This is a genomic window from Carnobacterium sp. 1290_CSPC, assembly GCF_001053265.1.
Taxonomy (GTDB): domain Bacteria; phylum Bacillota; class Bacilli; order Lactobacillales; family Aerococcaceae; genus Aerococcus; species Aerococcus urinaeequi.
The window spans coordinates 1-200,454 of sequence record NZ_JVVG01000024.1 but is presented as its reverse complement, the minus strand read 5'-3'; the positions used below and the strand labels follow the sequence as shown (position 1 = coordinate 200,454).

The following is a 200,454-nucleotide window of genomic DNA, read 5'->3' as shown; positions in this document are numbered from 1 at the left end:
ACTAAATAACGTATTCGCGATATTTGAAATTATTTACCAACACTATTTGTAAAAGAACCCTTTTTTCAATATTTTAATAGTTATCGTCATCTGGTGATAAGCCAGCGGCTAATATTTTTAGTAATTGGCCGGTTTCGGCATTCTCATGCCAGCCTCTAAAGTAGTCAGACCCGGGTCCATAAGCATAGACATTGACGTCTTCACCCGTATGGTTACCTGTTGTCCAACCCGTATTAGAACGGCGGTCTACAATGTCTCGAATGGCTTGGGTCAAGCGGCTAATCTTTTCTTCGTAAGTATAGACATAAGTATGGTAAATCGACCGTAGCTGGTTTTTCTCGGTAGAAGATAATTCAAATTGGATGTTACGACGAATTACTTCAACCCAGTCATTAGTTTCTTGGGTCAACTCAGCAATATGTTCAGGAGTTGCTTTGACTTTTCGAATATAGTCAGGCAACCAAGAATCGATATTATTAGCTCCCATAGTCATCCCACCTGTTGCATGGTCAGACGTTGCAATGACAAGGGTATCTCCGTCTTGCTTGGCGAAATCAATGGCTACTTGGAAGGCGCCGGCGAAATCATCAATTTCACTCATGATCCCAACCACATCTTTATGGTGGGCAGCCCAGTCAATTTGACTCCCTTCAACCATTAGGAAGAAACCATCATCACCAGTATCCAATCGGCGGATGGCAGAATGGACCATTTCACCAAGACTAGGGGTTACATTTGACCAACGATCAATAGCCATTGGAACCCCAAATTCGGAGAATAAACCAAGAACTTGTGGGTTGTGAGAATTGAAGAGTTCATGTTTGGTATGGACGATATCATAGCCAAGATTTTCAAATTCTTGGGCTAAATTTCGGTCTGGGCGGATAAAATGGTCACGTCCCCCGCCAAGCATGACATCAATTTTTTGCTTACCTTCAATGGTATCGTCTAGGTATTGGTCAGCAATATCAGAATAATCTAAGCGGCTTTCTACATGGGCCGCAAAACCTGCAGGCGTTGCGTGGCTGATTTCAGCGGTCACGACAATCCCTGTTTTTTTATTGTTCAATTTGGCAATTTCTAAGGCAGAGTCTACCCGGCTCAATTGTTTGTCCAGGCCAATGACACCATTCATGGTTTTAACACCAGTAGCCATGGCTGTTGAAGAGGCGGCAGAATCGGTAATTGTCGCCCAAGGGTCAAAGGAATAAGTGGATTGTTGGCCAACCAAATACTTGTTAAAGATACTTGGGTTTCTAAAGTGACCAACGTCTTGATGAAGGTATTCCCGGTAGGCTGAGGCGAGTGAAACGCTCATCCCGTCGGACACCATGAAAATAATGTTCTTCGGTTGGTGGGGAAATTGCTCATTACTAGCTACCATAATTTATGCTGCTTCCTTTCAGTAATCACTTGTCAAATTGAGGGTATTTTTTCAAATCAATACCATCTTTTCTATCCTATAATCCTATTATAAGTTAAAATAGAAAGGAATGCTAAAGAAAGAGGGATACGACATGTTACGGATTGATGCCGCAGTTTTACATATCTTTGATACCAACACCAACGAAGCGGTCTTATCACAGGCACTTTTAGACCATAAAGAACAATATATGATTGAATATATTGACAAAATGATGACCAAAATCATGTACACGGCACAGCAAAAAGTAGGCAAGCTACCCGACAGAAGTCCAGCTAAGGAAATTTTAGTGGGCATGAATCAAGCAGAAAACTTCCTTCATGGCACACAAAAACTGACCAACCGATTTTTCAATTTCACTAAATTAAACCCGGATATCAAACCAGCGGATTTACTGTGGACAGGATTCTGGCTAGACGAAGCTTATTTTATCGGCATGTTCAAGTTAAACCACAACGAATCTTACACCCACTATGTAGAGTATGACCAGGACAACTTGAAGAATGACCTGATTATCAACCGGGCCATTCTACCTAGTCCAACCCAAGCTATCGACGAAGGATTCTTATACTGCATCGATACAGAAGAGTACTTCTTGATTGAGAAGAAACACCTGATTGAAGAATACGGGGAGCGAATTAACTATTTAAGTGAAATCTTCTTGGATATCCAAACCAACCCAAGTATGAAAGAATCAGTGAATATTATCAAAAAGGCCATCGCTAAAACCGCCAAGAAGTTTGGGGAAGATGACTATCAAGACCTGGCCGAGGTAAAACAAATTCTGCATGACACTATTCATGAAACACAAGCGATTGATAACCAAGCCATTGCTGAAGTTATGTACGGGGACAATTTCTCTCGTAAGCAAGCCTACTTTGAAGAAACCAAAGAGCAAGGTTTGGCTGATGAAACACCTTATATGCCGGAACTTTTGGGGAACAACATGCAACGACAAAAATTCAAGTTTGAAAACGGGATTGAATTATCCATTCCTTTAGACTTGTTCAATGACCCAGAAGTGGTTGAAATCAAAAATAACCCGGACGGGACACTTTCAGTCGAAATTAAAAATATCGAAAAAATCAAAAACATGTTCTAGATCATCATCATGGTCTATATGACGAATCACAATAGAAAGGGTCTACCCATATGTGGCAAAAATTCAAAGACTTAGGTTGGCGTGCCGCCTTAATCGTCTTCTTCGTGGTTTATATGATCACGATTTTAACAGTACCAAACCCAGAACAATTCCAAACACCATTCCGCTTCATCTTCGCGGCCATCATCATCGTTGGCTTTGTAATGGAATTAGAAAAGAAACGAAAAAAATAAGTAGGCATTATAAAAGGTCGCGAATTCATTTTTGCGACCTTTTTACCTAATCTAACAATAGTCTTAATATCGGGCTCTTCTTACGCATAGACATCCGTATGTCACTGCGTTCCGACGGCTGTTTCACAAAAGCCAAACCCTTCCGATGCTTCCCGAAATACACTAATTAGTTACAGTAATTGTTCGGTTTCTAAGGTGTAAGGCCGACGTCACACTATGATACGGCACTATTTGTCCAGCATCTCCTGTCTGGACGCCATACATCACATCCTGATTTTAAGGCAATGATAGGTAAGGTGTAGGACGAAGGTCTATGTGTACTGTATATTCTGAATGATTTGAATCAAACTGCAATCAAGAGTAAAATAGGAAAGAATAATGATAGCGAAAACAAAGCAAGAGGAGAGGGTTTATAAATGAAATATAATGACACTTGGGATTTAGACGCCATGTATCAAGGCGGAGTGACAGGGAATGCCTTTCAAGAGGCACTAGAAACCCTAGTCCAAAAACGAGATGCCTTAATCAAAGACATGCAAACATTTGATATCAATACAATAGGCGCACCAGCAACTTTTGCGGATATTATTGATCAAGCTGACCAATACCTGAACCACTTCACTACTTTAATTACTTACGCCCAAATGGCATCTGACGCAGACATGCGTGACGAGGCCGCCTCGGCAGCGATTAATAAGGTGGCGACTTTAAACCAAGCTTATGAGATTGCCCGTAAAGGGTTAGACAAACAATTGGCGACCCTAAGCGATGCCGCATTTCAGGACTTTTTAGCGGAACCGCGCTTGGCTGAAATTGCCTTCACCCTTGAGGAAGACCGCCGCGATGCGAAACGCCTGCTAGATGATCAAGCGGAAGCCCTTTTGTCAGAATTACAAATCGACGGCTTATCTGGTTGGTCAAATACGTATTCTACGACGGCTTCAGTGATGACGATTTCGGTCGATTTAGACGACGGCCACCACGATTATTCAGTGGGACAGGCGATGAATAATATGTACGCTGACCCAAATCCTGAAAACCGGGCAAAAATTTTCGCTGCTTGGGAAGAAACTTTTGCCCAATATGGACCAGTCTTCGCTGATATCTTAAACCATTTGGCTGGCTACCGGTTAACCACTCAAAAAGCTCATGGATACAATGATTTCATGGAGGAACCACTAGAATATAACCGTATTAAAGCGGAAACCGTAGAAGCTATGTGGCAGGCAGTTGCGGACCATAAAGATACCTTTGTCCAATTTTTAAACCGGAAAAAGGCTTTACTTGGTTTAGACGAATTGAACTGGCAAGATGTGGATGCGCCATTAGATTTCGAAGATACCAAGCCAACGACCTTCACTTACGATGAAGCGGCAGATTTTGTAGTAGAAAATTTTAGAACTTTTGGGGACAAGTTAGCAGACTTTGCCCAATCAGCTCTGGATAACCGTTGGATTGAGGCGGAAGACCGTCCAGGCAAGCGCCCAGGTGGTTACTGTACAGAAACCATCAACGAAGATGAAACCCGTATCTTTATGACCTTTACAGGTTCAAGAAACGATACGTCAACCTTGGCCCACGAATTGGGTCATGCCTTCCACTCTGACGTTTTAACTAGTGAAGCACCGTCTAACCAAGCATACGCTATGAATGTGGCGGAAACAGCATCTACTTTTGCAGAAACAATTGTGGCCAACGCCAATTTAAAACAAGCCAAAAGTAAGTCTGAACGTCTACAATTATTGAACGCGAAAATGGAAAATGCCATCGCGATGTTCATGAATATCCGGTCTCGTTTCTTATTTGAAACAGCCTTTTATACTGAGCGCCAAGATGGTTTTGTATCTGAAAGTCGCTTAAATGAATTGATGACAGAAGCTCAAGAAGAAGCATTTGGTGGGGCAATCAATGATTTACACCCACATTTCTGGGCAAGTAAATTACACTTCTTCATCGATGATGTGCCATTCTACAACTTCCCATATACATTTGGTTACATGTTTAGTTTAGGGATCTATGCGGAATACTTGAAAGCACCAGAAGGATTTGAAGAACGCTACATCGCCTTATTGAAGGATACCGGACGTATGACCACTGAAGAGTTGGCTATGAAACACTTAGGGGCTGACCTAACTAAGCCAGATTTCTGGCAAGCAGCTATTGATTTGGCAGCATCAGACGTAAAAGAATTCTTAGCTGAATCGGAAGATTTAGTTTAATAGACTATACAAACAAGTTTCTAAAAGCAGGTAGGGATATATTTCCTTTACCTGCTTTTTACAATATGCACAAACGTTGCGTGCTATAATTGACCTAATATTGAATTCAATTATAGTCTTTGTGAAATTTATGGAGGTTGGAAAATAACAACCGCAGTCATTGCCGCCATTATTGGTGATGTGGTGGGGTCACGTTTTGAACGGCATAATCACAAAAATAAAGACGTTGAATTGTTTACAAAAAAGAACCATTTCACTGACAACACGGTCATGACTCTAGCAGTCGCTGACGCCATCATGGACACGTCAGCGCTAAAACTGGTTTTCGGCCAAGATGATGCGGCTATTGAAGCCTTATTAGAAGGGGATTCTTTTGAAGACGTCATCCGACACGGTATACCAGTGGGCAGGGATTCAGATACAATCGCGTCTATGGCTGGGGCCATTGCCTCCGTTTATTACAAAGGTATTCCGGATGATCCAGTGGTCAAAACATTGACCTATCTGCTGGATGATCTTAGGGCGATTTTCACTAGATGGCAATCATTTGTTGGCTAGAGAAAGGAGTATGTGATTTTTATGACGCATTCAACCATTTTTGACGAAATCAAACAAGAAATTATTGACGATCCTTATAACAAGGACTATACCGACCGCGGGATTGAACCCGTTTTCTATGCTTCAAAAAATGCCCGGATTGCCATTATCGGCCAAGCACCTGGTAAGAAAGTAGAGGAGACTCAACTTTTCTGGAATGACCAGTCAGGAGACCGGCTGAGAGATTGGATGGGGATGTCTAGGGATCTATTCTATGAAACTGATTTGATTGCCCAGTTACCTATGGATTTCTATTATCCAGGTAAGGCCAAAACCGGGGACAAACCACCAAGAAAGGGATTCGCAGACAAGTTTCACCCGCAAATTCTAAAGGAAATGCCTAATCTAGAAACCATTATCTTGATTGGTAATTATTCACAGAAACACTACCTGGGAAAAGACCGGCAGCGAAATCTGACCGAAACGGTTAGACATTATAAGGACTATTTACCGGATTATTTTCCTCTGGTCCATCCGTCCCCTTTAAACCAGCGGTGGATGAAGAAGAATCCTTGGTTTGAAACAGATGTACTACCTGATTTTAAAGAGATGATACAGACGTATATCAAGGAAGGCTAGGTTATGGACTAGGTAGCAGCGATCGGTGACTATATTGTAGACCAAGCCGATGATGACCAAGCCATTTTAAGGAAGTTGCGACATGAGCTAGCGTCGGTATTACCAGCTTGACAGGAGAAAATTTCCTATGGCATGCCAACCAATTTTGACAAGAAGGTGGCAGATTATGGGTCGGTCAAGAGGACCTTTAAAATTTCCCTAGGATTCAGAGATGCGATATGACTTTATTGTTGAATGAGCGGTTTACAACTACCAGCAACAAAAATAAAAATACGGAGGCAAGTCATGGCAGAGATAGGTAAAAAATTTTGGGGTTACACCAAAGAAGAATGGTCGTGGGTTTTACAGGATACAGGGAATTCAGCTTATTCCTTAGTTATCACAGCAACATTATTTCCCTTGTTTTATAAGGCAATCGCAGAAGGGGCGGGGGTTGCGGACGCAGATTCAACCGCCTACTTGTCTTATGCCAATTCTATCGGAACGGCCTTAGTAGGCTTGATGGCACCGATTTTAGGGTCTATCGCTGAATACCGAGGTTTTAGAAAGCCCTTATTTACGATGGGGACCTTGTTAGGTATTATTTCTATATTGTTGATGGCTTTCACACCAGGTGGGACTTGGGGAACGGCTTGGTTAATCTTATTAATTTTATATGTTTTATCCAATATCGGTTTTTCATCGTCAAATGTCTTTTATGATGCTTCACTGCTTGATGTAACGGTTAAAACCCGGATGTCTCGTGTTTCGTCAATGGGTTACGGTATGGGCTATATCGGGTCTTGCGTGCCATTCTTATTGTATTTAGTTTTTATGTTAAATATCGATGCTATGCCGTTTACCCTAGATTGGTTAACCAGATCAGCCTTTGTATTAACCGCTGTTTGGTGGTTTGCCTTTACTATTCCATATTGGCAAAATGTCCAACAAAAATCGTGGATCAATCCAAGTTCAAGACCCATCCGGGATTCTTTTAAGCGGGTGAAAAATACACTCAGAGACATGGCCCAATACCGTCAGTTATTTATTTTCCTTCTGGCTTATTTCTTATATATCGACGGGGTAGGGACGATTATTTCGATGGCAACAGCTGTAGCAACTGACTTAGGGATTGAAGCGACAGTCCTTGTTGTGGTCTTATTGATTGTTCAAATTGTGGCCTTTCCATTCACTGTATTATACGGGCAGTTGGCCAAACGATTCGGGGACAAGAAAATGATCTATGTAGGGATCGTGACTTATATCATCATTTGTATCTATGCCTTGAGTATGGAAACAGCGACTGATTTCTTTATACTAGCTTGTATGGTTGGGACGGCTCAAGGAGGCTTACAAGCCTTATCACGTTCGATGTTTGGAAAATTAATACCAGAAGGCAAAACGAATGAATTCTTCGGCATCTACAATGTCTTTGGGAAATTCTCTTCTATTATCGGGACAACCTTACTAGGGATTATCACCCAAATGACGGGCAACTCCTTGAATGGGGTCTTTGGTTTAATTATCCTCTTTATTATCGGGGGTGCATTGTTACTTGGCGTCAAAGAAGATGGGGTGAAAGGATAAGGAAATTGCTCATCACAAAAGAAAAAACTGGTGTCACGTTTAATAATGACCACCAGTTTTTTCGTATTGACGTATTTAATTGTTTGCAATCATCTTAGATATCTAAAGAGATTGCTGGACCTGCTGGGATAATACCGTTCGGGTTGATTGTCGGATGGCTACCATAGTAGTGGTGTTGGATGTGATAGAAATCAACTGTGTCAGAAATACCTGCCATGTTGTAAATTTCACGGGTATAACGCCATACATTTTCAAAGTCTGTTAAGTGCTTGATATTGCACTTGAAGTGACCGTAGTAGACATGCTCAAAACGGATTAAGGTTGGGAACAAACGGATGTCAGAGGTTGTTAATTTGTCACCTAATAAGAATTTTTTGTCAGCTAGGATACCGTCTAATTTTTCTAGGGCTTCAAATACATGACCAACTTCGTCTTCATAAACAGCTTGGTCTGTCGCAAAACCAGCTTTGTAAACACCGTTGTTGATGTTTGGATAGACAAAGTCATCCATTTCTTTGATTTGGTCGCGCAATTCTTCTGGGTAGTAATCACCTTCAACGGCACCAATTTCGTCAAAGGCTGAGTTTAACATCAACATAATTTCAGATGATTCGTTGTTAACGATGGTATCTTTTTCTTTGTCGTATAAAACAGGTACAGTTACACGTCCAGTATAGGTAGGGTCTGCATGTGTGTAAACTTGGTGCAAGAAGTCAGCGTTTAAAATTGGGTCAGCAATCACACCTTGGTCTGGTGCAAATGTCCAGCCGTTTTCCAACATGATTGGATTTACGATAGAAATAGAAATCATGTCTTCCAAGCCTTTTAATTTACGCATCATCAAGGTACGACTAGCCCACGGACACGCTAGTGATACGTATAAGTGGTAACGTCCAGCTTCAGCTTTAAACCCACCTTCGCCTGTTGGACCTGCTGAACCGTCAGTGCTGATCCAGTTTCTGAATTGTGAATCTTTACGGACAAAGCGACCACCTGTTGATTTTGTGTCATACCATTGGTCTTTCCAAACGCCATCTACTAATAATCCCATAATACATCTCCTTTTAGAAGTGATAATTCGATTTCAAAATAATATACCGCTATTGTAATATAGACAACTGTATTTCTCAAATGATAGGGGTTGATGGGGAAATAAATTAACATCTTCTGTTACCACTCAAGTCGAATTCTACAGGGCAGACAGGTGTCTGCTTCAGAATAATTTGCATCACACTTTGTGTGATACGGCACTATTCTTCCAGCATTACCTATCCGGGCGCCCTGAATCATATCCTATTTTAAGGCAATGATAGGTAGTTAAGAGACCCAGGGTATATTATTTTTTTACTTATTATCGTTCTTGAATAATTAAATTCACTTTCCTTGGATGACTATCAATTGAAAGTTAGCTATACTTAATTAAACTAGTTTTTGGTAAACTGAAAATAGACAATTTTCAAAAAATCATGGAAAGAGGCTTAACCATTGCGATACGAATCACTTCAAGCAAAGTTGCCCCTAGCACCCGCCGGCGAAATGGTGTTAGGATTAGCGTCGATGAAACAGTTAATGGCGCACTTTAACCATCCAGAAAATCAACTCCCAACCATTCATATCGCTGGGACAAACGGCAAAGGGTCAACCGCCAAAATGGTGGCCACTATCTTACAAGCAGCCGGCTACAAGGTTGGCTTATTCACTTCCCCGTCCTTAGTCGACTTCAACGAGCGCATTCAAATCAATGGCCAACAAATCACTGACACCCAGCTCATGGCACAAGTTGACCGGATGACGGCAGCATTAGGACCGGATGAATATTACACCGAGTTTGAAGTCTTTACCGGACTTGCTTGGTTGACCTTTGAGGCAAATCAGGTAGATTTTGTCGTCTTAGAAGTTGGCTTGGGTGGCAGATTGGACGCTACTAATATCATCAACCAACCACTGGTCACGGCCATCACGAAAATTGCCCTGGACCACCAGAAAATCCTCGGCGACACACTAGCTGAAATCGCAGGTGAGAAGGCCGGCATCTTGAAAACAGGTGTGCCCTTGGTATTATATCCGCAAGTTGATGAGGCGAAAAGAGCCATCACACAACAAGCTGACCGCCTTCAAGTGCCTATACATGAAGTCAAGCCAGGGGATATAGAACCGCTAGCTACCGACGCCCACGGATTACAGTCATTTAAATATAAAGGACGCAAATACACGCTTAACCTACAAGCCCCCTACCAGGTCAATAATGCGGCCCTAGCCATTGAAATTATCCAAGTTTTGAAAGCACAAGGGATCGTCATTTCTGACCAGGCCATTGAAAAAGGACTTGCGACTGTTACTTGGCCAGCCCGCTTTGAAATGGTAGCGTCTGAGCCTACAATCATCATCGATGGGTCTCACAATATGGACGGGATTTTATCCTTAAAAGAGGCGATTTTAACCCATTATCCAGCTTCAAAAGTGGGCAAAAGGGTAGCTATTATGGGCATGTTAGCGGACAAGGACGTGGCCCACGTGGTTGAGGGCATTGCCCCTATTTTTCAAAAAATCATTACTGTAACTCCGCATTCAAACCGGGCCTTAGCTGGTGGCCAATTGGCAGCTATGATCAAAGCATCTGGGACAGCGGTTGAGTTTGCGGATTCAGACCAGGCAGCTTTAGAAATTGCGGAAGCGGATTTAAAGAAAGACGACCTCTTATGTATATTTGGGTCTTTCTACTTTGTGGGCTATTTAAGGTCCATCATCAAAAATCGGCTATAAGCATGATAAAGAGTTTTCAATATTAAATAAGAAAAGGTGACAATAATGGATATGGAAAGAATTGAAAAGGCAGTACGGGAGATATTGCTTGCAGTGGGCGAAGACCCGGACCGTGAAGGACTTGTTGAAACGCCAGAACGGGTAGCCAAAATGTATGCGGAAATATTTGACGGGTTAAATAGAGACCCGAGAATCCACACAGAAAAAACCTTTTCTGAATCAGCATCAGAATTTGTATTGGTAAAGGATATTTCCTTCCACTCAACTTGCGAACACCACTTGTTACCAGTGATTGGTCAAGCACACGTTGCTTATATTCCAAAAAACGGACAGGTTATCGGCCTATCTAAATTGGCACGGATTGTCGAAGATTTTGCTTTGAGACCGCAATTACAAGAACGGTTAACCAACCAAGTAGCGGACGTATTAGCGGAAGAATTAGGTGCAGAAGGCGTATTTGTTGTGTTAGAAGCAGAACACATGTGCATGACTTTACGGGGCATCAAGAAACCAGGTGCTAAGACAGTCACTTACGCAACCCGTGGTGCTTATACTGACCGCGGTCGCCGTCAAGAAGTTTTAGATATGATGAATTTATAGTGGATGCAGTGACCATAGAAAGTTTGTGACGAGATGTATATTAAACGATTAAATAAAACCTTCAATTTCCCAAGCGACCACACTTGGATCATGGGCATTTTAAATGTGACCCCTGATTCATTTTCAGATGGCGGAGCCTATGTTGCCACTGACGACATGATCGCCCAAGTAGAAAGAATGGTCGCTGAAGGGGTAGATATTATTGATGTGGGCGGCGAATCTACCCGTCCTGGCCATGTCCCAGTTACCCTTGAAGAAGAAATTAACCGGGTTGTTCCAGCAGTTCAAGCTATTCGTCAAGTTTCGGATGTTTTGATTTCAGTAGATACTTGGAAGGCTGAAGTAGCCAGTCAAGCTCTTGCAGCAGGTGCAGATATTATTAACGACCAGTGGGCTGCGACCCGTGAACCAGCAATTGCCAAAGTTTGCGCTGACTTTGATGCGCCTTTAATTTTGATGCATAACCGGGAAGAATACCATGATTATAGCCATATCATGAAAGAGATGAAAGCTGACCTACAAAACGCTATTGATATTGCCCGTGCTCAAGGGATGCGTGACGACCAGCTGATTCTTGACCCTGGTGTTGGTTTCGCCAAAACGGCGGACGACAACTTGTTGGCAATCCAAGGCTTACAAGAATTAGCTAGCTTTAATATGCCTGTCCTTTTGGCTACTTCAAGAAAAGGATTCTTGGGTAAATTAGTGGATGTGCCAGCTAATGAACGCGACGTAGCGACCGCAGCCACAACGGTTTCAGGGATCTTATCGGGGGCTGATATGGTTCGGGTCCACAATGTGAAAGTCAACAAGGAAGCTGCAGCGGTGGCAGATGCGATCAAACGCGGACAAATTGACCCAGTGAGTATTTAAGGAGGGGTTCTGATGGCTACAAGGGATAAAATTTATTTGAATAACCTGCAATTTTACGCCAACCACGGCTTGTTGGCTGAAGAAACGGCCTTAGGACAACGGTTTAATGTGGATGCAGTTCTAGCGGTAGACTTGGCGCCAGCTGGCCAATCAGATGATATGTATGATTCAGTTTCCTACGCCGATGTCTACACGGTTATAGAAGATGTTGTCGTACATGAAGCACCCGCTAAATTATTGGAACGATTAGCCCACAAGTTAGCCATGCGGATTTTAGGGGACTTTCCACTCGTTGAAGAAGTGACCATCAAAGTGGTGAAACCTGATCCACCCATTCGCGGAATTTATGACAGTGTAGCCATTGAAATCCAACGAGACCGGACCTGGTTTAATAAGATGGAGCAGATAAACCAGATGAATGAGGTGAAATAAAGATGCAATCAGACGTATTAATCGCTTTAGGGTCTAACATTCAACCACGACTTGACCACTTGAAAAATGCAGTGGCGGCCTTTAAGCAAAATGAAGAGATTAAAGTAGTGGCAACTTCGCCAATCTATGAAACAGTCCCCAAAGGCTACCTTGATCAAGAGGACTTTTTGAATATGGTTATGCATATCCAAACTGATTTAACAGCAGCTGATTTATTGGCTTTTTGTCAAAGCATTGAACAAGACCAAAAACGAGTTCGGACCATTAAAAATGGCCCTCGTACTATCGATGTGGATATCTTGCTCATCGATGAAGAGATTATTGACACATCAGACTTACTAGTACCGCATCCGCGTATGCATGAACGGGCTTTTGTCTTATGTCCGGCTGCTGATATTGTTGGATCTTGGCAGGTACCCATTTTAGGACAAACAGTTGCTAGTTTACGCGATCAACTACCACAAGCTGAAAAAGATGATGTCCGGATTTCAGGATTCTCATTAGATTTATAACCATTGAAAATAAATGCTTATTAGGAAGGGGAAATCATGGGTAAAATTGCCTTAAGTATTGTACAGAGTGTAGATGGGTATATCGCTGACTTAGATGATCAGTTTGATTTTATTGAAGGTATACCAGGTCCTCACTTAAAAGACATCTCAACGAGTGATTCCCCGTATTCACTCGAAGCCTTTTTTGATATGTATGACATTATTGTAATGGGACATCAATCCTATAAAATTGGTTTTGCAACAGATTTCCCGAGTAAAACGATTTACGTGGTTACAAATGAAAAACGCCCTAATGAAGGTAATATCCATTTTGTTAGACCAGGCCAAATAGTGAAATTAATGATGGCTAAGAAAAAGCAAGGCCATCATATTTACCTATATGGCGGGGGAATTGTATTGAAGCCATTTATGGTAGCTAATGCGATAGATGAGTACATTATTGGGACCGTACCGATTATCTTAGGTAAAGGTAAACCTTTATTTTATGAATTAGATGAAAGTATACCTTTACAACTAGACCAAGTTGATGTGATGGGTGGATTAACCATCCATATTTATCACAGACGTTAGAACAAAATACTATATACAAAAGCTTTCAATCCAGCTCTCTAATCTGATTAGAAGCCCGGCATTGAAGGTCTTTTTTTTATAAAAGATGTTTCTAAAAAGAAAAAATGAAATATATAGCGGCAGTGCACTATGTTATAGTTGAATTAAAATATTGTCCAATAGTAAAGTATAAATATTAGGGATTTTAAAGGAGTATTGCGATGATTAAAGACAATCAAAAATACAATAAGTTAGTGGAACCTAGTTCTGCTTTTTTGGAGGAACTTCGTCAAAAAATGCCAGAATTTTTTACTGAGGCAAAATATGATGAAGATGGCGTTGAAGTTGAAGCTTCAACTTTTGATAATGAAAAATTCCAAGAAGCTTTAAGAGGAAACAATATAAATGAATTATCTAGTGGTTATCGTTTAGATTTTATTGGTAAAAATTACGCAAAAAAACAAGCTGGGGAACGTCCCAATACTGTTATCGTACCGGATAATGAACATAACCAGAAGGAAGAGAACAAAGATAGTAAAAATCTATTCTTTACTGGAGACAATTTAGAAGTATTACGTCACCTACAACAGAACTATGTTAACAGCGTAGACTTCATTTATATTGATCCTCCTTATAATACTGGTTCAGATGGATTTGTTTATCCAGATAAATTTGATTATTCAGATGATCAATTAAAATCAATGTTTGCTTTAAGTGATGAAGAATTAAATCGTTTAAAATCCATTCAAGGTAAGTCTACGCATAGTGCGTGGCTAACCTTTATGTATCCAAGACTTTATTTAGCTAAAAAAGTATTAAAAGATACAGGAGTAATTTTTATTTCAATTGATGAAAATGAGCAAGCAAATTTAAAGTTATTAATGGATGAAATTTTTGGTGAAAGTAGCTATGCTGGAGAAATAATTAGAAAAACTAAGTCTATGACTAATGATTCTAAAACCGGGATTAACTATCAACATGAATATGCTTTGATATATGCAAAAAATATCAATTCGATGGTATTAAAAGGAGAATTGAAAGATAATTCTAATTACAAAAATATAGATAATGATCCTAAAGGACCTTGGATAAGTGATAATCCTAGTGCTCGAAGTGGCGGACCTAATTCTTCTTTTGGAATAACTAATCCTTTGACTGGAACTACTGACTACCCTCCTAAGGGTAGGTATTGGGCTTTTTCAAAAGGTACATTTGAAGAGTGGATAAATTCAGGTAAAGTTAAATTTAGAAGTAAAGTAAAACCAGGTCAACGAGGGTTCATTATAAAAAAATATTTAACAGAGCTTAAGAGTAATTATAACCCGGTAAATACTTTGTTTGGATTGGAAAATAGTTTTATGAATCAATCTGCTACAAAGGAATTAGCTATGCTGATGGAAGATAGTTATTTCGACAGTCCTAAGCCTGTTAACTTTATAAAGAAATTAATAAAGTATGGTACAGATGAAGGTTCCGTAATCTTAGATTTTTTTGCAGGATCCTCAACTACTGCAGACGCTGTTATGCAATTAAATGCTGAGGATGGAGTCAATCGTCAATATATTATGTGTACTTTGCCTGAACCTACTTACACTACTAACTCAGATGGTACCGAAGTGCCTACCAAGGGTGGTGCAAATGCTTATAATGCAGGCTATCGCTCTATCGACGAGATTTCAAGGGAGCGGATTGTAAGAGCTGCTAATAAAATTAAGGATGAGAATCCTTTATTAATAGAGACCCAAGATTTTGGCTTTAAGCATTACCGTGTTGTTGAACCACCGCAGAAAACTTTAGAGCAACTAGACTATGATGATATATTGCAAGAGGACCTATTTGATGGAATGATTGAAGCTTTTTCTAGCGAAAAACTAGGAATATCAGGAGAGGCAAAAGGTTTTGATACAATTCTTGCTACTTATCTAGCAAAAGATAACTATAAATTTGACGTTGACATTGAAATGGTTGATTTTTCTGGAATTCAATTACCTTACGTGAATAACCAGCGGATTTATTTAATTTCAGAAAGGTGGATGTCTGCAAATACTCGAGCTTTAGTTAATGCAATCGGTAAGAATGAAATTGTAGTTCAAACTATTGTAGTTTATGGATACACTATAGCGATGGAAAGATTACGTGAGTTAGAGATTGCCTTGAATCAATTAGAGAATAAAGTCAATCTACAAGTAAGATACTAGGAGGTAAGTCATGAAGATTTTATTAGAAGAGTTGCCTCATCAGTTAAAAGCTCTAGAAGCTCTAGACGATGCTTTTTATGGACTAGATAACAACACAAAGGATCCGGATAAAGATTATGTTTATGCAAATCCTATCATTAAAGGGCGTGGTCAAGAAAATACTAACATTGATATCAAGATGGAAACAGGTACTGGCAAGACTTACGTTGGTGTTCGTGCGATGTATGAATTGCACAGAAAATACGGACTGTTTAAGTTTATCGTGGTCGTTCCTAGTCCTGCAATTAAGGAAGGTTGGAAGAATTTTATTTCAGCCGACTATGCAAAACAGCATTTTTCACAGTACTACGAAAACACTAATATAAATCTAAATATCATTAATGCAGGGGACTTTAACAGTAAGAAGGGGTTACTACCTGCACATCTTGTGGACTTTATTGAAGGTGACCGACTAAATTCATCAACGATTCAAGTGCTGTTAATTAATGCGGGAATGCTTAATTCTTCTTCCATGAAAAAAGAGTATTCTCAAACACTTTTATCGGGTTGGACTTCTCCAATCAAAGGGTTGCAAAATACTCGCCCAATAGTACTGGTTGATGAACCGCACCGTTTTCCAAGAGATAAGGCTAACTATAAAGCTATTGCTTCCCTTAATCCCCAAATGATTATTCGATTTGGAGCAACTTTCCCGGATATAAAAGTTGGTAAAGGGAAGCAAGCTAAAATTGTTAAAGATTACTATCGTAAACAGCCGCAATTCAACCTTAATGCAGTATCTTCCTTCAATGACGGCTTAGTTAAAGGGATAGATGTTTATTACCCAAATGTTACAGAAACTGAAGCAAAAGATACATATATAGTTCAGTCTGTAACGAATAAAGAATTGGTACTTAAGCATAATAACACCCTATATACCTATGGTAGGGGTGAGGATATTGGTTTTGATGGTGATATTTCTTATGCGGGTGGGAAGACACTATCTAATGGATTGGAACTTGAAAAAGGTATGATATTTCTACCAGCTACGATGACGAATTTATACCAAGAATTGATTATCCGCGATGCAATCGACAAACATTTTGAAGCAGAAATTCCAAATTTCATGAGAGAAAATGACCATCAAGCTAAAGTAAAAACCTTATCGCTTTTCTTTATAGACTCAATTAAATCTTATCGAGATGAAAAAGGCTGGTTGAAGGAATTATTTGAAAAATTATTACGTCGAAAACTTGAATCTTTAATACGAGAGTACCGCGTGAAAAAGTTACCACGTGAACAAGAATACTTGTCTTTCCTACAAGCAACCTTATCTGAATTAACTGAAAATGTGCATGCAGGGTATTTCGGAGAGGACCGTGGAACCGGAGATGCTGCTATTCAGGCAGAAGTTGACGATATTTTAAAAAATAAAGAGAAACTCTTATCCTTTAAAGATGATAAAGGTAATTGGCAAACGCGACGTTTTTTATTCTCTAAATGGACACTAAGAGAGGGTTGGGATAACCCCAATGTATTTGTGATCGCTAAACTACGCACATCAGGAAGTGATAATTCTAAAATTCAAGAAGTTGGCCGTGGACTACGCTTACCGGTAGATGAAAATGGGCATCGGTTGTTACAAGATGAATTGCCAAGTAGATTGCGTTTCTTAATTGGTTATGATGAAAAAGATTTTGCACAAAAATTAGTTGGAGAAGTTAATGCTGATGTGACAGTTGAGTTGAATGAAGCGAAATTAACACCAGATATGATCCAATTAATCCTAGACAATACTGATGAGTGGGATGAATTAGGTTTATTAGGCTATTTAAATAAAGCAACTATTATAGATGGGAATAGAAATTTCTTAGACGATGGCTTTGAAAAGCTAATTGAAAAATTTCCAGTATTAATTGAAGCAACTCAAGTTAATAAGAATAAAATTACTAATGGTGGACCTAAATCTAAAGAACGTATTAAGCTAAATAAAGAAAATTGGAATAAGATGCGTGGATTGTGGGAGCAATTTTCAAATCGTTACATGTTAGAATTTGACCAGATTAGTGATGGAGCAAAACAATTACTAATTGATGAAATGGTACAAAATCACGAGAATTTTGTGATTCAATACTCTGAATTCACTCACAATAAATTGCATTACAACGATGAAGTTAAAGAAATGCGATTGATTGAAAAAACATCTGCCTACGCTAAATCTATTGAAGGTATGAAATATGGTGAGTTCTTATTAGCGCTTGCTAAAAGTACAAAGCTTACACCTAATCAACTTCATAAAAGTATATTGCCGGTGATAAGAGATCAATATCATGGAGATACGCGCTATTTTAATGAACTTACTCTAAATAATTTGATCAGAGATTTTAGGGAAAGATTTGAAAATCGTTATGCTCAAAGTTATCATTATCAACCATTGGATTTCCAGGCAAGTACTTCAGTTTTTAATATTGAAACCAACACCTTTAAAGATGACATTCTTGCAACGGTGATCGGAGTAAATGAAGATGCTGATGTTCAGAAAGATGACCGTCAGCTTTATGAAATGCCACCGTTACGCTTTGATTCGGTTAATCCAGAATTAGATTTATTGAAACGTGGTTACGATGCGAGTGTTGTTTCATTCGGTAAATTACCTAAAAAAGCGATACAAGTACCCAAGTATATGGGCGGTACAACAACACCTGACTTTGTTTATGTTGTTGAGAAAGAAGATGAATCACATATTTACTTATTGGTAGAAACAAAAGCAGAGGGCTCTGGAAAAAGATTGAGTGATGCACAAATTGTTGATATTCAATCCAAGTTCTTTGGAAATTTGAAAGAATATGGCATCGAATATCAAGAAGCATCATCTGCGCAAGAAGTATTTACAAAATTAAGAAAGTTGGCTGAATTAGATGACAAGTAATTTATTAAATTTGGTAGAAACAGGTGTAATCGCCAAAACTGGTGCTAAACCTAAATTACCTACTACTATTCCAAATTTGACGGATACGATGTTAGATGTGTACCGCATTCCGTTGAAATACTTATACTATAATAACGAAAATGGCAGAATTTCGACTCAAATTAAAAGAATCTATGGTAATCTTGAACCTCATACGGATGAGGTAGATGCAACGTATAATGATAAGATTGCTTCTTATATTATGGAAGATAATGCATCAGCTCTTAAGAACACAAAAAAATCAATTAAAGAGAAAAGTCAGCAAGTGTACGGTTACGTCTTACAGGATGGCCGTATTATTGATGGTAATAGACGATTTACTGCCTTGAGACAATTACAAGCAGAAAGTGGCAATAGTCAGTTTTTTGAGGCAGTAATCTTGCCATTTACCTACGATGCAAAAGCAGATCGTGAGCAGATTAAGCGCCTAGAATTAGCTATTCAAATGGGTACTGAAGAGAGATTACAATATGATCCTTTAGATTTAGCTGTTGATATGTACCAGACAATAGTTGTTGAAAATTTGATGACTAAGAAAGATTATGCAAATGAATCAAACAAAAAAGTTAAAGAAATTGAAGATCGAATTGCGACTGTTGAATTGATTCATGACTTTCTTGATTTTATTAATGCTCCTCAGGATGCTTATTTTATTGTAAAAGACGCAAATCTATATAATCCTTTGTACGAATTGGCAAAGAAATTTGCGAAGTTATTTCCTGATAATGGACCTAAATATGAGCAAACCAAAGAAACTGCATTCACTTTGTTGGGTAAAATGGTTCAGACTGGTGGGGACACTGTAAGAGAAGTTCGTGACTATTTGAAAAACATTGTTAATTCACCAATCAATGACGAATATAATGATTCGATTGAAGAATCGATTGAAGATTTTCGAGATAAATTAGATGATAGGCCAATTACTTCAGCTACTGATTATCGTAATCGATTAGAGGAAGCAATGCCCGAAATTCGTCAAGTTACTGAAGTGTATAATCAGACTGTTAATCGACAAAATAGAGGACAAAGTATTGATAATTTTATCAGTGATTTCAACGATGCATTGAGTACTTTGCAAGATGCTAAAAGAGGAGACGGTTTAACTGGTAATCTACATTTTAGTAACTTTTCTAAGTCTCAAATCGAAGAAATTAGAGATTTGCTGATACAGATCAACCTTGTGAGTGGTGACTTAATAGAGGTATATGAAGATGAGCTCTAATGTCCGACTAATTAGTGACGATGGTATATTTAAATTTATCGATAATGAAGAAGCAATCTTAACTTCTAGAAAATTAAGTCGAATTCTAAGCAGGTATAAAACATTCTTCCAAGATTTCGAGTCATTGACCTTGATAGATGATCTAACATACATTCAGTTATCTGAATTAATTAATAAAATTAATGACAAGGTAGATGGCAATTTAGAAATAGATGATGAAATACGCGCTTTCATTGAATCAAGCAGGTACGCTATAGAGGAACAGAAAATTGCCGGCATAACTATTAAAGAATATGATGAACGCTGGAATGAAGAAATAGAATATTTTAAACGAATTCTCGATCAGGAAATTACTCGACCACTTAAGCCACAGCAAATTCAAGCCAGTTTCTACTTAGCTACTATGAAACGCGCAGCAAATTTTAGTGTTCCAGGAGCTGGTAAAACGGCGATGACTTATGGCGCCTTTGCCTATCTTTCATCACCACAATTAAATGAAGTAGATAAAATGTTAGTGATCTCCCCATTGAATGCTTTTGAAGCTTGGCGAGCTGAGTATATTGAAGTATTTGGCAGTAAGCGACCTTTAAATTTTATGAATTTGAAGGATTACAGTGAACCGGGTGATATTCGAACCAATTGGGGTGTTGCTGATATTATTGTCATCAATTATGAAGCACTGTCTGGTTGGAAACTTTCGGTTATTAATGGATTAATCGATGAGAAGACTATGATTGTATTTGATGAAGTTCATCGTATAAAAAATCCTGTAGGCAAGCGAGCAAAGAATGCTTTAGACTTAGGAAGACAAGCGCGATATCATTTCGTTCTTACCGGTACACCAATACCTAATTCCTACAAAGATATCTATAATTTTTTACATCTACTATATGATAACGAGTACGATTCATTCTTTGGATGGAGTATTAATGATTTATCAGAGCCAGATTCTAACGAAATAAATGAAAGAATGAATCCATTCTTCTGGCGTACTACAAAAAATGATTTAAATGTTCCAATTGCTGAACCTGACAAACACATCATCACAAAACCAGATCCTCAACAAGTGGATTTAGCAGCAACTATCCACGAAGTTGAAACGAATGTGCTAGGGAAATATATACGCTTATTGCAGGCTTCTACTAACCCAGCTTTACTGACTGAAAAGATAGATTTAAAAAGTATGGGATTTTTATTCGATGAATTAGATTATTCTATCGATGGCAGTATAAATGCTGAAGAACAAAGAAAAGCCAAGCAAAGAATGTACTTGGATGCTGGTGTCGAATCAATGGTAACGCCGAAATTTATTCAAGGTATTCAGCTAATAGAGGAGTTAACGGGTCAAGGCAAGAAAGTGCTCGTGTGGGGAATGTTCGTAGGTACTATGAAGAAAATCTATGATGAATTGAACCAAAAGGGTATCAAATCACATCTGATTTATGGGCAAACCCCTAAAGAGGATCGCGTTGGTCTGATTGATGATTTTCGTAGTGGTGACGCTCAAGTCTTGATTTCAAATCCCGCTACTTTAGGGGAGTCTATTTCACTTCATCAAACTGTCCATGATGCAATTTACTTTGAGTATAATTTTAACTTAACCTTTATGTTGCAATCTAGAGACCGTATCCACAGGCTTGGATTGGATACGAATCAGTATACGCGTTACTATTACCTGATGACTGAGGGAAGTAAAGCGCAAGGGGGTTATATAGATCAGTTAGTGTATAAACGGTTGAAAGAGAAAGAAGAAGTTATGATGAATGCAATAGAAGGAAATATGTTGCTTCCGGAAGTCACAGATGATTATTTAGCAGATGTGAAACAAATCATCTCTGCATTATAATGATTCGCATGTTATTCATGAATACACAAGCTAGAGGCGTGGAATATTTAGATCACGCCTCTTTAGCTATAATTATGAAATGAATAAAAAAACTTGTATTGACTCATTTTTCTAGTCAATACAAGGCTTTTGTGTGTTGTGGGTATGTTTAAACCTGGTTAAATTCTTCTAGTTCGTAGGCACCTTTGGTATAAACGACATGGGCATAATGGCCGTATTCTAATTCTTCTTTTAGGTCGAATTCTGGTAGGACTTCATGTAGGAAGAAGCGAATTGGCATGTCATGGCTGACGATTAAGACGTGGATGTCTTTCTTTTGGGTTTCCATGCGGACTTCTAGGGCGTCGTCATGGATATCCAACATAGCTTCTTCAATCCGGTTCCAGAAGGTGATAAAGTCTTCAGAATTACCTTCTTCATCTCGGTCCACAAGGTTTTCGATGATGAGTGGGACGTATTGGGTGGAAGGGATTTGGTTGATCCGCATGTCGTCCACTAATTGACTAATGGATTTTGGCCATACTTTCTCTATATCTTGATCTTCTAAACCACCGAAGTTGTACTCTCTAAAGCCTTCAACTGGGAATAGTTGGAGATCATTTTCTTGTTTCATTAAAATGCGCTCACCTGTTTCAATACACCGGTCTAGATCACTTGTATAAGCTAAATCAAATGGGACATCTGCTAGGGTTTCGGCTACTTGGTCGACTACACCCATGCCGGCGCGTGTAACTGGTGAATCTGCCCATCCCTGGACACGTTGGTCTGCATTGGCCGTCGTTTCACCATGACGGACAAAGTAATAATGGATAGCTGCCATAATATTCACTCCTCTCGTGGTTTGGTATTTGATGTTAACTTCATTCTAGCATAATAAACGATTTATGAAAACGATTTCCATAATAATGATGATATATGATTTTATTAACCCAAATCTTGATTCAATCAGTTGAGAGAGTTATTCGCATACTTAGTTCAATAAAAGCGAACGCCCCTGATTGAAATCTCGTAGGCAATTTATTATTTGTGGCCAAAAATTCGTGCTAAAATGAAAAGTAGAGATGAATGCCAGAGGAAATGGCAGAAAATGAGGAGTGTTCTTTTTGACAAAAACAGCTAAAGTATTTACTGATGAAGAGAAAAGTAAAATTTTAAGCGATATTGTGGCCATCGAGACGGTGGACCGCAATGAGGAAGATGTGGCTAATTATCTTGCAGCCTTACTAGGCGAGTATGGAATCGATTCTAAGGTGATTCCAACAGGGATTCCTGGTCGTGCCAACTTGGTAGCTGAAATCGGATCTGGTTCACCAGTATTAGCGATTTCTGGTCATATGGATGTAGTTTCTGCAGGGAATGCGGAGGCTTGGACGTCTGATCCATACACATTGACTGAGCGCGACGGGAAACTATTCGGCCGTGGATCTACAGATATGAAAGGTGGATTGGCTGCCTTAGTGATCGCCATGATCGAAATTAAAGAACAAGGATTATTAGAGCGCGGAACTTTACGCCTGTTAGCGACTTACAACGAGGAGAATGGGGCTGTCGGTTCTATCCAACTAGAGGAAGCAGGTTATGTATCTGACGTTGACGCGATCGTAATTGGTGAACCAACAACAGGGATGATTCACCCATCTCATAAGGGTTCAATGAACTTTGTGGTGTCATCACGCGGTAAATCTGTTCATTCATCTAGACCACGTGGCGGCATCAACGCCATTGACCCATTGATGGACTTTGCATTAGCCTTCAAAGAGGCGTTCAAAGAAGCGACAAAAGATATCAGCTTCGGTCAATTAGACTTTTCACCAGTATTGAATTTATATGGGGCAGTTGAAGGTGACGACGCTGGTAACCAAGAATTAGACCAATTATTGAAACAGCCAACCTTTAACGTGACGGTATTCCGTGGTGGTGACCAAGTGAATACGATTCCTGATCACGCAGAAGTAGTCTTTAACATTCGTACAGTTCCTGAATTCGATAATGAAGCAGTTAAAGGCGTATTTTCTGAAGTTTACCAAGAATTCTTGGATAAAGGGGCAGACTTCGACCTACAATTAACCCTAGACTTAAAACCGTTGAATGGTGGGGTTGATTCAGCCCTAGTACAATTAACCAAAACAATAGGGGCTACATACCTAAACCAAGACTTGGAAGTTGTGCCAATGACTGGTGGTACGGATGGGGCAAACTTTGTTGCCAACAAACCAGCTGGCTACCCAATCATCATCTTTGGCCCAGGATCAACAACATCCCACCAAATTGATGAATACGTGGACAAGGACGAGTATCTAACATTCGTTGACTTATACATTGACTTGTTAGCCACTTATATAGAGAACAAATAAAATTGGTTAAAAAAGCTATGACATTCTGGTCGTAGCTTTTTTGCAGCCGGTACAATGGTGTCTACCACCATACTATTGTATTTGTCGCATATATCCAGTTTATTTGATAAAATATGGGAGAGACTGTTGCTTTTTTCGCAACAAATAACCGTTGGAAACGACATGATCATAAAATAATCGTAGGGGTGTATGAATATGGTAGAACATAATTTAGAAGAGACGCAAGAACAAGCTGCAATGGGTAAAACCCTTCAAGCAATCAAAGTTGGCGATACTTTCCGTGTAACTGAATCGATTAGAGAGCGAGATGTCTTGTTATACATGGGGGTTACCTCAGACTCGAACCCCGCATACCTACAACAAACGTCACATAAAGCTGGCCTTACGCCAGGCGAGGTTGTTGTACCACCAATCGCCTTAATGGGGATTATTACACGTACAGTATCGATGAATTTCCCTGGTCCAGGTTCTCGTTTAGTTGAAATGAACATCAATATCATCCATTCTATTCCACATAACTCAATCATCACGTTTGAATTTGAGGTTATCCGTGTAGAAGAATTGAAACAATTCGTGACGATTCACTGTATTGGGAAGTTTACCAATTCCACTGATGACGACCGTGTCTTAGATGCTATGTTGACTGTTTTACCACCACTAGAGCATCTACAGAATGACGCTGAAACGATTGATGCAGGTGTATTCCAACGAATTTCAGGAGGCGACTCAATTGAGTACTAATAAAGAAAAGAAGAAGCTCGTCCTATTTGACGGGTCATCTCTGGCTTTTCGTTCTTTCTATGCCATCCATAATATCGATTCATTCGTAAACAAAAATGGTATGCATACCAATGCCTTGTTTGCTTTTCATGAAATGATGAATAATATCTTGGAAAAAGAACAGCCGACGCATGCCTTGGTGGCGTGGGACGCAGGTAAAACGACTTTCAGAAACGAATTCTTTGATGAATATAAAGGTGGGCGTCAATCAACACCATCTGAGTTTAGAGAGCAGATGCCATTTTTCAATGTGCTCCTAGATGCCTTTGGGGTTGCGCATTATGACTTGACTAACTATGAGGCGGACGACATTATCGGGACTTTTGCGACTAAAGTAGACCCTGAAGAATTTGATGTTGTCGTGATTTCCGGGGACAAAGATTTAACGCAATTAGCGCGTGACAATGTCCGGGTAGATATCACCAAAAAAGGGGTATCTGAATTAGTGTCTTATACGCCAACTTCGATTATGGAAGATATGGGGATTACGCCTGAACAAATCATTGATATGAAGGGGTTAATGGGGGATTCTTCGGATAACTATCCTGGTGTGTCAGGCATTGGTGAAAAGACGGCCTTAAAATTATTACATGAATATGGGTCAATGGAAGAGATGTACGAACAAATTGACGACATGAAGAAATCGAAGCGTAAAGAGAATCTGATCAACGAAAAAGAAAATGCGATGCTGTCTAAAAAGTTGGCACGTATTGAACTGGATGCACCCGTGAAGATTGACTTAGCTGAGTTACCTTATAAAGGCAAACAGCTTGAACCGCTGATGTCATTTTACAAGGATATGAACTTTAACGGTTTTATGTCACGTTTACTGGAAAATTCAGACCAGGCGGACTTGTTGACAGAAGATTGGGAAGAGGTTACCTATACGCATGTGGCGTCTGCTGAGGATTTAACAGGGGACCATTTCCCAAGTGAAGCTGTAGCGGATGGGTACGCGATGTACCTTGAAAACTTGAGTAAAAACTACCATGATTCAGAGGTTGTGGCTATTGCATGGACGAATGGTAGTGAAATATTTACCGGAGATGCTAGCTTACTACAGGCTGATTTATTTAAAGCATGGTTATCGGATGAGCAAGTCACAAAAGTGGTATTTGATGCCAAGCGGACGAAAGTGATGCTAGATTATGTAGACATCGACTTTGCAGGGGTTGTAGATGATGTCTTAATTGGGTCGTATTTACTCCATGCCCGTGATAATTCTAACGACTTGGCTGAAGTGGCACGCGAATTTGATATGGATGACTTGTCTTATGATGAGTCTATTTATGGCAAAGGGGCTAAACGGAGCGTACCTGAAGAAACTGAAACCATGTACGAACACATTGCCCGTAAAGTGCATATTATCGCACGACTGCAAGAAACTATTCGCCCGCAACTAGAAGCCAATCAAATGGATGACTTGTACCGAAAAATAGAGTTACCATTGGCTTTAGTATTAGCAAACCTTGAAATTTTAGGGATTTCAGTGGACAAACAACAATTAGTCACTATGCAGGCTGAATTCCAAGAGATTATCGACGGCCTTGAAGCCAATATCTGGAAGGAAGCTGGTCACGAATTCAATGTGAATTCACCTAAACAATTAGGCGTTATCTTGTTTGAAGAAATGGGCTTACCAGTGATTAAGAAAACGAAGACTGGTTATTCTACAGCCCAAGATGTTTTGGAAAAATTGGCTGGCCAAGCACCAATCATCGACTTGATTTTAAATTACCGCCAATTGAATAAATTGCAATCAACTTATGTTGAAGGATTACAAGAGTTTATCCACGAGGATGGTAAAATTCATTCTCGTTTCCAACAGACCTTAACTTCAACAGGTCGTTTATCATCAGCTGATCCAAACTTACAAAACATCCCAATCCGTTCTGAAGAAGGTCGGAGTATCCGTAAAGCCTTTGTGCCAAGTCACGAAGACTGGGTTATCTTTTCAAGTGACTATTCACAAATTGAATTACGAGTTTTAGCCCATATTTCTGGTGACAAGCACATGCAAGAAGCCTTCAACAACCACGAAGATATCCATACTTCAACAGCTATGAAAGTCTATAATGTGGCTAAAGAAGAAGTGACCTCTAATATGAGACGGAACGCCAAGGCGGTAAACTTTGGGATTGTCTATGGGATTTCTGACTATGGTTTGAGCCAAAATTTGAATATCTCTCGTCCAGAAGCTAAGAACTTTATTGATACTTACTTGGAAAACTATCCAGGTGTTCAAGCTTACATGAAGAATGTTGTAGAGAAGGCCAAAGAAGATGGTTATGTAGAAACCCTATTTAACCGTCGTCGCTACTTACCTGATTTGAAATCGAAGAACTTCAATGTTCGTTCATTTGCTGAACGTAATGCCATGAATACGCCAATTCAAGGTACCGCAGCGGATATCATTAAAATTGCGATGGTAAAGATGGATGAAGCTTTAAAAGAACATAAGTTACAAGCTAATCTGTTATTACAAATCCACGATGAGTTGGTTTTTGAAGTGCCAAAAGATGAAATTGAGACACTAGAGAAATTAGTAACTGAAATCATGGGGTCAGCAGCTCAACTAGATGTGCCATTAGAAATTGAATCTAATTACGGTGCAACTTGGTATGAAGCTAAATAATGAATAAAAAGAGGTGCAGTGAAAACAAACTGGCACCTCTTTTCTATCCTATGGAATAAAATGAACAAGTATGTCAGATATCTTGCAAGGTTTGCCTCCTGCTTGTCTTTTCAATAGGCAGGTTTTGCATTAGAATAGAATAAAGAAGAGATAGTAGAAAGTGGTGTAATGATGCCAGAGATGCCGGAAGTGGAGACGGTTAGACGTGGTCTAGAAGAAATTGTTATTGGCAAGAAAGTATCGTCTGTGACAGTGACTTGGCCAAGAATTATTCAGGCAGAAGGTGGCGTGGAGGCTTTTGAGAGACGGATGCCCGGCCAGCAATTAGAGAAAGTAGGTCGAGTAGGGAAATTTTTACTTTTCTATTGGACAGATGTGACATGGATTGCCCATTTACGAATGGAAGGCAAATACCTATATGAGCCAACCGATAGCCCGGTAGACCAATATACCCATGTTATTTGTCATCTGACTGACGGTCATGACCTTCGTTACCGAGATGTTCGGAAGTTTGGCCGGATTCATATGGTTGAAAAGGCGGATACTGAAGCAGAGATTGCCAAGCTGAAATTAGGTCCTGAGCCAAACGGTTTAACCTTTACTTATCTGCAAAAACGATTTGATAAGACAACAAGATCCATCAAGGCAGTACTCTTAGATCAAGGGGTTATTGCGGGAATTGGCAATATTTATGCGGATGAAATCTTATTTGCAGCGAAAATCCACCCTGAACAAAGCGCTAGATCGTTATATGATGAGGAAATCCAAGCCATTATCACTGAGAGTCGTCGGATTATGGCGTCAGCCATTGAAGTTGGTGGGACAACGATTCGAACCTATACCAATACCTTTGGTGAGAATGGTCAATTTGCCGATTATTTAAAGGCCTACGGGAAAAAGGGACAACCCTGTCCACGATGCGGCACTGAGATTGAGAAAATTAGCGTGGCTAAAAGAGGAACGCATTTCTGTCCACATTGCCAGCGCATTCACTTGCAGTGAAATATATTACATCATCTATTTAAATTAAAACGGAGGCACTATGAGTCATATTTTAGGACTAACCGGCAGTATTGCCACAGGTAAATCAACAGCAAGTAAATTTTTTAAGAAAGCCGGGTTTCCAGTCATCGATGCAGATTACGGGGCACGGGTGGTTGTTGAACCCGGACAACCAGGTTTAGAGTCAGTTAAAGCGCATTTTGGAGAGGATATTGTCTTTCCTAATGGGGTTTTAGACCGCAAAAAACTGGGCCAAATTATCTTCTCAGATGATAAGGAACGAGAGAAACTGAATGAACTATTACGTCAACCTATTCGCGACTGGTTAAACAGTCAAAAAGACAAGTATGAAGCGGAAGGCCATGAACTGATTGTCATGGATATTCCTTTATTATTTGAAGGGAATTTCGCGGATGCATGTGACCAGGTGATGGTTATTTATGTGTCAGAAACCATTCAATTAGACCGGTTAATACAGCGGGATAACTTAACCTCAGTTGAAGCTTTTCAACGAATGACTTGTCAAATGTCCATTGAACGAAAAGCCATGATGGCGGATGTGGTGATTGATAATTCGGGTTCTATTCCAAATACTGAACAACAACTGGATGCATGGATTGGCATCTCTGGTTTTCAACCGCTAAAATAGTGGTTGAATAGCCTTTGTGCTATAATAAATCGAGCAATTATTCAAGTATATTAAAATTGAAAGCAGAGGTGTCAAATATATGCAATGTCCAAATTGTGCTTCAACCAATTTAAAAGTAATTGATAGTCGACCAGCGGAGAATAATACCTCTATTCGTCGACGTCGAGAGTGCTTAGAATGTGGCGCCCGTTTTACCACTTTCGAGCGCATCGAACGAACCCCCTTATTAGTCGTTAAACGTGACGGAACCAGAGAGGAATTTTCTCATGAGAAAGTTTTACGTGGTCTGATCCGTTCTGCTGAAAAGCGTCCTGTATCAGCTGACCAACTTGAACAGTTAGCCAATGACGTTGAATCTGAGTTGCGGTCTCGTAGCCAAAATGAGGTGCCAGCTTCTGAAATTGGGGAGTTGTTGATGGCAGCTTTACCAGATATTGATGAAGTGGCTTATATTCGTTATGCTAGCGTATACCGACAATTTGAGGATCCGACTGTTTTCCTAAGAGAAATCGAGCGATTAAGAGGGCGGAATGACCAGGCTGAAAGCGACGTGAATCCCGAAGAGTCAAACCAAGGTCATGTAGCAGACTAAATATTTCACAGAAGGGAGGGTAATGCCAGTGACATACCCATGGCAAAATTTAGATCCAAAAGGGCTTGTTCAAATTACCCAACCCCACTGGATTTCAGATATTGACCAGCAAGTCCTACTTCACCTATACCAACCCATTATTGGTGGCATTGCCTACGCCTTTTACCAGACTTTATATGCCAATATTCAATTGTCTGACTTTGCCTCAATCCCTTTGCGCCACTTCGATTTGATGGAACAAATGGTGGCCGGTAAGGAGCAATACGTGAAGGCCAGACGGCAACTTGAAGCAATTGGCTTATTACAAGTTTTTGAAAAAAGTAGTCACACAAGCCAAGATGATGTGACGACGATTTATCAATTACAAGCACCATTGGATTCTAAGCATATTTTCTCTGATCCAATTATGTCTAGTCTATTAATGGACCGGTTGGGTCAAGACCGCTATCAATTGATGCTAGACAAGTTTTCAATCAAAATGCCAGTAGACTTGAAATCAGGAGATTGGACGGAAGTGACTGCTACTTTCCAAGATGTCTACCGATTACCAAGTCAATACTATCCCATTTCGGATGAGATTGAGGATAAGTTGGTAGCTAAAAATAGTCAAACCAAGGCAACTACAATCACTAGTTCAACCTTAGATATGAACACCTTAAAAGAGTTGCTGCAATCGTCATTCATCTCTGAAAAAGCTATTACAGCTGAAGTGAACGAGATGTTTGTATCCTTACATCAACTCTATGGTTTTGATGAGGTGGACTTGAAAGAATTGGCCTTATCAGCGACTGATCTAAGGACCAATACGATTGACGTACGCAAGTTGCAGCGCCTGGCTTTAGACAAATCGAGCAGTCAAACAGGTATAAGCAATGTTCAGTCAGCAAAGGCATCTATACAAGGGACTAGTAGCGGTTTAACGGACCGGATTACAGTTTCAGAGGCCAAAGGCCGCCAGCAGGCAGATCAAGCTGATCAACAATGGCTAGGGAAAGGGCTCTCAAAAGAAGAGTTGTCATTTTCTAAATTGGCTAGGTCTTATCCACCAATTGCCTTTGCCAAATCAATTAAGGAACAAAAGGGCGGCTATCTCACTAAGTCCGAGGGGAACGCCATTACTGAGTTAATCCAGTCAGAAGTGATTCAGCCGGCGACCTTAAATGTAATGGTGCAATTCTGTTTGATTGAGTTGGAACAGAACCGGCTGACGCGCTCATACCTAGAGAGTGTTGCTGATGACTGGCGTCAAAACAAGGTGGTTGAGCCTGAAGAAGCCATGTTATACTTGAAGCAACGTAAACAGAAGAGTGCTGAAAATTATGAAAAACGACAAAAAAACCGGATGGCTAAAGGTCGTTATCAGACGCAGAAGCAGTCAGTTAAACCAAAATGGTTAGACCCTGATTCAAGACAGGATAAATATCAAAAACCAGTGGTGGCGCCAAAGGCAGGTGACCAAGAAGGGCCTAAGCAAGACACGGCAGTCAAGCAAGAAAATAAGGCATCCTTAAGTGCGCAAGAAGCAGAAATTCAACAATTACTGCATTCATTAAATCAAAAAGAAGGTGAGTAAGTATGGCTGACAACAACCAAATGAAAAATGTGGGGGACTCATTAAAACAGCAGTTCAACCGCAACCCCATGTTCAAAGAGCGACAAGCAAAAATCGAAGGCATTGTTCAAAGTGATCCAGATGTCCAGGCTTTTCTTGCCAAACATCAGTTAACCTTTGAAGATGAAATCGTGAAGAAATCATTTTCAAAATTATATGAGTTTGCGCGCGAGAACGGTAACGATGCTTTGGGCCAAAAGAAATTCGTCCAATATGCGCCAAATTTGATTATGAACGTGAACTTTATCGATGTGGATTATCATCCAACTGAAGCCTTTATCCAACAACAAGAGGCCGAAGAATTGAACAAGCGGGTGACTATGGTCTCTATGCCGAAAAGTCTGCGGTCAGCTTCTTTTGAAAAGATGACGAAAGATGACTATCAAGACCGATTTGAAGCGATTCAAAAGAGTCTACAATTTATTTCAGCCTATACCAGTAAGCCAAATGCCTATCATAAGGGTTTGTACCTACATGGGCAATTTGGGGTTGGGAAAACCCATATCCTGGCTGCTTTAGTAAATACTTTGGCTGAGCATGGGGTCAAATCTACCTTGGTACATTACCCGGAATTGTTAGTAGATCTAAAATCACGTATCCGGACCAATACTGTTGACCAAAGAGTCAATGAAATCAAGCAGGCGCAAGTGCTAGTGTTAGATGATATTGGTGCTGAATCTAATAGTGAATGGGTCCGCGATGATGTGCTGGGTGTTATTTTGCAATACCGGATGCAAGAGCAGTTATCGACTTTCTTTACCTCTAATTTCTCAATGGCTGAGTTGGAAGAATTTCTAACGACGACTAGAGAAGGGGTAGATGTGGCAAAATCAGCTCGTATCATGGAAAGAATCAAGTATTTAAGTGAAGAAATTACAGTTGGAGGTAGAGACCGTCGTAACGGTTAATACCTTCTTTTTTTTTATCGTCATTTTCACAGCAAAATATTTGTACACTTAACTTTAAAATGATAAGCTATACTTATATCATATATAGAAGCCAGATGAAGGAGGTGAGTGAATGAGTGGATTGAGAAAGTTCCTTCAAATCCTATTTTCACTCTTAGTTTTATTAGCGGTAGTGGTAACAGCTGCAGTCATTTATCCAATACCATACGTAAGTGACTTTGCTGACCAACATATTGTGTCTAATCAAATGTTAGTGAATACGGTCATTGTGCTACTGGCACTTGCATTTATTTATTTTGCAGTTGCTTTAATTTGGGCCTTGGTCGCACCAGCAAAATCACGCACCTTAAAAGTGACTAACGACTTTGGTGAGGTGAAAGTAAACCGTGATACAGTTGTACAGGCGGTACACCAAGAGTTGTTAGACGTGAAACAAGCATCTAACAAAAATGTTACGGTGAAATTTGGTCGTAAGCCAGAAAACACAAAAGTAGCGGTTGATTACGCTGTAGATAAAAACCAAGCGGTTCAAGCAACTTCTGATCGCATCGCAGAAAAAGCTAAACTTGGAGCAGAACGCGTTTTAGGGACAAATGTTCAAAATATAAAGGTATCTGCCGCACCGTATGATGCGAGCCAAGTAAGCCAACAGGGGCGCGGTCAAAACCAGGCGCGTGTTAGATAATCTTGATCGAATAGGACCGAATGTTGATAGGAGGCACAGAGCATATGAAACAACCACCACGTAGCTGGTATCCATATAGAAATCGTATTATTGGCGGATTGATTGCATTCATTTTTGGTTTACTGTGGATGTGGTTAGGTTTTGGACCTGCCTTATTCATCCTAGTATTCTCAGTAATTGGATACATTGCAGGGGCATATTTTGATGGGCAAATTGACTTAGAAAGCTGGTTCTCATTTTTCAATTTTTAGCATCATATTGTTTGAGTTAAGTAGATGGATTTGCTATGATATTGACAACTTATTGGTTATATAATTTAAGAATAAAAGAAATGGGGTATTTTACATGTCAGAAAACGTAAAACACACAAATGATTTAACTTTTGAAAACCGTGTATTGGAAAAAATTGCTTTCTATACAGTTCAAAACATTGATGGGATTCTAGAGTTAAAAGGTAACTTTACTTCAGGAATTATGAACTTCTTTTCTAGCAGTGAAGACGAAACTAAAGGTGTTAGCGCCGAAGTTGGTAGAAAAGAAGTAGCTTTAGACCTAGAAGTGATTGCTGAATATGGCAAAGATATTCCTGCCGCTTTTGACAAAGTGACTAAAGCAGTGAAAGAAAACGTTCAACAAATGACTGGTTTAACAGTTGTTGAAGTGAACATGAACGTAAACGACGTGTTAACACGCGCTGAGTATGAACGTGACCAAAACGAACAAAAACGTGCTGCTGAACAACAACGTCGTCAAGTGAACCAAAGTGGCCAATACACTGATGGTTCACGCGTACAATAATTTTCACCAGAAAGAGGCGGGTTTACACTCGTCTCTTTTTCCTTGAAATCGCCTATGTGAAACGGTTTCTTATGAATTTTGTTTGACAATTATAGGCTCGATGCTTATACTTATTTTGAAATCAGATAACTATATCGATGATAAGAGACAAGCTTTAGGATTGGACATTAGGGACAAGTTGGTTGGTGAGAAACTTGCAAGATCATATAGCGAACCACTCTTTAGATTGCACCGAAACAGATGGCATTATGCACATGTGATAAGGTGTACGGGTTGCCCCCATTATCAGCAATTGAGGATAAGATATGCTCTGCATATATTATCGAACTTGGGTGGAACCACGCATATTGTTTATTAGCGTCCCATTCTAGTCTTTTAGGCTAGGATGGGGCTTTTTTATTTTTCAAAAGGAAAAAGGAGGAAAAACATGATTGACTTAGTATTCCCAGATGGGGCTAAAAAATCATTCGAAGCAGGCGTTACTGGTCGTGACGTTGCTGCATCAATTAGTAACTCATTAGCAAAACGCGCATTAGCGGCTAAAATTGACGGTGAATTGGTGGACTTAAATGCCCCAATTAATGAAGGTGGCGCGATTGAAATCGTTGACCCTAAACATGAAGATGCTTTAGGTATCTTACGTCACTCAACTGCTCATTTAATGGCACAAGCGATGAAACGTTTGTATCCAGGCATTAAATTTGGTGTTGGTCCAGCTATTGAAACAGGTTATTATTATGATACGGACCAAGAAAAACAAATTACTGAAGAAGATCTACCAGTAATTGAAGCTGAAATGGCTAAAATTGTAAAAGAGAATTATCCAATTGAACGTCGTGAAGTGACACGTGTTGAAGCAAATGAAATCTTTGCGGATGATGAATATAAATTGGAAATCATCGCAGATTTACCAGAAGATGAAACGTTAACAGTATACTCACAAGGTGAATTCACTGACCTTTGTCGTGGAATCCATGTACCATCAACTGGTTACATTAAAGAATTCAAACTATTATCTGTTGCCGGTGCATACTGGAGAGGTAACTCAGATAACAAAATGATGCAACGTGTTTACGGTACAGCATTCTTCGAGAAACGTGACTTGAAAGAATTCATCAAACAACGTGAGGAAGCTAAAGAACGTGACCACCGTAAATTAGGTAAAGAATTAGATATCTTCATGGTAAATCCTGAAGTTGGTTCTGGTTTACCGTTCTGGTTACCGAAAGGTGCAACTGTTCGTCGTATTATCGAACGTTACATCGTTGATAAAGAAGAATCACTAGGTTATGAGCATGTGTATACACCAATTATGGCAGATGTAGAATTTTATAAAACTTCTGGACACTGGGACCACTACCATGAAGATATGTACCCACCAATGGATATGGGTGACGGTGAACAATTAGTTTTACGTCCAATGAACTGCCCGCACCACATGATGGTTTATAAAAATGATATTCACTCTTATCGTGAATTCCCAATTCGGATTGCGGAATTAGGTATGATGCACCGTTATGAAAAATCAGGCGCTTTATCTGGTTTACAACGTGTACGTGAAATGACTTTAAATGATGCGCATATCTTTGTACGTCCAGACCAAATCAAAGAAGAATTTACGCGAGTACTGCAATTAATCAAACAAGTCTATGATGACTTTAATATTACAGACTACCGCTTCCGTTTATCTTACCGTGATCCAGAAAATACGGATAAATACTTTGATGATGATGAAATGTGGGAAAAAGCACAAGCAATGCTAAAAGAAACAATGGATGACTTAGGTTTAGAATATTTTGAAGCCATTGGTGAAGCAGCGTTCTACGGTCCTAAATTAGATGTTCAAATGAAAACTGCTTTAGGTAACGAAGAAACAATGTCTACTGTTCAATTAGACTTCTTATTACCAGAACGCTTTGACCTAACTTACGTTGGTCAAGACGGTCAAGATACGCACCGTCCAGTGGTTATCCACCGTGGTGTCGTTTCAACAATGGAACGTTTCGTAGCTTACCTAATCGAAGAATATAAAGGTGCCTTCCCAACTTGGTTAGCACCAGTTCAAGCGAAATTAATCCCAGTTAACGATGACGCACATGGTGACCATGTTGAAGAAATCCGTCGTCGAATGAAGGCTGCTGGTATGCGTGTTGAAGTGGATAATCGTAACGAAAAAATGGGTTACAAGATTCGTGAAGCACAAACCCTTAAAATTCCATACCAATTGGTATTTGGTGACAACGAAATCGCTGAAAACACAGTAACAGTACGTCGCTATGGTTCAAAAGAAACACTATCAATGCCGTTTGATGAATTCTTAGCGCAATTAGAACAAGACATCAAAGAATATAAATAAAGGGTGCGAGCCCCGACGCTAAGAAAGGAACCGTTGGAAGATGAAGACAGTAGATGACACAGTCAGCTACAACTTCATCTGAAACGCAGTCCTTTCTGGAGGGACGAACCCGACTAAAGGGTGTAAGCGAGATCGCTAAGCTCAACAACTATTCTGAAGTGGACTTGAGATGGTCGAGCGCACCCGACTAAACAGGGTTAGAGAGTCGACGCCCTACTGATATAAAGGTAAAAAAAATGTCAATAACACTCGTTATTGGCGTTTTTTACTATGCACAAATAAAAAGAGAGATTGAATTTTCACCCAATCTCACTGCTATTTCTATAAATATAATTCCCCGGCTTGTAATACGGGCTCTAAGTGACCTAATGGAATGGTTGCCATACTTGGGCGTAAGGTTCCTTTGTTTTCATCGCGTCCTTGGATTACCAATTTGGCGTCGTCTTGACGGTAAATGTTGATCCCTTTAACGATTAATTGTTGGGTTTGGTCACTAGAATAACGGTTGAATAATACCGCTAACTTCACGAAAGGTAATTGTGTCATCATTGGGTAGTCACCCATAGAGTCGCCAAATACCATAGCTGGTTGCTTGCCGTGATCAGCTACCATGAAGTTTTTAATCACTTCTACTTTTCCCAAGCCCTTAGTGATAAAGGTGCCTTCTTCTAGACGTGAATCCATAATGCCATTTTCATCCACGTCGTAGCACTGGCCGAAAACTTGGCTTGCGTCTAAGTTGAAAGGTGCTTCAGTGACCACTGAACGAACCAAGTCAATTGGACTAGCGGAAATGACATAGATGGTGATGTTGTTGTCTTTAAGCACTTGCCATAAATGTAAGATTTCATCTGGGATTCGAATCCCTTGTTCGAAAGAGGCTTCTACTTTTCCGACCTTGCTCTTAATATGTGGGCTAGAAAATAGTCGGCGTAGGGCGATTGGTTTATTCAAAGCATCTTGGAATACAGCTACAGATAGGGCTTTAAATTCTTCAACAGTATAGCCTTTAAACCAGTAAATCGGAGAGTTTTCGCCTGGGGTTCTTCGGAATTCACTACCTGCTAGTTGGTAGAACAAACGCAATTTCGCTGCAAATTCGTTGAATTGGGTCCATTCCTTCACTTGTTCTAGTGGCAAGCGTTCGTTCTCGTCTAGGGCGATATAGTCGGTATATAAGAATTGGTATTGGGCGATGATGTCGTCCGCCAAATCAATATAAGTTGCCATATTTTTTGAATTCGGGAAAATAGGTTGGTTGAAATTCATCGGGCCTGTAGTTAAGACGTCATAGAATTCATCTGGTGTCATCTTGTAGGCCAAGTGATCAATCATATACATCATCAGATGGTCTTCAATATCATGCATGATTGTAGTGTTGTCAAAATCAAATATAGCGTATTCAGTATCTTGCTTGCTTACAATTGCTTCTGAAGCTGATTCACGAATCACTGTATTCAGACGTTGGATAACAAAGGGGTCCCATTTTTGTTGGTTGATATTTAATGGCATAAAAATCTCCTCGCATGTTTATAAATAAATTGATTTATCACTAACTTACATCACATTATAAAGTAAGCGTAATAATTTCATGTAAAATCTAAGTCATAATTAAGTTAATGAAATCTTTACCTGAAGTCACACTCTGGGTCGTGGTGGTTATAGACACCAATCGTCTCTAAAAATGATTCGATTGTGGTTGGCCCGACAAATTTAAACCCGCTTTTCTTCAGTAATTTCATCAGCGCTTTATTGATTTCGTCTTCATTTCCGTTAAATTCGACCACCAATTGTTGTGCTGTTTGGTAGATGAAATCTCTAAAACTTGGGAAATGAGTATCCTCCTCGATTGCTAGCGCACACTTGGCGTTATTTATCATAGCTTGGATTTTTTGGCGGTGACGAATGATCCCTTCATCAAGCATAAGCCGGTCAACATCAGCTTCATCAAACTTGGCCAAGGCCCCCATGTCAAAATCAGCAAAAGCTGCTCTTAGTGCTGGCCGTTTTTTCAGGATAATAGCCCAGGATAAACCAGCTTGCATGGATTCTAAGCACAGGGCCTCAAAGACTTCCTGACTAGTGGGTTTATCTTGACCCCATTCCTCGTCATGATAAGCAATCATGTTTGGGGTATTGGCAAATTGACAGCGTATGACCATGAAAAAACTCCTTCACCTTGCAAGTTTCACTAGGATTTCTTAGTGTGTCCAAATTATAGCAAATTTAATCCGATTATAATAGTTGGGTTCGTTATAAACGATTACTCTTGATTAAAGTAAGGTATTATCAATATCTTGAATCCTTTAATATAATGAAGTTGTGAAAAGAAAATAATTTGATATGGGGGAAGAGTATTATGAAGCATTTTGTGAAGTTGGGGTTGTTGGGTTTATCGGCTATGGTGCTTGCAGCGTGTTCTAGTGATAGTAGTGAGGACACTACTATTCGAGTCGCGACGTCACCTGGTCCTTATAGTGAGTTATTTCTAGACCAAGTGGCCCCTAAGTTAGAAGAAGAAGGCTATACAGTTGAAGAAATTGAGTTTACGGATTTGCGGTCAGCGGATGTTGCCTTACAAGAAGGGTCAGCAGACTTAAATGTTGACCAACATTCCTTATATTTAGCTAACTTTAATGAAGAAGCGGGTGCAGAACTAACAGCTGTGACACCGGTACCGACTGTGCCAACAGGTTTGTTCCCAGGTACAAAGGATGATTTGGCTGCTGTCTCAAGCGGGGACCGTGTGGGTATCCCGGATGACCCATCAAATTATACGAGAGCTTTACTCGTTTTGCGGAAAGCGGGCTGGATAAAATTCAGTGAGGATGCCAACCTCGAGAATTTAACGGTTGATGACATCTCAGAAAATACGGCGGGCATTGAAATTGTACCAATGCAATCAGCGTCAATCCCAAGAACCTTGGAAGATTTAGCTTACGCCATTATTCCAGGCTCAATCGCGTATGACGCGGGCGTTGACTTCTCAACTATGTTATTAGCGGAGGATGTGCGGGAAGACTTGTTACTGCAAGCTGTAGTTTCCACTCCTGAAACAGCGGAAGAAGATTGGGTGCAAGCAGTCGTGGATATCTATAATTCGGACGATTTTCAATCGCAAATAGAAGAAATCAATAATAATTCAGATGAAACTTATTGGATCATTCCAGATTAAGAAATCCGAAAGAAAGTGTGAATATTTATAGAAAGCGTTTACATAGCTAGACCGTTTCCTATATGATAGGGGTATCAAGAGAATAGGAGTGATGTACATGGTGGAAGTTTACACAAACTACTGGGAAAATCGACGCGATGGTGTTCGAAAGGAACATGGATCATATGCTAGCGAAGAAGCGGCCTTTGAGGGGATTCAAAGCTGGTGGACACTTCATCAAGAAAAGTATACCGATGTGAATAAACGACGGACCAATTCAGGTGCCCTAGAAATTACATATGGTGATGACAATTACTACTATCGTATTGAGAAACGGCATTTGGACAAGTTACCATCGATTAAATGTAAGTGGAGAAGTCCTGGTGAGATTGACAGTAAACGGAAACTGGCGCAATTAGATGAGGAAACCTTCCTATTTGAAGAATTAGCAGAACCTTATCGTGACCTGCTACTTGTTGCAATGGGGAATGGCCAGCGGGTCAAGGACTTTATCTACGATGAAAAAGGGCGACCAATCCGCGAGCTGACTAAAGTATAAAATTTGAGAGAAATGATTGACAAAGAGATTGCAGGGTGTTATGCTATTGGAGTTGAGAAAAGAAGCAGAAACACCCGTTTCTCACCTGAGTTGACAAGTTACGTCCTCGGGTTGATAGATATTCAGTTCACACAGACTCGATCTGTGTGCTTAATACGACGGGTAGTGATTGTGCTATCCGTCGTTTTTTCTATGTGAAATTTCTCTTTCATACAGATTTATGCAATCTTGCAGAAAAATTTCTTTTTATACAGCATCAATGGAGGTGTATTACTATCGCAAAAGATATGTTCGTAAATGAAAATATCCGTGCACGTGAACTTCGTGTAATTGATTCTGAAGGTGAACAATTAGGTGTGTTAAGTAAAGACGAGGCTTTAGATAAAGCTGAACAAGTTGAACTTGACTTAGTACTAGTATCACCAAACGCAAAACCACCAGTTGCCCGCATCATGGATTACGGTAAATACCGTTATGAGCAACAACGGAAAGAGCGTGAACAACGTCAAAATCAAAAACAAGTCAGTCTGAAGGAAGTACGTTTATCTCCTACGATTGAACAAAATGATTTCGATACAAAATTGCGTCAAGCTCGCAAGTTCCTTGAAAAAGGTGACAAAGTGAAAGCTTCAATTCGTTTCCGTGGACGTGCTATTACGCACAAAGAAATCGGTCGCGAAGTGCTAGAACGCTTTGCAGAAGAGCTTAAAGATGTTGCAGAAGTTGAACAAAGACCAAAAATGGAAGGACGTTCAATGTTCCTTCAAATGGCACCAACTGCTGACAAATAATTGAACACTTTTTAGGAGGAAAAAACATGCCAAAACAAAAAACTCACCGCGCTTCAGTTAAACGTTTCAAAAAGACTGCTTCAGGTAAACTAAAACGTAGTCATTCAGAGCGTTCTCACCGTTTCCACGGTAAAACTAAAAAACAACGTCGTCAACATAAACAAGCGACTACAGTTCATTCAACAGATATTAAACGTATCTCACAAATGATGGACACTTACAAATAAGATTATCTAAGCGTTCAGTCACGGACTGGACAGTACCAAAAGGAGGAAATTAAATGGCTCGAGTTAAAGGTGGAACAGTAACACGTCGTCGTCGTAAAAAATATCTTAAGTTAGCAAAAGGTTACTTCGGTGCGAAGTCTAAATTATACAAAACAGCTAAACAAGCTGTAATGAAATCTCATACTTACGCATACCGTGACCGTCGTCAAAAGAAACGTGACTTCCGTCGTTTATGGATTACACGTATTAATGCAGCTGCTCGTATGAACGGAATGAGCTACAGCACATTAATCAACGGCTTAAAAGTTGCTAACATCGACATGAACCGTAAAATGTTAGCTGAATTAGCAGTTAACGATGCTGATGCATTTGCAGCTATCTGCGAACAAGCGAAAACAGCTTTAAACAAATAAATCAATCAAAGTCCACGTAGCACTAGCTTTTAGCGAGTGTCTACTGGACTTTTTTGTTTATGAGCTCAAAATATTTTGGTGTTCTATTTATACTATCAAGGGTTATGAAATATTCGTATTATCCAAAACACCTAACACTTGGTAAAATATATGTTAGAAAGAGCCGTGGTCCATTTTTCAAAAAATGAATCATGAATATTAGAGGATGATAGAAAATGCTATTGCCTAGTGGCGGTTTCAATCAAGATTAAACTAAAGTAAGTCATCTTATGATAGAATGAAGCGATAGCGTAAAAAGGAAAAATTTATAAGTTAATGTAGAGGTGAAGCAGATGTCAATTATCGACTTAAAAGACGTCGCGGTAAAATTTGATACACCAAATGGTACCGTTGATGCAGTAAAAGATGTCAATATTTCAATCGCTGAGGGCGAAATATTTGGCGTGATTGGTTACTCTGGTGCTGGTAAATCCACACTGGTTCGTACCATAAACCGCTTGCAACCAGTAACTTCTGGGCAAGTAATTGTAAATGATAAAGAAATCAATGCCTTATCAGAAGCAGAATTACGTGCTTCTCGTAAGAAAATTGGGATGATCTTCCAACACTTTAATTTAATGAATGCGAGAACGGTTGAGGGCAATGTCCTTTTCCCATTGAAGGATTCTAAATTATCTAAGGAAGAGAAGAAACAGAAAGTACATGAGTTGTTGGAATTAGTTGGATTAGCTGACCGTAAAGATGCTTACCCAAGCCAACTGTCTGGCGGACAGAAACAACGTGTAGCGATTGCGAGAGCCTTGGCTAACGATCCAGATGTCTTATTATGTGACGAGGCGACTTCTGCCTTAGACCCCAAAACGACTTCATCAATCCTTGAATTATTGAAAGAATTGAATGAACGCTTAAACCTAACAATTGTCATCATTACCCACGAAATGCACGTTATCAAAGAAATTTGTAACCGTGTGGCGGTAATGGAGCATGGTGTGGTTGTTGAACAAGATACGATTTTCAATATCTTCAGAAATCCACAACAAAAATTGACCAAAGACTTTATCGAGTCTGCGTCACCAATTGAAAAGGGCATTCAAGAAGTTTTAAGCAAACCAGAATTATTGAATATTCACCCAGCTGACCGCGTAATCCGCGTGACCTTCTCAGGTGCTTCAACTGGTGATCCGTTAATTTCAAAATTAACAGAGCAATTCCAAGTGAAAGCGAATATCTTATTCGGTAATATTGAAATCTTACAAGATATTCCAGTGGGTACCTTATTACTAAGCCTAAGTGGTGAAGATGCAAACGTACAAGAAGCCATTGATTTTATTACTTACGAAGGTATCACTTTAGAAGAATACAAAGTCGAAGGCGACCACTATATTCAAGAGGAGGTTGAGGCATAATGAATTTTATCGAAAGTATCTTACCAAATGCAGCAAGCATTCCTGATGAATTTCTAGAAGCAACAATTGAAACACTTTATATGACACTTTGGACTGCAGGACTTGGATTTGTTCTTGGTCTTGGATTAGGTGTTTGGTTAGTCTTAACCCAACCTAAAGGATTAAAAGCCAACGCTGCCGTTTACGGTGTCTTAGACAAGTTTGTGAATATTTTCCGGTCTATTCCATTCGTTATTATGATTGCCTTACTAGTTAATATCACAAGATTAATTGCGGGTACTTCAATTGGTACAACTGCAGCAGTCGTGCCATTAGTCGTAGCTACTGTGCCATTCTATGCTCGTCAGATTCAAAATGCCTTGGTAGAAGTTAACCCAGGCGTGATCGAAGCGGCACAAGCGATGGGCTTGTCTACTGGAGATATTGTCTTCAGAGTTTACTTAAAAGAAGCCTTACCAGGTATTATCCGTGTATCTGCATTGTCAATTATCAATGTGATTGGATTAACAGCTATGGCCGGAACTATCGGTGGTGGTGGTCTTGGTAACTTGGCTATCACACGCGGATATAACCGATTCCAAACAGATGTAACGATTATTTCTACAATCATTATCCTAATTATTGTCTTTATCTCTCAAGCTATCGCTGATCGCTTGGTGAAAAAAGTAGAGCACTAAAAAATCTGTCACTAATCAAATTTTGGAGGAGAATTATGATGAATAACAAATTTAAATTATCTGCAACAATCTTTGCTTCAATCATTGCTTTAGCTGCTTGTGGTACAACCGGTAACGGAAGTGATTCAGCTGCATCAAATTCTGCAACTGAAGAACAAGCAGAATACACTGTTGGTGTCGTTGGTGATACTGAACGTTTAGTATGGGAAGACGTTGCTGAACGTGTAGCAGATGAAGGCATCACCTTAAATGTTGAAACCTTTACTGACTACGTAACACCAAACACTGCTTTAGTAGATGGTTCATTAGATTTAAATGCCTTCCAACATTTAGCTTACTTAGCTGAATTTGTGGCATCAAACAATGCTGACTTACAACCAGTTGGTTATACATATATCTCTCCAATGGGTGCTTACTCAGAATCATTAGAAAGCATCGATGATTTAGCTGATGGTGGTACAGTTGTTATCCCTAACGACGTGACTAACGCTGGTCGTGCCTTATTATTATTAGAATTAGCAGGCGTACTTGAAGTGGATGATGCTGCTGGTATTACACCAAGTGTTGAAGACATCACTGCTAACCCTAAAAACATTGAAATTACTGAAGTTGACGCAGCTCAAGTACCTCGTTCACTTGCTGATGCTGACTTAGTAGTTGCCAACACTAACTACGCAGTAGATGCCGGTTTAGTACCTGAGGAAGATTCAATTTTCTTAGATACTGATGACTTAGGTTCTTTAGGTGCACAATACAAAAATGCTGTTGTTGTAAGATCTGAAGATGCGGAAAATGAAGATATCCAAACAATTGTGGAAGCTTACCAATCTGACGAAACTGCAGCTAAAATTGACGAAGTAACATCAGGCGCTGACCAACCAGCTTGGACAGACAACGATGACATCGCAGCTGACTTTGAAGATGTTGTAAACCAAAGCGAACCAGCTGAATAACCAATTCGATTTGTATTGGGAGGAGGAAATTGGATGAATAAGAAAGTGAAATTTTCAGCTACTTTATTGGCGTCAGTGTTCGCTTTAGCCGCGTGTGGTAATGGTGGGTCTACTGAATCAGATTCATCAGCCTCAAGTGAAGCAGCCAACACAGAAGAAACTTCTGAATATACGATTGGTGTTGTGGGTTCTGCAGCCCACGATGTTTGGGATGACGTAGCAAGTCGTTTAGAAGGTGAAGGTATTCAACTGAATATTGAAGAATTTTCTGAATATACAACCCCCAATAATGCACTTGCAGATGGGTCACTAGATTTAAATGCCTTCCAGCATTTAGCTTTCTTAGCTGACTATGTGAATGCAAATGATGCTGACTTACAACCGATTGGTTATACTTTCATTTCACCAATGGGTGCCTACTCAGCTGTGGTTGAAAATATTGATGATTTAGCAGGCGGTGCTTCAGTTGTCATTCCAAATGATGTGACAAATGGTGGTCGTGCCTTACAATTGTTGGCCTTAGCTGGTCTGATTGAATTAGATGAAGCTGCAGGAATTTCACCTACAGTGAGTGATATTACTGCCAACGATAAAAACTTAAACATTACTGAAGTGGATGCAGCACAGGTTCCGCGATCTCTTGCGGATGCTGACTTAGTGGTTTCAAATACAAACTATGCAGTGGATGCTGGATTGAATCCTTCTGACGATGCCATTTTTGTTGATACCGACAACTTAGATAATGTTGGCGCACAATACAAAAATGCGATTGTCATCAGAGCTGAAGATGCAGATAATGAAGACTTCCAAAAAATCGTGGAAGCTTACCAATCTGAAGAAACGGCTGCCGTAATGGATGAAGTAACATTAGGTGCTGACAAACCGGCGTGGTCAGATAGTGATGATGTTGCAGGTGAATTTGCTAACGTGTTAGAACAAACCAATTAGAAAATTTATTCGGTGATAAGCACTTCTTTAGAAATAATGAAACGTGGAAAATGGGTTAACCACCTGTTTTCCACGTTTTTATATTAAGTGGTCTTTCAAAGCCAACTAGCTGAATAATTTGCAAATACAGTTTTATAGCGACAAAGTAAGCACAGGAAGAACCCAATTGTTAGCGGAACCTGTGCTTTTTATATAGCAATTATTGGAAAATTAAATTTATTTCATTATAGGTTTTTAGTGATATTCTATCTATGATTTAAAGATTCATTCTGATAAAATAAGTTGAATTTATTCAAAGTAAAAAATTAACTTAGGAGAAGACATGAATGAGTCATATTAATATGGGACTAGCTCTTCGCGGATCAGTTGAGGGCGATATGGCGCAATTAACTGGGATGCTTGAAGATGCGATTGCTTTACTTGCAATGAATAACATAGATCAATGGCAAAAGGGATCAATATCCAGCGAAATTCTATTAGATGCGATAAGGCATGACCAAGGCTTTGTCTGGGAGCAACGCGATACCACAGGGATTGCAGGCTTCTGTGTTTTGGATACTTACGATGAACTATACGAAGAAAACCTTGCTAAAGGCGAATGGACTATAGAGGGCCCTTATCTGGCGATTCACCGTGTCATGGTTTCCCAACATTTACGTGGTCGTAAAGTCACTAGACAAATGTTTTTAGATATCAAAAAAATGGGGGTAGTCAATAACATTGCCTCATTACGAATTGATACACATCCAGACAATGTCATGATGCAGAAAACCTTGAAACGTAACGGTTTTGTTAGAACAGGCTTACTTTATATGCCATCAGGTAGTCCGCGCTACGCTTACGAATTTGATTTATCCCAAATTTAGACTAAAATAGTAGATATAACATTTCAAAATATAGTCTAGGATTGAGAGGTAGTAAGTTATGTATTATGTAAAAAATGAACGTAACGGGGAAGAAATTTTTGACCCCACTATTAACTTGGCGATTGAATATTTTCTATTGAACGAGAAGAAGTTAGATGAACCCATCTTGCTTTTCTATATCAATGAACCTTCGATTATTATTGGTAAGAATCAAAATACCCATGCTGAGATTAATGAACCTTATGTGAAAGAACACAATATCCACGTTGTCCGCCGTTTTTCAGGTGGAGGGGCAGTATACCACGATTTAGGCAACATTTGCTTCTGTTTCATCACTAATGATGACGGCAACTCATTTAGAGACTTTAAGAAATTCACCGAGCCTATCATTGAATCTCTTGGCAAAATGGGTGTTGAAGGCGCTGAACTTAGAGGGCGTAATGACCTTGTAATCGGTGACCAAAAATTCTCTGGTAATGCCATGTATTCTAAAAATAATCGAATGACAGCACATGGCACTTTGATGTTTGATGTCAATATTGATGAAACAACGAAAGTATTGAAACCTAAAGCCGCTAAATTAAAGGCGAAAGGGGTTAAATCAATCCGTTCTCGTGTAACCAATATCAAACCCCATATGGATGCTAACGCTCAAAATATGACTCTATTCGACTTTAGAACAGCTTTATTACGTAATATATTCGATGTTGAAAATCTTGAAGACATCCAGGAATATGTCTTAACTGATGATGACTGGGCATGGATTGAAGACTTTCGTCAACAATATACCAATAATGATGACTGGAACTACGGAGAAAACCCGGACTTTGAAATCATCAGAGATGAAAGAACGCCTGCTGGCCAAATCGAATTCCAATTTAACATTTCAAAAGGTAAAATTATAGCATGTAAAATCTACGGTGACTTCTTTGGTTTAGGGGAAATTACTGACGTTGAAAATGCCTTGATTGGGCAAGAATATAGCCGTGAAAATTTAATCGATATTTTTAACAGCATTAACATTAAAAACTACTTTGGTAACGTCACAGCTGAAGAATTAGCTGACTTAGCTTCATTATAAAAATAGAAAATAACATAAGTAAGAAGGGGCGAGGATTCAAATGGATCCTTGTCTTTTTGATTGAAGGCAAATTTTGCCACAAAAAAACCAGCCAACCGATTTGGGTAACTGGTTTATGAATTCTATGGTTTTGTCTTAGCCAAATGCGCGACGAATTTGGACACTCGCGTTGCCTCTGGCAATTTCATGACCGCGTTCACGGACTAATCCAGCATTCAATGCGGATACTTCAGCGTATTCTTCGGCGAATGAAATTAAATCTTCAATTTCATCATCTGTTAATTCGTTTGCTTCAAATTTAATCAAGGCAAAGTAAGATTCGTTATAAACGTATAAGTCTACTTGTGCAAATTCATCTTTAAAGTCACGCGCGAAAGCTAGGAAATCTTCAAAAATCCGGAAGACTAAAGTGATTTCTCTAGGAACACGAGGTTCCTCTGTTTCAGCACTCGCTGCTTTTTTCTTCTCGTCTGCCTCTTGGTTAGCGAGGTCATCTAAGACGTTTTGACGTTCATTTGCATTTTCTTTATCTTCATCTTCAAGCTCGCCAATTGTTTCCATTAATTGCTGGAAAGCACTATCTTCTTCATTGTCATCGCCAAAACCTTTACTGATATACAAATCGATACCGTTTCTTTTTGGCATTACTTGGAAAGTGATCGCTTCAGTGTGTTGGAATTTCTGGGACACATCGACCTCTTCAAGGATACTCATGAAAAAATGCTCAACTTCGTTTTGATTGCTCATGATATCCATAAACGAGATGCCTCGCTCAATTAAATCATCAGTATCTATAAACACGCGGATAGTATTTTCGTTAATATACTCCATTTCCATCGTAATCACCCCAATCTATTAATAAGTAGTGTAAACTAATTGATGCGAAAGTTAAAGTAATTTAGTTTGAGAAAATAAAAAGAGTACAGAAATTTGCACTCTTTCCATCATATTATCTTGTTTTAAAATTTAATTTGCGTGTGCTTCTTGTTCTTCGTAAGAGGCCAACGCTTGTTGTAATTCAAGTTTACGAACGCTTCTTGGTAAGAAACGACGAATTTCATCTTCGTTATAACCAACTTGTAAACGTTTATCATCTAAAATAATAGGGCGTCGTAATAAACCAGGATTATTTTGGATTAATTCAAATAAATCGTTCAACGGAATTTCATCAAGATCAACATTTAATTCTTGGAATGCTTTTGATCGAGTTGAAATGATTTCTTCAGTACCTTCCTCTGTCATGCGTAAGATGGCTTTGATTTCATCTTCTGTTAATGGTTCTGAAAAGATGTTTCTTTCGGTGTAAGGAATTTCATGTTCTTCTAACCATGCTCGAGCTTTGCGACATGAAGTACAACTTGGTGATATGTATAATTTAACCATGTGTATCTCTCCTTTGTATGAAAAACAATTCTTAACTAACATATATACAGTATAACACAGAGTTTGTGAAATTTCTATGGTTTTTTAACCAATCTTGACGTATCAAAGATAAGTTATTATAGAGATATCATCTAGTCATTCGAACAAGGCGGATACTAACAAGACAGTAAAAATATGCTATACTAGAGTAGAATTTAAGTGAGGGGATATTTAGATGACAAAACGTATTTTTTCTGGTGTACAACCAAGCGGAACGCCAACAATCGGTAATTATGTTGGTGCTATGAAGCAATTTATCGAATTACAAAATAACTTTGAAGCCTATTACTGTGTCGTAAACCAACATGCCATTACAGTAGCGCAAGATCCTGAGGAGTTACGTAAAAACACACGTTCACTAGCTGCCTTATATATTGCTTTAGGGATTGACCCAGAAAAAGCGACGATCTTTATTCAAAGCCAAGTACCGGCCCATGCACAAGCTGCTTGGATTGTTCAATGTAACACAGCCTTAGGTGAACTAGAGCGTATGACACAATTCAAAGATAAATCAGCTAAACAAGCATCTGTTTCAGCAGGTCTATTAACTTATCCACCATTAATGGTTGCAGACATCATTTTATACCAAACAGATTTAGTACCTGTTGGGGATGATCAAAAACAACATCTTGAATTAACAAGAAACTTTGTTGAACGCTTTAACAATCGTTATACAGGTAAGAAGGAAAGACCAATTCTAACAATGCCTGAATTTTACGCACCTAAAGAAGGTGGCCGTATTATGAGCTTGCAAGAACCAACCAAGAAAATGAGTAAATCAGACGATAACAAAAAGTCATTCGTATCATTATTGGATGATCCAAAAACAATTACCAAGAAAATTAAATCTGCAATGACAGATTCTTCTGGTGAAATTTCTTACGATAAAGAAAATAAAGCCGGCGTATCTAACTTGTTAACGATTTATTCTTCATTCGCCAACCGTCCAATTGATGACATCGTCGCTGAGTACCAAGGTGCTGGTTACGGTAAATTCAAACAAGACTTAGCGGATGTCGTGATTTCTATCCTTGAACCAATGCAAGAACGTCACGCAAAATTGATGGCTTCATCTGAATTAGATGACATTTTAGCAGATGGTGCCAAGAAAGCCAATGAAGTAGCCAATGAAACACTGGCTGCCATGGAAAAAGCAATCGGATTTAGATAAGCCGACGAAGCTAATCAAATTTACCAATTCAAATAAACAACTTTCATAGTGTGGTGTTAGCCAACCAACCAAGTTGTTGGCTAGCAACACACTTTTTTCATGAAAAATAGACCGGGACAGTTCATTTTGCCAAAAAAGCTTAAACGTGTAAACCCTTATAAAATATGATTGCGAAGAGTGGGCTAAACCGCAAATTAACCTCCGAACAAGCTCATTAAATAACCGCCAATTTTCCCAAAGTTAGGACCTCACCTAGCTTGTTTTTTCTATTTTGAAAAATAGGCCGGCGCTTTTGAATATTTACGGCGTATATAATTAAGCGATAGGGGGCTGAGGGATGAAATTTGCACAAAAAGAAGACGAATCATTTGTCTTCGCAGTAGATCTGATTGACGAAAACGGTCAAAAAGTACCGACAACAGAAAGTTATTATTGCAGCCAGTGTAAGAGGGCTGTTTACTTAAAGAAGGGGAAAGATACGAGACCTCATTTTGCTCACTATGCTAAGACTATTAAGGACCATCATAAGGTGAATGAATCAGACATTCATTTTGACCAAAAGACCATTATTCATGGCAAATTAAAGACGGTTGATATAGAAGGTTATATAGAGTATGCAGTTGAAAAGCAAGTGAGACGGGCCGATATTTATGTGCCCGAGCAAGTCAAGGTTAGTAATAACCTAGCCATCGAATTACAGTATGCCCCAATTTCTGCTGAAGATGTCTTCAAACGCCAAGCGGATTATCAGGATGTAGATTGTCGTGTTCTATGGTTATTAGGCTACCAATCTACTTATCATAGCATTTTTGATAACAACCACAAAGGACCCACTTCTAAGACTTTGAATGCCGTCCGTCCCTTTTTACGGTATGATTACGAGTTTGGTTTTTATCTGCCTTTTTGGCATGAGGCCTCAGGTAAAGTAGTTTTATTGACCGTCAACCTATACGGTCAAGGGCAAACGCAAATTCGGATGTCAATTGAACGCTATATCAACTACTTCAATGACCATTTCACCTATGAAAAGGGGGACTTTTTGACCAGTTTATTATTTGGCAAAGACCATCCCATAATTAGTCCAGCCCCAAAAGATTTAGCCAAGTTTATTAAGAAAGTTCTTGTTAGTCCAACAGCTAATCAACAAAAAATTCTAGAAATCATTTACCAACGACAAGTTTACTTACAAGAAGCACCAGCGGATTTATATACCTACCAGGCAACCGCAATGTTTTCAAAAGTGGCTGACTGGGCCATTATTCTAGCGTATGTAGCCATTTATCAAAAGAATGACCCAGATTTTGAGCGGACTCATTTTGCCCAATTCGCCAATGTACTATTCGATAATCAGCTGGTCATTGAACATCCATTATTTACCAAAGAAATCATTATTTCATGGCTGATGTGGCTGTTTGCTAATTACGAAAATAGCTAGCATATTAATGTAGAAACCAACCTTCGTGTGTTAAAATGAAAATACTATTAAAAAACGGAGGTATATTATGGCAAAAATTTTTGAAGTAAAACCTAGAAATGAAGTAGACAGTGCGTTTCAATGGGACTTAACTAGTATCTTCCCAGATGATCGAGCTTTTGAGAATGCTTTAAGTGGATTCCCAAAAAAAGCAGATGCTTTTCAAGACTATAAAGGCACTCTAGATCAAGGCGCTGACCAAGTGGTAACCGTATTAGAGGCCTTATTAGCGGTGAGCCGTGAATTGGAATCCCTATACGTTTATGCACATTTAAAACATGACCAAGATACAGGAGACAACAAGTACCTAACTTACAACAGTCAAGCAGGTGCCTTACTTGCTCAAGTTAGTGAAAAGATCTCTTGGTTTGAACCAGAAGTATTAGCAGTATCTGAAGATGTACAAAAAACTTTGGAAGACCACTCTGAATATGGTCACTTCTTCCGTGAGTTATTTGCGAAGAAGGCGCATGTCTTATCACCAAGTGAAGAGGCTTTACTTGCTGGTGCTAGCGAAATCTTTGGTGTCTCTTCAACAACTTTCTCACTTTTAAACAATGCCGACTTAAAATTCGGTAAAGTCAAAGATGAAGAGGGCAATGATGTTACCCTTTCTCACGGTTCATACGGTGTCCTACTAGAAAGTGCAGACCGTTCTGTTCGAGAAAATGCCTTTAAACAACTTTATGCAACTTATGAAGGGGTTAAAAATACCAACGCTTCATTGATGTCAGGTAATATTAAAGGACATAATTATACGGCTAAAATTCGTCACTACGATTCAGCACGTCAAAAAGCTTTAGACAACAACAATATTCCAGAAAGTGTTTATGACACATTAGTCGATACAGTAAGAAAGAATACAAATCTATTACATGAATATGTTGCCTTAAGAAAAGACATGCTAGGTCTTGATGACTTACAAATGTGGGATATGTATACACCATTAACAGGTGATGCACCGGTGAAATTTACTTACGAAGAAGCTAAAGAGATTACCTTTAAAGCTTTAGCGCCTTTAGGTGACCAATACTTGAAAGACTTGGCCAAAGCCTTTGATGAGAAATGGATCGATGTTTATGAGAATGAAGGTAAGCGTTCAGGAGCATACTCATCAGGTGCATATGATACCAACCCATATATCTTACTAAACTGGCAAGATTCACTGAATGACTTGTATACATTAGTTCATGAGTTAGGTCACTCAATGCACTCTTATTACACTAGAAGTAACCAACCATACGTATATGGTGATTACTCAATTTTCGTAGCAGAAATTGCCTCTACGACAAACGAAAATTTATTAACTTCATATTTACTGGATACGATTGAAGATAAGGATGCACAAATCTATATCTTGAACCACTATCTTGATGGGGTAAAAGGGACAATCTTCCGTCAAACTCAGTTTGCTGAATTTGAAAAATTCATGCATGAATCAGATGCAAACGGACAACCTTTAACAGCAGACTTCTTAAGTGAAAACTACTTCGAATTAAACAAGGCCTACTACGGTCCGTCAATCGGAGAGGATAAAACAATCGCTTTAGAATGGTCTCGTATTCCTCACTTCTACATGAACTACTATGTTTACCAATATGCAACAGGATTCTCTGCTGCCAACACATTGGCTAAACGTTTAGTAGAAGGTGAAGAGGGTGCCGTTGACAAGTACTTAACTTACCTGAAATCAGGTTCATCTGATTTCCCAATTAATGTTATGCAAAAAGCGGGTATCGATATGACCAATGCCACTTATATCGAAGAAACCTTTGCCCAATTCGAGCAAAGATTAGCTGAATTAAAAGACTTATTAAACAAATAGAAATAGATTGAAGGGGCTGTAGCATTGACTGCAGTCCTTCTTTCATGCCGTTTTAAGATTTCAATTCCTGAATGACGAAACGAAAAAAGAGGTCGGAAATTTCCGACCTCTTTTGGATATTTTATTTTTTAATACAAGTCAATATTGGCTTTTGGCTCATTTCTTGATCCATAGCTTCTTCAGAGGGTACCATCATTTGATCCGTTAGGTATTCTAAGTTTTCAAGAGTGATATTCTCTTCAAGTTTAAAGCCATATTTGTAATTGATATTATCAAATACAACAACAGTAGGGTTGGCTGAAATTTGCATTTGGCGAGCCAACTTAGCATCAGCAAAAATGCTTTCTTGAGTAAGATCTGAATGGATATCTTGCAACCACATGTTCGTATCAAGACGGTTAGATTGCGCGATTTCTAGCATTTTTTCGTGTGAGTAAGGGTTGCCTTGGCGACCGAAGTAATCTTGAATCTTCATCAAGTATTCACGACCAACTTTCTTCCCCTGTAGTAGAGCTGCCTTGTAGCCCTTACAGACTTCTTGATGTGCAAGATACAAGCTGTTACGATCAGCTAAAGATAAAGGTTTATCTAGTTCTTTAATGTAGTTGTTAAAGGTCTGCATATCTGATGTTGTGATAAAACGGAAGTAAACTTTCTTATCCGTTTGTTGTACAAATTTTAACACTTCTTCTTCGCAATTTAAACAAGTGTCACCGAACGGGTTAACAAATAAAAAAACTTCAAACACATGGTTGTGCTTACAGGCGCCTGGCGTGGTTTTTTTACTGCTATTTGTTTGAACAATCTTTTGTGCCATACTCTACTCCTTTACTCATATTTTTTAAAACAATCATGTTTAATTTCATTTGTTTATTTAACTTGTCTATTGATTAGTTTTAACTAACTATCTAATCACATCGAGTTCTCAACTATTCACCAATTCTAACAGGCCAACTTTAAAACTGCAATCTATTTGTTTAGGCTAAGAGAATTTCATTAGCTTCTTATAGGTAATAGATTGATAGCATAACTGAATTTAGCGTAAGGAATCAGCTTTTGATTGATTCATACGCACGATTTTTTGTTTAATTGGTCGTTGCGGAATTTGAAATTTTTGCAATAAATTTTGATAAAAAAGGAGACCAGTTTCTGGATTACTTGTTTCAACTTCAAGTTCATAATCCTCGTAATCTTGGAAAAAACAGTGGTCCAGCACCATATCTTGACCTTCAACCACTTGTTGGTGTCTGATAGTTTTAAATCGCCCGATAATGACTAAGTCATCAAGTGCAATATCAATTGTTGCTAGGAAATCAGCAACCTCACCGCCATGACTTAATTTTCCAGATTCTTTAATAGATTCGCCATCGATAAGGGACAATTTTTCAGTTGTTTCCAATTTCTGATGGTCTTTAACAGGTTGTTTCATTGTTAAATGGACATAAGCATCCGTTATACGCACTCGTAAACCAATATGTCGTTTACGCAATTCACCATCGGCAGTATCAAAATAGATATTCTCTTGGGTTAAGGGGGCAGTTTCCGCGAAATTATAGTGGTTAAACAATTCCTGGTACTCTGCTTGACTTAAAATATTTTTGTATTCTATTTCTAAATTTTTTGCCATTGGATCGCCTCTTTTCTTTATCCGCCTTAAGTATATCAAGATATACCTAATTTTTACAATAAAAGGGGTTGGCGGTACCATGCATTTTAGGCGAATAAAACGACAAAGGTGACTTGCTATCTTTGAGTTTCTTGTTATAAATTAATGGTTTTTGTGATAGAATATACAGGATGTGTATGCAAGTAGATTAAATAAAGTGGGTGACCAGATGGTGGAAGATTGGCATAGTTTTCTTGCGCCGTATCGACAGGCTGTCGAGGAGTTAAAAGTTAAATTTAAGGGTATTCGTACGGAGTTTGAAGAAGCAAATATTCATTCGCCAATCGAATTTGTTACTGGCCGGGTAAAGAGACCTGACAGTATTTTAAGAAAAGCTGAATTTAGAGAAGTATCAGACCTAAACGCACATAATATTGAAACCGTGATTGAAGATATCGGTGGTATTCGCATCATGTGTCAGTTTGTGGAAGATATTTATCAAATTGTTGAAATCCTTCACCAGCGTGAAGATTTTGACATTATTGTTGAACGTGATTATATTAGTCATAAGAAGGCAAGTGGGTATCGTTCATACCATATTGTCATTGCTTATCCGATCGAAAGAATTACGGGGACCGATTCGATTCTTGTTGAAATACAAGTGCGGACGTTAGCGATGAACTTTTGGGCGACGATTGAGCACTCATTGAATTACAAGTATGCGGGTGATTATCCTTTAGAATTGCACCAACGCCTTGAAAGAGCAGCTGAAGCAGCCTTTCGTTTAGACGAGGAAATGTCTGAAATTCGTGAAGAAATTAAAGAAGCCCAGAATTATTTTCAAACGACTGGGTCAAATAGTAGACAGAAGAGGCAATTCCCTAATCCAGTAGAAGATCAAATAGAAGACAAACATAAGCGTCCACTATAATTTGACGATTAATTAAAATATTCGGATCAAGTTACAGTGGGAATGAAGATGTAAATGTAACGGTGATTAAATCAATTGTGGAGGGTATATAGATGAGAGTGGCAGTACGATACAGTGACACTGAAAGTTCTAAAAAAATTCGCGATATGATTTATGCATCTTGTGCAAGCTCAGGCTTTGAATTGGATGATGTAAATCCTGAATTAGCTATTTCCGTTGGTGGAGATGGCACCTTGCTAAAAACCTTCCATACTTATGCGGACCAGTTAGACTCTGTTCGTTTTGTTGGTTTACATACTGGGCACTTAGGTTTTTATACAGATTGGCTAGAAAGTGAATTGCCTGAATTCCTTGCAGCCTTAAGTAATGATTCAGGTGAAAGTGTGTCTTATCCCTTACTAGAAGTCGAAATTGAATACAGTGATGGCCAAGTGATCCACCACATTGCTTTGAATGAGTCTGCCATTAGACGGTACGAGGGGACAATGACGTGCGAGATTTTCATTAAAGAAGAAAAATTTGAATTCTTTAAAGGAGACGGCTTATGTATTTCAACGCCAACTGGTTCAACAGGGTTAAATAAATCATTAGGTGGGGCCGTTGTCCACCCGCGTTTAGATACCATTCAAATGACGGAGATTGCTTCAATTAATAACCGCGTGTACCGGTCTTTAGCCAGTCCCTTATTGATCGCTAAAGATGAGTGGATTGTCTTAAAACCGGCCAAAGAACATGCCATGACTGGCGTATTCTTGTCTTTAGACCACTTGAATATGCCATTGAATGATGTTGAAAAAATTACTTACCGTGTAGCCAAGGAACGCGTGCATTTTGCTCGTTACCGTCACATGCACTTCTGGGATAGAGTAGAAAACTCATTTATCGGCATCAACGACTATCCAAAGCGCAAACTCACAAAGGAAGAAAATTAGTTTTTCAGCATTTGGTATGTGAAAAAGCAATAGATTAAAGTAATAAATAAAGCAGCGTAAATGAAAGGTCGACAATTTTTATGATGGTATTCGAATGGCAAGCGGATGAAGCTTTGTTAACACGTACCTTTTTGAAACACAGGGGGATTTCTAGGCGACTATTGTCCCGAATCAAGTTTCATGGAGGACAAATTTTAGTAAACGGACAAGAAGAGAATGTCCGTCACCAATTGACCGTCGGCGATAAAGTGACGGTCATTTTGCCGAATGAGGGGAAGCAAGAAATCATCGAGGCCATTCATCTACCGATTGATATTTTGTTTGAAGATGACCATTATATCGCCGTCAACAAACCAGCTGGCTACACCTCTATTCCGTCCCAATACAATCCTCAGGGGTCAATGGCTAATATTTTAAAGGCCTATTACCAGCGTCAGGATTATGACAACCAGGTCATCCATGTGGTGACGCGGTTGGACCGGGATACGAGTGGGGTCATGTTATTTGCGAAACACGCTTTTGCCCATGGCTTAATTGACCAGCAAATGCAGCAAAAAGGCATTGAAAAGACCTATCTAGCTGTTTCGGATAAAAAAGTATCTGACCTTGACCATGGTTTTATTGATGATCCGATTGCTAGAAGTCCGCGGTCAATCATTGAACGACGGGTTCACGAATCAGGACAATCAGCTTTAACAGAGTATTGGCTAGCTGAACAAGTGGGCGCCTTAAAAGTCTATAAAGTACAGTTACATACTGGACGCACCCATCAAATACGGGTGCATTTTGCTTTTAATGATGCACCACTTATTGGAGACGACTTGTACGGTGGTCAAATGGACCATGGCATTCAAAGACAAGCCTTGCATTGTCGGTCCCTAAAATTTAAACACCAATTTTCCGGTGAAATGGTTGAAATCCAGGCACCTTTGCCGGAAGATATTTCTGCTTGCTTTGACCTATAGGTTATATTACAATGGTTGGCATGTGTTAAAATAGATGGTGTGACAAAAGTCGTTCAGACTCAACGGACTGGACCAAAAGCCGAACAATTACTGCAAGTAATTGACGTGTTTTGGGAAGTATTGGAAGAGTTTGACTTTGGGCGCCCGATATTATGCTGTTTGTTAGATACAAATAGAAGGTGTGACAGCTTTGTCACAGTCTCAATCAAAATGACAACATATCAAAAAAATGACTTAGGGGTGAGAATATGAGTCGCGATGAAAATAAACAAGTCTTAGATAATCGAGAAACAGAAAACGAAGAAGTGGAAATCTTTGAGATGAGTCAGCCTACTGATGAGGAAATCTATGAAAGTATTATAGAGGCACTGCATCATAATGACCAAGACCGGTTTAGAGAAGAATTCTTCAAAAACCATACATATGATCAAGCACAGATTTACCTGACTTTGGATCCAGCTGAGCGGGTGAAATTGCATGATTATTTAGCGCCACAAGAACTAGCTGAAGTTTACGATATTATTGATGAAGACGATCACGACCGTATTTTGACCTTCCTATATGATATGGATGATAAATATGCAGCTGATGTTCTTTCCTACATGTATACCGATAATGCAGTAGATATTTTAAATGAATTAAATGTTGAAAAAGTACGGACTTACATGCATTTAATGCCAAAAGCGGCGGCAGATGATATTAAAGTGTTGATGCATTATGCAGATGAGACTGTAGGGTCAATTATGACCACTGAATTCGTGTCGATTACAACCAATCAAACTGTTAAATCAGCGATGACGATGTTGCGTGCTAAAGCAGCAAATGCTGAAACAATCTATTACCTATACGTTGTGGATGATGATAACCGTTTAGTCGGAGTACTATCTCTTCGTGACTTGATCGTGAATGATGGTAATGTGATGGTTAATGAGTTAATGTCTGATCGTGTTGTATCGGTAGATGTTAATGAAGACCAAATCAATGTTGCCCGTACCATTCAAGACTACGATTTCCTAGCGGTGCCCGTTGTTGAAGAAACAGGGGAATTGATTGGTATCGTAACCGTCGATGACGTTATCGACGTCTTGAATGATGAAGCCATGCAAGACTACTCTGGTTTGGCCGGGGTAGACGTGGACGAGCAATATTCATCGCCTTGGAATTCAGCGAAATCACGTTTGCCGTGGTTGATTACCTTGCTATTTCTTGGAATGGGAACTTCTACTTTGATCAGCCAATATGAGGACATGATTTCTGAAGTAGCGACTTTATCCTTATTTATTACATTAATTACGGGTACTTCAGGGAATGCGGGGACACAGTCCTTAGCGGTTGCGGTTCGTAAATTGGCGACACCAGAAGATGAGGCCTCTACTATGGGGTCAATGATTTTACGTGAAATTATGACAGGATTAATTTCGGGTGCCGTGACAGGATTAGTCATCATGACGGTTGTCGGTATCTGGCAAAGTAATTTTGTATTAGGTGGGGTAATTGGTGTCTCTATGTTAGCAGCGATTACAGTGGCTAACTTAGCTGGATCATTGATTCCTATTTTGATGGATAAGCTTGGTTTTGACCCTGCTGTTGCATCAGGACCTTTTATTACAACCCTATCCGATTTAACGTCAGTATTAATTTATTTTTCAATCGCTTCACAATTCCTCCAATTTTTAGTGTAAATGCAATTGATTATCATAAATAAGTAATAGGGAGAACCGGTAACGGTTGACAGTTTGAGTAGATTGTTTTAATATTTGCTTATAGAAATATAAGAACTTGATGATAAACATAAAAATGAATCACATTGAAAAGATAAGTAAATGGAAATCTTTGCTCAGAGAATCTACGGTTGGTGGGAGTAGGTGTAAGTATTTCCTTTGAAAATGGTCTGGGAGTGACGAGTGTAGAATGTACTTACCTTTAGCACTTGCGATTGATAGTCGATAACCTATCTTCGTATGATTGTACGAATGAGGCGAGCCGAGTGTTCGCAAAGTAAGGTGGTACCACGTTTCAGACGTCCTTATAATACTGTGTTGTATTATAAGGACTTTTTTTATGTAAAGTGAAGATGATGATGAGGGAAGAATCGCTTAGCTAGCATGATGAAGCTAGGATGATAAAATGGAGGGAATATCAATGCCAATTAAAGTTGTTCAAGATTTACCAGCATTACAAAAATTAACCCAAGAGAATATTTTTGTTATGGATGAACGTCGTGCAACCATGCAGGACTTTCGTACTTTAGAAGTGGTTATTGTGAACTTAATGCCGACTAAAGAAGCGACGGAAGAGCAGTTGCTGCGGTTATTAAGTAACTCACCCCTGCAAGTGAACGTGACCTTTATCCACATGCAGTCACACCAAGCGGCCCATATTTCAGAAAACCATCTAAAAGAATTCTACCGAACCTTTGACCAAATTAAGGACCGCTACTTTGACGGGATGATCATTACTGGCGCGCCGGTTGAGCACCTAGATTTCGAGAAGGTGAATTACTGGGACGAATTGGTATCCATTATGGAATGGTCAAATAATCATGTTTTCTCAACCTTGCATATTTGTTGGGGCGCCCAAGCAGCCCTTTACCACCATTACGGCATCGGTAAACAACCTTTAGACAAAAAACTATTTGGTATTTACGAGCAAGAGTTGAGGGATAAAAAGGTATCTTTAGTACGCGGTATGGATGAACTTTTCTATATGCCACATTCTCGCCACACGACTGTGCCAACTGAATCTTTTGAACAGGCACCAAACTTAGAAATTCTAGCTGGTTCAGAAGAAACAGGGGTTTCAATTGCTCAGTCCACTGATTCGCGTTTTGTATTTATCTTTGGCCATGCGGAATATGACGCCGAAACCTTAGGCAAGGAATACGAGCGTGACGTTGAAGCTGGTAAGCCAATTGAAATGCCAGTCAACTACTATCCTGGCAATAACCCAGAAAAGACGCCGAAATTGAAGTGGCGGACAGCAGCCAATACCATATATGCCAACTGGTTAAACTACTATGTTTACCAAGTAACGCCATTTGTCATTGAACAAATTAGTGACTCTTGGCAAGGCAAAAAGAACGTTTAATCGCTTTTCTAATTAAAATGAAGGAGAAAAATGATGCAAATCAAAAGAGGCGACCAGATCATTCATTTAGCGGGCCAACCCTTACAAAAAGGCGACCAATTACCCTTAGTCGACCTATACAACCGCGATAAAGAAGTGGTTCAATTGGGCAACTATATCAAAGAGTTAACCGTCATTTCCATTGTCCCAGATATCAATACTAAGACTTGTGACATTCAAACCAACCGTTTCGCAGCGCTAGCTAAAGAAAAGAATTATCCGATTTTGACCATTTCTTTTAACGACCCTGCAGATATCACTAACTGGTGCCAGGCCAACAATGTCGACATGACTTACCTTTCTGACCAGGCGGGCCATTTTGCCAAAGCCTCAGGACTTGAAATGGTTGAGAATGGTAAACTGGCACGGACCGTCCTATTGGTAGATGACGCCAATCAAATCCAATACATCGAAATCGTTGCGGACATGCGAGACGAACCCAATTATGACGCCGTACTTGCTGCCGCTGACCAGCTGATTTAAATGACGATTTGAAAAAAGAGCACTCACCAACTTGCTAATGCCCAATATAATAATGGGGATTGCAGGCTGTTGTAGACTCTTTTTGTGTATTTTCTATTCGTATGAATTGAAGAAACGGGTAATTTCAATGGCCGCATTTTCTTCTGTGTCTGAACCGTGAATGGCATTTTCAGTCACATTTCTGGCGAAATCAGCGCGAATGGTATGAGGCGCTGCATCGCGTGGGTCGGTTGTACCTATGATTTTCCGCATCCCATCAATGACGTTATCGCCGGTAACCACCATAGCAAAGACTGGGCCAGAAAGCATATAAGATTCAAGCTCAGGGTAAAAATCCTCATTCAATAAGTGGGCATAGTGGTGGGCCACCATTTGTTTATCTAATTCCATGACCTGGGCGCGCTCAATAAAATAATCTTGATCTTCGATACGCGAGATAATGGCACCCATCAAGCCGCGTTTTAAGACATCTGGTTTCAACATAATAAAAGTTTTTTGTTCAGGCATAATGAAAAGCCTCCTTTAATTTACTATTATAAGTAACTCCCTGAAATTTACCAGTAATTTACGGATTTTTAACCCTTTCAATGAGCGAATGATTTAACTTTACTACATGGGCAGTGGTATATTTAGGTAAGCAAGTAAGGATTAAAAAAGGAGCGATTAAATGAGCGAGTATATTGTACCAAATGTATGGACATGGGAAAATGAAGCTGAAGAAATCAAGAATCTAGGTGGTAACCGTCCAACTGCAGGTAGCCGTTTTGAACAAACACTGCCTGTTGGAGAGGCTGATTTACAGTTGTATTCTTTGGGTACACCAAACGGGATTAAAATTACTATTCTACTAGAAGAATTAAAAGACTTGGGCGTGTCAAATACTGAATATGACCTATTCTTAATTCATATTGGAAACGGGGATCAATTTGGTTCAGATTTTGTTGATATCAATCCAAACTCTAAAATTCCAGCTTTAGTAGACCAAAGTCAAGAACCTGCCTTGAACGTTTTTGAATCAGGTTCTATCTTACTTTATTTAGCTGAAAAATTTGGTCACTTAATACCTAAAGATATCCACGGGCGTACAGAAACCTTGAACTGGTTATTCTGGCAAATCGGTGCTGGTCCTTATGTTGGTGGTGGTTTTGGTCACTTTTTTAGTTACGCACCTGAAAAATTAAAATACCCAATTGACCGTTTTACAATGGAAACCAAACGTCATTTAGATTTACTAGATCAAACATTGGCTGAACGCGACTTTATCGCGGGTGATGAATATACGATTGCGGATATCGCAATCTGGTCATGGTATGGCCGTTTAGTCCTTGGTGAATTATATGAAGGGTCTAAAGAATTCTTGGATGCTGAATCATACAAAAACGTGGTTGAATGGGCCAATAGAATCAATGAACGCCCAGCAGTTAAACGTGGTTTGGCAGCAGAATACAAACCATTAGACCAAGCGTAGAATAGACACGAAAAAAAAACTGTATCGTTAGACCGAAATCTGACTTTACAGGGTTTTGTTATTATACAAATTTTACTTGAGTGCCCGCAATCAAGTCCCCAATATGGCGGCTGATTGGACGGAAGATTCGCATAGCCATAATCAGGAAAAGCGGGTCAAGAAATAGGGGCGTTAGTATTTGGTTGGATAGCGATTCGTAATTAGAAAATATCTCTGAAATAGTCGCCATATGGCCTAGTTGCCAAGGGATGAACTTCACGATATTTCGAGGCAGTGCATTTGGCGACTGTTTTTTTGCTGAAACACTAACTTGATATAGGCTTTCTTTTTGCCGAAACTACCACCTGTATAATCCATATAAGTGAAAATCAACACAACTGGTAAGACACTAGTAAAGAAGGATAACAAGTTGGATTGAAGGAGGCTAACTTCAGCGATGCCACTCATCACAGCGTAGATAATGATACAAATGACTGCCACGATCACCAGTAGAATGATAATGATCAGGTAATCAATCAAATATTCTTTAAGACTTTTCTGGATTCTCATCGACAAGGGGACCTGTTCGTTTATTTGCATACAACCATCCTTCGATGAAACAACTGAGGGAGAGTGCGCATTTTCATTTGAAAAAAGGCCCGACTAATTTGACTTAAATTTACTGTATACAATTGTAGGTATCAAATGTTAGCAAGTTAACGGGGCGCATTTCGGCAAAATGGATTAACCTTTAAATTGACACACAGAAAAAGCTGCGCCTGTTTATTAACAAAGGGGTGCAGCTTTTTGCTGGGTTATTTTAGTCTAGTAGTCATTCGTTGACGTGACCGATACTTTTTTCCATATCGACATGCATGATGCCTGCGTCCATATATTTGGGTGTATCCATGTTTTCATAGCCAAGCGCTTCGTAGAAACCTGTTACATGCTCTTGTGCACCTAAAATGATTTGTGAGAAATGTTCCTCTAAGGCCTTCGCTTCAACAACGGCCATCAACTCACGGCCTAATCCTTGGCCACGATATTTTTGAGCAATTGCTACACGTTGTAATTTGGCTGCATTCGGTGTTAAGGCGAGTAACCGCGCTGTATAAACGGGTTCATTATCGCTATTGTAGCCAACCATATGTAAGCAATCTGCTTCGTATTTATCGATTTCTTCGTCAATATCGATACCTTGTTCGTCTACGAAGACTTCTTTTCTAACTTTTAAAGCGTCCCTATAGGGCTCTGAATTGATATCATTGGTCCAAACGGTCTTCATGCCATTTCTCCTTCAATAAAAAATGAATTTAGTGCTAAAAATGATAGACTCATTATAACATAAGCGGGAATAATTATTATGTGATTTGCAATTTTAAATTACTTGATGTCTGTGGTATTATAGAAAGGCATATTTCAGGAGGTGTGTTTAGCTTAGCACGCTATATAAATCATACGCCCAACAAATTAGAAAGACATAATCAATAATAAAAATGAAAAAGGATGAAGAGGATGAACTTAACGCAAGAAGTAGCAAAACGCCGTACCTTTGCCATCATTTCCCACCCGGATGCTGGTAAAACGACGATTACAGAACAATTATTATTATACTCAGGTGCTATCCGTCAAGCGGGTACTGTTAAAGGGAAAAAATCAGGTAAATTCGCCAAGTCTGACTGGATGAAAATTGAGCAACAACGTGGGATTTCCGTTACCTCTTCAGTGATGCAGGTAGATTACGATGGTTACCAAATCAACCTAGTGGATACCCCAGGACATGAGGACTTCTCTGAGGATACTTACCGTACTTTGATGGCTGTAGATGCGGCCGTGATGGTAATTGACTCAGGTAAAGGGATCGAGCCTCAAACTAAGAAATTATTCCAAGTTTGTCGTATGCGTGGAATTCCAATTTTCACCTTCATGAACAAATTAGACCGTGATGGCCGTGAACCGATGGACTTAGTTGCTGAACTTGAAGAAGTGTTAGACATCGATGCCTATGCAATGAACTGGCCAATGGGTATGGGGAAACAATTCCTTGGTTTATATGATTTCTACAACAACCGTGTTGAATTAACCCATCCGGAAGAAAATGGTGGTAACGACTTCCTACCATTGAACGAAGACGGTGAAGTTGAAGGCGACTTTAAATTTAAAGAATCATCTATTTATACCGAAGCCTTGGAAAACGCAGAATTAATGCGTGAAGCTGGTAACGGTTTTGATGCAGAAGCCATTGATGCCGGTGAATTAACACCTGTATTCTTTGGATCTGCCTTAACAGGATTTGGTGTACAAACCTTCCTAGATGCCTTCGTTGATTTCGCGCCAGCACCTTCTGCAGTAGCTACTGTTGAAGAAGGGGAAGAAATTGAACCAACAGATGCTGAGTTAACTGGTTTTATCTTTAAAATCCAAGCCAACATGGACCCTCGTCACCGTGACCGGATTGCCTTTGTTCGTATCGTGTCAGGTGCCTTTGAAGAGGGAATGGATGTTAAAGTAACGCGTACTGGCAAGAAAATCAAATTGAACAATACAACCCAATTTATGGCCGATTCAAGAGAGAACGTTGAAAAAGCTGTAGCCGGCGATATCATTGGTTTGTATGATACAGGGAACTTCCAAATCGGTGATACCATTTATACAGGCAAAAAGGCCGTATCATTCCCACCACTACCACAATTTACACCGGAATTATTCATGAAAGTATCACCTAAAAATGTCATGAAACAAAAATCATTCCATAAAGGGATGCAACAATTAGTCCAAGAGGGTGCCATCCAACTTTATAGAACATGGCATTCAGAAGAGTATATTATTGGTGCTGTTGGGCAACTACAATTCGAAGTTTTCCAATACCGCTTATTAAATGAATACAACTCAGAAGTTGACATGTCACCAATGGGCAATAAAATCGCCCGTTGGATTTCTGAAGAAGAGTTGGATCCGAAGATGTCCTCAAGCCGTAACTTACTATGTAAGGATATCCATGGTAATCCTGTTTTCCTATTTGAAAACAACTTTGCCGTGAACTGGTTCCAAGGTAAGTATCCGGATGTGCATTTAGAAACTTTACTGTAATAAATAGTTTTCAATAGCAAGAAAAGAGCAATATAAAACCACTAAACGATGACAATTTATGTTGTGATCATTTAGTGGCTTTTTTTATTTAGTTTGTAACGTGTATAGCTCGTGACATATATTTATTTATAGATATCGCCTGTTATTGTTGTTGAGTATAGAAGACTAAGACTATCTTAGACGCATAATTGTTTCAAACCAAGATTCGATTTGCTGTTTGTCAGGTACATCCTTTAAGTAAACGAAATTAAAGGGATGTTGAATATTAAAGTTTACTAATGGAATTTCAACAAGATAACCAGTTGCTAATTCTTCTTTCACAGCTTCACGGTACATAAAGGTGATACCCATATTTTGATGGCATAAAGCTTTAATGACATTCATATTTGTGATTTGAGTTCTACCAATAAAGTCGTCAACATGAAGATTCTGGTTATATAAAGCTTGTTCTAAAATATCACGTGTACCACTCCCTGGCTCCCGTAAAATAAGTTGCTGATCAAGCAAATCTTCTAAAAGAATGGCTTTTTTTGCTAGGATATTTTCAGGCGAACAGATAGCGATAAACTCTTCATTTGAAATCAACTTATGTTCAAATTCCTGCTGGTTGAAATGGCCTTCTAATAGAGCGAAGTCAATCTTACCGTCCCAAAGCATCTCTTGTAGAATATGGGTGTTTTCAACAAACATTGAAATATTTGTAGCAGGTTTTTCTTCAAATATCTGATGTAGAATGGGCGGCATAGTATATTCACCAATGGTTAGGGTTGCACCAAAGTGTAGAGGATAAACCTTATCTTTTACACGGTGGAGCAGTGGCAATATACGTTCAGCATTTGCTTTTAATAACTTGATATATTGTTGAAGAGCTTTACCTTCTTCAGTAAGCGAGAAGTTTTTGCCTTTTTCAGCTATTAAAATGATTTGATAGTAGTGTTCTAAATATTGTATATGCTGAGAAACAGCAGGTTGAGTCATGTTTAAGATTTCAGCCGTTTTAGTAAAACTCCCTTGCTCACAAAGGGTTAAAAAAGTTTGTAAACGATTATCTAGCATATCCACCATCCTTATAATAATTATTTATGTAAATATAAAATATGATAATTATATTTTATGGAAACCGTATGCTATATTCAAGATATGAATAATGATTTGGAGGAGAATTATGATAGAAAAAGGAAAAAATTTAATACCAGGCTTATCACTTAGTGCCTTAGTTGCAGTGATAGCCATAGTGCTGAGTAGCTTATTACCAGGTGATATCATTGGTGCGACTGTGATGGCTCTGCTAGTTGGGATGGCATTAAATCCTTTCTTCATGAAACATCAACAGCTATATTCAGGGGTTACTTTTTCATCAAAGAAAATCTTACGATTAGGAATTATTTTGATGGGCGTGAATCTGAACTTTGCTGAAGTGTGGGATGTTGGAAAATGTGCACTTTTTTTAATGATATTTACAATGTTAACAGCCTTTGGTGTAGGTAACTTGATTGGTAAGTTTTTTGGGATAAATTGGAAGCTAACAAACTTATTAGCAGTGAGTACAGCAATCTGCGGAGGATCAGCGGTTGCAGCGGTTGGACCTGTTATAAAGGCGAAACATGAAGATATTACTTATGCAATTTCTGCTACCTTTATCTTTGATATTATTACAGTAATTATTTTTCCATGGATAGGGATTGCGCTGGGGATGTCTGATACAGGGTATGGTCATTGGATTGGTACTGCGGTGAATGATACCTCTTCTGTAGTAGCTGCTGGTTATGCTTTCTCACAACTTGGTGGGAACGTAGCGGTTATTGTAAAACTAACACGTACGCTATTCATCATCCCATATGTGCTAATTTTCTCTGTTATTAATGAACGGCTAGAAAATAAGGCACAGGGAACAGAATCCCATACACCTGTCGATTTACGAAAAATATTCCCGTATTTCATCATTTTATTTCTAGTCGTTGTGGCTTTGCGAAGCATTGGCATTATACCGAATGCGATTGCGCCATCTATTTCTAGTGCATCAAAATTCAGCATGATCATGGCCTTATCTGCAATTGGATTAACGACTAGCTTTAAAGATATTAAAAAAATTGGTCCTAAGCCGATGATTCTAGGTTTTATAGTTGATTCACTTGTTGTCGTTGTTGCCATTGTTGTTCTATTTCTAACAAAGCATTTCTAACGATAAAAGAATAAGTATTGTTTATAAAAAAAAAGAATTGTAGCAATGAAGCCACAATTCCTTTTTTTGTTTATTTAGTTGTACTATCGTCTGATTCTAAGTTTGATGAATTTTTATTTTCATTTTCATTTTCACTGACACTTACTACAATTTCGTCGTCAGTATTTGTTGTGAAATTAATTTCGTGAATATCACTGTTTTTTAGATAGGTATCAGCAACTTGGTCTTCGATTTGACTTTGGATGACACGTCTTAATGGGCGAGCACCAAGTTTTGCATCATAGCCAAGTTCAACTAACCGTTCTTTGACCTTGTCATCAACATTTACATGGATGTCTTGGTTGGCTAATAAGTTGTTCATGTTGTCTAATAGTAGGTCAACAATCACAATCAATTCTGCTTTAGTTAGCGGTTGGAATTCGATAATCGCATCGAAACGGTTCAAGAATTCAGGTTTAAAGTAGTCACCGATCTTGTTCATGATACTTTGTTGTTTACCTTGTTTGCTTGCCCCGAAACCAACACTTGCTTCCACGCCATCTGAACCGGCATTTGATGTCATGATGATTAGGGTATCTTTAAAGGATACAGTCCGTCCTTGGGCATCTGTTAAACGACCGTCTTCCATAATTTGTAGGAAGATATTTAAGACATCTGGATGGGCTTTTTCAATTTCATCTAATAGGATGATTGAATATGGCTGACGTCGTACTTGTTCAGTTAATTGGCCAGCTTCATCGTAGCCCACGTATCCTGGAGGTGAACCGATCAGTTTAGACACGGCATGCTTTTCCATGTATTCGGACATATCAAAACGGACTAAGGCTTCTTTGCGACCAAATAATTGGATGGCCAATTGACGAGCTAATTCAGTCTTACCAACACCAGTTGGCCCGACGAACATGAAAGATCCGATCGGACGGTCTTGACGGCTCAAACCAACGCGATTACGGCGGATGGCTTTAGCAATGTGTTCTACAGCATCGTCTTGACCAATGACGTGTTGTTTCAAGTTTTCGTCTAGGTTGATTAATTGGTTTTGCTCAGATTCTTGCAAGTCTGAAACAGGAATACCGGTTTTGGTTTCGATAATCGCTTGGATGTCGCTAGCAGTAACCGTTGGGGTCTTTTCAGTCACATTTTGGTTGCTATCATACATGCCTTGGTATTTATTTAATTGGTCACGGTAGTAGGCTGCTTTCTCGTAATCTTCTGCTTCTGTGGCCATTTCTTTTAGTTTGGTTAATTCATCAATTTGATTTTTCAAGGATTCACGGTCTAAGAATGGAATAGTTAAGTTCATTTTAGAACCAGATTCATCTAATAAATCGATGGCTTTATCTGGTAATTGGCGGTCAGTTATATACCGGTCAGATAAACGGACAGTCGCTTCAATCGCTTCATCACTATATTTCACGTTATGGAAACCTTCGTATTTTTCTTGAATACCTTTAATAATTTCAAGGGTTTCCTCTACAGAAGGTTCAGCTACCATGACTTGTTGTAGACGACGGGCTAGGGCGCCATCTTTTTCGATTTTTCTAAATTCATTTAAAGTAGTAGCACCCACTAATTGGAGTTCTCCACGGGCTAGGGCTGGTTTTAGAATATTACCAGCATCTAGTGAGCCGCCTTCGGTTGAACCAGCGCCGACAATTTCATGAATTTCATCTATAAATAGAATGATATTTTTATTTTCACGGACTTCATTCATTAATTGTTGCATTTTTTCTTCGAATTGACCGCGGATACCAGTCCCTTGAACAAGCGAAGCAACATCTAATTGGATGACTTCTTTGTTGCGCAATTTTTCCGGTACAGCGTGCTCAACAATTTTTTGAGCGAGTCCTTCGACAACCGCTGTTTTACCAACACCTGGTTCACCAATTAGAACAGGATTGTTTTTTGTCCGACGGTTCAGGATTTCAATCACTCGGATAATTTCATCGTCACGACCGATAATTGGGTCGATTAAACCAGCTTTAGCTTGGTCAGTCAAGTTGGTCCCGTAATTGCCTAAGATAGAATGGTCATTGTTGCCACCTTGGCCAGCTTGAGCTTGCGCTTTATTTTGCGAATTAGTAGAAAAGCCTTGTTGTTGCATTTGACGTAATAAGTCATCAAAGCTATAGCCACCAAAGGGGTTGTTACCGTTACTGTTGTTGTTATTTAAATTGTTGGCTTGTTTACCTTGAGATAGCTGTGAGTAGCATGTTTGGCAGAGGTTCACTGCTTCACGTCGGCCATTCACATTTGCGTATACATGAATGACGGCGTCGCGTTCGCCACAGTTTTGACATAACATATAAACACTTCCTTTATTTAATGCTAAGGGGGTTGCTTGCAATTTTTAATTCGCAGCATTTCAATATAACTGCTAATAACTCTATTATACTCTGACCAATTTTGACTTTCAACTAAAAGGTCTCAACCAAAATAATTCATGTGCTATCCAAGTGAAAAACCTTGTGGAAACGCTATTTTTTTGGTAAATTATAAGTGAAAGAGTTTTCTAATTGTGGTATAGTCTAGTTTGTGACGTTTTACTTTGCAAATAGATAAGCTATAATAACTCTTGCCTATTTATAAAGGTATGAATAAAACATTTTAAAGGAGATTTTTGATTATGAAAAAACAAGAATTTAACATTACAGCTGAAACTGGTATCCACGCACGTCCTGCAACTTTATTGGTGCAATCTGCAAGCAAGTTTAACTCAGATATTAACTTAGAATACAAAGGTAAATCTGTAAACTTGAAATCTATCATGGGCGTAATGTCTTTAGGTGTAGGTCAAGGTTCTGACGTTGTAATCACTGCTGAAGGTGATGACGAAGAAGAAGCAATCCAAACAATTGCTGACACTATGAAAAATGAAGGGTTATCAGAATAATATGACAAAATTAACAGGAATCGCGGCTAGCGATGGCATTGCCATCGCTAAAGCGTTCTTAGTTGAAGAACCTGATTTAAGTTTTGAAATTTCAAAATCTAATGATTCACAACAAGAAAAAGAACGCTTAGCAAAAGCTATAGCCGACTCAAAAGTAGAAATCGAAAAAATTAAAGCGGTTGCAGCTAAATCATTGTCAGAAGAGGAAGCGCAAGTCTTTGACGCGCATTTAATGGTCCTTGAAGATCCGGAATTGCAGCAAGCTTACACCCAAAAAATTGATGATGAAACATTGAATGCAGAATCTGCTGTTCGTCAAACAGCTGACTTCTACATCGAAATCTTCAAAGGTATGGAAGACAACCCTTATATGCAAGAACGTGCAGCTGACATCAAAGATGTTACTGATCGTTTAGTAGCACATTTATTAGGTGTTAAAATCCCTGACCTTTCAACAATTGATGAAGAAGTGGTTGTTGTGGCTTATGACTTAACGCCAAGTGATACTGCACAATTGAACCGCCAATTTGTTAAAGGTTTTGCGACTGATATCGGTGGACGTACGTCACATTCAGCGATTATGTCTCGTTCATTGGAAATTGCAGCGGTTGTAGGGACTGGTAATGTTTCTAAAGAAATTAATGACGGTGACACTGTCATTGTTGATGGTTTAAACGGTGATGTTATTGTAAATCCTGACGACGCAACAATCGCAGAGTACGAAAAAATTGCTGCTGACTTCTTAGCTCGTAAAGCTGAGTGGGAAAAACTTAAAGACGCTGAGACTTTGACTAAAGACGGCAAGAAATTCGAAATCGCTGCCAACATCGGTACGCCAAAAGATTTAGAAGGTGTACATTCAAACGGTGCTGAAGCAATTGGTTTATACCGTACTGAATTCTTATACATGGATTCAGATGAAATGCCAACTGAAGATGAGCAATTCGAATCTTACAAAGTTGTTTTAGAAGGTATGAATGGTCATCCAGTCGTTGTTCGTACAATGGACATCGGTGGGGACAAACACTTACCTTACTTACAATTACCAGAAGAAATGAACCCATTCTTAGGTTATCGTGCAATCCGTATCGGATTAAACCAACCTGAATTATTACGTGTACAATTACGTGCTTTATTACGTGCGTCTGTATACGGTTCATTACGCATCATGTTCCCGATGATTTCTAATTTACCTGAATTCCGCGCTGCGAAAGCAATTTACGAGGAAGAAAAAGCTAAATTAGAATCAGAAGGTGTTGAAGTTGCGGATGACATCCAAGTGGGTATCATGATCGAAATCCCAGCAGCCGCTGTGATTGCTGATCAATTCGCTAAAGAAGTTGACTTCTTCTCTATCGGTACTAACGACTTAATCCAATATACAATGGCGGCTGACCGTATGAACGAACACGTTTCATACCTGTACCAACCATTTAACCCATCTGTATTACGATTAATTAAAAACGTTATCGATGCTAGTCATAAAGAAGGTAAATGGACTGGTATGTGTGGTGAAGTGGCCGGTGAACCAATGGCTGCCCCATTATTAGTAGGTATGGGCTTAGATGAATTCTCTATGTCTGCGTCTTCTGTACTGAAAATCAGATCATTAATTTCTAAATTAGATTCAAACGAAATGGCTGAATTAGCCAACAAAGTGGTTACGGAAGCAACTTCTTCAGACGAAGCTGAAGCTTTAATTAAAGCAGCAGTTCCTGAATTAGCTGACTTATAATCATTTCAAATAAACATACTGAAAACCTCACTGAGATCATGGATTTTGGTGGGGTTTTCTCATCGTCTTAGTAACAAACCAAAGCAAACAGATTCCTTATCGTATTCTTTACAATTAAGTTGCCTTCAGGTGATTTTTTAATTACAATTTTTCTGTTATGATAGGATATATGACAGGATTAAAACAAAAAGGGCATCTAAGGAGTGTTTAGATGAATATCGCGATCTTTACCGATACCTACTTTCCACAAGTAAGTGGGGTCGCTACATCAATTCAAACATTAAAAGAAACGTTTGAGGATAACGGACATCAAGTCTATATCTTTACGACATCTGATCCAAAGGCAGAAATTGAAGACCATGTCTTTCGCTATGAATCAGTTCCTTTTCTGTTCTTCAAGGATAGACGAGTGGCGATTCCTTCTTTTGCATCGATTTACCGTAAATGTAAAGAGTTAGAAATTGATATCGTCCATTCCCAAACGGAGTTTTCTATGGGGTTGATGGGGGTAAGCGTAGCGCGCTATATGAGGATTCCACTAGTGCACACTTACCACACTTGGTATGAGAAATACCTCCATTATATTTTGAACGGCAAATTAATTTCTCGAAAAACGGTCGTTCATTTGTCTAAACTTTTCTGTGATCAAGCTGATTTGGTCATTTCACCTAGCGGTCAGATGAAAGATGTTTTACGAGACTATCAAATTCAAAAACCTATTCATGTCTTGGCAACCGGGGTAAAGTTACCTAAGAAAATTGACCAAGATGTCTTAAAAAACTTTAGACAAAGCTGGGGTATTGCACAAGATGAGTATTTACTATTATCGATTAACCGTATTGCTGAAGAAAAAAACTTAATCGCGATTATCGAGCAGTTCCCTCAGGTGCTAGCGGATATTCCGAATGCAAAGTTATTACTTGCTGGAGACGGGCCACAATTAAAAGAGTTAAAAGCGTTAACAGCCGAACTGAACTTGACGGATAAAGTCGTTTTCCCAGGCTTTGTGGCTCATGACCAAGTCAACGTCTTGTACCAAGCGGCGGATGTTTATGTGAATTTATCAACTTCAGAAACGCAAGGCTTAACCTTTATTGAAGCCATCACCAACCATTTACCGGTGATTGCCATGAAGACGCCTTATCTAGCGGCCCTTGAAGATATTGCAACGTTCGGTCATTTATTAACCGAAGTGACAGACTTTCCGCAATCTGTGAAGGCTATTGCAGCTACGCAATCTACATTAACAGAAGGGCTAGCGCCATTGATTTACCATGTGTCGGCGGACGCTTTCTATGAAGACTTGTACCATATTTATCAGTACATGATTGAATTGCAGTCAGAGAAACCGAGAAATCTAATTGGCCGAAGTGTTTACCTATCTTCTTCTTTTGCAGAATTGCATAAGCCCTTGAAGTGGACCAGCAAGTACTTTCCGTCTTTCTATATTCGCAGAAAAGATGAATAGTCAGCCTTAATACGGGCCGTCATTTTTCAATGAAAAGGCTTTGCTGAAATTAATTCATTTCTTATGCACTTAAAGGTTTTTTATTCACCCAAAGAGTGTTAAAATGACAAAGATAAGAAGGCGAAAGGAGATTATTATGCAATCATCTCGATTAGAAGCAATTATTACCCGATTAAAAGCGATGCTTTCTGATGACTCAGAAATCGAAGTACGTCGTTTTGAAAAAGAGGGCGTTGAGAAGTGTATTGTACGCTTTAACAAAGAGTCTGAAAGTTTTGAATTAGAGGACTTAACAATCAACGAAACTTTCCAATTTGATGACATTGATTTAGTCGCAATGGAAATCTACGAGTTAATTCAATAATTAACCAATGCAGTTGAAATTGTAGGGTGACCTACTAGAACTACCAATATGGCAGACATTCTGTGTCGTATAGAGGGTCGTGGCATCACGATCCTTTTTTTATTTATATGGAGTAGAGGGAGTTTAACATGTCAGATTCAATGAAATTATCGCGTGCTATAGCTTTTTTTAAGGACAGTGGCAGCGCAACAACCATTACACAAGAAAATACTGCAGACGAGGTCGTAATTGATCGCATCACCTTCGACTCGCGTGCGGTGACAGCCAACACCTTATTCGTTTGTAAGGGGCTAAACTTTAAGGCATCATACCTAAAAGATGCCGTTGACCGCGGGGCAGTGGCCTACCTATCAGAACAAGATTACGCAGCAGACATCCCAGGCATTATCGTTGAAGATATCCGCCTAGCGATGGCTCAGCTCGCCAACTTCTTCTACCAATCACCTTGGCAAGACGTGGCCATTTCAGGGATTACAGGTACCAAGGGTAAAACAACCACTGCAGGTTTTGTTAACCAAATTTTGACTCTAGACAGTCAGAAGAAAGGGCAAGCACTACCTGGTTTCGTATCATCTACCTTTAACTATGATGGCCTAGAAAAAACGCCATCAACCCTTACTACGCCGGAAGCCATGGATTTATATGAAATGCTAGCAACAATGCGAGACAATGGTGTGAAACGGGCAACTATGGAAGTATCCAGTCAAGCCTTAAAATACCACCGAGTTGATGACGTGAAGATGCAAGTGGTGGCTTTTTTAAATATTTCACCAGACCATATTTCACCAGTTGAACATCCCACTTTTGCTGACTACTTCCAGTCAAAATTACGGATCTTTGACCACGGTAAAGTGGCCGTCATCAATGAAGATACGGACCATTATGAAGAAATTTTAAAAGCAGCACAAGATGCTGAAAATATTGAACGGATTGTGACTGTTTCACGCAAGAACCCGGCGGCTGATTATTTTGCCGATGAATTAGCTTTTAGTGAAACCAAACAGACTTTTGTGGTGAAAAACCAAGGTGAAGCGATTCCGATGGCTTTAAATGTCTTAGGGCACTTTAATATCAACAATGCCTTAGTGGCTGCGGCGATTGCGCGTGAAAACGATGTAGAGTGGGCAACAATTCAAAAGGCTTTAGGCGATGCCAAAACTGATGGCCGGATGGAAATTTATCGTAGTGCGGACAATCAATTAACCTTCGTCGTTGATTTCGCGCACAACAAGATTTCTTTTGAAGAATTATTCTCATCTGTTAAAGAAATGGCCCCTGATAATGAAATCCGCATCGTTTTTGGATCAGCCGGTGGTAAAGCTGAAAACAGACGTGCTGATATGGGCCATGTGGCTGGTTTAAATACCAATGAAATTTATTTAACCAGTGATGATCCAAACTTTGAAGACTCTTATAAAATCATGGCTGAAATTGAAGAAGCCATTAACGGGGTCAATCCAGATGCTAAAGTAAGAAGCAATTTAGATCGGACCGGATCAATCTATATGGCCTATAAGGATGCGATTGCGTCCGGGAAACCGACGACCATTGTGGTAGCTGGTAAGGGGTCTGAAGATACGATCAAAATTAATGGCCGTAACGAAATCTATGTTCCTGATTTTGAATATGTTCAACAATTGATTGCTTTTTATGAATTTAAGGGTAGAATTTAAGAATAGAGAAATTTATGAGAATATCATGAAATATACATGATAAAATACAATGAACTAAAGAGGTGGCAAATTTGAAACAAATTAATATTGGATTACTTGGTCTAGGTACAGTCGGTGGCGGTGTAGCCAAAATTATGTACGATCACGCACAAAAAATGTCAGATACGGAAGGTATTCAATACCAAGTAACGAAGATTTTTGTCCGTGATATTGAAAAATCAAAAGCGAAACATCCCGGATTACCAGAAAGCATTCAATTGACAACTGATTTCAATGATGTCATCAACGATCCTTCAATTGATATTGTCGTTGAAGCGATGGGTGGAACAACATTCGCAGCTGACTGTATTGAATCTGCTTTACGCGCTGGTAAACACATCGTAACTGCTAACAAGGACTTGGTGGCGATTAAACGCGGTTTAGATTTAATCCAATATGCCCAAGACCATCAATTAGACTTCTTATATGAAGCGGCAGTTGCTGGTGGTATTCCAATTTTAAATAGTTTACGTACGCCACTAGCGTCAGACAAGTTATTCTCTGTATCAGGTATTGTCAACGGGACAACGAATTACATTTTGACAAAAATGGTGGAACAAGGTCGTGGCTTCGATGAAGTCTTAGCGGAAGCGCAAGCTTTAGGTTTAGCAGAAGCAGACCCATCAGGCGATGTTGATGGTCTAGATGCAGCCCGTAAGATTGTAATCTTAACGAAAATGGCCTTTGGGGTGACTGTCGACTTGAACGAAATTCCAGTCAAAGGAATCCGTCATGTCACAGCTCGTGATATCCAAGTTGCTAGCTCATTAGGTTATGTGATCAAGCTAATTGGTCGTGCAAACTTTGTAGACGGTACTGTATACGCTGAAGTGGGGCCAACCTTAGTACCAAAAACCCATCCATTATCAACTGTTCGTAACGAAATGAATGCTGTCTTTACTGAGGGAGCAGCGACTGGCGAGATGATGTTCTACGGGCCTGGTGCCGGCGAATTACCTACAGGTGCTATGGTAGTTTCAGATATTATGGCCATTGGTCAGCATATTCACACAGAAACGACTGGTCAACCATTTGCGAATTACAGTCAAGATGCCGCTTGGAAAAAGGCTGAAGATATCAAATCTGTCGGTTTCTTCCATTTTGAAACTGAAGACAAACAAGGGCAATTCATCAAGCTTGTCCAAATCTTTGACGATGCGAAAGTCAGCTTAGACAAGGTATTCCAAGAACCGTCATCTGACGATAAGACAGCGAAAATTGTGGTTGTCACTCATGAAATGTCACAAGCCCAATTACAACAAATCAACCAAGCCACACAAGATAGTCCTGAATTAAACCTGATTTCTTACTATTCTGTGTTGCCTGAAGCGAAGTAGGTGACCGATATGGTAGAAAAGGTACGTGTGAAAGTCCCGGCGACTTCAGCCAATATGGGACCCGGCTTTGATTCAATCGGTGTTGCCGTTAGCCTATATTTAACGGTGGATATTCTTAGCCCTAGTGAACAATGGCAAATTGACCATGACCTAGGCGAAGGGATTCCAACTGATGCATCCAACATGGTGATTGAAACAATTTTACGGTTCGCACCGGATGCCAAGCCCCACTATTTAAATATGACTAGTGACATCCCGACAGCCCGTGGTTTAGGGTCATCATCTTCAGCCATTGTGGCGGGTATTGCCATTGCTGAAATTTTAGCGGGGGCTAATTGGTCAATGGATGAAAAGATTAACATGGCTAACGAAATCGAAGGGCACCCAGATAACATTGCGCCAGCTTTAGCGGGCGGGTTAGTAGTATCTGTAGCCATGGATTTAACCCATGTCTTGTGGACGAAGTCTTTATTAGAGGATGTGCATTTTATTGCGACCGTCCCTAACCGTGAGCTATTAACTAAACAAGCGAGAGCCGTTTTGCCGAAAGAATTGGTCTTTGCAGATGCAGTTCGAGCGAATGGTATTGGCAACGTCTTCGTCAGTAAGTTGTTAGAAGGGGACATTGAAGCAGTGGGTACCTTGATGGAAATGGACCAGCTGCATGAACCATTCCGGGCACAATTAGTGCCAGAATTAGGTGAAATCCGCCAAGTTTTGTCAAGAGTTGACGGGGTTTACGGGACTTACCTATCAGGTGCCGGCCCAACTATTATGACCCTTGTCCAAGCTACTGCCTCAGATCAAATTGTTGAAGCAATCAGCCAATTAAATCTTGACGTACAGATAAAGACACTTGACTTTGCCTCAGATGGGGTTATAGTAGAGAATATGTGATTTTAGACGATTGATAATGTTACGAGCATGTCAGACTGATATGCTCGTAGCATTTTTTGTTGCTTTGCTTTTCGGAAAATGGCTACTATCCGCCAACTCGGCTTGCAGCATTTTGCCAAAAGTTTATACTTATGAAACATGAGGTGAACAGGCCTTTACATAAGTGAATCAAGGGGCCGCTTATGGTATACTATTCATGAAAATAAGGGAGGCCGGCATGAAAAAAGACTATTTTAAACCAACCTGGATGATAGAACGTATCTATCAATTGACACCTGATCAATTAGCCAAACATAATATCAAAGGCGTGATCACCGACCTAGATAACACCTTGATTGCATGGGATAACCCGGATGGGACACCGGAGCTGCGCGCTTGGTTACGAACCATGGAAGAAGCGGGGATACCTGTTGTCATCTTATCCAATAACCATCACGGCCGTGTGAAACGTGTTGCTGACCAGCTAGGGGTACTCTTTACCTCAGATGCTAAAAAACCTTCTCGTAGAGGATTTAGACGGGCCATTGACATGCTTGGTGTCAACCAGGATGAAGTAGTCATTGTTGGTGACCAACTTTTAACCGATGTTTTTGGTGGTAACCGCCTAGGCATTCGCAGCATCTTGGTCATGCCATTAGTTGAAACAGACTTGGTATGGACCCTATTAAACCGTAAAATTGAAAAATTCTTATTCAAGAGAATTGAAAAGAAACATCCCGACTTGAAGTGGAGGAATAATATTGTCTAACGAAGAAACACTATATTGCGTTGGTTGTGGTGCTGAAATTCAGACTGACCAACCAGACACACGCGGGTACACCCCGAAATCTGCCTACCAAAAAGGTATCGAATCAGGATTATTATACTGCCAACGTTGTTTTAAATTGCGTCATTATAATACCCTTGAGAAAGTATCGACATCTGCAGATGAATTTTTAGCCATCTTAAACACCCTTAGTGAAAAAGATGCCCTTATTGTTAACGTGATCGACATCTTTGACGTAGCAGGCTCTTTAATTAACGGCTTGAACCGTTTTGCAGGGTCTAACCCCATCCTAATGGTTGCCAACAAGATGGACGCCATTCCAAAGGCAGTGAAACACAACCGGATTGAAAATTGGTTGCGTAAATACTTGAAAGATAATGGGATTAAAATCGATGATTTAATCCTTACCTCAGCTAAAAAGCGGGCTAATATTGATGATTTATTAGCGAAAATCGATGAAATGCGTGATGGCCGTGATGTTTATGTGATTGGTATGGCTAATGTTGGTAAATCTTCATTGATTAACCGTATTCTTCAAGCCACGGGTGTTGAAGCGGATGTCATTACAACTAGTCAGTTCCCAGGAACGACTTTAGATTTAATCGATATTCCTTTTGACGATGCAAATGGTAATGAAGCTAGCTTAATTGATACACCTGGAATCATTAACCCAGGCCAGATGACCTCTATTTTAGAAGGAAAAGAATTGGTGGATGCTTTACCGAATAAAGAAATCAAACCTGTGACTTTCCAGCTGAATCCAGAACAAACATTGTTCTTTGGTGGCTTAGCCCGTCTTGATTTTATTGCTGGTGAACGGACGTCCTTCACGGTTTATATGTCTGGTCAGATAAAACCTCACCGTCGTAAATTAGAGGGTTCAGACGAATTTTACCAAGAACATCTTGGTGGGATTTTACAACCGCCTTACCCAGAAAATGAGGCCAATTTTCCAGGACTAGTCCGCAAAGAATTCTCAATCAAAACACCAACAGATATCGTATTTCCAGGTTTAGGCTGGGTTTCAGTAAGTGACCCAGTTCAAATTGCGGCTTACGTGCCAAAGGGTGTTGATATTATTACCAGAGAAAAATTAATCTAGATTTTAGTCGCTTTAAAAGTCGCATAGCATATCAGCTAGAGCAAAATCGGATTTGAGCCTGCATAAATGGAAGGTAGGCTCTCACACCTTGTTATGAAAGGAGACTATTCATTTTGAATAACAAACAAAAGAAATTTTTACGTAAAGAAGCCCATCATTTGAACCCCGTAGCCAACATTGGTAAAAACGGTTTATCAGAAGAATTTATGGTGCAAATTGATGAAGTCCTAGAAAAACGTGAGTTGATCAAGGTACATTTATTACAAAATACAGATGAAGAAACTAGTGAAGCGGCAACAGAAATCGCTGAGGCAGTAGATGCATTTGTTGTCCAAACAATTGGACGTGTGATTACTTTATACCGTCCTTCTTCTGAATCTAAGTATCAAGAAATCTCAGCGCAAGTAAAAGCTTTAGGCTAATTACAGGAGGCAAATTGTGGCAAAGGTATCATTTTTAGATCAAGAACATGTTCGTTTGATAAATGAACCAGAGACAGAATTAGCGTTTGAAGACAATCCCAATAAACGGATTGGTATTCTTGGGGGTACCTTTAACCCCATCCATAACGGTCATTTATTGATGGCTGAACAAGTCTATGACAAGCTGAAATTAGATGAAGTGTGGTTTATGCCAAACAAGAAGCCACCCCATACGGAAACCAAAGAAACCTTAGACGACGCCTACCGGGTAGATATGATTGAATTGGCAATCCAAGACAATCCACATTTTAGTCTAGAAGCAATTGAACTCGACCGGGTAGGGAAATCTTATACGGTGGATACTATGGAGATTTTAACGGCCCTGTATCCAACTTATGAGTTCTATTTCATCATTGGGGCGGATATGATCGAAAACTTACCTAAATGGCATCGGATTGATGATTTGATTAAGATGGTGCATTTTGTAGGTGTTGGCCGTGAGGGTTATCAAAATGATACGGACTATCCATTGATTTTTGTAGACGCTGAAGGGATGACTGTGTCATCAACAGGGATCAGAAACTCGGTGGCAGAAAAAGCCTCTATCCGTTACCTGACACCAGGACCTGTTGTTGCTTACATTCAAGAAAAGGGGTTATATCAAGCACATGAAAGCTAGAGAATTAAATCCGGATCTGATTAATATTAAACGGGATGAACTTGAGAAATTACTGCAAGCTCGTTTAACCAACAAGCGGTATAAGCACGTCTTACGGGTGGAAGAAACAGCTATTGAACTAGCTGAACAGTACCCTGAAGCGGACGTAGATAAGGCCAGTATAGCAGCCTTACTCCATGATTATGCTAAAGAGGATAGCGAAAACCACTTATCTGAGTTTAAAGACTATCCAGGATACGACCCAGAGTGGTTAAATTACGGATCTGCCATTTGGCACGGTCCATTAGCCGCTATGATTGCAAATACTCGATTTGGGGTCAAAGATGAAGATATCTTACAGGCTGTTTGGTCCCATACTATAGGGAGCTATGACATGACTCTAGACCAAAAAATCTTGTTTATCGCCGACTATATCGAACCAGGTCGTGACTTTAAGGGCGTTGAACAAGCACGAGATCTAGCCAAGACTGACTTAGATGCGGCAGTAGACTTTAAAATCAAACAATCTATTGTCCATTTGGTTGAATCAGGCCGTCAAGTATATCCAGAAACAATCGCCATCTACAATGATTGGGTTAAGAAATTTAGCAGCAAAAAAAGTAATAAAAACAAGTGATCAGAATAAAACAGCAATAATAAAGGAGTATTTATGACTAAAAAGAGTGAAATATTATTAGAAGCAATCGTTAGAGGTGCGGACGACCGCTTAGCGACAGATATCGTAGCCTTAGACGTTGCCAACACAACACCAATGGCTGACTATTTTGTCATCATGTCTGGTCGTAACGATCGTCAAGTTAAAGCCATTGTGGACGCTGTTGAAGACGCAATTGAAGAAGCAGGATTTTCAGTGAAGGGTATCGAAGGAAAAGACGGTAACCGTTGGATCTTAATCGATGCTTTCGACGTGATTGTACACGTATTTACAAGTGAAGAACGTGGTTTCTACAACTTAGAAAAAATGTGGGCTGAAGCACCATTAGTCAACGTTGAAGAATGGATTAGCTAAGGCGCAACCATGACAGAAAATCAACAACAATATGACGTATTCGCCGATGTCTACGAAATCTTGTTTGATGACAGTCTATACCTATCTTGGTTTACCTTCGCCACAGAAACCATGCAGGCCTTCGACAAATTCATAGAGGGCCAAGACTATTGGTTGGACCTTGGCGCAGGTGGCGGTCAATTCGCTATTTTGATGGCCCAAGCAGGTTATCCTATCAAGGGGCTAGACCTATCTGAAAAAATGGTCGCTGCAGCCAAAGCGAACGCTAAGGAAGCTAAGTTAGACCTTGAATTCTGGCAAGATGACATGACCACATTTGAATTAAGGGACCAAGCAGCAGTCATTTCCTGTTTCTGCGATACCTTTAATTATCTAGCGGACGCGAATGCGGTGAAAACTACTTTTACCCATATCTACCAGCAATTACAAGATGGTGGGATTTTCATGTTCGACGTTCATTCTATCCATCAAATGAATGACATCTATCCAGAAACATCCTTTGTCGTTGAGTGGGATGACGCCGTATTTACCTGGACATCAGACCAGTTCCGTGGCGAAAATACCATCGACCATACCATTAACGTATTCGTTCAAAACACAGACGATAACAACTACCAACGGTTTGAAGAAATGCACTACGAACAGACCTTGCCTATTGAAGCTTACCAGGAAATTTTGACCCAAGTAGGCTTCAAGAACATCCGTGTCACAGCAGACTTTGGCCAAGACGCACCGGATGAGAGTTCTAAACGTATCTTCTTTTCAGCGCAGAAATAAGTAATGTAAACACTTTGAAAAAGGGGTGACCCTATGCAAGCTGTCGGAATTATTGCCGAATGGCATCCGTTCCATAACGGACACGCCCATCAGATCAAAAAAGCCAAATACCAGGCCGAGGCCGACCTTGTAATTGGCGTCATGTCTGGTAACTACGTTCAACGTGGGGAACCAAGCCTAGTATCCAAGTGGGCGCGGGCAGCCGTTGCTTTGGAGAACGGCTGTGATTTAGTGGTTGAGTTACCATTTTGGTTTGCTACCCAACCAGCTGACTACTTCGCTGAAGGCGGGGTAAAAGCTTTGGTGGCCCTTGGTGCATCAGCTATTTCTTTTGGGGTTGAAGACGACCACTTTTCTGATTATGAACAATTGGCCAAATGGATGATCGCCCACCCTGATCAAGTAGCGGCCGCTGACCAATATGTAGAGAATTTAGACAACCGTTCTTTCGCTGAAAAACGGATTGCAGCTATTCAATATTTGCAGGCGACCCATCTAGAAATTACGGATTTAAAGGTCAACTTTAAAGAAAACGCCAATACCTTACTGGCTTTTGCTTATGCTAAGGTCAATGCCCAGCTACAGACGCCTTTAAAGATGGTGCCGGTCAAACGGATTGGGGACAACCATCGTTTAAATGCCTTAAATGAAGGCCAATTAGACCAAGACACTAGTCTTTATACGTCTGGGTCAGCCATACGTCACTACCTCTTTTCCAAAGATTTAAAGGGTCTTAAAGAGTCGAATGAATTGGAGAAGATGGTGCCTAGTGATATGGCTGAGGCTTTATGTAAGGCAGTTGAGGCGGACCTGCTGGTGTCGTGGACGGATTTATTTCCCTATCTGCGCTATCGTTTGTTGACGGCTTCTAACGGGGAGTTAGGGGGTATCTATCAGATGGTGGGTGGTATGGAAAATCGGATGGTTGAGGCGATCAAGCAGGTGGATAATTTCTATGATTTTGTGGACCGGGTGAAGAATCGGAATTGGTCGGCAAATCGGGTGCAAAGGACGGCTTTGATGGTGGCTTTGAATATTCAAAAAGATGAGATGCAGGCAGTGCTTTCACCTAGTCATCGACAGCCTTTGATGTTGCTTGGGGCGACTGAGAAGGGACGGGCTTATTTGAAGACGGTTAAGGCGGATTTGAGTGGGGCGGATAGTCTGTGGCAATTGGTGAGTCGTGTGGACCAGACGAGTGAAGAAAAATGGCCAATGTGGTTGAAGGTTGACCGGATGTATGAAATACTAAAACCACAAATTGATACACAAAATTTCAATCATCCGCCAATATTTACGAAATAAAAAAAGGAAAGGGAGCAGAGGAAAAATAGTTTACTTTTTGATGGAGACCTAGTAGTATGGGAAAGTACGTTTCATCCTGTAAATATGACAGTCAAAAAGTGATAATGAGTTTAATTTAATGACCTTGTCAAGGAAAAAACATTGACAAATAAGTTTAAACTTAGTATAATTTTTCTTGTTGCTTATTAGGTGGTCAATAATGAAATGGTCTATTCAAGAGTTGCGTCAAATCGCATCCCAACCAATGATGATTCAAGAATCAGTCGATATGAAAGAGCAAATGAAGGCAGTAATACCTGAGTTGATCGACATGTCACCTGTTTCAGTTGATGGTATGGTTCTCTATGAAGAACATACAGTATTGACACAATTACGATTAGCACTAAAAATGACGATGCCATCTACACGGTCTTTAGAGCCGGTAGTGCTGGATCTACAATTACCAGTTTCCGAACGTTTTCTTGAAGACGGTTGGGAGACAGATATTGTCGATGAAGAACACGTTGTTCAGTTATCTATGGATAGCTACACGTTAGATTTGCGAGAATCTATTCGTGACAACATTCTTCTAAATCTACCAATTCAGATTTTGACTGAAGAGGAAGAGGCTGACGATGCGTTTCCTGAAGGGAATGACTGGCGAGTTGTAAGCCAAACAGAGTTTGAAGCTGAACGTGATGAAGAGGAAGTTATCAATCCTGAATTCGCTAAACTTCAAGATTTGTTTAAAGATTCAGAATCGTCGGATGAAGCATAATTGATATTTAATTAGGAGGTGTAATGATGGCAGTACCAAAACGTAAAACGTCTAAACAAAGAAAAAACAAACGCCGTACACATTACAAGTTAGAAGTACCTGGAATGAACGCATGCCCTAACTGTGGTGAATTACGTAAATCTCACCATGTATGTGCAAACTGCGGTTTCTACGATGGTAAAGATGTAATGACTGACGCAGCAGCTGAATAATTTTATTTAGCGCAAGATTCATTGAGGATTACTGCATAGTTGATATGTGGGAAACTAAAATGTTTACTTTGATTATATATAATTAAAAGGGCATTAACCGCTTTTGGTTAGTGCCTTTTTTGTTTTCCTTTTTTAAAGGGAAAATCAATCTAGACATTTTTAGCCATCTTAGCTAGTATTAATGGATGACATACTTATGGTTGATATAGAAAATAAAGGAAAGGTTGACGATTATGGCTTTCAAATGGAGCGAAATACTGTTTTATCTACTACCCATCGTGAGCTTATTACTTGTAGGCACAGTAGGAAAACCTTACCTCTACTTTAACAAGCGGATTAAATTTGCACCGATTGATGTTGTTTTTCCTATTCTTTTGGTTTGCCTCCACTTTATCTCCAAGGATTTATTGTTCTTTTCAATTATTCCCCACTTAGTGGTTGTGATTTCCTTGTTGGCGATTGGTATTCTGGTTTGGCGACTTGTGAAAAACGAAGAAGTTATTGTTAAAAAATTCTACCGAATGCTTGTAAATATTGCTTTCTCCATTACTTTCATTACTTATGTGTTGGTAACCGTCTGCCGAATTATTCAAGTAGTGACAATGTAAACATTAGCTAGTCATCAATCTCTATTATGTAGAAACTTGAAATTCTTAAAAATATACAAAAAAGAAGTTTTGAACTTGTTAAAAACAGGTTCAAAACTTCTTTTTTGTGTGAAAAAATCCCGCAACTACGCCTTTTCCACAAAAAGTGCAAAAAATAGCAAAATTTTGGGGAAATGTGGTGAAAAGTGGGGAGATATGGTAGACTTATACCAATAAAGGCTAAGGTTAGGCACATAGGGTGATAAATGATGTTGATGGGAGAATTCCAACATAATATCGACGCCAAAGGGCGAATCATCATTCCAGCTAAATTACGTGAGGACTTAGGCGCTAAGTTCGTAATTACGCGTGGTTTGGATGGGTGTGTTTTTGGCTATCCTTTAGAAAATTGGGAGAAAATTCAAGAGAAATTGAAACAATTACCGCTAGCTAAGAAAGAAGCACGTGCTTTTACACGATTTTTCTATTCTGCAGCGGCTGAAGCTGAAATTGATAAACAGGGTCGTATTAATATCCCATCAACCCTAGTAGACTATGCCAGTCTTGAAAAAGAATGTTTGGTCTTAGGTGTTTCTGACCGTATTGAAATTTGGTCGAAAACAAAATGGGAAAGTGTTTCTTCTGAAATTGAAGAAAGCTTTGAAGAAATTGCGGAAGACATGTTAGATTTTGGCCTTTAATTAAAAACTTAAATTAGAAAACTAAATGTAACAAATTTTGAAGAGATAAAGAATTATAGAAGAAGAGGATGGCAGAAGAATGGCAGATGAATTCCATCATATCTCAGTGTTGTTAAACGAATCAGTAGACGGATTGGCAATCAAACCCAATGGTATTTATGTTGATTGTACTTTGGGTGGTGCTGGACATAGTTCTAAAATCGCAGCAGCCCTATCTGACGAAGGTCGTTTAATCGCCTTTGATCAGGATTTAGTGGCCATTGGCAATGCCGAGAAAGTATTGGCAGCGGAAATTGAAAGTGGCAAGGTAACCCTTGTCCACAATAATTTCAGACATATCCAGTCAGAACTTGAAAAAATGGGTATTACTGGTGTAGATGGTATCTTGTATGACCTTGGCGTGAGCTCACCGCAATTAGATGAGATTGAACGCGGATTTTCATACCACCAAGATGCACCATTAGACATGCGTATGGACCAAACCCAAGCATTAACAGCAGAAACCATCATTAATGAGTGGGATTTCAATGATCTTGTACGTATTTTTTACCGCTACGGAGAAGAAAAATTCTCTAAACAAATTGCCCGTAAAATTGAGCAAAGAAGAGCGGATCATCGTATTACGCGTACAGAGGAATTAGTGGACATTATTAAGGAAGCGATTCCGGCACCAGCCCGTCGTAAGGGTGGACATCCGGCTAAACGGATTTTCCAAGCAGTGCGTATTGCAGTCAACGATGAGTTAGGTGCGATTGAAGATTCATTAGAACAAGCCTTGGATCTATTAAATATTGGTGGGCGAGTATCTACAATTTCCTTCCAATCATTAGAAGACCGCATTGTGAAACAAATGTTCAAGGACGCATCAACAGGCGATGAATTACCGGCGAATTTACCGGTGATTAATGCGGATATTGAAGCCCCATTTAAATTGGTTAATAGAAAACCAATTTACGCCAGTGAAGAAGAATTGGCGCATAACTCACGCGCACAAAGTGCCAAGTTGCGTATAATCGAACGCATTAAATAGACATTTACACAACTTTAGACCAACAAGCAAAAGGAAGCCAACCAATAGAAGGGAGCAGTATTTATGGCAATATTTCTACTACAAGACCAAGTAAATATTAAAATGAATGCTATGCCGGCCGAAAGAGCCATTCCAAATATTCCGGCTTACCCAGAAGAAAGTCAACATGCACAACCAAAGCGGAATATGACAACTCTTCCGGCGAGTATACCGGCCAGTAAAAGTAGACCAAAAGTAAAATTCTCACTGATGCAAAAAATGTTGATGACAGTAGCCTTTCTATTTATGATTTCAGGACTATTAGGGGTTACCATTATGCGTGCTAACGTGAATGCAGCATCACAGCAGTTACAAGAAGTACAACAAAATGCAGAAGATTTAGGTGTTCAAAAAGAGAACTTAACCCAAGAAGTCCACGAATTATCTAACTACTCACGAGTGGTAGAAATCGCTGAAGAACAAGGGTTGAATATGAATGAAGAAAATATAAGGAATGTGGAATAATGAAAGACAGTAAAAAACTCAAAAAGAATCGCAAAAAAACAATTAGAGCGATGATGGGATTGGCAGGTTTTTTACTACTCATATTTGGCATTCGTTTAACACAAATAATGGTTTTTGGGACTGTGAACGGTCAAGATTTATCGGAGCAGGCCCAAAACCTCTATGATAGAAGTAGCATATTGTCAGCACAACGTGGAACCATCTATGATGTAGGTGGAAATCCATTGGCAATGGATGCTACTTCTTATTCATTGTACGCTGTTTTAACGGATGAATGGTCTGAACCAGAGGACCCGCAATATGTAGTGGATAAGAAAAATACTGCTCAAGTCTTGTCGCAATATATCGACCTGACGGCTGATGAAATCTTAGAACGACTAAACACTCAAGATGCTTCTCAAGTAGAGTTTGGTACGGCAGGGCAAGACCTGACATACGCTGAGATGAAGGCTATTGACGATCAAAATCTACCAGGTATTATGTTTAATGAAACGCCAACTAGAATGTATCCAAACGGCGTCTTTGCCTCTCATTTAATTGGGTATGCTGAGTATATGGAAGCTGGCACTGCTATCGATAGTCGTTTAACCGGCCAAATGGGCTTGGAACTGTCTATGGATGGCATCCTAAAAGGTACCAATGGTCGTAAATCTTACCAATCAAGTTCGACCAATGTTGAGTTAAGTGGAACAGGTCAAGTGGAGGAAGAAACTACCGATGGGTCTGACGCATATTTAACCTTAGATTCACGACTACAAACTTATTTAGAAACCTTGATGACAGAGGTTTACGAAAAATATGAACCAACGTCAATGACAGTTATGCTAGTTGAACCAGAAACTGGAGAAATTGTTGCAGCATCACAAAGACCAACCTTCAACCTAGAAACAAAAGAAGGTATCGACGATATGTGGCAAAACTTACTAGTTGAAAAAGCTTATGAACCAGGATCTACGATTAAAGTATTAACTGTAGCAGCAGCCATTGAAGAAGGGGTATTTGACCCAGATTCATTCTACGATTCAAGTCCCGTAACTATGGGCGGTTCAACGATTGCCGATTATAACGGAATTGGTTGGGGTGTGATTACCGAACTAGAGGGGTTATCACAATCATCAAATACCCTGATGATCCATTTAGTAAAAGAGATGGGTTATGACGTTTGGGAATCTTATATCCGTGAGTTCGGTCTACTGCAAGAAACGGGTTCAGGATTTGCCAACGAAGCAAGTGGGTCAATGAACTATGATTATGAAGCAGATAAAGTAACGACTGGTTTTGGACAAGGGATTTACGTAACACCTTATCAAATGATGCAAGCCTTCACCGCAATTGCTAACGACGGGAATATGATGAAATTACAATTGGTTAACCGTTATGAAGAAGATGGGACCATGCAAGTTGTTGAACCAGAAGTAGTTTCTTCACCAATTTCAAAAGAAACTGCCAATAAGACCCTTGAATACTTACAATCTGTTGTTTATGCAGATACAGGTACCGGGGCCGCTTATGACTTAGACGACTATACAGTATCCGCTAAGACAGGTACTGCTGAGGTCTTCAACCTTGAAACCAACACTTATGAAGCAGGGTTAACCAAATACTTATACTCTGTAGTTGGATTTGTCCCAAGTGAAGATCCGCAATATGTCCTCTATATCACAGCGGAACAACCGAAGAACTTGGAAACAACCGCAAGCGATATGATGACAAAAATTTATACACCACTATTAACTAGGGCCCTAGAATATAATGCCTTAGGTGATAGTGAGTCAGTTGTGACGGCAACCGTCCCTGATGTGTCAGGATTAACTGTCGGAGAGGCGCAACAAAACTTATCAGATGCTAGCTTCGTCAATGTAGAAGTGATTGGTGATGGGGAAAAAATCGTCAGCCAAACCCCTGCAGTAAACGAGGAAGTGTCTGTTACACAACCAATCTTCTTGATGTCTGATGATACAAATCCAACCATGCCAGACTTTACCGGATTGAACGCGTCAGCTAGTCAAGCGTTAACTTCATTACTTGGTATTGAAGTAGAACTTGAGGGTGAAGGCGTCGTTGTTGGGCAGTCGATCGCAGTAGGTGAACAAGTCAATAACGATAAGACGATTGTGTTACAATTAGCTGAGTCATAAACACTTAAAAACAAGGAACATAAATCTACATTAACCTATAAATATAAGGGAAGAGAAAGGGAAAATTATGGTATTACTATTTATCACGACACTAGTGTTAACGCTAGTCGGTATGCCGTTTTTCATTCAATTTATGCGTGAAAAACAATTCGGACAAGTTACAAGAGATGAGGGACCAGCTTGGCATAAAGCCAAATCTGGTACCCCAGCAATGGGTGGGGTCGTTTTCCTATCCGCAGCCCTAGTCGGATTATTGATCTGGTCTATTCTTACTGGGCAATGGCACAGTGAAGTTTGGTTGTTAGTTGGGACAATGATTTTCTTTGGTGGTATCGGATTTGCCGATGACTTCTTAAAGATTTTCAAGAAACAAAATGAAGGTTTAACTTCACTGCAAAAATTGATTTTACAAATTGTGGGTTCAGCGCTAATCGTATTATTAATGCGTGTGATTACCTTCCATGTGTCGATTCCATTTCCATTTACAACAGGCATTACAAACGTCTTATTCGTCTTCGTCTTCTTATTACTATGGATCACAGGATTTTCAAATGCCTTCAATTTAACGGACGGACTTGACGGCCTATCATCAGGTCTTGGTGTCATCTCATTCTCAACTTATGCACTGATTGCATTTAGAATGGGTGAACGCGGAATTGGGGCCTTCTGTATCGCTATAGTTGCCGGATTATTAGGGTTCCTATTTTTTAACCGCAAACCAGCTCGTATCTTCATGGGAGATGCCGGGTCACTAGCTCTAGGTGCTTTATTAGCTGTTATTTCAGTAATGTTAAGCAACCCTTGGTCATTACTATTGATTGGATTCGTATACGTAGTTGAAACAGCTTCAGTTATCATACAAGTCACTTCATTCAAATTGACCGGTAAACGTGTCTTCAAAATGTCACCAATCCACCATCACTTTGAAATGATTGGTTGGAGCGAGTGGAAGGTAGATATTATCTTTTGGGCAGTCGGTTTAGTCACAGCCATCATCGGCTTATTATTCTTTTAATTTAAATTTTTACTAAAGGGGAAATCATTATGGAAGCATCACAATGGCGCGAATCAGTTCGCAATAAAAAAATATTAGTACTCGGACTTGCAAAGACTGGTGTTTCAGTCGTGCAACATCTACAAGCACTGGGGGCAATTGTTACTGTCAACGACTTTAAACCCCTTGAAGAAAATAAAGATGCCCAATCCCTTATCGAGGAAAATAACGCCCGTGTTGTTGCTGGCGGTCATCCCGTATCACTATTAGACGAAGACTTCGCCTTTATGGTTAAAAACCCAGGTATTCCTTATAGCAACCCAATGGTCGTTCGCGCGCAAGAAATTGGCCTACCCGTCTATACCGACATCGAACTTGCAGATAAGATGACCGATGCCACAATCATTGGTATCACTGGTTCTAACGGTAAAACAACAACTACTAGCCTAGTTGGCGAAATGTTAGGGAAAGCAGATTCACTTACAGGTGAAAGCTACATTGGGGGGAACATTGGGATTCCTTCATTAGACATCGCTTCAAAAGCTGAAGCAGATGACCGGTTGATTTTAGAATTATCTTCCTTCCAATTAATGGGTACAGATGCATTTAAACCACACATTGCAGCCATTACCAATATTTACGCTGCCCATTTAGACTATCATGGTTCAATGGACGGTTATATTTCTGCAAAATGGCAAATCACTGCCAACCAAACTGTAGATGACTTCTTGATTTTAAATGCCGACCAAATGGACGTATTTGGCGACCGAGCGACAAAAGCAACAGTTGTGCCTTTTTCAGCGACCACTATTCAACCTGACGGTGCTTGGTTTGATCAAGATAGCCAAAACTTTATGTGGCATGATGAAATTGTCTTCAATAGAAAAGATTTCTTCCTACCAGGACACCACAACTTAGAAAATATGCTAGTGGCCGTTGCTATTGGTAAATTACTAAGAATTTCAAACGAAGAAATCAAAAACGGCGTATCTGCCTTCCACGGCGTGAAACACCGCCTACAGTTTGTTGCTGAAATCGACGGTCGTCGTTTCTACAATGATTCAAAAGCGACAAATAACGATGCCTCCATTACAGCCCTTGATTCATTCAGTCAAAAACATGACAATGTCATTTGGTTAGCGGGCGGTTTAGACCGAGGGAATGAAGTGACTGAATTAGCAGATCATATGGACCGTGTGAAAGGTATGGTTGTATTCGGACAAGCAGCAGATAAATTTGCTGACCTAGGACAAAGTCAAGGTTTAACAGAAATTGAAAAAGTAGAATGGATCGAAGAAGCTGTTAAAGCAGCCTTTGATATGTCAGCACCTGGTGACACCATTCTATTGTCACCAGCTTCAGCTTCTTGGGACCAATACCCGAACTTTGAAGTCCGTGGTGACCGTTATATCAAAGCGATTGAAGACTTAGGTAAATAAATCAATTAGCGAGAAAAAGGAGTTTATTATGCGAATTTTACTTTCCGGTGGTGGGACTGGGGGGCATATCTACCCAGCCTTAGCCCTAAGAAAACAAATTTTAGCGCAATATCCGGATGCAGAATTTCTGTATGTGGGGACTGAAGGTGGATTGGAATCAAAAATTGTGCCTAATGAAGGGGTCGATTTCAAAACTATCCAAATTCAAGGGATCAAACGGTCATTGTCTTTAGATAATGCTAGGACAGTTTATTACATGTTTGATAGTATCCGTAAGGCAAAGCAAATCGTCCGCGATTTTAACCCGGATGTAGCGATTGGTACAGGTGGTTATGTCTGTGCGCCGGTTTTATTTGCAGCTGCACGTACAGGTGTGCCAAGTATTATCCATGAACAAAATTCCGTTGCCGGCATGACCAATAAGTTTTTAGCGCCTTTTATGGCAAAAATAGCTATTTGCTTTGAGGATGTAGCGAAAGATTTTAAACGATACGCGAACAAAGTAGTTTTCACAGGCAATCCGCGTGCCCAAGAGGTAGCGTCTATTACAGACAAGGCAGATTTAACTGCTTATGGTCTAGAAAACGGCAAGCCAACAGTATTGATTTTCGGTGGTAGTCGTGGCGCTTTACGAATCAACGAAACTGTTAAAGAAGCTATTCCATCATTTATCGAAAAAGATTATCAAGTATTGATCGCTTCAGGGGATACTTACTACGAAGAATTTAAAGAAGCATTCTCTGACTTTAATGAGTGGGATAATGTACAAATTGTGTCCTATATCGATAATATGCCCGCCTTGTTCAATACCATTGACCTAGTCGTGTGTCGTTCAGGCGCAACAACTATGACTGAATTAACAGCCTTAGGGACGCCATCTATTTTGATTCCAAGTCCTAATGTAACGGCCAACCATCAGGAAATGAATGCCCGCTCGCTAGTGAAGCATGACGGAGCCCGCATGATTTTAGAAAATGACCTTAATGTAAATGTTTTATTAGATGAAATTGATGGCTTGATGGCTGATAAAAATGAACGTGCCCGGATTGCGGCGAACGCCTTGAACCAAGGGGTGCCAGATGCGGGTGACCGTTTAATCAAGATCATCGAAAGCCTTGTGAAATAGGAAGTCCTTTTTCCAAATAAATAGATAGAAAGGGGGCGTGATGATGGATTGGGAAGAAGAACGTATTCGCCAAGAGCGACGCGAGAGAAGACGTCGTTTGCATGAAAAATTAGCTGAAAATGCTCGGACAGATGTCGCCAGAAGGCAAGACAAAAGTGCTAATAAGTCAAACCAAGATGCAGTGCAAAATGGTGTGGATAGCAGTCGTCAAGACGAAGACCAGGACCAAGCTAAGCTTGAAAAGAAACAAGCAGCGTCAAATAAAAATAAACAAAAAAGTAGCAAGCAAAAACCTGTGAAGAAAAAAGCAAAACAAAAAGCCAAGTGGCGATTGCCTAAATTCAATATAAAAGGCAAAGCTAATTCGAAGAAACAAAAGCAAGGTCAAGCCGGCAAGCGAAAGCAGCAGGTGACAAGTAATCAGGGGATGCCTCCAGTTAAGAAGGTACAAAAAAGTGAACCAACTAACTGGAAGAAAATGGTCCTATTATTATTACCATTTGTAATTGCATTATTTGTGGCTGGTTACTATGCTTCCCCGCTTAATCATGTGGCTTCAATCACTGTTGAAGGTGTGGAGGATACAGAAAGCATGAATTTATCTCCCCTAAATGAAGGGATGTCGGTGACGGATTTGAAAAATTCCAAGGGTGAGGTGGAACAAGCTATTGTAAACCAAAATCCTTCGGTCAAGTCAGCAACTGTGAATGTATCGGATTGGAATAAAGTAGCTGTGAACGTGTCAGCCTACCGCCAATTGGGCTACATCCAGATTGCGGACTTTTTCTACCCTTTACTAGAAAATAATGAAATCATCGATACACCACTGCCATCACTTGAAAAAGAGTTACCCTTATTTGAAGGTTATGATATTGCCAATGAAGATCAAAAAGCCAAGCTAACAGAAACGGTTAAGGCCCTATCAAGTCTGTCAGATGATATCATTCAAAAAATTTCCTTAGTGACTTATACAGGTGATGAAAGTAATACTGACCGGATTGCCTTACAAATGGTTGACGGGAATGTGGTGAGAGGGTTCATTAGTTCAATTGGTGACCGGATGAGTTATTATAATGGTATTGCCAGTCAATTGGACGGGCAAACGGGACTAATCGATATGGAAGTAGCTATTTATTTCACTGAATTAAATGATGGGAATAACCCTTACGCTTTAGAAGAAGATAAAAAGGCTTATGATGAATCGGTGGCTGCAGAATCAAGTGCAGCGAGTGAAAGTGAAGCTAGTGAACTAGATGCTTCATCAACAGATTCAGGGAGTGAGACGACAGATAGTTCAACTACTGAATCAACTAGCGGGTCAAATGCTTCATCAGCATCATCTAGTGAAGGTAGTCAGGTCGAAAGTACTGATGCACAAGCAGCATCTTCTAGTGTAGAAACGGATGCAGCAAGTGGCAATTCAGTTGTTGAATCAGTGAGTGAATAAAGTGGCGAAATCATGTGAAGGCAATTAAAAACATTTGCGTGTAGGAAAACGTCATCACATTGACAGACCGTGACTATGTCAACAATTTCTATGAGGAAGTAGCGGTAATTCCGTTGGTAATTGGTACCGTCTATGTTAAAATAGTAACGATACGATTAAATATTAAATTTTCTAGGAGGTTTCAATAAACATGGTTCAGCCAGAAATTTTTGCAAGTTTAGATATTGGAACCACTTCAATAAAAGTAGTAGTTGCAGAATATGTTAACCAACAAATTAATGTTATTGGAGTAGGTCATGAGCGCTCACAAGGACTCAGTAGAGGTGTGATTGTAGATATTGACAAGACTGTTGAGTCTATCAAGCGCGCGATTAAAAAAGCCGAACAAAAAGCTAATTATACGATTAACGATGTCATTGTAGCTGTCCCAAGTAATCAGGTGAACATCGAACCTTGTTACGGTATGATCGCTGTGTCAAATGACAACAGAGAGATTACAGATAAGGACGTCAAAAATGTTTTAGCGGCAGCAAAAGTTCGTTCAGTACCAGCTGAAAGAGAAATTATTTCAGTGATGCCGGAGGAATTCATTGTTGATGGCTTTGACAACATTAAAGACCCACGTGGCATGATTGGTGTAAGACTAGAGTTATACGCTAGCTTAGTCACTGGTCCAAAAACACTCGTTCATAATATTCGTCGTTGCGTGGCAATGGCAGGTTTGAATATTCGTGACCTAGTTGTTCAATCTTATGCAAATGCATACGCTGCGATGAGTAAGAGTGAACGTGAATTTGGGACAATCTTAATTGACATGGGTGGCGGACAAACAAGTGTGTCTGTATTCCACGATGATCAATTGAAATTTGCAACGGTTGACCACGAAGGTGGGGAACTTGTTACAAAAGATATCTCGACTATATTGAATACCTCAATTGAAAATGCTGAACAAATCAAATTAGAATATGGCTATGCCCTACCTAAAGATACGAGCGATTCAGAATTCTTCCCAGTTGAAACAATTGGTAAGGTGAATCCAGAACGTGTGAGTGAACATTACTTAGCTGAAATTATTGAAGCTCGGGAACGTCAAATATTCGAAACATTGAAAAAACCTCTAGATAAAATCGAAGCCTTTGCCTTACCAGGTGGTACTATTGTGACCGGTGGGGCAGCATCATTACCTGGTGTTTTAGATTTAGCTGAAGAAGTGTTTGGCCATGAAGTGCGTTACTACATTCCAGAATACGTCGGCTTGCGTAACCCAATCTTTACCACAGCGGTTGGTTTAATCCAATATGTGGCGCAATTAGATGACATTCATCACTTAGCACAAGATAATGGGCAACAAGTACAGGTCGCACCAACTACTCGGACTAGTCAACCAACTGTTGCGCCAAAAGAGCCAGTTGCTAGCACAAAGCAAACAGAATCAGTTGACAATTACAAACAAGTAAAAGATGATAGTGCTAACGATAAACCTAGCGTATCGCCTTCTAATAATGAACAAACCTATTATGAAGAAAGACCAGCTAGCCAATATGATGAATTAAATGACGAAACTGAAGCGGGCGAAGAAGAAAGCCCAGTTGATAAAATTAAAAATTTCTTCAAAGACTTTTTTGTTTAATTTAATTACCAGGAGGATATAAAATGGATATGGAATTCGAATACGAAAACATGGATATGAATAACGCATCAATCAAAGTAGTTGGTGTTGGTGGTGGTGGTAACAACGCTGTTAACCGTATGATCGAGGAGAACGTACGTGGCGTTGAATTTATTGTTGCAAATACTGATACACAAGCTTTGAAAAACTCAAAAGCTGATATTAAAATCCAACTTGGACCTAAATCTACTCGTGGTTTAGGTGCCGGTGCTCAACCAGAAGTTGGGGCTAAAGCTGCTGAAGAATCAGAAGATCAAATCCGCGAAGCATTACAAGGTGCTGACTTAATCTTCATCACTGCCGGAATGGGTGGTGGTACTGGTACAGGTGCCGCACCAATCGTAGCCCGTATCGCTAAAGAAGAAATCGGTGCGCTAACTGTAGGTGTTGTGACTCGTCCATTCACTTTTGAAGGACCAAAACGTGGTCGCTCAGCTGCTCAAGGTATCGCAGAAATGAAACAACATGTGGATACTTTAGTAACTATCTCAAACAACCGTTTATTAGAAATCGTTGACAAGAAAACACCTATGCGTGAAGCATTTGGTGAAGCTGACAACGTATTACGCCAAGGTGTTCAAGGTATCTCTGACTTGATTACTGCACCTGGTTACGTAAACTTAGACTTTGCTGACGTTCGTACAGTAATGGCTGACCAAGGTACTGCTTTAATGGGTATCGGTGCTTCTACTGGTGAAAACCGTACAGCTGAAGCAACTAAGAAAGCTATCTCATCTCCATTATTAGAAGTTTCTATTGATGGTGCTGAGCAAATCCTATTAAACATCAAGGGTGGCGACGATTTAACGCTATTCGAGGCACAAGATGCAGCGGATATCGTAGCAGCAGCTTCTTCTTCAGAAGTAAACATCATCTTTGGTACTACAATTGCTGAAGACTTAGAAGACGAAGTTATCGTAACAGTTATCGCAACTGGTATTGATACTGAAAAACGTCGCGATGAAAAACGTGCTAAACGTTCTGGCGGCCACTCTGCTTTCCAACAAAGTTCAGGTCGCGATTTCGCTAACCAACCAGACAACTTTAAAGAAAAACAAGTGACTGAACGTCGCCAAGAAGAAAACCGCGACATCTTCAACGACTTCGATAGCAGCCGTTATGAAGATTCAAACCGTTCACGCAGAACTTTTGATGACGCACCATCTGCACCTGTAGAAAATGATTACTCATCACACAACTCAGATGACGATGAATTAGATACACCACCATTCTTCAGAAAGCGTCGTCGTTAATATGACAATTCGCAATAACGTGCAGTCTATTGAAGGCATTATTGCAAATGCACAACAATCATCAGCGTTATCATCAAATGATGTGACGCTGATTTGCGTTTCTAAGTACCATTCAATAGATGAAGCAAACACAGTATATGATGCAGGCGTGAGACATTTTGCAGAAAATCGTCCAGAAGGCTTCCAGGAAAAATCTGCTGCTATGGCAGACGATATTGTATGGCATTTAATTGGCACCTTGCAAACCCGTAAGGTCAAAGATATCATTAATGAGATCGATTATTTCCATGCCCTTGACCGGTTAAAACTGGCCAAGGAAATTGACAAGCGGGCGGACAAGGTTATCAAATGCTTCCTACAGGTCAATGTTTCTGGCGAGGAATCTAAGCATGGGATTGCACCAGCTGAGCTTGATGCCTTTATCGAAGCAGTGGCGGAATTTCCTAAAGTAGAGATTGTGGGCTTGATGACAATGGCACCAATTGACGCGACGGATGAAGAGATTCACAATTATTTTGCCAACTTGCGTCAATTAAGAGATCAAGTGCAAGCTTTGGGTAAAGACTATGCACCGTGCCAACACTTGAGCATGGGGATGTCAGGTGATTATCCAATTGCAGTCGCTGAGGGCGCTGATTTTGTCAGAGTAGGTTCAGCTATATTTAACACAGAAACCGAGTAAACGGAGGAATCCAATATGGGTTTTAAAGACTATTTTGCAAATTTCTTTGACAATGATGATGATTTTGAAGACGACTACTATGAGCAAGAGACGGTAGATACTAGTGATTCAAAGTCATTTGAAGAGCCAGTTGCTGAAAATCCAGCTAAAGCTGCTCAAACTAGTCAAGCACAATTTACATTTGAACAACCAACTAAGGAGCAAAACAAAACGATGGCAAACGATGCAACGCGAAATAATGTAGTGAATTTAAGTGAGTCTCGTAAAAATGTGGCTACTGTAGAAATTTTTAAACCACGCATTTTTGCTGAGGCTGAGCGAATCAGTCAATCATTATTGGGCGATAAATCAGTGGTCTTAAATCTGTCACAAATGTCAGATGAAGATGCACGTCGATTTATCGATTATATGACAGGCGTTGTATATGCCGTGAATGGGGACTTACAACGTGTAGCAACTGACGTATTTATTGCCGTTCCAGAAACTGTACAAATTGAAGGTTTGTATGAAGAATATACAAATACACATGGCAAAGCATCTCGCGACCGTGGCAATATTTGGGATCGAGAGGGTGAAAGTCGTGAATAGTTTAGTGAACATTCTTCAAGATTTAATCTATGTCTATACACTAGTGCTAGTAGTATATGCTTTATTATCTTGGTTCCCAGGAGCTAGAGATTCTAAATTTGGTCAAATCATTGACCGACTAGCATACCCATATTTATCATTCTTTGATAGTATCCTACCTAGTTTAGGAGGCATTTCATTTTCAGTGATTGTGGGCGTTCTTGTCCTACAATTAGCTTCTAACGGCTTAAATATTTTACGCTAACCATAACAATAACTTTTAAATCAAACGGGTGGGTCTAGGTATCTACCCGATTTTTTTGTATAATAGAACCAAGCAACTGATAGAAAGGGATGGACAACTCTTGGCAAACTATGAAGTTTTACAGCACTTTCAACCAGACGAACATGCCTTTGTTGAAAAAGTGACGGACTGGATGAATCTGGTCTTAGACCAATATGCACCGGTAGTGACCCCGTTTTTGAATCCAAGAGAAGTGGCCATTGTATCAATGATCATTGGCCAAGACGATGAAATTCATTATGAATTTTTCGGTGGCTATCCTAATGCGGAGAACCAACGGTGTGTACTAGCGCCGACTTATTACGAAATTCAACCGGCTGATTTTGAAATTACCCCATTTGATATTCACTATGCCAGCAAGTTTAATACTATTGAGCACCGGCAAATACTAGGAACTATTCTAGGTCAAGGGGTTGAACGTAACCGTATCGGAGATATTATCCAGGCTGGGGAGAAATGGCAATTCTTCGTCGACGAGAAAATCGCCGATTTTCTTAGCTTTGAAATGGATAAGATAGGTGGTTCGAAAGTCAAGCTGGTGAAAATTAATCATTTTGACCAAATTATTCAACCAAAATCTGACTGGCAACCCATGGAAATCACACTTTCTTCATTAAGATTTGATACTATGATTTCAGATGGATTTAGAATTCCAAGAGCGAAGGCCAAGTTACTGATTGAGGGTGGCGCTGCTAAACTCAATTGGGCGCAAGTGCAAGACGCGAAAAGGCTATTAAATCCAGGGGACATTGCTTCAATACGAGGCTATGGCAGATTGAAATATGTGGCTACCCAAATGGAAACCAAAAAGGGTAAAATTAGAGTAGCGATTGAGATCATCAAAAACAAATAGGAGGCTCATTTTATGCGCGCATCAGAAATTAAAAATATGAAATTTAAACAGAAAATCTCAGGTTACGGTAAAACTGAGGTAGATGACTATTTGAATAAAGTCCGCGTCTCAATGCAGAAGTTAGAGGACCAAAATAAATCTTTACAAGACCAATTAAACGAAGCGAATAAAGAAGTAGATGCTGCCCACCGCAAGGAAGCGACAGTTAACCGTTCGATTTTTGTGGCCCAAGAAGCAGCTGACCGTTTGCGTGAAGAAGCGTTAAATGAAGCCTCTTTAATTGTAGAAAGTGCTGAAGAAGAAGCCCGTCGCTTGCTTGCTGAAGCTGCTGAGAAAGCGGCTGTTATTAATACGGAAACAGATAATCTACAAGAAGCTGCTCGTACTTACTTGCACCAATCTTTTGGTATGATTTTACAAGCCAAAGATATGTACGAAGACCCACGTTGGGAGAACTTATTCTTTGAAAAACCAGTTGGTGATGTGCCGACGCCACAATTAGATGAAGTGGTGAAAGATTATGATCTACCAGTACGGTCAAATAAAGGGGAAGCAATCTTTGAGGCAGCTGCTGAAAAAGCTGAAAAAGAACAACGTAAAGAAGAGTTCTTTAACAATGATATTCCAGCTATTGCGCCAGTTTTTAGTGGTTTTAAAGACAGTGAACCGGTAGTAGAGGAAGCAGAAACAAGTGCTGTAGCAGAAAATGCTAGCGAATCTGTAGAAACTGCTTCATCAGAAAATACTGGTTCAGAAAATACACCTGATGCGGCTGAAGAAACACAAGTGGTAGCAGCTGAAACTACTGATCAAACTGATACAAACCAACCAACAACTGACGCGGAAGATGTGACAGACGAACTGGTACAATCCGAGTCAACAGAAGCTGATTTGACCAATGCAGCAGATAAATCTGAAGAATAATCAGGAGTATTTGCGCGACAAAAGTTGTTTTTACAATATTTTTATAGTAATATTATGACGTATGGAAATAGAACACGTAGAGTGGAACACAATAAATAACGTAATTTATCGAAAGAGAATCTATGTTAGCTGCGAATTAGAGCGAGAAAAGTTATTTATTATCATCCAGGAGTAGTTTGTTGAACAGGTAATGCGTTATTGCCCAAGTAGGTAAACCGTTGACTGCGATAAAGTTATTGAGTGTATACCGCATTATTTGTGGTATACAAAATCTGGGTGGTACCACGGTAGCTTCGTCCCTTTTGCGGATGGGGCTTTTTTTATTTCTAGGAAATCGATGAGGAGGCATTACGCGATGAAAATGAAAGAAACATTAAATTTAGGAAAAACAAAATTCCCAATGCGCGGTAACTTACCTGTTAAAGAGGTAGAGCGCCAAGCTGAGTGGAACGAAGAAGACGTATACGCACAACGTCAAGAAAAAAATAAAGATAAAACACCATGGGTCCTACATGATGGCCCACCATATGCAAATGGGAACATTCATATTGGACATGCCATGAATAAAATCTCTAAAGATATTATCATCCGTTCAAAATCTATGTCTGGCTTCCGGTCACCTTACGTACCAGGCTGGGATACGCACGGTTTACCAATCGAGCAAGCCTTAACCAATTCAGGTGTTGACCGTAAGTCAATGACAGTTGCTGAATTCCGTAAATTATGTGAAGAATACGCTTGGAAACAAATTAACGGCCAACGTGATGACTTTAAACGTTTAGGTGTTGCTGGTGACTGGGAGAACCCATACTTAACATTAGCACCAGAATTTGAAGCGCAACAAATCCGTTTATTCGGTGACATGTATGAAAAAGGCTTGATCTATAAAGGGGCTAAGCCAGTTTATTGGTCACCATCTTCAGAATCTACTTTAGCTGAAGCTGAAATTGAATACCAAGACGTTGAATCACCTTCAATCTACGTAGCCTTTAAAGCACGCGATACAAAAGGCAAATTACCAGAGAATGCAGAATTCATTATCTGGACAACAACACCTTGGACTATTCCATCTAACATGGCTATCGCTGTAAATCCAAACTTTGAATACTCAGTAGTCGCTGTTGCTGACCGTAAATTTGTGGTTGCAACTGACTTAGTGAATAGCCTAGCAACGGAATTAGAATGGGCAGATTACACAGTTGAAGGCGAACCAGTTAAAGGTAATGACTTGGAGTATATGGTTGCTGAACATCCATATTACGACCGTGACTCATTGCTAATCTTAGGTGACCACGTAACAACTGAATCAGGTACTGGTTTAGTCCATACGGCGCCTGGACACGGGGAAGATGACTACTTTGCGTCATTGAACTATAATTTAGATGTTCTATCACCATTAGATGACCAAGGTCACTTTACAGATGAAGCACCAGGTTTTGAAGGTGTCTTCTACGAAAAAGGTAACGAGATTTCAATCGAAAAAATGAAAGAAAATAATCGTTTACTAAAACTAGATTACTTCTCTCACTCTTACCCACATGACTGGCGTACGAAAAAACCGGTTATCTACCGTGCAACACCACAATGGTTCTGTTCAGTAGAAAAAATTCGTGAACGTACTTTAGACGTCATCGACAATGAAGTGAAATGGTGGCATCCATCTGGTCAAACACGTATCTACAACATGATCCGTGACCGTAAAGACTGGGTAATTTCACGTCAACGTGTTTGGGGTGTTCCATTGCCAATCTTCTACGCAGAAAATGGCGAACCTGTATGTACACCAGAAACAATCGAACATGTAGCCAACCTATTTGACGAATTCGGTTCAAATATCTGGTTTGAGCGCGAAGCGAAAGACTTATTACCAGAAGGCTTTACGCACCCAGCATCGCCAAGCGGTGAATTCACCAAAGAAATGGATATCATGGATGTATGGTTTGACTCTGGTTCATCTCACCATGGCGTATTACGCACACGTGAAGACCTAACATTCCCGGCTGACATGTACCTAGAAGGTTCTGACCAATACCGTGGTTGGTTCCATTCATCACTATTAACATCAGTCGCAGTAAACGATGAAGCACCATACCGTTCAGTCCTTTCTCAAGGATTCGTTAACGATGGTGAAGGTCGCAAGATGTCCAAATCAATTGGGAACACAGTGTCACCAAACGACGTCATCAAACAACGTGGGGCAGACATTTTACGTCTTTGGGTATCTTCAGTAGACACTTACTACGATGTCCGTATCTCTGACGATATCTTAGGTCAAGTTGCTGAAAACTACCGTCGTATCCGTAATACTGTACGTTTCTTACTAGGAAACTTGTATGACTTTGATGTGAAAAAAGATGCAGTTGCCTATGAAGATCTAGCATCAATTGACCAATACATGATGAACCGTCTAAACGAAATGGTGCGCAATGTACGTCATGCTTACGATACTTTCGACTTTATGACTGTCAACCATGAAATCACCAACTTCCTAACTTTAGATATGTCTAACTTCTACTTAGACTACGCTAAAGACGTTGTTTACATTGAATTACCAGAATCAGCAAAACGTCGTAACATGCAAACGGTTATGTATGCAGTAGCTAAAGCCGTGACGACTTTACTGACACCAGTTATTCCACATACAACTGAAGAAATCTGGACATACCTACAAGAAGAGGAAGCATACGCCCAATTAGCTGACTTCCCTGAAGTAGTGACTTATGAAAATGCAGACACTTTAGAAGAAAAATGGTCTGCCTTTATGGCCTTGCGGTCTGATGTCAACAAATCATTAGAAACGGCTCGTGAAGAAAAAGTGATTGGTAAATCATTACAAGCGAAATTACATATTTTTGCCAATGAAGAAACCAAAGCATTACTTGATAGTGTCGGAGAAGAATTAGCGACATACTTGATGGTATCGCAATTAGAAATCCATGACCTTTCAGAAGCTGGTGCAGATGTTACAGCTTACGAAGGTTACAGCTTAGCGATTGAACATGCACATGGTGAAACATGTGACCGTTGTCGCGGGGTTTACGAAGAAGTTGGTACAATTGAAGCAGCACCGCACTTATGTGCACGTTGTGCTGACATCGTCATCAACCACTATCCTGAAGCTTTAGTTGAAGAGGAGAATTAAGATGACCTATTACGGATTTGTAAAGACTTTTAATGAAAAAGAAGGCTTTGGATTTATCGAGTTACCAGATTTTCCAGAAGAAGATGATATCTTCGTGCACTTTTCAGCTTTACGGCACTTAGACCAAACTTCATTAGAAGTGGGTCAAAAGGTACAGTTTGAAATTGCCCAAGGAAAACGTGGGCCTCAAGCAGTGAATATTGAATTAGGCTAATGATAGCTAATTGAATAATATAGATAAAGCGGTAGCGATTAGACACTAAGTCTTAGTCGCTACCGCTTTTGACTTCCTCGTCAAATGGGTCAGAGGATTGTTGAAAATAGGGTATAAAAAAAGGGCACTGAACCGTTTGATTCAGCGCCCTTAATTGAATGTATAGTTAAACTAGTTTAAACGTTTTAAGACAAAGTTTAATACTAAGATTAATACGATAGCTCCGATTAGTGAAGGGATCACTGCGTATCCACCAATTACAGGACCAAAGTCTTGTAAGAAAGTAGATCCTACCCAAGAACCTAACATACCACAGATAATGTTACCGATAACGCCACCTGGGACATCTTTACCTAGGATTGCACCTGCACCCCAACCAATAAGTCCACCGACGATTAAAGACCATAACCAGCCCATGATAATTCCTCCATTTCATTTTGTATTGGACGTTTTGTCCATATATATAGTATAACATATGTGCTAAATCAGATGAAATGATAACACCTTAAAATGTTCATTTTATTTTTTTTGACTACCATTAAGTAAATGTTGTTTTAATTCATTCTCCATTTGTACCATTTCACGTTCAGCTTGTAGACGTTTTGCCCGTCCTTCTTCTTGAATTTGCATGGTCTCAGTAATGGTATCAATCAGGTTTTGTTGTGAGTGTTTCAAGGTTTCAATATCTACCACACCACGTTCAGACTGTCTTGCTGTTTCTAGTGATGATTGTTTCAACAATTCAGAGTTTTCTGTTAATAATTGGTTAGTGGTATCTGTCACAGCGATTTGGGCATCCAAAGCATCTTTTTGACGGTATAGGGATAATTGGATAGCGATTTGGTTTTTCCATAAAGGAATGGCTGTATAAATAGATGATTGGATTTTCTCAGCCAAGTTTTGGTTGGCATTTTGAATTAAACGAATTTGTGGTGCTTGTTGGATAGTAATTTCGCGTGTTAGCTCCAAGTCGTAAATCCGTTTCTCAAGACGGTTAATAAATTGCTCTAAGTCAGCAATTTTTTGGATGGTCATTTGATCGTGTTCGCTCGTAACTTGATCTTTTAAGGCAGGTAATTCTTCTTGACGTAGTCGTTCTGCTTTAATTTGAGCAGCAGCGATATAGACATTTAAGGCTTCAAAGAATTCTAAGTTTTGTTGGTATAAACTATCCAGTTGCAGATTGTCATTTAATAAACCATTCTTTTGACGGGTTAAGTGGCCAGCAATTTCATCTATTTGGTAGCCAACTTTTTGGTATTTGGCATTCATTTCATATAAAGAGGCCTTTTGTTTCTTAAACCAACGTTGAATGCGATTTTGCTTTTGGTTGGTTAATTGACTTGGGTCCGTGTCATTTAAACGGGCTAATAATTCCCGTAACTGTTCTCCGACAACGTCTAAGTCCTGGTTTTGAACTTGGGCGATAATTTGGTGTGAGAAGTCACCGATTTGTTTTTGGGCCATGGCACCATATGAAACGATGGATTGGCTATCGCTAGCATCAATTTTTTCTGATAAGGCTTTAGCTTGGTCTTGACGGTCTTTAGATAATTGCTGGTAGATCGTCTGTTCCATACCAGTTTCCTCATCGGTATTGGCTAAGTTTTCTAAGGGCGAATTGGCTAAAGTCGCATCTTGGAAGGGGTTGGCGATTAAATCATCTACTGATTTAGAAATATTATCAGATTGCTTGTTTACTGGTTGATTTTTGTCTTCTTTCATCAAGGTTCTCCTTTACTCAGGGTCATTAGTGAAGCTATCGAATGAACTTTGCCCTTGTTGGGCTAAGTCTGCGATTTCCTCACGTAAATTAGTCAACTTTTGAATTTTCCGTGGCGATTTATCCATTGCTTGATTAATGGCCGTATATTGTTCAAGTGCGCCCTTTAAATTTGGGAGCACATGATATAGGAAATCGGTCGCCTGGTTTAGACGATCTGGCGCTTGTGTAATGGCTTGGAAATAACTTTTCAAGACTTTGCTTGTATCATAACGTTTAAATACCATATTTAAATGGGTATTGTAGTTTTCATACCCTAAGATTGTTTCGATAGTATCCAAGGCTTCAGCCATTTCGGACCGGAAAAAATGAATCTCTTGGTCAGTTAAGTCAGTTTCCTCATAGATGGCCTTTCTTGATTTGGGTACCCGTCTTGGTTTATATCTTTCACGGTTACTTTGATGGTCAGCGATATTGGCCGTGTAAATATTACTGATTACAAAGACTAAGAAAGATAGTGCCAACACCCAGAAAGTAATTTGGTAGTAGGGGGTACCAAATACAAACAATAGAAAAATGATTGTCACGTTCATCGGCCAGTAAAAAGGATATTGACCAATTTTTGCGATGTATTGAAGCGGGCGGTTCATGTTTAGTCACTCCTTTGATTGATTTAACTTTATTATAGTGGACCAGGGGTCAATCAACATCGGCCTCTAGTCTTATTTAAAAATAGTAGCTTATTCCTATACAATAGAAGCAAGTTGAAAATGTAAATAAATCCCTAAAATTTCGCCTTTTAGCCCATACTGTAGATAAAAATGCTAAAATGAAGTGGAGTAGCCACCAAAATTAAAAGCAGAATCACAGTAAATATACATATACATATAAAGATAAAGTACGAATATAATGTTTAAGAAAGGGTGACCATGATGACATTTGGTGAAAAAACAATTAAAAAAGAAACCTTATACGAAGGAAAGATTCTAAACTTAGAGAAGCATCAAGTCCGTTTGCAAAATGGTGAACTTGCAGATCGTGAACTCATTTTCCATGGACCGGCAGTCGGTATTTTCGCCTTACGGGACGATAAAATTGTATTGGTCCGCCAATTTAGAAAAGGAATTGAAGCAGTCAGTTTAGAGGTGCCAGCTGGATTAGTAGATCCTAATGAAGATTTATTGGTGGCCGCTAAACGAGAATTTGCGGAAGAAACAGGGATGGCTGGTGAAAATTGGCAGCAACTAGACGGCTTCTATGTGACGCCAGGTTATAATGATGAATTCATTCAAATGTATGCCTGCCAAAACGTTACTGACTTACCAGAGCCACCCGCACAAGACGACGATGAAAATATCGAACTCGTATACCTAGACTTTGGTCAAGCGAAAGCAGCCATTGCCTCAGGAGAGATTTCCGATATGAAGACCATTTACGCCATTCAATATTGGCAAATTTTAACATTACAAGGATAGTAGGTGACATATATGACGCCAGATGAAGAACCACAATTAACACGTGCCCAGTACCGGGCCTTGAAAAATAAGATCGACCACACCGACAAAACGGTTAGTGAAGTTGCGGACGAAATTCAAGAAAGTAAGCGACCCAGTCAATCAACGACATATAAAGCGGCTCGTGATGCACGTCACAAAAAATCAGCAACCTTTAACCGGGATGCAACTGATGGTAGTACTCATGTCTTTAAACGTGATGAAGACTTCGATGCGCCAAGGAAATTTTCTGCGGATATGCTCAACCAAGCTCTTTATGAAAAGAAAAGTCAGCAAGCAAAAGCTCGTCAATCTGACCGGGCATCTAGACCAGAACGACCAATGACAAATAGAACAAATCCAAATTTTTCTCCGACAAGCCAAAGACCAACCGACCAGTATTCTAACGGTCAGGGTGCTTGGACCAACCAGGACGACCATGTGGTGACCGCTGCTAGAACGTCGACGCCGCTTGCGGAAGAACCTTCAGTAGAAGAGACTACTAAGGAAAATAAAAAACGGCTGTCATTTAGAGAACGCCTTTTTGGCCCTTCTGAGGAAGAAGTAGAGGATGAAAGAGATGACGAAACATTAGTAGACGATAATGAAGGAAGTGACCAATCACAACAAGCTTTTTTCGGTGCAGGAAATGCTGAAGCGAATCCGGATAAGGCAAATCAGTTTGGTCAACATGCAGGTCAATTGGATGCGGATGCTAAACAAACGGACAGAGAATCTAGAAAAGGTAAGTCCTTTTTCGGGCCAACTAAAATTGATCGTTTCCTAAATATCGCGATTATCCTGTTAACTCTAGGGAGTATCATTTTGACCATTATCGCTTTTTATGTTTAATCAAATTAAATCAATTTAAATGGAGGAGAGTATATAATAGATGAAAGTAGCAATTATTTGCCCAATGGAAGAAGAAATTGGTTACTATAAAGAACACCTAGGCCTAAGTGTTAGTGAAATTGTTGGGTCAACAGAAGTATGGACAACATCGTACGAAGGGCACGAAATCATTGTAGCCCGTTGCGGGATTGGGAAAGTAAACGCCGCAATCGCGACAACACTTGTTGCCCAAACGAACCCAGATTTAATCATCAATACTGGGTCAGCTGGGGCCCTTGCACCAGACCGTCAAATTGGGGATATTGTCATTGGGGAAGCGACGATGTACCATGACGCGGATGCCCGTGCATTTGGTTATGAATTAGGCCAAGTGCCTACAATGCCAGCCCGTTATAAGGCGCCAGAAAACTTAATTCAAGGCTTCTTAGATGCTTATCATGAAACAGATTTAAATGCGACAACCGGATTGATCTTAACAGGAGATCAATTTATTGCCGATACTGATAAAGTGAATGATTTATATCAGACATTTAGAGGGGCGCAATGTGCTGAGATGGAAGGAGCTGCTGTTGCGCAAGTAGCCCACCAGTTTGGTGTTGATTGTATTGTCATTCGAGCAATTTCTGATACCGCTCAACAAGACGCTAATGTGGTCTTTGATGAATTTGTGGTGACGGCAGGGCAAAATGCCGCTAAAGTGACTCTGAACTATTTAAAACATTTAAATTAAGTTATCATTGACGAAGGCCAAGAATAATGGTATGATGGACTGCGTGTAAAATAATGCAGCAAAATTGAAGCAAGCTCGTCAACATTTCAACCACTGACAACCGTCAGTAAGCCAAGTAGTCTGCGGCTGCAGAAGACGAAAGCGCTAAGGTGAAATGCACGAATGCGGTCAATTTAAAAGGTTATTTTACTCCAAAATTTTATTTTTATGGAGGAATATATAATGTCTCGTTTTACAGGATCTAACTGGAAAGTTTCTCGTCGTTTAGGTATCTCAATTTCAGGTACTGGTAAAGAAATCGCTCGTCGTCCATACGCACCAGGTGAACATGGTAATGGTCGTCGTGCTAAATTATCTGAATACGGCTTACAATTACAAGAAAAACAAAAATTACGTTTCATCTACGGTATGAACGAAAAGCAATTTGCTAACTTATTCGTTCAAGCTGGTAAAATCAAAGAAGGTAAACACGGTGTTAACTTCATGATCTTACTAGAACAACGTTTAGATAACGTAGTTTACCGTTTAGGTTTAGCGACTACTCGTCGTCAAGCTCGTCAATTAGTAAACCACGGTCACATTACTGTAGACGGTAAACGTGTTGATATCCCATCATTCCGCGTTCAACCAGGGCAAGTAATCTCTGTACGTGAAAAATCTAAAGATGTTAAAGTAATTAAAGAAGCAGTTGAAGGCTTATACGGTCACGTACCTTACGTACAATTCGACGCTGAAAAATTAGAAGGTTCTTTAATTCGTTTACCACAACGTGACGAAATGAACCAAGAAATCGACGAATCTCTAGTCGTTGAATACTACAACAAATTAATCTAATTTTAGATGACTTGTTAGCAAAAAGGTCGGGACATTGTTCCGGCTTTTTTATTTGCTGTAGAGATGGATACAAACCAGAAAGATAGTCAGATTGAAACGATGGACGTCATTTTGTTAGAGAAATTGTATTTTGGGAAAAAGGTTTCAGCTGGAAACTGTTTAATCGATTGATTTGAAATGCAATTTTAATATAACGCATATTTTTTTTGTTTGAATTATGATAATATAGGGGTTAAATAACCTTTAAAAATTTTTATAAAATATCAACGGATAGAAGGAGGCGTGCGTGTGCCGTTTTTAATAGCATTGTTAATCTTAATTATATTGGTATTACTTGGTTACGGACTGATTTATTATTTAGGACGTAAACAAACTCAAGCCAATATTGAATTAGATGAACAAAAACAAGAGATCATGTCTACTCCGGTAGCGGACAAACTATATACACTGCGCAACAAGAATGTTTCGGGAGCAACGCGTAGAGTATACGAGAGTGAACAAGCCAAGTGGCAAACCATCACTCGCTTTCGTTTACCAGAGATCGAGGCAGCATTAGTTTCTGCCCAAGATTACACGGATAAATACAACATCGTTAAAGCAAGAAGTGTTGCTGACGAAGTAGAAACCATCCTAGAAGAAACGAAGGATGAAGTGAATGGCATCAACGACCGTTTAACTGAAATATTAGCCAGTGAAAAAGCATCTGAAGACAAGCATGAAGAAACTTACGAGCGCTACGCAGCCTTACGTAAACAATTGCTGGCACACGGCTATAAATTTGGCGATGCCCTAGAAACCTTAGAGCACCATTTAGCTTATATCGAACTTGATTTCACTAAGTATCACCAACAAATGAATGATGGTGATTTCATAGGCGCTCAAGAGGTATTGGTACAAATCGATGCTGACTTGAACGAATTAGAGCAAATGATGGAAAAAATTCCGAATTTGTATAGCAAGTTAAACGAAGAATATGTGGAACAAGTGGCCGATATGCAACAAGGTTTTGCACATATGGAAGAGGAAAACTTCCACTTCCCTATTGATGTTGATATTCCAAAAGAAATTTCTGCCTCTGAAAAGAAAGTAGCTGAAGCTAAAAAGGCTGTGTCAGATGCAGACTTGACCCAAGCTTCTGAACTAATGGAAGCTGCTGGGGTACAGATCGACCATACTTATACTTTGATGGAGAAAGAAATTGCTTCAAGAGAGTATATTGGGAAAAACCAAGGTGCTGTTCAACGCCGCTTGGAACAAGTAACACAAAGCAACCGCTATGGGGCATTAGAAATTGACCGTGTAGCGCAAAATTACATATTATATGACAATGAGATGGGTAAAATGCAAGAATACGCTGATCAAATTGAACGGCAAAAAGACGTGTTGAAAACAATAGATGACCAATTAGCAGAACACCAAATTGCTTATTCAGATATGGAAATACGTTATCGTGAAATCTATGACCAGTTAGCTGAAATTGACAAAGGTCAATCAGCGATTGTTGTGGCTTTGGCTAACCTACGTCAAAGAGAGCGTGATGCGCGCGATGACTTATACATGTTCGAACTTGATTTGCGTAACATCAAGCGTTCAGTAGAAATTCATCATTTACCAGGCTTGACTAATGAGTACTTAGATTACTTCTTCGATACAAGCGACCGCATTGATCAATTGTCAGAATCATTAAACCGTGTCAAATTAGACATGGTAGAAATTGAAAATCTAACCGATCAAATTGCTAAGGCGATTGAATACTTGGATGATGAAACTGAAAAACAAGTCCGCGCTGCCCAATTAACAGAGTCAGCGATCCAATACGCGAACCGTTACCGTCCGCAACATCCAGAGTTGAACGCGGTAATAGAACGGTCATATTATTTATTCGATAAAGAATTTTTATACGAAGATGCCTTTGAAAATATTGCCCAAGCGGTTGACCAAATTCAACCAGGTGCAAGACAAGAAATCATTCAGCAGTATGACCAAGAAAATCAAGTAGGCTAATTTTAGAAAGGACCGAGACATGTGCTCGGTCTTTTGCTGTTTTTAGTCAGTAGTAGCTATTTATCAACTATAAGCTTTAGGTTGGAAAAGGATGAATCCAGGCTATTTAGCGGGTATTTATTTTCCAGATAGAGGCTGTCAAGTTAAGGTTGGTTACTTTGGGGCCAGCTACTTGCAATTTGTGATATATGGCTATAATATGTTAAGAGTTGAAAAGGGAAAAAGGAAGGAACGACCATGTCAGAAATGATCTATTTTGATAACAGCGCAACGACGAAAATTGCGCCGGAAGCACTACAAACGATGACACAAGTCATGCAGACATATTACGGTAACCCGTCTAGTTTGCATAAGTTGGGGACTGAAGCATCAAAACTATTAAATTCAGCGCGTAAACAAGTTGCCGACTTGCTAGGCGCACAATCAACGGAAATCTTTTTCACTTCAGGTGGTACGGAGTCGAATAACTGGGCCATCAAAGGAACCGCGATGGAAAAGCTGAAATACCACGGTAACCACATTATCGTTTCAAGTGTGGAACACCCATCTGTCCGTAATACCATGGAAACCTTGAGTCAAAATGGCTTTGAGATTACCTATCTACCGGCTGATAAATTGGGGAAAGTCCATGTTGAAGATGTGGCTGCGGCGATCAAAGAGACGACGATTTTAGTATCTGTAATGGCGGTCAATAATGAGATTGGTGCTATTCAACCGATTGCTGAAATTGGTGACTTGTTAGAAAAATATCCGACCATCCATTACCATGTTGATGGTGTGCAAAGTGTCGGAACTTTTGAAAAACCATTAATCCATGACCGTGTTGACTTGATGAGTTTTTCAGCCCACAAGTTTAACGGCCCACGTGGCATCGGTATTTTATATAAGAAACAAAACCGTTTGATTAGTCATTTGCTTGATGGCGGTGGCCAAGAAATGGGCCAACGGTCAACGACTGAAAACTTAGCGGGGATTGCAGCGACTGCAAAAGTCCTCCGGATGGCTCTAGCTGAAGCCAAGGATGTGAAGGCCAAAGAGGTTGCTATGCAAGACAAATTGCGCGCTTTTTTTGCCGAACATACAGACCTTGTCCAAGTCTTTAGTCCTGAAGATGCAGCGCCACATGTCCTATGTTTCGCCTTAAAAGGTGTCCGCGGGGAAGTGATGGTTCATGCCTTGGAAGATGAGGATATCATCGTGTCTACAACTAGTGCTTGCTCAAGTCGTGCCGTCAACAATAGCTCGTCTACACTTGGGGCAATGAAGGTGGATCCAGTTTGGGCTAAACAAGCCATTCGTTTAAGTTTTGGAAAAGACAATACCATGGCTGAAGTCAACCAATTTATCGATGTATATACGAAACTAATGAAGAAATTTGAACGCATTCAATAATACGGGAGGTAATATGAAAGAATTAATTATGATTCGCTACGGTGAATTATCGACGAAGGGTAAGAACAAGCGTAACTTCGTGACAACCCTAGGCCGAAATATCCGCGAAGCTTTAAGTGAATACCCAGACATTAAAATCAACCAACAATATGACTTTATGTTTATGGAATTAAATGGGGCGCCTCAAGATGAGGTCCTTGCTGGTTTGGAAAAGGTATTTGGTATTCAAAGTTTCTCACCAGCGATTGAATTAGAGCGCGATTTCGACTCGTTAAAAGAAGCAGCCGTTAAATTAGTGAAGGCTGAAATCGCTAAAAATGGCGTGCAATCTTTTAAAGTGGCAACATCGCGTTCAGACCACAACTATTCAATGGATACAAATGATATCAACCAAGCCTTGGGTGGCTTTTTGGCGGAAGAATTCCCTGAATTAAAAGTTCAAATGAAGAAACCAGATTTAACCATTCGTGTCAAAGTGCGCGAACAAGATTTCTTGGTATCGTCAGAATGGATTAACGGGGCAGGCGGATTACCAGTAGGGACATCTGCAAATGCAGTATTGATGTTATCAGGTGGGATCGATTCACCGGTAGCCGGATATTTAGCCATGAAACGTGGGATGCGGATCACGGCTGTCCATTTTGCCTCACCACCCTATACTAGTCCACAAGCCTTGAATAAAGCGAAGGACTTAACGGAAAAACTGACGAAATTTGGTGGCTGGATTAACTTTGTGGAAGTGCCATTTACGGAAACCCAGGAAGCCATTAAAGAGCATGTAAACCCGGCTTACTTGATGACCATTACCCGCCGGATGATGATGCGTATTTCAGATGAATTGCGAAAACAATACAATGGCTTAGCGATTATAAACGGTGAATCGATTGGCCAAGTGGCATCACAAACACTAGAATCAATGTTCGCTATTAATGAAGTGACTTCAACGCCGATTATCCGTCCAGTTGTCGCTATGGATAAATTGGAAATTATCGATATTTCGCAAAAAATTGATACCTTTGACTTATCTATACAACCATTTGAAGATTGTTGTACCGTCTTTGCGCCACCATCACCAAAAACTAAGCCAAAATTGGATGATATTGCCTACTACGAGGCAAAATTAGATATTGAAGGTTTAGTACAACGGGCTGTTGAAGGTGCTATGGGCGAAAAAATTATGCCTGGATCGCGCAACAAGGAAGATTCAGACGCTTTTAGCGAATTATTATAATGTAAGGTGTAACCCTTTTGAATTGAGTTCTCCTTAACGTTATTGTTATACTAGTGATAGACTAAAGCTAATCAATCAAAGGAGGAATTAACATTATGCCAACTGTTACATTTAAAGGCGAAGTTGTAGAATTAGAAGGTACTCCGTTAGAAGTAAACCAAGCGGCACCTGATTTTGAGGTGAATGAAGTAAATGGTGGCAAAGTAAGTAAAGCGGACTTTGCTGGTAAAGTACTTTTATTATCCGTTGTACCAGATATTGATACATCTGTATGTTCTATCCAATCAAACCGCATCAGCGACTATGCTAAACAAGCTGGTGAGGGCGTAGAAGTTGCGACAATATCAATGAATACTGATGAATCTTTATCTAACTGGAAAGCTGAAAATGATTCAGATATGCGTATGTTAAACGATGCAGCAGCATTCGGTAAAGACTACGGTATCTTCTTACCAGAATTAGGCAAATTAGCACGTGCAATGTTCGTTATCGATACTGAAGGTAATATTGTTTACAAAGAAATCGTTAATGAAGTAACAAACGAACCAGATTACGAAAGTGCTATTCAAGTAGTTGACTCACTAGCGTAAAAAAATAGATAGTAAAAAGGAGGTGTGACGCTTTTGTCACATCTCCTTTTTTACCAGTATATTCAAATTGTTACATACCGAAATAGCTATATAAGGCAAATCCTAAGGACAAGACTACTGATGATAGAATCAAGATTAACATGATCCAAGTAAAGATTTTACCGGTTTTCTTGTCTTTTTTATTGTACATTTTATCGAAGCCACGTTTTTCTGGTGTATGTTTCTTTGAACTTTTACGCATATCAATACTCCTCATTTTTAATTCTCGACCATTATAACACAAAAGGATATTGCTTTCTTCCAGTATCTTCTAAATGAAATTTTTCAAGATAGTGGTATAATAAGAAATGAATTATGAATAAGCGCTAAAAATAAGCGTTAAATTTACTATGATTATGATGAGATACTTTTAAATTATGAGATTATTTGATACTATATGAGAAGGTTTTATCATCAAGTTGTTACCTTAAGGAGGAAAATAAATGACTGAAGCACATATTGGTGTTGTCGGAATGGCCGTAATGGGCAAGAACTTAGCGTTGAATATCGAAAGCCGTGGATATACGGTGGCTGTATTTAACCGTACTACCAGCAAAGCAAAAGCTGTTGTAGATGAAAATTCAGATAAAAACTTAGTTTTTACTGAGACTGTGGAAGAGTTTGTGAATTCATTAGAAAAACCTCGCCGTATCTTATTAATGGTACAAGCAGGTAAAGCAACAGATGCAACAATCAGTCAATTAATGCCATTATTAGATAGAGACGATGTCATTATTGATGGCGGAAACACATTCTTCCAAGATACAATTCGTCGTTCTAACGAAATTGACGGTTCTGGTATCCACTTCATTGGTATGGGTGTTTCTGGTGGTGAAGAAGGCGCGCTTAAAGGCCCTAGCTTGATGCCAGGTGGTCCTAAAGAAGCGTATGATATAGTTGAACCAATCTTAAAACAAATTGCAGCTAAAGCGCCTAGCGATGGCGAACCATGTGTAACTTACATCGGCCCCAATGGTGCTGGACACTACGTTAAGATGGTTCACAATGGTATCGAATACGGTGACATGCAATTAATCGCTGAAACTTACGATTTATTACGTCGTCATTTAGACCTACCTGTTACTGAAATCGCTGATCATTTTGCAGATTGGAACACTGGTGAATTAGACAGTTTCCTAATCGAAATTACAGCTGATATTTTAACAAAACATGATCCAGAAACAGGTAAACCAATGGTTGACGTGATTTTGGACCGTGCAGGTAACAAAGGTACTGGTAAATGGACTTCTCAATCAGCATTAGATGTTGGTGTACCATTACAAACAATTACTGAATCAGTTTATGCACGTTACATTTCAGCATTGAAAGACCAACGTGTTCGCGCTTCTAAAGTGTTAGCTGGACCAGAAAATACAGCATTCGAAGGCGACAAAAATGACTTCGTTGAAAAAATTCGTAAAGCTTTATACTTCTCTAAAATCATGTCTTACGCGCAAGGTTTCTACCAATACCGTACAGCGTCAGAAGAATATGATTGGAACTTGGACTATAAAGAAATCGCAGCTATTTTCCGTGCTGGATGTATCATCCGTGCAGGCTTCCTAGAAAAAATCATGGACGCTTACGAAAGCAACGCTGACTTAGAAAACATCTTATTAGATGAATACTTTATGGATATTGCTAAAGACTACCAACAAGCAACTCGTGAAGTAGCAGCAGAAGCAATTAAGTCTGGTATTCCAGTACCTGGTTTCACATCTGCCTTGTCTTACTACGATAGCTACCGTTCAGAAACTTTACCAGCGAACATCATTCAAGCACAACGTGACTACTTTGGTGCGCATACTTATGAACGGGTTGATGCTGAAGGTTCTTATCACTTATTATGGGATAAAGAAGAACAAATCGATGCTTAATTTTGGGCTTGCCCATGAATTTGTGCAGGAAATAGGGTGAAATTATGAGTGAAGAAAAAGCAAAACGCATCTTAATCGTTGAAGATGAAAAAAACTTAGCGCGCTTTGTTGAATTAGAACTTAAACATGAGGGCTATGAAACAGAACTAGCTAAGGATGGTCGTATTGGGCTTGAGAAAGCCCAAGAAGGCGACTGGGACTTAATCTTGTTAGATTTAATGCTGCCAGAGATTAACGGAATTGAAGTGTGTCGTCGTTTACGACCAACTTCAGATGTGCCGATAATCATCATGACGGCTAGAGATTCAGTTATTGACCGTGTATCAGGTTTTGACCACGGTGCCGATGACTATATCGTTAAGCCGTTTGCGATTGAAGAATTATTGGCACGTATTCGTGCATTACTTCGTCGTATTGATATCGAAGAAGAACAACAACACAGAAAACAAACGAAAGTAACTTTCCGTGACCTTTCTGTTGAAAAAGAAAATCGTATCGTTCGCCGTGGCGAAGAGATTATCGATTTAACAAAACGTGAGTACGAGTTATTGGTGATGTTAATGGAGAACGTTAACGTGGTATTACCTCGTACAGAATTATTAAATAAAGTATGGGGCTATACAACTGAAGTTGAAACCAACGTGGTAGATGTTTATATTCGTTACTTACGAAATAAAATCGATGTAGATGGTCAACCAGGTTACATTCAAACTGTCCGTGGTACGGGCTATGTAATGAGGACCCCAGAATAATGTTTAATAGCGTTTTAAATGATTTTAAAACAAAACTGCAGCACCCATTTTCATTAATTTGGAAGTGGGGCTTAGTTTTATCTAGCTTGTTTTGGTTGGCCTTGAGTTTGAGCCCCATCATTTCAAATATTCAAGAACAACGAGCGCTAGAAGAAAACTATGTGACTGAGGTTACACAAATTGACACGTATTTACAAACCTATCTAAATTCTTTAGCGTCGCGCCCAGCTTCAGAAGTGCGTGAAGGATTCCAATCACGGATTGCCATCGAAAATATTTCATTAGAAGATTACTTGAATGAACATAACGTGAAAATCCAGGTCTATAATGAAAATGGCAACCTGGTTTATAATTCAGGGACTACTGTAGATAGTTATTCAACTAATAGAACGACAGGCCGAACGAAATCGGATGAAACTGGCGACTTCCTGACTTATCAATTACTATATGATGGGTCTGACCAAATTGGGTATTATTTTGCGACCTTTGATTACCAAACAGTCGCCAATCAATTATCTGATAAACAAACTGAATTGATCATTATGGCGGGGGTTAATTTAGTCATCGCCGTTGTCGCTGGTCTTGGTGTAGCTTATTACTTTATTCAACCGATTCAAAAGATGAAGCGGTTCTTAAAGAACATCACTGCAGATAATATTGCTGACCGCCGTTTGAACGTATCAGAATACCGCGGTGAAATCACTGAAATTTCTGAAAGTATCAACCAGATGCTTGATCAAACGAGTGAGTATATTGACCAACAAATTCACTTTGTAGAAGATGTTTCTCATGAACTTCGAACACCAGTAGCCATCATTGAAGGGCATTTAAACATGTTAAACCGTTGGGGTAAGGATGATCCAGAGATACTTGAAGAGTCGCTATCAGCCTCTGTAAATGAGCTAGAACGAATGAAAGTCCTCGTGCAAGAGATGTTAGATTTATCTCGAGCAGGGCAGGTTGATGCACAGTATTACGATAAGACGACGTTAATCAATGAAGTGATTAATCAAGTTTTCCAAAACTTCAAGGTCCTATACCCAGACTTTCAATTCTTCTTGGAAAATGACTTGCGTCGTAATTATGAGATTCAGATTTACCGTAACCACCTTGAACAAATCCTGATTATTTTATTGGACAATGCTGTCAAATATTCAACTAATCGCCAGGAAATCCATATTTCTGTTGCGACCAACGCCGTTGATTATATTGAAATTGCCATCCAAGATTTCGGTGAGGGGATGTCTCAAGAAGACCAAAACCGTATCTTTAACCGCTTCTACCGGGTGGATAAGGCGCGGTCGCGTGAGCGTGGAGGGAATGGTCTAGGTTTATCTATCGCGAAAGAATTAATCAAAGGATACAAGGGTTCTATCTTTGTAGAGAGTGAACTGAGCAATGGGTCTATTTTCCATGTCCGCTTCCCAATCTTGAATACCTTAGACGAAATTTCAGCAGCTGATCGTGAACGAATTGATCAATTGTTGGAAGAAGCAGCAAATGACGAAAAAAATCAAAGATAAGCATGTAAACAGAAATCTTACGCTAACTAGTGTGAGGTTTCTGTTTTTCTACATAGATAATTTTAAATACAAAGGTAGGTATATAAGATGACTAGGAACATTGAAAGCATGACAGAAATGGAAAAGTTAGATGCAGGACTACCCTATTCTTGCTAGACAAAGAGGTCAATGGACAAAAATTGGCAGCTATCGCAGGTTGTAAGAGATTAAATAGTGTAGATACTTCTGACAGGGAGGCCTTGGATGAGGGCATCCGCAATTTATTTGGCAAAGTTGGGAAAGAACCCTTTGTGACACCTATCTTTAATTTGTGATAGTGGGGCTAATATTGGAGTGGACGATAATTTTCTAGCCAATTATAATGTGACAATTCTTGATATGGCTAAAGCGAATATTGGAAACGACGTGTTGATTGGACCTAATACAATGATTTCTACGTTAAACCATCCTATTACGCCAAAAGGGCGCCATGATCATTTAGGGATAGTCTATCCCTAACGATGTGAATTAATGTACTAAAAATATCCGCCATTGGTTATTCCTTATAATTACATACAATAAAGATATTCTTCACTAACTTTCTAATGTACAAAGTTTACTGACTTTAATCGTGAGAAAAGGAAGGGAATTTACTTAATTTTGCAACAGTAAACTTGTGTAGTAGTGTTATTAGTAGTTACTTTTTAAAAGTTCTTGATTTACAAGGATTTCTACCTCTTAAACTGTACTAGTACAATTTAAGCCATTGTACCATTTTTTTGTAAACTGAACAATATTGTACTAAAAAAGGGGTGTTTTTGGCTAATTATCGACCTCACAAAGGATATTTGTGGCAATTCATTGGAATAAGCTGTTTTAAGTGCTATTATTTCAATTGTGATATTTTTAAATCAAATGGAGGGTAATCTAAATGTCAGATAACAAAATTAACATCGGTTTAGCAGTTATGAAGATTTTAGAATCTTGGGGAGCAGATACTATTTATGGTATTCCTTCAGGTACTTTAAGTTCATTGATGGACGCGATGGGTGAAGAAGAAAACAACGTTAAATTCCTACAAGTGAAACACGAAGAAGTAGGTGCTATGGCTGCTGTAATGCAAAGCAAATTCGGCGGTAACCTAGGTGTTACTGTTGGTTCTGGTGGTCCAGGTGCATCTCACTTGATTAACGGTTTATACGATGCAGCAATGGATAACATTCCAGTAGTTGCGATCTTAGGTTCTCGTCCACAACGCGAGTTAAACATGGACGCTTTCCAAGAATTAAACCAAAACCCAATGTACGACCACATTGCAGTTTACAACCGTCGTGTAGCTTACGCTGAGCAATTACCAAAATTAGTTGACGAAGCGGCTCGTATGGCTATCGCTAAACGTGGTGTAGCAGTTCTAGAAGTACCTGGTGATTTCGCTAAAGTTGAAATCGACAACGACCAATGGTACTCATCTGCAAACAGCTTACGTAAATATGCACCAATCGCTCCAGCAGCACAAGATATCGACGCAGCAGTTGAATTGTTAAACAACTCTAAACGTCCAGTAATCTACGCTGGTATTGGTACTATGGGCCACGGTCCTGCAGTTCAAGAATTAGCACGTAAAATCAAAGCGCCAGTTATCACTACTGGTAAAAACTTTGAAACTTTCGAGTATGATTTTGAAGCTTTAACAGGTTCTACTTACCGTGTAGGTTGGAAACCAGCTAACGAAACTATCTTAGAAGCAGATACAGTATTATTTGCTGGTTCAAACTTCCCATTCTCAGAGGTTGAAGGTACTTTCCGTAACGTGGATAACTTTATCCAAATCGATATTGATCCAGCTATGTTAGGTAAACGTCACCACGCTGATGTTGCTATCTTAGGTGATGCTGGTTTAACAATCGACGAAATCTTAAACAAAGTTGACGCTGTTGAAGAGTCAGCATGGTGGACAGCTAACTTGAAAAACATCGCTAACTGGCGTGAGTACATCAACATGTTAGAAACTAAAGAAGAAGGCGACTTGCAATTCTACCAAGTGTACAATGCAATCAACAACCATGCTGATGAAGATGCAATTTACTCAATTGATGTTGGTAACTCAACACAAACATCTATTCGTCATTTACACATGACACCTAAAAACATGTGGAGAACTTCTCCATTATTCGCGACAATGGGTATCGCTATCCCTGGTGGTTTAGGTGCTAAAAACACTTACCCAGATCGTCAAGTTTGGAACATCATCGGTGATGGTGCTTTCTCTATGACTTACCCAGATGTAGTAACTAACGTACGTTACAACATGCCTGTAATCAACGTTGTATTCTCTAACACTGAATATGCCTTCATCAAAAACAAATATGAAGACACTAACAAAAACTTATTCGGTGTAGACTTTACAGATGTTGACTACGCTAAAATCGCTGAAGCACAAGGTGCTAAAGGATTTACTGTAAGCCGTATCGAAGATATGGACCGTGTAATGGCTGAAGCTGTTGCAGCTAATAAAGCAGGTCATACTGTAGTTATCGACTGTAAGATTACTCAAGACCGTCCAATCCCTGTAGAAACATTGAAATTGGATTCAAAACTATACAGCGAAGACGAAATCAAAGCTTACAAAGAACGTTACGAAGCTGCTAACTTAGTACCATTCAGAGAGTACTTAGAAGCTGAAGGCTTAGAATCTAAATACATCAAATAATCATTTGATAACATTAGATTAGTAACTAAGATTTATTATATTCAGACGAGATAAGAACAGGTTGGGGCTCTTCCCAGCCTGTTTTTGCTTATATAGAATTCTTGCAAAAATAGTTATTTGGACCATATTTCCAACCATCGTGTTCAAAATTTCCTAATCAAGCTTGATAGTTTTTCGATACTTTGATCGAGACATAATAGTTTTGTAGATGTGTTACAATTTATTTAAACAAGTTGGAGGTTTTAGCTATGACAAACAAGAAAATTTTAACCACGCATGTAGGTTCATTACCACGTCCAAAAGCATTATTAGAGGCAAATGACCGTCGTGCAAAAAATGAAATTTCAGACGAAGAATACAATCAAATCATCCAAGATTCAGTGGATCAAGTTGTTGCAAAACAAAAAGAACTTGGTATCGACATTGTAAATGATGGTGAATATGGTCATATCACATCTGGTCCAGTAGATTTTGGTGCTTGGTGGAACTACTCATTCTATCGGTTAGGTGGTTTAGAAATGACTGACCAAGACCGGTGGGCAAACCCTGAAAAAGTTCGTTCAACACCAGGAAACATTAAATTAACTTCATTTCCTGACCGTCGTGACCGTGCAATTTTCTCAGCTGCCTATGAAGATCCAGATTCAGGTGTTTTAGGTAAACGTAAAGCTGTCGGGAACCCAGTTTTCGCTGATAAAGTGACTTACGTTGGTCATGACCAAGTACAACGTGACGTAGATTTCTTAAAAGCTTCACTAGCTAAAAATAACTTAGATAAAGGTTTTATTGCAGCTGTATCTCCAGGTTCAGCTGCTCGTCTACAAGATAACTACTACAATGGTGATGAAGAAACCTTATTAAATGATTTAGCAGACGCATTACATGAAGAATATAAAGCAATCACAGATGCTGGTTTCATCGTTCAAATTGATGCGCCAGACTTGGCTGAAGCTTGGGACCAAATCAACCCAGAGCCATCAGTTGAAGACTTCCAAAGATGGTTACAATTACGTATTGACGCTATTAACCGTGCCTTAAAAGGTATCGATCCAGCTTTAGTTCGATTACATATTTGCTGGGGTTCATGGCATGGACCACATACAACAGATATTCCATTAGAGTACATCGTTGACCAATGTTTAGAAGTAAATGCAGCAGGATTTACTTTTGAAGCATCAAGTCCACGTCATGCGCACGAATGGAAAGTGTGGGAAAAAGCGGGTCGCTTAAAAGAAGGCCAATACATCATTCCTGGTTTAGTATCACATTCAACAAATGCGGTTGAGCATCCAGAATTAATCGCAGAACGCTTAATCCGTTTCGGTGAAATCGTTGGACCAGAAAACGTCGTTGCTTCAACTGACTGTGGTTTAGGTGGACGTTTACACGAGCAAATCGCTTGGGCTAAATTAGAAGCCCTTGTAGAAGGTGCAGCAATCGCTTCTAAGCACTTCTACGGAGAATAAATCGAGTTATTTAGCTATATAAAAAGGGTTTGTGGCAGAGCTGTCACAAACCCTTTTATGCACTTTTTAATAGCATAAGAAAAGCCCTCTGGCTAGCGTATAAAACGCAAAGTCAGAGGGCTTTTACTGTGTTATCAGTTGTTATTTACGTTGTTTGCCAGCATTACGGTTTGTTTTGCTGTCATTAATTGTTAGGCGTTTGTTTGTAGGTTCTTTCTTAACAGAATCAGTCACATCTTTACGGCCGCTAGAAGGCTTCTTCACCTTGATTGGGTTCTCAGCCATTTCTTTATCAACTTCTGCCTGGATTCTTGGCTTGAAGTAGAAAGTTGTAAATAATGATTGTAGAATTGACCAGATGGCACCTGCTAAGAAGTAAAGTGTTAATCCGGCTGGTGTTGTAAATACGATGAATCCCATCATAACTGGTGTCATGAATAGGGTAGAACGCATTTGTGCTTTTTGCTCTTCTGGCACACCTTGCAAGGTAATGAATGATTGGATCAAGTACATTACAATGGTGATAACGGCTAATACCATATGAGATTCCCCAAGTGAGATACCGAAGAATTCAGAGCTGGCAATTGGTTCACTCACGCGGATAGCAGTGTATAAACCAGAGATGATTGGTAATTGTAGTAATAATGGTAAACAACCCATACCACCAAACATAGAAACGTTATTTTCGCGCATGAATTCTTGTTGTTCAGTCGCTAATGCCATTTTCTCTTCTTGCGTTGTGGCATTTTTTTGACGTTCTTGAATTTCTTTTAAGTATGGTTGGAAAGCAGCCATCTTAATTTGTTGACGCGTTGAGCTTTTCAGCTGGTTCAGGGTAAGTGGCAATAGAATAATACGAATGGCAATGGTAATAATGATAATAGCAATTCCGTAGTTACCAGCAAACTGATCAGCAATCCATACGATAAGTTGACCAATCGGTTCTACTGTTAAGCGGTACATAAAACCATCTGGATTATTTGGATTGGCACATCCACCCAAAAATACCACGAGTGACATCACTAGCAAAATTAGCGATAGGCGTTTATTTTTTAAACGGCTTGACAATACTTCACGTCCTTTAATTTATATAGTTATTTGATTCTTGTTTAAGTGTCTTGACTAACGTTACTATTGTAGCTAATTTAGGAGGCTATTTCAATAAACCGTGCGAAATTTCACCATTTCCTCACTATTGAAGGTTTCAACGACTTGGATATTGTCGACATGGGCGGATGGGTTTTCCGGCATTTCTTTGACTTCTTCAATAAAAGCGCGCAAGGTTGCATCATCTGCTTGAACAAGAATTTCTACTGATCCATCGTTCTTATTCTCCACAGTTCCCGCAACTTTCATTCTCTTGGCGATTCTTTCCGTAAAATAACGAAAGCCTACACCTTGCACACGTCCGGTTACAACAATTCTACTTGTTTTCATAAATATCCCTTCTTTCATTATGCTTCTTTAATTATACTAGATATTATGTCGATTAACATCAGACTAAGTACTGATTTTGAATGGAATTTTTATTAAAATGAAGTGCTTTGTTTGCGTTAGGTCAAAACGTCACCAAGATGAAAATCGATCGTAAGTTTGGTATAATAGGGTGCTGATTGGAGAGTGAAGAAGATGAGTTTCCAAGTATATCAAATAGATGGATTTGACGAGCCATGGTGGTTTGAAGATGACTGGCATGAGCATGTCGTCGCTGTTGAAACGGCTGACAGCTTAGAGGAAGCAGCACTTATTTTTCAAGGTGAATCATTAAAAATGCAGGGCTTATTTTCGAAGACGCGTAGCCGAGTAGAAGGGATGCGCGCTTTCTGGCAACCGGGTGAAACGGATTGGTGTGAACCTTGTGCCAATGATGAACAAGTCTACCATAGCCTAGTCCTTTATGAGAACCAACAAGCTTTAAGTGAAGCACGCGTCAAAGAATTAACCAGTATTTTAGACAATATCAATCGCCATTCGAGCGATAAAAATCTTTTAGAAGAGGAGGGTTAGCGTGGCAAGAAAAAAGAAAAGACGGACTAAGAAACAACAAGAGCTATTCCGCATGCAATTATTTTCTGGGATTTCATTATTTTTCGCCATTATTGGAGTGTTAGAACTTGGTGCATTGGGGCGATTATTCATGCATCTGATGGAATTTTTTGTTGGGGGACTAGCCGTTCCTGTATTTATTATTGAAATTATCTTCACAGGCTGGGTGCTTGTGACAGGGCATGGACCATTAGTTTTAGGTAGAATCATGAACACGGTGATTTGGGCAGTACCTATCCTAGCCATATTAATGCACGCTTGGGATTATCTAGCCATCGCCTTATCCAGTGATGCATCTGTATTAGAGGTGACTTGGCAACGGGCTATCGCCAATTTTACCGCTGAAGGTGCCGGTCAACCATTAGGTGGTGGGCTTTTAGGTGGTTTATTATATACCTTTACCTTCTACACAGTAAGTCAGTTGGGGACCTATATTTTTGTGGGCATCGCCTTAATGATTCTATTGTGCTACCTGTTCAGTATTACCTGGTTAGATTTAATCGAAGGGCTTCAGTCCATTTCCGGTGTGGTGTTTAAGTGGTTAAGTGAATTCTGGGACACAACGAAGCAACAATTTTCAAGTTACCGTGAGGACCGGGAAAAATATAAGGCAGACCAATCTAAACAAAAAGCTAGCCGAAGTAAAGCTGCTAAAAAAGGCAAGCAGTCTGGTGAAGACCAAGACAGTTTAGAAAGCAACAACCGCATTAAACCAAAACAAGTGGATACAGACGACGAAGATGTAGTCATTGTTGGGCCAAGCGCCAGTGCGAGTAAAGGCAACCATCCAGCTGGGATCGAACAAACTTCTCTTGAAATTGGCACGCAAGCTGATGAATTACACAAGGATGAACAAGTAAATATGCAAGCTAATCCAGCCACTGATGACCAAGATGTCGATACTGAACCAGATGACGGTAAAGATATTGTCATGGATATGGCTGCAGAGCCAGAAAATCCAGAGTACAAGTTACCACCAGCCACCTTGTTGACACCAATTAAAGCGACAGACCAAAGTGGTGAATACTCTGTCATTAAAGAAAATGTCCGTAAACTTGAAGCGACTTTCAAGAGCTTTAATGTGGATGCCAAAGTCACTAAGGCTAACTTGGGACCAGCTGTAACAAAATATGAAATTCAGCCAGCGATTGGGGTAAAAGTAAGTAAGATTGTTGGTTTAGCCGACGATATCGCCTTATCACTAGCTGCTAAAGATATCCGGATTGAAGCGCCAATTCCAGGTAAATCCTTTATCGGGATTGAAGTGCCCAATCAAGACGTATCCTTAGTTTCCTTCCGTGATTCTTTCGAGCATCAACTGCAATCGGGAAAAGTGTTGGAAGTCCCATTAGGAAAAGATATTTCAGGAAACATTCGTTCAGCAGACTTGACCAAGATGCCCCATCTATTGGTTGCTGGGTCTACAGGATCTGGTAAATCAGTCGCTATCAACGGGATTATCGTATCCATTTTGATGAAGGCCAAGCCAAATGAAGTCAAATTGATGATGATCGACCCTAAAAAAGTGGAACTATCGATATATAACGGTATTCCACACTTGTTAACACCAGTTGTAACCAATCCAAGAAAAGCAGCTCAAGCCTTACAAAAAGTCGTTCAAGAAATGGAACGTCGCTATGAATTGTTTGCTGCTTCGGGCCAACGGAATATTGACGGTTACAATGACTTTGTTCATGAAGAAAACCTTAATGAAGGTACTGCGCATCCGACCCTACCTTATATCGTTGTGATTGTAGATGAGTTAGCCGACTTGATGATGGTCGCTTCTAAAGAAGTTGAGGCCGCAATTACCCGGCTAGCGCAAATGGCACGTGCAGCTGGTATTCATATGATCCTAGCGACACAAAGGCCATCTGTTGACGTTATTACAGGGATTATCAAGGCCAATGTACCGTCAAGAATCGCCTTTGCCGTATCTTCAGGAACTGACTCAAGAACCATCATCGACCAAAACGGTGCCGAAAAACTATTGGGTCGAGGAGATATGCTCTACCTACCTATGGGCGAGTCGAAACCAATTCGTGTCCAAGGGGCCTTTATCACAGATGACGAAGTGGAACATGTGGTCTCATTTGTAAAAGACCAACAAGAGCCAAATTATGTCGAATCTATGATGCCAAGTGAGGCTAACGAATCAGCGCCAGGCGAAGATTTAGATGAAATGTGGGATACTGTCCTAGAATTTGTTAAAACCCGTGAAACCGTCTCGATTTCTATGTTACAACGTCAATTTAGAGTCGGTTACAACCGTGCAGCTCGTCTAGTAGATGACATGGAACAACGCGGAATTGTCGGCCCACAAGAAGGTTCTAAGCCACGTACAGTTAACATCTTCCAAGAAAACGGCGATAAATCAACCGAGTAGGTTATGTAATAGGCCGATGCACACATTTTCCAAGTCAAAAAATGCTATACTATAATTAACATAGCAGACAGTCAACTAGGAGGGATTATTTGAATTTACCAAATAAATTAACCATCATTCGGATTATCATGATTCCAATCTTCATGATTTTCGTATCTATCCCAGCAAGTGGAGATGGTACACAAGTACTCGGCAGTCAGTGGTACTGGCAATATGTGGTGGCAGCCATCATTTTCGCAGTCGCATCATTCACCGACTGGCTAGACGGTTACATCGCACGTCGCGACAACCTTGTCACTAATTTCGGTAAATTTGCCGACCCATTAGCCGACAAGATGCTCGTTGCAACAGCCTTTATCGCCTTAGTTGGTATCGATTTAGCACCAGCATGGTTAGTTTCAATCATTATCATGCGCGAATTAGCTGTCACCGGACTCCGCCTATTACTAGTGGAAAAAGGGACGGTCATGGCGGCTGGGAGTGCTGGGAAATTGAAAACATTCACCCAGATGCTATCCATTATCTTCTTGTTAATCGGGGATTTCCCCTTAGGATTCTTGCCATTTTCAATCGGGCAAATCCTACTATATCTTGCATTAGTCTTTACCATCTATTCAGGTGTAGACTACTTCGTTAAAAATATTTCCGTCTTTTCAGACGGACTATAAACACAATTTTTAAGGGCTTCGGTTTTTACCGGGCTCTTTTTTGTTCTATAATATACAAGAATCACTATGCGCAAACGCATAAATAAAACGTATATACTAATAGGTGGGAAAAGAATGAAAGTAGAAATTATAGCTGTCGGAACAGAATTATTAATGGGACAAATCGCGAATACAAATGCGCAATTTATTGCACGAAAATTGAATGAATTAGGCTTTGACCATTACGTACAAACGGTCATTGGCGATAACCCTGAACGGTTAAAGAAGGTGACCGCTCAGGCTGAACAAAGGTCGGATATCATCATTTATACAGGTGGTTTAGGCCCTACCCGAGATGATTTAACCAAACAAACTATTTCAGCTTACTTAAATCAACCACTCATTCACGATGAAGTGGGGATGGAAACCATCAAAGCAACTTTTAAAGGCAGAATCATGACTGAAAACAATCTGGCTATGGGGCTGACTTTTCAAGCAGGGCATACTTTCCCCAATGATGTAGGGCAAGCGCTTGGTACAGCGATTGAACATGATAACCATACCTATATTCTATTGCCAGGACCACCATCTGAAATGAAGCATATGTTCAACCATTATGTAGCTGATTATTTACTAGACCAATACCAAAATGACATCGTACTAACATCTAAATACCTGCACTATTTTGGTATCGGTGAATCGCAATTAGCTGACACTATTGATGACTTGATTATGAGTCAAGAAAATCCAACAGTAGCCATTTACTTTGGAAATTTCATGGTAACAGTTAGACTAACTGCAGCTGGTAAAAATGAAGCAGAAACCAAGCCTTTATTAGAAGACCTGGCTACAGCTATCAACGACCGGTTAGCTGACTATTATGTAGGTGAAGGAGAAAACTTAGGTATCAATGAAGTTTTGGTAGAGAAATTGATAGACCGTGAGCAGACCATTGCTTTCGCTGAAAGTTTCACTGGTGGACTGGCAGCTAAAAAAGTTGTCGATGCCCCAGGAGCTTCAAAAGTCTTACACGGATCAGCCGTCACTTATACAGAAACAGCCAAAGCTGATGTATTAAATGTCCAACCGCAAACGCTGAAAACTTATGGCATGGTGAGTGCTGAAACAGCTACTGAAATGGCAGAAAACGTAAGAGACCTATATCAATCTGACTTTGGGATATCCTTTACAGGTGTCGCTGGACCGGATGACATGGAAGGGAAAGAAGTGGGGACTGTCTATATTGGTATCGCAGAAGCTGGCCAAGAAACTAAAGTTTTAACACCAGCATTAAGAGGCAGTCGTCAAAATATTCAATATCGTTCAGTCTATTCAGCTTACTTTGATATCATTAAAAAATAATAGAACATTCGTTCGCTTTTCTCTTGCTTATTCAGCAAAATAATTATAAAATAAAGGAAACGCAAGAGAACATTTAGGAGGATTTACGCATGACTATGGATAAAAACGATAGCAACCGTCAAAAAGCATTAGACGATGCAATGAAAAAAATTGAGCGTAACTTTGGTAAAGGCTCAGTCATGAAAATGGGTGAACGTGGAGATACTAGAATTTCTACTGTTCCAACAGGTTCATTAACATTGGATATTTCTTTAGGAGTTGGTGGCTACCCACGCGGTCGTATTATTGAAGTCTACGGACCAGAATCATCTGGTAAAACGACTGTTTCATTACATGCAATTGCGGAAGTACAAAAACGTGGTGGTATTGCAGCCTTTATCGATGCTGAGAATGCGCTAGATCCTGAATATGCAGCTAAACTAGGTGTAAACGTTGATGAGTTACTGCTTTCTCAACCAGACACTGGTGAACAAGGTTTGGAGATTGCTGACGCTTTAGTATCTTCAGGTGCCATTGATATCATCGTTGTCGATTCAGTCGCAGCCTTAGTACCACGTGCCGAAATTGAAGGTGAAATGGGTGACTCTCATATCGGCCTTCAAGCCCGTTTAATGTCTCAAGCATTACGTAAATTATCAGGTACCATCAATAAAACGAAAACAATCGCCATCTTTATCAACCAAATTCGTGAAAAAGTTGGGGTAATGTTTGGTAGCCCTGAAACAACACCAGGTGGTAGAGCCTTGAAATTCTACTCTACTGTACGGTTAGAAGTACGTCGTGGTGAACAAATTAAAGAGAGCGGTAGCGCAATCGGTAACCGTACTAAAATTAAGATTGTTAAAAACAAGGTAGCACCACCATTCAAAGTGGCAGAAGTTGACATCATGTATGGGGAAGGGATTTCTCAAGAGGGTGAACTAGTTGACTTGGCAGCTGAATTAGATATTATTAACAAGTCTGGTTCTTGGTATTCATATGGTGAAGACCGTATCGGTCAAGGTCGTGAGAATGCAAAACAATTCTTACGTGAAAATCCAGAAATTCGTGAAACCATTGATGGACAAGTTCGTCAACACTTCGGTTTTGGCCAAAATGGTAAATTAAGCGAAGAAGAACTAGCGGCCTTAGAAGCAAATGATGAAGCACAAGTGGCATCGTTTGAAGAAGAAACAGAATAAAATTTATTTTTAAATAGATAACCACCATGCCTTTCCCATTGAATCACTATGGGAAAGGTATTTTTTGCCATCTCCTTTGAAAAGGCTATCATGCTTTTGACTGCCGACTTGATTGACATTCATTCCACTTAAATATAAAATGAACTTATGTGCATGTAATGCATGTTTTATAATATTTTAATATTTACGAAAAAAGAACACAATTAAATAGATACGGAGGTGAAACTATGGGATTTACTGAAATTGCCTTCGCTATCATTGCTTTAATTGTTGGTCTATTGGGTGGCGTTTATGTAGGGAAGAAGTCTTTATTACAAGAACAAGAACGTGAAAAAGATGAAGCTCACATAACCGCACAAGGAATCATTGAAAATGCTAAACGTAGCGCAGAATCTGAGCGGAAAGAAATTATCTTAAACGCAAAAGAAGAATTGCAACGGTATAGAAATGAAGTAGATAGTGAAGTTAGAGATCGCCGTAGTGAAGTTAAGAAACAAGAAGACCGTTTAAACCAAAAAGAAGAAAAATTGGATAGACGGGATGCATCTATTTCTGATAAAGAAAATAAATTAAGTAATGAAGAACAATCTCTACGTGACCGTAAGAAAAAGGTTGCTGAGACTGAAAAAGCAGCAGACGCATTAATTGAAAAACGAAATGAAGTTTTAGTTAATGTAGCAGCTATGTCTCGTGAAGATGCCAAAAACTTATTACTAAAAGAGATGGAAGATACATTAGCTCATGAGAAAGCCTTATTAATTAAGAAGGCAGAGCAAGAAGCTCATGACACGGCAGATCGAGTTGCAAAACAAATTGTACTTCAAGCTATTGAACGCTCTGGAGCGGATACAGTTACAGAATCTACAGTTACAGTTGTTCACTTACCAAATGACGATATGAAAGGTCGTATCATTGGTAAAGAAGGACGAAACATCAAGACATTAGAATCCTTAACCGGAATTGACTTGATTGTTGATGATACACCTGAAGCTGTCGTATTAAGTGGATTTGATCCGATTCGTCGTGAAATTGCAAAAATCGCTTTAGATAAATTGATTGGAGATGGACGAATCCATCCAGCCAAAATTGAAGAGGCAGTTGAAAAAGCTCGTAAACAAATGGATAGTAAAGTAAGAGAAATCGGTGAAGAAACTATTTTTGATTTAGGTATTCATTCTCTTCACCCTGACTTAGTGAAAACATTAGGTCGCTTATACTACCGAACAAGTTACGGTCAAAATGTTTTGAATCACAGTATTGAAGTTGCTAAATTAGCTGGTGTAATGGCAGCAGAACTTGGTGAAGACGTACAATTGGCTAAACGCGCTGGTCTAATGCATGATATCGGTAAAGCCGTTGATCATGAAGTAGAAGGGTCTCACGTACAAATTGGTACGGAATTTGCTATCAAATACCAAGAACCTGAAACTGTTATTAACGCCATTGCTAGCCACCATGGTGACGTTGAAGCAACAAGTGTTATCGCTAGCTTAGTTGCCATCGCCGATGCACTTTCGTCAGCACGACCAGGTGCCCGCAGTGAATCATTAGAAAACTACATCCAACGATTACGTAGCCTTGAAGCTATTGCCAAAGATTATGACGGCGTTCATAATGCATACGCAATTCAAGCCGGACGAGAAATCCGTGTAATGGTTAAACCAGATGAAGTAGATGATTTAAAAGCAATTGAATTAGCACATGACATTTCAAGACGCATTGAAAATGAACTGGATTACCCAGGACAAATTAAAGTAATCGTGATACGCGAAAAACGAGCAGTTGATTACGCAAAATAGTTTACTAAAGGAGCATGCAAATGCTCCTTTTTAGTTGGTCCATTTTTGTTGATAAAGGCCAATAAAAATTATTATATCAAGGATAAATCTACCTGAGAAAACCTCTATTCACAGTGTATGACAATAAAAAACGTACAATTTTAGCTCTGCATTGTTTTAAAAAAAAGATGTGACAAATGTCATTTCAATTTGAAGTGATGGACCAAAGCCTGACCAATTAATATACCTAATGGGCCTATTTTGAAAAACATCGGTAATACTGACTTTTGACCCCCTATATAACGAAAATTATCAGCTAACAATTACACCGGTTGGTGTATCACTGCCAAGTGGGCAAAGTATTGACGAAAGTCACACGCAAGTTTTAACAGAACCTGCGCCAATTGCTAACCATCAGGCAACCGCAATAGTTGACAGCCAAATAGCCAGCCAATTGGCTACTAAAGATACTACAATCGATAGTCTTCAAGCAGAGATTACAGCACTCAAACAACAAGTGGCTTATTTAGAAGGCCAAGCAGACTTTGCCAATGACTTACTGCGAGACGTCTACAAGTCATAAATGCCAACAAGCGACAAGTATAGGGATTGATGTTGTGATTATGACATCAATCCTTTTTCATTGGCTAGGTCACCAATAATAAAGGATTATAATACAGGATTAATTGAATACAATCATGTATTTCTAAAGACTTCAACAGAAAGAAATATGTGGAAATAGGTAGATTTACGAACGGAATCTCGTATAATAAAAAGAGACGATGAATACAGAAGGTGTGAATAGATTATGACAGATAGAGTTGCTGGTTTACCTTATACTGCTGTATATAAGGGGCTAAATTTAATACTGGCGCAAGATACAGATATTGTGCCAAATATTGTCGGCCACGGTGGAATTGGGAAGTCCCAAATGGTGCGTGACTTAGCCAAACATAACGGTTTTGGTTACTTTGAAATTACCTGTTCATTACTGCAACCAGGTGACTTGACCATGCCAGTGCCTAAAGAAGACCATATCCAGTACTATTTAAATCCCCAAATTCAAGGGGCCATTACAGAAGCAGAAGCCAATCCAGACCGCAAAGTCATTATTTTCTTGGATGAATTTAACCGGCCAATCGCCATGGTGCAAGGGGAATTGATGAACCTGGTCCTACAACGTAACTTGATGGGCCAGGCCTTACCGGATAATGTGGTGATTATTACCGCAGAAAACCCATCTAGTGATGTGGAAGGTTTTGAGAACACTTCATATGCTACAAACGCCCGTGACATGGCTATTAATGATCGGACCATGCGGATTCGAATGGGTGCCAACTTAGAAGATTGGGTTACCTCTTTTGCCAAAAAGACACGCACAAGTAATCCAAGTCGGACCATGATACATCCTTTGATCACTGAATTCTTGCAGGCCGATGGCCGTCAATATTTCATTGTCATTGATGAAACAAGGGATAAAAACCCAACCCCACGTGCCTATGAACGATTATCTAACCTCCTGTACGCTTTTGAAGATGCGGGTCATGATATTTATCACCTAACGGATGACTACCTTGAATTCTTGATTGAAGGAATCGAGGGGAATATCGGGGACGAAGCAGGTCAAGTTTTTGTGACTTTCTTGAGACAGCAGCAAACAGATTTTATTAAACCAACGGAAATTGTCCAAGCGCAGGGGGCGGACTTAGACCAAGCCATCCTTGACCGCTACCGAGCGATGCCAATTGTGCGTCGTAAACGGGTAATTGAAGATTTAACGGATTATATCGTTAACCAACCGAATTTGATTGAAGACAAGCATCTAATCAGCCGTTATACAGACATTTTCGTCGCTTCTGAACCGGATGAAATTTATATTTTAATCAAACGAATGCATGACGGGCCGGATGATTCAGCTATGTCGAATTTCTACAAGGCCTTGAACCAGCACCCTGACTTTGTGGAGAAAACGTTTGACATCACTATGGCTGTGAACGCCAACCCATAAACAATAATTAGGAAGAAAGAGGGTGCCGAAGTGAGTGAGAATGCATTATTTTCCGCCTTTGAATTTGAAAATATCGAGTCGACCTTTCGGAAAATGAGAATTGCTTATATAACCTTTCTAAACCATGGTCAATACGAGGACTATGAGAAATTTGCTGACGCTCAAAATCAATTGTTGGGGATTTTGACGGCCACCCTTATGAACAATCAAGACTCGCAAAAGGGTGTAAGAGATGTACTTTTTGCGGGGATTCTCTTCCATACCGACCGAGAGATGAATGGATCACTAGCAAAACCTATTACCATTGGTTTCCGTGGCTTAGACCTGGTCATGACCATTAATCCAATCCTATTCTACCTTTATTATGAAACGCCTGAGGGGATGCTAGCGGCCATTAGACAGATGTGTTACCACGTTTTATTTGGGCATATCGTTGAGTATGATTGGGCTTTTAAAGATGAGGAATCAGCTAAAGTCATGAGCGTGGCTATGGAAGCTGAGGTGAACCAGTATGTGGATGACCTACCTGATACGGTGGTGACCTTGAAATGGGTCAAGCATATTATAGAAAATAGACTCATTTTGCCTAAAGCAGGGACCTTGTACTATTATAATGAGTTAAAAGCGGTCAAAAACGACCCAAAAAAACAGGGGCACAACCGAACAGAATCGACCTTCAATAAGATGCTTGGGTCTGGGCAAATGGACGACTTGTACAGCCAATTAGCCGGCAATTTCGATCCTAATAAGGCGGAAGAATTGCGGATTGACTCGGCCAAACAATTGAAAGAGGAAATGAAAAACAACCGGACCATGCAGCCGATAACCCCAAACAGTCAGCACGCGGACTTATACCGAAAATTGATGAACGGGCTGATCAAAGATTCTTATAGTCAGATGACTGAAGAATTAAGGTTGAAATTATCCAGTGAAGTCAAGGTCCACATCGACCAAATCACCAAACAACGGGCCTTAAACTGGCGGGACGTGATTAAACGAGGCATGGGGACGTCATTAGTGCCTTATAAAATGTCTAAAAACCGGATGAACCGCCGGCAACCGCACCGGGTAGATTTACCGGGCCGAATTTTAGATACTGCCAGCCGCTTGGTGGCCTTCTTTGATACCTCAGCCTCACAAAATGAGGAGGCTTTAGCTTATTCCCTAGGTGAATTGGCCAATATTCAAAAGACCTTGCATGCAGAAGTGTGGGTTGTTCATGTGGATACGACAGTCCAATACGCTAAGCCCTTATCCTTCCAGTCTTTGAAAGATATGGAATTTGTGGGTCGCGGGGGGACTTCTTTCGCACCGGCCTACCAGTGGCTACATGAACAAGGCTTTACCAATGAAGATACGGTAGCCATTTATTTCACAGACGGCTATGGAGACGACGACTTTGAACGCTACGGTTTTACCAATATGTATTGGGTACTGACTGAAACGGAAGTGGGGGATTCCTCACCGCTATCTACAGATGGTGGCGGAAAAGTTTTATATCTGAAAGCGGACGAGCGGTATAACCGACATGTCTTGCATCACCATAAAAAACGCCCCAATCAGTCACCAAGACAGTGATTATATCTAGGAGGTTCAAATGGATACCATCAAAATCAAGAAAGCCTTGGTAAAGGCGCAAATGGGTGACTACGCCCCTATGGTAAAAGATATTCCCTATACCACCTTTAAACAGTTGAACATTCCCTTTCAATTTAATTTCAAACAAATTGACGAAGAAATTGCAGCTTATATTGTGGCCAATGGCTATTTAGACATGTTTCCAAGTCAGATGAACCAGTTAAACCTCCTGCAAAAGGGCAACCATTTTAGAATGGAAACAGGGATTTCAAGTGACATGGACGACCAATTCCTAGCCAATGCATGGACAAAATATGAAATCATCAAGCGGGCTGACTTAGCCAATACAGCTAAAGAATCCATGATCAGCCGCACGGGTAGTCAAGTATCTATGTGGGATAAATTAATCGGCCAAGATATACCAGAATTAAAAATTCAGCAAGAAGCATTATTAGCGGAATTTGCATGAATACTCGTGTAAAAATACTAACGAATATAAAAGCTGACTAAGTCATGTCACATTGGATGTGCACTTTGTCAGCTTTTCTATCTATCATTTTGGGTTGCATTTCAATTTGTCTTGGCGCATGATGGAGGTAAGAATATGATGAGTGAGGGGAAGCGGATGGAAAAGCAAGACAGCTTACAACCGATTGTTTTAGAGCGTCAAAAGTTTGATCTCGATGACATCCGGGAGATGCATACCTTATATATTGAAGATTACCCAATTGTCTATATCCTGCACCAAGATAAGGAGACGAAATCTCGGCCTAAAGCCTATATCGGCCAGACAGTTCATATCCACAACCGGATGCGGGACCATTTAAAAAATAAGGCACGTAAAGACTTAACGGACGCCCTGTTTATTGGCCACCAAACCTTTAACCAGTCGGCGACCTTTAATATTGAAACTAATTTAATTAACTATTTTATTGCGGACAACCAATTTTCCTTGCAAAATATCAGCCAAACGGCCAACCTGTCCATGCACAATTATTATCAAAAGTCCTTCTATGACGATGATTTATTTGAGGACATCTGGGAATCCTTACGGCGTGAGGGTTTGGCCAAGGAGACAACTGATAACCTTAAAAATCGAGATATCTATAAATTATCGCCCTTTAAAACCCTGTCTGAACCACAGCGAGCTTTAAAAGAAAATATCCTCGATTATTGCAAGCGAGTTATGCAGGATATTCACCAAGAAAAAGCCGTCAAAAAGAAAGTCTATGTCATTCACGGTGAAGCTGGAACGGGTAAGAGTGTTATTTTGTCATCCTTATTCAATACCTTGCAAGAAGAGGCTCGGCAAAGTCATTCCGTATTGGCGGGGACTAAAAACTTCTTATTGGTCAACCATTCGGAAATGTTGAAAACTTACCAGCAAATCTCAGAATCACTGCCTTACCTGAAGAAGAAGGATTTCGCTAAACCGACCACTTTCATCAATAATCAAAAAGTAGAGGAAGCGGATATTGTCTTGATTGATGAAGGCCATTTATTGTTGAGCCAAGCGGATGCCTACAACAATTTCCACGGCGAAAACCAATTAGACGCCATCATGGACAAGGCCAAGGTTGCCGTCCTAATTTTTGATGAAAAGCAATTCCTGAAGGTCAAGAGTAAGTGGCAAGCGGATGATTTAAAGACTATTTTGAAGAAATACGATGCCGACGAATTCCATTTGACCGACCAGTTCCGTATGAATGCCTCACCAGTAGTCATGAATTGGGTGAATGATTTTGTTGGGCAAAAAGTGACGCCACTTCCGCCTTCTGACGACCACTTTGAATTCAAGATCTTCGACGATCCAATCGCCTTTAAAGATTATATCTACCAAAAGAATGCGGATAAGGGATTGTCACGAATTGTGTCCACCTTTGATTTTGCCCATAAGAAGAATGGCGACGTCTACCTAGTGGATGAAGCTGGCATCAACCTGCCTTGGAATACGACAGATAGTAAGGTGACTTGGTCAGAGCGGCCAGAAACCATCAATGAAGTCGGGTCCATTTACACAGTCCAGGGATTTGATTTAAACTATGTGGGGATTGTTCTTGGACCGTCGATTGATTACGATTTTAAGACCGAAAGATTAACCATCGATCCAAGCAAATATCAAGATACGGGCGGGTACAGCGGTGCTAATCGTTTTGTCAGTCACAAGGAGGCCATGGCTGCTAAAGAGCAGATCATCTTGAATTCAATCAACGTATTGATGAAGCGGGGGATTTACGGCTTGGCCATCTATGCAGTCAATGACAATTTGAAGCGGAAATTACAGAAAATGAAAGTGGAGGCAATGCAGGATGACATCTAGTATGGACAAGGTCAATCAATTTCGGGATGAGCGAAACTGGCGACAATTTCACAATGAGAAGGATTTAGCCCTATCAATCACTTTGGAAGCCTCGGAATTACTGGAAATCTTCCAGTGGAAAACGGCAGCCGAGGGTGTTGAGCATTTGGACGCTATTAAAGATGAATTAGCGGATGTGCTGATTTATGCCTACATGTTGGCGGACAATTTAAACTTGGATATTGATGACATTATCGAGCGCAAGTTGATTAAAAATAAGGAAAAATATCCAGTTGAAAAAAGCCGTAATAATAATAGTAAATAGACTGAATTATAAATAAAATCGCGACCAGCCTCATTCAAGATTGGTCGCGATTTTATTTATATATAAGTGTTTATTTTACCAAGGCCTTATTACCTTTATATAAGGTAATGATGGTCCAAACGAGTAAGGATAGGATGAAGGCCATAGTTAAAATAACTAGAACATGGGCTAAGGAAATTTGCCCAGCAGTTGGATTGTCACCGAATAAGGACAAGATCTCATCTGGTAAACCAAGCATATTTAAAACAGTTAAACCAATGACAGATACCCAACCTAAAACTTTGACGATAAGGGTATTTTTAAAGCGATGACCCATATCTTTTTCAGCGTCGGTAATCATGAGTAAGGGAATGATTGAAAATGGTAGGGCAAGGGCTAAGAAGACTTGGGAATTGTTCATCAGGTTATTCAAGGCGATATGCTCTTCAACGGTCCCTTTTTGGCTGGTATACATAACACTCAATACGACTGGGATAATGGCGATTAAACGGGTAATTAATCGACGAGCCCAAAGCGGTAATTTCATTTCAATAAAACCTTCCATAATAACTTGGCCGGTTAGGGTCCCTGTAATAGTTGAATTTTGACCGGAAGCAAGTAGTGCAACGGCGAATAATGTGGCCAATACACCTTTTGACGCTAAATCTGCTAAGACAGAATTGGCCATAAATTCTGGATTAGATAAGGCTTCATATAAACCAAAGAATGACGGGTCTTGAACGGCGCCAGTTTTGAAAACTGCAGCCCCCATGACAAGTAGTAAGGCATTGACGACAAAGGCGATCCCTAATTGAATGTTTGAGTCCCACATGGTAAACCGTACTGCAGCCGCTACTTGATCTTGATTCGCGTGGTCTATTTTCCGACTTTGTGAAATAGCGGAATGTAGGTACAAGTTGTGGGGCATGACAGTCGCACCGATAATGCCTAGAGAACCGGCTAGCGGTGTCATCCCGTTGACAGCTGGACTGGTTTGGAGGACATCACTGATTGGAACAAAGGATGCGATAATGGCTGACCAAGTTGGATTTGATAAGGCCACTTGATAAACAAATACGAATAGGATAACAAAAATCAAACAAACGACAATGGCTTCAATCTTCCGAAATCCAATGTGGGCAAGTAATAATAGGAGCAGGACATCTAAGACCGTAATGAAAACAGCAATGAGTAAGGGAATATTGAATAAGAGGTACAAGGCAATGGCTGCCCCAATAACTTCTGCAATATCAGTTGCCATAATCGCCAATTCTGTAATGATCCATAAGATGAAAGCTAGTTTTTTATCGGTCCGTAAGCGGATGGCCTGGGCCAAATCTTCTTGGGTGACAATCCCTAGTTTGGCTGCCATATATTGAAGTAGCATGGCCACAAGTGATGATAGTAAAATCACAGACATCAGCATGTATTGGAAATTTTGCCCCCCAGTAATGGAAGTTGACCAGTTGCCTGGATCCATATAACCAACAGCAACTAGGGCACCTGGGCCGGAATAGGCTAAGAGTGTCCGCCAAAATCCTTTACCGGTTGGGACTTCAACTGTTCCGTTTATTTCACTTAATGAAAGATCGCTGATTTTTCTTTTATTTTCTATACTTGATTCTTCTGCCATGGGCTACCGTCTCCTTTGAAAATTTCTTTTGCAAACAGAGTATACGCCTATAAAAGGTAAAGGTAAATATAAAAATAAGGGTAACCTAAAATAAATACATAAGAAAACCACAAATGGTTAGGGGATGGCTTGGCTAGCTAAACTTTCTTCACCTATATAGACAAAGGCCATACTCGTACAAGTCGCCAGATATGTGGTAAAATAACAGAGATTAGGAAAAGTGAAGGGATGACCTTTTTGTCACGACCTTATACGTAAAAAGTAAAGGAAAAAGATAACGTAAAAAAAGATAAAGCGAGTGAATCCAAGATGCCTCAAAAAACCAAACAAACGCCAATGATGGAACAATATAATGAAATGAAGGGCCAATATCCGGATGCCTTCTTGTTCTTTCGTCTAGGTGACTTTTATGAAATGTTTAATGACGATGCCTTAAAAGCGGCCCAAATTTTAGAAATTACTTTAACCTCGCGCAATAAAAATGCGGAAGATCCAATCCCTATGTGTGGGATTCCATACCATTCAGCCAGCGAATATATTAAAACCTTGGTCAGCCAAGGTCATAAGGTGGCAATTGCTGAACAATTGGAAGACCCCAAATTAACCAAAGGCATGGTCAAACGTGGTGTTGTTAAAGTCTTGACACCGGGGACCTATATGAATGACAGCATTGGCATGGTTGAAAACAACTACCTTTCTGCCCTAGATTACGTTAATGGCCAATACATTTTAGCCTTTTCGGATGTGGGTACTGGGGAGTTAAAAGTGACTACACTTGACGACTTTAATGCTGTTTTGACAGAATTTTCCCAATTACAATCGAAAGAATTGGTTGTTTCACAAGCTGTACCAAAAGACCAGGTAGAAGAATTACAACACCTACAATCCTTCACCTTATCACCTTTTGAGTTAACAGCTGAAGTAGGGTCGACAACAAGAGAAAGTTACAAGCAAATCCTAGCTGACATTTCGGATGACCAGGAATTGAATGGACTCTTATTACTATTGACTTATGTAAATTCTATGTCCCACCAAGCAATTGACCATTGGCAGGCGGCGACCCACTATGAAGTAGCGCATTACCTCCACATGGACTACTATGCCAAAAGTAATTTGGAATTAACCGAATCAGTTAGAACCAAGAAACGGCAAGGGTCCTTGTTAGCCTTCTTAAATAAAACAGAAACGGCTATGGGCTTTCGTTTACTAAAAAATTGGTTGGATAGACCACTGATTTCCCTACCGGCAATTGAACGGCGTCAATCCCAAATTGAAGATTTGATCGAACATTATTTCCAACGTCTTGAAATTAAAGACCTATTACATGGGGTGTATGACTTAGAGCGGTTAGTGGCAAAAGTAGCCATGGGGAACGTTAACCCTAAAGAATTACTACAATTAAACCAGTCACTAAGTCGGGTCCCAGGAATTATTGACACCGTTGACCAAATTGCAGCGGATAATGAAGATGAAAGTGTCTGGGCCAATATCCAAGGACAAATTACAGCCTTACCAGCATTAACCGATACGATTGCAGGGGCCATCAAGGAAGATGCACCGGCGACTTTAAAAGATGGGAATGTCATTGCGGATGGCTTTAACCCGCAATTAGACGAATACCGGGATGCCATGCGTAACGGGCAACAGTGGATTGCTCAATTGCAGGCGGATGAACGGGCCAAAACGGGCATTAAATCCCTTAAAGTTGGCTATAATAAGGTCTTTGGTTACTATATCGAAGTGACAAAAGCCAACCTGCATTTACTTGAAGAAGGCCGTTATGACCGCAAGCAGACCTTAACCAACGCTGAACGGTTCATTACACCTGAACTAAAAGAAGTGGAAGCAAAAATTCTTGAAGCGGAAGAACAGTCACAAGTCCTTGAACACCAACTTTTCCAAGCAGTACGTGAAGAAGTGAAGCGTCATCAAGTGACCTTGCAGGCGATTGCGAGTACAGTAGCTACTATTGATGTACTACAGTCCTTAGCGGAGATTTCAGAGACCCACCAATACGTGAAACCACAATTCATGACCGACAAACGTGACTTGTACTTGAAAGAATCAAGACACCCGGTGGTTGAAGGGGTCATTGGCCAAGATCGATTTGTGCCCAATGATATCGTGATGAATCCTGAAACAAGCATTTTGATGATTACAGGGCCAAATATGTCAGGTAAATCAACTTACATGCGGCAATTAGGACTGATTGTCATTCTGGCCCAAATGGGGTCTTTTGTACCAGCTAAGGAAGCCCGTTTACCGATTTTTGATAAGATTTTCACCCGGATTGGGGCGGCAGATGATCTTTTAGCGGGTCAGTCGACTTTCATGGTGGAAATGATGGAAGCCAATCAAGCTTTGCAACACGCCACCGATAATTCCCTATTATTATTTGATGAATTGGGACGCGGAACGTCTACTTATGACGGGATTGCCTTGGCCCAAGCCATCTTGGTCTATATCCATGACCACTTCGATGCGAAAGTCCTTTTTTCAACGCACTACCACGAACTTACAGCCTTAGATGAAAGCTTACCGCGCTTAGCCAATATTCATGTTGGAGCTAGTGAAGAGGATGGGGAATTGGTCTTCTTGCATAAGGTATTTAACGGTGCAACGGACAAGTCTTACGGGATTCATGTAGCCAAATTGGCCGGTATGCCGGGTGAATTGTTGCAGAATGCCCAAGTGGTCTTGAAGGAACTTGAAGCCAAAAATTTAAATGAAGTCAATAAGGACCAACAGCTGTCGCTATTTGATTTAGTCCATGAAGAGACGCCAGTTCAACCGGTAGACAATAGGCCAGTGGAAGCAGGCAGTCAAGCAGTGATCGACCAATTGAAGGCTGAAGATATATATAACTTAACACCGATTCAGGCCTTAAATTTCTTAGCAGAATTAAAGAGCCACTTATAAAGGATGATGTAAATGGCGATACAAGAATTACCCATTCAAGTAGCCAACCAGATTGCAGCGGGGGAAGTGGTTGAACGACCAGCCTCAGTTGTCAAGGAACTTGTGGAGAACGCGATAGATGCAGGAGCCAGTGAAATTGCGATTCACATAAAGGAAGCCGGATTACGGTCGATTCAAGTGATTGATAATGGAAAAGGGATTGCAGCGGATCAAGTTGGCCTCGCCTTTAAACGACATGCAACCTCAAAAATATATAGTTCAAGTGACTTGTTTAGAATACGGACACTAGGATTTAGGGGTGAGGCTTTGCCGTCAATCGCCTCAGTTTCAGAAGTGACCATGAATACCTCTGACGGGGAATCTTCAAGTGAAATCTATATTAAAGATGGGGAAATCATTGACCAGAAGTCGTCTGCTTTAAGACGGGGAACGTCTGTACTGGTAGAGAACCTCTTCTACAATACGCCGGCACGTTTGAAATACTTGAAGAGTTTGCAAACAGAATTAGCCCATATTACAGATATCATTAACCGTGAGAGCCTTGGACATCCAGACATTCGCTTTACCTATATCCATGACGGGAAAACCTTATTGTCAACAAATGGTAAGGGTCGGGTCAATGAAGTCTTAGCGGCCATTTACGGCTTTAGACAGGCCAAAGATATGGTAGCTATTGAAGGCGAAAACTTAGACTTTAACATTTCAGGATACGTGTCCTTACCAGCTGTCACTAGAGCCAGCAAGTCTTATATGTCCTTATTTGTGAATGGTCGTTTTATCAAAAACTATAAATTGAACCAAGCCATTTTAAAGGGTTATGGGTCTAAATTAATGGTGGGACGGTATCCGATTGCGGTCATTTATATTGAACTTGACCCGCAATTAATCGATGTGAACGTTCACCCAACCAAGCAAGAGGTCCGTATCTCTAAAGAAGATGACCTCTATGATATGATCAAAACCGGCATTATTGATGCCTTAGCCCCTGTACAACGGATTCCGGATGTATACGCATACGGTGAAGGGGACGATGGCCAATCAGTCAATAACAGCGATCCATTTGCTTCAACATCTTCTGGGCAAAATAACTACCGCCCTCTAAGCCAGCCAACAACTTATCTTGGCGAGCAAGCCAGTTTAGACTTCTCGGCCATTCAAAGCAGTCATGGTAGCGATAATAAGCAAGATGCCACTAGCCCTTTTTCAGGTAATGGTTTCTCTAATGTTTTTGATGAAAATGTTAATGAAGAGGTCAAACAATCTGTCCAAGTGCCGACTTACTTGCGGGATGAAGCCCAGGTGGTTCAAGCAGAAGACTTTGAGAATGAGGCTGATGATTCAGATGAATCGTCAGTAGCCTATTTGGATACGGAACAAGAAGTGGACTTGCCAAAATCGCACAACAAACCAGTCTGGCAAACGGTTAACCAAGTTCGGGCGCTTGACCAGGCTATCGTAGACCGGAATATGTCCTTTCCCGAGTTGACTTATGTGGGGCAAATGCAGGGGACTTATTTGGTAGCTGAAAATGAGATGGGCATGTATTTGGTGGACCAACATGCGGCCCAGGAGCGGATTAAGTACGAATACTACCGGGACACCATTATGGAATTTGGAACGGCAATGCAGAGTTTACTATTACCGATTGTTTTTGATTTCTCAAATTCAGAGGGCCAAGAGATTGACCAAATCCGACCAAAATTGTTGAAAATGGGGATTGATTTAGAGCCCTTTGGCCCAAATGCCTTCCAGTTACAGCAGCACCCAATTTGGATGGGCAAGAAGAATGTCCAAAAAATTGTGGAAGATTTGATTGCCTTAGTTTTAGAAGATCCTAAAGCGACGGTAGGCAATTACCGGGAAGCGACGGCTATCATGATGTCGTGTAAACGGTCGATTAAAGCCAATCATTATTTAGACGACATGCAGGCGAAACAACTGCTGCATGACTTGGCTTATACCAAAAATCCTTATAACTGCCCGCACGGACGACCAGTGCTGGTCCATTTTTCAAATTACGAAATTGAGCGGATGTTCAAGCGAATTCAAGATCCGCACGAGTCACCGCAATTGTAGGGCAATTAAAACTGTAATCTAGATTTTCGTGTATAGAAAGATATTGTGCTAGAATATAAGTAACGAAAAGTGAGGTGTGACTCTTATGTCACAACCTCAACTGAATGAAAAAAAAAGGAGTTTCATTATGACAAAAGACTACAATAAAGAAGAACGTTTGAAAGAATTGTCTGAATTAGAATATGAAGTAACACAAAACGCGGGTACTGAACGCCCATTTACTGGTCAATATGACGACTTCTACGAGCAAGGTATTTACGTGGATATCGTGAGCGGTAAACCATTATTTGTATCTACTGATAAATTTGATGCCGGTTGTGGTTGGCCATCATTTTCAAAACCAATTTTGGAAGATGAGATCGAAGAGTTAGATGACTCTTCATATGGTATGAAACGTATTGAAGTCCGTTCAAAAGATGCAGATACCCACTTAGGCCACGTATTTAACGATGGCCCAGCTGAATTAGGTGGCTTGCGTTACTGCGTCAACTCTGCTTCACTTCGTTTCGTATCGCTAGAAGATATGGACAAAGAAGGCTACGGCGACTTGAAAGAACTAGTGAAGTAAGACCATGTACGAATTTATGATAGGTCAGGTTGAAAGTGTCTACCCAGATGCTGTCATACTTGAAACGGGGGGGATTGGCTACTATATTTATATGGCCAATCCTTATCGTTTTACAGACAAAATCGGGCAAGACCAACCAGTGAAAATTTGGTTGTATCAATCTGTTTCAGAGAATGACATCCGTTTATATGGTTTTAAATCACAAGAAGAGAAGATTATCTTCCTGCAGCTGATTTCTGTTTCTGGTATCGGCCCTAAATCTGCCTTATCCATCCTATCATTAGACGATAACGCCGGTTTAGTCGCAGCCATCCGGGCAGAAGACAATGCCTTTTTAATGAAGTTTCCAGGTGTTGGCAAAAAGACAGCCGGCCAGATTGTGCTGGATTTGAAAGAAAAACTGCCAAAAGTTTTAGCTGAGTCTCCGTCTTCTGCACTATTCAAGCAAGAAAGCTTGGATATTCAAGGAACAGACCAAGTCAACCTACCATTCATGCATGAGCTTGAAGAGGCCATGGCTAGTCTTGGCTACAGCCAAAGAGAAATCAATCGCGTAGTGAAAAACGCTGACTTCTCCGGTGTAACCACTACAGCGGAAGCCATTCGCGTCGCCTTGAAATTTATTACAAAACGTTAATATAGGAAAAGAAAGGAGACATTCGCCATGGATTTTGATCATCAGGAAGATTTAGATGTTGAAATCGTCCACAACGGCCAAATTCACTCACCCCATGCACAAGCAGATGAAACCCAGGAATTATCCTTACGACCAAAGTTTTTGCGGGAATACATTGGCCAAGCTGAATTAAAAGAAGAATTAGCGATTTATATACAAGCAGCTGAAAATCGTGATGAAGCCCTTGACCATGTCCTCCTTTATGGACCACCAGGTTTAGGGAAAACCACCCTGGCTAATATTATCGCCAATGAAATGGGGGTTAATATTCAAACGACTTCTGGACCAGCTATTGAAAAAACAGGAGACTTACTAGTCTTGTTGAATGAGCTTTCAGCAGGAGATGTCTTGTTTATTGATGAAATTCATCGCTTACCCCGTGTGGTAGAAGAAATGTTGTATTCTGCTATGGAAGACTACCAAGTAGATATTATTGTTGGGCAAGATGAAGGGGCCCACCCTGTGCATTTCCCGCTGCCACCTTTTACCTTAATTGGGGCAACAACTAGACCAGGCGCCTTGTCGTCACCACTAAGACACCGGTTTGGGATTGTGCAACATTTACGCTACTATACAGTGGATGAATTAGCGACCATTGTTGAACGGACAGCCCGTTTATTTGAAGTGCCAATTAAAGATCAAGCAGCGAAAGAAATCGGGATGCGGTCACGAGGGACACCTCGTATCGCCAACCGATTATTAAAGCGGGTCCGTGATTTTGCCCAAGTATATCACGAAGATGGTTTAATTGACGATCCTATCACGGATAAGGCCTTATCTATTTTGAAAGTAGACCAGGCAGGTTTAGATGAAACGGATCGAAAAATTCTCGAGGTGATTATTCGCTATTATGGTGGGGGACCGGTTGGTTTGTCGACCATAGCTGCGAATATCTCAGAGGAAACGACAACAATAGAAGATATGTATGAACCCTTCTTAATTCAAAATGGGTTCTTACAAAGAACGCCACGTGGTCGTCTAGCAACACCAAAGGCCTACGACCATTTAGGCATACCCTATGCGGAGGAATTTTAAGTGACATTAACGACAAATGATTTTGATTTTGACTTACCAGAAGAACTAATTGCCCAAGTACCTATTCAAGACCGGTTGGCTAGTAGACTGCTGAAACTTGACGCCCAAACTGGGGATTTCCAGGATGGCCATTTTCCAGATGTAGCAAGTGAACTTGAAGCGGGCGATGTCTTGGTATTGAATAATACCCGAGTATTACCAGCGCGTTTACACGGGATTCGTCCTGATACGGGTGGACATATCGAGGTCTTACTATTAAATAATACGGAGGGCGACAAATGGGAAACCTTGGTTAAACCAGCTCGTCGTATTCGTGTGGGGACTGAGATTGCTTTTGGGGACGGTCAATTAGTGGCGGTTGTTACTGAAGTGCTTGATCATGGTGGACGAATTGTGGAATTCAAATATAATGGCATCTTTTTAGAAGTCCTTGAGGCTTTAGGCGAAATGCCATTACCGCCATATATCAAAGAGAAACTAGACAATCCTGACCGGTATCAAACCGTCTATGCTAAGGAAAATGGGTCAGCGGCAGCACCAACAGCGGGTCTTCATTTTACAGAAGAATTTATGAACGCCTTAAAAGACCGGGGCGTTGAAATCGCCTACCTAACCTTACATGTCGGGCTTGGGACCTTCCGGCCGGTATCTGTGGATGATATCGATGCCCACAAAATGCATTCAGAATTCTATCGCTTAGACCAAGAAAATGCGGCTAAAATTCGCCGTGCCCAAGAAGGCGGACACAGGGTGATTGCAGTTGGGACAACATCTATCCGCACCCTTGAAACGATTGGCACTAAATTCAATGGGCAAGTCCAACCTGATTCTGGTTGGACCGATATTTTTATCGCACCAGGCTATCAATTTAGCGTGGTTGAAGGTTTTATTACTAACTTCCACTTACCTAAATCGACTTTAATTATGTTGGTTTCAGCCTTTGCCGGACGCGACCATGTCCTTGCGGCTTACCGTCATGCAGTTGAAGGAAAATACCGGTTCTTCTCCTTTGGGGATGCCATGTTCTTACGAGGGCCCCAATACGTTGATCCAGCGATTACTGCAGAAGATATTGAAGCGGCGAAACAACGAAATAGTCAGTTTTTTACTAATGAAGACAAATAAATAGTGATTTTAAACAAACCATATGAATGAGGAGGTGACCGGATGTTTGTGCCATTACATGTAAATTCAGCCTATTCCCTATTAACTAGTCCCATGTCTGTTGAAGCGTACGTACAAGCAGGGGCATCTGCAGGTTATACCCATTTAGGCTTGGCCGATGTCAATGTCATGTCAGGCAGCTTGACATTTGTCCGTGCCTGTGAGCAAAATGGCATCACCCCTTTAATCGGGCTAACCGTCCAGTTGAGTATTGACAATGTCAAAGAAGAATTGGTTGTTTACGCAAAAAACTACAAAGGCTATCAGCATCTGATGGCCCTTTCTTCGTCCTTAAAATTACAAGCAGAAGCCAACCGCCGGGCCATTTACCAAGAAATCACCATGCACGCAGACGATTATATGGTGATTTTTTCTGCTATGAACGGCCCCCATATGCGGTACTTGAAACAAGGTGACGGTCAGACAGACTACGACCAGTTAGAGAAAGAGCTACTTTGGTGGCGACGCCATTTTTCAGATGACCAATTATTCCTAGGCCTTTCAGCTTTGGAGAATGAACAATTCCACGCAAAAGCCATCATCGAATTGAGTGAACAATCAGGGATTCCATTAGTCGCTATGCCGCACATTCAATATGCAAATCCAGATGACTTCTTCACCCAACAAGTCCTTGAAGCCATTGACAATAATAAGCCAATGATAGGGATTGATGAGTTGAAGCAAGTGAAAGGAACCCATGCACTCAGAAGTCCAGACCAATGGGCCAAGATGTACCAAGACCCAGATGATCAAGATTCAGTTTATAAAGATTCCTTGAACCGATTAGAGGCAGCGGTGAAGGGTATTGATATTGTATTTCCTCAAGTTGAAACCTTGCTGCCCAAATACCCTCTACCAAGTGAATACACGGATACACCTAAATACCTAAAAGACCTAGCGGAAGCAGGGTTAGTTAAGCGGGTGGCGGAGGTTACAGATGCCTATACCGACCGTTTGGCTTATGAATTGTCAGTCATCCATGATATGGGCTTTGACGATTATTTCTTACTCGTTTGGGACGTGATGAACTATGCCCACCAACACCATATCCAAACGGGCCCAGGACGTGGGTCGGCTGCCGGTGCCTTAGTGGCTTACGTCTTAGAAATTACAGACGTTGACCCGATTGCAAACGACTTACTATTTGAGCGGTTCTTGAATCCAGAACGGCAGAATATGCCGGACATTGACCTGGATTTCCCAGATAATAAACGGCAAGAAGTGCTCGACTATGTCTACCGGAAATACGGAGACAACCATGTAGCACAAATTGCAACTTTTGGGACATTTGGTGCTCGGCAAGCCTTGCGAAATGTGGGATCTGTCTTTGGGAAAGCGCAAGTGACCTTGTCAGAATGGGCTAATACAGTAGGTAATAACCCTAATTTACCAGCTGAAACACTAACAGCAGTCCGTGAACAGTCCCAGAAATTGCGGGAATTAATTGAAAACGAAGACCACGGGCAATTGTGGTTTGATACCGCCCGTAAACTAGAAGGGTTACCACGTCACGTCTCCACCCATGCGGCCGGTGTTGTGATTGCAGACCAACCATTAACCTTGCATACACCGCTTCAAGCCTCATCCACCCATATTCCAAATACCCAATATACAATGGGGGATGTTGAGGCAGTGGGCCTACTGAAGGTCGACTTTCTGAGCCTATCCAACCTGACTATTTTGCATGACGGGTTAGCGGCCGTTGGTAAATTAACCAGTCGACCAGTCAAAGCCTTGGATATTCCATTAGATAATCCAAAGACTTATGAAATCTTCCAACATGCAGATACCAATGGCGTCTTCCAATTTGAATCGGACGGTATTAAGAATGTTTTGAAACAAGTAGCGCCTACATCCATTGAAGATGTGGTGGCTGTTAATGCCTTGTACCGACCAGGTCCAGTCCAACAAATTCCACATTTTGTGGCCAGAAAGCATGGACGTGAAGCTATTGCTTACCCACACCCTGATTTAGTACCAATGTTAGCCCCTACATATGGCGTTATGGTCTACCAGGAACAAGTAATGCAGGTGACCCAAAAAATTGCAGGATTTAGTCTGGGTGAAGCGGATATCTTGCGTCGTGCCATCGGAAAAAAGAAACATGAAACCATTGAAAAAGTCCGCGAACAATTTATCAGTGGGGCTATTGAAAATGGCTACCAGGAAAGTGTCGCTGTGCAAATTTATGACTATATTGAAGCCTTCGCCAACTATGGTTTCAATAAGTCACATTCCTTTGCTTACTCATACTTGGCCTACCAATTGGCTTGGATCAAGGCCAATTATCCTGTTGCTTTTTATTATGGCAACCTGAAACATACAAGGATATATGATAAAAAAGGGAAGAACCTGGTACTAGAAGCGAAAAACCACGGGGTTGAAGTGGTCAATCCAGATATCAACAAGTCATTTTATGGCTTGTCAGTTGTGGACGACCACCAGTTACAACTCGGCTTAGGGGACATTCGAGGCATTCCTAAGCGGGCAGTAGAAGAAATGATTCAAGCTCGGGAAGCGGAAGGACCATTTAAGGACTTTGCCGACTTTATCCACCGACTTGGAAAGCTTGCCCTCAAAGAAGACATCTTAGTTAAATTAGCCCAAGCAGGTGCTTTGGATAGCTTTGGTTACAACCGACGTACCTTACAATTGGAAGCTATCCCTAAGATGATTACCCATGAGCAACTCTTTAAAACAAACAATCAACACCAAACCTCGCTACTTGGGGACGATGACTTGTCAGCCATGTTCGCACCCAAGATTGTTGAAATCGATGAATTTGACCAACACCAATTAATTGAAAATGAAATAGAAACGCTGGGGCAAGCATTATCGATCAGCCTTTTTGAAGACTATGAAAGTTTTTATCAAACAGGGATTATTGATTACATTGAAAACCTCAAAGAAAATGACAAAGCCTTTTTCATAGGGGAGGTTATGGCGGTGAAACGAATCACTACTAAGAAAAATCAACCCATGGCCTTTGTGACATTAGAGGACCAAACGGGGCAAATTTCTGTGACGGCATTCCCGGAAGCTTATATTACTTTCGCCAAACATTTAAACCAGGGCAATGCCTTGTTGGTTTACGGAAAGACGCAAAAGCGCAATGATGAATTGCAAGTCGTCTTGACTAAGGCTTGGATGTTGGATGAAGATACAAAAGCTTATTTAAACAATTTGAGTCAAAAAAAAGCAGACGGTTCTGGTCAAGCAGATCATGCTGGCGGACAAAAAGACCAGCTTGCACAAAGCACTCAAGCCCCAGTTTGTTGGATTCGCGTTGAAGATAAGGCCAAGGCTAGTGAGCTGAAAGCTGGACTACTAGAAGTTGTTGGCAAATATCCGGGGCAAACCAGGCTTCATTTTACGATTGTGGCGAGTCAAGAAAACTACTGGTTGTCTGAAAAGTATGCGATTGAAGTGACGGATGAATCGGTTACAGAATTGATTGCTTTCTATGGCGAGGAGAATGTGGTTGTTAAATAGCATAGAATACTTGTATATCTTTGCACAAAATTAGAAAACGTAAGACATTGGTAAGGAAAAATGGTAGAATAACACTGTAAATAAATTAATTGAGGTGAAAAAATGGGAAAACGTATAGGAGTTTTAACTAGTGGTGGAGATGCACCTGGCATGAACGCAGCTATCAGAGCAGTAGTTCGCAAAGCAATACATGACGGCGATGAAGTTTTCGGTATTCGCTATGGTTATCGTGGCTTAGCTGAAGGTGATATTTTCCAAATGGCGGAACGCGATGTAAGTGATTTGACTTCTCGTGGAGGAACCATGCTTTATACTGCTCGTTATCCAGAATTTCAGAATGAAGAAGGCCGTAGACCTGCTATTGAACAATTAAAAAAACATGGTATTGACTCTTTAGTAGTAATTGGTGGGGATGGTTCTTACCGTGGTGCTGCATCATTAGCGGCAGCAGGTATTCAAACTGTCGGCATTCCAGGAACAATTGATAATGATATTCCTGGTACTGAATATACAATCGGTTTTGATACCGCATGTAATACTGCCTTGGAAGCAATCGATAAAATTCGTGATACGGCTACTAGTCATCTTCGTACATTCGTAATCGAAGTGATGGGACGGAATGCGGGTGATATTGCTGTATGGACTGGTATCGGTTCAGGTGCTGAGCAGATTATTATTCCAGAAGCGGAATTTAATATGGATGAAGTTGTTGCGAATATCGAAGAAGGTAGACGTCGCGGTAAGAAACACTCTATTATTATTCTTGCTGAAGGTGTAATGGAAGGTCATGAATTTGCCGATAAACTTTATGAATATGATGACTATCATGCACGTGTTACTGTGTTGGGACACGTTCAACGTGGTGGATCACCTACAGCTCGTGACCGTGTTTTAGCAGCATTATTCGGGTCTAAAGCTGTTGAATTGCTACATGAGGGGGCTAGCGGTGTTTGTGTAGGTATCAGTGGAGAAAATATTATCGCTACTGATATTAATGAAGCATTGCAAACAAAAGGACACTCACGTTCGTCACAAGTAAATCTATACAATATCAACTCAGAAATTTCATTTTAATTTTTTCTAAGAAAGGATGCATTAATCATTATGGAAAAAAACACCAAGATTGTATGTACCATTGGACCCGCATCGGAGTCTATAGACACTTTAGTTCAACTGATTGAATCAGGTATGAACGTTGCTCGTTTGAACTTCTCTCATGGAGACCACGACGAGCATTTAGCACGTATCAACAACATCCGCGAGGCTTCAGAAAAAACTGGTCGCCGCGTTGCAATCTTATTAGATACTAAAGGTCCTGAAATTCGGACAAACAACATGAAAGACCACAAACCTGTAACATTGGTTAAAGGTTCTGAAGTTCGCTTATCAATGACAGAAGTTGAGGGTGACGAAACAAAATTCTCAATTACATACACTGAATTGATTAATGATGTAGAAAAAGGTTCTCATATCTTAATTGATGATGGTTTAGTAGACTTATTAGTAACTGATATCGACACTGCAAACAACGAAATCGTTACTGAAGTACAAAACACTGGTATCATCAAAGATAAAAAAGGTGTTAACGTACCAGGCGTTTCTGTTCAATTGCCAGGTATTACTGAAAAAGATGCAAATGATATCCGTTTCGGTCTAGAAAATGATATTGATTATATTGCAGCATCATTCGTACGTAAACCAAGTGATGTCTTAGAAATCCGTGAAATTCTAGAAGAAACTGGTAACGAATCAGTTCAAATCATCCCTAAAATCGAAAACCAGGAAGGTGTAGATAACTTAGACGATATCTTATCTGTATCTGACGGTTTAATGGTTGCTCGTGGTGACTTAGGGGTAGAAATCCCAGCTGAACAAGTACCAGTTGTACAAAAAGACATGATCCGTAAATGTAACTTAGCTGGTAAACCAGTTATTACAGCTACACAAATGTTAGATTCAATGCAATCTAACCCACGTCCAACTCGTGCAGAAGCATCTGACGTTGCTAACGCAATCTTTGATGGTACTGACGCAATCATGCTTTCAGGTGAAACTGCTGCCGGTGACTATCCAGTAGAAGCAGTTCAAACAATGAACCGTATTGCATTAGTAAGTGAAGGACGTAAAGAAGCGAAAACTGACATTGGTTCATTAAAACCAAGTACAGAAGGTGACATGGCAGAAGCAATCAGCCAATCTGTTGCTTACACTGCTCGTAGCTTACGCGTTTCAACAATCGTTGCAGCCACTGAATCTGGTCACACAGCGAAAATGATTTCTAAATATCGTCCAAGTGCTAAAATTATCGCTTTAACTTTCTCTGAAAGCCAAGCACGTAAATTAGTTTTAGCGTGGGGTGTAGAACCATTTGTTGTTGAAAAACCAGCTTCAACTGACGAAATGATGTCATTAGCAGGTACTGTAGCGAAAGAATCTGGCTACGCTCAGGATGGTGATACAATTATTATCTCTGCTGGTGTACCAGTTGGTGAAAAAGGTACTACTAACTTGATGAAAATCCAAGTTATTGGTGAAAAATTAGTATCAGGTTCAGGTATCGGAGAAAAATCTGTTGTTGGTCATGCAGTAGTTGTAGACAATGCAGCAGATGCAGTAGCTAACGTAAAAGCTAACTCTGTATTAGTTGTGAAATCAACTGACAACGACTACAATGAAGCAATTAAAAACGCTGCAGCAGTAGTTGTTGAAAAAGGTGGATTAACAAGCCATGCAGCAGTATTAGGTGTAGAAAATGGAATTCCAGTTGTTGTAGGTGCAGAAAACGCAACTTCTTCAATTGAAAACGGCCAATTAGTAACAGTTGATGCTCGTCGTGGTATCATTTATAACGGCGCAACTACAACTATCTAATCTTGCTTAACCTGAGTCACTAAAATCTATTATTCGGACATTTAAAAAGTGTTGACTGAGCTTTCATAGCTTGGTCAGCACTTTTCTTTTTTCCAAAAATGATACATTATATTAGATTATCCGATGGAATCTTCATTATTTTCTAATTTTTGTATAAATATAATTGCCCCTATTGGAAATAAAGGCTAAAATGAATAAGAGAAATTGAAAATTAGGAGGAAACAGTACATGCTACGTTTCATTACAGCTGGCGAATCACATGGTCCCTTAGAAACTGCGATCATTGAAGGCGTTCCAGCAAACTTACCAATCGATATAGATAAAATCAACGAGAATCTTGCTCGCCGTCAAATGGGCTATGGTGCAGGTAATCGTATGAAAATTGAGAAAGACCAAGTGCGTATTACTTCAGGTGTTCGCCATGGATTAACTTTAGGTTCACCAATTACTTTGATTGTTGAAAATAGAGACTTTAAAAAATGGACTGAAATTATGAGTGCAGAAGATGTAGAAGACGGTATTAAAAAACGTCGTACTGTACATCATCCACGTCCGGGGCATGCTGACTTAGTTGGTGGAATCAAATACGGTTTTAAAGATTTACGTAACGTTTTAGAGCGTTCATCTGCTCGTGAAACAACGATGCGTGTAGCCGTTGGTTCAATTGCCCAACAAATCTTAGATGGCTTAGATATTGAAATCATCGCTTACGTTAAAGCTTTAGGTGGCGTTGAAGGTAAGGTTGATGCAACAAGTCTTTCTTATGAAGAAATCCGTCAAACAACGGATGAATCAGAATTAAAAATGATTGACCATTCAATTGATGAAGAAATCAAAGCGAAAATTGACCAAGCGAAAAAAGATGGGACTACTTTAGGTGGGGTTATCGAAGTGATTGCTAAAAATGTTCCTGCTGGTTTGGGTTCGTACACACACTGGGACAAGAAATTAGACGCTAAATTAGTAGGTGCTATGGTCTCGATTAATGCCTTTAAAGCGGCTGAAATCGGTGACGGTGTTGAAGTGGCTAGCCGTTTTGGTAACGAATTAATGGATGAAATTGCCTACGACGATACTCAAGGTTTCTACCGTCTAACCAACCATATGGGTGGTTTTGAAGGTGGTATGACAACTGGTATGCCAATTATTGTCCGTGGTTACAAAAAACCAATCCCAACACAATATCATCCATTACAATCAGTGGATATCTACACCAAAGAACCGTACAAAGCGTCGATTGAACGTTCTGACATTACGGCAGTACCTCGTGCAGCCATTATTGGTGAGACAGTAATCGCTACTGAATTAGCCCAAGCAATTTTAGAAAAATTTCCACATGATGACTACAACGAATTAGTCAAAGCAGTAAACAACTACCGCGAATACGCTAAAAACCCTGACATTTGGCAAAATGAAGGAGAGTAAAACATCCATGAAAGAATTAATGATTGATGCCAATGCACTAGAAGGGACAATCACGATTCCTGGTGATAAATCAATTTCTCACCGGGCAATTATGTTCGCTTCTATTGCTAAAGGCACCACAAAAATTGAAGGCTTTCTACATGCGGAAGACTGTATTTCAACTATGAATATCTTCCGAGATTTAGGTGTTCAAATTGATGAAGAGGCAGATGGGTCTGTCATCGTTCACGGTAAGGGTATTGAAGGCTTGACTGCACCAGATCATGCCTTAGATGCTGGAAACTCCGGTACGACTATGCGTTTACTGGCAGGACTTTTCTCAGGATTCCCATTTAAAATTAAAATGATTGGTGACGAATCCCTATCAAAACGACCAATGAACCGTGTTATGCTACCATTGCGCCAAATGGGGGCATCAATTTCTGGCTCAGAAGGTAGCGAGTTTGCGCCTTTGTATATCCAACCAGTGGACCACTTAAATGCTATTGAATATGATATGCCAGTGGCGTCTGCTCAAGTAAAATCATCGATTTTATTGGCAGGTTTAACTGCTGAAGGTACAACAATTATCCATGAAAAAGAGCGGTCACGTGATCATACTGAAAACATGTTAAAAAACTTTGGCGTTGAACTAAAAGTGGACGATAAAGACATCTATCTAGAAGGTGGCCAAAGCTTAACAGCTACGGATATTAAAGTCCCAGCAGATATTTCCTCAGCAGCCTTCTTTATTGTTGCTGCACTATTAGTTAAAGGTTCTAAACTCCACATGCCAAATGTGGGTTTAAATCCAACCCGTGCAGGGATTATTGAAGTCTTGAACAAGATGGGTGCAAATATCGAAACATACTTTCATGAAGGTGGCTTGAGCGGTGATTTAACTGTTTCTGCCAGCGACTTAAAAGCAACAGAATTCGGTGGCGACATTATTCCAGCTTTAATTGATGAAATTCCAATTATCGCTTTAGCCGCAACCCAAGCGGAAGGTAGGACAGTGATTCGCAACGCTGAAGAATTAAAAGTAAAAGAAACTGACCGTATTCAGGTCACAGCCCAAGAATTAAATAAAATGGGTGCAAACATCGAAGAAACTGAAGATGGTATGATCATTACCGGTCCAACACCATTGCACGCAGCGGATGTGGATAGTTACGGTGACCACCGTATTGGTATGATGCTACAAGTTGCTGCTTTATTGGTAAAAGAAGGAGCTGTCAACTTGGCACGTTCTGAAGCAGTAAACATTTCTTTCCCAAGCTTCTTCGATGACTTAGCCGCTTTAAGCGCGTAAGTCACCCAATTGGAAATGGAAGGTCGATCAAAGGATGCCAATCATATTAACAGGATTTATGGGTGTCGGAAAGTCAACAGTCGGGCGCATTTTGGCCAACCAGTTAGGAGTCCCATTTGTGGACATGGACTTCTATATCGAGGCCCGTCGAGGTCAGACGATTGCAGAAATCTTTGATCAAATTGGAGAATCGGGTTTTAGATTATTGGAGTTCCAAATCTTGACGGAATTACTAGAGGCTGAAGAAAGTGCTGCTCTAGTGATTTCAACCGGTGGTGGTATTGTGGAAACGGCTGAGTGCCGCCAACTGCTAGCCCAACAAGATAAGGTTTTCTACTTACAAGATACCTTTGAAACCTCGTGGCAACGGATTAATCGTGGTGGTCACAGTAACAATGACCGCCCCTTAGTCAATGCCAATAGTAAAAGTCAGATGGCTGCCAAGTATGAACGACGAATTCCTTTATACGAGGAAGCGTCGAATTACCTACTGGATGTTCGTCAAACCGATGCATATGAAACCGCAGAAGTAATTATAAAAATGAGTTAAACTGGATAATTTGAATCTACTTGTATAAAGAGGAGGTGTCAGCTTAAGTGCGGGCCTCCTTTTTTCATGCAAAAAAAGGCGAAACTATGACGACTTATACAGTATTTGCATAATCGTCGTTTACCTTTAGTTCAGAATCGAGTATAATCAGGTGTTTGAAGAATGAAGCTGCGGCCAAGTAATTAATAAATATGATATAATGACATTAACATGCACAAGCACCGTTTTAAGGAGAAAATATATGAGCGCACAATTAGGGACGGTTACTACAGCGTTAGTAACGGATCAAAATGACAAATTTTATTCAGTACAAAAAGAGGGTATTACTTACCAACTTGATAAGAGCGAAGGGGATTACCAATTAGGTGATGCGGTCCAAGGTTTCATTTATGAAAATATGAAACACACAAAAATGATGACCACGCAATTACCTGACGTTCGTCAAGGTCGTTATGGTTGGTCGACTGTTACTGCAGTCCGTAAAGACTTGGGGGTCTTTGTAGACATTGGTTTAGCAGACAAGGAAATCGTGGTATCTTTAGATGACCTACCAAGTGAAAAACACTTATGGCCGAAAAAAGGCGACCGCTTATTTATCCGTTTAGAAGTAGATAAAAAAGATCGAGTTTGGGGTAAATTAGCTGAGGACCAAGTTTTCCAACAAATTACCAACAAACTATCACCTCAATCAAAATCTTGGACTAACCAAGAAGTGAAAGGGACTGTCTACCACGCAAAATTAGTGGGGACCTATGTAATTACAGATGACTATTTCCTAGCCTTTATCCATGAAAGTGAACGCTTGGAAGAACCACATTTAGGACAAGAAGTCGAAGGGCGTGTCATCGGTATCGGACAAAATGGAAACTTGAATATGTCATTGAAACCTTTAGCCCACACGGTAATTTCTGAGGATGCACAAATGATTTTGGCCTTGTTACAACGCCAACCGAATCATTTCTTGCCTTACCACGATAAATCGAATCCCGATGATATCCGTGAATACTTTGGCATCTCTAAAGCACAATTCAAACGTGCCTTGGGGAACTTATTGAAGAACCGTCAAATTGAACAAGTCGAAGGCGGCATCCGTCTTAAATAATCAGTCATTAGGGGTTTATCAACTAAGATTTGATTGATTCATTTTTTGGAAAAGGGCACAGCAAATCAAGTGGAATAGGCCTTTGACTGTATATGTTTCGTTGAGTGAAGAAAGGGTAAGCATGAAGCTAACTGAAGTAATTGAAGATTTTTTAAATACCATGCGTGTAGAAGAGGGGTTGGCAGAAAATTCCATCATCTCCTACAAGCAAGAATTAAACCGAATGATGACCTATTTAAATCGTCAAGGCATCGAAAAGGTCCAAGACATTAGTCAGGACACAGTGTTAGACCATTTAAAGTGGATGAACGAAGACCATTTGGCCACGTCAACCAGGTCACATTACGTGTCAACCTTGCGTCATTTCTTCCGCTACCTAAAATTGGATGGGGTCATTGAAGACAATCCAATGGAAAAAATTTCTTTACCCAAGAAAACCCAACATTTACCAGCTGTTTTAACCTTAGACGAAGTTGATAGGATTTTAGCGACGCCAGATATCACTAAGCCACTAGGGTTGCGGGATAGAACCTTGTTGGAAACCTTGTATTCAACTGGCATGCGGGTATCTGAAATCATCCATATCAAACTAGAAGACATCCATTTAGAGATGGGCTTTATCCAAACCATTGGTAAAGGGGATAAAGAAAGACTAGTCCCAATCGGTGAGATGGCAGAAGACTGGATTAACAAGTATCTAACAGAAGGGCGCCCAGAACTAGTAAAAGATGAAGACGAGACCCAAGGCTATTTATTCGTGAATAACCGGGGTAAGCCTTTATCTAGACAGGGTGTTTGGAAGAACTTGAAGAAGATGGTGATCATGGCCCATATCACCAAAGACATCAGTCCCCATACCCTGCGCCATTCCTTTGCAACCCATTTACTTGAAAATGGGGCGGATTTAAGAGTGGTCCAAGAACTCCTTGGCCACTCTGATATTTCAACAACGCAAATATACACTCATATTCATGCCCAACATATGAAGGATATTTATAATCAAAATCATCCGCGGGCATAAAAATACAAGGAATGTTTGCATAACCACATACTTAACTAAAAAGGTAGGATTATCCTGCCTTTTTTTGCATGTTTTCAGAAAAGGGTTATTTATTACCTGTTTTGAAGCCTTAAATTGCTTCATGTAATTTATAATGTATATATAGGTTCGATAAAGTTCGTTCAATTACCTGTATTTTTTGCCTTAAATGATTCATTTCGGCAGACCAAGGGAAAGAAACAGGGAAACCCTAAGAAAGTAGAAGGAGGAGAAAGTGTATGTTACAAGTAGAACATCTACGAAAAACCTTCGGCAGAGTTGTCGCAGTAGATGATGTGTCCTTTGAAATTCAACCGGGCACCATCCTTGGTATCGTTGGCCAGAATGGATCAGGTAAAACGACAATTTTTCGAATGATTCTAAATTTCCTAACACCGGAAAATGGTGGCCAAGTTAAATGGGACGGCCAACCCTTACATATGAAGAAAGTGTATGACACGGTGGGGTACTTACCCGAGGAACGTGGCCTTTATGAGACCATGACCATTGAAAAACAAATCATGTATTTTGCCCGCTTGCGTGGCATGAAAAAGAAAGAAATCAATGCCAAAATTGATGAATGGCTAGAAAACTTCAATGTTAAAGGTGACCGTAAAGATAGGATTAAAACCTTATCCAAAGGGAACCAACAAAAGGTCCAATTGATTGCCACCTTAATCCATGAACCAAAATTGGTCATTTTAGATGAGCCATTTTCAGGATTAGACCCAGTGAATGCTGGCTTTTTGATGGAAGGTATCTTACGCCTGCGCGATCAAGGTGCATGTATCATTTTTTCAAGTCATAATATGGCCAACGTCCAAGATGTTTGTGATTCAGTCATTATGATTCATAACGGGGAGCAGAAAATCTACGGGCCAATTAATGATGTGCGTGATGCCTACGGGAAAACAAGACTGTTCGTCCAAGCTAAGGGCTGGGATCAAGAAGCCCTAGCTGTCTTACCAGGGGTGGAATCGGTTAGTCAATTGACAACTGGGGAATATAAGTTAATCCTATCAGATGAAAATGTAGGGCCTGAATTATTCAAGACCATCTCAAAAGGCGAATACATCCAATCTTTTAGCCAACAACCGCCAACCTTAGATGAAATCTTTAAAATGGAAGCAGGTGGACGTCATGAGAAATAGTCGTTTGGGTATTATTATCGAAGAAGTCTACAAGAAAAATGTCTTTTCATGGTCATTTGTTATGCTATTATTAAGCCCCATCTTGATGGTCGCTGTAGTGGCTATCATTTCAGGCGTCATCGGTATGGCAACAGCATCTGATTCAATCGGTACGGTATCCATCATTGGTGCCACTGACCAAACAGCTAGCGCAATTGAAACTGAAGACAATGGCCAGAACCAATTAATTTTTGACCAAGATGTAGACCAAGCACAAGAGGCACTAGTTAACGAGGAAATTGATGGTTATTTAGTCATTGACGAAAGTGATCCGGAAGTCATCCAAGCTGAATTCTACAAAAGTAATACCGGGAAGAACATCTCAACTACCGGCTTCCAAACTGTATTAGAGAGTATTCAATTATCCAACCGGTCGCAAGCATTAGGCCTGACGGAAGAAGAATCCAGCCATCTAATCGATTCAAATGTGGCCATCCAAAGCCAAACTATTGATTTAGAATCCGGTACCAGCGAAAGTGACCAGGACATTCAATCTATGGTACGAACAGGTGTCGCCTATGTTGTATCCTTTATCGTATTCATGTTTGTCATGAACTACATCTCCATCATTTCACAAGAAATTGCCGTAGAAAAAGGGTCACGCATCATGGAAATCGTCCTATCTTCCATTTCATCAACCACCCATTTTATGGGTAAAATGTTGGGGATTTTCCTCGTATTGCTGACACAAGTTGCCTTCTACGCAATCTTACTAGGCATCATCTTTATCACAATCATGAACACACCAATGCCAGCAGAATTACAAGCGCTATTAGGGGACCAAACAATTCCAGCCTTATTGTCTAATTCAGCATCTATCATTGGTTGGTCCGGGTTATTAGCCTTCTTGGGGATCATCACCTACTCAGTGTTAGGTGCCTTCCTTGGATCACTTGTTTCAAATGTACAAGATGTGAATAAAATGATCACACCGATTATTCTTTTAAGTATTATTGGTTTTTATATTGGGATGTTTGGACTAGGTTTCTCAAACAATATCTTAGTTCGAGTAGCCTCACAAATCCCATTCTTCACACCATTTGTCATGCCATTTAGAATAGCTGCTGAAACCGTATCGACCACAGAATTAATCTTGTCTGTCATCATTTCACTACTATTCTCAATCCTTTGCCTATGGTTATCCGCCAACTTCTACAAGTCAAACGTCCTGACTTACTCAGACAAAGGCTTATTCGGCACACTGAAACAATCTTATACCTTAAGACAAAGTGAGAAAAAAGGCTAACAACAACTATCTAGTCAGGTCTCTTTAGACCTGGCTATTTTTATCGAAATCGATATGAGAAAGATTGACTAACGTAACAGAACACCACTTGTCATTGATCATTAATCAAACTGAAACTGTGCGTTTTTTTGAAAGAACAAGTATACATTACCGTAGGCAGACGATTTATAATCAGGTAATTTGTTAAACATACATACATTTTACAATTTATCCAAAAGGTACATTATATTAGTAGCAAGCACATTATAAAAAATATTGCCAAGGTAGTAGCCTCCTAGAAGCCTTAGCAGTGCGACCACCATTAGGCCTTGACTGAAGGTGGTCGCACTGCTTTTTTAAGGCGATGATAGGAATGGTGAGTGTCTTGGGCAATCAAATATTTACTACAACTCAAACTGTATAAAAATACAACACATCAGCTAGCAAAAACATGCAACAACAATTATGCAAAGAGTGCTTTTCGTAGTCGGGTTCGTTCGACCAGCTCAAATCCTCTTCTAATTAGTTTGCATCACACTGCGTGTGATACCGCACTAACTTTCCAGTGTTGTTGAGCTAAACGGTCTCTCTCGCACCCTTAAATATTTTTAATAAAAATTGCCTTGACTGTTGATATATGCTAATGTACTCTTACACATACTTTGTTATTATGCAAAAGTAAAAGGAGGGCAAAGATGTTAGTGCCTTATATAGGAAGATACGAGAAAATCGTAATGGGCCTATTATCCTACATCCCTGAGTTTAAAGAATTTTCTGAACTTAAAGAAGAAATGGATAAAATTAATCAGCAAGAACGTAAAATTTATTTATGGAAAGAAGCTGATTCTGATAATATCATCGGTTTAGTAGGCTTTGACCAACATGATGATACAGATACTTTAGTCGTGCGTTATTTATCGATCAATCCTTCTTTTAGAGAAGAAGGACTTACTTATGATTTATTAACGGCATTAAAGAAAGAATTTCCCGTTTATTCCCTTACTGGTGTAATTTCCCTATCTACAATTTTGTCAAAATGGACAAAACGTCGCCAAGAAGAGTTGGACAAGGAATTGGATAATAAACAAGAAAACACACCCCAAGTCTAGGAGAAAATTGTCAGGATGAACGATCAAACAAGTGAATTAACATTAGATCTAGCGGCCTTTGAGGGGCCGCTTGATTTACTATTACACTTAATTAAAGATTTAAAGGTAGATATTTTTGATATTCCCATCAATCTGGTTACCGACCAATATTTAGCTTATATTCATACCTATGAAGCCTTATCTCTGGATGTTGCTTCAGAATATTTGGTGATGGCGGCTACTTTATTGGAAATCAAAACACAAATGATGCTACCAAAAACGCCCAAAGAAGCAGTTGAGGAAGAAGATGATCCACGTGACTCATTAGTGGAACAATTACTCGCTTTCCAGCAATATCAGGAAGTTTCCCATATCTTAGCGGATAAACAGGCTGAACGGTCGTTGGAATATACCAAGCAACCATCAGACTTATCGGCTTATCAAGAGAAAATCCCTATGACGGGTCGCCAATTAACGCCTGATGACTTGTATAGAGCCATTCAAAAGATGGCCTTCCGCTTGAAAAATCAACAACCTATTCAAACCACGATTGCAGGTGAGTCTTACTCGGTAGGGACTGCAATGATGGATGTTCGCCAAGCCTTCGTTGAGGCGGACCGGGATGTATTGATGTTTCAAGAAGCTGTTTTTCTTGGAAAAGTTCAATCGCGTAGTCAAATTATTAGTATGTTTTTAGCGATTTTGGAATTAGTGAAGTCAAATGAGTTATACTTATACCAGGAAGACTTAAGAGCAGATATTCAATTGATTAGACGGGAGGAAAGTGAATGAATGCAGTCGCTGCAATAGAAAGTTTACTTTTCGTAGCAGGTGAAGATGGGATTGCTGTCGATGAACTTGCCAACTTGTTAGAGATACGACAGGAATGGGCTTTATACTACGTGATGGTTTTGAGAAATCGTCTCCAACACGACCCACAATCTGGATTAAGAATTACCGTTATTAATGAACGTGTTCAATTAGTGACCAAGGCAGCATACGGTGAAGTGGTCAAAAATTACGCGGTTTCTCCTTTTGCAACGAAATTGTCTCAAGCGGCATTGGAAACATTGGCGATTATTGCCTACCAACAGCCAGTCACGCGAATGACGATTGATGATATTCGAGGTGTTCAGTCATCTAATATGATCCATAAATTACTAGAGCGAGATTTGGTTATGGAAACGGGCCGTCAGGATTCACCAGGTCGGCCGATTATTTACGGGGTAACTTCTTACTTCTACCAATATTTTGGTTTGGAGTCCTTAGAAGACTTGCCGGATATTCATAATCTAGTCTTAGATGGCTCGGTAGATGAAGAGACCCTTTTTAAAATTGATGATAACGGTGAACCTGAACAAAAAGACTTTAACCAAACAGACCTTAGCCAGACAGAATTTAATGAAACAACAGCAGAATAAACGACTGAATAGGTCACCTATAGGAGTTATTTAAAGATGGAAAGATTACAAAAAGTGATGGCACACGCAGGTGTTGCCTCGAGACGAGAGTCTGAAAAATTGATTGCCGCAGGACGTGTGAAAGTCAACGGTGAGGTTGTCAGAGAGCTGGGCCATAAAGTATCCAATACTGACCGCATTGAAGTAGACCAAGTACCTATATATAAAGAAGAACCAGTGTACTACGTATTCTACAAGCCAACTGGCGTGATTTCTGCAGTGAAAGATGATAAAGACCGGAAAGTGGTGACTGACTTTTTCCCAGGAATTGAACAACGGATTTATCCAGTAGGACGGTTAGACTACAATACCTCAGGATTATTGTTATTAACTAACGACGGTGAATTCGCCAATACCTTGATGCACCCTCGCTATGAAATCAACAAAGTCTATGTGGCTAAAGTTGAAGGTGTCATTACCGGAGAAGAACGTAAGCAATTAGAGCGAGGTGTTGAAATTGACGGTGTGAAAACTGCCCCAGCACAAGCGAAAATTCTTTCTGTTGATAAGGACAAAAAGACCACCATTATCGAGTTGGTTATCCATGAGGGGCGTAACCGCCAAGTCCGTAAAATGTTAGAAGCAGTGGGTCATCCGGTAGCCAAGTTGAAACGTGAACGTTACGGCTTTTTAGACCTTAAAGGTTTGAAACCAGGAGACAGCAGAACCTTACTAAAACACGAAATCGAAGAATTATTGGCGAATGCCAAGAAAAAGTAAGCGTCCTACTTGAAAAAAGTAAGATACTTGCTATAATAGGTATTATAATCAAATAAATTTGAAGCAATCTTCAGGGCAGGGTGAAATTCCCGATCGGCGGTAAAGTCCGCGACTCCCATTTGGGACTGATCTAGTGAAATTCTAGAACCGACTGTAAAGTCAGGATGGAAGAAGATGGGCGGACTATGTCTGTTTGCCTATACTCTTTTTACCTTGAAGGTGGAAAGAGTTTTTTTATTTCCACTTTTGAGTGCCAACCCCATGAAGTAGAAAAGGAGAGAAATTCACATGGGAAAAAATCACACTAAAGAAATCGTATTGGTCGCAATTGTCGGGGCACTATCATTCATATTGATGTTTATTGGTTTTCCAATCATCCCGGCCTTACCTTACTTAAAGGTAGACTTTTCACTTGTACCAATCTTACTCGTCGCATTCATTTCAGGACCTAAAAAAGCAGTTGCTGCCAGCCTAATCGCCAACGGTTTACATTACATGTATACAGGTGGTGAAATGGGGATTCCAATCGGTGACGCAACAGCCTTTATCGCGACTATCGCTTACATCTTGCCAATTTATTACTTATTGAAAGATCAAATGGCGACAGTTTACACAGGTAATCAATCAGCGAAAGAAATGAATTTCGGCAAAACGATTGCTGCTTACCTAGCTGCAACCCTTTCTTTAACATTAGTGATGACTATCTTAAATTACTTCGTGATCACACCATTCTACATGCAAGTCATGAACTTCGATGTAGGTAACATGCAAACATATATCCTTGCGGGTATCATCCCATTCAACTTGTTCAAAGGGGTATTGGTTTCCCTTCTAGCACATTTCGTCCTAGTTCAAACCCTACCAACCCTAGTCAATCGATTCGGTACGCGCGAATATTCACACCATTAAAAGTGAAGCATTGTTAATTTTCTGGTATGATAGACCCAGAGAATCATGTCGGGAAAAAATAGTAGGAACGTTGGAGGGATAGGATTGGATACTTTATTAATGGCGATTGCTTTTAAAGTCCAAGCCCTACCCCCGAATTCCGTATATCAAGTGTTGATTGGCAAGCGAACAGCCACAACACTTTTTTTTGCATTTTCAAACAATTTAACTGCCTATTTCGGTCTTTATCCAAAACTTGCAAAAGACGCATGGATGTCCTATACCCAAAATGTAGCTGAATATATCTCGGTGGAAGCTATCTTCCGCCAAAACGATCAAACCAATTATATGCATTTGTTAGTTGATGACATCCTTCAAAAACGAAACGGTCTGATTATCCCAAGTCACCACCACAAGCACCACTTAGCCTTCAAATTATTGCTGCAAGTCCTATCCAATATTCAGGCCGAAAACCCGCACTATAGCCCAATTGTCCAGGATTTAGAAGTTCAACAGCTGATCAAAGATTTTATTTCAATGGCCAAAAGTGCAGACGCGCCCCAAGCTGGCTTACAGGCCATAACCAAAAGCCTTCATCAGCAACTCGCTAAGGAACTATCTGCCTTCCCAGACCAGGCAGCCCTCATTTTCCTAGAACAGTTTGAAGGCGCCAAATTACCGGCACAAACCCTTGAACAAGTAGCAGAAAATCATCAGATTTCGAAGCGGGCAGTTGTCATTACCCAACAGGCCTTGATGGATCAAATCTATCAAAATTGGGTAAGTGGTCATACTTTAGGGGCAGAAACTCAATGGCTGCAAGTTTTTGCCCAAGGGGTTTTTAACCAATTCCCAATTTGGAATCAAACTACGCAAGATACTTTAAATTTAATCGACCAAGGTTGGTCACTTCAAAAAATTGCTGATAGAAGACGGTTAAAATTATCTACCATAACAGAACACATCATAGAAATTACCTTGAGTTTTCCTTGGATAATTCAACCAATTGTGGTTGAAGAACTTAATTTGAAAGACATTTCACCCCTTGTAAGCCAAGAGCCAGATGAGAATTTCGAGTCCTTTAAAGCGAGATTCGGCGAGAAAGATTATTGGTTATATCGGTATTGGCATATCGTCTACCAGAAAGGAGCCCATGATGACAGATTGGCATAAACGCCTGGAAGAAGTGACAGGTTACCAAACATTTAAACCCGGGCAATTGGCGAGTTTAGAGGCTTTAGACCGACAGGAAAACGTGGTGGCCATTTTACCAACTGGTGGAGGTAAATCTTTAATATACCAAATCAACCAATATAATGAATCTGGTGTAACATTGATCATTTCGCCCTTGATTTCCCTGATGCAAGACCAAGTCAGTCAATTACAACGGATGGGATTAGGACGGGGCATTGCCTTAAATTCTACCTATGACCGCGGGGAACAAGCTTATATTTTAAGCCACCTATCTGACTATCAATTCCTATTTCTATCACCAGAAATGCTCCTGAAAGATCAAGTAATCAGGGCCTTACAACGGATGGACATTCAATTATTAGTTGTTGATGAAGCCCATTGTATTTCTCAATGGGGTTACGACTTCAGACCGCAATATACTGAATTGAAAAAGGTTCGTCAGCTCTTAAAGCAACCAAAAACATTAGCCTTATCTGCTACTGCCAACCAATCCACACTAGCAGATATCAAGGCTTACTTATTTGAAGAGGGAGAACCTATTCAACTGGTAAAAGAATCAGTTGACCGACCAAATATTTTCTACCTATTCGATGAAATTGACGCCGGTGAAGTGAGGGTAAACAAATTGCAGGATTGGTTAGACCGGTTGCCTAAGCCAGGAATTGTTTATGTCCACCATAAAAGTGAACTCGAAGAACTCAACCAATGGATGAAAGATCATACAGATTTGCGGGTCGCTTCTTACCATGGGGATAGAAGTCTAGAGGATAGACATATCATCCAAAGCCAGTTTCTACAAAATGAATTGGATATTGTTTTTGCAACGTCAGCCTTTGGTATGGGAATTAACCATGGTCATATACGCTTTGTCTTGCATTATCATCTCCCTAAGAATATGGCAGACTTTATTCAAGAAGTCGGGCGGGCAGGACGAGATCAGGAACAATCAGTGTCAATTGTCTTATACGATCATCGCGAGGCAGCTAGACTGCAGCAAATGCGCCGGTTATTAGAAGACGAGGCAGACTTGTTGGATGATTTATTGGAACGGCTGTTTAAACAGGCCTTAACCCAAAGTGAAGTTGACCAATACGCAGATAGCATAAGTGCCATGTTGTACTTTTACCGCCATCATTTTACGGATCACCAAACAGCAAAAGTACATGCCCAAAAACTTCGTCAGGAACGGCTACGGCAGATCTACCAAATGTTAGATTTAATGGCTACTGACCAGTGTTACCGGACTTTCTTATTAGAACAAGCCGATGAACAGGTAGTGGATAGACCAGACTTATGTTGCAGTAATTGCCAACCTGACTACGTCAGTCAACCGATATGGCAAGACTTAATGGCCCGACCGAATCGAGTGACAGTCGAAAAAGACCAACATGATGATTTCAAGGGAATGTGGACCCAACGTTTGCAGCACTTATTATCTTGAAACTGGTCCATAAAGTTTTGTTAAATTGCCTAAAGAAATACTGACATAAAAAGGGGTTCATGGTACAATTCTTAGTGTTAAGAAAGGGGTATATGGATGAAATTCTGGGACAAGTTGACGAAAAAAAATCATGAAAATACAGAAGTAGAAACTGAACATGTTTCAGAACAAAACAGTTCAGCATCTTCTGACCAAACCCCCCCTACAAGTGATGACTTTCAGAATCAAGGGTTTGGCGAATTTGAGAATTTAAAAAATCAAAAGTATACGAGAACGGCCCGCAATAAGAAGAATAATCAAGATACGATATCGACAACATCTAAGGTAATTGCCTTCTTGCTATTTGTAATGATTGTTGTACCGTTCCTTTTGATTGCCTATGTGAATAATGAAGACAAGGTGCCTGAACCGGAATCAACTGAGCAAGTCATGATTTCTAAAACGCAAAATGTTGAATCAATTTCAAAAGCCAGTGAGTCAGCATCTATATCAGCTTCCGAATCTGTCTCTGAATCAATTGCTGCCTCAGAAAGCGCAGTTGCTGCCTCAGAAAGCGCAGTTGCTGCTTCAGAATCAGAATCAGCTCGCCTAGCTTCTGAACAAGAATCTTCAAGTATTGCAGCCAGCGTAGCTGAGTCAAATGCAGCAGTAGCAGCGTCAGAAGCTGCAGCGCAAAGTGCCGCTGAATCAGCTTCAATTGCTGAATCACAAGCAGCCGCAGCCGAAGAAGAATCAGCTTCTTCTGAAAGTGCGTCTGAATCAACAGGCACTTATACTGTTCAGGCAGGGGATAACCTATATCGGATTGCAGTGAACAACGGTATGACCCTAGATGAATTACTTGAATTAAATGGTTTAACACAAAGTTCTAGCATAGGACCAGGAACCGTTTTACGTGTAAATTAATAGAATGAAAGAGTGGTGGACAGATTGTCTAAAGTGATTCAAGTCGCAATCGATGGACCAGCATCGTCTGGCAAGAGTACAATTGCCAAGAAAATTGCTAAAAAATTAGCCTATGTTTATTTAGATACAGGTGCCATGTACAGGGCAATTACATTACTAGCCTTAGATGGACACATTCCAGCTGAAGATGCTGACGCATTGAAAGCCTTAGCTGAAGCGAGTGAAATTACCTTTGAGCCAGGGGAAAATGGCCAGCGCGTCTTAGTTAACGGACAGGACCAGTCAGAGGCCATTCGTACAGATCGTATCTCAAAAGAAGTTTCTGCTTACTCAGCAGTTTCTGAAGTACGCCAGGTCCTAGTTGAAAAACAAAGAGCCTACACGCAAAATGGGCAAGGCGTTGTAATGGACGGCCGTGATATTGGGACAGTGGTATTGCCGGATGCTGAAGTGAAAATCTTCCTAACGGCATCTGCTGAAGAACGTGGGCGTCGTCGCTTTTTAGAAAATCAAGCCAAAGGTTATTCGGAAATGAATCTTGAAGACTTGATTGAAGATATTAAGCGTCGAGACTTGTATGATTCGACCCGAGAAGATAGTCCATTAGTACCTGCAGACGATGCGGTCATGTTAGATTCATCTGATTTAACACTTGATGAAGTAGAAGATTCTATATTAGCTGAAATCCACCGTGTGATTGCATAATTTATATTGCAAAAAATACTATCAATCACAAAAAGAGGTAAAATTCAAGCGAATTCTACCTCTTTTTATTATCTTTGAGGAATAAATGTTGAATATAGTTTAAATAAATGATATAATAATAATTGATCATTGGCTTAGTGCGAATGAGGTAGTACATTTAGGAGAGGATTTAGAGTATGTCAAACGAATTTGAACAAAATCAAAATAATGAAGAAATTCCATCAATGGAAGAGATTCTTGCAGAATCAGTAGAAGTAAAAATTGGTGATACAGTAACAGGTGAAGTATTATCAATCGACGATAACCAAGTAATTGTTGGTATCGAAGGCGCAGGTGTTGAAGGGGTTATTCCTTTCAAAGAATTATCTGCTCAACCAATTGACTCAATCGAAGAAGTTGCTAAAGTTGGCGACACTTTAGAGTTAGTTGTTATTAAACAAATCAAAGAAAAAGAAAATGGTTCATTCTTACTTTCTCGCCGTCGTATCGAAGCGAAAAAAGTATGGGCTGAATTAGAAGTTAAAGCTGAAAATGGTGAAATTATCACTGTTCCAGTTAAGAGCGTAGTTAAAGGTGGATTAGTTGTTGATGCGGGTGTACGTGGTTTCATCCCAGCTTCAATGGTTGAAGACTTTTTCGTTGACGATTTCTCTCCATACAAAGGCCAAGAATTAGAAGTTAAAATTGTTGAAATTGAACCTAGCGAAAATCGTTTAATCTTATCTCACAAAGAAATCGCTGCTGAAAAACGCATCGCTGAACGTGCAGAAAAATTAAACTCATTCCAAGAAGGCGATAAAGTAACAGGTACAGTAGCTCGCTTGGCTAACTTCGGTGCATTTATTGATTTAGGTGGTATCGATGGTTTAGTACACATCTCTCAAATCGCTCAAGCACACGTTAACCATCCTTCAGATGTATTAAGCGAAGGCCAAGAAGTTGAAGTATTAGTTCTTTCAGTTGATGAAGAACGTGGACGTATTTCACTATCTATTAAAGCTTTACAACCAGGACCATGGGAAAACATTGAAGAAAAAGCGCCTAAAGGTGCTGAATTAGAAGGTACTGTACGTCGTTTAGTTGACTTTGGTGCATTCGTTGAAGTATTCCCAGGTGTTGAAGGTTTAGTACATATCTCTCAAATTTCTCACGACCACGTTGCTACACCAGGCGAGAAATTAACAGAAGGTCAAGCTATCCAAGTTAAAGTTTTAGACGTTGATGCTGAAAACGAACGTTTATCATTATCAATCAAAGCTCTAGAAGAAGCACCAGAAGTTGATGCATCTGCACAATCTGCTGTTCCTCGCGAAGAAAAACGTCAAAACAAACCTCGTAAACAAAACAACAACCGTCGTAACAATGCTGCTAATGCATCATCTGACGATGAATCAGGTTTCACTTTCGGTGACTTATTAGGTGACCAATTGAAAAACTTCGATTTCGGGGACGATAACGAATAATTTTATTAATAAACCATAAGTTTGGTTTGATGGTAGGTTGGGGAAACTCGCCTACCTTTTTTATTTCAATGTTTGCTATTGAAAGGAGGCAAAACGATGTCTAATTTAACAATTGCCATTGTCGGCCGTCCAAACGTAGGAAAATCTACCATTTTTAACCGCGTTGTTGGAGACCGAATTTCAATTGTCCAAGATGAACCTGGCGTTACCCGTGATAGAATTTATGCACAGGGTGAATGGTTAGGAAAACAACTAAATGTAATCGATACTGGTGGTATCGAATTTAACGACCAAGATTTCATGACACAAATTCGCTTGCAAGCTGAAATTGCCATGGAAGAAGCAGATGTTATCATCATGATGACTAATGTCCGTGAAGGTGTGACCAAGACAGACTCTCAAATCGCCAGCATGTTACGCAAGACAGATAAACCTGTTGTACTGGCTGTAAATAAGGTGGATAACCCTGAACAAAGAGCGGAAATTTATGATTTCTATTCATTAGGTTTAGGCGATCCATACCCAATTTCTGGATCTCACGGTTTAGGTATCGGGGACATACTAGAAGAAGTATTCCACTTGGCACCAGACGATATTGAAAATGATGATGACGATGATACTATTTCATTCGCCTTAATTGGCCGTCCAAACGTAGGTAAATCTTCTTTGGTCAATGCAATTCTAGGTGAGAACCGTGTAATCGTATCGAATGTAGCGGGGACAACTCGTGACGCAATCGATACATCTTTCGAGGATGACGGACAAGTTTATAAAATCATTGATACAGCTGGTATCCGTAAACGTGGTAAAGTATATGAAGCAACTGAGAAGTATTCAGTAATGCGTGCCATGCGTGCAATTGAAAGAGCTCAAGTGTGTTTAGTTGTTTTAAATGCTGAAGAAGGTATCCGTGATCAAGATAAAACGATCGCTGGTTATGCCCATGAAGCAGGACGCGGGATTATTATTGTGGTAAACAAATGGGATACTCTTGAAAAAGACAACCATACCATGAAGAAATTCACTGATGACATTCGTCGTGACTTCCAGTTTATCGACTATGCACCGATCATTTTCGTATCTGCAGAAACCAAACAACGTTTAGTGCAACTACCAGAAATGATTGCCCACGTTCATGGTAACTTCAATCGTCGTGTTCAATCATCATTATTGAATGAGGTATTGGTTGATGCGATCCGTATTAACCCAGCACCATCTGACAAGGGTAGAAAATTACGTATTTACTACCTAACACAGGTCAAATCTGCACCGCCAACTTTTGTGGCATTTGTCAATGATGAAGAGCTAATGCACTTCTCATATGAGCGCTTTCTTTCAAATCAAATCAGAAAATCTTTCGATTTTTTAGGTACACCTATTCAAATCATCACAAGAAACAGAAAATAACAAAAAAAGATATAAAACACGCCTATTTTTAACCAAAAACGTTGTTATATAGCGGTTTGTATGGTATTCTATAAAAGGATTATCTGAGAGACATTTCGATTATCCCGTATATTTATCTTTGAATAAATATATCCGAAAGAATTTCGGAGGAGGTGAAATTAGAATGGCAAATAAAGCAGAATTAGTACAAAACGTTGCAAATGCAGTAGGTGATTCTAAAAAAAGTGTAGCACCAGTTGTAGATGCAGTTTTCGAACAAATCGAAGCATTTTTAGCTGACGGAGAAAAAGTTCAATTAATCGGTTTTGGTAGCTTTGAAGTTCGTGACCGCGCTGCGCGTAAAGGTCGCAACCCTCAAACTGGCGATGAAATCGAAATCCCTGCAAGCAAAGTACCAGCTTTCAAACCTGGTAAAGCATTGAAAGATGCAGTTAAATAAGATTACAAAGAACGTCGTTGATGTCAGAGACATCAGCGGCTTTTTTATTTGCAGTATTTTGCCAAATACACCAAAAAAATTGCAGAAAAGTAGCAAAAATATGGGCTTCTATGATGGATGGTGTTAGTAGATGCTATAATGACTGGTCAGAATAGGTAACTATGACGCTATCTATAATTAGCTTGGAAATCGCAAGATATGCACGAAAAAGGAGGCTAGACTATTGTCCAACCTCCTTATTTAATGTGTTATTGTCTAAACTATTTTACTTCGATAATTGCCGTTTTTTCATCGACTGAGCCGTCAGCGACTACTTCAACATTGTCATATTGATCGGCGTTTGTGATAATAACCATAACATCTGGATCATAACCAGCTTCTGTAATAACTGCTAAGTCAAAGCTTCCTAAAAGGTCACCTTTGTTTACTTGATCACCTTGTTTGACTTCACTTGTAAAGCCGTGACCGTTTAAATTCACAGTGTCGATACCAATATGGATTAAGACTTCTAAGCCTGATTCACTGGCTAAACCATAAGCGTGGCCCGTTTTAGAAGCGATCGTTAAACTACCTGAAATGGGTGCATATACATTACCACTTGCGTCAGGAACGATGGCTAATCCTGGTCCCATCATACCTTGAGAGAATACTGGATCGTTGACATTTTCTAGGGCTGTGACCTTACCAGCAAGTGGTGCAACAATTGTCTTATCATCGCTTGCTAGGCCAGTGCTTTCACCTGGTACAGTGTTTGTTTCTGATGTAGGGGCTGTTTCTTCAGTTTCATGAGCAGCAACTACGTTTGCTTCTTTCTCTTTCTCAGCTTGGGTAGCTTTTGCCTCTTTTTTCGCAATAGATTTACCGTAAATGTATGTGGCTACGAATGCAACAACGATAGATACGGCGATGGCAAGCATAAATGTTGGTATAAAGCTAGGGATGATGGCAACGAAACCAATCACACCTGCAGGTCCTAATGACTGACTACGAACGTTAAAAATACCTAAAATGACTGAGGCGATACCTGAAGCGATTAACCCGATGAAGAATGGGTATTTCAATTTCAAGTTGACCCCGAACATGGCTGGTTCAGTAATCCCTAGCATGGCAGATAGAGATGATGATGTCGCTAAACCTTTAGTTTTTTCATTTTTAGTGATGAAGTATACGGCTAAGGTCGCTGCCCCTTGAGCAACATTGGCAACTGATGCGATTGGGAAAATGAAGTTACCACCTGTAGTCGCAACATCTGCAATTAGGGCTGTTTCAATCGCTGGGAATGATTGGTGTAAGCCTGTTAATACAATTGCTGAGTAGAATAGACCGAATACACCATAACCAAATGCCCCTAGGTAAGAAATAGCTTCTACAATACCGTTCAGTAATAAATCAGATAGGGTACGTAGGACTGGTCCTACTACTGTAAAGGTAATCATCCCTGTTAAGATGATGGTTAACATCGGTGTGAAGGTAAAGTCGATGGCATCTTTTAGGTGTTTATGGAAGAAGTTTTCCAATTTAGCTAGAATCCAAGCAACCCCAATAACAGGTAAAACTTGTCCTTGGTAACCAGCTTGGGCAATCTCTAAGCCAAAAATATTCCATACCGGCATTTCACCGGCTGCAGTCACATTGGCCACGTCGTAACCATTTACTAGTTGTGGCATAACCATGATTAACCCCATGGTGGCACCTAGATAAGGGTTACCGCCAAATCGTTTAGTAGCCGAAAAGGCAATTAAAACAGGTAGGAAGGCAAAGGCAGCAGAAGCGAACATGTTGATCATGTCAGCAAAATCTGCCCAGGCAGGGTACATAGCAACTAGAGCTTCAGGTCCAAATAAGTTTTCACTTGTTAGGACGTTGTTGACTGCCATAATCAAACCACCGGCAGTTAGGGCTGGAATTAATGGAACGAAAATATCTGATAATACCTTAATAACTGCCATTACTGGGTTTTGTTTACCCTGATTTTTAGCCGATTCTTTTACTTCCTCTTTGGATGCAGGCTTAATATCGGCGATTTTTGTATATTCCTCATATACCTTATTCACATCACCAGGTCCTACAATAATTTGATATTGACCGTTCGCTTGGAAGGTTCCTTTCAAGTCTGGGTCATTATCTAATGCTGATTGGTCAATCTTTGCTTCATCTTTCACTACTAAACGCAACCGTGTCGCACAGTGGGCTGCAGTCACAACATTGTCTTCCCCCAACGCTTGGTGGATACGTTTGGCAACTTCTTTATGATTCATGATATTTACCTCTTTTCTTCATATGTGCTTTTGAATTTAAGCGTTTTCATTTACTTGCTTAAAATTTTAACAGGCGTATGGCAATATGTCAAACGTTTGACAGAAAATTTTTCATTTACATATTAATTCATTGAAAAATAGGGACATTTAATATGGAAACGCTTGCTATTTTCCCAAGATATGCTTAAAATGATAGCATCATAAACGTAAGAATGAGGATGCAAGAAATTCATCATTTATTAGGAGGATACACATGTCTTTTAAATTACACAGCTTTAACAAAGCAGATCGATACCGAAACTATGCCGACTGGCCAGAGGACTATGTCACAGCACTCAATGAATTAGCGGACCAATCACCATGGCGCAATCACTTCCACCTGGAACCCAAAACCGGACTGATCAACGACCCAAACGGCTTTTCGTATATAAACGGAGAATGGCAACTTTTCTACCAATACTATCCCTTTGGCCCAGTTCACGGCCTAAAATCTTGGTACCGAGTAACCTCTAAAGACTTAATCCACTGGGAGGAAAAGGGGTTGGGACTGCTTCCTGACAGCGCCTTAGATGCTCACGGTGCCTATTCAGGTTCAGCAACCGCTGATGGTGACAAATTACGGTTATTTTATACAGGTAATGTGCGCGATGAGAATTGGGTTCGTCATCCAAAACAAAATACGGTTACCTTCGACCCTGAAACAGGGGCCCTGGGTCAAAAAGAGCTAATCATTGATGAAATTGATCAGGCGACAGACCATTTCCGCGACCCTATGTATTTTACAGCTCATGGTCAATCTTGGTTAGTCATTGGGGGCCAAAGAAAATCTGACGAGCGGGGGACCTTGTATTTATACCAAGCAAACCCAGAAAATCTAGACCAGTGGACTTACCACAGCGAATTACCGATCCCGCAAGCAGACTCTGCCTATATGTTTGAATGTCCAAATATTAACCAAGTAGATGGCAAAGTCTTTGTCACTTTCTGTCCGCAAGGAATTGACCAAGACCAATTAACCTATCAAAATATTTACCCTAACGCTTATCTAGTGGCGGATGCTTTTACTGCAGCAGGCAAATTAGAAAACCCTGGTCAACTAGAAAACTTAGATTACGGTTTTGATGTGTATGCCAGTCAACTGATCAATGCGCCTGATGGGCGAGTGCTAGGCGTTTCCTGGTTAGGTCTACCGGAAATTGATTATCCAACGGACCAATATGGTTACCAAGGTGCCTTAAGCTTAATCAAAGAATTTCGCATTCAAGATGGTCATTTATACCAATACCCAGTAGCTGAGACCTTGGCCTTAAGACAAGCGCCACAAGCCCTTTTTGACCATATTGAAATGGACCAAAACAACTACGAATATGCCTTTGAAGTAGCGGCAAATAAACAAGCGACCATTCAATTATATGCAGACGCAGACAAAAAACACTTTGTCACCTTATCCATTGATACAATTGATGGTAAAATAAAACTTGATAGAAGTGAGATGGGGACAATTTTTGCTGAAGACTTTGGCACAAGTCGAACGCTTGACCTAGCTGGCCAAGAAAAAGTGACAGTGAATGTCTTTGCGGATACATCTGTATTAGAGATTTTCGTGAACGATGGCGCTTATGTCATGTCTTCAAGAATTTTTACACCATCTAACCAACACACACATATTTTTGCAGATGGAACTGACAACAACCTGGTCTACCCCCTGCAAAAATAATGAATAAGGGGGGAAGAACCTTGCGGGCAAAGTTACAAGATGTAGCAGCTTTAGCTGGTGTTTCAGTAACAACAGTGAGTCGCGTCATTAATCAAAAGGGTTATTTATCACAACAAACTATTGATAAAGTCCATGCAGCCATGAAAGAATTGAATTATTATCCAAATTCACTGGCGCGGAGTTTACAAGGCAAGTCGACCAAGTTGGTGGGCTTGATTTTTCCTAATATCGACACCATTTTTTACGCAGAATTGGTCAACCATCTGGAGCAAATCCTCTTTGCCAAGGGGTATAAGACCATCATCTGTAATAGCGAGCGAGATGCTGACAAGGAAGCTGAGTACTTGAATATGCTCCAATCCAACCAAGTGGAAGGGATTATTGCGGGGGCCCATAATTTGAATTATACGGATTACGAGCAGGTGACTGCGCCTGTGATTTCTTTCGACCGGTATATCGGGGAAAATATTCCTATTGTGTCCTCTGATAACTATCTGGGTGGGAAGTTGGCGACAGAAACCTTACTTAAGGGGCAACCGACCAAACCTTGGATGATTACTGGGGCCAATGATCCCAATTCGCCGACTCATTTGCGTTACCAGGCTTTTATGGATGTGACCAAGGCCCATGGTTTAGACGGTCAAATCACTAACATTCCAAAGAACTTTTCGCAAATTAGAAAGCAATTGATAATCAAAGCTTTATTACTAGAAGAAACACCGGATGCCATCTTTTGTTCGGATGATTTGACGGCCATGTTGGTCATGAATACCGCCAGTGAATTGGGAATGATAATTCCGGATGATTTAAAGTTAGTGGGCTATGACGGTACAGACTTTATCCAGACCTATGTCCCGCAATTAACGACTATTGCCCAACCCATTAAAGATTTGGCTGACTTATTAGTAGATGTCCTCTTGCTACAAATTGATCACTCGCTTGAGGTCAAGAAGGATGCGGATAATCGGTATGTCCTGCCTATTAAATTAATTCCCGGACAGACTGTCTAGTTTCCAGCTTGTAACATATAGAAGGTGAAATAATGGAAGAAATTGTATTTGAAGCCATGGGGACAACCATCAGTCTAGCTATTGTCCATGATAAGGCCAAGGTATTATTAACTGAAGCCAAGCGTCGCCTATTGGATTATGAAGAACGATTTTCTGCAAATGATCCTGACAGCCTTTTGATGCGGGTTAATGCGAAGGCAGGTCTGGCTCCTGTACAAGTAGACGCAGATTTATTCAAATTAATCGCCATTGGCAGAGACTATTCTCTGCGTTCAGACGTTAGTTTGAACATTGCAATCGGACCTTTAATCAAACTATGGCAGGTTGGTTTTGAGGGCGCTAATTTACCAAGTGAAGGGGCTATTCAAGACCGGTTAGCCCTTACTCACCCTGCAGACATTATTTTAGATGATGCGAAACAAACAGTTTACTTAGCGAAACAGGGAATGGAAATTGACTTGGGGGCAGTTGCTAAGGGATATTTTGCTGACTTAATCAAAGATTATTTCCTTGAGCAAGATGTTCAATCAGGCATGATTAACTTGGGTGGGAATGTATTACTAGTCGGCGCACATCTTGAAAATCCTGGTGGTTTTTGGCGAGTAGGGGTCCAAGATCCTGACCAAAGTCGCAACCATTTACGCGGGATTATCCAATTTCAAGATGGGTCGGTGGTGACTTCTGGTATTTATGAGCGGCATTTTGAATACCAAGGCAAAACCTACCACCATATTTTTGATTCGCAAACGGGTTATCCGGTAGACAATGACCTGGCGGGCTTGACCATCGTCTCTAAGTCTTCCTTGGTTGGGGAGATTTACACGTCTTTATACTTTAATTTAACCAGTCAAGATTTATTGGCGAAATTATCTGCTACTAGCGGGGTTGAAGCGGTCATTATCACAAGAGACGGGGACGTTGTATTGACAGAGGGGATTAAACCCTTTTACACACCGGTTACTGAAGTTGAAAGTCCCTATTATTAAATTGTGATTCAAGAGAAGTCTAGTAAAATGGGCTTCTTTTTTATTACAATCTTGTCAGCGTGGGGGGCGGTAACTCTTTTTCAAAAGGAGAGGAATTATAGCCCTGGTGGAAGATTTTACCTGGTGAATTGTGCTAAAATAGGCTAGGTATAGGGGGTTGGATCTTTTGGACCAATTAGTGAATGAATTTATTACGTATATACAGCAAAATGAGATTGAAAAGGCCAATGTGGTTTTTGAAAAAATCTTAGGACAGCTTGAAAAAGAAGATGCCCAAGTCATGGCGCAAACGGGATACAGCCTGGCGCAATTAGGCTTTGTGGATTATGCCAATGAGATTTATACAGTGGGAGAAGACAGATTTCCTGAGGAAGATTCATGGATCTTATTGAAGGGTGAGTTAGCCCTAGATAATGGACAAGTGGAAGAATCGATTGATGAATTACTGAAAATTACGCCGGAATCACCATTATATGTGGATGCGTTATTACTACAGGCGGATGCTTATCAAATGTATAATTTGCCGGAAGTGGCCTTGGTCAAATTGAGTGAAGCGCGGGAATTAGCGCCAAACCAACCGGTGATTTTATATGGGATTGCGGAATTACGGTTCCAACAGGGTGAATTCCAACAAGCCTTGCCGTTATATGAGCGGTTATTGCAGTCTGAGGAGACGCCAGAATCTTTATTTGAAACTATTGAAGCCCATTTTGCTTATGCTAAGGCGGCAACGGGGGACTTTGAAGAAGCCATTGAATTAATTGAAGCGACACCTGAAAATGATCGGACAGATGAGCAACAAGAACAATTAGCCTTCTATTATGTGGAAACAGAAAACTTTGAAAAAGCCAATACCATTTTAGAGGCCTTGTATGAAGACGATAAATTATCGGACGGGTTACTAGCGGTTTTCGCTCAAGTGAAGAATGCCTTTCATGACCATGATGGGGCTTTGGAGATGATCGACAAGGCTATTTTGGTGAACCCATATGAAGCTCGTTTGTATTTCCAAAAGGCTGAATTTGCTCAACAAATTGGAAACCGGGAAACGGCTCGAGAGGCTTTGGAATTGGCTTTAGATATCGATCCTGACTACGGCCAGGCTTTAGTATTGCTACTGCAATTATTGATTGATGACGAGGACTACGGAACAGCCCGAGCCTTGATTCAAGATATGGATGAAAAAGGGATCGAGTTTGACCGTTATGTTTGGATGAAGGCTAAAGTCTTCCAAGAGTTAGAAGAATTTGACTTTGCTAACCAAGCCTACACCGATGCTTACCCACAGTTGAAAGAAGATATGTCCTTCTTACATGACTATTTCGACTTTTTACGAGAAGCAGGGGACTGGCGCCGAATTGAAGCAATCTTTAAAGAACAAAGTGACTTAGCCCAAAGACCAGAATTCCAAGATGTTTATGAAAGTTTACAAGATTGGTTGGCTGAAAACGAAGGTTTTTAATCAAAATACGAGGATACATACGAGTGAGATTACATGAACCATAGTGAATGAGAATTTTAGGAGGCAGGATTATGCGCGTATTAGTAACAGGATTTTTAGGTAGAATGGGTTCCACAGCCGCCAACATGGTCATTAACCATGAAGGATTTGAATTGGTGGCTTTAGCCAATAATGATTTAAACAAGCAAGCAGACCGAGTAGCTGAATGGTCAGATAAGGCGCCAATTTTTGAAAGCATTCAAGATGCGATTAGCCAAGTTGATATTGATGTAGCCATCGACTTTACGATTCCAGCTGCAGCTTATCAAAATACCAAATACTATATTGAACATGATATCCACCCAGTAGTTGGTACAACTGGTTTTACTGATGCAGAAATTGAAGAATTAACGGCTTTATCTGAAGCAAAAAAATTGGGTGGTTTAATTGCACCGAATTTCGCCATTGGGTCAGTATTGATGCAAGTCTTCTCAGCTAAGGCTGCTAAATATTTACCAGACGTTGAAATTACTGAAATTCATCACAATCAAAAATTGGATGCCCCAAGTGGTACGGCCGAAAAAACAGCTAAATTAATTTATGAAGCACGCGGCGAGCATGTTTCTGGACATCCAGAGGAAACAGAATCAATGCCAGGCGCACGTGGCGCTGATTTCCACGGCATCCGCATCCATTCATTACGTTTACCAGGCTACAACTCACACCAAATCGTACAATTCGGCGGTGTTGGGGAAGCCTTAACTATCCGTCAAGATTCATTCGACCGTAACTCATACATGCCCGGCGTAGCATTGGCAGTTGAAAAAGTGGGCGAATTAGACGGTTTAATCTATGGTTTGGAGCACTTATTAGATGACTAATAGCCAAGAATTTACCAAAGCAGCACCTATTATTCATACCCTCAATGAGGCTGGCTACGAGGCTTACTTTGTGGGTGGTGCTGTGCGGGACTTGCTATTAGACTTGCCCATCCATGATGTAGATATTGCCACCTCTGCCTATCCAGCTGAAGTTCAAGCCTTGTTTCCACGTCATTTTGATGTGGGCTTAGATCATGGGACGATTATGGTCTGGTTTGAAGGTGAAACCTATGAAATCACTACCTTTAGAACCGAATCGACCTATCAAGATTACCGTCGCCCGGACAAGGTAACCTTTGTTCAAAACTTAGAAGAAGACCTATTGCGCCGTGACTTTACCATTAATGCCTTGGCCATGAATCCTGACCACAAGATAGTGGATTATTTCCATGGGCAAAAGGATTTAGCAGACCAAGTTATCCGGGCTGTGGGTAATCCACATGACCGCTTTAATGAAGATGGTCTCCGCATGATGCGAAGCGTTCGGTTTGCTAGTCAACTTGACTTTCAAATTGAGCCAGAAACCCTAGTAGCAATCGCTGAAAACGCTGGGATATTAATTCATATTGCAGTTGAACGAATTGCGGTTGAAATGAATAAACTGTGGATTGGTGTCAATTGGCACAAAGGATTAGACTATTTTCTTGAAACAGATTTAATTCAGTATGTACCCTATTTAGCGGATTACAAAGCTGTTTTCACAGATTTACTAGGTCATACCAGTGACCAAGTCCAAATCCCAAATGAAAACTTTGCCTGGGCCTTATTCTTCTGGCGGGCCTTTGAACGAAATGGTAAGGAAGATTTGGCGGCCATTCAACAGCAAGTCCGCCAATTCACCAAGGCTTGGAAAATGTCTAACAAAGCCCAAAAGGATATCCTTGCTTACTTAGATATCTTGATTTATCGGGCCCAAGCAGCTGAATGGACCCTAGCTGATTTATACGGCCGTGACCCAGATCAAATTGTCTTAGTGGAAGGTTTTATCGAAGCACAGCAAGCAGCTGGTCAAGAAGGATTTAAAGCTGTTTTCAAACAGCCAAAAGTCCAAGTCGTTCAGGACTTATTTGACCAACTACCGATTCAATCATTACGTGATTTAGCTATCAATGGTCAAGATATTATTCAAGAAATCAATCCAGAAAATAAACGGGCTATAGGCCAAATGCTACAGTTTTTAGAGCAAGCTGTTGTGGCCCAAGATGTGGTGAATGACCGAGCGGCTTTATTGGCTTATCTAGATACCCATCATGATCAAATAAACGAAATTTAATTGTAGGAAGGTGTTAGAAGTGACAACCACTTATGCGGTTCTGGACTTAGAAACAACAGGATCTACATATGATAACGGTGACCGCATTATTCAAATTGGGGTGGCCTTTGTTCAGAACGGGCAGGTTGTGGATCAATTTGCTACGGATATCTTTCCTAACCAAGAAATTCCACGTGAAATTACCAAGTTGACCGGGATTACTAATGAACAAGTCAAGCGGGCGCCAAAGTTTGAAGCAGTTGCAGAATTCCTTTGGCAAAAGCTGTCCAACACGGTCATTGTTGCCCATAATATTGGCTTTGATTACAAATTTTTAGACAAGAGCTTCCAAGCTCACGGCTACCCGGCTATGACCCATGACCGGGTAGATACTGTGGAAATGGTGAGGACCCTTTTCCCAACGGCAGATTCCTATAAACTTGGTGAATTCTGTCTAGCACACGGCATCCAACTTGAAAATGCCCATACGGCCATTGATGATGCAGTGGCAACCGCCCATATTTTGATTATGTGTCAGGAAAAAGTAGCCACCATGCCAGTCGAGTTATTCGCTCAGCTTCAGCCATTCTTACATTATTTTATTGGGCAAACCGGCGACTACATGGCCTTATGGTTTAAAGACCACAAGGGGCCCAAACGTCCTTACGAATACATCGCGCCATTTGTCTTGAATCCAAAATTAGCCAATTTTCATATTTTTCCTGCTGGCTTTGGGACAAAAGAAGCTAGCTATTTACAAGCTGGTGATTTAAAGGTGATTGAAGCCAATCACGGGGTAAGCTTAGCGCCCCTTCAAAAGACGATGGTCAAAGATGTAGCACCATTTTTCCATGAGAAAGCGACCACCTCTACAGATACGAATAAAAGACCTAAATACGCCTTTCTAACGGCCAATGCAGGAGTTGGAAAATCCTTGGCCTACGTGGTATCGGCCTTATCAGCTGATGATACGGCTAGTCAACAAACTGGGGCTAAGTCTGGGGTAAATAACGGGCAAACTCAAGTGGTCATTTCAACCTCAACAGTGATCTTACAGCACCAGTTCTTGGATAAAACGGTCCAATTAGCGGCCAACCTATTAGGCAAACCTTTGAAAACAGTGATTTTAAAAGGGCAAAACCACTTTATCCAGTTGACGAAATTGCAGAAATACACCCAACAGTTAAAGCAACATCCAGAATCGGCCTTAAAACGAGATGTCTTAATTTCAGTGGCACTTTTTGTCTGGTTGCATGAAACTGAAACAGGTGACTTGCATGAACTGAATCCTGGCTTAAATAATGAGCTTTACTGGCAAAATGTCAATCGCCAATCAAAAGGCAGCCGAAATGATGAAATTCAACGGTGGGCGGATTATGCTTTCTATGAACGACATGTGACGGAAGCCAAATCTGCAGATATCGTGATTTTAAACCACGCTTACTTTGTCTACCATTACCAAGATTTAATTGACCAAGCTATTTTGACAGAAGAAGCTAAGGTCATTATTGATGAATGCCATCAATTACCAGTCACCGTCCATCAACAACAGATTAAGACCCTCCAATCGAAAGAGGTGGAGGAAACTTTAACGGCGATGGAACGAACGGTGCATCGGTTGATGGACAAGGTAGTCACCAACAATGTGAAAATCCAGGCAGTCGACAAACTCTACCATGTGGAGAAAAATTTACAGGAAGCCTGGGGCAATTTAGACCGGTTTATCGATCAAATTTCAGATAAATTCCAAACCAAGTCTTACTACCAACGGCATACGGCGCAAAAATCCTATTATATTGCACATGACTATTATCTAGTAGCCAATTGGCGTGAGTCGGCCCAAAAGGCGGTTACAGCCATGTCTAAGATGGTGTCACCATTGAAGGTCATTGCGAGACAGCTATACCAAATGGAAATTTTGACCAAGCGGGCCTACCAGCAAATACTTGGCCAGTTAAACCAGTACGATTACGCAATTCAAATCTGGCTAGAAACAACTAAATCAAGTGAAAATTATTATGCGGACTTACAAGTCAACTTCGGCAAACACAGTGTCCAAGTGACCATTGACCGCAAATTGTACACCAGTCAGTCTCATTTAGCGGCTATTTTCCAAGCGATTCCAAGCAAAATGTTATTGGTATCGGCGTCACTTGAAATCGTCCGGTCTAAAAATATGATCCAGTCATTATTTGGTATCGAGGACTTTGCCTGGTATTCTTTCATGGAAGATTCGTACACCCAGCAATTTGTCCAAGGGCGGAACCATCAAGTTCGTGGCTATTACCTGAAAGATTTCCTCTCTATCGACAAATACAATGAAGACCAGGCTGCTATGGTGATTGCTGATTTGGTAGAAACCCTATGGACCAATCGCAAAACTATGCGGAAAATCCAAGTCTTCTTCCAGTCTAGGTCTTTGATGCGGGCAACGCAATTTGAAATGAAGCAGCGGATGGCTCGGTCTGACTATGGCAACCTGATTGTTCAAAACAATCAACGCAATCTAGACCGGTTAGCCCGTCAGTATGAAGACAGTTTACGAGCCATTTTATTCGCAGTGGCTAGTTTCCAAGAAGGGGTCCATCTCAATGCCAAAACGGACGCCTTTGTCCTAACCAGACTGCCGTTCTCAGCGCCAGATACGCCGGATGAATTGGCCAAGCAAGATTATCTAAAATCACTGGGCGATAACTATTTTGAGGATGTGGCCTTACCGGATATGTTAATGAATTTAACGCAAATCTTTGGCCGGATGGCCGCGTCGGGTAGCCAAGATGCTATCTTTATCTCACTCGATAAGCGGTTAGAAAAGGCAGCCTATGCTGACCAAATTGCTGATGTGATGCCGGATGCTCTAAACATGCAGACGGTAAAACTTCATGAATTGAAGCGGATAGATTAAAAATATGTTAGAATATACCTACAAAAGGGGCAAGAGATCATGAAACGCAAATTATTTTCCATTTTGATCGCCGTAATGGTGATTTATTTGGTAGGGTCCACCTATATTTACGCGAATTCGCAACAAATGGTGGCTAGTGCAGAAGCAGAAACGACGAAAGTCGCAAAGGATGCTGGCTTAACCAATATTACTGATTTTTATGTATTTAACAAAGATGAAACGTATTATGCCGTTATGGGCGAAAACAGTGAAGGGCGCCAAGTTTATTTTGCCTACCAACCCGATACTGATTACCAGAAAATGGGCTTTGTAGATGAGATGGTTAACGAAGATAATGCCTTTTCACTGACAAGATACGAAATGCCTGATGTCAATGTAAGAACAGCCAACCTCGGTATCGAAAACGATACATTCGTGTGGGAAGTTTCATTCACAGATGCAGACGGCCGTCTTGGCTACCATTACATCAATGCAACAACTGGTGAATGGTACGAAACCATCAACGACTTATAGGAGGAATGAGGCTATGGAATTAGCAAATAGAATAAAAAAAATGCAGGGGTCACAAACATCAGCTGCTGCAGCTAAGGCTCGTGCACTACAAGCACAAGGAATTGACGTCATCTCACTAGCAGTAGGGGAACCAGATTTTAACACCCCAAACTATATCCTAGAACAAGTAAAAGAGGATATGTCTGCCGGGCGCGGTCACCATTACACCGATTCAACAGGGATTACAGCTTTAAAGCAAGCCATCATTGACTATCATGCTGAATATGATAAGGTCAACTACACGTTAGATCAAGTCTTTATTGCCGATGGGGCGAAGATGGTCCTTTATTACACTTTCCAATCCCTTTTAAACGAGGGGGATGAAGTCTTAATCCCAGCACCTTACTGGGTGAGCTACGTGGATCAAGTGAAGATGGCAGACGGGGTACCAGTGATTTTTGAAACATCATCAAGTGATAACTTTAGAATCACCCCAGAATTGTTAGACCAACATGTGACTGACAAAACAAAATTACTAGTCTTAAATACACCGTCAAACCCAACAGGGGCGATTATGAGTGAAGAAGACGCCCGCGCAGTAGCCCAATACTGTTTAGACCACAACATCCTAGTGGTTGCCGATGAAATTTACTACCGTTTAGTCTACAACGGCCATCAATCACAATCGATTGCAGCTATTTCACCGGAAGTTAAAGAAAATACAATCGTGATTAATGGTTTCTCAAAAGCCTATGCGATGACAGGTTGGCGTTTAGGCTATGCCTTAGCGGATAACAAATATGTTGGCGCTTTTGCTAAATTGGCTAGTCAAATCAACTCAAACCCAGCAGGTATCAGTCAATTTGCAGCCTTAGCCGCCTTAACTGGTCCTCGTGAAGAGGCCGTTGAAGCCATGCGTAAAGAATTTGAAAACCGCCTAAATGCGGCCTACGAAGAAGTATTAACGATTCCGGGCTTTAGGTTAGATTTCAAACCGCAAGGGGCATTTTACCTATTCCCAGATGCAACTGAAACTGCTAGATTATGTGGCTATGAATCAGTAACTGACTTAGCCAATGCCTTCATCGATGAAGCATATGTTGTTGGTGTGCCTGGAGTGGCCTTTGGAAAGGCAGACCATATTCGTTTTTCATACGCAACCAACGAAGAAACATTTGCAGAAGCCATGAAACGTATCCGTGAATTTGTCCAAGGGAAAATGGCTAAATAATAGACGCAATTTTTATCTGATAAAATACGCATAAAAAAAGTTAGGTTACTTTATAGTCCTAACTTTTTTGTATTATAATAGACTTGATAGCAACCCAGCGGACCGGTTATTTTTCAAGAAATGAATAACACGACGGTAGATGAAATAGATAAGCAAGTAAAACGATAAAAGGAGGGTGCCGCATGCAAAGAGAATACTATACAGTCCTACGCAACCGTATTTTAGAATCATACCACCGGTTGAACATCTCAAATGAAGAAATGATGCTTTTAATCCACTTTTTAACTTTCCAACAAGCAGGTGAAGACTTTCCAGCTATTTCCCTGATTGGTCGGCGGATGAATGTAAAAGACCAACAACTTTATGACATGATCCAGTCTTTAATTGAACGAGGCTTTCTAAGTATCCCCTCTTATAAGAATGATCAAGGTAAATCGGTTGAGTATTATTCCTTGGATCCTCTCTATCAAAAAATCATGCAATTGGATAAAGTAGACGAAAGTGAACGATTTAAAGAGGCTAAAGCTACTAAAGAGGGTGAAGTGTTCGACATGATTCAAGTCGAGTTTGGTCGTCAATTATCGCCAATTGAATATCAAAAGATTAGTGATTGGTTCAAGAAAGACGGTTATGACCCAGACGTCGTCAAGGAAGCCTTGAAAGAATCCGTCTTAAACAATGTCTATTCCTTGAATTATATGGACCGGATCTTATTAAACTGGTCTAAACGTAAACAGACTCAAGCGAATGATTCAGCAGGTTTCAGCAAGCAAAAAGCGCAAACCCAAGACCTCCCACCGGTTCCAGTCACCAAATGGCTAAATAAATAATTTTTCAGAAAAATCATTAAATATGGAAGAGGAGGGCTTAGCCGTGGCTGAATTACCTTTAAAAACCAAAGCAGAAACAATCGCTATCCTAGATGAGCTAGATAAACTATACCCCAACCCAAAAACCATGTTGGACTATCAAACCCCATTCCAATTAGTGATAGCGGTTTTGATGTCCGCGCAAACGACTGATGTGGCGGTCAATAAAGTGACGCCCGACTTATTTGCTAGGTATCCGGACCCAGACCATATGGCTGAAGCGGACTTAGCAGATTTAGAGTCCTATATAAAAACGATTGGTCTTTACCATAACAAGGCCAAGAATATGAAGAAGACAGCCATCATACTTCGCGACGAATTCAATGGACATGTACCCAAAACCCGGGAAGAATTGATACAATTACCGGGTGTTGGTCGGAAAACAGCCAACGTCGTCTTAAGTGAAGCCTTTGGGATCCCGACAATCGCGGTCGATACCCACGTTGAACGGGTGACCAAGCGGATGGGCATTGTCGACCCGGATGCCAGCGTTAGACAAACGGAAGAAACCTTAATGGCGAAAATCCCTAAAGAAAGATGGCGGGATGCCCACCACCAATTCATTTATTTTGGCCGAGAATACTGCACTGCCCGTAATCCTAAATGTGCATCTGACCCGAGGATTACTTTCTGTGAATGTCGAAAGCTCAAATAAATATCGGATTTTTGAAAGCTAAAAGAGCCTGTCAGTTTCAGAACGTCACTTGATTAATATTTTGAAGTTGGGTATATTTATGAACAAGGAAATGAAAGAGAAGGTGAAAACATGCCTGCAGAACATGACGGGACGCAAACAGCTGAAAGTTTACACGCCTTACGTGTCCACTTAAAAGGGAGTCAATACATCCTTGAAGTGCTTAAAAAAGATATGCGTAAGAAAGGTTTAAGTGAAAACGAGTTTACAGTCTTAGAGTTACTATATAATCGTGGTCAACAACCCATCCAACAAATTGGTAAACGGATCCTGATTCCATCATCAAGCTTAACTTATGTGATTGATCGCTTAGAGGATAAGGGTTTTGTTGAACGTACGCATAATCCTGAAGACCGTCGAGTGATCTATGCTAAAATCACAAAACTAGGCCGCGAGAAAATGGCAGAAGTTTTCCCTGGACATAGTCAATTAATCGCTGATATGTTCCAAGAATTTAGCGCTGAAGATATAGAAACGTTTATTCATTTAACCAAAAAACTAGGCTTTACAGCCCAAAAAATGCTAGAAAAATAAGAGGTGTGAAAAAAGTCGTTAAGACTAAACGTGCTGGACCAAAAGCCGAACAATTACTTGTGAGTTTTTGGCGTATATTGGGAAGCATCGGAAGCGTTTGACTTTTCTAACCTGATATTAGGATTAATAGGATTTTATATGGAGAAGTTTATCTATGTGATAGCTTCTCCTTTTTTTTCGGCATCGATTATTGGTAAGCTTGGCCAAGATTTTCACATGTTGAAAAGTGTACGAATATGATATGATTATACAGAATGATTGGGGTGTTGATATGAAGGAAATAATCCATTTTTATCATACAAATGACTGGCATTCTCACTTGGAGAACTGGCCAAAATTTTTACGTTATTATCAAACACAAGCGGATAAACATCGAAGTGAAGGCGAAGCCCATTTTCTTTTTGATATAGGTGATGCAGTTGACCGCCAACATCCTTTAACAGAAGCTAGTCAGGGGCAAAATATGATAACCTTGATGAATGAAATTGGGGTAGATGTTGCGACAATTGGCAACAACGAGGGGATTGGAAGTCAGCATGATATCCTAGACAACCTGTATGAACAGGCTGATTTTCCGGTTGTTTTAGGCAATATTTTCGATAAAGAAAGTGGCCTACCACCCAAATATACCCAAGACTACACCATGATTCAAACCAATCAGGGCAGTCGGTTTGCGGTATTTGGCATGACGGCCCCATTTGAAATTTCTTATAGCGTAGTTGGCTGGGACCCGATTGATCCACTCTTGAGCATCGCACGTGTATTAAAGGACATCAAGGCAAATGAAACTTTTGATGGTATTCTGCTGCTGAGTCATCTCGGTTTACTAGCAGACCGCCAAATCGCTGAGCAATTTCCAGAAATCTTGGCTATTTTCGGTGCCCACACCCACCACGTTTTACCAAAAGGCGAATGGGTCGGCCACACGCTATTAACTGGTGGCGGTAAATACGGGCAATTTATGGGCCATCTAACCCTTGAAATCAACAAAGGTGAAGGGCGTTTATATACCCCTGGCAAAATGGCCACAGATGCGCAACAAGCTAACCCGATTATCGATTATGCACGCTATTTCAAATTGGACGAAGAATTGATCGCTTCTGACCGCATTTCTGCCTACGATGAAGACTATAACAAGGTAAATAGGTGGTTAGAAGAGGGCGAAAGCCAATTGAAAAACCAAATCGTTGGCCAATTACCTATCACTTTAACAGCGGATGAGAATCATTTTTCACCCTTACAATACGACACCTTATTCGCCATGAAAGTAGCCAGTGGTGCAGATATTGCTATGATTAATTCGGGCTTATTTCTACAAGGATTGCCTGCTGGGCCAGTATCCAAATATGATTTGCATAAGGCACTACCACATCCTATTCGCTTTATGGTGGTCGAGTGTACAGTTTCAGAATATTTGGATCAAATATACCCGCAAATTACAACGCTCAGACCAGATTTACAAACTATGCCGATTAAAGGATCTGGATTCAGAGGGCGGATTTTTGGGCAATTAATGGTCTTAGACAATGCAAAATTAGACCAGCTTGCACCAGATCAACCTTTGAAAATCATTACAATTGACCACCTATTGTATTTGCCTTTTTTCACGGAACTAATCAATAAAAAACATTATTTATGGGGACAACCCTTTATACGAGAACTCATTGCGGATAAGATTCAGCAAGCCAGTAGTCGCGATGAATAGCTATATGCATTCATAGGCGCATAAGGCGTAAGGAGGTATGACATGTTAAGTCGTAAGAAACAAGAAGAATTAAGAGAACAACGGGCGAGTTTAAATTACCCCGTTGCGCAAATTAAACGTACGAGTCAAGAGACCTTAGAAATTAACGGGCAATCATTTGTGCTTGTAGATAATTACCGGGATGCTTTAGATATTGAAGCGTTGGCTGACCGGTATATGGATATTTTAGATATTTATGACTTTGTCGTGGGAGACTGGTCTTATGAACAATTACGGTTGAAAGGCTTCTTTGCTGATGATGCAAAAATTGGCTCATTAGAGCAAAAAATCAAGCATTTACCTGATTACTTACTAGAATATGGGAGTTTTGGGGCCGCTTATTTTGTGCTATTGCATGAACGTACTGGAGAAGAAATTCAAAAACGAAACGAAGCCTTTTGGACTCAACAAAAACACCAAAACCAAGAATCTTCAAGAAGTAAACAAAATAAAAACCAATCACAAAGGTCAACGAGTCGGAAATCTTACCAAGGGAACAAAGCAGACAACCGACATAAATCGTCTGGGCCAAACCAAAATAAAGAGAAACATAAACAGCGACGGTCAAACAAGAAGCATGAAGGTATTAAAGGGCCATCTTTCTCAATCTCACAAAATAAAGAGTCGAATAAAAATACCCAAAAACAAAAACCTGTGAAGCGAAAAGTCGTCACTAAACGTCAACATTCTTTTAGTATCAAGGAAAAGGGGGATAAAGCTTAGATGGATCTACAAGAAAAAGTTTTCTTAATCGATTTAGATGGTACTATGTACCGCGGCGGTCAACCGATAGCGGGTGCGAAGGACTTTATTGAGCGCTTGATTGAAGATAATATCCCATTTATGTTTGTGACCAACAATGCCATGCGTAAACACCAGGCAGCAGCAGATAATTTAAATAAAATTACGGGCTTAAATGTTGAGGGTAAACATTTCTACACCTCAGTGGATACTTTGCGCTTTATCCTTGCTGAAGATTTAACATCTGGCAAGCTGACAAAAGAAACAGGCAAAGCCTATGTCATCGGAATGGATTACTTAAAAGATGAAGTAGTGGACGCAGGCTTTGAATTGACTCAAAACGTCGACCAGGACCCGTGCGATGTGGTGATCGTTGGCCTTGACCAAGAAGTGACGTATCCACAATTCATTGAAGCCTCGATTGCAGTTCAAAGAGGTGCTGCTTTCTATCTCACCAACCCAGATGTACAATTCCCTTCAAACCGAGGATTTGTGCCCGGTGCTGGTGCCATCGGTCAAGTAATCACTGCGGCTACACGGGTTCACCCAATAGTTTGCGGAAAACCAAATGCCTTAATTATTGAAGGTGCCTTAGCCAAGATGGGCTATAGCAAAGACCAAGCCGTATTTTTAGGTGACAACTTAATGACAGATATATCAGCAGCAGAAAATGCTGGTATTGATTCGATATTTATTGAAACAGGGGTACATACAAGAGATCATCTAGAAGAATTTGGCGTGATGCCAACATTGGTGGTGGAAAATTATGAAGCACTCTTATCGACCTGGTAGTCGACATTTAAATAAAATACGATTATGGATAGCGATTCTTGCCTTATTGATATTTTTTATTACATTGGCTATCACAGTTACCATCGCCAATGTCCCCTTATTCATGGGGTCCCTATGGTTTTCAAAATCTTTTGAAACCGTCGATTTATCCTTTTGGACAGTTGTTGACAACTACTTACAACTGCTAGCCTATCTGAATTTTCCTTGGATAGGTACCTTATCTATGTCAGACTTTCCGACCTCATCTTCAGCAGCCTTTCATTTTATGGAAGTGAAGCACTTATTTTATTTAAATTATGGTGTGATGGCGATTTCTGCCCTAATTGGCTTCTGTTCCTTACATAAATTGAAAGTTAGCCACAATTTGTGGCGCCTATACTGGCCCTTCAAGCAACTGAGATGGCTTCCTATCATTGTAATCATCTTACTCGTTTTTAATTTCAACACTATTTTTATTGCTTTTCATGAAATAGCCTTTAATAACGACGCCTGGTTATTTAACCCAGCCACAGATCCTATTATTCTCGTGCTCCATCAATCCTTCTTCTTATTATGCTTTGTATCTGTCTTTTTGATCTTGCAACTCGCTATTGAATGGGTTTATCGTATCGGGAAAAAGGACTTCAACCGTCAAATCTTAGGTATATAAAAACCAACCCAAAAGAGGCTGTAACAAGCACTTTTGGGTTGGCTTTTTTTTGCTTTATTGATTTATGTATTTTAAAACTGCAAGTCATACCAACATCAGTCTGTAAACATAGATGTCGAATGTAGTGGAGCAACCTGACGGTCGGGGAATAAGTAATGGGCCGCTTGATTAATGACATGTGGCGCTTCGCCAAAACCAGTTGCAATCAATTTGGCTTTATGCGGGTAATTAGCTATATCACCAACTGCATAGATACCGGGAATATTGGTTTGCATGTTATGGTCTACTTGGATAGATTCATTCTCAATTTCAAGACCCCAATTTCTAATTTCATCGATTGAGGATACAAAACCATAGGTCATAAAGATATGTTCAACAGGTAGTATCCGACTATCTTGACTACGAGCCTTGGTAACTTCTAAGTCAGTCAAGAATCCGTCTTTACCAAGAAGTATTTTTGGTACATAGGGGGTAACGAATTCAATATTGGCTGTTTGTTCAGCTAAGCTAACTGAATATTCATGGGCACGAAAACGGTCGCGACGATGAACCAAGTAGACTTTTTTAGCATGGTCAGCTAAAGCCAAACTGGCATCAAAGGCTGAGTCACCACCACCAAGGACCGCAACTTCTTTACCTGTGTATTTAATAAAGTCTGATACATGGTATGAAATATGCTGATCTTCATAGTCAGAAAGGCCAGCAATCGCTATTTTTCGAGGTTTAAAGGAACCATTGCCGGCAGCGATAATGACTGCACCCGCTGTATAGGTCGACTCGCTTGTTTGAATCGTAAAGTCTTGGTCATTTTTTTGAATATTTAGGACTTTTTCGTTTAGATGAATATCTGTAGTAGTAGAAAACCGGTCCAATTGTGCTTGTAAGACTTGGCTTAATTCGTGACCGGTTATTTTTGGGTATGCTGGAATATCGAATATATTTTTTTCAGGATATAATGCTTTTGGTTGACCACCGATTTCAGGTAATGAGTCTACTAAGCGGACACTTAGGTTGCGCATACCTGCGTAAAAGGCGGTAAATAAACCTACTGGACCGGCCCCTACAATCAGGAGGTCCGTTCTGTTATTTGTCATTGTGATCTCTTTCTAATTGGGTTTTACTGTGTTGGTTGATTATAATGGGAGATTTAATAGGATGTAGATAAAACGAACACCTAGCGTAACAAGTACACCAGTGGTCATACCACCAATAACCTCTGAAGGTTTGTGACCTAAATAATCATTAATGACCATGCGATCCTCATCAAGTGTGTTTAATTTAGCTAATAGATCTGTATCGTCAGTTTCTCTAGCCTTTTCTTTTAGAATCTTCATAAGGGTATAGATTAAAACCCCTTGCTCCCCATCCTGGCGACGAACACCCATGGCATCAAACATGACGATCATACCAAAACAAACGGCAATCGCAACGATTGGTGAGAAGAAACCATACTGAAGAATCAAAGCAGTGATTAGCGAAGTAACGGCAGCCGAGTGGGAACTAGGCATACCACCTGTAGCATGAATGATTGAGAGGTTAGCGTTTGGTTTCTTAAAGAAAACAGCAATAGGATATTTAACCAATTGTGCAATCATGATTGCTGCGAAGGTAACGACTAAAGGAAAATTAGTTGTTGTATTCATGTTTTCCTCCTTGAATTTATTTAATTCAATAATAGCATGAAAAAGATTCATTCGGAAAATGTTTCGCTGTAAAAATAGAAAATATGAAAAACTTTATCAACTTGGCGGAATAAAATTATTCAGTCATTAAATGGAGAATTTTCGCTCAGTATTTGTTACAATAAGTTTAGAAATGAATAGGAGGCAGAAAATGACTTACCCACAATTAGATATTAAAGATACGCAATTGAAAGCGACGATTGAAACAAATAAAGGTGCTTTCCAAGTTGCACTATTTCCAGAATTAGCACCAAAAACAGTAGAAAACTTTGTAACCCTAAGTAAACAAGGTTACTACGACGGTGTTATTTTCCACCGTGTAATTCCTAACTTTATGATCCAAGGGGGCGACCCATCTGGGACTGGTATGGGTGGGACATCAATTTATGGTGAAAAATTTGAAGATGAATTCAATCTTGAATTGTTCAACATTAACGGTGCCTTATCAATGGCGAACGCAGGACCTAATACGAATGGTTCACAATTCTTCGTTGTAACAGCTAAAGAAGTACCTGCACAAATGTTAGGACAACTAAAAGCTGGTGGTTGGCCAGAAGAAATCATCGAAGCTTATAGCGAAAACGGCGGAACACCATGGTTAGATCAAAAACATACTGTATTTGGTCAAGTGGTTTCCGGAATGGACGTTGTCTACGATATTGAAGACCAACCTCGTAATGCATCAGACAAACCTTTAGAAGAAGTTGTCATTACTAGTGTTACTTTTGAAAACGAATAGGCTACACACTAGAAAGGATCCAACTTCATGACAACTAAAGAATTTCCATACCACATTGGTGATGTAGTTGAAGGTGAAGTGACAGGTTTACAACCATATGGTGTCTTTGTTCAATTAGACGAAGACCATCAAGGATTAATTCACATATCCGAAATTAATCACGGTTATGTGAGCAACGTGGAGGATAAATTTACCATCGGACAAAAACTGACGGTAAAGATTATCGATATCGATGAGTTTACCAGCAAAATGAGTTTGTCAATTCGAGCATTAAAGAAACTTGCAACCTCTAATAAACCTGCTAAGAATGCTTGGCCTAAAAAACGTCCTGCACCAAAAATTGGCTTTGTTTCTATAGAAGAACAATTGCCAGGGTGGGTTGAGGAAGCACTACAAAAGATGGCTACAAAATAATATTTTATAAATGAGGAGTATTAAAATGGGACATATCAAATTTGATTATAGTAATACTGACCAATTTATTGCAGAACACGAATTAACACAAATGCAACCGTTAGTTACGGCAGCCGATACAATCTTACGTGAAGGTACTGGTGCAGGTAGCGATTATATCGGTTGGGTTGATTTACCAAAAGCATATGATAAAGAAGAGTATGCACGCATTAAAAAAGCTGCAGCTAAAATTCAATCTGATTCAGATGTATTAGTTGTATTAGGCATCGGTGGTTCTTACTTAGGTGCTAAATCAGCAATCGACTTTTTATCTCATTCATTTTCAAACTTACAATCTAAAGAAGAACGTAAAACACCACAAGTCTTCTTTGCAGGTAATAGCTTAAGTTCAACTTACATTGCTGATTTAATCGAAACAATCGGGGATCGAGACTTCTCTGTAAACGTTATTTCTAAATCAGGTACGACTACTGAAACGGCTGTAGCATTCCGTATTTTCAAAAAATTACTAGAAGAAAAATATGGTGAAGCAGCTAAAGAGCGTATTTATGCAACAACGGATAAAGCAAATGGTGCATTAAAATCTGAAGCTGATGCTGAAGGATACGAGTCATTCGTTATTCCTGATGCAGTTGGTGGACGTTTCACTGTATTAACACCAGTTGGTTTATTACCAATTGCTGTTTCAGGTGCAGATATCGATGCCTTAATGCAAGGTGCAGCTGAGGCGATGGAAGCATACAGTGATGCTGATTTAAGTAAAAATGAAGCTTACCAATACGCTGCATTACGTAATGTCTTATACCGTAAAGGTAAAGTAACTGAGCTATTAATCAACTATGAACCAAAATTACAATACTTCTCAGAATGGTGGAAACAACTATTCGGAGAATCAGAAGGTAAAGATGGTAAAGGGATTTACCCATCAAGCGCCAACTTCACAACTGACTTACACTCTCTAGGTCAATACATCCAAGAAGGGCAACGTAACTTATTCGAAACAGTTGTTAAAGTAGACAAACCAAGTAAATCAATTGCAATTCCCGCATTTGATGAAGACTTAGATGGTTTAGGCTACTTAGAAGGTAAGGATGTAGACTTTGTAAATACTAAAGCTTTCCAAGGTACTGTATTAGCCCATACTGATGGTGACGTACCTAACTTCGTGTTAACCATTCCAGAAATGGATGCTTACTCTTTAGGTTACATGATTTACTTCTTTGAAATTGCAGTAGCAATTTCTGGTTACTTAAATGGGGTAAATCCATTCAACCAACCAGGGGTAGAAGCATACAAGAAAAATATGTTTGCTTTATTAGGAAAGCCAGGATTCGAAGATTTAGCAGCAGAATTGAACGAACGGTTGAAATAAGTGGTTTAAAATCACGATCAAAGAAATGTCGAACAGAGATGTTCGGCATTTTTTGTATTTTTGATAAAAAAAGACAAAAAAACTATTGACGAAAAACTGCTTTGTTGATATTATAAATCTTGTCGATTCGAAGCAAAACCAATCGAAAAAACAGTAAAAAAATGATTGACAAGTTCTGATAGGACATGCTATTATTATGAAGTTGTTTGTTTTGATTTAAAAAAAACAAACTTCAAAAAACTGTTGACAATCATCTTGTTGAAATGGTAAGATAATTGAGCTTTATAGTTTACGGTCCACGCGAAAATGGTTTAAAAAATAAATCAAAAAGTGTTGACAAGAAAACATAATATAGGGTAAGATAATCAAGTCGCTTCAGTAATTAAGTGGTCAAAAAAGTTTTAAAAACTTTAAAACTTTTTGTTGACAAAGATTGAATGAAGATGATATGATATACGAGTTGCTACAAGGCAACGAGATAGACCTTTGAAAACTGAACAAAGAAGACAAACCAAAAATTGTGTATGGAA

General features: G+C 40.1%; 186 protein-coding genes, 1 riboswitch and 1 other annotated feature. Of the genes, 161 read left to right on the top strand and 25 right to left on the bottom strand.

Annotated elements, in window-relative coordinates:
• Positions 1–73: 73 nt before the first annotated feature.
• The gene (locus AC973_RS02420) at positions 74–1,384 is read right to left on the bottom strand and encodes an alkaline phosphatase (protein ID WP_048726807.1); all 1,311 of its coding nucleotides are present in this window, start codon (positions 1,382–1,384) and stop codon (positions 74–76) included.
• A gap of 133 nt (positions 1,385–1,517) precedes the next feature.
• Here AC973_RS02420 and AC973_RS02415 point away from each other — a divergent pair, with 133 nt between their 5' ends.
• The 6 genes from AC973_RS02415 (at position 1,518) to AC973_RS02390 (ending at position 7,719) form a co-directional block, all read left to right on the top strand.
• Positions 1,518–2,525 carry a nucleoid-associated protein gene (locus tag AC973_RS02415; protein ID WP_065419846.1) on the top strand — a complete coding sequence of 336 codons (1,008 nt, stop codon included), beginning with the start codon at positions 1,518–1,520 and terminating at the stop codon, positions 2,523–2,525.
• Positions 2,526–2,575: 50 nt separating this feature from the next.
• On the top strand, positions 2,576–2,758 hold the full coding sequence (locus AC973_RS02410) for a hypothetical protein (RefSeq protein ID WP_048726803.1): 183 nt from the start codon (positions 2,576–2,578) through the stop codon (positions 2,756–2,758).
• Between the two features lie 416 nt (positions 2,759–3,174).
• Entirely contained in the window at positions 3,175–4,977 is a 1,803-nt protein-coding gene (locus AC973_RS02405) for a M3 family oligoendopeptidase (protein ID WP_048726800.1), read from the top strand.
• Between the two features lie 180 nt (positions 4,978–5,157).
• The gene (locus tag AC973_RS02400; protein WP_225968914.1) at positions 5,158–5,535 is read left to right on the top strand and encodes an ADP-ribosylglycohydrolase family protein; all 378 of its coding nucleotides are present in this window, start codon (positions 5,158–5,160) and stop codon (positions 5,533–5,535) included.
• A gap of 21 nt (positions 5,536–5,556) precedes the next feature.
• Positions 5,557–6,153 carry a uracil-DNA glycosylase family protein gene (locus AC973_RS02395; protein ID WP_048726794.1) on the top strand — a complete coding sequence of 199 codons (597 nt, stop codon included), beginning with the start codon at positions 5,557–5,559 and terminating at the stop codon, positions 6,151–6,153.
• 285 nt (positions 6,154–6,438) lie between these two features.
• The gene (locus AC973_RS02390) at positions 6,439–7,719 is read left to right on the top strand and encodes an MFS transporter (protein WP_048726791.1); all 1,281 of its coding nucleotides are present in this window, start codon (positions 6,439–6,441) and stop codon (positions 7,717–7,719) included.
• 94 nt (positions 7,720–7,813) lie between these two features.
• On the opposite strand, the gene AC973_RS02385 is transcribed toward AC973_RS02390, so the two are convergent.
• Positions 7,814–8,770, bottom strand: coding sequence for a glutathione S-transferase family protein (locus AC973_RS02385; RefSeq protein WP_048726788.1), 957 nt, complete (start codon positions 8,768–8,770; stop codon positions 7,814–7,816).
• 434 nt (positions 8,771–9,204) lie between these two features.
• On the opposite strand from AC973_RS02385, the gene AC973_RS02380 reads away from it, so the two are divergent.
• The 10 genes from AC973_RS02380 to AC973_RS02335 all read left to right on the top strand — a co-directional run bounded on the left by AC973_RS02380 (position 9,205) and on the right by AC973_RS02335 (position 21,661).
• Positions 9,205–10,482: a bifunctional folylpolyglutamate synthase/dihydrofolate synthase gene (locus AC973_RS02380; RefSeq protein WP_048726785.1), complete on the top strand. Its 1,278-nt coding sequence runs from the start codon at positions 9,205–9,207 to the stop codon at positions 10,480–10,482.
• Positions 10,483–10,524: 42 nt separating this feature from the next.
• Positions 10,525–11,082 (top strand): GTP cyclohydrolase I FolE, encoded by a 558-nt coding sequence (gene folE, locus AC973_RS02375; RefSeq protein ID WP_205713511.1) that lies wholly within the window; start codon positions 10,525–10,527, stop codon positions 11,080–11,082.
• 33 nt (positions 11,083–11,115) lie between these two features.
• Entirely contained in the window at positions 11,116–11,955 is an 840-nt protein-coding gene (folP, locus tag AC973_RS02370; protein ID WP_048726778.1) for a dihydropteroate synthase, read from the top strand.
• A gap of 12 nt (positions 11,956–11,967) precedes the next feature.
• Positions 11,968–12,387: a dihydroneopterin aldolase gene (gene folB / locus AC973_RS02365; RefSeq protein ID WP_016897734.1), complete on the top strand. Its 420-nt coding sequence runs from the start codon at positions 11,968–11,970 to the stop codon at positions 12,385–12,387.
• Between the two features lie 2 nt (positions 12,388–12,389).
• Complete coding sequence (folK, locus tag AC973_RS02360) at positions 12,390–12,899, top strand: 2-amino-4-hydroxy-6-hydroxymethyldihydropteridine diphosphokinase (RefSeq protein ID WP_048726774.1); 510 nt, start codon at positions 12,390–12,392, stop codon at positions 12,897–12,899.
• 36 nt (positions 12,900–12,935) lie between these two features.
• A complete protein-coding gene (locus AC973_RS02355) occupies positions 12,936–13,469 on the top strand; it encodes a dihydrofolate reductase family protein (protein ID WP_048726772.1) in 534 nt (177 codons plus the stop codon).
• Positions 13,470–13,669: 200 nt separating this feature from the next.
• Positions 13,670–15,646, top strand: a complete 1,977-nt coding sequence (locus AC973_RS02350) for a site-specific DNA-methyltransferase (protein ID WP_065419845.1) — start codon at positions 13,670–13,672, stop codon at positions 15,644–15,646.
• A 10-nt stretch (positions 15,647–15,656) separates the two neighbouring features.
• On the top strand, positions 15,657–18,554 hold the full coding sequence (locus AC973_RS02345) for a type III restriction-modification system endonuclease (RefSeq protein ID WP_048726769.1): 2,898 nt from the start codon (positions 15,657–15,659) through the stop codon (positions 18,552–18,554).
• Positions 18,544–19,815: a hypothetical protein gene (locus AC973_RS02340; protein WP_048726766.1), complete on the top strand. Its 1,272-nt coding sequence runs from the start codon at positions 18,544–18,546 to the stop codon at positions 19,813–19,815. Before AC973_RS02345 ends, AC973_RS02340 begins: the two co-directional genes overlap by 11 nt.
• Positions 19,805–21,661, top strand: a complete 1,857-nt coding sequence (locus tag AC973_RS02335) for a DEAD/DEAH box helicase (protein WP_048726762.1) — start codon at positions 19,805–19,807, stop codon at positions 21,659–21,661. Before AC973_RS02340 ends, AC973_RS02335 begins: the two co-directional genes overlap by 11 nt.
• A gap of 148 nt (positions 21,662–21,809) precedes the next feature.
• Here AC973_RS02335 and AC973_RS02330 read toward each other — a convergent pair whose 3' ends face one another.
• Entirely contained in the window at positions 21,810–22,481 is a 672-nt protein-coding gene (locus tag AC973_RS02330; protein ID WP_048726759.1) for a histidine phosphatase family protein, read from the bottom strand.
• Between the two features lie 274 nt (positions 22,482–22,755).
• On the opposite strand from AC973_RS02330, the gene AC973_RS02325 reads away from it, so the two are divergent.
• From AC973_RS02325 to thrS, 12 genes are all read left to right on the top strand, one after another.
• Positions 22,756–24,015: an ArgE/DapE family deacylase gene (locus tag AC973_RS02325; protein WP_048726755.1), complete on the top strand. Its 1,260-nt coding sequence runs from the start codon at positions 22,756–22,758 to the stop codon at positions 24,013–24,015.
• A gap of 195 nt (positions 24,016–24,210) precedes the next feature.
• Complete coding sequence (locus tag AC973_RS02320; RefSeq protein ID WP_048726753.1) at positions 24,211–24,756, top strand: dehydrogenase; 546 nt, start codon at positions 24,211–24,213, stop codon at positions 24,754–24,756.
• Positions 24,746–27,430: a DNA polymerase I gene (gene polA, locus AC973_RS02315; protein WP_157850737.1), complete on the top strand. Its 2,685-nt coding sequence runs from the start codon at positions 24,746–24,748 to the stop codon at positions 27,428–27,430. The genes AC973_RS02320 and polA overlap by 11 nt, the downstream gene beginning before the upstream one ends.
• A 168-nt stretch (positions 27,431–27,598) precedes the next feature.
• The gene (mutM, locus tag AC973_RS02310) at positions 27,599–28,432 is read left to right on the top strand and encodes a DNA-formamidopyrimidine glycosylase (protein WP_225968913.1); all 834 of its coding nucleotides are present in this window, start codon (positions 27,599–27,601) and stop codon (positions 28,430–28,432) included.
• A gap of 40 nt (positions 28,433–28,472) precedes the next feature.
• Positions 28,473–29,081 carry a dephospho-CoA kinase gene (gene coaE / locus AC973_RS02305; protein WP_048726746.1) on the top strand — a complete coding sequence of 203 codons (609 nt, stop codon included), beginning with the start codon at positions 28,473–28,475 and terminating at the stop codon, positions 29,079–29,081.
• A gap of 79 nt (positions 29,082–29,160) precedes the next feature.
• Complete coding sequence (nrdR, locus tag AC973_RS02300; RefSeq protein ID WP_048726744.1) at positions 29,161–29,673, top strand: transcriptional regulator NrdR; 513 nt, start codon at positions 29,161–29,163, stop codon at positions 29,671–29,673.
• Positions 29,674–29,695: 22 nt separating this feature from the next.
• Positions 29,696–31,246: a DnaD domain protein gene (locus AC973_RS02295; RefSeq protein WP_048726741.1), complete on the top strand. Its 1,551-nt coding sequence runs from the start codon at positions 29,696–29,698 to the stop codon at positions 31,244–31,246.
• A gap of 2 nt (positions 31,247–31,248) precedes the next feature.
• Positions 31,249–32,193, top strand: a complete 945-nt coding sequence (gene dnaI, locus AC973_RS02290; protein WP_003142001.1) for a primosomal protein DnaI — start codon at positions 31,249–31,251, stop codon at positions 32,191–32,193.
• Between the two features lie 112 nt (positions 32,194–32,305).
• Positions 32,306–32,878, top strand: coding sequence for an alkaline shock response membrane anchor protein AmaP (gene amaP / locus AC973_RS02285; RefSeq protein WP_048726738.1), 573 nt, complete (start codon positions 32,306–32,308; stop codon positions 32,876–32,878).
• 44 nt (positions 32,879–32,922) lie between these two features.
• On the top strand, positions 32,923–33,129 hold the full coding sequence (locus AC973_RS02280) for a DUF2273 domain-containing protein (protein ID WP_059349071.1): 207 nt from the start codon (positions 32,923–32,925) through the stop codon (positions 33,127–33,129).
• 94 nt (positions 33,130–33,223) lie between these two features.
• Positions 33,224–33,676 carry an Asp23/Gls24 family envelope stress response protein gene (locus AC973_RS02275; RefSeq protein WP_048726734.1) on the top strand — a complete coding sequence of 151 codons (453 nt, stop codon included), beginning with the start codon at positions 33,224–33,226 and terminating at the stop codon, positions 33,674–33,676.
• A 427-nt stretch (positions 33,677–34,103) separates the two neighbouring features.
• On the top strand, positions 34,104–36,032 hold the full coding sequence (gene thrS / locus AC973_RS02270; protein WP_048726731.1) for a threonine--tRNA ligase: 1,929 nt from the start codon (positions 34,104–34,106) through the stop codon (positions 36,030–36,032).
• A 321-nt stretch (positions 36,033–36,353) separates the two neighbouring features.
• Here the strand turns inward: thrS and AC973_RS02265 are convergent, their stop codons facing one another.
• Positions 36,354–37,544, bottom strand: a complete 1,191-nt coding sequence (locus AC973_RS02265; protein WP_048726727.1) for a haloacid dehalogenase-like hydrolase — start codon at positions 37,542–37,544, stop codon at positions 36,354–36,356.
• 116 nt (positions 37,545–37,660) lie between these two features.
• On the bottom strand, positions 37,661–38,194 hold the full coding sequence (locus AC973_RS02260; RefSeq protein WP_048726724.1) for a DNA-3-methyladenine glycosylase I: 534 nt from the start codon (positions 38,192–38,194) through the stop codon (positions 37,661–37,663).
• Between the two features lie 197 nt (positions 38,195–38,391).
• On the opposite strand from AC973_RS02260, the gene AC973_RS02255 reads away from it, so the two are divergent.
• The 11 genes from AC973_RS02255 (at position 38,392) to AC973_RS02205 (ending at position 47,107) form a co-directional block, all read left to right on the top strand.
• On the top strand, positions 38,392–39,207 hold the full coding sequence (locus AC973_RS02255; protein WP_048726721.1) for a MetQ/NlpA family ABC transporter substrate-binding protein: 816 nt from the start codon (positions 38,392–38,394) through the stop codon (positions 39,205–39,207).
• A 97-nt stretch (positions 39,208–39,304) separates the two neighbouring features.
• Entirely contained in the window at positions 39,305–39,745 is a 441-nt protein-coding gene (locus AC973_RS02250) for a hypothetical protein (RefSeq protein ID WP_048726718.1), read from the top strand.
• Positions 39,746–40,014: 269 nt separating this feature from the next.
• Positions 40,015–40,536 carry a translation initiation factor IF-3 gene (gene infC, locus AC973_RS02245; RefSeq protein ID WP_081453827.1) on the top strand — a complete coding sequence of 174 codons (522 nt, stop codon included), beginning with the start codon at positions 40,015–40,017 and terminating at the stop codon, positions 40,534–40,536.
• 26 nt (positions 40,537–40,562) lie between these two features.
• Positions 40,563–40,763: a 50S ribosomal protein L35 gene (rpmI, locus tag AC973_RS02240; protein WP_003142016.1), complete on the top strand. Its 201-nt coding sequence runs from the start codon at positions 40,563–40,565 to the stop codon at positions 40,761–40,763.
• A 53-nt stretch (positions 40,764–40,816) separates the two neighbouring features.
• Complete coding sequence (gene rplT, locus AC973_RS02235; protein ID WP_048726710.1) at positions 40,817–41,176, top strand: 50S ribosomal protein L20; 360 nt, start codon at positions 40,817–40,819, stop codon at positions 41,174–41,176.
• A 332-nt stretch (positions 41,177–41,508) separates the two neighbouring features.
• Positions 41,509–42,582 (top strand): methionine ABC transporter ATP-binding protein, encoded by a 1,074-nt coding sequence (locus AC973_RS02230; protein ID WP_082148216.1) that lies wholly within the window; start codon positions 41,509–41,511, stop codon positions 42,580–42,582.
• Positions 42,579–43,259, top strand: coding sequence for a methionine ABC transporter permease (locus tag AC973_RS02225; RefSeq protein ID WP_414629572.1), 681 nt, complete (start codon positions 42,579–42,581; stop codon positions 43,257–43,259). The genes AC973_RS02230 and AC973_RS02225 overlap by 4 nt, the downstream gene beginning before the upstream one ends.
• A 35-nt stretch (positions 43,260–43,294) precedes the next feature.
• Entirely contained in the window at positions 43,295–44,212 is a 918-nt protein-coding gene (locus AC973_RS02220; protein ID WP_225968912.1) for a MetQ/NlpA family ABC transporter substrate-binding protein, read from the top strand.
• Between the two features lie 33 nt (positions 44,213–44,245).
• Positions 44,246–45,160, top strand: a complete 915-nt coding sequence (locus AC973_RS02215; RefSeq protein WP_048726703.1) for a MetQ/NlpA family ABC transporter substrate-binding protein — start codon at positions 44,246–44,248, stop codon at positions 45,158–45,160.
• 326 nt (positions 45,161–45,486) lie between these two features.
• Positions 45,487–46,026 carry a GNAT family N-acetyltransferase gene (locus AC973_RS02210; RefSeq protein WP_048726700.1) on the top strand — a complete coding sequence of 180 codons (540 nt, stop codon included), beginning with the start codon at positions 45,487–45,489 and terminating at the stop codon, positions 46,024–46,026.
• Positions 46,027–46,084: 58 nt separating this feature from the next.
• Positions 46,085–47,107, top strand: a complete 1,023-nt coding sequence (locus AC973_RS02205; RefSeq protein WP_048726694.1) for a lipoate--protein ligase — start codon at positions 46,085–46,087, stop codon at positions 47,105–47,107.
• Positions 47,108–47,242: 135 nt separating this feature from the next.
• Here the strand turns inward: AC973_RS02205 and AC973_RS02200 are convergent, their stop codons facing one another.
• Together AC973_RS02200 and spxA are read right to left on the bottom strand one after the other, a co-directional pair.
• Entirely contained in the window at positions 47,243–47,944 is a 702-nt protein-coding gene (locus AC973_RS02200) for an adaptor protein MecA (RefSeq protein WP_048726691.1), read from the bottom strand.
• Positions 47,945–48,073: 129 nt separating this feature from the next.
• The gene (gene spxA, locus AC973_RS02195; RefSeq protein WP_016897704.1) at positions 48,074–48,490 is read right to left on the bottom strand and encodes a transcriptional regulator SpxA; all 417 of its coding nucleotides are present in this window, start codon (positions 48,488–48,490) and stop codon (positions 48,074–48,076) included.
• Between the two features lie 214 nt (positions 48,491–48,704).
• Between spxA and trpS the strand changes: the two genes are divergently transcribed.
• From trpS to pepF, 3 genes are all read left to right on the top strand, one after another.
• On the top strand, positions 48,705–49,700 hold the full coding sequence (gene trpS, locus AC973_RS02190) for a tryptophan--tRNA ligase (protein WP_048726689.1): 996 nt from the start codon (positions 48,705–48,707) through the stop codon (positions 49,698–49,700).
• A 337-nt stretch (positions 49,701–50,037) separates the two neighbouring features.
• On the top strand, positions 50,038–51,135 hold the full coding sequence (locus AC973_RS02185; RefSeq protein WP_048726685.1) for a competence protein CoiA: 1,098 nt from the start codon (positions 50,038–50,040) through the stop codon (positions 51,133–51,135).
• Between the two features lie 67 nt (positions 51,136–51,202).
• On the top strand, positions 51,203–52,999 hold the full coding sequence (pepF, locus tag AC973_RS02180; protein WP_048726682.1) for an oligoendopeptidase F: 1,797 nt from the start codon (positions 51,203–51,205) through the stop codon (positions 52,997–52,999).
• Positions 53,000–53,120: 121 nt separating this feature from the next.
• Here the strand turns inward: pepF and AC973_RS02175 are convergent, their stop codons facing one another.
• Both AC973_RS02175 and AC973_RS02170 read right to left on the bottom strand, forming a co-directional pair.
• On the bottom strand, positions 53,121–53,816 hold the full coding sequence (locus AC973_RS02175; RefSeq protein WP_048726677.1) for a DsbA family protein: 696 nt from the start codon (positions 53,814–53,816) through the stop codon (positions 53,121–53,123).
• Positions 53,817–54,035: 219 nt separating this feature from the next.
• A complete protein-coding gene (locus AC973_RS02170) occupies positions 54,036–54,626 on the bottom strand; it encodes a CYTH domain-containing protein (RefSeq protein ID WP_048726674.1) in 591 nt (196 codons plus the stop codon).
• Between the two features lie 208 nt (positions 54,627–54,834).
• On the opposite strand from AC973_RS02170, the gene AC973_RS02165 reads away from it, so the two are divergent.
• From AC973_RS02165 to AC973_RS02140, 6 genes are all read left to right on the top strand, one after another.
• A complete protein-coding gene (locus tag AC973_RS02165; RefSeq protein ID WP_048726671.1) occupies positions 54,835–55,536 on the top strand; it encodes a GTP pyrophosphokinase in 702 nt (233 codons plus the stop codon).
• A 92-nt stretch (positions 55,537–55,628) separates the two neighbouring features.
• Complete coding sequence (locus AC973_RS02160; protein ID WP_016897697.1) at positions 55,629–56,468, top strand: NAD kinase; 840 nt, start codon at positions 55,629–55,631, stop codon at positions 56,466–56,468.
• Positions 56,469–56,551: 83 nt separating this feature from the next.
• The gene (locus AC973_RS02155; protein WP_048726825.1) at positions 56,552–57,433 is read left to right on the top strand and encodes an RluA family pseudouridine synthase; all 882 of its coding nucleotides are present in this window, start codon (positions 56,552–56,554) and stop codon (positions 57,431–57,433) included.
• A 320-nt stretch (positions 57,434–57,753) separates the two neighbouring features.
• The gene (gene mgtE / locus AC973_RS02150) at positions 57,754–59,115 is read left to right on the top strand and encodes a magnesium transporter (protein WP_048726821.1); all 1,362 of its coding nucleotides are present in this window, start codon (positions 57,754–57,756) and stop codon (positions 59,113–59,115) included.
• 116 nt (positions 59,116–59,231) lie between these two features.
• Positions 59,232–59,464 (top strand) — a binding site (T-box leader).
• Positions 59,465–59,575: 111 nt separating this feature from the next.
• A complete protein-coding gene (gene metA, locus AC973_RS02145) occupies positions 59,576–60,520 on the top strand; it encodes a homoserine O-acetyltransferase MetA (protein WP_048726668.1) in 945 nt (314 codons plus the stop codon).
• 30 nt (positions 60,521–60,550) lie between these two features.
• Positions 60,551–61,042 (top strand): redoxin family protein, encoded by a 492-nt coding sequence (locus AC973_RS02140; RefSeq protein WP_225968911.1) that lies wholly within the window; start codon positions 60,551–60,553, stop codon positions 61,040–61,042.
• A 93-nt stretch (positions 61,043–61,135) separates the two neighbouring features.
• Here AC973_RS02140 and ndk read toward each other — a convergent pair whose 3' ends face one another.
• On the bottom strand, positions 61,136–61,549 hold the full coding sequence (ndk, locus tag AC973_RS02135) for a nucleoside-diphosphate kinase (RefSeq protein ID WP_048726665.1): 414 nt from the start codon (positions 61,547–61,549) through the stop codon (positions 61,136–61,138).
• 160 nt (positions 61,550–61,709) lie between these two features.
• Between ndk and yghU the strand changes: the two genes are divergently transcribed.
• The gene (gene yghU, locus AC973_RS02130; protein ID WP_048726661.1) at positions 61,710–62,510 is read left to right on the top strand and encodes a glutathione-dependent disulfide-bond oxidoreductase; all 801 of its coding nucleotides are present in this window, start codon (positions 61,710–61,712) and stop codon (positions 62,508–62,510) included.
• A 61-nt stretch (positions 62,511–62,571) separates the two neighbouring features.
• Here yghU and AC973_RS09935 read toward each other — a convergent pair whose 3' ends face one another.
• From AC973_RS09935 to AC973_RS02120, 3 genes are all read right to left on the bottom strand, one after another.
• The gene (locus AC973_RS09935) at positions 62,572–62,739 is read right to left on the bottom strand and encodes a hypothetical protein (RefSeq protein ID WP_182045084.1); all 168 of its coding nucleotides are present in this window, start codon (positions 62,737–62,739) and stop codon (positions 62,572–62,574) included.
• A gap of 26 nt (positions 62,740–62,765) precedes the next feature.
• Positions 62,766–63,059, bottom strand: a complete 294-nt coding sequence (locus tag AC973_RS09590) for a hypothetical protein (RefSeq protein WP_157850735.1) — start codon at positions 63,057–63,059, stop codon at positions 62,766–62,768.
• Positions 63,060–63,321: 262 nt separating this feature from the next.
• On the bottom strand, positions 63,322–63,774 hold the full coding sequence (locus tag AC973_RS02120) for a GNAT family N-acetyltransferase (protein ID WP_016897691.1): 453 nt from the start codon (positions 63,772–63,774) through the stop codon (positions 63,322–63,324).
• A 230-nt stretch (positions 63,775–64,004) separates the two neighbouring features.
• Between AC973_RS02120 and AC973_RS02115 the strand changes: the two genes are divergently transcribed.
• Positions 64,005–65,579 carry a peptide chain release factor 3 gene (locus AC973_RS02115; protein ID WP_048726656.1) on the top strand — a complete coding sequence of 525 codons (1,575 nt, stop codon included), beginning with the start codon at positions 64,005–64,007 and terminating at the stop codon, positions 65,577–65,579.
• Between the two features lie 171 nt (positions 65,580–65,750).
• Here the strand turns inward: AC973_RS02115 and AC973_RS02110 are convergent, their stop codons facing one another.
• Positions 65,751–66,635, bottom strand: a complete 885-nt coding sequence (locus AC973_RS02110) for a LysR family transcriptional regulator (protein ID WP_048726653.1) — start codon at positions 66,633–66,635, stop codon at positions 65,751–65,753.
• A gap of 109 nt (positions 66,636–66,744) precedes the next feature.
• Here AC973_RS02110 and AC973_RS02105 point away from each other — a divergent pair, with 109 nt between their 5' ends.
• Positions 66,745–67,761, top strand: a complete 1,017-nt coding sequence (locus AC973_RS02105) for a YeiH family protein (protein WP_048726651.1) — start codon at positions 66,745–66,747, stop codon at positions 67,759–67,761.
• 70 nt (positions 67,762–67,831) lie between these two features.
• On the opposite strand, the gene AC973_RS02100 is transcribed toward AC973_RS02105, so the two are convergent.
• Positions 67,832–70,066 (bottom strand): ATP-dependent Clp protease ATP-binding subunit, encoded by a 2,235-nt coding sequence (locus AC973_RS02100; RefSeq protein WP_048726648.1) that lies wholly within the window; start codon positions 70,064–70,066, stop codon positions 67,832–67,834.
• Positions 70,067–70,387: 321 nt separating this feature from the next.
• On the opposite strand from AC973_RS02100, the gene AC973_RS02095 reads away from it, so the two are divergent.
• From AC973_RS02095 to AC973_RS01925, 36 genes are all read left to right on the top strand, one after another.
• Positions 70,388–70,654: a phosphocarrier protein HPr gene (locus AC973_RS02095; protein WP_016897686.1), complete on the top strand. Its 267-nt coding sequence runs from the start codon at positions 70,388–70,390 to the stop codon at positions 70,652–70,654.
• Between the two features lies 1 nt (position 70,655).
• A complete protein-coding gene (gene ptsP, locus AC973_RS02090; protein WP_029315811.1) occupies positions 70,656–72,389 on the top strand; it encodes a phosphoenolpyruvate--protein phosphotransferase in 1,734 nt (577 codons plus the stop codon).
• A gap of 211 nt (positions 72,390–72,600) precedes the next feature.
• Positions 72,601–73,857: a glycosyltransferase gene (locus AC973_RS02085; RefSeq protein ID WP_016897684.1), complete on the top strand. Its 1,257-nt coding sequence runs from the start codon at positions 72,601–72,603 to the stop codon at positions 73,855–73,857.
• Positions 73,858–73,993: 136 nt separating this feature from the next.
• Complete coding sequence (locus AC973_RS02080) at positions 73,994–74,221, top strand: YkuJ family protein (RefSeq protein ID WP_016897683.1); 228 nt, start codon at positions 73,994–73,996, stop codon at positions 74,219–74,221.
• Positions 74,222–74,349: 128 nt separating this feature from the next.
• A complete protein-coding gene (locus tag AC973_RS02075; RefSeq protein WP_048726641.1) occupies positions 74,350–75,894 on the top strand; it encodes a Mur ligase family protein in 1,545 nt (514 codons plus the stop codon).
• Positions 75,895–75,956: 62 nt separating this feature from the next.
• Positions 75,957–77,270 carry a homoserine dehydrogenase gene (locus AC973_RS02070; RefSeq protein WP_048726637.1) on the top strand — a complete coding sequence of 438 codons (1,314 nt, stop codon included), beginning with the start codon at positions 75,957–75,959 and terminating at the stop codon, positions 77,268–77,270.
• Positions 77,271–77,279: 9 nt separating this feature from the next.
• Positions 77,280–78,167 carry a homoserine kinase gene (gene thrB / locus AC973_RS02065; RefSeq protein ID WP_048726634.1) on the top strand — a complete coding sequence of 296 codons (888 nt, stop codon included), beginning with the start codon at positions 77,280–77,282 and terminating at the stop codon, positions 78,165–78,167.
• Positions 78,168–78,384: 217 nt separating this feature from the next.
• Positions 78,385–78,915 (top strand): YqeG family HAD IIIA-type phosphatase, encoded by a 531-nt coding sequence (locus AC973_RS02060; protein ID WP_048726631.1) that lies wholly within the window; start codon positions 78,385–78,387, stop codon positions 78,913–78,915.
• The gene (yqeH, locus tag AC973_RS02055) at positions 78,908–80,035 is read left to right on the top strand and encodes a ribosome biogenesis GTPase YqeH (protein WP_048726629.1); all 1,128 of its coding nucleotides are present in this window, start codon (positions 78,908–78,910) and stop codon (positions 80,033–80,035) included. The genes AC973_RS02060 and yqeH overlap by 8 nt, the downstream gene beginning before the upstream one ends.
• 113 nt (positions 80,036–80,148) lie before the next feature.
• A complete protein-coding gene (yhbY, locus tag AC973_RS02050; RefSeq protein ID WP_016897677.1) occupies positions 80,149–80,457 on the top strand; it encodes a ribosome assembly RNA-binding protein YhbY in 309 nt (102 codons plus the stop codon).
• Positions 80,458–80,473: 16 nt separating this feature from the next.
• Positions 80,474–81,136: a nicotinate-nucleotide adenylyltransferase gene (locus AC973_RS02045; protein ID WP_082148212.1), complete on the top strand. Its 663-nt coding sequence runs from the start codon at positions 80,474–80,476 to the stop codon at positions 81,134–81,136.
• The gene (gene yqeK, locus AC973_RS02040; protein ID WP_048726626.1) at positions 81,126–81,752 is read left to right on the top strand and encodes a bis(5'-nucleosyl)-tetraphosphatase (symmetrical) YqeK; all 627 of its coding nucleotides are present in this window, start codon (positions 81,126–81,128) and stop codon (positions 81,750–81,752) included. The genes AC973_RS02045 and yqeK overlap by 11 nt, the downstream gene beginning before the upstream one ends.
• Before the next feature lie 33 nt (positions 81,753–81,785).
• On the top strand, positions 81,786–82,145 hold the full coding sequence (rsfS, locus tag AC973_RS02035; RefSeq protein WP_016897674.1) for a ribosome silencing factor: 360 nt from the start codon (positions 81,786–81,788) through the stop codon (positions 82,143–82,145).
• A 9-nt stretch (positions 82,146–82,154) separates the two neighbouring features.
• Positions 82,155–82,922 (top strand): class I SAM-dependent DNA methyltransferase, encoded by a 768-nt coding sequence (locus tag AC973_RS02030; RefSeq protein ID WP_048726622.1) that lies wholly within the window; start codon positions 82,155–82,157, stop codon positions 82,920–82,922.
• 33 nt (positions 82,923–82,955) lie between these two features.
• Complete coding sequence (locus tag AC973_RS02025; RefSeq protein WP_048726619.1) at positions 82,956–84,227, top strand: nucleotidyltransferase family protein; 1,272 nt, start codon at positions 82,956–82,958, stop codon at positions 84,225–84,227.
• 199 nt (positions 84,228–84,426) lie between these two features.
• Positions 84,427–84,984 carry a YceD family protein gene (locus AC973_RS02020; RefSeq protein ID WP_016897671.1) on the top strand — a complete coding sequence of 186 codons (558 nt, stop codon included), beginning with the start codon at positions 84,427–84,429 and terminating at the stop codon, positions 84,982–84,984.
• 26 nt (positions 84,985–85,010) lie between these two features.
• Positions 85,011–85,196 carry a 50S ribosomal protein L32 gene (rpmF, locus tag AC973_RS02015; protein WP_016897670.1) on the top strand — a complete coding sequence of 62 codons (186 nt, stop codon included), beginning with the start codon at positions 85,011–85,013 and terminating at the stop codon, positions 85,194–85,196.
• A 233-nt stretch (positions 85,197–85,429) separates the two neighbouring features.
• The gene (locus AC973_RS02010; RefSeq protein ID WP_048726616.1) at positions 85,430–85,804 is read left to right on the top strand and encodes a DUF3397 family protein; all 375 of its coding nucleotides are present in this window, start codon (positions 85,430–85,432) and stop codon (positions 85,802–85,804) included.
• 36 nt (positions 85,805–85,840) lie between these two features.
• Positions 85,841–86,020 carry a hypothetical protein gene (locus AC973_RS09930; protein WP_192828974.1) on the top strand — a complete coding sequence of 60 codons (180 nt, stop codon included), beginning with the start codon at positions 85,841–85,843 and terminating at the stop codon, positions 86,018–86,020.
• A 32-nt stretch (positions 86,021–86,052) separates the two neighbouring features.
• Entirely contained in the window at positions 86,053–86,484 is a 432-nt protein-coding gene (mraZ, locus tag AC973_RS02005) for a division/cell wall cluster transcriptional repressor MraZ (protein WP_048726613.1), read from the top strand.
• A gap of 79 nt (positions 86,485–86,563) precedes the next feature.
• A complete protein-coding gene (rsmH, locus tag AC973_RS02000) occupies positions 86,564–87,514 on the top strand; it encodes a 16S rRNA (cytosine(1402)-N(4))-methyltransferase RsmH (protein ID WP_048726610.1) in 951 nt (316 codons plus the stop codon).
• A 63-nt stretch (positions 87,515–87,577) separates the two neighbouring features.
• Positions 87,578–88,018, top strand: a complete 441-nt coding sequence (ftsL, locus tag AC973_RS01995; protein WP_048726608.1) for a cell division protein FtsL — start codon at positions 87,578–87,580, stop codon at positions 88,016–88,018.
• Positions 88,018–90,156: a penicillin-binding protein gene (locus tag AC973_RS01990; protein ID WP_048726605.1), complete on the top strand. Its 2,139-nt coding sequence runs from the start codon at positions 88,018–88,020 to the stop codon at positions 90,154–90,156. The genes ftsL and AC973_RS01990 overlap by 1 nt, the downstream gene beginning before the upstream one ends.
• A gap of 67 nt (positions 90,157–90,223) precedes the next feature.
• Positions 90,224–91,171 (top strand): phospho-N-acetylmuramoyl-pentapeptide-transferase, encoded by a 948-nt coding sequence (gene mraY, locus AC973_RS01985; RefSeq protein WP_016897664.1) that lies wholly within the window; start codon positions 90,224–90,226, stop codon positions 91,169–91,171.
• Positions 91,172–91,200: 29 nt separating this feature from the next.
• On the top strand, positions 91,201–92,589 hold the full coding sequence (gene murD, locus AC973_RS01980; RefSeq protein ID WP_048726601.1) for a UDP-N-acetylmuramoyl-L-alanine--D-glutamate ligase: 1,389 nt from the start codon (positions 91,201–91,203) through the stop codon (positions 92,587–92,589).
• A 28-nt stretch (positions 92,590–92,617) separates the two neighbouring features.
• Positions 92,618–93,715 carry an undecaprenyldiphospho-muramoylpentapeptide beta-N-acetylglucosaminyltransferase gene (gene murG, locus AC973_RS01975; RefSeq protein ID WP_048726598.1) on the top strand — a complete coding sequence of 366 codons (1,098 nt, stop codon included), beginning with the start codon at positions 92,618–92,620 and terminating at the stop codon, positions 93,713–93,715.
• 40 nt (positions 93,716–93,755) lie between these two features.
• The gene (locus AC973_RS01970) at positions 93,756–95,162 is read left to right on the top strand and encodes a cell division protein FtsQ/DivIB (RefSeq protein ID WP_225968910.1); all 1,407 of its coding nucleotides are present in this window, start codon (positions 93,756–93,758) and stop codon (positions 95,160–95,162) included.
• A gap of 190 nt (positions 95,163–95,352) precedes the next feature.
• Entirely contained in the window at positions 95,353–96,792 is a 1,440-nt protein-coding gene (gene ftsA, locus AC973_RS01965) for a cell division protein FtsA (RefSeq protein ID WP_048726593.1), read from the top strand.
• Between the two features lie 23 nt (positions 96,793–96,815).
• Complete coding sequence (ftsZ, locus tag AC973_RS01960; RefSeq protein WP_016897659.1) at positions 96,816–98,084, top strand: cell division protein FtsZ; 1,269 nt, start codon at positions 96,816–96,818, stop codon at positions 98,082–98,084.
• A gap of 1 nt (position 98,085) precedes the next feature.
• Positions 98,086–98,766 (top strand): YggS family pyridoxal phosphate-dependent enzyme, encoded by a 681-nt coding sequence (locus AC973_RS01955; RefSeq protein ID WP_048726590.1) that lies wholly within the window; start codon positions 98,086–98,088, stop codon positions 98,764–98,766.
• 15 nt (positions 98,767–98,781) lie between these two features.
• The gene (locus AC973_RS01950; RefSeq protein ID WP_048726587.1) at positions 98,782–99,354 is read left to right on the top strand and encodes a cell division protein SepF; all 573 of its coding nucleotides are present in this window, start codon (positions 98,782–98,784) and stop codon (positions 99,352–99,354) included.
• A complete protein-coding gene (locus tag AC973_RS01945) occupies positions 99,347–99,598 on the top strand; it encodes a YggT family protein (protein WP_016897656.1) in 252 nt (83 codons plus the stop codon). The genes AC973_RS01950 and AC973_RS01945 overlap by 8 nt, the downstream gene beginning before the upstream one ends.
• Before the next feature lie 100 nt (positions 99,599–99,698).
• Entirely contained in the window at positions 99,699–100,490 is a 792-nt protein-coding gene (locus AC973_RS01940) for an RNA-binding protein (RefSeq protein WP_048726584.1), read from the top strand.
• 12 nt (positions 100,491–100,502) lie between these two features.
• A complete protein-coding gene (locus AC973_RS01935) occupies positions 100,503–101,414 on the top strand; it encodes a DivIVA domain-containing protein (RefSeq protein ID WP_048726581.1) in 912 nt (303 codons plus the stop codon).
• 355 nt (positions 101,415–101,769) lie between these two features.
• Positions 101,770–104,556, top strand: coding sequence for an isoleucine--tRNA ligase (ileS, locus tag AC973_RS01930; RefSeq protein WP_048726578.1), 2,787 nt, complete (start codon positions 101,770–101,772; stop codon positions 104,554–104,556).
• Between the two features lies 1 nt (position 104,557).
• Positions 104,558–104,770: a cold-shock protein gene (locus AC973_RS01925; protein ID WP_026465385.1), complete on the top strand. Its 213-nt coding sequence runs from the start codon at positions 104,558–104,560 to the stop codon at positions 104,768–104,770.
• Between the two features lie 171 nt (positions 104,771–104,941).
• On the opposite strand, the gene AC973_RS01920 is transcribed toward AC973_RS01925, so the two are convergent.
• From AC973_RS01920 to AC973_RS01910, 3 genes are all read right to left on the bottom strand, one after another.
• Complete coding sequence (locus tag AC973_RS01920; protein WP_048726574.1) at positions 104,942–105,187, bottom strand: GlsB/YeaQ/YmgE family stress response membrane protein; 246 nt, start codon at positions 105,185–105,187, stop codon at positions 104,942–104,944.
• 102 nt (positions 105,188–105,289) lie between these two features.
• Complete coding sequence (locus tag AC973_RS01915) at positions 105,290–106,495, bottom strand: toxic anion resistance protein (RefSeq protein ID WP_048726570.1); 1,206 nt, start codon at positions 106,493–106,495, stop codon at positions 105,290–105,292.
• Positions 106,496–106,507: 12 nt separating this feature from the next.
• The gene (locus AC973_RS01910; RefSeq protein WP_048726567.1) at positions 106,508–107,143 is read right to left on the bottom strand and encodes a 5-bromo-4-chloroindolyl phosphate hydrolysis family protein; all 636 of its coding nucleotides are present in this window, start codon (positions 107,141–107,143) and stop codon (positions 106,508–106,510) included.
• 279 nt (positions 107,144–107,422) lie between these two features.
• On the opposite strand from AC973_RS01910, the gene AC973_RS01905 reads away from it, so the two are divergent.
• The 8 genes from AC973_RS01905 (at position 107,423) to AC973_RS01865 (ending at position 115,619) form a co-directional block, all read left to right on the top strand.
• Positions 107,423–107,968, top strand: coding sequence for an NUDIX hydrolase (locus tag AC973_RS01905; protein ID WP_048726564.1), 546 nt, complete (start codon positions 107,423–107,425; stop codon positions 107,966–107,968).
• A 12-nt stretch (positions 107,969–107,980) separates the two neighbouring features.
• On the top strand, positions 107,981–108,838 hold the full coding sequence (locus tag AC973_RS01900; RefSeq protein ID WP_048726561.1) for a hypothetical protein: 858 nt from the start codon (positions 107,981–107,983) through the stop codon (positions 108,836–108,838).
• A gap of 40 nt (positions 108,839–108,878) precedes the next feature.
• The gene (locus tag AC973_RS01895) at positions 108,879–109,568 is read left to right on the top strand and encodes a 5'-methylthioadenosine/adenosylhomocysteine nucleosidase (RefSeq protein ID WP_016897643.1); all 690 of its coding nucleotides are present in this window, start codon (positions 108,879–108,881) and stop codon (positions 109,566–109,568) included.
• Positions 109,569–109,790: 222 nt separating this feature from the next.
• Positions 109,791–110,402 (top strand): 30S ribosomal protein S4, encoded by a 612-nt coding sequence (rpsD, locus tag AC973_RS01890; RefSeq protein WP_003143535.1) that lies wholly within the window; start codon positions 109,791–109,793, stop codon positions 110,400–110,402.
• Between the two features lie 288 nt (positions 110,403–110,690).
• Positions 110,691–112,406 carry a septation ring formation regulator EzrA gene (locus AC973_RS01885; RefSeq protein ID WP_048726558.1) on the top strand — a complete coding sequence of 572 codons (1,716 nt, stop codon included), beginning with the start codon at positions 110,691–110,693 and terminating at the stop codon, positions 112,404–112,406.
• Positions 112,407–112,652: 246 nt separating this feature from the next.
• Entirely contained in the window at positions 112,653–113,798 is a 1,146-nt protein-coding gene (locus tag AC973_RS01875; protein WP_048726813.1) for a cysteine desulfurase family protein, read from the top strand.
• 13 nt (positions 113,799–113,811) lie between these two features.
• Entirely contained in the window at positions 113,812–115,029 is a 1,218-nt protein-coding gene (gene thiI / locus AC973_RS01870) for a tRNA uracil 4-sulfurtransferase ThiI (RefSeq protein ID WP_048726553.1), read from the top strand.
• Positions 115,030–115,124: 95 nt separating this feature from the next.
• Entirely contained in the window at positions 115,125–115,619 is a 495-nt protein-coding gene (locus tag AC973_RS01865) for a thiol peroxidase (RefSeq protein ID WP_048726550.1), read from the top strand.
• Positions 115,620–115,689: 70 nt separating this feature from the next.
• Here AC973_RS01865 and AC973_RS01860 read toward each other — a convergent pair whose 3' ends face one another.
• Positions 115,690–115,860, bottom strand: a complete 171-nt coding sequence (locus AC973_RS01860) for a MerR family transcriptional regulator (protein ID WP_225968909.1) — start codon at positions 115,858–115,860, stop codon at positions 115,690–115,692.
• A gap of 241 nt (positions 115,861–116,101) precedes the next feature.
• Here AC973_RS01860 and gndA point away from each other — a divergent pair, with 241 nt between their 5' ends.
• The 7 genes from gndA (at position 116,102) to AC973_RS01830 (ending at position 123,965) form a co-directional block, all read left to right on the top strand.
• Positions 116,102–117,535, top strand: coding sequence for an NADP-dependent phosphogluconate dehydrogenase (gene gndA, locus AC973_RS01855; protein ID WP_048726543.1), 1,434 nt, complete (start codon positions 116,102–116,104; stop codon positions 117,533–117,535).
• A gap of 44 nt (positions 117,536–117,579) precedes the next feature.
• Positions 117,580–118,287, top strand: a complete 708-nt coding sequence (locus tag AC973_RS01850; protein ID WP_048726540.1) for a response regulator transcription factor — start codon at positions 117,580–117,582, stop codon at positions 118,285–118,287.
• A complete protein-coding gene (locus tag AC973_RS01845; protein ID WP_048726538.1) occupies positions 118,287–119,810 on the top strand; it encodes a sensor histidine kinase in 1,524 nt (507 codons plus the stop codon). Before AC973_RS01850 ends, AC973_RS01845 begins: the two co-directional genes overlap by 1 nt.
• A gap of 149 nt (positions 119,811–119,959) precedes the next feature.
• A complete protein-coding gene (locus AC973_RS10010; protein WP_225968908.1) occupies positions 119,960–120,124 on the top strand; it encodes a hypothetical protein in 165 nt (54 codons plus the stop codon).
• A 19-nt stretch (positions 120,125–120,143) separates the two neighbouring features.
• Positions 120,144–120,308 (top strand): hypothetical protein, encoded by a 165-nt coding sequence (locus AC973_RS10005; protein WP_225968907.1) that lies wholly within the window; start codon positions 120,144–120,146, stop codon positions 120,306–120,308.
• 412 nt (positions 120,309–120,720) lie between these two features.
• On the top strand, positions 120,721–122,499 hold the full coding sequence (gene spxB / locus AC973_RS01835; RefSeq protein WP_048726536.1) for a pyruvate oxidase: 1,779 nt from the start codon (positions 120,721–120,723) through the stop codon (positions 122,497–122,499).
• Between the two features lie 248 nt (positions 122,500–122,747).
• A complete protein-coding gene (locus AC973_RS01830; RefSeq protein WP_048726533.1) occupies positions 122,748–123,965 on the top strand; it encodes a cobalamin-independent methionine synthase II family protein in 1,218 nt (405 codons plus the stop codon).
• Positions 123,966–124,106: 141 nt separating this feature from the next.
• Here AC973_RS01830 and yidC read toward each other — a convergent pair whose 3' ends face one another.
• Together yidC and AC973_RS01820 are read right to left on the bottom strand one after the other, a co-directional pair.
• A complete protein-coding gene (gene yidC / locus AC973_RS01825) occupies positions 124,107–125,033 on the bottom strand; it encodes a membrane protein insertase YidC (RefSeq protein WP_048726529.1) in 927 nt (308 codons plus the stop codon).
• A 90-nt stretch (positions 125,034–125,123) separates the two neighbouring features.
• Positions 125,124–125,402, bottom strand: a complete 279-nt coding sequence (locus tag AC973_RS01820) for an acylphosphatase (RefSeq protein WP_016897631.1) — start codon at positions 125,400–125,402, stop codon at positions 125,124–125,126.
• Positions 125,403–125,594: 192 nt separating this feature from the next.
• On the opposite strand from AC973_RS01820, the gene AC973_RS01815 reads away from it, so the two are divergent.
• From AC973_RS01815 to AC973_RS01765, 12 genes are all read left to right on the top strand, one after another.
• Entirely contained in the window at positions 125,595–125,972 is a 378-nt protein-coding gene (locus AC973_RS01815) for a DUF1033 family protein (RefSeq protein ID WP_048726527.1), read from the top strand.
• 1 nt (position 125,973) lies between these two features.
• Positions 125,974–128,397 carry a DNA translocase FtsK gene (locus AC973_RS01810; RefSeq protein WP_048726524.1) on the top strand — a complete coding sequence of 808 codons (2,424 nt, stop codon included), beginning with the start codon at positions 125,974–125,976 and terminating at the stop codon, positions 128,395–128,397.
• A gap of 89 nt (positions 128,398–128,486) precedes the next feature.
• Positions 128,487–129,065: a CDP-diacylglycerol--glycerol-3-phosphate 3-phosphatidyltransferase gene (pgsA, locus tag AC973_RS01805; RefSeq protein ID WP_048726521.1), complete on the top strand. Its 579-nt coding sequence runs from the start codon at positions 128,487–128,489 to the stop codon at positions 129,063–129,065.
• 114 nt (positions 129,066–129,179) lie between these two features.
• A complete protein-coding gene (locus tag AC973_RS01800; protein ID WP_048726518.1) occupies positions 129,180–130,406 on the top strand; it encodes a competence/damage-inducible protein A in 1,227 nt (408 codons plus the stop codon).
• Between the two features lie 89 nt (positions 130,407–130,495).
• Positions 130,496–131,587 (top strand): recombinase RecA, encoded by a 1,092-nt coding sequence (gene recA / locus AC973_RS01795; protein ID WP_016897626.1) that lies wholly within the window; start codon positions 130,496–130,498, stop codon positions 131,585–131,587.
• 227 nt (positions 131,588–131,814) lie between these two features.
• The gene (gene rny, locus AC973_RS01790) at positions 131,815–133,386 is read left to right on the top strand and encodes a ribonuclease Y (RefSeq protein ID WP_048726515.1); all 1,572 of its coding nucleotides are present in this window, start codon (positions 131,815–131,817) and stop codon (positions 133,384–133,386) included.
• A 433-nt stretch (positions 133,387–133,819) separates the two neighbouring features.
• Complete coding sequence (locus AC973_RS10085) at positions 133,820–133,948, top strand: hypothetical protein (protein WP_286131725.1); 129 nt, start codon at positions 133,820–133,822, stop codon at positions 133,946–133,948.
• A gap of 225 nt (positions 133,949–134,173) precedes the next feature.
• Positions 134,174–135,373: an AAA family ATPase gene (locus tag AC973_RS01785; protein WP_048726513.1), complete on the top strand. Its 1,200-nt coding sequence runs from the start codon at positions 134,174–134,176 to the stop codon at positions 135,371–135,373.
• A gap of 30 nt (positions 135,374–135,403) precedes the next feature.
• Complete coding sequence (locus AC973_RS01780; protein ID WP_053083812.1) at positions 135,404–136,951, top strand: VWA-like domain-containing protein; 1,548 nt, start codon at positions 135,404–135,406, stop codon at positions 136,949–136,951.
• 19 nt (positions 136,952–136,970) lie between these two features.
• On the top strand, positions 136,971–137,420 hold the full coding sequence (locus AC973_RS01775; RefSeq protein WP_048726507.1) for a hypothetical protein: 450 nt from the start codon (positions 136,971–136,973) through the stop codon (positions 137,418–137,420).
• A 135-nt stretch (positions 137,421–137,555) separates the two neighbouring features.
• Complete coding sequence (locus AC973_RS01770; protein WP_082148211.1) at positions 137,556–139,271, top strand: DUF2075 domain-containing protein; 1,716 nt, start codon at positions 137,556–137,558, stop codon at positions 139,269–139,271.
• Entirely contained in the window at positions 139,261–139,575 is a 315-nt protein-coding gene (locus AC973_RS01765; protein WP_048726504.1) for a nucleotide pyrophosphohydrolase, read from the top strand. The genes AC973_RS01770 and AC973_RS01765 overlap by 11 nt, the downstream gene beginning before the upstream one ends.
• 70 nt (positions 139,576–139,645) lie before the next feature.
• Here the strand turns inward: AC973_RS01765 and AC973_RS01760 are convergent, their stop codons facing one another.
• Positions 139,646–141,187, bottom strand: coding sequence for an Nramp family divalent metal transporter (locus AC973_RS01760; protein ID WP_048726500.1), 1,542 nt, complete (start codon positions 141,185–141,187; stop codon positions 139,646–139,648).
• A gap of 309 nt (positions 141,188–141,496) precedes the next feature.
• Between AC973_RS01760 and mutS the strand changes: the two genes are divergently transcribed.
• The 28 genes from mutS (at position 141,497) to AC973_RS01620 (ending at position 175,521) form a co-directional block, all read left to right on the top strand.
• Positions 141,497–144,106, top strand: coding sequence for a DNA mismatch repair protein MutS (mutS, locus tag AC973_RS01755; protein ID WP_048726497.1), 2,610 nt, complete (start codon positions 141,497–141,499; stop codon positions 144,104–144,106).
• Positions 144,107–144,118: 12 nt separating this feature from the next.
• A complete protein-coding gene (gene mutL, locus AC973_RS01750; protein WP_048726495.1) occupies positions 144,119–146,182 on the top strand; it encodes a DNA mismatch repair endonuclease MutL in 2,064 nt (687 codons plus the stop codon).
• A 127-nt stretch (positions 146,183–146,309) separates the two neighbouring features.
• Complete coding sequence (gene msrB, locus AC973_RS01745) at positions 146,310–146,750, top strand: peptide-methionine (R)-S-oxide reductase MsrB (RefSeq protein WP_048726492.1); 441 nt, start codon at positions 146,310–146,312, stop codon at positions 146,748–146,750.
• Positions 146,751–146,754: 4 nt separating this feature from the next.
• The gene (gene ruvA / locus AC973_RS01740; protein WP_048726489.1) at positions 146,755–147,387 is read left to right on the top strand and encodes a Holliday junction branch migration protein RuvA; all 633 of its coding nucleotides are present in this window, start codon (positions 146,755–146,757) and stop codon (positions 147,385–147,387) included.
• Between the two features lie 27 nt (positions 147,388–147,414).
• Positions 147,415–148,461 (top strand): Holliday junction branch migration DNA helicase RuvB, encoded by a 1,047-nt coding sequence (ruvB, locus tag AC973_RS01735; RefSeq protein WP_048726486.1) that lies wholly within the window; start codon positions 147,415–147,417, stop codon positions 148,459–148,461.
• Positions 148,462–149,586 (top strand): tRNA preQ1(34) S-adenosylmethionine ribosyltransferase-isomerase QueA, encoded by a 1,125-nt coding sequence (gene queA, locus AC973_RS01730; protein WP_048726483.1) that lies wholly within the window; start codon positions 148,462–148,464, stop codon positions 149,584–149,586.
• Positions 149,587–149,628: 42 nt separating this feature from the next.
• Complete coding sequence (locus tag AC973_RS01725; protein ID WP_048726480.1) at positions 149,629–153,117, top strand: DNA polymerase III subunit alpha; 3,489 nt, start codon at positions 149,629–149,631, stop codon at positions 153,115–153,117.
• Between the two features lie 102 nt (positions 153,118–153,219).
• Positions 153,220–154,191, top strand: coding sequence for a 6-phosphofructokinase (gene pfkA, locus AC973_RS01720; RefSeq protein ID WP_048726477.1), 972 nt, complete (start codon positions 153,220–153,222; stop codon positions 154,189–154,191).
• Positions 154,192–154,221: 30 nt separating this feature from the next.
• Entirely contained in the window at positions 154,222–155,988 is a 1,767-nt protein-coding gene (gene pyk, locus AC973_RS01715) for a pyruvate kinase (protein WP_048726475.1), read from the top strand.
• A gap of 228 nt (positions 155,989–156,216) precedes the next feature.
• Positions 156,217–157,413 carry a chorismate synthase gene (aroC, locus tag AC973_RS01710; RefSeq protein WP_016897609.1) on the top strand — a complete coding sequence of 399 codons (1,197 nt, stop codon included), beginning with the start codon at positions 156,217–156,219 and terminating at the stop codon, positions 157,411–157,413.
• Between the two features lie 7 nt (positions 157,414–157,420).
• A complete protein-coding gene (gene aroA, locus AC973_RS01705) occupies positions 157,421–158,704 on the top strand; it encodes a 3-phosphoshikimate 1-carboxyvinyltransferase (protein ID WP_048726471.1) in 1,284 nt (427 codons plus the stop codon).
• 34 nt (positions 158,705–158,738) lie between these two features.
• On the top strand, positions 158,739–159,254 hold the full coding sequence (locus AC973_RS01700; RefSeq protein WP_048726469.1) for a shikimate kinase: 516 nt from the start codon (positions 158,739–158,741) through the stop codon (positions 159,252–159,254).
• A 241-nt stretch (positions 159,255–159,495) separates the two neighbouring features.
• The gene (locus AC973_RS01695; RefSeq protein WP_048726466.1) at positions 159,496–160,356 is read left to right on the top strand and encodes a CvfB family protein; all 861 of its coding nucleotides are present in this window, start codon (positions 159,496–159,498) and stop codon (positions 160,354–160,356) included.
• 121 nt (positions 160,357–160,477) lie between these two features.
• A complete protein-coding gene (xerD, locus tag AC973_RS01690) occupies positions 160,478–161,377 on the top strand; it encodes a site-specific tyrosine recombinase XerD (RefSeq protein WP_016897605.1) in 900 nt (299 codons plus the stop codon).
• 257 nt (positions 161,378–161,634) lie between these two features.
• The gene (locus AC973_RS01685) at positions 161,635–162,546 is read left to right on the top strand and encodes an ABC transporter ATP-binding protein (protein ID WP_048726464.1); all 912 of its coding nucleotides are present in this window, start codon (positions 161,635–161,637) and stop codon (positions 162,544–162,546) included.
• Positions 162,536–163,831 (top strand): ABC transporter permease, encoded by a 1,296-nt coding sequence (locus tag AC973_RS01680; protein ID WP_065419842.1) that lies wholly within the window; start codon positions 162,536–162,538, stop codon positions 163,829–163,831. Before AC973_RS01685 ends, AC973_RS01680 begins: the two co-directional genes overlap by 11 nt.
• A gap of 674 nt (positions 163,832–164,505) precedes the next feature.
• Entirely contained in the window at positions 164,506–164,919 is a 414-nt protein-coding gene (locus tag AC973_RS01675; RefSeq protein ID WP_016897602.1) for a GNAT family N-acetyltransferase, read from the top strand.
• A gap of 15 nt (positions 164,920–164,934) precedes the next feature.
• Positions 164,935–165,690 (top strand): segregation/condensation protein A, encoded by a 756-nt coding sequence (locus AC973_RS01670; protein ID WP_048726459.1) that lies wholly within the window; start codon positions 164,935–164,937, stop codon positions 165,688–165,690.
• Positions 165,687–166,319: an SMC-Scp complex subunit ScpB gene (scpB, locus tag AC973_RS01665; RefSeq protein WP_048726456.1), complete on the top strand. Its 633-nt coding sequence runs from the start codon at positions 165,687–165,689 to the stop codon at positions 166,317–166,319. The genes AC973_RS01670 and scpB overlap by 4 nt, the downstream gene beginning before the upstream one ends.
• A gap of 36 nt (positions 166,320–166,355) precedes the next feature.
• Positions 166,356–167,078 (top strand): pseudouridine synthase, encoded by a 723-nt coding sequence (locus AC973_RS01660; RefSeq protein ID WP_016897599.1) that lies wholly within the window; start codon positions 166,356–166,358, stop codon positions 167,076–167,078.
• 62 nt (positions 167,079–167,140) lie between these two features.
• A riboswitch (FMN riboswitch) is annotated at positions 167,141–167,258 on the top strand.
• Between the two features lie 108 nt (positions 167,259–167,366).
• Positions 167,367–167,987 carry an ECF transporter S component gene (locus tag AC973_RS01655; RefSeq protein ID WP_048726452.1) on the top strand — a complete coding sequence of 207 codons (621 nt, stop codon included), beginning with the start codon at positions 167,367–167,369 and terminating at the stop codon, positions 167,985–167,987.
• An 84-nt stretch (positions 167,988–168,071) separates the two neighbouring features.
• Positions 168,072–169,139: a helix-turn-helix domain-containing protein gene (locus AC973_RS01650; protein WP_225968906.1), complete on the top strand. Its 1,068-nt coding sequence runs from the start codon at positions 168,072–168,074 to the stop codon at positions 169,137–169,139.
• The gene (locus AC973_RS01645; protein ID WP_048726446.1) at positions 169,120–170,601 is read left to right on the top strand and encodes a RecQ family ATP-dependent DNA helicase; all 1,482 of its coding nucleotides are present in this window, start codon (positions 169,120–169,122) and stop codon (positions 170,599–170,601) included. The genes AC973_RS01650 and AC973_RS01645 overlap by 20 nt, the downstream gene beginning before the upstream one ends.
• A gap of 96 nt (positions 170,602–170,697) precedes the next feature.
• Positions 170,698–171,507, top strand: coding sequence for a LysM peptidoglycan-binding domain-containing protein (locus AC973_RS01640; RefSeq protein ID WP_048726443.1), 810 nt, complete (start codon positions 170,698–170,700; stop codon positions 171,505–171,507).
• 24 nt (positions 171,508–171,531) lie between these two features.
• Positions 171,532–172,212: a (d)CMP kinase gene (gene cmk / locus AC973_RS01635; protein ID WP_048726442.1), complete on the top strand. Its 681-nt coding sequence runs from the start codon at positions 171,532–171,534 to the stop codon at positions 172,210–172,212.
• 176 nt (positions 172,213–172,388) lie between these two features.
• Positions 172,389–173,675, top strand: a complete 1,287-nt coding sequence (gene rpsA / locus AC973_RS01630; protein WP_048726439.1) for a 30S ribosomal protein S1 — start codon at positions 172,389–172,391, stop codon at positions 173,673–173,675.
• Between the two features lie 96 nt (positions 173,676–173,771).
• Positions 173,772–175,082: a ribosome biogenesis GTPase Der gene (der, locus tag AC973_RS01625; RefSeq protein ID WP_003143423.1), complete on the top strand. Its 1,311-nt coding sequence runs from the start codon at positions 173,772–173,774 to the stop codon at positions 175,080–175,082.
• 163 nt (positions 175,083–175,245) lie between these two features.
• The gene (locus AC973_RS01620) at positions 175,246–175,521 is read left to right on the top strand and encodes an HU family DNA-binding protein (RefSeq protein ID WP_016897591.1); all 276 of its coding nucleotides are present in this window, start codon (positions 175,246–175,248) and stop codon (positions 175,519–175,521) included.
• Positions 175,522–175,781: 260 nt separating this feature from the next.
• Here AC973_RS01620 and AC973_RS01615 read toward each other — a convergent pair whose 3' ends face one another.
• The gene (locus AC973_RS01615) at positions 175,782–177,779 is read right to left on the bottom strand and encodes a sucrose-specific PTS transporter subunit IIBC (protein ID WP_048726433.1); all 1,998 of its coding nucleotides are present in this window, start codon (positions 177,777–177,779) and stop codon (positions 175,782–175,784) included.
• Between the two features lie 253 nt (positions 177,780–178,032).
• On the opposite strand from AC973_RS01615, the gene AC973_RS01610 reads away from it, so the two are divergent.
• From AC973_RS01610 to AC973_RS01535, 16 genes are all read left to right on the top strand, one after another.
• Entirely contained in the window at positions 178,033–179,496 is a 1,464-nt protein-coding gene (locus AC973_RS01610; RefSeq protein ID WP_048726429.1) for a sucrose-6-phosphate hydrolase, read from the top strand.
• Positions 179,497–179,516: 20 nt separating this feature from the next.
• Positions 179,517–180,506: a LacI family DNA-binding transcriptional regulator gene (locus tag AC973_RS01605; RefSeq protein WP_048726426.1), complete on the top strand. Its 990-nt coding sequence runs from the start codon at positions 179,517–179,519 to the stop codon at positions 180,504–180,506.
• 32 nt (positions 180,507–180,538) lie between these two features.
• Complete coding sequence (locus AC973_RS01600; protein ID WP_048726423.1) at positions 180,539–181,492, top strand: FAD:protein FMN transferase; 954 nt, start codon at positions 180,539–180,541, stop codon at positions 181,490–181,492.
• Positions 181,493–181,658: 166 nt separating this feature from the next.
• Positions 181,659–182,954, top strand: a complete 1,296-nt coding sequence (locus AC973_RS01595) for a tetratricopeptide repeat protein (RefSeq protein WP_225968905.1) — start codon at positions 181,659–181,661, stop codon at positions 182,952–182,954.
• A gap of 68 nt (positions 182,955–183,022) precedes the next feature.
• Positions 183,023–183,814 carry a 4-hydroxy-tetrahydrodipicolinate reductase gene (gene dapB / locus AC973_RS01590; RefSeq protein ID WP_182023654.1) on the top strand — a complete coding sequence of 264 codons (792 nt, stop codon included), beginning with the start codon at positions 183,023–183,025 and terminating at the stop codon, positions 183,812–183,814.
• On the top strand, positions 183,807–185,087 hold the full coding sequence (locus AC973_RS01585) for a CCA tRNA nucleotidyltransferase (protein ID WP_048726416.1): 1,281 nt from the start codon (positions 183,807–183,809) through the stop codon (positions 185,085–185,087). Before dapB ends, AC973_RS01585 begins: the two co-directional genes overlap by 8 nt.
• A gap of 19 nt (positions 185,088–185,106) precedes the next feature.
• Positions 185,107–187,971, top strand: a complete 2,865-nt coding sequence (locus tag AC973_RS01580) for an exonuclease domain-containing protein (protein WP_225968904.1) — start codon at positions 185,107–185,109, stop codon at positions 187,969–187,971.
• A 39-nt stretch (positions 187,972–188,010) separates the two neighbouring features.
• Positions 188,011–188,484 (top strand): DUF5590 domain-containing protein, encoded by a 474-nt coding sequence (locus tag AC973_RS01575; RefSeq protein WP_016897582.1) that lies wholly within the window; start codon positions 188,011–188,013, stop codon positions 188,482–188,484.
• 13 nt (positions 188,485–188,497) lie between these two features.
• Entirely contained in the window at positions 188,498–189,694 is a 1,197-nt protein-coding gene (locus AC973_RS01570; RefSeq protein ID WP_048726411.1) for a pyridoxal phosphate-dependent aminotransferase, read from the top strand.
• Between the two features lie 182 nt (positions 189,695–189,876).
• A complete protein-coding gene (locus AC973_RS01565) occupies positions 189,877–190,524 on the top strand; it encodes a DnaD domain protein (RefSeq protein ID WP_048726408.1) in 648 nt (215 codons plus the stop codon).
• Positions 190,525–190,567: 43 nt separating this feature from the next.
• Positions 190,568–191,218: an endonuclease III gene (gene nth / locus AC973_RS01560; protein WP_286131723.1), complete on the top strand. Its 651-nt coding sequence runs from the start codon at positions 190,568–190,570 to the stop codon at positions 191,216–191,218.
• Between the two features lie 111 nt (positions 191,219–191,329).
• A complete protein-coding gene (locus tag AC973_RS01555) occupies positions 191,330–191,791 on the top strand; it encodes a MarR family winged helix-turn-helix transcriptional regulator (protein ID WP_048726403.1) in 462 nt (153 codons plus the stop codon).
• Positions 191,792–192,032: 241 nt separating this feature from the next.
• Positions 192,033–193,496, top strand: a complete 1,464-nt coding sequence (locus tag AC973_RS01550) for a bifunctional metallophosphatase/5'-nucleotidase (RefSeq protein WP_225968903.1) — start codon at positions 192,033–192,035, stop codon at positions 193,494–193,496.
• A gap of 42 nt (positions 193,497–193,538) precedes the next feature.
• Entirely contained in the window at positions 193,539–194,258 is a 720-nt protein-coding gene (locus tag AC973_RS01545; RefSeq protein ID WP_048726398.1) for a YutD family protein, read from the top strand.
• Positions 194,259–195,068: an HAD-IIA family hydrolase gene (locus AC973_RS01540; RefSeq protein WP_048726395.1), complete on the top strand. Its 810-nt coding sequence runs from the start codon at positions 194,259–194,261 to the stop codon at positions 195,066–195,068.
• Positions 195,043–195,717: a TIGR01906 family membrane protein gene (locus AC973_RS01535; RefSeq protein WP_048726391.1), complete on the top strand. Its 675-nt coding sequence runs from the start codon at positions 195,043–195,045 to the stop codon at positions 195,715–195,717. Before AC973_RS01540 ends, AC973_RS01535 begins: the two co-directional genes overlap by 26 nt.
• Before the next feature lie 95 nt (positions 195,718–195,812).
• Here AC973_RS01535 and AC973_RS01530 read toward each other — a convergent pair whose 3' ends face one another.
• Positions 195,813–196,811, bottom strand: coding sequence for an NAD(P)/FAD-dependent oxidoreductase (locus AC973_RS01530; RefSeq protein ID WP_048726388.1), 999 nt, complete (start codon positions 196,809–196,811; stop codon positions 195,813–195,815).
• A gap of 39 nt (positions 196,812–196,850) precedes the next feature.
• The gene (locus AC973_RS01525; RefSeq protein WP_016897571.1) at positions 196,851–197,360 is read right to left on the bottom strand and encodes a divergent PAP2 family protein; all 510 of its coding nucleotides are present in this window, start codon (positions 197,358–197,360) and stop codon (positions 196,851–196,853) included.
• A 190-nt stretch (positions 197,361–197,550) separates the two neighbouring features.
• Between AC973_RS01525 and AC973_RS01520 the strand changes: the two genes are divergently transcribed.
• The 3 genes from AC973_RS01520 to AC973_RS01510 are packed head-to-tail and all read left to right on the top strand — an operon-like array spanning position 197,551 to position 199,924.
• Positions 197,551–198,138 carry a peptidylprolyl isomerase gene (locus AC973_RS01520; RefSeq protein ID WP_048726385.1) on the top strand — a complete coding sequence of 196 codons (588 nt, stop codon included), beginning with the start codon at positions 197,551–197,553 and terminating at the stop codon, positions 198,136–198,138.
• A gap of 27 nt (positions 198,139–198,165) precedes the next feature.
• Positions 198,166–198,552, top strand: a complete 387-nt coding sequence (locus AC973_RS01515) for a CvfD/Ygs/GSP13 family RNA-binding post-transcriptional regulator (protein ID WP_016897569.1) — start codon at positions 198,166–198,168, stop codon at positions 198,550–198,552.
• Between the two features lie 25 nt (positions 198,553–198,577).
• Positions 198,578–199,924, top strand: a complete 1,347-nt coding sequence (locus AC973_RS01510; protein ID WP_048726382.1) for a glucose-6-phosphate isomerase — start codon at positions 198,578–198,580, stop codon at positions 199,922–199,924.
• The last annotated feature ends 530 nt before the right edge of the window (positions 199,925–200,454 follow it).

What these genes read in the sequence shown, in the direction of transcription:
- AC973_RS02420 (WP_048726807.1), bottom strand. Translation starts at nt 1,384, where the DNA reads ATGGTAGCTAGTAATGAGCAATTTCCCCACCAACCGAAGAACATTATT.
- AC973_RS02415 (WP_065419846.1), top strand. Translation starts at nt 1,518, where the DNA reads ATGTTACGGATTGATGCCGCAGTTTTACATATCTTTGATACCAACACC.
- AC973_RS02410 (WP_048726803.1), top strand. Translation starts at nt 2,576, where the DNA reads ATGTGGCAAAAATTCAAAGACTTAGGTTGGCGTGCCGCCTTAATCGTC.
- AC973_RS02405 (WP_048726800.1), top strand. Translation starts at nt 3,175, where the DNA reads ATGAAATATAATGACACTTGGGATTTAGACGCCATGTATCAAGGCGGA.
- AC973_RS02395 (WP_048726794.1), top strand. Translation starts at nt 5,557, where the DNA reads ATGACGCATTCAACCATTTTTGACGAAATCAAACAAGAAATTATTGAC.
- AC973_RS02390 (WP_048726791.1), top strand. Translation starts at nt 6,439, where the DNA reads ATGGCAGAGATAGGTAAAAAATTTTGGGGTTACACCAAAGAAGAATGG.
- AC973_RS02385 (WP_048726788.1), bottom strand. Translation starts at nt 8,770, where the DNA reads ATGGGATTATTAGTAGATGGCGTTTGGAAAGACCAATGGTATGACACA.
- folP (WP_048726778.1), top strand. Translation starts at nt 11,116, where the DNA reads ATGTATATTAAACGATTAAATAAAACCTTCAATTTCCCAAGCGACCAC.
- folB (WP_016897734.1), top strand. Translation starts at nt 11,968, where the DNA reads ATGGCTACAAGGGATAAAATTTATTTGAATAACCTGCAATTTTACGCC.
- folK (WP_048726774.1), top strand. Translation starts at nt 12,390, where the DNA reads ATGCAATCAGACGTATTAATCGCTTTAGGGTCTAACATTCAACCACGA.
- AC973_RS02355 (WP_048726772.1), top strand. Translation starts at nt 12,936, where the DNA reads ATGGGTAAAATTGCCTTAAGTATTGTACAGAGTGTAGATGGGTATATC.
- AC973_RS02350 (WP_065419845.1), top strand. Translation starts at nt 13,670, where the DNA reads ATGATTAAAGACAATCAAAAATACAATAAGTTAGTGGAACCTAGTTCT.
- AC973_RS02345 (WP_048726769.1), top strand. Translation starts at nt 15,657, where the DNA reads ATGAAGATTTTATTAGAAGAGTTGCCTCATCAGTTAAAAGCTCTAGAA.
- AC973_RS02340 (WP_048726766.1), top strand. Translation starts at nt 18,544, where the DNA reads ATGACAAGTAATTTATTAAATTTGGTAGAAACAGGTGTAATCGCCAAA.
- AC973_RS02335 (WP_048726762.1), top strand. Translation starts at nt 19,805, where the DNA reads ATGAGCTCTAATGTCCGACTAATTAGTGACGATGGTATATTTAAATTT.
- AC973_RS02330 (WP_048726759.1), bottom strand. Translation starts at nt 22,481, where the DNA reads ATGGCAGCTATCCATTATTACTTTGTCCGTCATGGTGAAACGACGGCC.
- AC973_RS02320 (WP_048726753.1), top strand. Translation starts at nt 24,211, where the DNA reads ATGGTAGAACATAATTTAGAAGAGACGCAAGAACAAGCTGCAATGGGT.
- mutM (WP_225968913.1), top strand. Translation starts at nt 27,599, where the DNA reads ATGATGCCAGAGATGCCGGAAGTGGAGACGGTTAGACGTGGTCTAGAA.
- coaE (WP_048726746.1), top strand. Translation starts at nt 28,473, where the DNA reads ATGAGTCATATTTTAGGACTAACCGGCAGTATTGCCACAGGTAAATCA.
- nrdR (WP_048726744.1), top strand. Translation starts at nt 29,161, where the DNA reads ATGCAATGTCCAAATTGTGCTTCAACCAATTTAAAAGTAATTGATAGT.
- AC973_RS02295 (WP_048726741.1), top strand. Translation starts at nt 29,696, where the DNA reads ATGCCAGTGACATACCCATGGCAAAATTTAGATCCAAAAGGGCTTGTT.
- dnaI (WP_003142001.1), top strand. Translation starts at nt 31,249, where the DNA reads ATGGCTGACAACAACCAAATGAAAAATGTGGGGGACTCATTAAAACAG.
- amaP (WP_048726738.1), top strand. Translation starts at nt 32,306, where the DNA reads ATGAGTGGATTGAGAAAGTTCCTTCAAATCCTATTTTCACTCTTAGTT.
- AC973_RS02280 (WP_059349071.1), top strand. Translation starts at nt 32,923, where the DNA reads ATGAAACAACCACCACGTAGCTGGTATCCATATAGAAATCGTATTATT.
- AC973_RS02275 (WP_048726734.1), top strand. Translation starts at nt 33,224, where the DNA reads ATGTCAGAAAACGTAAAACACACAAATGATTTAACTTTTGAAAACCGT.
- thrS (WP_048726731.1), top strand. Translation starts at nt 34,104, where the DNA reads ATGATTGACTTAGTATTCCCAGATGGGGCTAAAAAATCATTCGAAGCA.
- AC973_RS02265 (WP_048726727.1), bottom strand. Translation starts at nt 37,544, where the DNA reads ATGCCATTAAATATCAACCAACAAAAATGGGACCCCTTTGTTATCCAA.
- AC973_RS02260 (WP_048726724.1), bottom strand. Translation starts at nt 38,194, where the DNA reads ATGGTCATACGCTGTCAATTTGCCAATACCCCAAACATGATTGCTTAT.
- AC973_RS02255 (WP_048726721.1), top strand. Translation starts at nt 38,392, where the DNA reads ATGAAGCATTTTGTGAAGTTGGGGTTGTTGGGTTTATCGGCTATGGTG.
- AC973_RS02250 (WP_048726718.1), top strand. Translation starts at nt 39,305, where the DNA reads ATGGTGGAAGTTTACACAAACTACTGGGAAAATCGACGCGATGGTGTT.
- rpmI (WP_003142016.1), top strand. Translation starts at nt 40,563, where the DNA reads ATGCCAAAACAAAAAACTCACCGCGCTTCAGTTAAACGTTTCAAAAAG.
- rplT (WP_048726710.1), top strand. Translation starts at nt 40,817, where the DNA reads ATGGCTCGAGTTAAAGGTGGAACAGTAACACGTCGTCGTCGTAAAAAA.
- AC973_RS02230 (WP_082148216.1), top strand. Translation starts at nt 41,509, where the DNA reads ATGTCAATTATCGACTTAAAAGACGTCGCGGTAAAATTTGATACACCA.
- AC973_RS02220 (WP_225968912.1), top strand. Translation starts at nt 43,295, where the DNA reads ATGATGAATAACAAATTTAAATTATCTGCAACAATCTTTGCTTCAATC.
- AC973_RS02215 (WP_048726703.1), top strand. Translation starts at nt 44,246, where the DNA reads ATGAATAAGAAAGTGAAATTTTCAGCTACTTTATTGGCGTCAGTGTTC.
- AC973_RS02210 (WP_048726700.1), top strand. Translation starts at nt 45,487, where the DNA reads ATGAGTCATATTAATATGGGACTAGCTCTTCGCGGATCAGTTGAGGGC.
- AC973_RS02205 (WP_048726694.1), top strand. Translation starts at nt 46,085, where the DNA reads ATGTATTATGTAAAAAATGAACGTAACGGGGAAGAAATTTTTGACCCC.
- AC973_RS02200 (WP_048726691.1), bottom strand. Translation starts at nt 47,944, where the DNA reads ATGGAAATGGAGTATATTAACGAAAATACTATCCGCGTGTTTATAGAT.
- spxA (WP_016897704.1), bottom strand. Translation starts at nt 48,490, where the DNA reads ATGGTTAAATTATACATATCACCAAGTTGTACTTCATGTCGCAAAGCT.
- trpS (WP_048726689.1), top strand. Translation starts at nt 48,705, where the DNA reads ATGACAAAACGTATTTTTTCTGGTGTACAACCAAGCGGAACGCCAACA.
- AC973_RS02185 (WP_048726685.1), top strand. Translation starts at nt 50,038, where the DNA reads ATGAAATTTGCACAAAAAGAAGACGAATCATTTGTCTTCGCAGTAGAT.
- pepF (WP_048726682.1), top strand. Translation starts at nt 51,203, where the DNA reads ATGGCAAAAATTTTTGAAGTAAAACCTAGAAATGAAGTAGACAGTGCG.
- AC973_RS02175 (WP_048726677.1), bottom strand. Translation starts at nt 53,816, where the DNA reads ATGGCACAAAAGATTGTTCAAACAAATAGCAGTAAAAAAACCACGCCA.
- AC973_RS02170 (WP_048726674.1), bottom strand. Translation starts at nt 54,626, where the DNA reads ATGGCAAAAAATTTAGAAATAGAATACAAAAATATTTTAAGTCAAGCA.
- AC973_RS02165 (WP_048726671.1), top strand. Translation starts at nt 54,835, where the DNA reads ATGGTGGAAGATTGGCATAGTTTTCTTGCGCCGTATCGACAGGCTGTC.
- AC973_RS02160 (WP_016897697.1), top strand. Translation starts at nt 55,629, where the DNA reads ATGAGAGTGGCAGTACGATACAGTGACACTGAAAGTTCTAAAAAAATT.
- AC973_RS02155 (WP_048726825.1), top strand. Translation starts at nt 56,552, where the DNA reads ATGGTATTCGAATGGCAAGCGGATGAAGCTTTGTTAACACGTACCTTT.
- mgtE (WP_048726821.1), top strand. Translation starts at nt 57,754, where the DNA reads ATGAGTCAGCCTACTGATGAGGAAATCTATGAAAGTATTATAGAGGCA.
- metA (WP_048726668.1), top strand. Translation starts at nt 59,576, where the DNA reads ATGCCAATTAAAGTTGTTCAAGATTTACCAGCATTACAAAAATTAACC.
- AC973_RS02140 (WP_225968911.1), top strand. Translation starts at nt 60,551, where the DNA reads ATGATGCAAATCAAAAGAGGCGACCAGATCATTCATTTAGCGGGCCAA.
- ndk (WP_048726665.1), bottom strand. Translation starts at nt 61,549, where the DNA reads ATGCCTGAACAAAAAACTTTTATTATGTTGAAACCAGATGTCTTAAAA.
- yghU (WP_048726661.1), top strand. Translation starts at nt 61,710, where the DNA reads ATGAGCGAGTATATTGTACCAAATGTATGGACATGGGAAAATGAAGCT.
- AC973_RS09935 (WP_182045084.1), bottom strand. Translation starts at nt 62,739, where the DNA reads ATGGCGACTATTTCAGAGATATTTTCTAATTACGAATCGCTATCCAAC.
- AC973_RS09590 (WP_157850735.1), bottom strand. Translation starts at nt 63,059, where the DNA reads ATGAGAATCCAGAAAAGTCTTAAAGAATATTTGATTGATTACCTGATC.
- AC973_RS02120 (WP_016897691.1), bottom strand. Translation starts at nt 63,774, where the DNA reads ATGAAGACCGTTTGGACCAATGATATCAATTCAGAGCCCTATAGGGAC.
- AC973_RS02115 (WP_048726656.1), top strand. Translation starts at nt 64,005, where the DNA reads ATGAACTTAACGCAAGAAGTAGCAAAACGCCGTACCTTTGCCATCATT.
- AC973_RS02110 (WP_048726653.1), bottom strand. Translation starts at nt 66,635, where the DNA reads ATGCTAGATAATCGTTTACAAACTTTTTTAACCCTTTGTGAGCAAGGG.
- AC973_RS02105 (WP_048726651.1), top strand. Translation starts at nt 66,745, where the DNA reads ATGATAGAAAAAGGAAAAAATTTAATACCAGGCTTATCACTTAGTGCC.
- AC973_RS02100 (WP_048726648.1), bottom strand. Translation starts at nt 70,066, where the DNA reads ATGTTATGTCAAAACTGTGGCGAACGCGACGCCGTCATTCATGTATAC.
- AC973_RS02095 (WP_016897686.1), top strand. Translation starts at nt 70,388, where the DNA reads ATGAAAAAACAAGAATTTAACATTACAGCTGAAACTGGTATCCACGCA.
- ptsP (WP_029315811.1), top strand. Translation starts at nt 70,656, where the DNA reads ATGACAAAATTAACAGGAATCGCGGCTAGCGATGGCATTGCCATCGCT.
- AC973_RS02085 (WP_016897684.1), top strand. Translation starts at nt 72,601, where the DNA reads ATGAATATCGCGATCTTTACCGATACCTACTTTCCACAAGTAAGTGGG.
- AC973_RS02080 (WP_016897683.1), top strand. Translation starts at nt 73,994, where the DNA reads ATGCAATCATCTCGATTAGAAGCAATTATTACCCGATTAAAAGCGATG.
- AC973_RS02075 (WP_048726641.1), top strand. Translation starts at nt 74,350, where the DNA reads ATGTCAGATTCAATGAAATTATCGCGTGCTATAGCTTTTTTTAAGGAC.
- thrB (WP_048726634.1), top strand. Translation starts at nt 77,280, where the DNA reads ATGGTAGAAAAGGTACGTGTGAAAGTCCCGGCGACTTCAGCCAATATG.
- AC973_RS02060 (WP_048726631.1), top strand. Translation starts at nt 78,385, where the DNA reads ATGAAAAAAGACTATTTTAAACCAACCTGGATGATAGAACGTATCTAT.
- yqeK (WP_048726626.1), top strand. Translation starts at nt 81,126, where the DNA reads ATGAAAGCTAGAGAATTAAATCCGGATCTGATTAATATTAAACGGGAT.
- rsfS (WP_016897674.1), top strand. Translation starts at nt 81,786, where the DNA reads ATGACTAAAAAGAGTGAAATATTATTAGAAGCAATCGTTAGAGGTGCG.
- AC973_RS02030 (WP_048726622.1), top strand. Translation starts at nt 82,155, where the DNA reads ATGACAGAAAATCAACAACAATATGACGTATTCGCCGATGTCTACGAA.
- AC973_RS02025 (WP_048726619.1), top strand. Translation starts at nt 82,956, where the DNA reads ATGCAAGCTGTCGGAATTATTGCCGAATGGCATCCGTTCCATAACGGA.
- AC973_RS02020 (WP_016897671.1), top strand. Translation starts at nt 84,427, where the DNA reads ATGAAATGGTCTATTCAAGAGTTGCGTCAAATCGCATCCCAACCAATG.
- rpmF (WP_016897670.1), top strand. Translation starts at nt 85,011, where the DNA reads ATGGCAGTACCAAAACGTAAAACGTCTAAACAAAGAAAAAACAAACGC.
- AC973_RS02010 (WP_048726616.1), top strand. Translation starts at nt 85,430, where the DNA reads ATGGCTTTCAAATGGAGCGAAATACTGTTTTATCTACTACCCATCGTG.
- mraZ (WP_048726613.1), top strand. Translation starts at nt 86,053, where the DNA reads ATGTTGATGGGAGAATTCCAACATAATATCGACGCCAAAGGGCGAATC.
- rsmH (WP_048726610.1), top strand. Translation starts at nt 86,564, where the DNA reads ATGGCAGATGAATTCCATCATATCTCAGTGTTGTTAAACGAATCAGTA.
- ftsL (WP_048726608.1), top strand. Translation starts at nt 87,578, where the DNA reads ATGGCAATATTTCTACTACAAGACCAAGTAAATATTAAAATGAATGCT.
- AC973_RS01990 (WP_048726605.1), top strand. Translation starts at nt 88,018, where the DNA reads ATGAAAGACAGTAAAAAACTCAAAAAGAATCGCAAAAAAACAATTAGA.
- mraY (WP_016897664.1), top strand. Translation starts at nt 90,224, where the DNA reads ATGGTATTACTATTTATCACGACACTAGTGTTAACGCTAGTCGGTATG.
- murD (WP_048726601.1), top strand. Translation starts at nt 91,201, where the DNA reads ATGGAAGCATCACAATGGCGCGAATCAGTTCGCAATAAAAAAATATTA.
- murG (WP_048726598.1), top strand. Translation starts at nt 92,618, where the DNA reads ATGCGAATTTTACTTTCCGGTGGTGGGACTGGGGGGCATATCTACCCA.
- AC973_RS01970 (WP_225968910.1), top strand. Translation starts at nt 93,756, where the DNA reads ATGATGGATTGGGAAGAAGAACGTATTCGCCAAGAGCGACGCGAGAGA.
- ftsA (WP_048726593.1), top strand. Translation starts at nt 95,353, where the DNA reads ATGGTTCAGCCAGAAATTTTTGCAAGTTTAGATATTGGAACCACTTCA.
- ftsZ (WP_016897659.1), top strand. Translation starts at nt 96,816, where the DNA reads ATGGATATGGAATTCGAATACGAAAACATGGATATGAATAACGCATCA.
- AC973_RS01955 (WP_048726590.1), top strand. Translation starts at nt 98,086, where the DNA reads ATGACAATTCGCAATAACGTGCAGTCTATTGAAGGCATTATTGCAAAT.
- AC973_RS01950 (WP_048726587.1), top strand. Translation starts at nt 98,782, where the DNA reads ATGGGTTTTAAAGACTATTTTGCAAATTTCTTTGACAATGATGATGAT.
- AC973_RS01935 (WP_048726581.1), top strand. Translation starts at nt 100,503, where the DNA reads ATGCGCGCATCAGAAATTAAAAATATGAAATTTAAACAGAAAATCTCA.
- ileS (WP_048726578.1), top strand. Translation starts at nt 101,770, where the DNA reads ATGAAAATGAAAGAAACATTAAATTTAGGAAAAACAAAATTCCCAATG.
- AC973_RS01925 (WP_026465385.1), top strand. Translation starts at nt 104,558, where the DNA reads ATGACCTATTACGGATTTGTAAAGACTTTTAATGAAAAAGAAGGCTTT.
- AC973_RS01920 (WP_048726574.1), bottom strand. Translation starts at nt 105,187, where the DNA reads ATGGGCTGGTTATGGTCTTTAATCGTCGGTGGACTTATTGGTTGGGGT.
- AC973_RS01915 (WP_048726570.1), bottom strand. Translation starts at nt 106,495, where the DNA reads ATGAAAGAAGACAAAAATCAACCAGTAAACAAGCAATCTGATAATATT.
- AC973_RS01910 (WP_048726567.1), bottom strand. Translation starts at nt 107,143, where the DNA reads ATGAACCGCCCGCTTCAATACATCGCAAAAATTGGTCAATATCCTTTT.
- AC973_RS01905 (WP_048726564.1), top strand. Translation starts at nt 107,423, where the DNA reads ATGATGACATTTGGTGAAAAAACAATTAAAAAAGAAACCTTATACGAA.
- AC973_RS01900 (WP_048726561.1), top strand. Translation starts at nt 107,981, where the DNA reads ATGACGCCAGATGAAGAACCACAATTAACACGTGCCCAGTACCGGGCC.
- AC973_RS01895 (WP_016897643.1), top strand. Translation starts at nt 108,879, where the DNA reads ATGAAAGTAGCAATTATTTGCCCAATGGAAGAAGAAATTGGTTACTAT.
- rpsD (WP_003143535.1), top strand. Translation starts at nt 109,791, where the DNA reads ATGTCTCGTTTTACAGGATCTAACTGGAAAGTTTCTCGTCGTTTAGGT.
- AC973_RS01875 (WP_048726813.1), top strand. Translation starts at nt 112,653, where the DNA reads ATGATCTATTTTGATAACAGCGCAACGACGAAAATTGCGCCGGAAGCA.
- thiI (WP_048726553.1), top strand. Translation starts at nt 113,812, where the DNA reads ATGAAAGAATTAATTATGATTCGCTACGGTGAATTATCGACGAAGGGT.
- AC973_RS01865 (WP_048726550.1), top strand. Translation starts at nt 115,125, where the DNA reads ATGCCAACTGTTACATTTAAAGGCGAAGTTGTAGAATTAGAAGGTACT.
- AC973_RS01860 (WP_225968909.1), bottom strand. Translation starts at nt 115,860, where the DNA reads ATGCGTAAAAGTTCAAAGAAACATACACCAGAAAAACGTGGCTTCGAT.
- gndA (WP_048726543.1), top strand. Translation starts at nt 116,102, where the DNA reads ATGACTGAAGCACATATTGGTGTTGTCGGAATGGCCGTAATGGGCAAG.
- AC973_RS01850 (WP_048726540.1), top strand. Translation starts at nt 117,580, where the DNA reads ATGAGTGAAGAAAAAGCAAAACGCATCTTAATCGTTGAAGATGAAAAA.
- AC973_RS01845 (WP_048726538.1), top strand. Translation starts at nt 118,287, where the DNA reads ATGTTTAATAGCGTTTTAAATGATTTTAAAACAAAACTGCAGCACCCA.
- spxB (WP_048726536.1), top strand. Translation starts at nt 120,721, where the DNA reads ATGTCAGATAACAAAATTAACATCGGTTTAGCAGTTATGAAGATTTTA.
- AC973_RS01830 (WP_048726533.1), top strand. Translation starts at nt 122,748, where the DNA reads ATGACAAACAAGAAAATTTTAACCACGCATGTAGGTTCATTACCACGT.
- AC973_RS01820 (WP_016897631.1), bottom strand. Translation starts at nt 125,402, where the DNA reads ATGAAAACAAGTAGAATTGTTGTAACCGGACGTGTGCAAGGTGTAGGC.
- AC973_RS01815 (WP_048726527.1), top strand. Translation starts at nt 125,595, where the DNA reads ATGAGTTTCCAAGTATATCAAATAGATGGATTTGACGAGCCATGGTGG.
- AC973_RS01800 (WP_048726518.1), top strand. Translation starts at nt 129,180, where the DNA reads ATGAAAGTAGAAATTATAGCTGTCGGAACAGAATTATTAATGGGACAA.
- recA (WP_016897626.1), top strand. Translation starts at nt 130,496, where the DNA reads ATGACTATGGATAAAAACGATAGCAACCGTCAAAAAGCATTAGACGAT.
- rny (WP_048726515.1), top strand. Translation starts at nt 131,815, where the DNA reads ATGGGATTTACTGAAATTGCCTTCGCTATCATTGCTTTAATTGTTGGT.
- AC973_RS01785 (WP_048726513.1), top strand. Translation starts at nt 134,174, where the DNA reads ATGACAGATAGAGTTGCTGGTTTACCTTATACTGCTGTATATAAGGGG.
- AC973_RS01775 (WP_048726507.1), top strand. Translation starts at nt 136,971, where the DNA reads ATGGATACCATCAAAATCAAGAAAGCCTTGGTAAAGGCGCAAATGGGT.
- AC973_RS01770 (WP_082148211.1), top strand. Translation starts at nt 137,556, where the DNA reads ATGATGAGTGAGGGGAAGCGGATGGAAAAGCAAGACAGCTTACAACCG.
- AC973_RS01765 (WP_048726504.1), top strand. Translation starts at nt 139,261, where the DNA reads ATGACATCTAGTATGGACAAGGTCAATCAATTTCGGGATGAGCGAAAC.
- AC973_RS01760 (WP_048726500.1), bottom strand. Translation starts at nt 141,187, where the DNA reads ATGGCAGAAGAATCAAGTATAGAAAATAAAAGAAAAATCAGCGATCTT.
- mutS (WP_048726497.1), top strand. Translation starts at nt 141,497, where the DNA reads ATGCCTCAAAAAACCAAACAAACGCCAATGATGGAACAATATAATGAA.
- mutL (WP_048726495.1), top strand. Translation starts at nt 144,119, where the DNA reads ATGGCGATACAAGAATTACCCATTCAAGTAGCCAACCAGATTGCAGCG.
- msrB (WP_048726492.1), top strand. Translation starts at nt 146,310, where the DNA reads ATGACAAAAGACTACAATAAAGAAGAACGTTTGAAAGAATTGTCTGAA.
- ruvA (WP_048726489.1), top strand. Translation starts at nt 146,755, where the DNA reads ATGTACGAATTTATGATAGGTCAGGTTGAAAGTGTCTACCCAGATGCT.
- ruvB (WP_048726486.1), top strand. Translation starts at nt 147,415, where the DNA reads ATGGATTTTGATCATCAGGAAGATTTAGATGTTGAAATCGTCCACAAC.
- AC973_RS01725 (WP_048726480.1), top strand. Translation starts at nt 149,629, where the DNA reads ATGTTTGTGCCATTACATGTAAATTCAGCCTATTCCCTATTAACTAGT.
- pfkA (WP_048726477.1), top strand. Translation starts at nt 153,220, where the DNA reads ATGGGAAAACGTATAGGAGTTTTAACTAGTGGTGGAGATGCACCTGGC.
- pyk (WP_048726475.1), top strand. Translation starts at nt 154,222, where the DNA reads ATGGAAAAAAACACCAAGATTGTATGTACCATTGGACCCGCATCGGAG.
- aroC (WP_016897609.1), top strand. Translation starts at nt 156,217, where the DNA reads ATGCTACGTTTCATTACAGCTGGCGAATCACATGGTCCCTTAGAAACT.
- aroA (WP_048726471.1), top strand. Translation starts at nt 157,421, where the DNA reads ATGAAAGAATTAATGATTGATGCCAATGCACTAGAAGGGACAATCACG.
- AC973_RS01700 (WP_048726469.1), top strand. Translation starts at nt 158,739, where the DNA reads ATGCCAATCATATTAACAGGATTTATGGGTGTCGGAAAGTCAACAGTC.
- AC973_RS01695 (WP_048726466.1), top strand. Translation starts at nt 159,496, where the DNA reads ATGAGCGCACAATTAGGGACGGTTACTACAGCGTTAGTAACGGATCAA.
- xerD (WP_016897605.1), top strand. Translation starts at nt 160,478, where the DNA reads ATGAAGCTAACTGAAGTAATTGAAGATTTTTTAAATACCATGCGTGTA.
- AC973_RS01685 (WP_048726464.1), top strand. Translation starts at nt 161,635, where the DNA reads ATGTTACAAGTAGAACATCTACGAAAAACCTTCGGCAGAGTTGTCGCA.
- AC973_RS01680 (WP_065419842.1), top strand. Translation starts at nt 162,536, where the DNA reads ATGAGAAATAGTCGTTTGGGTATTATTATCGAAGAAGTCTACAAGAAA.
- AC973_RS01675 (WP_016897602.1), top strand. Translation starts at nt 164,506, where the DNA reads ATGTTAGTGCCTTATATAGGAAGATACGAGAAAATCGTAATGGGCCTA.
- AC973_RS01670 (WP_048726459.1), top strand. Translation starts at nt 164,935, where the DNA reads ATGAACGATCAAACAAGTGAATTAACATTAGATCTAGCGGCCTTTGAG.
- scpB (WP_048726456.1), top strand. Translation starts at nt 165,687, where the DNA reads ATGAATGCAGTCGCTGCAATAGAAAGTTTACTTTTCGTAGCAGGTGAA.
- AC973_RS01660 (WP_016897599.1), top strand. Translation starts at nt 166,356, where the DNA reads ATGGAAAGATTACAAAAAGTGATGGCACACGCAGGTGTTGCCTCGAGA.
- AC973_RS01655 (WP_048726452.1), top strand. Translation starts at nt 167,367, where the DNA reads ATGGGAAAAAATCACACTAAAGAAATCGTATTGGTCGCAATTGTCGGG.
- AC973_RS01645 (WP_048726446.1), top strand. Translation starts at nt 169,120, where the DNA reads ATGATGACAGATTGGCATAAACGCCTGGAAGAAGTGACAGGTTACCAA.
- AC973_RS01640 (WP_048726443.1), top strand. Translation starts at nt 170,698, where the DNA reads ATGAAATTCTGGGACAAGTTGACGAAAAAAAATCATGAAAATACAGAA.
- rpsA (WP_048726439.1), top strand. Translation starts at nt 172,389, where the DNA reads ATGTCAAACGAATTTGAACAAAATCAAAATAATGAAGAAATTCCATCA.
- der (WP_003143423.1), top strand. Translation starts at nt 173,772, where the DNA reads ATGTCTAATTTAACAATTGCCATTGTCGGCCGTCCAAACGTAGGAAAA.
- AC973_RS01620 (WP_016897591.1), top strand. Translation starts at nt 175,246, where the DNA reads ATGGCAAATAAAGCAGAATTAGTACAAAACGTTGCAAATGCAGTAGGT.
- AC973_RS01615 (WP_048726433.1), bottom strand. Translation starts at nt 177,779, where the DNA reads ATGAATCATAAAGAAGTTGCCAAACGTATCCACCAAGCGTTGGGGGAA.
- AC973_RS01610 (WP_048726429.1), top strand. Translation starts at nt 178,033, where the DNA reads ATGTCTTTTAAATTACACAGCTTTAACAAAGCAGATCGATACCGAAAC.
- AC973_RS01600 (WP_048726423.1), top strand. Translation starts at nt 180,539, where the DNA reads ATGGAAGAAATTGTATTTGAAGCCATGGGGACAACCATCAGTCTAGCT.
- AC973_RS01585 (WP_048726416.1), top strand. Translation starts at nt 183,807, where the DNA reads ATGACTAATAGCCAAGAATTTACCAAAGCAGCACCTATTATTCATACC.
- AC973_RS01575 (WP_016897582.1), top strand. Translation starts at nt 188,011, where the DNA reads ATGAAACGCAAATTATTTTCCATTTTGATCGCCGTAATGGTGATTTAT.
- AC973_RS01570 (WP_048726411.1), top strand. Translation starts at nt 188,498, where the DNA reads ATGGAATTAGCAAATAGAATAAAAAAAATGCAGGGGTCACAAACATCA.
- AC973_RS01565 (WP_048726408.1), top strand. Translation starts at nt 189,877, where the DNA reads ATGCAAAGAGAATACTATACAGTCCTACGCAACCGTATTTTAGAATCA.
- AC973_RS01555 (WP_048726403.1), top strand. Translation starts at nt 191,330, where the DNA reads ATGCCTGCAGAACATGACGGGACGCAAACAGCTGAAAGTTTACACGCC.
- AC973_RS01550 (WP_225968903.1), top strand. Translation starts at nt 192,033, where the DNA reads ATGATTATACAGAATGATTGGGGTGTTGATATGAAGGAAATAATCCAT.
- AC973_RS01545 (WP_048726398.1), top strand. Translation starts at nt 193,539, where the DNA reads ATGTTAAGTCGTAAGAAACAAGAAGAATTAAGAGAACAACGGGCGAGT.
- AC973_RS01540 (WP_048726395.1), top strand. Translation starts at nt 194,259, where the DNA reads ATGGATCTACAAGAAAAAGTTTTCTTAATCGATTTAGATGGTACTATG.
- AC973_RS01535 (WP_048726391.1), top strand. Translation starts at nt 195,043, where the DNA reads ATGAAGCACTCTTATCGACCTGGTAGTCGACATTTAAATAAAATACGA.
- AC973_RS01530 (WP_048726388.1), bottom strand. Translation starts at nt 196,811, where the DNA reads ATGACAAATAACAGAACGGACCTCCTGATTGTAGGGGCCGGTCCAGTA.
- AC973_RS01525 (WP_016897571.1), bottom strand. Translation starts at nt 197,360, where the DNA reads ATGAATACAACAACTAATTTTCCTTTAGTCGTTACCTTCGCAGCAATC.
- AC973_RS01520 (WP_048726385.1), top strand. Translation starts at nt 197,551, where the DNA reads ATGACTTACCCACAATTAGATATTAAAGATACGCAATTGAAAGCGACG.
- AC973_RS01515 (WP_016897569.1), top strand. Translation starts at nt 198,166, where the DNA reads ATGACAACTAAAGAATTTCCATACCACATTGGTGATGTAGTTGAAGGT.
- AC973_RS01510 (WP_048726382.1), top strand. Translation starts at nt 198,578, where the DNA reads ATGGGACATATCAAATTTGATTATAGTAATACTGACCAATTTATTGCA.